General features: G+C 70.9%; 203 protein-coding genes, 1 tRNA gene, 1 pseudogene and 1 riboswitch (1 of these 206 cut by a window edge). Of the genes and pseudogenes, 85 read left to right on the top strand and 120 right to left on the bottom strand.

Annotated elements, in window-relative coordinates; translation table 11 throughout:
* Window positions 1-400: the 5' portion of a tetratricopeptide repeat protein gene (locus AB0B86_RS04050; RefSeq protein WP_357402812.1), read on the bottom strand. The gene continues 176 nt to the left of window position 1, outside the view; 400 of the gene's 576 nt are visible here — the first part of the coding sequence; it begins with the start codon at window positions 398-400; its stop codon lies off the left edge, out of view.
* A 264-nt stretch (window positions 401-664) separates the two neighbouring features.
* On the opposite strand from AB0B86_RS04050, the gene AB0B86_RS04045 reads away from it, so the two are divergent.
* Window positions 665-2128, top strand: a complete 1464-nt coding sequence (locus tag AB0B86_RS04045; protein WP_357415177.1) for a hypothetical protein — start codon at window positions 665-667, stop codon at window positions 2126-2128.
* 671 nt (window positions 2129-2799) lie between these two features.
* Here the strand turns inward: AB0B86_RS04045 and AB0B86_RS04040 are convergent.
* Both AB0B86_RS04040 and AB0B86_RS04035 read right to left on the bottom strand, forming a co-directional pair.
* Window positions 2800-3762 carry a zinc metalloprotease gene (locus AB0B86_RS04040; protein WP_357402816.1) on the bottom strand — a complete coding sequence of 321 codons (963 nt, stop codon included), beginning with the start codon at window positions 3760-3762 and terminating at the stop codon, window positions 2800-2802.
* A gap of 156 nt (window positions 3763-3918) precedes the next feature.
* A complete protein-coding gene (locus AB0B86_RS04035; RefSeq protein ID WP_357402818.1) occupies window positions 3919-4671 on the bottom strand; it encodes a TIGR03089 family protein in 753 nt (250 codons plus the stop codon).
* Window positions 4672-4815: 144 nt separating this feature from the next.
* Between AB0B86_RS04035 and AB0B86_RS04030 the strand changes: the two genes are divergently transcribed.
* Window positions 4816-5886, top strand: a complete 1071-nt coding sequence (locus tag AB0B86_RS04030; protein WP_357402820.1) for a hypothetical protein — start codon at window positions 4816-4818, stop codon at window positions 5884-5886.
* Window positions 5887-5940: 54 nt separating this feature from the next.
* Window positions 5941-8238 (top strand): esterase-like activity of phytase family protein, encoded by a 2298-nt coding sequence (locus tag AB0B86_RS04025; protein WP_357402822.1) that lies wholly within the window; start codon window positions 5941-5943, stop codon window positions 8236-8238.
* 401 nt (window positions 8239-8639) lie between these two features.
* Here the strand turns inward: AB0B86_RS04025 and ligD (AB0B86_RS04020) are convergent, their stop codons facing one another.
* Window positions 8640-9554: a non-homologous end-joining DNA ligase gene (ligD, locus tag AB0B86_RS04020; RefSeq protein WP_357402825.1), complete on the bottom strand. Its 915-nt coding sequence runs from the start codon at window positions 9552-9554 to the stop codon at window positions 8640-8642.
* Window positions 9544-10485: a non-homologous end-joining DNA ligase gene (gene ligD, locus AB0B86_RS04015; protein WP_357402827.1), complete on the bottom strand. Its 942-nt coding sequence runs from the start codon at window positions 10483-10485 to the stop codon at window positions 9544-9546. The genes ligD (AB0B86_RS04020) and ligD (AB0B86_RS04015) overlap by 11 nt, the downstream gene beginning before the upstream one ends.
* A gap of 85 nt (window positions 10486-10570) precedes the next feature.
* Here ligD (AB0B86_RS04015) and AB0B86_RS04010 point away from each other — a divergent pair, with 85 nt between their 5' ends.
* From AB0B86_RS04010 to AB0B86_RS03985, 6 genes are all read left to right on the top strand, one after another.
* Complete coding sequence (locus AB0B86_RS04010; RefSeq protein ID WP_357402829.1) at window positions 10571-11599, top strand: Ku protein; 1029 nt, start codon at window positions 10571-10573, stop codon at window positions 11597-11599.
* 74 nt (window positions 11600-11673) lie between these two features.
* Window positions 11674-12312: a DUF4241 domain-containing protein gene (locus AB0B86_RS04005; RefSeq protein WP_357415175.1), complete on the top strand. Its 639-nt coding sequence runs from the start codon at window positions 11674-11676 to the stop codon at window positions 12310-12312.
* A 146-nt stretch (window positions 12313-12458) separates the two neighbouring features.
* Window positions 12459-13142 (top strand): FKBP-type peptidyl-prolyl cis-trans isomerase, encoded by a 684-nt coding sequence (locus AB0B86_RS04000; protein WP_357402833.1) that lies wholly within the window; start codon window positions 12459-12461, stop codon window positions 13140-13142.
* Window positions 13143-13330: 188 nt separating this feature from the next.
* On the top strand, window positions 13331-14158 hold the full coding sequence (locus tag AB0B86_RS03995) for a hypothetical protein (RefSeq protein WP_357402860.1): 828 nt from the start codon (window positions 13331-13333) through the stop codon (window positions 14156-14158).
* On the top strand, window positions 14155-14844 hold the full coding sequence (locus tag AB0B86_RS03990; RefSeq protein WP_357402862.1) for an HAD family phosphatase: 690 nt from the start codon (window positions 14155-14157) through the stop codon (window positions 14842-14844). The genes AB0B86_RS03995 and AB0B86_RS03990 overlap by 4 nt, the downstream gene beginning before the upstream one ends.
* A gap of 48 nt (window positions 14845-14892) precedes the next feature.
* Complete coding sequence (locus AB0B86_RS03985) at window positions 14893-15903, top strand: NADPH:quinone reductase (RefSeq protein WP_357402835.1); 1011 nt, start codon at window positions 14893-14895, stop codon at window positions 15901-15903.
* A gap of 186 nt (window positions 15904-16089) precedes the next feature.
* Here the strand turns inward: AB0B86_RS03985 and AB0B86_RS03980 are convergent, their stop codons facing one another.
* Window positions 16090-17739, bottom strand: coding sequence for a fatty acid--CoA ligase (locus AB0B86_RS03980; RefSeq protein ID WP_357402837.1), 1650 nt, complete (start codon window positions 17737-17739; stop codon window positions 16090-16092).
* Window positions 17740-17795: 56 nt separating this feature from the next.
* Here AB0B86_RS03980 and AB0B86_RS03975 point away from each other — a divergent pair, with 56 nt between their 5' ends.
* Window positions 17796-18287, top strand: coding sequence for an NUDIX domain-containing protein (locus tag AB0B86_RS03975; protein ID WP_357402840.1), 492 nt, complete (start codon window positions 17796-17798; stop codon window positions 18285-18287).
* 35 nt (window positions 18288-18322) lie between these two features.
* Here the strand turns inward: AB0B86_RS03975 and AB0B86_RS03970 are convergent, their stop codons facing one another.
* Window positions 18323-19357, bottom strand: coding sequence for an aldo/keto reductase (locus AB0B86_RS03970; RefSeq protein WP_357415173.1), 1035 nt, complete (start codon window positions 19355-19357; stop codon window positions 18323-18325).
* A 125-nt stretch (window positions 19358-19482) separates the two neighbouring features.
* Here AB0B86_RS03970 and AB0B86_RS03965 point away from each other — a divergent pair, with 125 nt between their 5' ends.
* A complete protein-coding gene (locus tag AB0B86_RS03965) occupies window positions 19483-20115 on the top strand; it encodes a TetR/AcrR family transcriptional regulator (protein ID WP_357402844.1) in 633 nt (210 codons plus the stop codon).
* 124 nt (window positions 20116-20239) lie between these two features.
* Here AB0B86_RS03965 and AB0B86_RS03960 read toward each other — a convergent pair whose 3' ends face one another.
* Window positions 20240-21916 carry an MDR family MFS transporter gene (locus AB0B86_RS03960; RefSeq protein ID WP_357415171.1) on the bottom strand — a complete coding sequence of 559 codons (1677 nt, stop codon included), beginning with the start codon at window positions 21914-21916 and terminating at the stop codon, window positions 20240-20242.
* A 237-nt stretch (window positions 21917-22153) separates the two neighbouring features.
* Window positions 22154-22696: a type 1 glutamine amidotransferase domain-containing protein gene (locus AB0B86_RS03955; RefSeq protein WP_357415169.1), complete on the bottom strand. Its 543-nt coding sequence runs from the start codon at window positions 22694-22696 to the stop codon at window positions 22154-22156.
* 155 nt (window positions 22697-22851) lie between these two features.
* Between AB0B86_RS03955 and rfaE2 the strand changes: the two genes are divergently transcribed.
* Window positions 22852-24669 (top strand): D-glycero-beta-D-manno-heptose 1-phosphate adenylyltransferase, encoded by a 1818-nt coding sequence (rfaE2, locus tag AB0B86_RS03950; protein ID WP_357412885.1) that lies wholly within the window; start codon window positions 22852-22854, stop codon window positions 24667-24669.
* On the top strand, window positions 24666-25544 hold the full coding sequence (locus tag AB0B86_RS03945) for a glycosyltransferase family A protein (RefSeq protein ID WP_357412887.1): 879 nt from the start codon (window positions 24666-24668) through the stop codon (window positions 25542-25544). The genes rfaE2 and AB0B86_RS03945 overlap by 4 nt, the downstream gene beginning before the upstream one ends.
* A 6-nt stretch (window positions 25545-25550) precedes the next feature.
* Here the strand turns inward: AB0B86_RS03945 and AB0B86_RS03940 are convergent, their stop codons facing one another.
* Genes AB0B86_RS03940 through AB0B86_RS03930 form a run of 3 tightly spaced genes read right to left on the bottom strand, consistent with a single transcriptional unit; the run spans window position 25551 to window position 27717 of the window.
* The gene (locus AB0B86_RS03940; RefSeq protein ID WP_357415167.1) at window positions 25551-26654 is read right to left on the bottom strand and encodes a glycosyltransferase family 9 protein; all 1104 of its coding nucleotides are present in this window, start codon (window positions 26652-26654) and stop codon (window positions 25551-25553) included.
* Between the two features lie 8 nt (window positions 26655-26662).
* The gene (locus tag AB0B86_RS03935) at window positions 26663-27214 is read right to left on the bottom strand and encodes an Hsp20/alpha crystallin family protein (RefSeq protein ID WP_357415165.1); all 552 of its coding nucleotides are present in this window, start codon (window positions 27212-27214) and stop codon (window positions 26663-26665) included.
* Complete coding sequence (locus AB0B86_RS03930; RefSeq protein WP_357412893.1) at window positions 27214-27717, bottom strand: DUF2231 domain-containing protein; 504 nt, start codon at window positions 27715-27717, stop codon at window positions 27214-27216. The genes AB0B86_RS03935 and AB0B86_RS03930 overlap by 1 nt, the downstream gene beginning before the upstream one ends.
* Before the next feature lie 168 nt (window positions 27718-27885).
* On the opposite strand from AB0B86_RS03930, the gene AB0B86_RS03925 reads away from it, so the two are divergent.
* Complete coding sequence (locus AB0B86_RS03925; RefSeq protein WP_357412895.1) at window positions 27886-28503, top strand: pyridoxamine 5'-phosphate oxidase family protein; 618 nt, start codon at window positions 27886-27888, stop codon at window positions 28501-28503.
* 33 nt (window positions 28504-28536) lie between these two features.
* Here AB0B86_RS03925 and AB0B86_RS03920 read toward each other — a convergent pair whose 3' ends face one another.
* The 10 genes from AB0B86_RS03920 to AB0B86_RS03875 form a co-directional block, all read right to left on the bottom strand.
* The gene (locus AB0B86_RS03920; RefSeq protein ID WP_357415163.1) at window positions 28537-29862 is read right to left on the bottom strand and encodes a hypothetical protein; all 1326 of its coding nucleotides are present in this window, start codon (window positions 29860-29862) and stop codon (window positions 28537-28539) included.
* A gap of 13 nt (window positions 29863-29875) precedes the next feature.
* A complete protein-coding gene (locus tag AB0B86_RS03915) occupies window positions 29876-31111 on the bottom strand; it encodes an OmpA family protein (protein ID WP_357415161.1) in 1236 nt (411 codons plus the stop codon).
* On the bottom strand, window positions 31108-31947 hold the full coding sequence (locus AB0B86_RS03910; protein WP_357412901.1) for a hypothetical protein: 840 nt from the start codon (window positions 31945-31947) through the stop codon (window positions 31108-31110). Before AB0B86_RS03910 ends, AB0B86_RS03915 begins: the two co-directional genes overlap by 4 nt.
* 4 nt (window positions 31948-31951) lie before the next feature.
* Complete coding sequence (locus tag AB0B86_RS03905) at window positions 31952-34306, bottom strand: hypothetical protein (protein ID WP_357415159.1); 2355 nt, start codon at window positions 34304-34306, stop codon at window positions 31952-31954.
* Complete coding sequence (locus AB0B86_RS03900) at window positions 34296-35072, bottom strand: hypothetical protein (protein WP_357415157.1); 777 nt, start codon at window positions 35070-35072, stop codon at window positions 34296-34298. The genes AB0B86_RS03905 and AB0B86_RS03900 overlap by 11 nt, the downstream gene beginning before the upstream one ends.
* A gap of 60 nt (window positions 35073-35132) precedes the next feature.
* Window positions 35133-35828 (bottom strand): Crp/Fnr family transcriptional regulator, encoded by a 696-nt coding sequence (locus tag AB0B86_RS03895; protein ID WP_357412907.1) that lies wholly within the window; start codon window positions 35826-35828, stop codon window positions 35133-35135.
* 16 nt (window positions 35829-35844) lie between these two features.
* On the bottom strand, window positions 35845-36321 hold the full coding sequence (locus AB0B86_RS03890; RefSeq protein ID WP_357412909.1) for a Pycsar system effector family protein: 477 nt from the start codon (window positions 36319-36321) through the stop codon (window positions 35845-35847).
* A gap of 53 nt (window positions 36322-36374) precedes the next feature.
* Window positions 36375-37049 carry a Crp/Fnr family transcriptional regulator gene (locus AB0B86_RS03885; RefSeq protein ID WP_357412911.1) on the bottom strand — a complete coding sequence of 225 codons (675 nt, stop codon included), beginning with the start codon at window positions 37047-37049 and terminating at the stop codon, window positions 36375-36377.
* Window positions 37050-37523: 474 nt separating this feature from the next.
* On the bottom strand, window positions 37524-37847 hold the full coding sequence (locus AB0B86_RS03880) for a hypothetical protein (protein ID WP_357412913.1): 324 nt from the start codon (window positions 37845-37847) through the stop codon (window positions 37524-37526).
* A 661-nt stretch (window positions 37848-38508) separates the two neighbouring features.
* A complete protein-coding gene (locus tag AB0B86_RS03875; protein ID WP_357412915.1) occupies window positions 38509-39357 on the bottom strand; it encodes an SGNH/GDSL hydrolase family protein in 849 nt (282 codons plus the stop codon).
* Between the two features lie 289 nt (window positions 39358-39646).
* Here AB0B86_RS03875 and AB0B86_RS03870 point away from each other — a divergent pair, with 289 nt between their 5' ends.
* Both AB0B86_RS03870 and AB0B86_RS03865 read left to right on the top strand, forming a co-directional pair.
* Window positions 39647-40042 carry a helix-turn-helix transcriptional regulator gene (locus tag AB0B86_RS03870; protein WP_357412917.1) on the top strand — a complete coding sequence of 132 codons (396 nt, stop codon included), beginning with the start codon at window positions 39647-39649 and terminating at the stop codon, window positions 40040-40042.
* 86 nt (window positions 40043-40128) lie between these two features.
* Window positions 40129-41016 carry an aminopeptidase gene (locus AB0B86_RS03865; protein WP_357412919.1) on the top strand — a complete coding sequence of 296 codons (888 nt, stop codon included), beginning with the start codon at window positions 40129-40131 and terminating at the stop codon, window positions 41014-41016.
* A gap of 211 nt (window positions 41017-41227) precedes the next feature.
* Here the strand turns inward: AB0B86_RS03865 and AB0B86_RS03860 are convergent, their stop codons facing one another.
* The gene (locus tag AB0B86_RS03860; protein WP_357412921.1) at window positions 41228-42160 is read right to left on the bottom strand and encodes an EamA family transporter; all 933 of its coding nucleotides are present in this window, start codon (window positions 42158-42160) and stop codon (window positions 41228-41230) included.
* Window positions 42161-42285: 125 nt separating this feature from the next.
* Between AB0B86_RS03860 and AB0B86_RS03855 the strand changes: the two genes are divergently transcribed.
* Window positions 42286-43206 carry a LysR family transcriptional regulator gene (locus tag AB0B86_RS03855; protein ID WP_357412923.1) on the top strand — a complete coding sequence of 307 codons (921 nt, stop codon included), beginning with the start codon at window positions 42286-42288 and terminating at the stop codon, window positions 43204-43206.
* A 198-nt stretch (window positions 43207-43404) separates the two neighbouring features.
* Here AB0B86_RS03855 and AB0B86_RS03850 read toward each other — a convergent pair whose 3' ends face one another.
* The gene (locus tag AB0B86_RS03850; protein WP_357415154.1) at window positions 43405-43980 is read right to left on the bottom strand and encodes a hypothetical protein; all 576 of its coding nucleotides are present in this window, start codon (window positions 43978-43980) and stop codon (window positions 43405-43407) included.
* 250 nt (window positions 43981-44230) lie between these two features.
* Between AB0B86_RS03850 and AB0B86_RS03845 the strand changes: the two genes are divergently transcribed.
* Window positions 44231-44536 carry a hypothetical protein gene (locus AB0B86_RS03845; protein ID WP_357412947.1) on the top strand — a complete coding sequence of 102 codons (306 nt, stop codon included), beginning with the start codon at window positions 44231-44233 and terminating at the stop codon, window positions 44534-44536.
* 302 nt (window positions 44537-44838) lie between these two features.
* Here AB0B86_RS03845 and AB0B86_RS03840 read toward each other — a convergent pair.
* Window positions 44839-44915, bottom strand: a tRNA-Thr gene (locus AB0B86_RS03840).
* Window positions 44916-45057: 142 nt separating this feature from the next.
* Here AB0B86_RS03840 and AB0B86_RS03835 point away from each other — a divergent pair.
* On the top strand, window positions 45058-46797 hold the full coding sequence (locus AB0B86_RS03835; protein ID WP_357412927.1) for a metallophosphoesterase: 1740 nt from the start codon (window positions 45058-45060) through the stop codon (window positions 46795-46797).
* A gap of 17 nt (window positions 46798-46814) precedes the next feature.
* Here AB0B86_RS03835 and ricT read toward each other — a convergent pair whose 3' ends face one another.
* The 6 genes from ricT to tmk all read right to left on the bottom strand — a co-directional run bounded on the left by ricT (window position 46815) and on the right by tmk (window position 52772).
* Window positions 46815-47654 (bottom strand): regulatory iron-sulfur-containing complex subunit RicT, encoded by an 840-nt coding sequence (gene ricT, locus AB0B86_RS03830; RefSeq protein ID WP_357415152.1) that lies wholly within the window; start codon window positions 47652-47654, stop codon window positions 46815-46817.
* A gap of 275 nt (window positions 47655-47929) precedes the next feature.
* On the bottom strand, window positions 47930-48616 hold the full coding sequence (locus tag AB0B86_RS03825; RefSeq protein ID WP_357412931.1) for a hypothetical protein: 687 nt from the start codon (window positions 48614-48616) through the stop codon (window positions 47930-47932).
* Window positions 48616-48921 (bottom strand): hypothetical protein, encoded by a 306-nt coding sequence (locus AB0B86_RS03820; protein WP_357412933.1) that lies wholly within the window; start codon window positions 48919-48921, stop codon window positions 48616-48618. Before AB0B86_RS03820 ends, AB0B86_RS03825 begins: the two co-directional genes overlap by 1 nt.
* A gap of 1 nt (window position 48922) precedes the next feature.
* Window positions 48923-49252, bottom strand: coding sequence for a YbaB/EbfC family nucleoid-associated protein (locus AB0B86_RS03815; RefSeq protein ID WP_357412935.1), 330 nt, complete (start codon window positions 49250-49252; stop codon window positions 48923-48925).
* A gap of 122 nt (window positions 49253-49374) precedes the next feature.
* The gene (locus tag AB0B86_RS03810) at window positions 49375-50673 is read right to left on the bottom strand and encodes a DNA polymerase III subunit delta' (RefSeq protein WP_357412937.1); all 1299 of its coding nucleotides are present in this window, start codon (window positions 50671-50673) and stop codon (window positions 49375-49377) included.
* Window positions 50673-52772 (bottom strand): dTMP kinase, encoded by a 2100-nt coding sequence (tmk, locus tag AB0B86_RS03805; RefSeq protein ID WP_357412949.1) that lies wholly within the window; start codon window positions 52770-52772, stop codon window positions 50673-50675. Before tmk ends, AB0B86_RS03810 begins: the two co-directional genes overlap by 1 nt.
* Window positions 52773-53080: 308 nt before the next feature.
* Between tmk and AB0B86_RS03800 the strand changes: the two genes are divergently transcribed.
* A complete protein-coding gene (locus AB0B86_RS03800; RefSeq protein ID WP_357412939.1) occupies window positions 53081-54286 on the top strand; it encodes an amino acid deaminase/aldolase in 1206 nt (401 codons plus the stop codon).
* 12 nt (window positions 54287-54298) lie between these two features.
* On the opposite strand, the gene AB0B86_RS03795 is transcribed toward AB0B86_RS03800, so the two are convergent.
* Window positions 54299-54901, bottom strand: a complete 603-nt coding sequence (locus AB0B86_RS03795) for a TetR/AcrR family transcriptional regulator (protein ID WP_357412941.1) — start codon at window positions 54899-54901, stop codon at window positions 54299-54301.
* Between the two features lie 226 nt (window positions 54902-55127).
* Between AB0B86_RS03795 and AB0B86_RS03790 the strand changes: the two genes are divergently transcribed.
* On the top strand, window positions 55128-56444 hold the full coding sequence (locus AB0B86_RS03790; RefSeq protein WP_357415150.1) for a D-arabinono-1,4-lactone oxidase: 1317 nt from the start codon (window positions 55128-55130) through the stop codon (window positions 56442-56444).
* A gap of 16 nt (window positions 56445-56460) precedes the next feature.
* Here the strand turns inward: AB0B86_RS03790 and AB0B86_RS03785 are convergent, their stop codons facing one another.
* The 8 genes from AB0B86_RS03785 to AB0B86_RS03750 all read right to left on the bottom strand — a co-directional run bounded on the left by AB0B86_RS03785 (window position 56461) and on the right by AB0B86_RS03750 (window position 66393).
* Window positions 56461-57561: a GDSL-type esterase/lipase family protein gene (locus tag AB0B86_RS03785; RefSeq protein ID WP_357415147.1), complete on the bottom strand. Its 1101-nt coding sequence runs from the start codon at window positions 57559-57561 to the stop codon at window positions 56461-56463.
* 163 nt (window positions 57562-57724) lie between these two features.
* Window positions 57725-58012 (bottom strand): antibiotic biosynthesis monooxygenase, encoded by a 288-nt coding sequence (locus AB0B86_RS03780; RefSeq protein WP_357415617.1) that lies wholly within the window; start codon window positions 58010-58012, stop codon window positions 57725-57727.
* A gap of 277 nt (window positions 58013-58289) precedes the next feature.
* A complete protein-coding gene (gene topA / locus AB0B86_RS03775) occupies window positions 58290-61139 on the bottom strand; it encodes a type I DNA topoisomerase (protein ID WP_357412945.1) in 2850 nt (949 codons plus the stop codon).
* 427 nt (window positions 61140-61566) lie between these two features.
* Window positions 61567-62292 carry a hypothetical protein gene (locus tag AB0B86_RS03770; protein WP_357415145.1) on the bottom strand — a complete coding sequence of 242 codons (726 nt, stop codon included), beginning with the start codon at window positions 62290-62292 and terminating at the stop codon, window positions 61567-61569.
* Window positions 62283-62825, bottom strand: coding sequence for a hypothetical protein (locus AB0B86_RS03765; RefSeq protein ID WP_357404546.1), 543 nt, complete (start codon window positions 62823-62825; stop codon window positions 62283-62285). The genes AB0B86_RS03770 and AB0B86_RS03765 overlap by 10 nt, the downstream gene beginning before the upstream one ends.
* 102 nt (window positions 62826-62927) lie before the next feature.
* Complete coding sequence (locus tag AB0B86_RS03760) at window positions 62928-65288, bottom strand: sodium-translocating pyrophosphatase (protein WP_357415143.1); 2361 nt, start codon at window positions 65286-65288, stop codon at window positions 62928-62930.
* A 314-nt stretch (window positions 65289-65602) separates the two neighbouring features.
* Entirely contained in the window at window positions 65603-66040 is a 438-nt protein-coding gene (locus AB0B86_RS03755) for an ATP-binding protein (RefSeq protein WP_030334228.1), read from the bottom strand.
* On the bottom strand, window positions 66037-66393 hold the full coding sequence (locus tag AB0B86_RS03750; protein WP_357404550.1) for an STAS domain-containing protein: 357 nt from the start codon (window positions 66391-66393) through the stop codon (window positions 66037-66039). Before AB0B86_RS03750 ends, AB0B86_RS03755 begins: the two co-directional genes overlap by 4 nt.
* Window positions 66394-66533: 140 nt before the next feature.
* On the opposite strand from AB0B86_RS03750, the gene AB0B86_RS03745 reads away from it, so the two are divergent.
* The 3 genes from AB0B86_RS03745 to AB0B86_RS03735 all read left to right on the top strand — a co-directional run bounded on the left by AB0B86_RS03745 (window position 66534) and on the right by AB0B86_RS03735 (window position 70022).
* Window positions 66534-69008, top strand: coding sequence for a DEAD/DEAH box helicase (locus tag AB0B86_RS03745; RefSeq protein ID WP_357415141.1), 2475 nt, complete (start codon window positions 66534-66536; stop codon window positions 69006-69008).
* 98 nt (window positions 69009-69106) lie between these two features.
* Window positions 69107-69316 carry a hypothetical protein gene (locus tag AB0B86_RS03740; protein ID WP_357404552.1) on the top strand — a complete coding sequence of 70 codons (210 nt, stop codon included), beginning with the start codon at window positions 69107-69109 and terminating at the stop codon, window positions 69314-69316.
* A gap of 127 nt (window positions 69317-69443) precedes the next feature.
* Entirely contained in the window at window positions 69444-70022 is a 579-nt protein-coding gene (locus AB0B86_RS03735; RefSeq protein ID WP_357404554.1) for a hypothetical protein, read from the top strand.
* 290 nt (window positions 70023-70312) lie between these two features.
* Here the strand turns inward: AB0B86_RS03735 and AB0B86_RS03730 are convergent, their stop codons facing one another.
* The 7 genes and pseudogenes from AB0B86_RS03730 to ssd form a co-directional block, all read right to left on the bottom strand.
* Window positions 70313-70708 (bottom strand): Rv3654c family TadE-like protein, encoded by a 396-nt coding sequence (locus AB0B86_RS03730; protein WP_357404556.1) that lies wholly within the window; start codon window positions 70706-70708, stop codon window positions 70313-70315.
* Between the two features lies 1 nt (window position 70709).
* Entirely contained in the window at window positions 70710-71024 is a 315-nt protein-coding gene (locus tag AB0B86_RS03725) for a TadE family type IV pilus minor pilin (protein WP_357404913.1), read from the bottom strand.
* Between the two features lie 122 nt (window positions 71025-71146).
* Window positions 71147-71314 (bottom strand): DUF4244 domain-containing protein, encoded by a 168-nt coding sequence (locus AB0B86_RS03720; RefSeq protein WP_081883916.1) that lies wholly within the window; start codon window positions 71312-71314, stop codon window positions 71147-71149.
* A 22-nt stretch (window positions 71315-71336) separates the two neighbouring features.
* The gene (locus AB0B86_RS03715; protein ID WP_357415139.1) at window positions 71337-71978 is read right to left on the bottom strand and encodes a type II secretion system F family protein; all 642 of its coding nucleotides are present in this window, start codon (window positions 71976-71978) and stop codon (window positions 71337-71339) included.
* Window positions 71975-72550, bottom strand: a pseudogene (locus tag AB0B86_RS03710) (hypothetical protein); the annotation flags it as partial. The pseudogene AB0B86_RS03710 and the gene AB0B86_RS03715, both read right to left, overlap by 4 nt.
* A gap of 716 nt (window positions 72551-73266) precedes the next feature.
* Window positions 73267-74478, bottom strand: coding sequence for a TadA family conjugal transfer-associated ATPase (locus AB0B86_RS03705; protein WP_357415137.1), 1212 nt, complete (start codon window positions 74476-74478; stop codon window positions 73267-73269).
* Complete coding sequence (gene ssd / locus AB0B86_RS03700; protein ID WP_357415135.1) at window positions 74475-75578, bottom strand: septum site-determining protein Ssd; 1104 nt, start codon at window positions 75576-75578, stop codon at window positions 74475-74477. The genes AB0B86_RS03705 and ssd overlap by 4 nt, the downstream gene beginning before the upstream one ends.
* A 347-nt stretch (window positions 75579-75925) precedes the next feature.
* Between ssd and AB0B86_RS03695 the strand changes: the two genes are divergently transcribed.
* From AB0B86_RS03695 to AB0B86_RS03675, 5 genes are all read left to right on the top strand, one after another.
* Window positions 75926-76357, top strand: a complete 432-nt coding sequence (locus AB0B86_RS03695; RefSeq protein WP_357415133.1) for a hypothetical protein — start codon at window positions 75926-75928, stop codon at window positions 76355-76357.
* An 868-nt stretch (window positions 76358-77225) separates the two neighbouring features.
* Entirely contained in the window at window positions 77226-78029 is an 804-nt protein-coding gene (locus AB0B86_RS03690; RefSeq protein ID WP_357404568.1) for an HAD-IB family hydrolase, read from the top strand.
* 175 nt (window positions 78030-78204) lie between these two features.
* Window positions 78205-79101, top strand: coding sequence for a hypothetical protein (locus AB0B86_RS03685; protein ID WP_357415131.1), 897 nt, complete (start codon window positions 78205-78207; stop codon window positions 79099-79101).
* A complete protein-coding gene (locus tag AB0B86_RS03680) occupies window positions 79098-80462 on the top strand; it encodes an isoprenylcysteine carboxylmethyltransferase family protein (protein ID WP_357404572.1) in 1365 nt (454 codons plus the stop codon). Before AB0B86_RS03685 ends, AB0B86_RS03680 begins: the two co-directional genes overlap by 4 nt.
* On the top strand, window positions 80357-80989 hold the full coding sequence (locus AB0B86_RS03675; protein WP_357404573.1) for a TetR/AcrR family transcriptional regulator: 633 nt from the start codon (window positions 80357-80359) through the stop codon (window positions 80987-80989). Before AB0B86_RS03680 ends, AB0B86_RS03675 begins: the two co-directional genes overlap by 106 nt.
* A 7-nt stretch (window positions 80990-80996) precedes the next feature.
* Here AB0B86_RS03675 and AB0B86_RS03670 read toward each other — a convergent pair whose 3' ends face one another.
* Window positions 80997-81743: an oxidoreductase gene (locus tag AB0B86_RS03670; RefSeq protein WP_357415129.1), complete on the bottom strand. Its 747-nt coding sequence runs from the start codon at window positions 81741-81743 to the stop codon at window positions 80997-80999.
* Window positions 81744-82020: 277 nt separating this feature from the next.
* On the opposite strand from AB0B86_RS03670, the gene acs reads away from it, so the two are divergent.
* The 4 genes from acs to AB0B86_RS03650 all read left to right on the top strand — a co-directional run bounded on the left by acs (window position 82021) and on the right by AB0B86_RS03650 (window position 90942).
* Window positions 82021-83985 (top strand): acetate--CoA ligase, encoded by a 1965-nt coding sequence (acs, locus tag AB0B86_RS03665; protein ID WP_357404577.1) that lies wholly within the window; start codon window positions 82021-82023, stop codon window positions 83983-83985.
* 266 nt (window positions 83986-84251) lie between these two features.
* Window positions 84252-87047, top strand: a complete 2796-nt coding sequence (locus AB0B86_RS03660; RefSeq protein ID WP_357404579.1) for an immune inhibitor A domain-containing protein — start codon at window positions 84252-84254, stop codon at window positions 87045-87047.
* Between the two features lie 342 nt (window positions 87048-87389).
* Complete coding sequence (locus AB0B86_RS03655) at window positions 87390-89843, top strand: immune inhibitor A domain-containing protein (protein ID WP_357404915.1); 2454 nt, start codon at window positions 87390-87392, stop codon at window positions 89841-89843.
* 166 nt (window positions 89844-90009) lie between these two features.
* On the top strand, window positions 90010-90942 hold the full coding sequence (locus AB0B86_RS03650; RefSeq protein WP_357404581.1) for an alpha/beta hydrolase: 933 nt from the start codon (window positions 90010-90012) through the stop codon (window positions 90940-90942).
* 4 nt (window positions 90943-90946) lie between these two features.
* On the opposite strand, the gene AB0B86_RS03645 is transcribed toward AB0B86_RS03650, so the two are convergent.
* Both AB0B86_RS03645 and AB0B86_RS03640 read right to left on the bottom strand, forming a co-directional pair.
* Window positions 90947-91312, bottom strand: a complete 366-nt coding sequence (locus tag AB0B86_RS03645; RefSeq protein ID WP_357404583.1) for a hypothetical protein — start codon at window positions 91310-91312, stop codon at window positions 90947-90949.
* Window positions 91309-94242: an SseB family protein gene (locus AB0B86_RS03640; RefSeq protein ID WP_357415127.1), complete on the bottom strand. Its 2934-nt coding sequence runs from the start codon at window positions 94240-94242 to the stop codon at window positions 91309-91311. Before AB0B86_RS03640 ends, AB0B86_RS03645 begins: the two co-directional genes overlap by 4 nt.
* Before the next feature lie 152 nt (window positions 94243-94394).
* On the opposite strand from AB0B86_RS03640, the gene mycP reads away from it, so the two are divergent.
* A complete protein-coding gene (gene mycP, locus AB0B86_RS03635; protein ID WP_357415125.1) occupies window positions 94395-95618 on the top strand; it encodes a type VII secretion-associated serine protease mycosin in 1224 nt (407 codons plus the stop codon).
* 115 nt (window positions 95619-95733) lie between these two features.
* On the opposite strand, the gene AB0B86_RS03630 is transcribed toward mycP, so the two are convergent.
* Both AB0B86_RS03630 and AB0B86_RS03625 read right to left on the bottom strand, forming a co-directional pair.
* A complete protein-coding gene (locus AB0B86_RS03630; RefSeq protein WP_357415123.1) occupies window positions 95734-96027 on the bottom strand; it encodes a WXG100 family type VII secretion target in 294 nt (97 codons plus the stop codon).
* 22 nt (window positions 96028-96049) lie between these two features.
* Window positions 96050-96370, bottom strand: coding sequence for a WXG100 family type VII secretion target (locus tag AB0B86_RS03625; RefSeq protein ID WP_357404591.1), 321 nt, complete (start codon window positions 96368-96370; stop codon window positions 96050-96052).
* A gap of 509 nt (window positions 96371-96879) precedes the next feature.
* Between AB0B86_RS03625 and eccE the strand changes: the two genes are divergently transcribed.
* The 4 genes from eccE to rarD all read left to right on the top strand — a co-directional run bounded on the left by eccE (window position 96880) and on the right by rarD (window position 100581).
* The gene (gene eccE, locus AB0B86_RS03620) at window positions 96880-98589 is read left to right on the top strand and encodes a type VII secretion protein EccE (protein WP_357415609.1); all 1710 of its coding nucleotides are present in this window, start codon (window positions 96880-96882) and stop codon (window positions 98587-98589) included.
* A 61-nt stretch (window positions 98590-98650) separates the two neighbouring features.
* Window positions 98651-99037 carry a phage holin family protein gene (locus tag AB0B86_RS03615; protein ID WP_355027384.1) on the top strand — a complete coding sequence of 129 codons (387 nt, stop codon included), beginning with the start codon at window positions 98651-98653 and terminating at the stop codon, window positions 99035-99037.
* Between the two features lie 115 nt (window positions 99038-99152).
* Window positions 99153-99641 carry a GNAT family N-acetyltransferase gene (locus tag AB0B86_RS03610; RefSeq protein ID WP_357415121.1) on the top strand — a complete coding sequence of 163 codons (489 nt, stop codon included), beginning with the start codon at window positions 99153-99155 and terminating at the stop codon, window positions 99639-99641.
* A 4-nt stretch (window positions 99642-99645) separates the two neighbouring features.
* The gene (rarD, locus tag AB0B86_RS03605; RefSeq protein WP_357404596.1) at window positions 99646-100581 is read left to right on the top strand and encodes an EamA family transporter RarD; all 936 of its coding nucleotides are present in this window, start codon (window positions 99646-99648) and stop codon (window positions 100579-100581) included.
* A 120-nt stretch (window positions 100582-100701) separates the two neighbouring features.
* Here the strand turns inward: rarD and AB0B86_RS03600 are convergent, their stop codons facing one another.
* Together AB0B86_RS03600 and AB0B86_RS03595 are read right to left on the bottom strand one after the other, a co-directional pair.
* Complete coding sequence (locus AB0B86_RS03600) at window positions 100702-101409, bottom strand: zf-HC2 domain-containing protein (RefSeq protein WP_357415119.1); 708 nt, start codon at window positions 101407-101409, stop codon at window positions 100702-100704.
* Complete coding sequence (locus AB0B86_RS03595) at window positions 101406-101900, bottom strand: sigma-70 family RNA polymerase sigma factor (RefSeq protein ID WP_030334158.1); 495 nt, start codon at window positions 101898-101900, stop codon at window positions 101406-101408. The genes AB0B86_RS03600 and AB0B86_RS03595 overlap by 4 nt, the downstream gene beginning before the upstream one ends.
* A 248-nt stretch (window positions 101901-102148) precedes the next feature.
* Here AB0B86_RS03595 and AB0B86_RS03590 point away from each other — a divergent pair, with 248 nt between their 5' ends.
* On the top strand, window positions 102149-104263 hold the full coding sequence (locus AB0B86_RS03590) for a PhoX family phosphatase (protein ID WP_357415117.1): 2115 nt from the start codon (window positions 102149-102151) through the stop codon (window positions 104261-104263).
* A 115-nt stretch (window positions 104264-104378) separates the two neighbouring features.
* On the opposite strand, the gene AB0B86_RS03585 is transcribed toward AB0B86_RS03590, so the two are convergent.
* Window positions 104379-105161, bottom strand: a complete 783-nt coding sequence (locus tag AB0B86_RS03585; RefSeq protein ID WP_357404602.1) for an IclR family transcriptional regulator C-terminal domain-containing protein — start codon at window positions 105159-105161, stop codon at window positions 104379-104381.
* A 154-nt stretch (window positions 105162-105315) separates the two neighbouring features.
* Here AB0B86_RS03585 and AB0B86_RS03580 point away from each other — a divergent pair, with 154 nt between their 5' ends.
* A complete protein-coding gene (locus tag AB0B86_RS03580) occupies window positions 105316-106542 on the top strand; it encodes an MFS transporter (RefSeq protein ID WP_357415115.1) in 1227 nt (408 codons plus the stop codon).
* Between the two features lie 25 nt (window positions 106543-106567).
* On the opposite strand, the gene AB0B86_RS03575 is transcribed toward AB0B86_RS03580, so the two are convergent.
* The 25 genes from AB0B86_RS03575 to paaA form a co-directional block, all read right to left on the bottom strand.
* The gene (locus tag AB0B86_RS03575; protein WP_357404606.1) at window positions 106568-107653 is read right to left on the bottom strand and encodes a polyprenyl synthetase family protein; all 1086 of its coding nucleotides are present in this window, start codon (window positions 107651-107653) and stop codon (window positions 106568-106570) included.
* Window positions 107654-107743: 90 nt separating this feature from the next.
* Window positions 107744-109297 (bottom strand): NADH-quinone oxidoreductase subunit NuoN, encoded by a 1554-nt coding sequence (gene nuoN / locus AB0B86_RS03570; RefSeq protein ID WP_357404608.1) that lies wholly within the window; start codon window positions 109295-109297, stop codon window positions 107744-107746.
* The gene (locus AB0B86_RS03565; RefSeq protein WP_357404610.1) at window positions 109294-110826 is read right to left on the bottom strand and encodes an NADH-quinone oxidoreductase subunit M; all 1533 of its coding nucleotides are present in this window, start codon (window positions 110824-110826) and stop codon (window positions 109294-109296) included. The genes nuoN and AB0B86_RS03565 overlap by 4 nt, the downstream gene beginning before the upstream one ends.
* A 64-nt stretch (window positions 110827-110890) precedes the next feature.
* Entirely contained in the window at window positions 110891-112816 is a 1926-nt protein-coding gene (gene nuoL, locus AB0B86_RS03560) for an NADH-quinone oxidoreductase subunit L (protein WP_357404612.1), read from the bottom strand.
* A 12-nt stretch (window positions 112817-112828) separates the two neighbouring features.
* Window positions 112829-113146, bottom strand: coding sequence for an NADH-quinone oxidoreductase subunit NuoK (gene nuoK, locus AB0B86_RS03555; protein ID WP_112638712.1), 318 nt, complete (start codon window positions 113144-113146; stop codon window positions 112829-112831).
* The gene (locus AB0B86_RS03550; RefSeq protein ID WP_357415113.1) at window positions 113146-113916 is read right to left on the bottom strand and encodes an NADH-quinone oxidoreductase subunit J; all 771 of its coding nucleotides are present in this window, start codon (window positions 113914-113916) and stop codon (window positions 113146-113148) included. Before AB0B86_RS03550 ends, nuoK begins: the two co-directional genes overlap by 1 nt.
* Complete coding sequence (nuoI, locus tag AB0B86_RS03545) at window positions 113913-114554, bottom strand: NADH-quinone oxidoreductase subunit NuoI (protein WP_357404617.1); 642 nt, start codon at window positions 114552-114554, stop codon at window positions 113913-113915. The genes AB0B86_RS03550 and nuoI overlap by 4 nt, the downstream gene beginning before the upstream one ends.
* Window position 114555: 1 nt before the next feature.
* Window positions 114556-115908 carry an NADH-quinone oxidoreductase subunit NuoH gene (gene nuoH, locus AB0B86_RS03540; RefSeq protein ID WP_357404619.1) on the bottom strand — a complete coding sequence of 451 codons (1353 nt, stop codon included), beginning with the start codon at window positions 115906-115908 and terminating at the stop codon, window positions 114556-114558.
* A complete protein-coding gene (locus AB0B86_RS03535) occupies window positions 115905-118412 on the bottom strand; it encodes an NADH-quinone oxidoreductase subunit G (protein WP_357415111.1) in 2508 nt (835 codons plus the stop codon). Before AB0B86_RS03535 ends, nuoH begins: the two co-directional genes overlap by 4 nt.
* Window positions 118412-119728: an NADH-quinone oxidoreductase subunit NuoF gene (nuoF, locus tag AB0B86_RS03530; protein ID WP_357404622.1), complete on the bottom strand. Its 1317-nt coding sequence runs from the start codon at window positions 119726-119728 to the stop codon at window positions 118412-118414. The genes AB0B86_RS03535 and nuoF overlap by 1 nt, the downstream gene beginning before the upstream one ends.
* Window positions 119725-120921 carry an NADH-quinone oxidoreductase subunit NuoE gene (gene nuoE, locus AB0B86_RS03525; RefSeq protein WP_357404624.1) on the bottom strand — a complete coding sequence of 399 codons (1197 nt, stop codon included), beginning with the start codon at window positions 120919-120921 and terminating at the stop codon, window positions 119725-119727. The genes nuoF and nuoE overlap by 4 nt, the downstream gene beginning before the upstream one ends.
* A complete protein-coding gene (locus tag AB0B86_RS03520) occupies window positions 120918-122243 on the bottom strand; it encodes an NADH-quinone oxidoreductase subunit D (protein WP_357404626.1) in 1326 nt (441 codons plus the stop codon). Before AB0B86_RS03520 ends, nuoE begins: the two co-directional genes overlap by 4 nt.
* Window positions 122240-122977: an NADH-quinone oxidoreductase subunit C gene (locus AB0B86_RS03515; RefSeq protein WP_357404629.1), complete on the bottom strand. Its 738-nt coding sequence runs from the start codon at window positions 122975-122977 to the stop codon at window positions 122240-122242. The genes AB0B86_RS03520 and AB0B86_RS03515 overlap by 4 nt, the downstream gene beginning before the upstream one ends.
* Window positions 122974-123651, bottom strand: coding sequence for an NADH-quinone oxidoreductase subunit B family protein (locus AB0B86_RS03510; protein ID WP_357404631.1), 678 nt, complete (start codon window positions 123649-123651; stop codon window positions 122974-122976). Before AB0B86_RS03510 ends, AB0B86_RS03515 begins: the two co-directional genes overlap by 4 nt.
* Window positions 123652-123665: 14 nt before the next feature.
* The gene (locus tag AB0B86_RS03505) at window positions 123666-124031 is read right to left on the bottom strand and encodes an NADH-quinone oxidoreductase subunit A (protein WP_121655464.1); all 366 of its coding nucleotides are present in this window, start codon (window positions 124029-124031) and stop codon (window positions 123666-123668) included.
* Window positions 124032-124165: 134 nt separating this feature from the next.
* The gene (locus AB0B86_RS03500) at window positions 124166-125443 is read right to left on the bottom strand and encodes a geranylgeranyl reductase family protein (RefSeq protein ID WP_357404633.1); all 1278 of its coding nucleotides are present in this window, start codon (window positions 125441-125443) and stop codon (window positions 124166-124168) included.
* A gap of 139 nt (window positions 125444-125582) precedes the next feature.
* The gene (locus AB0B86_RS03495) at window positions 125583-125807 is read right to left on the bottom strand and encodes a hypothetical protein (protein ID WP_357404635.1); all 225 of its coding nucleotides are present in this window, start codon (window positions 125805-125807) and stop codon (window positions 125583-125585) included.
* A gap of 79 nt (window positions 125808-125886) precedes the next feature.
* Complete coding sequence (locus tag AB0B86_RS03490; protein ID WP_357404637.1) at window positions 125887-126597, bottom strand: demethylmenaquinone methyltransferase; 711 nt, start codon at window positions 126595-126597, stop codon at window positions 125887-125889.
* A 129-nt stretch (window positions 126598-126726) separates the two neighbouring features.
* The gene (locus AB0B86_RS03485; RefSeq protein WP_357415108.1) at window positions 126727-128049 is read right to left on the bottom strand and encodes a cell wall anchor protein; all 1323 of its coding nucleotides are present in this window, start codon (window positions 128047-128049) and stop codon (window positions 126727-126729) included.
* A gap of 423 nt (window positions 128050-128472) precedes the next feature.
* Entirely contained in the window at window positions 128473-129663 is a 1191-nt protein-coding gene (mqnC, locus tag AB0B86_RS03480) for a cyclic dehypoxanthinyl futalosine synthase (protein WP_357404641.1), read from the bottom strand.
* A gap of 68 nt (window positions 129664-129731) precedes the next feature.
* Complete coding sequence (gene paaE / locus AB0B86_RS03475; protein ID WP_357415106.1) at window positions 129732-130841, bottom strand: 1,2-phenylacetyl-CoA epoxidase subunit PaaE; 1110 nt, start codon at window positions 130839-130841, stop codon at window positions 129732-129734.
* Window positions 130838-131311: a 1,2-phenylacetyl-CoA epoxidase subunit PaaD gene (gene paaD, locus AB0B86_RS03470; protein WP_357415604.1), complete on the bottom strand. Its 474-nt coding sequence runs from the start codon at window positions 131309-131311 to the stop codon at window positions 130838-130840. Before paaD ends, paaE begins: the two co-directional genes overlap by 4 nt.
* 41 nt (window positions 131312-131352) lie before the next feature.
* On the bottom strand, window positions 131353-132078 hold the full coding sequence (gene paaC / locus AB0B86_RS03465) for a 1,2-phenylacetyl-CoA epoxidase subunit PaaC (RefSeq protein ID WP_357415104.1): 726 nt from the start codon (window positions 132076-132078) through the stop codon (window positions 131353-131355).
* Between the two features lie 115 nt (window positions 132079-132193).
* Window positions 132194-132481 (bottom strand): 1,2-phenylacetyl-CoA epoxidase subunit PaaB, encoded by a 288-nt coding sequence (gene paaB, locus AB0B86_RS03460; protein WP_355027413.1) that lies wholly within the window; start codon window positions 132479-132481, stop codon window positions 132194-132196.
* Window positions 132478-133554 (bottom strand): 1,2-phenylacetyl-CoA epoxidase subunit PaaA, encoded by a 1077-nt coding sequence (gene paaA, locus AB0B86_RS03455; protein ID WP_357404647.1) that lies wholly within the window; start codon window positions 133552-133554, stop codon window positions 132478-132480. The genes paaB and paaA overlap by 4 nt, the downstream gene beginning before the upstream one ends.
* Window positions 133555-133927: 373 nt before the next feature.
* Here paaA and AB0B86_RS03450 point away from each other — a divergent pair, with 373 nt between their 5' ends.
* Window positions 133928-134917, top strand: coding sequence for a hypothetical protein (locus tag AB0B86_RS03450; protein WP_357404649.1), 990 nt, complete (start codon window positions 133928-133930; stop codon window positions 134915-134917).
* Entirely contained in the window at window positions 134917-135879 is a 963-nt protein-coding gene (locus tag AB0B86_RS03445; RefSeq protein ID WP_357415102.1) for a hypothetical protein, read from the top strand. Before AB0B86_RS03450 ends, AB0B86_RS03445 begins: the two co-directional genes overlap by 1 nt.
* Window positions 135880-135986: 107 nt before the next feature.
* Here AB0B86_RS03445 and AB0B86_RS03440 read toward each other — a convergent pair whose 3' ends face one another.
* Genes AB0B86_RS03440 through AB0B86_RS03430 form a run of 3 tightly spaced genes read right to left on the bottom strand, consistent with a single transcriptional unit; the run spans window position 135987 to window position 138807 of the window.
* Window positions 135987-136838, bottom strand: a complete 852-nt coding sequence (locus AB0B86_RS03440) for a menaquinone biosynthesis protein (RefSeq protein WP_357404653.1) — start codon at window positions 136836-136838, stop codon at window positions 135987-135989.
* Window positions 136790-138178, bottom strand: coding sequence for an MFS transporter (locus AB0B86_RS03435; RefSeq protein WP_357415100.1), 1389 nt, complete (start codon window positions 138176-138178; stop codon window positions 136790-136792). The genes AB0B86_RS03440 and AB0B86_RS03435 overlap by 49 nt, the downstream gene beginning before the upstream one ends.
* 44 nt (window positions 138179-138222) lie before the next feature.
* The gene (locus AB0B86_RS03430) at window positions 138223-138807 is read right to left on the bottom strand and encodes a helix-turn-helix domain-containing protein (protein ID WP_357404657.1); all 585 of its coding nucleotides are present in this window, start codon (window positions 138805-138807) and stop codon (window positions 138223-138225) included.
* A 240-nt stretch (window positions 138808-139047) separates the two neighbouring features.
* Here AB0B86_RS03430 and AB0B86_RS03425 point away from each other — a divergent pair, with 240 nt between their 5' ends.
* Window positions 139048-140298, top strand: coding sequence for a DUF222 domain-containing protein (locus tag AB0B86_RS03425; protein ID WP_357404659.1), 1251 nt, complete (start codon window positions 139048-139050; stop codon window positions 140296-140298).
* 753 nt (window positions 140299-141051) lie between these two features.
* Window positions 141052-143262: an AAA family ATPase gene (locus AB0B86_RS03420; RefSeq protein WP_357415098.1), complete on the top strand. Its 2211-nt coding sequence runs from the start codon at window positions 141052-141054 to the stop codon at window positions 143260-143262.
* Between the two features lie 21 nt (window positions 143263-143283).
* Here the strand turns inward: AB0B86_RS03420 and AB0B86_RS03415 are convergent, their stop codons facing one another.
* Window positions 143284-143898: a hypothetical protein gene (locus AB0B86_RS03415; protein ID WP_357404663.1), complete on the bottom strand. Its 615-nt coding sequence runs from the start codon at window positions 143896-143898 to the stop codon at window positions 143284-143286.
* Between the two features lie 275 nt (window positions 143899-144173).
* Here AB0B86_RS03415 and AB0B86_RS03410 point away from each other — a divergent pair, with 275 nt between their 5' ends.
* The 5 genes from AB0B86_RS03410 to AB0B86_RS03390 all read left to right on the top strand — a co-directional run bounded on the left by AB0B86_RS03410 (window position 144174) and on the right by AB0B86_RS03390 (window position 147667).
* Window positions 144174-144812 (top strand): transporter, encoded by a 639-nt coding sequence (locus AB0B86_RS03410; RefSeq protein WP_357404664.1) that lies wholly within the window; start codon window positions 144174-144176, stop codon window positions 144810-144812.
* Window positions 144809-145120, top strand: coding sequence for a transcriptional regulator (locus tag AB0B86_RS03405; RefSeq protein WP_357415096.1), 312 nt, complete (start codon window positions 144809-144811; stop codon window positions 145118-145120). Before AB0B86_RS03410 ends, AB0B86_RS03405 begins: the two co-directional genes overlap by 4 nt.
* Window positions 145117-146058 carry an ABC transporter ATP-binding protein gene (locus AB0B86_RS03400; protein ID WP_357404666.1) on the top strand — a complete coding sequence of 314 codons (942 nt, stop codon included), beginning with the start codon at window positions 145117-145119 and terminating at the stop codon, window positions 146056-146058. The genes AB0B86_RS03405 and AB0B86_RS03400 overlap by 4 nt, the downstream gene beginning before the upstream one ends.
* Window positions 146059-146068: 10 nt before the next feature.
* Window positions 146069-146806, top strand: a complete 738-nt coding sequence (locus AB0B86_RS03395; RefSeq protein ID WP_357404668.1) for an ABC transporter permease — start codon at window positions 146069-146071, stop codon at window positions 146804-146806.
* Between the two features lie 96 nt (window positions 146807-146902).
* Window positions 146903-147667, top strand: a complete 765-nt coding sequence (locus tag AB0B86_RS03390; RefSeq protein ID WP_357404670.1) for a VOC family protein — start codon at window positions 146903-146905, stop codon at window positions 147665-147667.
* A gap of 218 nt (window positions 147668-147885) precedes the next feature.
* On the opposite strand, the gene AB0B86_RS03385 is transcribed toward AB0B86_RS03390, so the two are convergent.
* The 4 genes from AB0B86_RS03385 to AB0B86_RS03370 all read right to left on the bottom strand — a co-directional run bounded on the left by AB0B86_RS03385 (window position 147886) and on the right by AB0B86_RS03370 (window position 153118).
* Window positions 147886-148746 carry an ABC transporter ATP-binding protein gene (locus AB0B86_RS03385; protein ID WP_357415094.1) on the bottom strand — a complete coding sequence of 287 codons (861 nt, stop codon included), beginning with the start codon at window positions 148744-148746 and terminating at the stop codon, window positions 147886-147888.
* Window positions 148743-149771 carry an iron ABC transporter permease gene (locus tag AB0B86_RS03380; protein ID WP_357404921.1) on the bottom strand — a complete coding sequence of 343 codons (1029 nt, stop codon included), beginning with the start codon at window positions 149769-149771 and terminating at the stop codon, window positions 148743-148745. The genes AB0B86_RS03385 and AB0B86_RS03380 overlap by 4 nt, the downstream gene beginning before the upstream one ends.
* A 184-nt stretch (window positions 149772-149955) precedes the next feature.
* Window positions 149956-150885, bottom strand: a complete 930-nt coding sequence (locus AB0B86_RS03375) for an ABC transporter substrate-binding protein (protein WP_357404674.1) — start codon at window positions 150883-150885, stop codon at window positions 149956-149958.
* A gap of 112 nt (window positions 150886-150997) precedes the next feature.
* Window positions 150998-151062, bottom strand: a riboswitch (cobalamin riboswitch).
* 178 nt (window positions 151063-151240) lie between these two features.
* Window positions 151241-153118 carry a M14 family metallopeptidase gene (locus AB0B86_RS03370; protein WP_357415092.1) on the bottom strand — a complete coding sequence of 626 codons (1878 nt, stop codon included), beginning with the start codon at window positions 153116-153118 and terminating at the stop codon, window positions 151241-151243.
* A 212-nt stretch (window positions 153119-153330) separates the two neighbouring features.
* Between AB0B86_RS03370 and AB0B86_RS03365 the strand changes: the two genes are divergently transcribed.
* On the top strand, window positions 153331-154668 hold the full coding sequence (locus tag AB0B86_RS03365) for a C39 family peptidase (protein WP_357415090.1): 1338 nt from the start codon (window positions 153331-153333) through the stop codon (window positions 154666-154668).
* 89 nt (window positions 154669-154757) lie between these two features.
* On the opposite strand, the gene AB0B86_RS03360 is transcribed toward AB0B86_RS03365, so the two are convergent.
* From AB0B86_RS03360 to mqnE, 3 genes are all read right to left on the bottom strand, one after another.
* A complete protein-coding gene (locus tag AB0B86_RS03360) occupies window positions 154758-155069 on the bottom strand; it encodes a DUF4229 domain-containing protein (RefSeq protein ID WP_357404680.1) in 312 nt (103 codons plus the stop codon).
* Between the two features lie 73 nt (window positions 155070-155142).
* Window positions 155143-155580, bottom strand: a complete 438-nt coding sequence (locus AB0B86_RS03355; protein WP_357404682.1) for a hypothetical protein — start codon at window positions 155578-155580, stop codon at window positions 155143-155145.
* A 23-nt stretch (window positions 155581-155603) separates the two neighbouring features.
* Window positions 155604-156773, bottom strand: coding sequence for an aminofutalosine synthase MqnE (gene mqnE, locus AB0B86_RS03350; RefSeq protein ID WP_357415088.1), 1170 nt, complete (start codon window positions 156771-156773; stop codon window positions 155604-155606).
* Between the two features lie 238 nt (window positions 156774-157011).
* On the opposite strand from mqnE, the gene AB0B86_RS03345 reads away from it, so the two are divergent.
* The 4 genes from AB0B86_RS03345 (at window position 157012) to AB0B86_RS03330 (ending at window position 163263) form a co-directional block, all read left to right on the top strand.
* A complete protein-coding gene (locus AB0B86_RS03345; protein ID WP_357415086.1) occupies window positions 157012-158589 on the top strand; it encodes a C40 family peptidase in 1578 nt (525 codons plus the stop codon).
* Window positions 158590-158703: 114 nt separating this feature from the next.
* Window positions 158704-160317: a hypothetical protein gene (locus AB0B86_RS03340; RefSeq protein WP_357415084.1), complete on the top strand. Its 1614-nt coding sequence runs from the start codon at window positions 158704-158706 to the stop codon at window positions 160315-160317.
* Between the two features lie 364 nt (window positions 160318-160681).
* Window positions 160682-162535, top strand: a complete 1854-nt coding sequence (locus AB0B86_RS03335) for a DEAD/DEAH box helicase (protein ID WP_357404923.1) — start codon at window positions 160682-160684, stop codon at window positions 162533-162535.
* A gap of 107 nt (window positions 162536-162642) precedes the next feature.
* Window positions 162643-163263: a putative glycolipid-binding domain-containing protein gene (locus AB0B86_RS03330; protein WP_357404925.1), complete on the top strand. Its 621-nt coding sequence runs from the start codon at window positions 162643-162645 to the stop codon at window positions 163261-163263.
* Window positions 163264-163278: 15 nt separating this feature from the next.
* Here the strand turns inward: AB0B86_RS03330 and AB0B86_RS03325 are convergent, their stop codons facing one another.
* From AB0B86_RS03325 to AB0B86_RS03315, 3 genes are read right to left on the bottom strand one after another with little or no spacing between them, the layout of a single operon-like run.
* Window positions 163279-164370, bottom strand: coding sequence for a PLP-dependent cysteine synthase family protein (locus tag AB0B86_RS03325; RefSeq protein ID WP_357415082.1), 1092 nt, complete (start codon window positions 164368-164370; stop codon window positions 163279-163281).
* A gap of 32 nt (window positions 164371-164402) precedes the next feature.
* The gene (locus AB0B86_RS03320) at window positions 164403-165233 is read right to left on the bottom strand and encodes an SDR family oxidoreductase (protein WP_357415080.1); all 831 of its coding nucleotides are present in this window, start codon (window positions 165231-165233) and stop codon (window positions 164403-164405) included.
* A gap of 50 nt (window positions 165234-165283) precedes the next feature.
* On the bottom strand, window positions 165284-165742 hold the full coding sequence (locus tag AB0B86_RS03315; protein WP_357404694.1) for an Lrp/AsnC family transcriptional regulator: 459 nt from the start codon (window positions 165740-165742) through the stop codon (window positions 165284-165286).
* Window positions 165743-166011: 269 nt separating this feature from the next.
* Here AB0B86_RS03315 and AB0B86_RS03310 point away from each other — a divergent pair, with 269 nt between their 5' ends.
* Window positions 166012-166278, top strand: coding sequence for a BldC family transcriptional regulator (locus tag AB0B86_RS03310; protein WP_007454516.1), 267 nt, complete (start codon window positions 166012-166014; stop codon window positions 166276-166278).
* Window positions 166279-166381: 103 nt separating this feature from the next.
* Here the strand turns inward: AB0B86_RS03310 and AB0B86_RS03305 are convergent, their stop codons facing one another.
* Window positions 166382-167011, bottom strand: coding sequence for a UbiX family flavin prenyltransferase (locus tag AB0B86_RS03305; RefSeq protein WP_357404696.1), 630 nt, complete (start codon window positions 167009-167011; stop codon window positions 166382-166384).
* Window positions 167012-167162: 151 nt separating this feature from the next.
* On the opposite strand from AB0B86_RS03305, the gene AB0B86_RS03300 reads away from it, so the two are divergent.
* Window positions 167163-168146, top strand: coding sequence for a terpene synthase family protein (locus tag AB0B86_RS03300; RefSeq protein WP_357415078.1), 984 nt, complete (start codon window positions 167163-167165; stop codon window positions 168144-168146).
* Here AB0B86_RS03300 and mqnP read toward each other — a convergent pair.
* Both mqnP and AB0B86_RS03290 read right to left on the bottom strand, forming a co-directional pair.
* Complete coding sequence (mqnP, locus tag AB0B86_RS03295; RefSeq protein ID WP_357404700.1) at window positions 168135-169046, bottom strand: menaquinone biosynthesis prenyltransferase MqnP; 912 nt, start codon at window positions 169044-169046, stop codon at window positions 168135-168137. The two genes, AB0B86_RS03300 and mqnP, sit on opposite strands and share 12 nt — an antisense overlap.
* Complete coding sequence (locus AB0B86_RS03290) at window positions 169046-170506, bottom strand: menaquinone biosynthesis decarboxylase (protein ID WP_357404702.1); 1461 nt, start codon at window positions 170504-170506, stop codon at window positions 169046-169048. Before AB0B86_RS03290 ends, mqnP begins: the two co-directional genes overlap by 1 nt.
* 304 nt (window positions 170507-170810) lie before the next feature.
* Here AB0B86_RS03290 and AB0B86_RS03285 point away from each other — a divergent pair, with 304 nt between their 5' ends.
* Both AB0B86_RS03285 and AB0B86_RS03280 read left to right on the top strand, forming a co-directional pair.
* Window positions 170811-171686 (top strand): alpha/beta hydrolase, encoded by an 876-nt coding sequence (locus AB0B86_RS03285; protein ID WP_357404704.1) that lies wholly within the window; start codon window positions 170811-170813, stop codon window positions 171684-171686.
* 157 nt (window positions 171687-171843) lie between these two features.
* Window positions 171844-172059, top strand: a complete 216-nt coding sequence (locus AB0B86_RS03280; RefSeq protein WP_357404706.1) for a hypothetical protein — start codon at window positions 171844-171846, stop codon at window positions 172057-172059.
* A 15-nt stretch (window positions 172060-172074) separates the two neighbouring features.
* Here AB0B86_RS03280 and ccsB read toward each other — a convergent pair whose 3' ends face one another.
* The 6 genes from ccsB to hemL all read right to left on the bottom strand — a co-directional run bounded on the left by ccsB (window position 172075) and on the right by hemL (window position 178120).
* Window positions 172075-173046 (bottom strand): c-type cytochrome biogenesis protein CcsB, encoded by a 972-nt coding sequence (ccsB, locus tag AB0B86_RS03275; protein ID WP_357404708.1) that lies wholly within the window; start codon window positions 173044-173046, stop codon window positions 172075-172077.
* Entirely contained in the window at window positions 173046-174683 is a 1638-nt protein-coding gene (locus tag AB0B86_RS03270; RefSeq protein ID WP_357404710.1) for a cytochrome c biogenesis protein ResB, read from the bottom strand. The genes ccsB and AB0B86_RS03270 overlap by 1 nt, the downstream gene beginning before the upstream one ends.
* Window positions 174683-175501 (bottom strand): cytochrome c biogenesis protein CcdA, encoded by an 819-nt coding sequence (locus AB0B86_RS03265; protein ID WP_357404712.1) that lies wholly within the window; start codon window positions 175499-175501, stop codon window positions 174683-174685. The genes AB0B86_RS03270 and AB0B86_RS03265 overlap by 1 nt, the downstream gene beginning before the upstream one ends.
* A complete protein-coding gene (locus tag AB0B86_RS03260) occupies window positions 175501-176067 on the bottom strand; it encodes a TlpA disulfide reductase family protein (RefSeq protein WP_357404714.1) in 567 nt (188 codons plus the stop codon). The genes AB0B86_RS03265 and AB0B86_RS03260 overlap by 1 nt, the downstream gene beginning before the upstream one ends.
* The gene (locus tag AB0B86_RS03255; RefSeq protein ID WP_357404716.1) at window positions 176067-176714 is read right to left on the bottom strand and encodes a histidine phosphatase family protein; all 648 of its coding nucleotides are present in this window, start codon (window positions 176712-176714) and stop codon (window positions 176067-176069) included. Before AB0B86_RS03255 ends, AB0B86_RS03260 begins: the two co-directional genes overlap by 1 nt.
* A gap of 68 nt (window positions 176715-176782) precedes the next feature.
* Window positions 176783-178120, bottom strand: coding sequence for a glutamate-1-semialdehyde 2,1-aminomutase (gene hemL, locus AB0B86_RS03250; RefSeq protein ID WP_357404717.1), 1338 nt, complete (start codon window positions 178118-178120; stop codon window positions 176783-176785).
* A 188-nt stretch (window positions 178121-178308) separates the two neighbouring features.
* On the opposite strand from hemL, the gene AB0B86_RS03245 reads away from it, so the two are divergent.
* Window positions 178309-178644: an STAS domain-containing protein gene (locus AB0B86_RS03245; protein ID WP_007454492.1), complete on the top strand. Its 336-nt coding sequence runs from the start codon at window positions 178309-178311 to the stop codon at window positions 178642-178644.
* Window positions 178645-178780: 136 nt separating this feature from the next.
* On the opposite strand, the gene AB0B86_RS03240 is transcribed toward AB0B86_RS03245, so the two are convergent.
* Together AB0B86_RS03240 and AB0B86_RS03235 are read right to left on the bottom strand one after the other, a co-directional pair.
* Entirely contained in the window at window positions 178781-180394 is a 1614-nt protein-coding gene (locus AB0B86_RS03240) for an ABC transporter permease (protein WP_357404719.1), read from the bottom strand.
* Entirely contained in the window at window positions 180391-181287 is an 897-nt protein-coding gene (locus AB0B86_RS03235; RefSeq protein WP_357404721.1) for an ABC transporter ATP-binding protein, read from the bottom strand. Before AB0B86_RS03235 ends, AB0B86_RS03240 begins: the two co-directional genes overlap by 4 nt.
* A 92-nt stretch (window positions 181288-181379) precedes the next feature.
* Between AB0B86_RS03235 and AB0B86_RS03230 the strand changes: the two genes are divergently transcribed.
* Window positions 181380-181877, top strand: coding sequence for a helix-turn-helix domain-containing protein (locus AB0B86_RS03230; protein ID WP_357404723.1), 498 nt, complete (start codon window positions 181380-181382; stop codon window positions 181875-181877).
* Window positions 181878-181880: 3 nt separating this feature from the next.
* On the opposite strand, the gene AB0B86_RS03225 is transcribed toward AB0B86_RS03230, so the two are convergent.
* Complete coding sequence (locus tag AB0B86_RS03225; RefSeq protein WP_357404725.1) at window positions 181881-182435, bottom strand: response regulator; 555 nt, start codon at window positions 182433-182435, stop codon at window positions 181881-181883.
* A complete protein-coding gene (locus AB0B86_RS03220) occupies window positions 182432-186799 on the bottom strand; it encodes a HAMP domain-containing protein (RefSeq protein WP_357415589.1) in 4368 nt (1455 codons plus the stop codon). The genes AB0B86_RS03225 and AB0B86_RS03220 overlap by 4 nt, the downstream gene beginning before the upstream one ends.
* A gap of 290 nt (window positions 186800-187089) precedes the next feature.
* Between AB0B86_RS03220 and AB0B86_RS03215 the strand changes: the two genes are divergently transcribed.
* Window positions 187090-189144: a SpoIIE family protein phosphatase gene (locus tag AB0B86_RS03215; protein WP_357415076.1), complete on the top strand. Its 2055-nt coding sequence runs from the start codon at window positions 187090-187092 to the stop codon at window positions 189142-189144.
* A 48-nt stretch (window positions 189145-189192) separates the two neighbouring features.
* Window positions 189193-189624 (top strand): hypothetical protein, encoded by a 432-nt coding sequence (locus AB0B86_RS03210; protein ID WP_357404729.1) that lies wholly within the window; start codon window positions 189193-189195, stop codon window positions 189622-189624.
* Window positions 189625-189849: 225 nt separating this feature from the next.
* On the opposite strand, the gene AB0B86_RS03205 is transcribed toward AB0B86_RS03210, so the two are convergent.
* The gene (locus AB0B86_RS03205; RefSeq protein WP_357404731.1) at window positions 189850-191208 is read right to left on the bottom strand and encodes an FAD-binding oxidoreductase; all 1359 of its coding nucleotides are present in this window, start codon (window positions 191206-191208) and stop codon (window positions 189850-189852) included.
* A gap of 95 nt (window positions 191209-191303) precedes the next feature.
* On the opposite strand from AB0B86_RS03205, the gene AB0B86_RS03200 reads away from it, so the two are divergent.
* Entirely contained in the window at window positions 191304-193400 is a 2097-nt protein-coding gene (locus tag AB0B86_RS03200) for a S9 family peptidase (protein ID WP_357404733.1), read from the top strand.
* Window positions 193401-193417: 17 nt separating this feature from the next.
* Entirely contained in the window at window positions 193418-193573 is a 156-nt protein-coding gene (locus AB0B86_RS03195) for a hypothetical protein (RefSeq protein ID WP_357404735.1), read from the top strand.
* 28 nt (window positions 193574-193601) lie between these two features.
* Here the strand turns inward: AB0B86_RS03195 and AB0B86_RS03190 are convergent, their stop codons facing one another.
* The 3 genes from AB0B86_RS03190 to AB0B86_RS03180 all read right to left on the bottom strand — a co-directional run bounded on the left by AB0B86_RS03190 (window position 193602) and on the right by AB0B86_RS03180 (window position 196887).
* A complete protein-coding gene (locus tag AB0B86_RS03190) occupies window positions 193602-195719 on the bottom strand; it encodes a bifunctional polysaccharide deacetylase/glycosyltransferase family 2 protein (RefSeq protein WP_357415074.1) in 2118 nt (705 codons plus the stop codon).
* Window positions 195720-195721: 2 nt separating this feature from the next.
* Window positions 195722-196153, bottom strand: coding sequence for a hypothetical protein (locus AB0B86_RS03185; RefSeq protein ID WP_357404739.1), 432 nt, complete (start codon window positions 196151-196153; stop codon window positions 195722-195724).
* A gap of 152 nt (window positions 196154-196305) precedes the next feature.
* Entirely contained in the window at window positions 196306-196887 is a 582-nt protein-coding gene (locus AB0B86_RS03180) for a TIGR03086 family metal-binding protein (protein ID WP_357404741.1), read from the bottom strand.
* A 31-nt stretch (window positions 196888-196918) separates the two neighbouring features.
* Between AB0B86_RS03180 and AB0B86_RS03175 the strand changes: the two genes are divergently transcribed.
* Window positions 196919-197716, top strand: coding sequence for a helix-turn-helix transcriptional regulator (locus AB0B86_RS03175; protein ID WP_357404743.1), 798 nt, complete (start codon window positions 196919-196921; stop codon window positions 197714-197716).
* Window positions 197717-197728: 12 nt separating this feature from the next.
* Here AB0B86_RS03175 and AB0B86_RS03170 read toward each other — a convergent pair whose 3' ends face one another.
* The 6 genes from AB0B86_RS03170 to AB0B86_RS03145 are packed head-to-tail and all read right to left on the bottom strand — an operon-like array spanning window position 197729 to window position 203326.
* Window positions 197729-199258 (bottom strand): SpoIIE family protein phosphatase, encoded by a 1530-nt coding sequence (locus AB0B86_RS03170; protein WP_357404745.1) that lies wholly within the window; start codon window positions 199256-199258, stop codon window positions 197729-197731.
* Window positions 199259-199271: 13 nt separating this feature from the next.
* Window positions 199272-200633: a sensor histidine kinase gene (locus AB0B86_RS03165; RefSeq protein WP_357404747.1), complete on the bottom strand. Its 1362-nt coding sequence runs from the start codon at window positions 200631-200633 to the stop codon at window positions 199272-199274.
* The gene (locus AB0B86_RS03160) at window positions 200630-201643 is read right to left on the bottom strand and encodes a SpoIIE family protein phosphatase (RefSeq protein ID WP_357404928.1); all 1014 of its coding nucleotides are present in this window, start codon (window positions 201641-201643) and stop codon (window positions 200630-200632) included. Before AB0B86_RS03160 ends, AB0B86_RS03165 begins: the two co-directional genes overlap by 4 nt.
* Window positions 201640-202059, bottom strand: coding sequence for an anti-sigma regulatory factor (locus AB0B86_RS03155; protein WP_357404749.1), 420 nt, complete (start codon window positions 202057-202059; stop codon window positions 201640-201642). Before AB0B86_RS03155 ends, AB0B86_RS03160 begins: the two co-directional genes overlap by 4 nt.
* Window positions 202056-202466, bottom strand: coding sequence for an STAS domain-containing protein (locus tag AB0B86_RS03150; RefSeq protein WP_357404751.1), 411 nt, complete (start codon window positions 202464-202466; stop codon window positions 202056-202058). The genes AB0B86_RS03155 and AB0B86_RS03150 overlap by 4 nt, the downstream gene beginning before the upstream one ends.
* The gene (locus tag AB0B86_RS03145) at window positions 202466-203326 is read right to left on the bottom strand and encodes an STAS domain-containing protein (protein WP_357404753.1); all 861 of its coding nucleotides are present in this window, start codon (window positions 203324-203326) and stop codon (window positions 202466-202468) included. The genes AB0B86_RS03150 and AB0B86_RS03145 overlap by 1 nt, the downstream gene beginning before the upstream one ends.
* Window positions 203327-203489: 163 nt before the next feature.
* On the opposite strand from AB0B86_RS03145, the gene AB0B86_RS03140 reads away from it, so the two are divergent.
* Entirely contained in the window at window positions 203490-203846 is a 357-nt protein-coding gene (locus AB0B86_RS03140; protein WP_088951054.1) for an STAS domain-containing protein, read from the top strand.
* Window positions 203847-203859: 13 nt separating this feature from the next.
* Here the strand turns inward: AB0B86_RS03140 and AB0B86_RS03135 are convergent, their stop codons facing one another.
* Window positions 203860-205011: an MFS transporter gene (locus AB0B86_RS03135; RefSeq protein WP_357404930.1), complete on the bottom strand. Its 1152-nt coding sequence runs from the start codon at window positions 205009-205011 to the stop codon at window positions 203860-203862.
* 179 nt (window positions 205012-205190) lie between these two features.
* Between AB0B86_RS03135 and AB0B86_RS03130 the strand changes: the two genes are divergently transcribed.
* The 5 genes from AB0B86_RS03130 to AB0B86_RS03110 all read left to right on the top strand — a co-directional run bounded on the left by AB0B86_RS03130 (window position 205191) and on the right by AB0B86_RS03110 (window position 208004).
* A complete protein-coding gene (locus AB0B86_RS03130; RefSeq protein WP_357404755.1) occupies window positions 205191-205883 on the top strand; it encodes an FCD domain-containing protein in 693 nt (230 codons plus the stop codon).
* A 39-nt stretch (window positions 205884-205922) separates the two neighbouring features.
* Entirely contained in the window at window positions 205923-206384 is a 462-nt protein-coding gene (mscL, locus tag AB0B86_RS03125; RefSeq protein ID WP_357404757.1) for a large conductance mechanosensitive channel protein MscL, read from the top strand.
* An 80-nt stretch (window positions 206385-206464) separates the two neighbouring features.
* On the top strand, window positions 206465-206716 hold the full coding sequence (locus AB0B86_RS03120; RefSeq protein ID WP_030486188.1) for a hypothetical protein: 252 nt from the start codon (window positions 206465-206467) through the stop codon (window positions 206714-206716).
* A gap of 203 nt (window positions 206717-206919) precedes the next feature.
* Complete coding sequence (locus AB0B86_RS03115) at window positions 206920-207291, top strand: hypothetical protein (RefSeq protein WP_357404759.1); 372 nt, start codon at window positions 206920-206922, stop codon at window positions 207289-207291.
* 143 nt (window positions 207292-207434) lie between these two features.
* Window positions 207435-208004 (top strand): GNAT family N-acetyltransferase, encoded by a 570-nt coding sequence (locus tag AB0B86_RS03110; RefSeq protein WP_357404761.1) that lies wholly within the window; start codon window positions 207435-207437, stop codon window positions 208002-208004.
* Here the strand turns inward: AB0B86_RS03110 and AB0B86_RS03105 are convergent.
* Window positions 207998-209230, bottom strand: coding sequence for a benzoate/H(+) symporter BenE family transporter (locus tag AB0B86_RS03105; RefSeq protein ID WP_357404763.1), 1233 nt, complete (start codon window positions 209228-209230; stop codon window positions 207998-208000). The genes AB0B86_RS03110 and AB0B86_RS03105 overlap by 7 nt on opposite strands.
* A gap of 56 nt (window positions 209231-209286) precedes the next feature.
* Between AB0B86_RS03105 and AB0B86_RS03100 the strand changes: the two genes are divergently transcribed.
* From AB0B86_RS03100 to AB0B86_RS03065, 8 genes are all read left to right on the top strand, one after another.
* Complete coding sequence (locus tag AB0B86_RS03100; RefSeq protein WP_357404765.1) at window positions 209287-209847, top strand: helix-turn-helix transcriptional regulator; 561 nt, start codon at window positions 209287-209289, stop codon at window positions 209845-209847.
* 115 nt (window positions 209848-209962) lie between these two features.
* Complete coding sequence (locus AB0B86_RS03095; RefSeq protein ID WP_357404767.1) at window positions 209963-210682, top strand: protein phosphatase 2C domain-containing protein; 720 nt, start codon at window positions 209963-209965, stop codon at window positions 210680-210682.
* Window positions 210683-210786: 104 nt separating this feature from the next.
* On the top strand, window positions 210787-211125 hold the full coding sequence (locus AB0B86_RS03090) for a PadR family transcriptional regulator (protein ID WP_357404769.1): 339 nt from the start codon (window positions 210787-210789) through the stop codon (window positions 211123-211125).
* Window positions 211122-211967 carry an ATP-binding cassette domain-containing protein gene (locus AB0B86_RS03085; protein WP_357404771.1) on the top strand — a complete coding sequence of 282 codons (846 nt, stop codon included), beginning with the start codon at window positions 211122-211124 and terminating at the stop codon, window positions 211965-211967. Before AB0B86_RS03090 ends, AB0B86_RS03085 begins: the two co-directional genes overlap by 4 nt.
* Entirely contained in the window at window positions 211964-212656 is a 693-nt protein-coding gene (locus AB0B86_RS03080; RefSeq protein WP_357404773.1) for an ABC transporter permease, read from the top strand. Before AB0B86_RS03085 ends, AB0B86_RS03080 begins: the two co-directional genes overlap by 4 nt.
* 80 nt (window positions 212657-212736) lie before the next feature.
* Entirely contained in the window at window positions 212737-213927 is a 1191-nt protein-coding gene (locus AB0B86_RS03075; RefSeq protein WP_357404775.1) for a GNAT family N-acetyltransferase, read from the top strand.
* 54 nt (window positions 213928-213981) lie between these two features.
* The gene (locus AB0B86_RS03070) at window positions 213982-214737 is read left to right on the top strand and encodes a ZIP family zinc transporter (RefSeq protein ID WP_357404777.1); all 756 of its coding nucleotides are present in this window, start codon (window positions 213982-213984) and stop codon (window positions 214735-214737) included.
* Between the two features lie 68 nt (window positions 214738-214805).
* Window positions 214806-215990, top strand: coding sequence for a hypothetical protein (locus AB0B86_RS03065; RefSeq protein ID WP_357404932.1), 1185 nt, complete (start codon window positions 214806-214808; stop codon window positions 215988-215990).
* Here AB0B86_RS03065 and AB0B86_RS03060 read toward each other — a convergent pair.
* On the bottom strand, window positions 215984-217066 hold the full coding sequence (locus AB0B86_RS03060) for an NAD-dependent epimerase/dehydratase family protein (RefSeq protein ID WP_357404779.1): 1083 nt from the start codon (window positions 217064-217066) through the stop codon (window positions 215984-215986). The two genes, AB0B86_RS03065 and AB0B86_RS03060, sit on opposite strands and share 7 nt — an antisense overlap.
* Before the next feature lie 1627 nt (window positions 217067-218693).
* On the opposite strand from AB0B86_RS03060, the gene AB0B86_RS03055 reads away from it, so the two are divergent.
* The 6 genes from AB0B86_RS03055 to dcm all read left to right on the top strand — a co-directional run bounded on the left by AB0B86_RS03055 (window position 218694) and on the right by dcm (window position 230171).
* Window positions 218694-219341: a hypothetical protein gene (locus tag AB0B86_RS03055; RefSeq protein ID WP_357415072.1), complete on the top strand. Its 648-nt coding sequence runs from the start codon at window positions 218694-218696 to the stop codon at window positions 219339-219341.
* On the top strand, window positions 219338-220867 hold the full coding sequence (locus tag AB0B86_RS03050) for a hypothetical protein (RefSeq protein WP_357415070.1): 1530 nt from the start codon (window positions 219338-219340) through the stop codon (window positions 220865-220867). The genes AB0B86_RS03055 and AB0B86_RS03050 overlap by 4 nt, the downstream gene beginning before the upstream one ends.
* The gene (locus AB0B86_RS03045) at window positions 220864-222561 is read left to right on the top strand and encodes an NERD domain-containing protein (RefSeq protein ID WP_357415068.1); all 1698 of its coding nucleotides are present in this window, start codon (window positions 220864-220866) and stop codon (window positions 222559-222561) included. Before AB0B86_RS03050 ends, AB0B86_RS03045 begins: the two co-directional genes overlap by 4 nt.
* Window positions 222558-225998, top strand: a complete 3441-nt coding sequence (locus tag AB0B86_RS03040) for a helicase-related protein (RefSeq protein ID WP_357415066.1) — start codon at window positions 222558-222560, stop codon at window positions 225996-225998. The genes AB0B86_RS03045 and AB0B86_RS03040 overlap by 4 nt, the downstream gene beginning before the upstream one ends.
* Window positions 225932-227878 carry a DUF1998 domain-containing protein gene (locus AB0B86_RS03035; protein ID WP_357415064.1) on the top strand — a complete coding sequence of 649 codons (1947 nt, stop codon included), beginning with the start codon at window positions 225932-225934 and terminating at the stop codon, window positions 227876-227878. The genes AB0B86_RS03040 and AB0B86_RS03035 overlap by 67 nt, the downstream gene beginning before the upstream one ends.
* Before the next feature lie 532 nt (window positions 227879-228410).
* Complete coding sequence (dcm, locus tag AB0B86_RS03030) at window positions 228411-230171, top strand: DNA (cytosine-5-)-methyltransferase (protein WP_357415062.1); 1761 nt, start codon at window positions 228411-228413, stop codon at window positions 230169-230171.
* Window positions 230172-230686 lie beyond the last annotated feature (515 nt).

The following is a 230686-nucleotide window of genomic DNA, read 5'->3' as shown; positions in this document are numbered from 1 at the left end:
TGCGATACAGCGCGACCGCCTCGTCCGGCTTCGCCTCCTCCAACAGCATTGCCTTGTTGTAGAGGGCGGGCCGGTAGGAGCCGTCGATTCGCAGCGCCTTGTCGTAGTCCGCCACCGCTTCGTCGGCTGCATTACGCGACTGGGCGAGGTAGCCGAGGTTGAACCAGGCGAACTTGTTGTCCCCCTGAAGCGCGACCACCTTCTCGAAGGTTGCCTTCGCCTCGTCGGACTTGCCGGCCTGACCCTGCTCGATACCCTGCTGGAGCAGGACCCCCGGGTCCCCCTGCCCGGCCCCTGGAGCGACGGTTCCGCCGGATTCCTTCGCTACGGGCGTCTTGTCGTCACTGCACGCACCCGCCCCAGCCAGCAGCACAGAGCCGCAGGCAAGTGTGCCGAACACCTGTCGCATTCTCACTGTCTTCCTCTTCCTGCCGATCAATCTGGGTGTGCTCGCCGATCACGATGTGGCGGGCGCGCAGATGGCGTAGACCTGGCCGATTTCTCCCCCCAGGATGCTGACCTGCCATCCGACCGGAGTCTCTCCTTCTAGGACCGGGCTATCCACGGTCACGCTTCCGTTGCTGGTGTAGCCGCCGCCCGACGCCACTTCGCCGGTGGGGCAACGGACGGTTATCAGGCCGGTACCCGGATCAGAAGATTCGACATGAACGCCCGTCAGGGCGCCCTGTGGGCCCTGTGGGCCCTGTGGGCCCTGGAAGCCCTGCGCGCCCTGCGCACCGACCTCACCCTGCGCACCTTGCGGACCGACGTCGCCCTGCGCACCCTGGAAACCCTGCGGGCCCTGGGGACCGGCCTCGCCCTGCGCACCCTGCGAGCCCTGCGCACCCTGCGGACCGACATCGCCCTGCGCACCCTGCGGACCAACATCGCCCTGCGCACCCTGCGGACCAACATCGCCCTGCGCACCCTGGAAACCCTGCGGACCGACCTCACCCTGCGCACCTTGCGGACCGACCTCGCCCTGCACACCCTGGAAACCCTGCGGACCCTGCGCACCGACCTCGCCCTGCGGACCGACCTCGCCCTGCGCACCCTGGAAACCCTGCGCACCTTGCGGACCGACCTCGCCCTGCGCACCCTGGAAACCCTGCGGACCCTGCGGACCGACCTCGCCCTGCGCACCCTGCGGACCAACATCGCCCTGCGCACCCTGGAGACCCTGCGGACCGGCCTCACCTTGCGGACCGGCCTCGCCCTGCGCACCCTGCGCACCTTGCGGACCGACCTCGCCCTGCACACCTTGCGGACCGACATCGCCCTGCACACCTTGCGGACCGACATCGCCCTGCGCACCCTGGAAACCCTGCGGACCCTGCGGACCCTGCGGACCGACCTCGCCCTGCACACCTTGCGGACCGACATCGCCCTGCGCACCCTGGAAACCCTGCGGACCCTGCGGACCCTGCGGACCGACCTCGCCCTGCGCACCCTGCGGACCAACATCGCCCTGCGCACCCTGGAGACCCTGCGGACCGGCCTCACCTTGCGGACCGGCCTCGCCCTGCGCACCCTGCGCACCTTGCGGACCGACCTCGCCCTGCGCACCCTGGAAACCCTGCGCACCCTGCGCACCTTGCGGACCGACCTCGCCCTGCGCACCCTGCAGACCCGGCGCACCCTGGAAACCCTGCGCGCCGGTAGCACCCTGGAAGCCACGCGGACCACGCCCCCCGCGTTCGCCCTCGGCACCCTGCGGACCCTGCGGACCCTGCGGACCCACCTTGCCGCCTTCATGGCGGCGCCGACCCGGCCCCTGGTCCTGCCACTGCCAACCCTGCGGATCGGACCATCCGTCGGGGCCGCCGTCCCGCACGAGGGTTGCGCCGGGCTGCCACGCCTGCGCCTGCCCGAACGGCCCGGGCGTGCCCTGGTAGCTGCGCTCGGCGCGGGCCTTGTGGACCACCCCGGCCGCCGCCTGAGCGGGGGTGACACCGGTGGTCAACCCGGCCACGATCAGCACGGAGCTCAAACCCGATGCGGCCTTGAAGTGCCTCGGACTCGCCAGCGGCTTACGTTCCGTATTTTCCTTCATGTCCCCTCCACCGGAACGGGCCGACACATCGCGAGCGCCCTCGCAGGACGCGCAGAAGCCACAATATCGGCGTAAATACCCAATAGAGGACGAATGTAGTTTTGAGCCCAAATACCCAGAGACCGCTCAAGGACAGGTCTCTCCGCCGGGCATCGCTTCGCACAGTGGCGTGTCAGACTCCCTGACCGACCGGTGCGCCGGTGCAGATCCACGGCATGGACCCGGACTCGTTCTCCACTGATTAGGGTGACCTGAGCGCCGCCCGCCCCTGGTCGTCGGCGCGCGGTTCCTGCTGGCAAGGCAGACGGCGGGCGCTGGCTACGGCGTGCCGACCCGGCCGGACGGGGACCCGCCTACCTGAGGTCAAGAGCCTGCGCGATCTCAGCTACGGGCTGATCGGCCTCGCCCTGATCGCCTTCAGCAGCGCCGATGCCGTGGCCTGTTCATGCTGATAGTCGCGCTCAACCCGCGGCAACACGGTTGACGTGCTGCCAACGGCGGGACGAGAGGCGTCGCATTCGGCGTCCACTTCGCCACCACCCTCGTCGTTCTCCTGGACGCCGCCCTGCTGTTCGCCAGCTGACCCGCGCACGGATCGTCGGGCCGACCCGTTCGGGTTGATCGGTCACGACGTCAGGGGTGGGCAACGTGAGGACCGGCGAAATCGTCGGGCTCCACCGGAAGGTGAGGCGAACAGGCTGGCAGGTCGCCGCAGAGCGACCCGCCGGCCCGTGACTTTCAGTGGGCTATCCGGCGCCGCCGGCGCGGAACGCCACCCAGGCGTCGCTCATCCGGTCCGCCTGCCCGGCGGTGAACATGTCCATGCAGGAGTCCTGCGTGTAGTCCATGAAGTTGTGGATCGGGTCCAGCCCCGGTGCGGTGCAGGTGTCCGCGCCGATCGGGCAGTCGAACTGCGGAGCCGCCTCGCGGGGGGTGTCCGCGACGAAGTCGCCGGACGCGGAACAGCCGTGCGCGAAGGTGTGCTCAAGCATCAGCCAGTGCCCCACCTCGTGGGTCAGCGTGTCACCGAGGGCGTACTTGCCTGCCGTGCCGCCCGGCATCGACTCGTCGAGCATCACCACACCGTCGATGTAGTCGCGGCCGTTGTTGTAGCCCTTCGGGAAGTACGCCCAGCCGAGCAGGCCGCCGCCGATGTTTGCCGCGTACACGTTCAGGGTGCGGGAGTCGCCGGTGTAGAGCGCCTTCTTCATGTCTCGCTCGTTCTTGCCCGGCTCGACCGTGTACCAGGCGCTGTTCACCGTCCACGTGGTGTCGACGAGCGAGAACCGGAACGGGGTGTCGGAGGCGTCCGCCGCCGTACGGCCCGCGTAGGAGTCGTTGAGCACCGTCATCTGCGCCGCGATCAGGGTGTTCCACCTGGCCGTCTCGGCGGCGGTCAGCGGGTGGTCGGAGACCATGTGGAAGACCGTCGGGATGGTCACGCTGCCGTTGGGCAGGCGCGGCGCGTCCTTGATGACGCCGTATGCCTTGGCCTCGTTCTTCGAGTACAGCTCCGGCTCCTGCGCGGCGGCACCCTTGGCGACCCGGGCGGCGGCGGGGGCGTCGGCCCCCGGGTCACACGCCGCGACACCCGGGGAGGCGGTCGCGGGGGCGGCCGTGGCCAGTGCCCCGGAGGCTCCGCCGGACGCCAGGAACGTGGCGGCGGTGGCGGTGAGAACCGCCAGTCGGAAGGTCAGTCTCGTGTGCATCGGTGCACCTTTCAGTGAGGGAGCGGTGCGGTGTCGATGACGTCGCTGTTCGGTATGAGAACACGCCGACGGCATCGACAAAACCCCTCTGAGCAGGGCAGATGCCGATGTAACGGAACAGGACTGGCCAGCGCTGTTAGCGCGGTCCGGCAGCGGTCAGAGGACCCGGGTCACCTGTTCGGCGGTGACGACAGCGTCCCGCCGCGTCGGGTCGAGATTGGCGCTGATCACCACTGACGCGCCAGCGGAAAGCGGCGCGAGCAACCACTTCAGCGGCTGCTCGGTCTCGGCGGCGTCGACGAGAAGCCGGTCACCGGCGCGCAGGTCGAGCATCCCGGCGACCTCCCGGGCGAGCGCACCCCACTGACCGTAGGTGGTGCCGTCCGCACCTGCCGGGTCCGACGGGCGGATGGCGGTGTGGTCAGGCGTCGTGTCGCTGTGGCGGAGCACCTCGGCGGACCAGTCCAACCAGCCCAGCGGCACGTCGACCAACCGCCCCGGCCCGGTGCCCACCAGGTAGCGGTGCGGCGCGTCCGGGACGTCCTCCAGCCAGTCGTCCTGCCGTTCGGGGGTCACGAAGACCGCGTCGAACGGCCGGTCGCCGCCGGGCTCCAGCACCGGCAGGCCCGCCGTGGCGCGCGGCCGGAACGACACCGCCAGGCCCGAGGCCCACGCGCCCAACAACACCGCGGCGGTACGCCAGTGCGGCGGCAGCAGCACCGCTACGCGGCTGCCGGGGCCGAGCCCGCAGCCGTCCCGCAGCAGGCTCGCGCTGCGCGCCGCCCAGGAACCGACCTGGTGTGCGGTGAGGTCGACCCTCTCTCCGGTCGCCTCGTCGCGGTAGCTGAGCAGGGGACTCTCGGGCTCGACGGGTCGGGCCGTCAGGTCAGCAGTGACGGTTGGCTGCATGTCGGCACGCTCCCCGGGGTGAGGTCGGTACCACACTACTCAACGACTTTGGTCGAGCCCTGCGTCGACCGACGGCCGTATCGGTCGGCCGGCTGACCCAGGCACGGTACGGGCACATCCCCGTAGCGCTGCCGAGGAGTTCTCATGCTGGCCGAGCCTGACCCCGCCGCCACCGAGCCAGCCGAACCTGCCGCCGCCAGCCGCGCCACCGCCCTCCCGCTGCGCCGCAGACTCCTGCCGGTGATCGCGTTGCTGCTGCTCGCTCCGTGGGCGGCGGAGTGCTCCTGGGGTGGCTTCGCCATCGACGACTTCCTACCCGTGCTGATCTTCCTGGGTCCGATGTACGGCGGGGCGGCGATCCTGATCCGGGAGACCGCCCGGCACCTCGGCGCGGGGTGGCCGTCGATCGTGCTGCTCGCCGCCGCGTTCGGTGTGCTCCAGGCCGGGCTTGTCGACCAGTCGCTGTTCAACCCCGGCTTTTTGAATGACACCCAGTACGCCGACACCCGTGCCGCAGCCGAGGCGACGCTGGTGCCGGGGCTCGGGTTCAGTCTCCGGCAGGCGTTCGACTACGTGGGCAACCACATCCTGCTGACCATCTGCGCGCCGATCGTGTTCGTCGAGTCCTTCCTCGGCGCGAAACGGCGGCTTCGGCCGTGGCTCGGCCGTTCCGGTCTCGCCGTGGTCGGCGTGATCTATCTGCTCGGCAGTCTGCTGATCTTCTCCGACAGCAGCGGTCGGAAGGATTTCCTAGCCGGTCCGCTTCAGTTGGCCTCCGCGACAGCGCTGGTTCTCGCACTTGTCGCAGCGGCGCTGCTGCCCCGCTGGCGCCGCCGCGAACCGCGCCGGGTCCGTCGGGTGCCGCACCCTCTCTGGGTGGGGCTGCTTGTCGTTCTCGTCCGCTTCGGCGCCGACCTGACGCCTGGCTGGCCGGGGGTGGTCATCGCGCTCTCGCTCGCCGGCGTTGTAGGAGGGCTCATCGCGTACTTGTCGTCGGGCAGCGGCTGGGGTCAGCGGCACGTGCTCACGGCCGGCACAGCGGGTCTGGTGAGCGCCGCCGCGTTCGCGTACCTGGTGCCGCCGTACTCCCCGGCCAGCCCGGTGGCGGCCCTGGCGGGCGACGTCGCGGTCACCGTCGTCACCGCGGCCCTGGTCGTCGGCGCCTGGTGGCGTCTGCGCCGCGCTTCGCCGGCTGTTCACGCAAGCGCAAGCTGATGCTCCCCAACGGGTGTCAGCCTCCGTGCGGGTACGACCTAACGGAGGAAGTCCTTGACACTCAGAAGAGCATTCACCGCGCTCACCGCAGCCGGTGTCGCCGCCGCCAGCCTGACCGGGGCCACCCCCGCTTCGGCCGGCGGACACCACCCGTCGCTCGCCTTCGACCGGGTCGCCACGTACCCGGTGTTCCAGAACCGCCCGGCCGGAGAGGACCCGGCGACCGCGACTGTCGCCGAGATCTCGGCGGTGAGCGAGGACGGCCGCACCCTCATCCACACCGACGCGCTGGCCCGGCGCATCGGCTTCCTGGACATCTCCCGTGCCGACCGGCCGCGCGGCCTCGGCACGCTCTCCCTGGCACAACTCGGCGACGCCGAGGACGAACCCACCTCGGTGGCATCGGTCGGCAGGTACGTGCTGGTGGTGGTGAATACCAGCAGCAGCTACACCGAGCCGTCCGGCCGCCTCGACGTGATCGAGTTGACCAGCCGCAAGCGGGTGGCCAGCTTCGACCTCGGTGGTCAGCCCGACTCGATCGCGATCAGCAAGGACAAGCGCTACGCCGCCATCGCGATCGAGAACGAGCGCGACGAGGAGGCCACCCCACCCGGCGGCGAGGAGGGCGACCTGCCGCAGGCGCCTGCCGGTTTCGTGCAGATCGTCGACCTGACCGGGAAGTCCCCGTCCGCGTGGCGGCTGCGCCCTGTCGCGTTGACCGGCGCCGACGGGAGCGCGCTGCCCGCCCTGGTCCAGGCCGGGCTCGCCGCGCCGACCGACCCGGAGCCCGAGTACGTCTCGATCAACAGCCGGAACCAGTTGGCCGTGACGCTCCAGGAGAACAACGGCGTCGCCCTCATCGACCTGCCTACCGGCCGGATCACCACGGTGTTCAGCGCCGGCACCGCCACGATCAGCGGGATCGACACCAAGAAGGACGGTGTCATCGACCTGACCGGCAGCAGCACCGACGTGCCGCGCGAGCCCGACGCGGTGGCCTGGGTCGACGACCGTTACCTCGCCACAGCCAACGAGGGCGACTGGCACGGGGGCACCCGAGGCTGGTCGATCTTCGACAGCCGTACCGGGCGTGTCGCCTGGGACGCCGGCAACACCTTCGAGCGGCTCGCCGTCACGTACGGGCTGCACAACGAGGATCGGGCCGGCAAGAAGGGCACCGAGCCGGAGGGTGTGGCCGTCGCCGAGTACGACGGCGTGCGGTACGCGTTCGTCGGCTCGGAGCGCAGCAACTTCGTCGCCGTCTACGACCTGGGCAACCCCACGAAGCCGGTGTTCAAGCAGGTGCTCCCGACCACCAACGGGCCGGAGGGGCTGCTGCCCATCCCGTCGCGGGGTCTGCTCGCGGTCTCCAGCGAGGAGGACGACGCCTCGGTCAACGTCCGCGCCTCGGTGTCGCTCTTCCATCTCGGCAAGGGCACCCCGGCGTTCCCGAGCATCGTCTCCGCCTCGGACAGCTCGGGTGCCCCGATCGGCTGGGGCGCGCTCGGCGCGTTGAGCGCGGTGCCGGGGAAGCGGGACCAGCTCTACAGCGTCACCGACGCCGCGTACAGCCAGACCCGGATCCTCACGATCGACGCGAAGCGCACGCCTGCGGTGATCACCGGCGCGCTGCCGGCGCGGGACGCGGCCGGCACACCTGTCGGGTACGACGCGGAGGGCATCTTCGCCCGCCCGCAGGGCGGTTTCTGGCTCGCCGTCGAGGGTGCCAAGGGCGCGGAGAACAAGCTGGTCCGGCTCGACGCGGCCGGGGTGACCCGGCAGACCGTCGCGCTGCCCGCCGAGGTCGCCGCCGGGCTCGGCAAGCAGGGTCTGGAGGGCGTCACCGCCACCACCGACCGGCAGGGTCGGGAGATCGTCTGGGTGGCCGTACAGCGGGAGCTGAGCACCGACCCGACCGGCATCGTCCGGCTGGGCCGCTACGACGTCACCGCGGGCACCTGGAGCTGGTTCGGATACCAGCTCGACGCCACCACGGTGCCGGGCGACTGGATGGGCCTCTCCGAGATCACCGTGGTCGGTGACCGGCTCGCGGTCATCGAGCGGGACAAGCTGAACGGCCCGGCCGCCACGGTCAAGCGGATCTACACGGTGCCGCTGCCGGGCGCGGCGACGACCGGCCCGCTGACCGTGCTGCCGAAGACGCTCGCCGTCGACGTGCTGCCCGCGCTGCGCGCCACAAACGGCTGGACCCAGGAGAAGCTTGAGGGCCTGACCGTGGCCGGCAACGGCGAGGTGTACGCGATCACCGACAACGACGCGGTGCAGGACGCCACCGGCGAGACGGTGTTCCTCCGGCTCGGCTCCAGCCGGAAGGTCTTCGGCCACCGCTGATCCGATTGCCGCCCGACGCCCACCTGCGCAGGGGTGGGCGTCGGGCCGGCCGCACATCTACCCCTGGCTGAGCGTCGGTCGCGAACCGTGACCACACGCCGACCCTGCCACCCCCTGCACCCATCCTTTGCTCTGCTTCAACGGACGCAACAGACACGCGCCGTGACCGCCGATCCGACCGCCCCACCCTCGGTGGACAGCAAAGCGGCAGGTAGGCCGAGTGTTTCGTCTATTGAAGCAGAGCAAAGGGGTTGAGCAGTCCTGCCGGCCGCACCGAGAGGCATCACGTTGAGTGGCCGACCTCGACCTGCCGCCCCGACACGAAGCGTCACCACGAACACGCGGACGCCGGGCGTGCGTCCGCGTGTTCGAACGGCTGACTCGGCTCCTGGACGCAGACTTCAGCGCGCGGGCAGTTCCGGGCCGCCGTCGAGCAGCGGGGCGAGCAGGTCGCCGTACTCCTCGACCCGGTCCAGGACCTCGGCGGCGGTGAACTGGCGGACGGCCGGCTTCCGGCCACGGGCGCCGGCCTCGACCTCGTCCCAGGTCAGCGGCGTCGACACCGACGGCACCGACTGTGCCCGCAACGAGTACGGCGCGACAGTGGTCTTCGCCGCGTTGTTCTGACTCCAGTCGATGAAGACCTTCCCCGGGCGCAGGTTCTTCGCCATCTTCGACACGATCAGCTTCGGGTGGGCCTGCTCCAACTCCTGGGCGATCCGCCGGGCATAGGCGGAGACGTCGTCGGAGGACTGGGTGCCGGCGATCGGGCAGCAGAGCTGCATGCCCTTCTTGCCGGAGGTCTTCGGGTACGACTCGATGCCGTCGTCGGCGAGCCGGTCGCGCATCAGCACCGCCACCGGGCAGCACTCGGCGAGCCCGGCCGGTGGCCCCGGGTCCAGGTCGACAACCATCATGTCCGGGTGCTCGCCGACCTTCCACTGCGGCGTGTGCAGCTCAAGCGCGGCCAGGTTGGCAAGCCACACCAGGGTGGGCAGGTCGTCGGCGACCACGTAGTCGATGGTCTCCCGGCCCTTCGTCGACCCGGGCGCGGGCAGGTTCTCCACCCGCACCCAGTCCGGGGTCGCGGCCGGCGTGTTCTTCTCGAAGAACGACTTGTCGTCCACCCCGTTGGGAAAGCGGATCCGGGTCACCGGCCGGTCCCGCAGGTGCGGCAGCAGCACCGGGGAGATGCGGGTGTAGTAGTCGATCACCTCACCCTTTGTGAAACCGGCCGCCGGGTAGAGCACCTTGTCCAGGTTGGAAAGCTCGAGCGGGCGACCCTCGACGTCCACCCGTAGCCGTTCAGCCGGCATCGTCGACCTCCTCCGGAGGTTTGTCCGGGCGCAACCGCAGCACCCGGGGGAAGCGCAGCCGGCCATCGGGGGTGCGCTGGCCGTACTTCACCTCCACCACCACCCGGGGTGCTACCCAGATCGCCCCCCGGGCATCCTCGCGGGGCACACCTGGTGCGAACGGTGACCCACCGGAGCGCAGCGGCTCCAACTCGGCGAGGAGCTGCCGCTCGATGGCCGCGCCGATCCCGCCGCCGACCCGCCCCCGGTAGATCAACGTGCCGTCCGGGCCGGGCACGCCGACCAGCAGCCCGCCGATCCGCCGCGCGCCCGGTCGCCAGCCGCCGATGACGAAGTCGCCGGTCACCTCCAACTTGACCTTCACCCAGTCCGGTGAGCGCACCCCCGGGCGGTAGACGGCACCGACCCGCTTGGCCATCACGCCTTCCAGACCGTGCTCGCCGGCCGCGTCGTAGGTGGCCGGGCCGTCGGCGAAGACCGGCGGCACCGCCCACCGGGGGCCGCCGAGGGCGAGCGCGTCCAGGGCCTGCCGGCGGCGCTCGTACGGCCAGCCGGTCAGGTCGTCCCCGCGCAGCCGCAGCAGGTCGAAGATCATGTACGTCACCGGCATGACCGCCGCCAACCGGGCCGCCTTGTTCCGGTCCCGCACGTGCATCCGCTCGGCCAGCGCGGTGAACGACGGCTGTCCGCTCTCGCCGAGCAGCACCACCTCGCCGTCGAGCAGCGCGTCGTCGACCTGCTCGGGCAGGGTGGCCAATTCCGGGTACGCGGCGGTGATCTCGACGCCGGATCGGGCATACAGGTGCTGACCGCCACCGGAGATGTCGGCCAGGGCGCGGACGCCGTCCCACTTGAACTCGTACGCCCAGCCGTCACCCGCCGGGAGCGGCCCGGTCATCGCGAGCATCGGCTTGAGCGGCGCGCCGGGCACGACCCGACTGTAGTAGCAGGCCGAACACCTCGCGTCCGGTTCTTTCGGATGCGAGCATTGTCGATACCGGGGAAGGGAGCGCAGGATGCGTGCCATCTGGAAGGGAGCCGTGTCGTTCGGGCTCGTCTCGATCGGGGTGAAGCTCTACTCCGCGACCGAGGAGAAGGACATCCGGTTCCACCAGGTGCACCGGGAGGACGGCGGCCGGATCCGCTACAAGCGCACCTGCTCGGTCTGCGGCGAGGAGGTCACCTACGACGACATCGCCAAGGGCTACGACATCGGCGGCGGCGAGATGGTGATCCTCACCGACGAGGACTTCGCCGACCTGCCGCTGACCAGCTCCCGTGCGATCGACGTGTTGGAGTTCGTGCCGGCCGAGCAGGTCGACCCGATCCTCTACAACAAGGCGTACTTCCTGGAGCCGGAGGGCACCGCCACCAAGCCGTACGTGCTGCTGCGCGACGCGTTGATCGACTCGGAGCGGGTGGCCATCGTCAAGGTGGCGCTGCGCCAGCGGGAGCAGCTCGCCACCCTGCGGGTGCGCGAGGGTGTGCTGCTGCTCAACACGATGCTCTGGCCGGACGAGATCCGTACGCCGGACTTCGGTTTCCTCGACGAGGACCTCAAGGTGCGCCCGCCCGAGCTGGCGATGGCCAGCTCACTTATCGACTCGATGACCGGCGAGTTCGAGCCGGACGTGTTCACCGACGACTACCGGGCCGCGTTGCAGGAGGTCATCGACGCGAAGGTGGAGGGCCGGGAGGTCGTCCAGCCGGAGGAGGTCGAGGAGGCCCCGGCCGCGGCGGTGGACCTGATGGCCGCGCTGAAGGCCTCGGTGGAGCGGGCCAAGGCGGCCCGCGGCGAGGAACCCACCCGTGGCGGTGGTGGTGGTGGTGAGCCGACACCCATCTCGTCGGCCCGGTCGGCGCAGAAGGCGGCGGAGAAGAAGGCCGCGGAGAAGAAGGCCGCCAAGGCCCCCGCGAAGAAGACGGCGGCGAAGAAGACGGCAGAGCCGGCGAAGAAGACCGCCGCCAAGAAGACCCCCGCGAAGAAGGCGGAGCCGGCGAAGAAGACGGCCGCCCGCAAGAGCGCACCCCGCAAGAGCGCCTGACCGGTACGGCAGCGACGGCGGTGTCCGGCGGGCCGGGTACGCTCCGCCGGCCGTTGGCCACCGGAGGAGCCCTCATGCCGTACACCCCTGACCTGGACCGGTTGTTGACGCCCGGCACCCGCTTCACCGACCAGCACGGCGCGTACCTGATCGAGGTCCATCCGGTGGGCGACGTCGTGCTGCCCACCGGCCAGGTGGTCGGGTGTGACCCGCTGGTGTGCCCGGAGGCCGAGCCGTTCACCGTCACAGTGGCCCCGGGGCGTTATCCGGCCCGCGCCTGGGTGGCAGTGGTGCTCCGGGAGGACGCCGAGGTGGACCGGCGCGTGGCCGCACTGGAGCTTGTCGTCACCGCCGAACCCACCGCCCGGTGGGAGCCGGCCGTCGCGGGCGACCAGGACATCGCCACGCTCGGCGCGGACGACTACTTCGGCTACGGGGTCGACTCCGGAGCCGGCACCCTCGCCGACCCGACAGCGCTCGCCGCGCTCGAAGGCTGGGACGAGGACCGGATCGAAGAGGTCTTCATCCCCGCCGAGCTGCCCGCCTCGCCGGTGCGCGGGTTGATCACCGCCGTCCTGGACGAGGCCAGCGGCGCCAACGTCGTCACAGTGGCCACCGGTTGGGGCGACGGCTGCTACGGCACCTGGATCGGGCGTACCGCCGATGGCCGGGTCACCTCGTTCGTGACCGACTTCATGGTCGTTCCGGGATAACCGCCCGGGACGGCACCGGAACTGCCGCGCTGGGCGATCCGAGGCGTCCGCGGCGGGCACGGTGGGCCGTGGTGCGGGTACCGTGTGCGTCGGCTTTCCCCCCGGCACCGGGTGCCGGCCACACTTCGCAGCAGGGAGTCGACGACGTGAGCGAGCGGACGCAGCAGAACCGGTCGGCGGACCAGGACCAGAGCCCGGCGACCAAGTCGGGGCGCCGGCTGGCCGCCCAGTTGGCGGCGAAGAAGGCCGCCGACGCGAGGCGCCGCCGGAACGCGTGGCTCAGCGGCATCGCCGCCGTCGTCGTGGCCGGGGGGTTGATCGCCGTCTTCGTGACGATCGGCGGTGGCGAGGACAAGTCCAAGAACCAGGCCGACGCGACCCCGTCGGCGTCAGTGCCGGCCCCCGACGGTCCCGACGCCGCCGCGCCCCCCGCTCCGCAGCTCCCCGAGGGCGCCGACCCGGCGCTGGGCAGCAAGCCGACGGTGCAGCCGGGCACTGGTGAGCTCACGAAGCTCGCCGTCACCCCGCTGATCAAGGGCACCGGCCCGGCCGTGAAGAAGGGCCAGAACATCACCACCAACTACGTGGGGGTGTTCTTCAAGGACGGCAAGGAGTTCGACTCCTCCTGGAAGGGCGGGCAGCCGGCCATCTTCCCGATCGGCGTGGGCCAGGTCATCCCCGGTTGGGACCAGGGCCTGGTCGGGGTGACAGTGGGCAGCCGGGTGCAGCTCGACATCCCGACGGACCTGGCGTTCGGCAAGGACGCCGCGAGCAAGGGTCAGCCGGAGGGCCCGCTGCGCTTCGTGGTGGACGTGCTCGCCGCCCAGTGACCTGTCCGGATCGCCCCGGTTGTCGCCGGGCCGCGATGGAGTTGTTCACATGGGGCTTCCGGCCCGTCACCTAGCGGCAGTAGGTTCGGCGTCACCCCGGGCGGTTCGCCGCCCGGGGTGATCATCCGTAACCGGACGCGGAGGTGCAGATGACGGCGCTGGACGAGGCTGGACGGGCGGCCCGGGTGATGTGGGCCTACTTCGAGCCGGTGCACGCGGTCACCTACCTGCACCCCCGCGCCCGCGCCGCGTACGAGGCGGTCGGTCTGCGTGGTTACTGGCGCGGTTACTTCGCCGGCCGGGCCGCGCCGCTGGGCGCGACCGAGGCGGCCCCGGTGACCGCCGCCTTCTTCAGCTTCGCGCCGCACATGGTGGCGCGCGCGCTGCCGGCGGTGTGGCGGTTGGCCACCCCGCCGGAGGCGCTGCGGGCCCGCCTGACCGGTGCCGTGCAGGGGCTCGCGGAGCTGACCTACGAGCTGCCGGAGTCGCACCTGGCCGAGGCCGCCGACCTGCTGGAGCGGGCCGCCTCGGCGGCGCAGACCGCCGGCCGGGTGCTCGGCGCGGCCAACGCGGCACTGCCGGTCGGGGAATATCCGCTGGCCCGGCTCTGGCAGGCCGCCACCACGCTGCGCGAACACCGGGGGGACGGGCACGTGGCGGCGCTGGTGGCCGCCGGCCTGGACCCGGTGGAGACGCTCACCTGGCGGGTCGCCCGGGACGGTTCACATCCGCAGTACCTGCTGGGTCGGGGTTGGTCCGAGGAGCACTGGCACGCCGCCCGCGAGCGGCTCACCCAGCGGGGTTGGCTGACCGCGGACGGCGCGACCACCGACCGTTCGGAGGCCGGGTTCCAGGCCATCGAGGACGCCACCGACCGGGCGGCTGCCCACCCGTGGCAGGCGCTCGGCGCCGACGGCACGGACCGGCTCCGGGAGCTGTTGGAGCCGATCGCCCGGTCCGGTCACACGCTGACCGCGGCCGGCGGCCCGCTCGTCCTGCCCGCGCTTCCCGGCTGACCGGGCGCCCGCCGATCGGGCAGGATGGGCTCGTGGCAGATGCGGTGGTCTTCGACCTGGACGGCGTGATCGTGGATTCCGAGCCGGTGTGGGAGGAGGTCCGCCGGGCGTACGTGGCAGCGCACGGCGGGACGTGGCAGCCCGACACGCAACGTCGGCTGATGGGGATGAGCACCGGCGAGTGGGCCCACTATCTCAGCGGCGAGCTGGGCGTTGACCGCACCGCCGAGCAGGTCGCCGTCGAGGTGGTCGAGGAGATGACCCGCCGCTACCGGGACCACGTACCCCTCATCGACGGTGCCGACCAGGTGGTGCGGCGACTGGCCGCGCGGTGGCCGCTGGGGTTGGCCAGCTCGTCGCCGACCCGGCTGATCGAGGCGGCGCTGGCCGCCACCGGCCTGACCGACGCGTTCGGCGCGACCCTCTCCACCGAGCAGACCGAGCGGGGCAAGCCGGCACCCGACGTCTACCTGAGCGTCGCCCAGCGCCTCGGCGTCGATCCGGCCCGCTGTGTGGCGGTGGAGGACTCGTCGAACGGGGTGCGTTCGGCCGCGGCGGCGGGGATGCGGGTGGTGGCGGTGCCGCACGGTTCGTACCCGCTCGATCCGGACGCCGCCGGGCTCGCCGTGGTGACAGTGGGTGCGATCGGGGAGCTGACCCCGGAGCTGGTGGAGAGCCTGGGTTGACGCCGCCCCGGCGGGGTAGAGACCACTGATGAAAGGTAGCGACCACAGATGAAAGCGATCGTGTACGAGCAGACCGGCGACCCTTCGGTCCTGAAGCTTGTCGATCGGCCGGTACCCGAGCCGGGGGCTGGCGAGGTGCTGGTCCGGATGGCGGTGTCGGGGGTCAACCCGACCGACTGGAAGTCGCGGCGCTCCTTCACGCCGAAGGGCTGGCAGATTCCCGGGCAGGACGGCGCGGGAGTGGTGGAGGCGGTCGGCGCGGGGGTCGACCCTGATCTGATCGGTGAGCGCGTCTGGATCTGGGAGGCCGCCTGGCAGCGGCCGTGGGGCACGGCAGCGGAATACACGCTGGTGCCGGTCCGGCAGGCGGTCCGCCTCGGTGACGCACCGTTCGAGCTGGGCGCCGCCCTGGGCATTCCGTTCCTCACCGCGCACCGCTGTCTGACCGCCGGCGAATTCATGCCGGACACCCTGCGCCCCGGTGCGCTCGCCGACCACACGGTGCTGGTGCAGGGCGGGGCGGGCGCGGTCGGCAACGCCGCGATCCAGCTCGCCCGCTGGGCCGACGCCACGGTGATCGCCACGGTGAGCAGTGCCGAGAAGGCGCAGCTCGCGGCGGCGGCCGGCGCTTCCTTCGTGATCAATTACCGGGAGCAGGACGTGGTCGAGGAGGTCCGCAAGATCGCTCCCGACGGGGTGCACACGATCGTGGAGGTAGCCCCGGCCCACAACGCCGCGATCGACGCGCAGGTGCTGCGGCACGGCGGCGCGGTCTGCATGTACGCCGACGACGGCGGCGACGAGGTGACCATTCCGATCCGGGCGATGATGGTGCCGAACGCCCGGTGGCAGTTCGTGCTTGTCTACACCGAGCCGAAGGCGGCCAAGGCGCAGGGCGTCAAGGACGTGGCGGCGGCGGCCAGCCAGGGCGCTCTTCGGGTCGGCGTCGACGCTGGCCTGCCGCTGCACCAGTACGCCCTGGCCGAGGCGGCAGCGGCGCACCAGGCGGTGGAGGACGCGACGGTGGGCAAGGTGCTCATCACCACAAGCGACGCCTAATCGGGTCGCTGCACACCTGATTTCCCCGTCATCAGGACAGAGGCGAACAAGTTTCGCAACAATGATTCTGCGGGTCGCCCCGCGTGGAACGGGCGGCCCCGGCGCGGTGCGAACGCCGGGGCCGCCCCCTGCGGAGGAATGTCGAGCGGCACTTCACCCCGCCCGGCGACAGTGCCGGGGAAAACGTTACGGCGCTGTCAGCTCCCGGACAGTCAGGTCACCCTCGGCGTACCGCGAACGGACGACCTTCTTGTCGAACTTGCCCACGCTCGTCTTCGGCACCGAGTCGATGAACGCCCACCGCTCCGGCAACTGCCAGCGGGCCACCGAGCCGGCCAGGAAGTCCCGCAGCTCCTCGGCGGTCACCGAGACGCCCTCCCGGAGCACCACGGTGGCCAGCGGCCGCTCGTCCCACCGCTCGTCCGGCACGCCCACCACGCACGCCTCCAGCACCGCCGGGTGCCCCATCAGCGCATTTTCCAGCTCGACCGAGGAAATCCACTCACCGCCGGACTTGATCACGTCCTTGGCGCGGTCGGTGAGCGTGATGTAGCCGTCCGGCGAGAGGGTGCCCACATCCCCGGTACGCAGCCAGCCGTCCCGGAACTTCTCCTCGTCCGGAGCGTCGTCACCGACGTACCGCGCGGTCACCCACGGACCCCTGACCTCCAGCTCGCCCACGGCCTTGCCGTCGGCGGGCAGCGGCTCGCCGGCCGGGCCGACGATCCGCGCCCGCACCCCCGCCGGCACCCGCCCCTGCGTGTAGCGGTACCGCCACGCCTGTTCGCCGGTCGCGCCGGCCGGCGGACGCGAGACCGACCCCAGCGGGGACATCTCGGTCATCCCCCAGGCGTGGATGACGTCGATCCCGTGCCGCTCGTCGAACGCGTGCATCAGCGCCGGCGGGCAGGCCGAGCCGCCGACGATCACCTCGGTGAGTGAGGACGTGTCCACGTCGTGGGTGTCCAGGTAGGCAAGCAGGTCCGTCCAGATGGTGGGGACCGCACCGGCCAGGGTGGGCCGCTCGGCGGCGACCATCTCGGCGATCGGCGCGGCCTGCAGAAACCGGTCCGGCATGATCAGCGACGCGCCGGACAGGAAGGCCGCGTACGGCAGACCCCACGACATGGCGTGGAACATCGGCACGATGGCCAACTCCCGGTCGGTCGGGGCCAGCCCGAACCCCTCCGGCATGCAGACCTGCAACGAGTGCAGGTAGATGGAGCGGTGCGAGTAGGCCACACCCTTCGGGTTGCCGGTGGTGCCGGAGGTGTAGCAGAGCGCCGCGGCGTCCCGCTCGTCCACCTCGGGCCAGTCGTACACCTCGGGCCGGTCGGCGAGCAGCGCGTCCCAGTGGTGCACGGTGATCCGGTCACCGGCCGCCGCCACCAGTGGCGACGGGTCGCCGCCACCGACCACCACCACGTGCCGCACCGTGTCCAACTCACCGATCACCCGGGCCAGCAGCGGGATGAGCGTGCTGTCGACGAGCACCACCCGGTCCTCGGCGTGGTTGGCGATGTAGACGACCTGGTCAGGGAAGAGCCGGATGTTGAGCGTGTGCAGCACCGCGCCCATGCTCGGCACCGCGAAGTAGGCGACCAGGTGCTCGTTGTTGTTCCACATGAAGGTGGCGACCCGCTCGTCGCCGGTCACCCCGCAGTCGTCGCGCAGCGCGTGTGCCAGCCGGGCGGCGGTGCGGCCCACCTCGGCGTACGTCATCCGGCGGGGCTCGGCACCGGTCCAGGTGACCACCTCGGCGGAGCCGTGCACCTGGGCGCCGTGGTCGAGGATCCGGGAGACCTGCAGCGGGGCGTCCATCATCGTGCTACGCATGGGTAACAAGCTAGTGTCGGCGGTCACACCTTGGGAACCCCCGTACATTGTCGCAGGTGAGCATTTCCTGGGCCGACTCGTACGTGGGGCAGTTGCGCGCGCTCGCCGGTGACCGGACGCTGATGTTCGTCGGCGCCCGCGCCGTGGTCAGCGACAACGCCGGGCGCATCCTGCTGATCCGACGCTCCGACAACGGCCAGTGGGCCATGCCGGCCGGGGCGATGGAGTTGGGCGAGTCGATCGCCGACTGCGCGGTACGTGAGGTCCGCGAGGAGACCGGGCTGCGGGCGCTGCGGGTGTGCGCGTTCGCCCTCTACACCGGCCCCGACCGGACCAACACCAACATGTACGGGCACACGTACCAGGTCTTCACCACGGCGTTCCGGGTGGAGGAGTGGGACGGGGAGTTGGTCCGGGTCACCGACGAGACCACCGACGCCGGCTTCTTCCCCCGCGACCGGTTCCCCACCCCGCTCTCCGCGTCGGTCACCGAGACCCTCGCCGACCTGGACGTCTTCGAGCAGACCAACCGGCTCATCCTCAAGTAGGTCGACCCCGGGGTCACCGACCCCGGGGCCGCGCCTCACTGCGGGTGGCGCATCTCCGCGAAGAACCCCTCCTGGATCCAGTTCGGGTACGCGACAGGCAGCTTGCTCACCTCGTCGAGTTCGGCGAGGTCCTGCGCGGTGAGCGTGAGGTCCGAGGCGGCGATGTTGTCCACAAGTTGCTCCTGCTTGCGGGCCCCGACGATCACGCTGGTCACGGCCGGCCGGGACAGCAGCCAGGCGACCGCCACCCGGGCCGGGCTGACCTCGTGCCGCTCGGCGACGCCCTTGAGCACGTCGACCACCCCGAAGGCGGTGTCGGGGTCGAACGGCGTGAAGCTGGAGTAGCCCGGCTGGGCGCTACGGGCGCCACCGTCGGCGACGACGCCGTCCCGGCTCACCTTGCCGGAGAGGAAACCACCGGCGAGCGGGCTCCACACGGTCAGCCCGACGTTGGCGTCGAGCGCCATCGGCACCACGTCGCGCTCGACGTCCCGGCCCAGCAGGGAGTAGTACTCCTGCACCGAGACGAACCCGGCGAGCTTCTCCCGGGCGGAGATGCCGAGCGCCTTGGCCAGCTGCCACGCCGCGAAGTTGGCGGCCCCGACGTAGCGGACCTTGCCCTGCCGGACCGCGTCGTCGAGCGCGCGAAGCATCTCCTCCATGGGAGTGACCTGGTCGAAGTTGTGGATCTGGTACAGGTCGATGTGATCGGTGCCGAGCCGGCGCAGGCTGTCCTCCAGGTTCTGCATGATGTGCAGCCGGGAGGTGCCGACGTCGTTCGGGCCGGGGCCGGTCCGCGAGTGCACCTTGGTGGCCAGCACGACGTCGCGACGCCGCTTGCCGAGCGCCTTGCCGAGCAGTTCCTCGCTCTCGCCGTCGCTGTAGCCGTCGGCGGTGTCGACGAAGTTGACCCCGGCGTCCAGCGCGGTGTCGACAAGCCGCTGCACGTCGGGCAGCGCCAGCGCGCCGAGGGTGCCCCAGAGCGGGTGCCCGCTGCCGCCGAAGGTCATCGCGCCGAGCGAGATCTCCGAGACGTACACCCCGGTGGTGCCCAGCAGTCGGTACTTCACGTGTATTGCTCCTCGTGGTGGGTCGGAGGCCGAGGGCGGGCACTCCGTGGTCACTATGTCGGACACTGTGTCCGGCAACGAGCGTACGTCGCCCACCCGACCCCCGGCCACCTAGGATTCCGGCTATGCCCTCGATCACCCGCCGCCGTCCGCACAACCCCGACGGGCGCGCGGCCGTCGAAGCGCGGGTGCTGGCGGCCACCGAGCGGCTGCTGAAGGAGGGCGTCCGCTTCACCGACCTCGGCGTACAGCGGATCGCCGCCGAGGCCGGCGTGGCCCGGTCGACCTTCTACACCCACTTCCGGGACAAGAGCGAGCTGCTCATGCGCCTCGCCGGCACCATGCGGGAGACCTCGTTCGACCGCACCGGCGAATGGGACCCGGCCGGCCCCGGCAACCCGCTCGATCGGCTGACCGAGGCCTTCGCCGACGTGATCCGGATATACCGGACGTACGCCCCGGTGCTGGCCGCGGTCAGCGAGGTCGCCGCGTACGACGAGGTGATCCGGGAGTACTGGGCCGCCGGGCTGGAACGGTTCGTGAACCGCACCGCTGACGCGCTCCGGATCGAGCAGCAGGCCGGGCGTACCCCGCCCGACCTGGACGTGACGACGGCCAGCCGGTTGATCGTGATCGGCGGCGACCGCTTCCTGGCCGACCACGTCAGCACCACCGCGGCCGACCCCGACACCGACGCGGCGGCCGCCCGGGAGTTGGCAGCGACCTGGTGGTACGGCGCCTACCGCCGCCCCGCCTGACCACCGACCGCCTTGATCGACTCCGACTCCGGGAAGTCGGGGCATCCTGTGGTCCGGACACCCCGACCTCACCGACCCCGGGTCGAGCACGCCGGCTGGCGCGTCGTTCCACCCGACGACCTGCTCAGATCATCGTCTGGGACTTGGCCTCCATGTCGGCGGCGGCCTCCTCCTTGGACTCGCGGGTGAGCGGCTTGCCACCCGGGGCCGGGGCCTCCCCGCCGAGCGGGTCGGCACCACCGGTGGCACCCTGCGGGCCGGCACCCCGAAGCTGCGTGTTGGGCAGCGTCAGGGTGACCACCACCGCCACGATCGCGATCAGGCCGGCGGTCAGGAAGACCATGTCCAGCGCGTCGACGAAGGCGCCCTGGATGGCGGCGCGCACCGGCCCCGGCAGGGCCAGGATGGTCGCCGGATCGTTGATCGAGATGTTGGTGCCGCCGCTCGCCGCCACCGCGGCCCGCTCCTGCGGCGGAAGCTGCGCGATCGCACCGGGCAGCCGGTCGCCGAGGCCGCTGGCCAGCCGGGACGAGAGCACAGTGCCGAGGATCGCCACTCCGAACGAACCACCGAGCGACCGGAAGAAGGTCGCCGAGGAGGTGCCGGCGCCCAGGTCACGGATGGAGACCGCGTTCTGCACTGCCAGGATCAGCGACTGCATACACAGACCCAGCCCGACACCGATCACCACCATGAACCCGAACGCCACCCAGAGGGAGGTGCTCACCTCCAGTCGGGTGAACAGGAACATGCCGACCAGCAGGGTCACCGAGCCGGCCACCGGGAACCACTTGTACCTGCCGATCCGGGTCATCGCGCGACCGGTCAGGATCGAGGTGATGATGATGCCGGCCATCATCGGCAGCATCAGCAGACCGCTCTGGGTCGGCGAGGCGCCCTTGACGATCTGCAGGTACAACGGGATGAAGATGATCGAACCGAACATCACCAGACCGATGATGAGCAACGCCGAGTTGGCCAGGGCGAAGGTGGCGCTGCGGAACAGCCGCAGCGGCAGGATCGGCTCGGCCACCCGGGCCTCCTGGAGGACGAAGAGCACCCCCAGCACCGCACCGACGACGAAGAGCGTGACGATCACACCCGATCCCCAGGCGTACTCGTTGCCACCCCAGCTCAGCGCGAGCAGCAACGAACTCACCCCGGCGACCAACAGCCCGGCACCGAGCCAGTCGATCGAGTGGTCCCGGCGTTCGAACGGGATCAGCCGCATCACGTGGTAACAGACCACGATGGCGAGGATCGCCAGCGGCACGTTGATGTAGAAGATCCACCGCCAGTCGGTCTCCGCGAAATATCCGCCGACAAGCGGCCCGGCCACCGACGAGATCCCGAACACCGCGCCGAAGAGTCCCTGGTAGCGCCCCCGCTCCCGGGGTGACACCACGTCCGAGATGATGGTGAACGCGAGCGTCAGCAGACCGCCGGCACCGAGGCCCTGGATGCCCCGGGTGACGATCAGCTGGGTCATGTTCTGGGACAGCCCGGCCAGCAACGAGCCGACCAGGAACGTGCCGATCGAGAAGAGGAAGACCGGGCGGCGCCCGTACAGGTCGGCCATCTTGCCGTACAGCGGCGTCGACGCCGTCGAGGCGAGCAGGTACGCGGTGACCACCCACGAGTAGTGGTTGATCCCGCCCAACTCCCCGACGATTGTCGGCAGGGCCGTACCGACGATTGTCTGGTCGAGTGCGGCCAACAGCATGCCGGTCATCAGGCCGAGCATGAGCAGCCGGATCTGCTGACGATTCAGCACCGGCGCGGCGGAGGCTTCGGTGGTCATGTGGCCTTCTATCCCGCACGCCGCAGAACATGCGCCCAACCCCCAAAAAACCCCCTCCCACCCCCACCCCCGCCCCTCCCCGCCCACTCCGGGCCCCCTCCCAACCCCTCACGCGTTGATCATGAAGTTATTGCCCCGACACGCCGAGTCAGGGGGCAATAACTTCATGATCAACGGGCGAGGGTGGGCGGGGGCCCGGAGTGGGGTGGGGTGGGGGTGGGGGTGGGGCGGGAGGGGTTAGGCGGCGGCGAAGGTTTGGGTGATTTTCTGGCAGAAGGCCGGGAGGTCGTCGGGGTTGCGGCTGCTGGTCAGGTTGCCGTCGGTGACGCACTCCTCGTCGACCCAGGTGGCACCGGCGTTCGTCAGGTCGGTACGCAGGGTGGGCCAGGACGTGATCCGTCGACCACGCACCACGTCCGCCTCGATCAGCGTCCACGGACCGTGGCAGATCACCCCGACGGGCTTGCCCGCCTCGAAGAACGCCTTGACGAACCGCACCGCGTCCGGGTCGCCACGCAGGAAGTCCGGGTTCGCGACACCTCCGGGCAGCACGAGCGCGTCGTAGCCGGCGGCGTCCGCCTTGTCCACGGTCACCTCCACGTCGTACGTCTTCGACTGGTCCAGGTGGTTGAAGGACTGGATGGACCCGGGCTTCAACGAGACCAACTCGGCCGTCGCACCGGCGTTCTCGACCGCCTCCCGCGGCTGGACGTACTCGACCTCCTCCACGCCGTCGGTGGCCAGGAAGGCGATCCGCTTGCCCTGTAGTTGCGCTGCCATCTCGGTACATCTCCTTTCCGGGGTTCTCCCCACTCCCTTCCCGGCCCCGGACGCCCGAAACGACCCAGCGGAGCAGTAACGGCACGGCGGTGACAGAGCCGCAGGTCCGGCCCGTGCCAGGTTTGGCCCGGAGGGCGCTGGGGACCCGGGGAGGCATGGCAGGAGCAGCAGCGGAACAGCGCCGGCTCGCCACCGTCGTGGAGAGCTGGCTCGAACGCCCAGTCCTGATCGTCGGTGACGCCATGTTGGACGAGTGGCGGTTCGCCGACTCCGACCGGCTCTGCCGAGAGGCGCCCGCACCGGTCCTCACCCTGCGCCGACGGATCTCCGCCGCCGGAGGGGCCGCGAACACCGCTGTCAACGTCGCCGCCCTCGGCGGCCTCGCGGTGCTTGTGGCACCGGTCGGCGCCGACGTGGCCGGCGACGAGTTGCACGACTGCCTGGACCGTGCGGGCGTCTGGGACCGCACTGTCAACCAGCCCGGACGGCCCACCCCGGTGAAGCGGCGGATGCTCGCCGGTAACCAGATCCTGCTCCGGGAGGACTCCGGCGACCCGGACGACGCGCTCGACCAGGACGGCGTGACCCGGCTGCTCACCGCCCTGAGCTGCGCCACCGAGGAGCTGCGCGCCGCAGCCGGTGGGGCGGCACCGACCCTGGTGGTCTGCGACTACGGCCTCGGGGCGCTGCCCGCGCCGGTCCGCGCGTGGCTTGTCGAACAACGCGAGCGGTACGCCACAGTCGCCCTGGACGCCCACGACCTGGCCGACTGGCGGGGCCTCGCGCCGACAGTGGTCACGCCCAGCTTCGCCGAGGCGACCCGGTTGCTGGCCCGAGCCGGCGGCCCGACCCGACCGGCCGCCGGCCCCGAACTGCACCTGGAGCACCCGCACGCTGACCCGGCCGACGGCCCGTCCGAGCTGACCGTCGGCGCGGCCCCCGGCGGGGTACGCGCCGACGACACCGCAGACCGTCCGGGCCCGGTCGGTGAGCCCACCCCGAGCGAGGGCCGGGTGGCCCTTACCGGCGACGGGCTCAGCGTCACCGGCACCGGCGTCACAGTGAACACCCAGGCCGGGGAGGGCGTGGACCGGGCCGTGCTTGCCGAGTCGCGCCTGGCGGAGCTGCGTGCGCACACCGGCGCCGACGTGGTCGCGGTGACCCTGGACACGGAGGGTGCGGTGGTGGGTGGCGCCGACGGGGAGCCGCGGCGCAGTCACAGCACGCCGGTCCCGGCCAGCCACGCCGTGGGCGCCGGCGACGCGTACCTGGCGGCGATGACTTTGGCCCTGGCCGCCGACGCGCCGCTGCCCACGGCCGCCCAGCTCGCCCAGTTGGCGGCCACCATCACCGTCTCCGACACCGGCACCTGCGTCTGCCGGCGCGAGGATCTGCTCACCGCGCTCGACCAGCCGATCGAGACGGTGGGCCATCCCGCCCTGGTCGGCAACGACGAGCTGGACGCGATCGTCGCCGAGTACCGCGAGGCGGGACGGTCGGTGGTCTTCACGAACGGCTGCTTCGACGTGCTGCACCGGGGGCACGTGCGCTATCTGGAGCAGGCCCGCGCACTTGGTGACCTGCTGATCGTGGCGGTCAACTCGGACGGCAGCGTACGCCGGCTGAAGGGCCCGGACCGCCCGGTCAACCCGGTCGAGGACCGCGGTGCCCTGCTCGCCGCACTCGCCTGTGTGGACCACGTGGTGGTCTTCGAGGAGGACTCACCCGCCGCACTCATCGAGGCGGTCCGGCCGGACGTCTACGTCAAGGGCGGGGACTACCCGCCGGAGCTGGTGCCGGAGGCGCCGCTGGTGCGCCGGCTGGGTGGCCAGGTGCACACCCTCGGGTACGTGCCGGACCGGTCCACCTCGGCGATCATCGAACGGATCCGGTCACACAGCCAGGACCCGTCGCCAGCCACGAACGAGCCGGCGCCCGACCCGTCGCTGAGCACCCGCACCCAGACGTCGTGAACCGCCCCCTGAACCTCGGCACCCCGGCGGAGTTCCGCACCGACCGGCTGGTCGACGTGTTGATTCCGACCCGGAACCGGCCCGCCGAGTTGGCGGTCACACTGGGCGGGCTCGCCGCCCAGGACGGGGTGCCCGGTTTCGGGGTGGTGGTGAGCGACCAGTCCGACGGGGATCCGGCGTACGCGCATCCCGCCGCCGCCACAATGGTCCGGGCGCTGCGACACCGGGGTCACCCGGTGCTGCTGACCCGCCGGTTGCCCCGCCGGGGGTTGGCCGAACACCGGGCGTACCTGCTCGCCGCCTCGACCGCCCGGTACGTGCTCAGCCTCGACGACGATGTCTGGCTGGAACCGGGGACACTGCACCGGCTGGTGACGGCGATCGGTGAGCTGGGCTGCGGGTTCGTCGGCAACGGCGTGCACGGGCTGTCGTACGCCGACGACAGGCGGCCGGACTCGCACGGGCACTACGAGGAGTGGGCCGGCCCGCCCACGCCGGAGCAGATCCGACCCGACACACCGCAGTGGCACCGCGCCCGGATCCACTCGGCGGCGAACCTGCTGCACATCACCGAGCAGTTGGCGCTGCCGCCGGGCGCGTGGCGGGCGTACAAGGTGTCCTGGATCGGTGGGTGCGTGCTCTACGACCGGGCCAAGCTCGTCGACGCCGGGGGCTTCGACTTCTGGCGTCGGGTGCCGGCGAAGCATCAGGGTGAGGACGTGGCCGCGCAGCTCGCGGTGCTGGCCCGGCACGGAGGCGCGGGCGTCCTACCCAGCGGCGCCTACCACCTGGAGTCCCCCACCACCGTCACGGACCGGGACGTGGAGGCGTGGGAGGTCGTCCTCGTCGACGAGGACTCTCCCCAGCCGGCCTGACGCCGGTCAGTGCGGGGTGAGCAGGTCCCGGGACGCTTCCAGCACCTCGGCAACCGGCACGTCGGCCACGAACGAATCCCGGTGTGGGCACTCCCCGTCGCCGGGCCGGTGCGGGTAGATGCCCGGTGTGCAGTCCACCCCGCACACCGGACAGTGCACCGTCCACGAGCAGATCGGCCGATGCCGACCGCGCAACGGGTTGGCCGTGTTGATCAGGTTGCCGACCCAGAAGATGCCCACCGTCGGGGCACCCACCGCGGCGGCCAGATGCAGCGGGCCGGTGTCGTTGGAGATCACCAATGCGCAGTCGTGGAAGCAGCCGGCCAGGCCGCCGAGGCTGAGCGTGCCCACCTGGGGCCGGACCGGCACCCCCGCCGCAGCGACCACCCGGTCCACCACCTCCTGCTCGGCGGGCGTACCGGTGACAAGCACCTCGTACCCGTCGCCGTGCAGCTCACGGGCCACCTCGGCGAACCCTTCGGCAGGCCAGCGGCGGCGGGTGTCGCTGGCTCCCGGATGCAGCGCCACCCGGGGCCGGTCCGCCGGGCCGAGCACCCGGGCGGCCTCGGCCCGGTCGGCGTCGGTCACCGCCAGGGTCGGCGTGATGGTGGTCGCCGCCGCTCCCACCAGGCCGACCACCTCCAGGTAGCGGATCACCTCGTGCTGGTAGTAGACGTAGCGGATCCACCGGTCCAGTGGCGGCGCGTCGTCGGCGCGCAGGCCGACGGTCACCCGGGCACCGAGGCGGCCGATCAGCGGGTTGGAGTTGGCGCCGCCGCCGTGGATCTGCACCGCGAGGTCGAAGCCGGTCGCGGCGGCCAGGAAGTCGTCAATCGACGACTCCGGTTCACCCGGGTCGGGAGCCCGGATGCCGGGCGCGGGCGGCACCACGAGCACCCGGTCCACCGGGCCGGGCCGGTCGCGCCAGAGCTTCGCGTGCCACGGCGCGCCGAGCAGCACGATCTCCGCCGCCGGGTACGCGGCACGCAACGCGTCCAACGCCGGCAGGACGAAGATGAAGTCGCCGAGGGCGTTGGCGCGCAGCACCGCGATGCGCCGCACGTCGTCGACTCGCCCGGCGCTCGGGCCGAGCAGGGACGGAGTGGTCACGCTTCCCGCTACGTCCGGTCGACCTCGCCAACGGTGTCCGGGCGGTGCAACTCCCGGTCCGCGGCGGGGTCGGCGGGCATCGGCGTACCAGTGGAGTGGTTGCCGGAGCGCGGCCCGGTGCGGCCGACGGTGATGGTGCGCGGCGCGGGTCGGGTGGCCCGGGGCAGGCGGACCCGGAGCAGACCATGATCCATGACCGCGTCGATGGCCTCCGGGTCGACCCGCGACGGCAGGTTGATCCGGTATTCGAAACCGCGGGTCTCGAAGCCGCCCGGGATGCCCTGGTCGGCGTTGACCTCCGCCTCCGAGCGGGCCCGTACGCACAGTTCGAGGTCGTCCAGCTCGACCGCCACCTCCTCCGGCGCCACCCCGGGCAGCCGGACGACGACCTCCCAGCCGTCGGCGGTCTCGGTCAGCTCGACATCGGAGCCTCCGGCCCGGCCACCGACCAGACGGCTCAGCTCGGCGCGCAGCGACTGCAGCTCCCCCATCGGGTCCCAGCCCTGCTGCCGGCCGCCGCGCCAGCCCCTACCGAATCCGCCGCTCTGCTGCTCGCTCATCACACCTCTCCGATCCGCTGGGTGGCCGTGGGCGGCCGTAGTGAGCTCGGTGCGTCCAGGCCGGCATCCCGGTCGACGCCCACCCCGAGCCGGTCGACCAGCTCGCCGCCCAACCAGGCGCTGACGCCGAGGATCGCCACCGCGACCACCTCGATGGCGACCAGGGCGCCGCCCGCGGCCCGGGAGTCGGCGTTGAGCCGGACGGCCCACACGGCGGCGAAGAGCAGGATCACCGCGACGTTCGCGGCGGCGTGCAGCAGACCCACCCGCTTGGCGCGGGTGCCGGTCGGGATGGCCAACAGGTCGAACGAGCCGGCCGCCGCCGCGAGCAGACCGCCGATCAGGCCGACGGTGATGTTCCAGTACGCGACCTCGCCGAGGAGGTCGGGGCCACCGACGGTATCGATCACGTCGAACAGCACAGCCGTGGTCAGCAGCGCTACCGGAAACATGACGAGCATCGGATGGACTGGGTGGCCCAGTACCTTGAGTCGGCTCTCCATCTCCCGGCCTCCACTGGTCGGCGTCCTGCGAAACGGTCCTCGTTGCGGCGGGCGCGTCGGGTGAGGCCGTACCCCCGACAACCGGGCACAAACCTCACGCTGGTCACGGCGGCCTAGGCTGAGACGCGGCGGTGCCCGCCAACGGGTCAACGCCTGAGGGAGGATCACGTGACGGTGGAGATCACTTCGCACGAGGAGCTTCGCGACCTGCTCGGGGTGCCGACCGCGCGGGCCGCCAACAAGGAACGCCGTCGCCTGCACGAGCGGGACCGCGAGTGGCTCGGCGCGTCGCCGTTCTGCCTGCTGGCGACCGCCGGCGCGGACGGCAGCTGCGACGTGTCACCCAAGGGCGACCCGGCCGGCTTCGCCCTGGTGCTCGACGACACCACAATCGCCGTGCCGGAGCGGCCGGGCAACCGGCGGGCCGACGGCTACCGCAACATCCTGGACAACCCGCACGTCGGGTTGCTCTTCCTGATCCCGGGCCGCACCGACACCCTGCGGATAAACGGGCGGGCCCGCCTGGTCAGCGACGCGCCCTGGTTCGACGACATGACGGTCAAGGGGCACCGGCCGGTGCTCGCGGTGGTGGTGGAGATCGAGCAGATCTTCTATCACTGCGCGAAGGCGTTCCTCCGGTCCGAGCTGTGGAAGCCGGAGACCTGGCAGCCCGAGGCGCTGCCGTCCCGCGCCCGCCTCATCAAGGAGGTCGAGGCGGTCACGGAGAGCCTCGATGACCTGGAACGGTACTACGGCCCGGAGTACGCCAAGACCATCTACACCTGATCCCGGCCGGGATCGGCGACAGTTCGCCCTCGTTCAAGCGGCCTCGATGATGGTCGGCGGTCGTCCCTCCTGCCCGGTCGCGGGGCCGGTGAGACGCAACTGCCGGTTGAGGGCGGCCAGTGCGACGAGGTAGGTGGCCCGGAGGGTCCTGGGATCGTGACGGTCGGCGATGTCGCGGGCGTTCTGCAGGATGTCGAGACGCAGGCCCGGGACCGCTTCGGGTTCGGTCGACTCCTCGCCCCTCTCGAGCCACGCCAGCGCGCTGAGCGGCAGCCGCAGCGAGCCGTCCGCCCCCCGCCTGCCACGCTCGTCGAGGATCCGGGCGCACTCGTCCTCGACGATGCGGAGCGCCCCGATCTCGGCCGACAGAATGGCCGACTGGAGCGCGCTCCACGCGCTGCTGTGCTCGACCAGCCGAGCGCTGGCGTCACTCCTGAGTCGGTTCGACCGCTTCTGCACCTCCGCCATCCCCCGGCGTGCCTCGTCGGCACTGTCGGCGTACGGATTGTGCGAGAGCACCTTCACGGCCACGGCGGAGAGGCTCAGCAGCACCAGGATCCCGACGAAGACGAATCGAAAGCTGCCCAGGCCGCTGAAACTATCTGCCTGCACGGCCCGGACATAGGCGCCGGCCGCGAGCACGCCCAGGGCCAGTCCGGCGACGGTCACCGGGCCGGCCAGGCGGTCCCACGGCAGGTCGCGGTCCTGCCGGGACTGCTCCTGGGGACGCCAGTCCCAGAACACCTTCCGCAGCAGTAGCCACGGGTTGAGACGCCCGCGCCGGGGTGCGCGGGTCGCCCGGATGCGGTACCGGAACAGGTGCTCCGCCAGGTTGTGACCGGCGGTCAGCAGGCACAGCGCCAACCCGACGCCGGGCAGGTACGCCAGCCAGTACACGATGTGGTCGGGTCCGACGGCGAAGATGCGTTGGACCACGTTCCCGACGAAGGCCACGTCGAAGATGGCGGCGAGGGTCAGCACCACCCAGATCATCCACTTCGGTAGGACCCGCCGCCGCAGATTCTCCGGGCCGTCGTCGGCGTGCAGTCGAGCGACCTCGTACTCCGCGCGGCGAGCCTCGCTGACCTGTTCCCGGGCCACGTACCGATTGACGTCGTCGATCGCGTGATGCGCCGCGTGGTACCGATCCACCACACGACTGCTGGCCGCCTCCAGGCCGGACTGTGCCGCCAGCAGGGCGGCGTTGCCGTTGCCGAGCGCGCGCAGCAGGGCCGCCGCCTCGACGTCCCGCAGGCGCGGTTCCGCCGAGGGTAGCGCCGGGTTGCCGAGCAGGACCGTGGTGGCGGGGCAGGGCACCGGAGTCTGCCACCGCTGGCCGTTGCTGACTAGATCATCCATCGTCGGTCTCTCCTCACGCTCTGGTGGCCAGGATCTCGACCCGGCGGGCGCATTCGGTCTCCTGGTCGGAGGTGGCAGTTGCGGGGACGACTCTGCCGTCGGTGCACCTGGTGGTTTCGCCCATGCCCTCGGCCTCGACGTTCGGCACGCCCTCGGTCCGGAGGAAGTCCGCGACCGCCTTGGCCCGGCCTTCGGAGAGGATCTTGTTGCTGCGGTCGTCGCCCCGCGGATCGGCGAAACCCCGAACCTTGGCAGTGACCACCGCGCCGGTTCGCAGGGTCACCGCGAGCTGGGTGAGAAGCGGTAGGGCGGCCGGCAGGAGCCGCGCCTTCCCGGTCTCGAAGAGCGCGGCTTCCGGAAGGTCGAATATGACCGTCGTCGACCCATAGCCGATCTGCGGGTCGGCGAACTCCGGCACAGGACTCGGCCCGACTCGATCGCGCGCGCTGCCGACGGACGACGTCCGCACGTCGCAGGTGCCACCCTGGAACGCGCAGAACCGCTCCCACAGCTGCTTGAGCCACTGCGTCTGCGCGGGCTTCGGCACGGCCTGGCCCGCTGCGGGATGCCCGATGCCGACGAGGGTCACCTCGATCCCGTCGAAGACGGCCGGCCGTAGCTCCTGAACGGACTCGTCGGCGCAGGCAGCGGTGATCGCCTCGATCTCCGCCCCGCCGGAGAAGTCGGACTTGACCAGGCTCGCACACCCGCTCGTGACGAGGCCGTCCGTCGCGACCACCAGATGTTTGGCGCCCTTGCCCTGCCGGAGCCAGTCGGCGGCGGAGGCCGCCGGTCGCAGCACGTCGGTCCCGACGGCCGTCGGCGACGAGGCCTGTGCCGCACCGACCGCCGCGCCGAGGCAACGCTCGGCCTCCGTCCTGCGGTCGCCTTGGTTGTCCGGATTGTCGTCGTCGTGCTTCCAGTCCGCGGACCGCACCACCGCGCTCGCGGACAGGTCCGCCGCCGACCCGCTGAACGGTGCCACGGAGACGGTGTCCCTCGCCTCGACAGCAGCGGCGATGACGTCCCGGAGCGCTTCCTGATAGTCAGGAGCGCCGCGACCAGAGCCGGCCGAACGCGTCGAGTTCGTGACGTCGACGAGGATGGCGGTACGCCCCGACGTCTCGCTCTTCTCCTCCATCCACCCGCAGGGCTGCGGGCCCACCGGCGGCGTGCACGCGGCCAGGAGCGGCACGCCCAGGAGCGCGGCGACCACCAGCGCGCCGCCCCGGCACGACGTGATCCTCATGACCCGTCTCCAACCTCGACGGCCAGGCCCTGGCTGCGACGGAAGGACTGCAGCGCGGCCTCGTACGACTCGGCGAACTCGAACAGGCCCACCCGGGTGTGGCTCTTGGCCGCGCGATCGAGCACCTCGGCCAGCTCCGCGCGAGCTCGCCGCCGGTCGGCTTCCAACCCGGTCACCGACGCCGCGAACGGCTTGTCGGTCAACTGCGCCGCGTAGGGCAGGACCAGGTCGCCGACGTCCTGGCCGACGAACCCGGACAGGACCTCGCGCCACCGCCCGGCCAACTCCTCCACCTGCTCCGCCCGCAGCAGCATGAGCACCTGCCTCGAGGTCATCTCCAGATAGCTCTGCGAGAAGGGCAGCAGATGCTCCACGACACGGGCGTCCGGCCGCACCCGCAGAGTGACCTTGCAGCGCAGAGTGCCGTCGGCGTCGGTGAAACACAGCTCGGCGGGCAACTCGGCCGACATCGCCCGCTCGGCCTCAAGCGCATCGTGCGGCGCGAATCTCCGGCCGACCTGCCAGATCTTGTCGCGTACCGCCCGTCGGACGCTCTCCGCCTGAACGTCGGTCCGCACGCGCAGCGCGTCGACATCCTTCGCGACGGCGGTCCAGGTGGCCTCCACCTGGACCTGGAAGTCGTACGCCTCGCCCAGAGCCGGGATGGCGAGCGGTTGGCCGGCGTCGCCCACCTCGGTCAACGGGAGATCCGGCTGGACCGGCGGACGCACGGGCTCCGGCAGCCTGTTGCCCGGGCCGGTCGGGCGACCGGTGATCCTTCGCCAGAGACGCCGCCAGAAACCGGACCTGTCGTTGTCGTCCGCGTGATTCGTCATGGGCTCAGCCCTCCGTCAGTCGTTGGATGAGGTCGCTCAGGAGTCGGTCGTCGGGGCGGCGGCGATGCCAGAGGCGGATGTGCCAGAGCCCGCGGCGGCGCAGCGCGGCGCCGTCGAGGGCGGCGGTGGTGAGGCGCAGGAGGGCCTTGGCCAGGTCTCCGTCGTTGGCACCGTGGCCGTAGGGCAGTTCGAGCCACTGGCGCAACAGGTCCCAGGCCGGGAAGGCGGTCGCCGACGCGGCGAGGGCGGCCGTCCACAGTCGGGCCAGCACCGGCTGTCGCTCCGGTGCGGCCTCGACGTCCAGCAGCAGCCGGGGCCACGTCGGGCGGTCGTTGTCCAGGATGCGGGCGAGGAAGAGCAGCGCCCACGTGGTGTGCGCCCTGACCTCCGGTGCGGCGTCGTCGAGCCAGGCGTCGAGATGATCCAGTACGGGCCCGGAGGGATCGGTCAGGTAGACGTTCGCGACGGCGCGGCCGACGCTACGGTAGGGCAGTTGGCGGGGATCCGTGGCAATGGTGCGCAGGTGGGTCATTGCGATAACCGGCAGCGCGGCGCCGAACGTGGTGGCGTACACCTTCGCTGCGGTGTCGTGCAGTGCCGCGTCGTTGCTCAGCACCCAGTCGCTCACCTGCCGGCGTACCCGGCCGACGAACAACTCGTTCCGGCTCACCTGTTCCAGGGCCCACGCGGCCGCCTGCCGCCGGACGCCGCTGGGATCCCTCGCCCAGGGCCGGATCAGGTCGGCCATGACCTTGTCGAAGTCGTAGAGCGCCAGCTTGCCCGCCGCCTGCGCGGCACGGAGCCGGATGGCGACGCGTCCTTCGACCACCACCCGGTCCAGCCAGTAGAGCAGGACCAGCCGGGTGGTGTCGTAGTCGTTCCAGGCCACGTCGAGAAAGGCGTCGGACAACTGCGGGCTGCGCAGCATCGCCCGGCGCGTCGGGGACGATTTGCCGTTCTCGGCGCTGTCCTCGCCGAGCATGTCCGGGAACAGGAGCTTTTCCAGGCCGTCGTCGAAGACCGGCCGAGCGGGCGACGAATCGGGCGCCTCGACGAATCGCAGCATTCCCAGCAGTTCCTCCGCGGCGGAGAAGACGTCGACCAACTCCAGACCGTCGAAGATGGCGTACGCCGTGCGTAGCGCCTGACGCCGAGGGGCACCGAACGGATCGGTGGCGGGCAGCGCGTCCTCGAACGCCCGGCGGGCCACCATGCGCCAGTCCGGTTCGAGGGATGCCACCACCGCCCCCGGGGACCTGCCTCGCGGCACGCCGTCCACCAGGGCGACCGCCAGCTTCACCACCTGACCCGGCCGGCGGTGGTTGGCGAGGTATCCGGTGACCGCCTCGTCGTCGAGGAGTTCGCGGAGCTGCGCATCGGGGAACGAGTCGGGCAGTTCCGCCAGGAGATAGCTCTCCAGCACCTCGGCGGGCCCCGGCCAGTCGTGCGGCACCTCGTACTGGTTGGTCTCCTCCTCGCCGGCCGGCGGGCCCAGCAGCACGACGTACCCCTGGGCCTTTGCCGCCATCGTGCGGTAGGCCTCGACGCGGGCTCCCATGGCCAACTCCGTGCCATCACGCAACTCCAGGACCATGCCCCAGCCGGCCGGGAACACCTCTGGCTTCTGGGTCACGTCACCCACCGACACACCGTCGGGCATCACCAGGCCACCGACCTTGGTGATGAGGCCGTCCTGCCGGAGGCTCTCCAACAGCGCGTGCCCCGCCGCGGTGCGGCCACTCCCCTCGGGGCCTCGCAGCACCAGCACACGCTGGGCCCGAAGCGTGCGCAGGGCCGGGGCGAAGCTCGGCCCTCTGAAGTACCGCCGACGCAGCTTGATCAGGAAGTCGGCGGTCAACTCGTACCGAGCGAGGGTGATCTGCTCGCCACCGGGCAGCGTGAACTGATATGCGACGGCGTTCGTGCCCATCGCCACCGGGCCGTCGATGCTGCCGATGCGAGTGGCGAACCGGTCACCGCTGAGGCGCCGCGCGATGTCCTCGTCGGCCCTGCCGAGCAGGAAGGCGTCCGACTCCGTCTCGGTGTCCTGGCGGTCTTTCCCCACCGGCGAGTTCTTGCCGAGCCGCTCGTGAACGCTGTCCTGGACGGTTTCCGGCCGCCGCTCGTTACCGGTGTCGCCGTCCCGGTCCGCCGGTCCTTCCGCAGCCGGTGGGGCGGCGGGTGGACCGGGCGCGGCGGCTGGACTCTCCGGCTCGGCCGGTGGGCCGGGATCGGCCACCACGTCGTCGTCGCGGTCCGCCTCCGGCTGCTCGGTCACCGGCGTCTCGGGCACGGAGGTCTCGGGCACCGGTGTCTCGGGCACCGGCTCGCCAGCCGGGAGACGGTCGTCAGCTGCCATCGGAGGTCCCCGCACGCGCTCCGCGCCCGAGCACGAAAGTCCCATTGATCGTGCCGACCCGGGTGTTGTACGTGTCGCCCGCCGAGCGCGCGGTGTCGCCCGCCGAGGGCTGGGCGGCGGCGTCGCGCGGCACCGACCCAGGTTCGGCAGGCACCGCTTCGCGCGGTCCGCGGTTTCCGTCGCGCGGCAGGTCGACGCCGATCAGCCGAATCCAGGCCGTTCCCTCGTACCGCTTCGAACTCGCCCTGACCTGCCGATACGCGTGCGGCATGAGCGCCGGGTCGCCATCGCGGACCGACGTACGGTAGACGGCGTCGGGCAGCACCAGACCGACGTACGCATCCGGCGCGGCGTCCATCGCCAGGCGCAGCGGGGTGATGTCACGGACCCGGGCCGCCTCGACCAGCCCGTCTCCGCCGAGCAGTTGGTCGCCGTCGACGACCACGTCGCCGTGGGCCACCGCCATCCGGATCCGCAGCTGAGCCTGCGGGGTTCGCTCCGCGTTGAACCGTCGCAACTCCCGGTCGAGCCGATGGGGGAACTCACCCAGCACCTCTCCCTTGCTGACGGCCGGCGGGACCGCGATCGTCATGCTGTCGCCGTCCCTGCGCAGCACCCACTTCTCGCCGAGTGGGCAATCGGCCACGGAGGCGTGTACCGCCTTGTGCAGCCCCACCAGCAGGCGGGTGTGTCGCAGCGAGCCGCCTTCGGACGAATTGACGATATCGATGGAAATAACGGTGTACGAGTGTGCGTGATGATGCATCTCTCGGTCTTCCTTCCCTCGCGAACGACGAATCAGCGTGAGCGCCGCGATCTCCTGCGACTACATCCGATGACGGGTTTGCGCCAGTCGATGGGCTTCGGTGACCCAGAGCTCCGGACTGGGCACGGTGAGGACGCCGTATCCCGTCGTGATCAGACCGGCCGCGACCAGGTCCCGGATCACCTTCTGGACCGACACCTCGGCCGCACCGACCAACTCCGCGATTTCCCGCTGTGTCAACCGGACGGTGACCTCCCGCCGCGCGTCGCCAGCCCTGGCGACCTGCTCCGAGAGCAGACGGATCACGCGGACCGGAACCGGGTAGGTGAAGTCCACCCGCCGCGCGTCGGCATGCCGCAGCCGGTCGACCACCGTCCGCGCCACCTCCCGTGCCGCGACCGGCTCCCGGTCCAGCAGCCGGACGAACCGCGGGCCCGGAATGACGTACCCCGAGGTAGGGCCGTCCGCGATCACCGACGCCGAGCGGGGTTTGGCGTCCAGGAGCGCCATTTCCCCCACCACATCTCCGGCACGACGGATGCCGAGCAGACACGACCTTCCGGTGGAGGTCACGGTGACCACCTTGACCTGTGCGCTGGACAGGATCACGGCGAAGTCGCCGTCGTCGTCGTGCCGGATCAGATAGTCGCCGTCGGCGTAGGTCCGCCGCTGGCCGATGGCCAGCAACTTCCGGCCCGTCTGGCGTGGGAGACGCTCGAGAAGGGTGTCCCGTCCCGCGTCGATCGATTCGTCCACGTCATGTCCCTTCCGGTCAGAGAGCCTGTGGCGCCAGGCTCACCAGTGACAGACACAGGCAGACCAGGCCCACCCGGATGAAGCGGTACTTGATGAGGACGATGCGACTGGTCCAGTGCAACTCGCTGACCACACCGTCCAGCGGCCGTGTCGCCGCACGGCGCAGCGCCTCGGCCAGTTCCCCCTGCTCCATCGCGCCCACGTGGCCGAAGTAGGCGAGCTGACCACGGGCCGGGTCCCCGGACATCCGCGGATAGATGGCGAGCAGAAGACTGACCGTCCCGAGGATCCACAGGGCCGCGCCGGCCCACCAACACCACGTCTGCACCAGTCCAAGGTTTCGTGGTGACCAGCCGCCACCGAGGACGAACCCGACGACCGCCGCCGCTGCGGTGCCGGCCACCGCGAGGGCGTGCACCGCCTTGCCATCGGCTCGGTCGATCTCTTGACGGTTGTGCATGAGAAGCTGCTCGGCGATCTGCTGTTCCTCCATATTGGTAGGCTGCACCGCTTTGCCGCGGACCTCGACGCCGCTGGACACACTCGCTATGCGTCATCCGACACAGAGTCGACCATCGTCCGGAGCACATCGGTCTCGACCAGGACGATGCGCTGCCGACTGGTCCGTACCAGGCCCCTCTCGCGCAGAATACGCAGCGTGCGGGCCACCATTTCGCGGGATGTCGCCGCCGCCTTCGCCATTTCCTGCTGGGTGAGCGGCAAATCGATGAGGACGCCCTTGCCGAACTGGACCCCATGCCGGTCGGCGAGATCGAGCAATAGTCCGACGGTCCGCGCCGAGCTCGAGGTGGAAACGTATCGCAGTCGTTCGGCGTCCGATTCTCGCAGCCGTCCGGCGACGTGTCGCAGCATGGCGAACATGACGTTCGGGTGGTCCCGGAGGTGCTGCACGATCCGTTGGGCCTGGATGACTCGTGCGCGTACCGGGACCAAGGCTGTCACCGTGGCCGACCGCGGCCGATCATCGATTGCGGACAGTTCACCGATGATGTCGCGTTCCCCGCGGATGGCCAGCAGGAGTTCGTCGCCCCGACTGGACTCGGCCGACACCTTCGCCCAACCGGAGTTCAACAGCACAACGTGCTGCGTCGGGTCGCCCTGGCGGACGAGCGTGGCACGTCTCGGAAATAGGCGCTCAGGGCCGAGAGCGAGGAGGTCCCCGATCTCGTCATCCGTCAGAAGATTCAGAAATGAGCGCACTGTTCGTCCCTCGATTCGGTTATCCGTGGCCCGTTTCGGCCCGCACAAGCATCGACTTCGAGCATTGCGAGCCGAGTATATGGACGAGGTACGCCCGACCCCATCAACCGGGGATCGTTAGTTTGTGGCCCTGACCGGGAGTCGAACTGCACACAGAGTTGCCAGCGCATGACCGGCCGGCGGAACCTCATAATCGATCGGTCACCGTCCGTCGCGAAGTCTGGTCGACGACCCTGGACGATCGAGCAATGCTTCGGCTCGGGCGACACGACGCCGAGAGGGAAAGAGGGCGGTTGAGCAGGCAGATCAAGCCCGCCGACCCGCATTTCGTCGATGGTCAGTTATTGGACACTTGCGACGCACGTCGCCGATCGTGCCGGCGATTCCTGGCAGAACCGGCCGGACGGCACCGGCCAACTCAGCCACTCCGCCCGACGCTGACAGGCGGACGGCACAAACCCGCGCTTGACGTGATCAGGAGCCGATGCTCATCAGGTCGGGGGTGTCGTCGTCGCCAGGCCGCATGTCGGTGCCACGATCCTGGTAACCACGCCAGTAGGCCTGCTGCGGTGCCCGGGCCGCCGATACGACCACGACCTTGATGCCGCCGGCCAACTGCCGGCTGTTGACGATGACGGCGGCGACCGAGACGGCGGCAGCGATGGCGCCAACGGCGAAGGCTCGGCCGGACACCGCGCCGTCCCAGTCGATCGCGGCGACCAGCACGGTGGCCAGCCAACAGAGTCCGGCGACGGCGATTACGACATTCGCGGCCTTTGACTGAGTGCGAGTATCCACGAGGGGCTCCGATCTACGCTGGGGCGGCGGTACGAGGGGATCTGGGGTCTGGTCTCCTCCAGCCGGGCGCCCACCGGGCGGCTGGCATCGGTCACGCCACCCGTCACGCGGCGGGTGAGCCACATCAGGCCGGGCGGGAGTCCAGGTCCGGTCCTGCCACCAGCGGGACATCGGAGCGGGGCAGCAGTCGATCGAGTCGCTGCGCGAGGGACGGAACGAACGCAGCGGCCAGGACGCCCGGCGGGTGGGTGGCACGGTCACCGGGCCGCCCACGCCCGACACCCGGGCATCGGCACAACGGCGTACCGCGCGGGCTGGGGTCATACCAGCCCGCTGTGGGGCTACCGCACCAGAAAGGGCGACGCCCTGTTCGAGCCACACGCAGCCTCCCCCCGGTAGGCGTCGTCCCGATCCGCGTGGGGTACCGGGCTGCCGCGCTGACCTGCCGGGATAGGGCCGGAGGAGAGATCGGCAGATTAATATGATCTCGCACCCGTCGAGCTGAAGCGAGCCCACTGCCCGGACACACGCTTTCCGCAGCGGGCTGGTTGCGCCAAGCCGCGAACGACGAAGCCGGCCCTACCCAGGATGGGCAGAGCCGGCAGAGGTTGGTCGCTGCCCGGTGGCGCGTCGGGTCACCGCGGTGACCGGACCCGCCTGATCAGTTGAGGTTCATCCTGGCGCAGGGAACCCAGTTACCGACCGGGTAGCCGGGCCGCCGGCCCACCAACCCGCACGGCAGCGGGGCCTGCGGGGTGCCCAGTCGGGGGGCGATGGTGTTGTAGGCCAGCCGACCCATCACCGTGTAACCGCCAGGCGTGGGATGCACGCCGCACTGGTCCAGATAGCCTTCCGGAATGGACTGGTAGTCGATCCAATTCGGCACCCGGTCGCCGTACTCGTCGATCACCCGGATGCTGCGGTAGATCGCGTCATTGACCTTGGCCTCGCTGGCCGGCAGCCAGGCCGGGCTCGGACCCGGTGGGTTCGTGCAGCCGTCGGTGCCGTGCCCGGAGCTGTACTGCAGCCAGGACGGGTACATGACGACGTCCGGGTCGAGATCCAGCGCCGTGTCGAAGAGCGCGCGGTAGGTGCTCTCGAAGGCGGCGATCTGCGCCGAGGTGGCGTTCGACAGGTTGTTGTTGGTCCCGCAGTTCAGCAGGATCAGGTCGGGCCGGTGGGTGGTGACCAGGCCCGCCATCCGCGACGACCAGTAGTTGCAGGTCTGCCCGCCGGCAGCCGCCACGACAAACTCATACGGTACGCAGAATTGGCCGAGCAGCCACCCCAACTCCTCGCGGTAGCCGTTGGTCGCCGATTCGGTCATCGTCGCGCCTGCGGTGATCGAATCACCGACGGTCAGGATCTTCACCGTGGGCCGCGCCGGCTCCGGGCAGGCCGAGGCGGCGGCTGCGGCCTTGGCGGCGACGGGTGTCCCCGACGGGATGGACAGGCCGATCGCCACCAGGACAAGGGCGATGGCACCCACCAGCACGGGACGTAGTTTCATCGGCTCTCCCCCACCACCGACACGGCGACTCGCTCGCCACGGACCAGGTCTGGCACTGTGATTGCCATTCATGGCACTGACGGTACCGCGCTCTCCACTCAGTGCCAAGCGTGGCAACGCGATGTACTTTCGGCTCGTGGTATCCGAGCCCAGGTGAGAGTATCGCCGCTCGTGACTACCAGTAAGGATGGGTGGTGGCCGCCGCAACGTCGGCCGGACCCGGAGCCGGATCTGGCACTACGCTCGGGTCCGGCAACAGAGTCCCACACACGGCACTTACGATTACCCTGTGTCAGCGAGTGCCAGCCAGGATCCCCGGGTCATCGCGTTCGCGCGGTTCATCAAACGCGCCCTCGACGAGGCCGTACGGGAACGCGCCATGTCCATCGAGGACGTCGAACAACGCACCGGCATCGGTCGATCGACGATCTACCGGTGGCGGCGGGCCGAGATTGCCAACCCGCAACGCACCCAGGTCCAGCAGTTCTGTGACGGCCTCGGCATCCCCCGCTCGGTGGCCTCGCAGATACTGGGCTGGGACGGCACACCGCCGTCACCCACACCCGATCCGAGCACCGACCCGGACCTGCGAGCGGTCGCGCGCATCCTGATGGACCCCACCGTCCCCGCGGAGGAGAAGACCGTCATCCGCGCGACGCTGCAACACCTCGCCCGCCGACGGTAACCAGCAGTCCGACACGGCGGTGTGGACCCGGACGGCCGCACGTTGCGGGACCACGCATCTCCCATTCACGTGCCACGATCTCGCCCATGCGTCTCACCCTGGGCCTCCTCGTCGCATCCGTCGCGGCCGGTCTGCTCGCGGCCGCGGCGGCGCTACTCGCCATGCCAGCCGCGTCGTTGCAGTTCGGCCTGGTCATGCTGCTCGCGTTGCTCGGCTACGTCCTGCCGGGTCGTGCTGCGCCCCGAGTGCGGTGGGCCGTCGCCGCCGGCATCGGGTTTTTCGCCGTCGTGGCGGCCCTGAGACTGCACTGGCATCAGGAGCAGGCCGTCGACGTGGGCTGGGCGGCATACGGGCCAGCGGCAGTGGAGACGTCCGTCCTGAGGCCATGGCAGGATTCGATCGACAGGCAACAGCTCGCCGCGCTGGGTCTGGCGCTTGGCGTCGGATGTCTCGCGGCCGGCGTGCTGGCACTACCGTCCCGTGCCAGTCGGCGGGGTACGGCGACGGCGGTCCTCGCGCTGCTGCTGCTCGTCTGGTTCGGGCTGGACGCCGCCCGGGAGTTCGTCGACTATCCGCTGCCCGACCTGCTCGGGACGGTGTGGTCGGCGCTGCTTGCCGCTCTCCTGGCCATGGGGGCACTCGCGCTGTCCGGGTGGCGGGCCGACCGGCGCCTGCTGCTCCCGGTGGGGTTGTTCCTGCTGTCACTCGGCGCGGCCGACACGTACTCGGACCTCGCCGGGATGTGGTCGGGCTGGTGGGAGATGGCCAATCCCGACCGGGACTCGTTCCTGGAAATGGGGATGGCGGTGCGGGCGTCGACCGGAGACTCCCTTGAGGTGTCGTCGGCCGTGGAGACGGCGATCGCGCTCGCCGGGCCGGGACTGACGGCCGTCGGCGCGCTGCTCAGCTCCCGCGAGGCCACCCACCGGACGAGCTTTCCGCTGCCGGGGCGACGAGGACCCGGATGCCGCTGACGGTGCCGCTTCGGGGTAACGAACCCCGACCAGCACTGTGGAACGTGACCGCACGGCAACGACATCTGGCCCTTTTCCACCATCACGTCCGGCGTGGACACACCAGACAGCCCGAAATGCTCACGCCACTACTCCCCGACGTGGAGCCGAGACGGTGGTTGTCGGTCGCAGCCCGTCGAGTCCGAGTGTCGTCGGCACGGCCTGAACGCCCCTAGGGCAGGCGACGCGTCGTGAGGGCCGGGACGGGTTCGTCCGTTCCCGCGACCGCCGGGGGGTCCCCGGCCGGGGGCCGCCGTCGGCGCACCGCACCGAGCGCGATTCCGGAGATGACCAGCACGCTGGCCAGGATCGTCACGGCGGTCAGGGGCTCACCCTGGAAGACCGCCGCGGCGCCCAGACCGAACACCGGGATCAGCAACGCGTACGGGGCCACCGGTGTGGCTCCGTGGACCCGCATGAGGTAGCCCCAGACCGCGTAACCTAGCAGCGTGGCGGCCCAGGCCACGTACACGGCGGCGACCACACCGGTCACCGACAGGGAGCGCAGCGCGGCGAGATCCTCCTCGACGCCCTCGAAGAGGGCAGACAGGATGAGCAGCGGCAGGGGAGGGACCACGCTGACCCACACCATGAACCGGAACATGTCCGGCGGGTTCGCCTTGCGGGTCGCGATGTTCGCCAGCCCCCAGCACACGGCGGCGGCCAGCACGAGCAGGAAGCCTGCGACCGGCGTCGTCCCGCCGAGACGCGTGCCGACCAGGACGATCCCGGCCATGGCGACTCCCATGCCGGCCAACTGCACCACCCGGGGCCGCTCGCGCAGCAGCAGAGTGGCGAAGACGACGGTGAAAGCCGCCTGGCTCTGCAGCACCAGGGAAGCGAGGCCCGCGGGCATCCCGACGTGCATTCCGATGAAGAGAAAGCTGAACTTCAGCACGCCCAGCACTATTCCGACGATGAGTACCCATCGCCACGCCACCCGTGGCGAGCCCACGAAGAACACAGCCGGAATTGCGGCGAGAATGAAGCGCAATGCGGAGAAGAGCAACGGCGGGAAATCTTGAAGGCCGACGTCGATGACGACGAAGTTCACGCCCCAGATGGCGGCGACGCAAATGGCCATCGCAACGTGGCTCGGCTTCATCCAGCAACTCCTCGACTGGCATCCTTCCACCCGGCACGCCTCACCGGACCCCGAAACATGATGTCGTATCCGACGACCTCGTCGAGGATCCCAAGGCTGACACTTTCTAATGGGAGCTCGTTAGCGTGGCTTCACTACACGACCTGAGCAGGCTGCGCGCCCTGCACGCCGTGGCCGCCTTCGGTTCCATCAGCGGGGCCGCGACGGCGCTGGGCTATACGCCGTCCGCCGTGTCCCAGCAGATCGCCAAGCTGGAACGAGAGGCCCAGGCCACCCTTCTCGACCGCGAGGGCCGCCGCGTCGCTCTGACGCCGGCGGGCCAGATCCTCGCCCGGACCGCGGGTGAGGTGCTGGCCGCCCTGGAGCGTGCGGAGACCCTGCTGGAACTTGAGCACGGAACGCCGAACGGCCGGCTCGTGCTCGCCGCCTTCCCGACGGCCTGCCGAGGACTCCTGCCGGACGTTCTCGTGGACCTGACCCGCCGTCATCCCGCTCTGGAGCTCCGGGTGCTCGAGGTCGACCCGTTCCGCGCTGTGGAGCTGGTGGCTGAGGGCGAGGTGGACGTCGCGGTGGTGCACGACTGGCACAACACGCCCTTGGTGCTCCCCGAAGGACTGCACTGCGCCACGCTTGGTGACGACATCGCCGATGCGGTCCTGCCCGCAGGGCACCCCCTGGCCTGCCGAGACGGCGTCACGGCCGAGGACCTGGCCGCCGAGCGGTGGATCAGTCAGCGGCCGGGGTCGATGTGCCACGCATGGCTGATGCGGACCTTCGCCGAACGGGGCCGGGAACCCAACGTCATCTGCCATGTCGACGAGTACCAGTCCCAGCTGTCGCTGGTTGCTGCCGGGCTGGGCGTGGCTCTGCTCCCCCGACTCGGCCGCGGGCGCCTGCCCGCGGAGGTCGTGGCGTTACCGCTGCGGCCGGCCAGCTCCCGCCAGATCATGGCCGCCTGGCGAGCCAGCACGGCGGAGCGGCCGGCCATCACCGCAGCACTCGCCGCGCTGCGTGACGCATGGGCCGTCACACCCGGCCGTGCTTGATTTCGGAATGTCGAGGTTCGCCGACGGGGCCGGCCACCTGGACTTCTGTACGGAGCCACCTGACGGAATCGAACCGCCGACCTACGCATAACGAGATCAAAATGCCTGCCCGCCGTGCTGGGCAGCTGACGGTCTAGCAGCGGAAACTCTTCTTGACACCGCACACCGCTCCCTGGCTGTCCGTCGACCTCTTGCGGACTAGCTGCGGACCGCTCGCCCTTCTGCCGAAGCAGGGTCGTCCGGTGCCCTGGAGCCGGGCTGGAACCGCTCGGACGGCACTCCGATCTCGGCCCACCACCGCCCACGGCGCACCTCTACACCGGGCACGTCCACCAGCACCCGGTCAGGATCGACCAAGCTGGCAACCGACTGCTCCACGTCGCTTCGCAACTCAGCGACGGCCTCTTCGAGAGTGTCCTGCTCGCTTGACCAGTCGATGTCGGCACTCCGCAGCCGCCGCTCAGCAACCTCAAACAGAGCGTCCGGGTCGTCGACGCTGATCTCAAGACGGCAGTACAGCTGCACGACGATCGGCTTCGCGTCTTCCATGCGCGAGAGCGTTCCACACGACACGTACACGTGCGCTATTTGGATCTTGGTGGTCCAGCCTCTGTAGCGGCGGATCTCCTCGTCGGGCAGTCGTGGCGATCTGGACGCGTTCGCCAACCGGCCGGATGAGGCGATGGCGGCACGGGATGCGGACTGGCACGTCTGGCGGCGCTGCCATCGACCTTGGGAAGCGGCGAAGCCCAGGCCGATGACCTGGGCGTCCATACTGGTCTGGCTGCTCGGTCAGACGCTGAAGCGGAACCTAGAGCCCTGGCGCACCTACCAGCGGCAACAGCGCCCGACGCCTGCTCCCACGGCGTCCCGGTCTGCGATGGCTGCTCGCTGGTTCGCAACGTTTCACGGTGTCTTGTGCCCCCCGTGTGCCCCGCAGGACGACCTTTCCCCGGCAGCAAAGGAGACAGCTAGGCTGCGATCAAGGTGTGTCAGAGGGCCTGGGTACGGGGGAACGACAATGATGATCGTGAAATTCGACGATGACCGAGAATGGTACATCCAGGGAGGCGTCTTCGAAGGCATTGTCGAGTCGGTGCCCGCCGGAATGCTTGAGGATGATGATCTGGTGATGCACCTGCGGCCCGCTCGAGCGATGAGTTGGCTGAACCTGCAGGGCATGGAGCCAGATCGAGCCGAGCGTATCGTCGCCGCACTCAGTGAGGGCGTGGTCGGCCGCATGCGGACGATCGACCAGAGCGATAGGAAGCTTGTCGAGTTTTACGAAGGTCTGCTGAAGATTGCTGCCCGGCGAGCTGGAAACGATTGACGGCAAAGCGGGCCGCCGCCCGGCCCGCCACATCAAGCGGACCTTGACGGCTCGTACGGCTTCCCAGTCTTCGTGCCCTGCGCAGTCTCATCGCAGACCAAGGTCGACTGCCAGGCACCTGGTGGGACGGATTCGTCAGGCACCAGGTGGGACTCGACACGCCAGTAGTCCGGCCGCAGGCCTCACTCCGGTGGTTGCGTGGCTGCATCACGCGAGTGCTCGCTTGGCTGCTCGCCCTGGCGGCGGCAAGCAAAAGGCCCAGGTCATGATCGGCGATCAAGCCGGTGACCTGGGCCTTTCCATGGAGCCGCCTGACGGAATCGAACCGTCGACCTACGCATTACGAGTGCGTCGCTCTAGCCGACTGAGCTAAGGCGGCAACGATGAGCAAGTGTACGGCACCCTGTTGCCCGACCCGAACGGGATACCCCCGAGCTACCACCGCCGTCAACCGGACAACGACTGCCAACTGACCCGTTACCGGACAGCGCCTCGCCGACTCCGGTACTACGCTGCGGCGGGTGAGCGACGAACGCGACGACCACCGGGCTCCAGCGACCGACGATCACCCCGACGGCGAGCGTGCCCGACCCCGGCCCCGCTCCACGGATCCGCTTGAGCTGGGCTTCACCCCGCGCAAGCCGGTGCCGTGGCTGGCACCGTTCCTGCTGATCAGCACCGGCATCCGGACGCTGCTGGCGATCCTGTTCGGCGCCTACCTGGACAAGCGCGAGTTGCAGAACGCCTTCGGCGACGACATCTTCCGCCAGACGGGACCGGACGGCGGGCTGTGGCTCGACTACGTGGCCGACCTCGGCGACGGCTTCAACGCCACCTACTCGGTCGCGTACCTGCTGGCGCAGCCGGAACTGACAGTGGAGGGACACCGGCTGCCCAGGGCGCAGACCCTGGTGATGGGCGGCGACCAGGTGTACCCGTCGGCGGCCTACGCGGAGTATGAGAACCGGTGCAAGGGGCCCTACCAGGCCGCCCTGCCGACGACCCCGCCCGAGCGTCCCACGCTGTTCGCGGTGCCGGGCAACCACGACTGGTACGACGGGCTCACCGCCTTTCTGCGGCTGTTCGTCCGCTCCCGGGACCGTAACTTCGCCGGCTGGCGTACCGGGCAGTCGCGGTCGTACTTCGCTGTGGAGTTGCCGGCCGGCTGGTGGCTGCTCGGCGTGGACGACCAGTCCGGCTCGTACCTGGACGACCCGCAGTTGGCCTACTTCGACGAGGTGGCCCGACGGCTCGGCCCGGAGTCGAAGGTGATCCTGGCCGCGCCGTCGCCGACCTGGGTCAAGGCCGCCGACAGCCCGACCGCGTACGACTCGATCGACTACTTCATCCGGACCATCATCGACCCGACCGGTGCCCGAGTGCGGCTGCTGCTCTCGGGCGACCTGCACCACTACGCCCGCTACGCCGGCCCGGACCGGCAGTTGATCACCTGTGGTGGCGGCGGCGCGTACCTGTACCCCACCCACAAGCTCCCGGAGCGCATCGAGGTGCCGCCGCGCGACACGCTGGCCCGCCGGGCCAGCCGCACGCAGCCGTACGACCTGGCGGCCCGCTATCCGGACGCGGCTCGCTCCCGCCGCTACGGCTGGGGCATCTTCGCCCGGCTGCCGTTCCGCAACCCCGGCTTCGCCACGCTGCTCGGCACCCTGCACACCCTGCTGATGCTGGCCATGGCGGGCGCGACGGCGAACTGGGCCGACAGCACGAACCAGCGACTGTTCAGCGTCCCGCTGGTGCTGATGGTGCTGGTGACGGTGGTGGCGGCGGTGCTGTTCGCCAAGCCGCCAAGCGCCAGCGGCAAGCGGCATGTCCGACACTGGATTCTCGGCGTCAGCCACGGGGTGGCTCAGGTGACGCTGGCCGCGGGCGGCACCTGGGTCTGGTTGGCGCTGCCGTTCTACGAATGGCCGTGGCCACTGCCCGCGGTCGCCGCGGCGGTGGTCTACGGGCCGGTGATCGGCCTGGTCGCCAGCCAGGTGGTGGCGGCGTACCTGCTGGTGGCGGGCTCGTTCGGGGTGAACGTCAACGAACTGTTCGCCGGGCAGGGCATCGAGGACTCGAAGTCGTTCCTGCGGTTGCGCATCGACCCGGACGGCACGCTGACCATCTACCCGGTCGCGGTGGACCGGGTTTCCCGCGACTGGCAGGTGAACTCCGACCAGTCGGCCCCCGCGAGCTGGCTAATCCCGAAGACTCCCCTGGCCGCGCATCTGTCCGAGGCCCCCATAGTCCTCTCCTGACCGACGTCCGACCAAGGTCAGGGGGTGTAGTGCTGGTCGTGGGCCTGGCGGGGGGCGCAGACGGACGCGCGGGAGCAGGAGCAGCGGGACCCGTCTGCGTCCAGCCGGACCGTCACCGCGTCGCGGGGGACGCTGTGGCCGACGACCCGACCGTCGCCCTCCGGCGTGGAGACCCGGCTGCCGACTGCCGGGGCGGTCTCCTGGAACCTGGCGTACAGGGGATGCTCGTATTTGAGGCAGCACATCAGCCGACCACACGCGCCGGAGATGCGCAGCGGGTTCAGTGGCAGGTCCTGGTCCTTGGCCATCCGGATGGTCACCGGCTCGAAGTCGGTGAGGAACGTCGCGCAGCACAGGTCCCGACCGCAGGAGCCGATGCCGCCCTGCACCCGCGCCGAGTCGCGTGCGGAAAGCTGGCGTAGCTCGACCCGGCAGTGCAGGGTGGCGCCCAGATCACGGACCAGGGAACGGAAGTCCACCCGGTGTGGGGCGGTGAAGTAGACGGTGCTGCGTTCGCCGCCGCCCTCGGCGGAGCCGAGCACGTGGTCGACCGCCACCACCTTCATCGGCAGGCCGTGCGAGCGGATCAGCCGTTTCGCGGCCACCTTCGCCTCGGCCTTACGACGTCGCAGCTCCTCGTCCCGGCGCAGGTCGTCATCGCCGGCGAGCCCCACCAGCCGGAGAAAGCCGTCGGTCTCCTCGGTGACCCACTGCGCGGCCCACACGCACTCCGCCACCTCTGGCCCGTCGTCGGTGGGCACCAGCACCCTGTCGCCCACCTGCGGACGTAACTCGCCGGGATCGAGGTAGTAGAGGCGCCCGTACCTGTTGAAGCTGACCGCGCAGAGCATCCCCATCCCCCCACCCTACGACGGATCAGCGCACCGGACGCACTGGCGGACAGCTCCGCTGCCATTCATGACCGTCGACTCGACCGATTGCCGGCCGGCCCGTCGTGCCGTTACGCCTCGCCCGGACGGTTGATTCCGGACCTGGACAGCAGACAAGCACGCCCCCGGCGGCGTTGAGTGAAGGCAGACCTGCGGGGGGTGCAGGGGGAAGACCACGGCGTCGCCGTGGACGCCGGCTCTGGTCCGACGCCCGCGAGCGACGCCGTGGCCTGTCCGAGCCGCTACCAGCCGACCCGGGTGGGCTGGTCGTAGTGCGGCCGGCCGTCCACCGGCGGCCGCCACGCAGTCTCGACGAGGCTCGGTGCCCACTGCCGCAGCAACGTCTCCGCACCGTCGTACGCGACGCAGAGCACCGCCAGCACCCGCGCGGCGATCTCCGCCGCGTCGGCCACACCCGGCCCGACCGGCCCTGGGCCGGTCGGCGGACCGCTGGCGGTGGCGGTGGCGGCGACCACGGCCACCGCCTCGGCTGAGCGCAGCACGTCGGCCAGCGTCCGGGCCAGCGCGAGACGGCTGCCCTCCACCCAGTCGGCGAGCGCGTCGGCGTAACCAGCTGTGGATTCGAGCCGCCCGACCAGGCTGTCCGGCCCCTCGTCGAGGTGGCGCAGCAGCGCGGTCCGCTGTTGCCCGTACGCGGTGGCGGCCGGGCCGGACCAGAGCACCGAGTCGGTGAGGGCGGCAGAGACGTCGTCGTACCCCCGGACCAGCCGGCGCACCGCGTGCCCGGCGCTGGCGAGCGGCCCGGGGTGCAGGTCGAGGAAGCCCCGGACCGCGTCGCCGGGCAGCACCTGCATCCGGCGCAACAGCGGCCAGACCCGGTGCCCCTCCGGAACGCCGGCGGCGATCAGTCGGTCTACCCGGCGCAGCAGGTCGAGGCCGGGGTCGGCGAGGCGGTCAAGCGCGTCCATCAGGGCTCTCCGGCGAGCCGGCGGCGGGCCGCCCGGTCGACCTCGGCATAGCGGTCGGCGGCCTCGCGCACCGCTGCCGCGGCGGCGGCCAGCCGACCGGCGGCGGTGCGGGCCTCCCGGGCCCGGTCGTCGGTGGCGGTGGCCCACTGCCGGTGCAGCGCGCGACCGATCTCGCCGGGGCGGCCCGGAGCGTCGGCGCCGAACGCGGCCTGGGCCGGGTCGCTGGCGGTGACAGCGTGCGCGACGGTGGTGAGTGTGGCACTCGCCTCGTCCAGTCGGGCGGAGAGCGCGCGCAGTGTGTCCATGTCAGGCTCCCGCGAGCGGTCGGTAGGCGGCGAACGTCTCGTTGTGCAGCTTTTCCCGTGCCCACTCGGCCGCGTCGGCGGCCGCGGTGACCGCGGCCTGCACCGAACCGGCGACGTCCCGTGGGTTGCGGTTGTGCAGTGGGCCGAGGAACCGGACGTGGGTGATCCGCCCGCCGGCGGTGACGACGACCTCGACCAGACCGTCCGGCGACCGGACGGTCACCTCGACGGTGGACACCGCCTGGTCGAACTCGGCCTGAAGCTGCTCGATCCGGCGGTATCGCCGCACCGCCTCCTCGATCCAGGCTTCGTCGATCTCCCCCCGTGGCATCGGCCGACTCCTCCCGGATGAGCCATCACTGAGCGTGCCGCCACCGTCACCACGGCACACCGGACCGTACCGCACCGCAATCGGACCTGTCGATGCCTGTGGACAACGCCGGAAGCTGCGGTTCAGCCCTTCCAGAGGGCGAGCATCATCGCCTCCACCGCGATCCGCGGCTTGACGTTCGCCTCGATCGCCGCCCGGCAGGCGAGTACGGCTTCCAGCCGGCGCAGTGAGCCTTCGGCGTCCCACTTCTGCGCGCCAGCGCCGGCCAGTGCGGCGGTGTCGGTGTGCACCGGGGCGACGGGCGCGCGCAACGCCATGGTGAGCGCGTCCCGGTAGAAGCCGGCCAGGTCGACAAGCGCCCGGTCCAGTGCGTCCCGCTGGGCGCGGGTGGCCCGGGACTTCTGCCGTTTCTCCAGCTCCTTGAGCTGCCCGGCCGCGCCGCGCAGCGCGCCGGCCGCACCCCGGCCGGTGCCGCCCGCACCGAGCGCGGTCTCCAGCGCGGCCCGCTCGGTCGTGTCGGCGTCGGTGACCGACGCCTCGGCTTCCGCTTCGGCCGCCTCGATCAGCGCCGACGCCGCGTCGAACGCCGCGCCGACGCCGGTCAACCGGCGCGGCACCGCGAGCACCGCCTCGCGCCGTTTGCGGGCCTCCGGGTCGCGGGCCAGCCGGCGGGCCCGACCCACGTGCCCCTGTGCGGCCGCCGCCGCCCACCGCGCCACGTCGGGCGCGATCCCGTCCCGACGGACCAGCACCTCGGCCACCGCGTCGGCCGGCGGCTGCCGCAGGGGTACGACCCGACAGCGGGACCGGATGGTCACCGAGATGTCGTCCGGGTGGGTGGACGGGGCGCAGAGCAGGAAGACAGTACGCGGCGGGGGTTCTTCGATCGCCTTGAGCAGCGCGTTGCCGGCGGCCTCGGTGAGCCGGTCGGCGTCCTCGATGACCACCACCTGCCAGCGCCCGCCGGACGGGGTGCTGGCCGCGCGGAGCACCAGTGCGCGCATCTCGCCGACACCGATGGACAGCCCTTCCGGGACCACAAGTCGGACGTCGGCGTGGGTGCCGCCCATCGTGGTGCGGCAGCCGGGACACTCGCCGCATCCGGTGCCGTGCACGCACTGCAGGGCGGCGGCGAACGCCCGCGCGGCGACCGAGCGGCCGGAGCCGGGCGGACCGGTGAAGATCCAGGCGTGCGTCATCCCGGCGGACGGGTCCACCTCGCCGGGAACGGCACCGCCGGCCGGGGCGGCAGATTCGGCACCGCCGGCCGGGCCGGGCGATTCGGCGCCGCCGGCGGTGAGCAGGGCGGGTGCCCGGTCGGCCGCACCAGCGCGCAGCACGGCAGCCGCGGCGGCGGCGGCCCGGCGCAGCTCGACGACCGCCTCGTCCTGACCGACCAGGTCGGCGAAGACGTCCGGCATCAGGTCTTGTGCTCCATCGTCACCAGCTCCGCGTCGGATAACTCGGGCTGCACCGACGTGTCCGGGCCCTGCGCCGGCCGGGGGTGCACGATGCCGCCCGGCTTGCCGAGCATCTCCTCGACCCGGCGGACCACCTGCTGGTTGATCTCCTCGACCGACCGGGACGCGTCGAGCACCAGGTAGCGCTTCGGGTCGGCGGCGGCGAGGTCCAGGAAGGCGTACCGGACCCGCTCGTGGAAGGCGACCGACTCGGCCTCCAGCCGGTCGGTGCCGGTGTTGCGGGAGGCCACCCGGGACAGGCCGGTCTTCGGCTCGACGTCGAGCAGCACCACCAGGTCGGGCTTGAGGCCGCCGGTGGCCCACGAGGAGAGCCAGGACACCTCGTCGACCGGGAGGGTCCGCCCGGCGCCCTGGTACGCCAGGGACGAGTCGACGTACCGGTCGCTGATCACCACGCCGCCCCGGACCAGCGCGGGCCGGACGACGGTGGCCACGTGGTGTGCCCGGTCGGCGGCGTAGAGCAGCGCCTCGGCGCGCGGTGACGGCGCGTCGTCGCCGGAGGTGTCGAGCACCAGCGACCGGATCCGTCGGCCGACGCCGGTGGCCCCCGGCTCGCGGGTGACCACGACCTCGCGTCCGTGGCCGCGCAGGCGCTCGGCGAGCGCGGTGAGCTGGGTGGACTTACCGGCGCCCTCGCCGCCCTCGAAGACCACGAAGAGCCCGGCGGAGACGAACGGCTCGGAGGGCATCAGCGGGCGACCCCGGATGGAGCCCCAGAGGTCCGCGAGGACGGGGACGCCCTTCTTGTCGTCCATCTGGCCGAAGGCGCTGATCCCGGCGAAGATGCCGGCGGCGCCGGCGGCGAGCAGCAGCAACCGGGTGGAGGAGATGGAGATGCCGAGGTCGGCGATCGTCAGTTTGCGGGAGCCGCCGACGCCGACAAGCACACTGCTCAGCCCGATGGCCAGGATCAGCACCAGCCGGGTGCCGATCTGCACCACCGCGAAGACCCGGCCGCGCACCTCGTCGGCCACCTCGCCGCCCAACAGTGTGGTGCCGGCCAGGAACGCCATCCCGGCACCGGCGCCCACCAGCACCGCGCCGACGATCGCCATGGACAGGTGGATGGCGAAGGCGAGGGTCATCACCGCGGCGCTGGCCAGCACGATGCTCATGCCGAACCACCGGCGCCGGGACATGTCCTTGACGATCATCGGGCCGAGACCGATGCCGAGGGCCAGACCGGCGAACATGGCGCCGAAGAGCAGGGAGAACGCGGCGTCGCCGGCACCCAGCGAGTTGGCGAAGAACTTGGCCGTGCCGACCACGATGCCGCCACCGGCGAACGCCCCGAAGATGCCCAGCACCAGGCCACGCACCAACGGGGTCTGGCCGATGTACTTCCAGCCCTCGGAGAACTGCCGGAACATGCTCTGCTCGGCACGCTCGGCCTCACCGCGCTGCGCCTCGCTGATCTCCTTGATCCCGAAGGCCACCACCAGCGCGGTGGCGAGCCGGGAGAAGGCGTTGAACCAGAGCGCGAGCTGTGCCGGCTCGGCCCAGGAGGGCAGGTCGCCGCCGACGGCACCCCGGACGCCACGGTCGAGCACGGCCAGGCCGACGGCGGCGGCGATCGGGGTGAGGCCGTACGTGGTGATCAGGGTGAGCTGGTTGGCCGCCTCCAGCCGGGCCCGCGGGATGAGGTTGGGGACCGCGGCCTCCTTGGCCGGGATCCAGAGCAGGGTGATCGACTCGATCAGGAAGGTGGCGACCAGCGCCCAGCCGACCACCAGGCCGCCCGCGGCACCGCTGAGGGCGTAGAGCGGGATGGACGCGAAGAGGACGAAGCGCAGCAGGTCACAGATGACCATCGTCCAGCGCCTGTCGAACCGGTCGGCGAAGACGCCGGCCACCGGGCCGAGCACCAGCGCGGGCAGCAGTCGGATCGCGGTGACCCCGCCGAACGCGGCGCCCTGGGCGGTGCTCCCCTGCACCTGCGAGGCGGCGAAGAGGGCGGTGGCCAGCAGGCCGAGCCAGTCGCCGAAGGAGGCGGCACCGAGCACGATCCAGAGCCGCCGGAACGGCCTGATCCGCAGCACCGAGCGGATCGCGGCGTAACCGGACGGATCGACCTGGCCGGAGCTGGACTGGTTGGCGGCGTTGCCCGACTGGTCGCCGGAGCGCGACACGCCGGGCGACTCGCCGCCGTTCTGGCTTTCGATGGCCGTACCTCCACGTGCCGGCCCATCGCTGGGCGCCTCCGGTGGAACACTCTAGACCGGGTGGGGGGCCGCCCCACCTACGACATTCTCCTGCTCGCTGAGCCTAGGCCGCCGGAGGCACCAGCCGCAGCCCGGACGTACGCGAGGGTATTTCGCATTTCTCGCCGGACAGTTAGCGTGCACACGTGGCCATCGAAAGCGACAAACTGCGCGAGCGCCTGGATCGGGCGACCGCCCACCTCGACCCGCCGTACGCCGTGGTCGACCTCACCGCCTTCGACGCCAACTCGGTCGCCCTGGCCGATCGCGCCGCCGGTAAACCGGTCCGGTTGGCGAGCAAGTCGGTGCGGGCCCGCGAGTTGATCAGTCGAGCCCTCGCCCGACCGGGCTGGCAGGGCGTGATGGCGTTCACCCTGCCCGAGGCGATCTGGCTGGTCCGGGCCGGAATGAGCGACGACGTGCTGGTCGCGTACCCGAGCGTGGACCGCGCCGCACTCGCCGAGCTGGCCGCCGATCCGGCGCTCGCCGCCGCGATCACCCTGATGATCGACGGCACCGGCCAACTCGACCTGATCGACGACGTCCGCGCCCCCGGGCAGCGCGCCGAGCTGCGGCTCTGCCTGGACCTGGACGCCTCCTGGCGACCGCTGCGCGGAGTGCACGTCGGCGTCCGCCGCTCGCCGGTGCACAGCGCCCGGGCGGCCGGCGCACTCGCCGCCACCGTCGCCGACCGGGCCGGCTTCCGGCTGGTCGGGCTCATGTCGTACGAGGCGCAGATCGCCGGCCTGGGCGACGCGCCGCCGGGGCAGACGCTGCTGGCGGGCGCGATCAGGCTGGCCCAGCGCGGGTCGTACCGCGAGTTGCTGGCCCGCCGGGGCGCGGCGGTCGCCGCGGTACGCGAGCACGCCGACCTCGAGTTCGTCAACGGCGGTGGCACCGGCAGCGTGGCCGCCACCAGCGCCGATCCCGCGGTCACCGAGGTCACCGCGGGATCGGGCCTGTACGGGCCGACGCTGTTCGACGCGTACCGCGCGTGGCGGCCCACCCCGGCGGCGTTCTTCGCCTGCGCGGTGGTCCGCCGGCCGACGCCGGAGCTGGCCACCGTGCTCGGCGGCGGCTGGATCGCCTCCGGCCCGGCGGCCGACAGCCGGTTGCCCCGGCCGTGGCTGCCGGCCGGGCTCAAGCTGGTCGGCACCGAGGGCGCCGGTGAGGTGCAGACCCCGTTGTCCGGCGCGGCGGCGGCCACCCTGCGGGTCGGCGACCGGGTGTGGTTCCGGCACGCCAAGGCCGGCGAGCTGTGTGAACGGGTGAACGAGCTGCACCTGGTCGAGGGGGAGGTGGTCGTGGCGACCATCCCCACCTACCGGGGCGAGGGGCAGGCCTTCCTCTGAGGCCGCGCCGGCTCAGGCCGGCTGGGCCGCCTCGGCCTGCCCGACGATGGCCCGGTCGCTGTCCGGGCCGTCGACCTGGCGGTGCAGGTATTCGCGGATCAGCGCCTTCGCCTCCAGCAACACCCGCTCGTCACCGTCGGACTTGCGCCGGAACGCGAGCTTGATCAACGAGTCCGCCGCCTCGACCGCGATCTCCAGGACGAACCGGAGCTTCGGCACGTCGGTGAGCCCGAACCGCTCGGTGAGCACCTGGGCCAACTGATCGGCGATCACGCCGTTGTTGTCCCGCTGCTCGTCGAGCAGGTGCAGGTCGACCACGTCGCCGAAGTGCAGCGTCCGGAAGCCGGGGACGGTGCGGTGCATGGTGATGTACTCGTCGATCCCCGCGTCGACGCCATCCCACCAGTGGGTCATCTTGTCGGAGGCGAACCGCTCGTCGAGGCGCTGGAGGTAGGACTCCATCGTCCGCAGGGTCAACGCCTGCACGATCGCCCGTTTGTCCGGGAAGAACTGGTAGACCGACCCGATCGCCACTTCGGCGCGCTCGGCGAGCAGGGTAGTGGTCAGCCCCTCATACCCCACCTCGTCGACGAGTTCGGCACAGGCATCCAACATGCGCTGTACCCGCGCGACACTTCGACCCTGCACCGGAACGCGGCGCAGCGGCCCGGTCGTGGCGGCTGGTGTGGACACTCGGCGCCACCCCCCTTCGACGGATGAACATATCTCCACGTCACGAGTCCGTGACTACCGGTACAACGAGCGGATCGCAATTGCGGTATTTACCAGGCACAACGTTCCTGATATGAAGTCAGTTCATATTCATGAATGAGGAGTGCGCATGGTCGTCACCGCACGGCTCCCCGCTGGATGGTCAAACTGGGCCGGCAACCAGCGTGGCAGCGCCACCGCGATCCTGCGCCCCGGCTCGCCGACAGATGTCGTAGCAGCCGTCCAATCGGCCGTGGCCGAGGGTGCCCGGATCCGGGTGACCGGCAGCGGCCACTCGTTCACCGCCGTCGCGCTCGCCGACGACCGCCGAATGGACCTGTCCGAGCTGGACACCCTGGTCAGCGTCGACGTCGCGCACCGACTGGTCACCGTACCGGCGGGCATGACCCTGCACGCACTCAACGGCCTGCTCGCCCGGCACGGCCTCGCGCTGCCCAACCTCGGCGACATCGACGCGCAGACGGTGGCCGGCGCGATCTCCACGGGCACCCACGGCACCGGAGCCGGCTACGGGTGCCTGTCCACCTTCGTCGAAGCGATCACCCTCGTCACGGGCACCGGCGAGGTGCTGCACTGCTCCGCCGACGAGCACCCCGACGTGCTCGCCGCCGCCCGGGTGTCACTCGGCGCGCTCGGCGTCCTGGTCGAGGTGACCCTGCGCTGCGTGGACGCCTTCGTCCTGCGCGCCCACGAACGCCCGGCCGAGCTGGCCGACGTGCTCGGCGAACTGCCCGCGCTCATCGACCGGCACGACCACGTCGAGTTCTACTGGTTCCCCTACACGTCGCGGGTCCAGGTCAAGGCCAACGATCGGGTACCGGCAAACGACCGGCCACTGCCCCGCTGGCGCGGCTGGCTCGACGACGAGTTCCTGGCCAACCGGGTCTTCGCCGGCGCCTGCCGACTCGGCCGGGTCGTGCCCGCGCTGGCTCCGGGCATCAGCGCGGTCTCCGCCCGCGCCCTCACCGAACGCCGGTACACCGGCCGTTCCGACCGGGTCTTCTGCACCCCGCGCCGGGTCCGCTTCGTGGAGATGGAGTACGGCCTGCCCCGCGCGGCGCTACCCGAGGCGCTCGCCGCGCTCCAGCGGATCGTGGACGGGCTGCCGTTCAAGGTGCTCTTCCCGGTGGAGGTGCGATTCACCGCCGCCGACGACATCTGGCTCTCGCACGGCTACGGGCGGGACAACGCCTACATCGCCGTGCACCAGTACGTCGGGATGCCGTACGAGCCGTACTTCCGGGCCTTCGAGCAGGTGGCCGCCGGGCTGGGTGGCCGCCCACACTGGGGCAAGCTGCACTACCGCGACGCCGCCTCGCTGGCCGACGCGTACCCCCGCTTCGCCGACTTCCAGGCCGTTCGCGACCGCCTGGACCCGCACCGGGTCTTCACCAGCCCGCACCTGAACCACGTCCTCGGCGCCTGACATCCGTGCTCGCCGCCTAGAGCGCGAGGTCGTCCAGGTCGACGGCACCGGCCATCGCCTCGGCGCCCCTGTCGTTCAGGTGCATGCCGTCGCCGCTGTCCAGCGCGGGGTGGATGCGGTCGAGCGAGTGTGGGTTCGCGACGACGCGCGCCACGTCGAAGACGGCGTCGAAGGTGTCCGTCGTACGGATCCAGTCGTTGACCTCGCGTCGAACGGCGAGCCTCTCCGGCGTGCCGATCTCGGGGCCGGCACCCGCGAACGGACCGATGGTCGCGGCGAGGATCCGCAGGCCCGCGCGGTGGGCACTGTCGGCCAGCGCGCGGAAACCGTCGACCAGGTCGCCGGCGGTGACCGGAGGTTCGCCGAGCATGCCGGGTAACGCCAGGTCGTTGATGCCGAAGTGGACCAGGACATGGGTCGCCGCCGGCACCGAGAGGACATCCCGGTCGAAGCGGGCCAGCCCGTGTTCGCCTACCGTGTCGCGCAGCAGCCGGTTCCCGGCGATGCCCTGGTTGACGACCCACCCGCGCCTCAGCCGCCGGTTGAGGAAGTCGACCGAGCGGTGGTTGGCCCCCGTCGTGGTGCCTACCCCCTCGAACCAGGAGTCACCGAAGGCCACGCCGACGGCGGTGCCGGGCGGGGCGAGCACGTCGACGCCGGAGAGGTAGAACCGGGCCTCGACCTGCTCCGTCCACTGCGACTGCGGAGCCGTCACCTGGTTACCGTCGGCTGTCCGGGTCAGTTCCGCCGGCTTGTGGGAGTAGGTGGCCAGGTCGGTCCGCTCCGGAAGGTAGAGGCTCACGACCAGGTCCGCGCCGGCCGCCACCGGAGTGCTGACCGGGTCCGTGACGGCCTCCTCGCCCGCCGGGATGACGCGGTGCGCGGCACCGTCGAAGGTGAGCGCTACCAACCGGTCGCCGACGACGACAGTGGCGGCACCGACTGTCAACGGGGTACGCCCGAAGCGGTTGGTCAGGCGTACCCGGAAGGCGTCCCCACCGCCGGCCAGGTGCAGCACCTGACGAACGGTCTGATCGGCGAAGTCGCGGGGTTGGCCGAACTGGAGTCGGTCGTACGGACTGATCACGGCGGTGCGGAAACCGGCTGTCCAGATCATGGTCGTTGCGTGCCCTTCAGATATCCAGGACGACCCGGCCGCCGGCCGAGGAGTGCTCGACCAACTCGTGTGCCCTCGCCCTCGCCCGGCTGCGGGTCGGGCAGCTCACCGACCTGCAGCACCTCGCGCGGCGGGCCCTGCCGGTCGTACCGCGCCGCGCGCATCAGGCCCCCGCCGCTTCGGTGGTGGTGCCCTCCTCGACGCTGAGCACCGAGTCGATCAGCGAGAAGAAGGTCTGGATGCCGGGCCGGTCCGCGCCTCGGCGCCGCGATTCGGCGAAGTCCTCCGAGGAGCGCCAGAAGACGATGTCCAACCATTCGTCGGCCGACACCCGGACCAGTCGGGCTTCGAGGAAGCCGGCGCGGCCGGCCGCGAAGTCGCGCAGCATCGCCGGCCGTGCGGCGAGCAGCGCCTCGGCGCGCTCTGTGGGTACCCGGAAACGGGTACCGATCGAACAAGTAGGTAGAGCCCCCGGCTGTGATGCGAAGCACCCTCATTGCGTTGCGATGCCCCGGTCAGGCAGCGAGCCGGCCCCTGTGGAGCCGGAGATCGACACCGGTTTCCGGTAACCGGGCTGTCGGTGGTGGTGGGATACCGCGACTTCACGAAAAACCGTGACGATCACCGGTTCGGCGCCGGCGCGGCGGCAGCGGCCGGCCTGGCGGCAGCGGCCGGTTGAAAGCGAAAGGCCCCCGGAGGGGCCTTTCACCTGATCTCGTGGCGCGGGGTCACTCGGTGCTGGTGGCCGCCTTGCGCGGGGCGGCCTTCTTCGCCGGGGCCTTCTTGGCCGCCGCCTTGGCGGTCGTCGCCTTGGCCGTGGTGGTCTTCTTCGCGGCAGTGGACTTGCTGGCGGCGGCCGTCTTCTTCGCCGCCGTGGCCTTCTTCGCCGGGGCCTTCTTCGCCGCCGCCTTCTTCTTCGGCGCCGGGCCCTTCGCTCGCTTCTCGGCGAGCATCTCGGACGCTTCCTCGATGGTCAGCGCCTCCGGCGTCTGCCCACGCCGCAGCGACGCGTTGAACTCGCCGTCGGTGACGTACGGGCCGAACCGGCCGTCCTTGATCACCATCGGCTTCTCGGTGGCCGGGTCCACGCCCAGCTCACGCAGTGGCGGCGCCGCCGCCCGCCGTCCACGGGCCTTCGGGGCGGCCAGCAGCGCCAACGCCTCGTCCAAGCCCACAGTGAACATCTGGTCTTCGGACTCCAGCGAACGGAACTCCTCGCCCCGCTTCACGTACGGGCCGTAGCGGCCGTTGTTGGCGAAGACCTCGACACCGTCCGGCGCGACACCGACAAGCCGGGGCAGGCTGAGCAGCTTGAGCGCCTCCTCCAGGCTCAACGAGTCCGGGGTCTGCGTCCGCAACAGCGACGACTTCCGCTCGCCACTGGAGACGTACGGGCCGAACCGGCCGGACTTGAGCACGATCGGCTCGCCGGTCGCCGGGTCGTCGCCGAGCTTGCGCTCGCCGCTGCCGCCGAGGAACAGCTCGTGCACCTTCTCCGGGGTCAGCTCGTCCGGGGCCACGCCCTCCGGGATCGGCGCCCGGTCACCCGGGGAGCCGCCCTCCTCGCCCTCACCCGAGGCGGCCGCCGCCTGCTGCTCGCCGCCGGGCAGCTCCCGTTGCAGGTACGGCCCGTACCGGCCGACCCGGACAACGACCTCGCGGCCCTCGTCGTCGGTGAAGAGCGGGATGGAGTTGACGCTGCGGGCGTCGATGTCGCTGAGATTTTCGGTGACCAGCTTCTTCAGCCCACCCGAGCGGGCGATGTCCTGGTCGCCGGCACCGGTGGAGCCGCCGAAGTAGAACGCGGTGAGGAAGTCGACAGCGGCGTGGTCGCCGCCGGCGATCTCGTCCAGCTCGTTTTCCATGCTGGCGGTGAAGTCGTAGTCGATCAGGCGCGGGTAGTGCCGCTCCATCAACCCGATCACCGCGAACGCCAGGAACGTGGGGATCATCGCCTGGCCGCGCTTGGTGACGTACCCCCGGTCCTGGATCGTCTGCATGATCGACGCGTAGGTCGACGGCCGGCCGATGCCCAGCTCTTCCAGGGCCTTGACCAGCGACGCCTCCGTGTAGCGCGACGGCGGCTGGGTGTGGTGGCCCTGCGCGGCCAACTGGTCGGCGGTCAGCGGCTGGTCCTTGACCAGGGTGGGCAGGCGACGCTCGGCGTCCTCGGCCTCGGCGTTCTCGTCGTCGCTGGACTCCACGTACGCCCGCAGGAAGCCCGGGTCGGTGATGGTCTTGCCGGTCGCGCCGAAGTCGGCCTCCTCCTGCGAGGTGGAGACCGCGCGGATGCGCACCGACACGCTGGAGCCGACCGCGTCGGTCATCTGCGAGGCGATGGTCCGCCGCCAGATCAGCTCGTAGAGCTTGAACTCCTCGGCGGACAGCTCCTTGGCCACCTCGCCCGGAGTGCGGAAGTTGTCCCCCGCCGGGCGGATCGCCTCGTGCGCCTCCTGCGCGTTCTTCACCTTGCCGGTGTAGCGACGCGGCTCCGGCGGAACGCTGCGCTCGCCGTACAACTCGACGATCTGCCGACGGGCCGCCGAGATGGCGGTCTCCGACAGGTTGACCGAGTCGGTACGCATATAGGTGATGTAGCCGTTCTCGTAGAGCCGCTGCGCGGTGCGCATCGTCTGCTGCGAGGACAGGCGCAGCTTGCGGGCCGCCTCCTGCTGGAGGGTCGAGGTGATGAACGGCGCGTACGGGCGGCGACGGTAGGGCTTCTCCTCGACCCGGGTGACGGTGAACGGCCGCCCGTCGAGTCGGGCCGCGAGACCCCGGGCACCACTCTCGTCGAGGTGGACGACACCGGCGCCGGCCTTCACCCGACCCGTGGTCGGCTCGAAGTCCTTACCGGTGGCGATCCGGTCGCCGTTCAGCGCGATCAGGGTGGCGTTGAAGGCCCGCGGACCCTCACCGGCGTTCGCCACGGCGAGGGTGGCCAGGATGTCCCAGTACTCGGCGGTGCGGAAGGCCATCCGCTGCCGCTCCCGCTCGACCACGATGCGGGTCGCCACCGACTGCACCCGGCCGGCCGAGAGCCGTGGCATGACCTTCTTCCACAGCACCGGGGAGACCTCGTAGCCGTAGAGCCGGTCGAGGATGCGCCGGGCCTCCTGGGCGTCGACCAGGTCCCGGTCGATCTCCCGGGGGTTGGCCACCGCCGCCTGGATCGCCGGCTTGGTGATCTCGTGGAAGACCATCCGCTTGACCGGAACCTTGGGCTTGAGCGTCTCCACCAGGTGCCAGGCGATCGCCTCGCCCTCGCGGTCCTCATCCGTGGCCAGGAAGATCTCGTCGACCTCCTTGGCCAGCTTCACCAGCTTGCTGATCTGCTGGCGGCGGTCGGCGGAGACGACGTAGAGCGCGTGGAAGCCGTTGTCCACGTCCACCCCGAGTCGGGCCCACGGCTCCTTCTTGTATTTGGCCGGCACGTCGGCGGCGTTGCGCGGCAGGTCGCGGACGTGACCGAAGCTGGCCTCCACGACGTACCCCGGGCCGAGGTAGCCCGAGATCGTCTTGGCCTTCGCCGGTGACTCGACGATGACCAGACGGGTGGTTCCAGCGTTGCTCGGCACGTCTCTCCCCGACCTCACTCCTGCTCGTGGCCTGCCAGCGCCCGGACAGCGACCGCCTTCGACCCCGCCGTCACACCGGCGGTCCGGATGTCCAACGTAACGCGCCGCCCGCGTTTCGGGTTTCGCGGGCGGCAAACCGCCACCGCGCGACGGCCAACTCCCGTCCCGCCGCGCTCGGCACTGCCAGACGGCGCCACCGTACACCGTGGGTAGGGCTCGAAGCGGGTCACTGTGACGATGGCAGGCCTACGGCGGAGCCCCAACCCGCCCGTTTCCAGCCCCGAACCCCTGTCGGCTATCCGCCACCACCCCCGCGCCCCTCCCTCTCTGACCCCGTCGATCATGGACTTGGGGTGGGCGTTATCACCCCGGGAGAGCGTTCTGTCCCCACCACGACTCCATGATCGACGCGACCGGGGGGTGGGGGTTAGGTTGGCCAGGATTGGGGTGGGGTTGCTGGTGGGGGTGCGCCGACCAGTTCGGCGAGCCGGGAGAGTCGACGGCGACCGGTGATCCGGAACGCGGGACCACCGTCGTGGGGGTCGAGCAGCGTGCCAGCGAGCCCGGCCGCGGCGAGCGCGACCCCGATCCGCTCCCAGCACTCCCGGTCGTCCGGGCCGAGGCGCAACAGGAAGCCATCGGGCGGCTCCGGCGTCCCGGCGGCGGCGAGCCACAGCCGCAGCCGCCGGCCGGTCAGGTGAAAGGTGGCGGGCGGGCGTTTCGCCGTACCGTGCAGCCAGCCGGCCGCGAGTGGCTTCAACACCCGGGTGTACGACGTCCGCACGGCGTGTCGCTCCCCCTCGGTCGGCTCCCAGCTCGCCGCCAGCCCGCGCGCCGCCAACTCGGCGACGAGCACGTGCACCCGCCACGCGGCGTCCACCTGCACCGAGAGCCGGGCGGTGCCACCCATCCGGACCACCTCGCCCGGCCCGGCTAGCAGCCCGGCCAGGTCGGCGACCGCAGGCTCGGCCGCCTCCGCCCCGAAGAAGACAAGTTGCCGACCCGCCTCGGCGGCCTGGATCGGCTCCGGCTGCGGCCGGCCGGACTGAGCTGGGACGGCGCGTCGCCGCGCCGGTGCGGGCGCGTCGGACTCCGGGGCGGGAAACAGCGCGGGTGGCTCCGCCGGAGTGTCGTCGAGCCCGCTCAGTGACACTCCGGCACCTCGTCGAAGGCTTTTTTCAGCTCCTCGGAGTTGAGCTTGCTGGTGTCCAGGGCGCTGGCGTCGTACTCCGTGTTGAGGGTCGCCACCGCGGCCCGCACGCCGTCGTAGAAGGCGGTCGGCTCGCCGGTGCCCAGCCCGTCGATGGTGTCCCGGGCGCGACCGTAGGCGTCCCGCATCTTCTCAAGTGAGCTGCGGAAGCCGGCGGAGATGGCCTCGCCGTTGTCGGTCTCCGGCACACCCGCCCGTTCCACCTTGCGGCGCGCTGCCTCACTTGCCTGCTCCGCCCCACCGAAGAGCCGCACCAGGTTCTCCTTGGCCTGCGCCGGCGTGGTCTGCGCGGTCATCTGCTCGTCCGTGCTGCTGGTCAGCTTGCTGATCTCGGAGCGCCACGGGGTGAGCGCGCCGCACACCGAAGCCGCCCAGGCCCGTGGACTGGGGCCACCGCCGCAGCCGGCGAGGACGACGACGATCGTGGCCAGGACCACCGTGAGCTTTCCGGCGGCAGACGCCCGGCACGTACGCATGCGTTGCAGCGTACGGCCTTTGGGCAGGTGTGGCACCGGGCCGGACGGCCCGGGTCCCCGGTCGACGCTGACGTCGACCGGGGACCCGGTGCCGGTGCCGGGTCAGGCGTTGACCGTCTCCGGCCGGTGGTCGGTGCTGCCCGCGCCGGTGCTGCCATCGGCGTCGGAGTCGGACATCGCGATGCCCTTACGCTTGCTGAACAACACAGACGCCACGATGATCAGCGTCGCGACCAGCGCGATGCCGACCCGCACGCCGACGTTGCGGTCATCGCCGACGCTGTACGCCACCACGGCGGGCGCGATCAGCAGCGAGACCAGGTTCATCACCTTGATCAGCGGGTTGATCGCCGGGCCGGCGGTGTCCTTGAACGGGTCACCGACGGTGTCGCCGATGACCGTCGCGGCGTGCGACTCGGAGCCCTTGCCGCCGTACGCGCCGTCCTCGACAAGCTTCTTGGCGTTGTCCCACGCGCCACCGGAGTTGGCCAGGAAGACCGCCATCAGGGTGCCCGCCCCGATCGCCCCGGCCAGGTACGCGGCGAGCGCGCCGGGCCCGAGGCCGAAGCCGACAGCGATCGGCGCCAGGATGGCCAGCAGGCCGGGGGTCATCAGCTCGCGCTGGGCGTCCCGGGTGCAGATGTCGACGACCTTGCCGTACTCCGGGCGCTGGGTGCGGTCCATGATGCCGGGCAGCTCACGGAACTGCCGGCGGACCTCCATCACGACGGCGCCGGCGGAGCGGGACACCGCGTTGATGGCCAACCCGGAGAAGAGGAAGACCACCGCCGCGCCGATGATCAGACCGACCAGGTTGCGCGGGTTCGCCACGTTGAGCGCGTTGAGGATCTCCGCCTCGACGTTGCCCACCTTCGCGTCCCCGTACGCGGCCTTCAGCGAGTCGGTGTACGAGCCGAACAGCGCGGTCGCGGCGAGCACCGCCGTGGCGATCGCGATGCCCTTGGTGATCGCCTTGGTGGTGTTGCCAACCGCGTCCAGCTCGGTGAGCGTCCGGGCGCCGTGCTCGTCGATGTCGCCGGACATCTCGGCGATGCCCTGGGCGTTGTCGGAGATCGGCCCGAACGTGTCCATCGCGACGATCACGCCGACAGTGGTGAGCAGGCCGGTGCCGGCCAGCGCCACCGCGAACAGCGACAGCGTGATGGAGCTGCCGCCGAGGAGGAACGCGCCGAAGACACCGGCGCCGATGAGCAGCGCCGAGTAGACGGCCGACTCCAGGCCGATGCTGATGCCGGCCAGGATCACGGTCGCCGCGCCGGTCTGCGAACTCTTGCCGATGTCCTGCACCGGTCGCCTGTTGGTTTCGGTGAAGTAGCCGGTAAGCGCCTGGATCGCGGCGGCCAGCACGATGCCGATCACCACCGCGCCGATGGCTACCAGTCGAGGGTTGCCGGGCGCGTCGGTGAGCCCGCCGTCGAACTCGTCGAACGTCGCCGGGAGGTAGGCGTAGGCGGCGATCGCCACCAGCACCGCGGAGAGCACCGCCGAGATGTAGAAGGCCCGGTTGATCGCGCTCAGGGCGTTACGGTCGGAGGCGCGCAACCGGGTGATGAAGACACCGACGATCGCGATCAGCACGCCGATGGTGGAGATGATCAGCGGGAAGACCAGGCCCTCCTCGCCGAACGCGGCGCGGCCGAGGATCAGCGCCGCGACAAGCGTCACCGCGTACGACTCGAACAGGTCGGCGGCCATGCCGGCGCAGTCACCGACGTTGTCGCCCACGTTGTCGGCGATGGTGGCGGCGTTGCGCGGGTCGTCCTCGGGGATGCCCTGCTCGACCTTGCCGACCAGGTCGGCGCCGACGTCGGCGGCCTTGGTGAAGATGCCGCCGCCGACCCGCATGAACATCGCGAGCAGCGCGGCGCCGAAGCCGAAGCCCTCCAGCACTGTCGGCGCGTCACCCCGGTAGACCAGGACGACGAGCGCGGCACCGAAGAGGCCGAGGCCGACGGTGAAGAAGCCGACGACGCCACCGGTCCGGAAGGCGATCTTCATGGCCGCCTCGCGGCCACCTTCCCGTTCCCTCGCGGCGGCGGCGACGCGCAGGTTGGCGCGGGTGGCCAACCACATGCCCGCTCCGCCGATGAATGCGCTGAACAGGGCGCCCACCACGAAGAAGAGGGAGCGGCCGAGCTTCACCGCTACCTCACTGCCGTCGGTGTCGTGCACCGGCAGCAGGAAGAGCAGCACCACGGCGATGACGACGAAGATCGCCAGGGTGCGGAACTGACGGAGCAGGTAGGCCGAGGCGCCCTCCTGGACCGCCCCCGAGATCTCCTGCATGTTGGTGGTGCCCTTGCCGGCGGCCAGCACCGTTTTCGTCAGGGCGGCAGCGAAACCGAGCGCCACCAGCGCGACAACCGCGGCGATGACGACGTAGGTGACATTGCTTCCGGTAAGGGAAAGCCCGCCGCCGTCGGCGGCCAAGGTCTCGGACATCTGTGTCCTCCTGTTACCGAACACTCGCGCCGGTGAGTGGAGACGCACCGACCGACGCCTGGATGCGGACTTCGCAAGCGAGCGCCAACCCCAGCGGACCAGCGATGACCACCCATACCCGCTGGCTGCGGGATGGATCACTTGCTGACAACCCGGGTACTGTAGCCCTCCACAGTGTTGGAGGTCACACGCAGGTGCCACCGTGTCGCGATGATCTTCGTCGCTGTGTTATGAATCCAAATCTGATATAGGGCACGGTCCATGAACGAAAGGGCCGCACCCCCACCGGGATGCGGCCCACGAAACGATTCGGTTCAGCGGCCGACCGGCCACACCATCCGTACCTCGGTGCCGATGCCCTCGTCGACCGGGCGCACCTGGAGGTCCTCGACGAAACCGGCGAGCAGCGCGAACCCGACGCCGGTGGTCAGCGCCTCATCGGTGAGCGACTCGTTCGCCAACTCGTCCGGGGGCAGCGCGGTCAGGCCGATGCCAGCCTCGATCGGCGCCCGGTCCACCACCCGCACCGCGTACGAACCACCGTCGGACATCTCCACGAGCACCGGGTCGGCCAGGCCGTACTGCCGGTGCAGTGCCACCGCACGGGTGCATGCCTCACCGATGGCCAGGCGTACCTCGTCCAGCAGGTCCTCCCGGACCCCGGCCCGCCGCGCGACGGCGACACCGACCAGCCGGGCGGTGCGCACGTGCACCGGAGCGGGGGAGAACGAGAGCTTGACGGTCGCCATCACGCGCCGGCGCCCGCCGGGTCGGCGCTGATCGCCGCGTCGACCGTCGGGTGCAACGGGAACACCTGGTCCAGTGCGGTGATCCGGAAGATCTTGAGCAGCGGTTCCTTGTCACAGACCAGGGCGAACGAGCCGCCGGCCGAGCGGAGCCGCTTGAGCGCGCCGACCAGCACGCCCAAACCGGTGGAGTCGAGGAAATCCACCCGGTCGAGATCGACGACCACGTGCCGGGCGCCACCGTCGATCAACTCGAGGAGTCGTTCGCGGAGCCGGGGCGCGGTGTAGACGTCCACCTCACCACCGACCTCGAGCACCGTGTGCTCACCCTCGGTGCGGGTCGCCAGCGACAGCTCCATCGGTCCTCCTCGCCAGAGCCGTAAACTCTCGTGGGCATCTAACCACTACCGCCGGTGCGGCCTGCGGACGCCAGCGGAGGCTTCCCCTTACCCCCCGGCCCGACTTTTCATCTCCGAACACCAGTGCGAGAGTGCAGGGCGTGACCTCCAACGACTTCGGCGCGGCGCACCACCCGCCGCTCCATGACCCGGAGTCGTCGCCCGCGGCCACCGTATCCGCTGCTCGCGGCCCTGGGCCAGCGCCGGCCGACCTGCTGCGCCGGCTCCGGGCCCGGGGCGTCGGCGATCCGGTCACCCACGTCGAGCGGGTGCCGGCCCGCGCCGGGGTGCCCGCCCCCTGGCCGTCGTGGGCACCGGAGGAACTGCGCGCGGCGTTCACCAGCCGCGGAGTGGCAGCACCCTGGCAGCACCAGGCCGCGGCGGCCGACCTGGCGCACGAGGGTCAACACGTGATCGTCGCCACCGGCACCGCGTCCGGCAAGTCACTGGCGTACCAGCTCCCGGCGCTTGCCACCCTGCTCGCCGACCCCCGGGCCACAGTGCTCTACCTGGCACCGACGAAGGCGCTCTCCGCCGACCAGCTGCGGGTCGTCGCCGCGCTGGAACTGCCAGGGGTACGCCCCGCCTGCTACGACGGGGACACTCCGCGCGCCGAACGGGAGTGGGTCCGCCGGCACTCCCGGTTCGTGCTGACAAACCCCGACATGCTGCACCACGGCATCCTGCCCGGCCACGCCCAGTGGTCCGGTTTCCTGCGCCGCCTCGCGTACGTGGTGATCGACGAGTGCCACACCTACCGTGGCGTGTTCGGCTCGCACGTGGCGCACGTACTGCGTCGGCTCCGCAGGCAGTGCGCCCGGTTCGGGGCCACCCCGGTCTTCGTCCTCGCCTCGGCGACCTCCGGCGACCCGGCGACCGCGGCCGGACGGCTTACCGGCCTGCCGGTGACGGCGGTCACCGAGGACGCGTCGCCGCGCGGCGGGGTGACCTTCGCGCTCTGGGAGCCGCCGCTGCTGCCACCCGAGCCGGGCTCCGCACCCCCTGCCTCCACACCTCCGGTGCCCCCACCGGCCACCGGCGACGGCACCGCGCCGCCCGCACCCCCGCAGGCCACCGGCGACCACGACGACCTTCGGCAGGTCCGCCGGTCGGCGCTGCGCGAGACCGCCGACCTGCTCGCCGACACGGTCGCCGAGGGGGTACGCACCCTCGCGTTCGTCCGCTCCCGCAAGGGCGCCGAGGTCGTGGCGGCAAACGCGCGCCGGTCGCTCGACGACGCGGTGCCGGGGCTCGGCGACCGGGTGGCCGCCTACCGGGGCGGCTACCTGCGCGAGGAGCGACGGGAGCTGGAGCGGGCGCTGCTGCACGGCGACCTGCTCGGCCTGGCCTCCACAAACGCGCTTGAGCTGGGCGTGGACCTGGTCGGGCTGGACGCGGTGCTGATCTGCGGCTACCCGGGCACCCGGGCGTCACTGTGGCAGCAGGCGGGCCGCGCCGGGCGTTCCGGACAGGAAGCCCTCGCCGTGCTGGTGGCCCGGGACGACCCACTCGACACCTACCTGGTGCACCACCCGGAGGCGATCTTCGGTGCCCCGGTGGAGGCGACGGTGCTCGACCCGGCAAACCCGTACGTGCTGGCGCCGCAGCTCGCCTGCGCCGCCGTCGAGGCGCCACTCACCCCGGCCGACCTGGTGCTCTTCGGTGACGGCGCGAAGGAGGCCGTTGACCAGCTGGTGGAGGCCGGGGCGCTGCGGCAGCGGCCCACCGGCTGGTACTGGCGGCATCGCGAGCGGCCCGAGGTGGACCTGCGCGGAGAGGGTGGCGCCCCGGTCTGCGTTGTGGAGTCGTCGACCGGCCGGCTGCTCGGCACTGTCGACGGCAGCTCCGCGCACTTCCTGCTGCACCGTGGCGCGGTCTACCTGCACCAGGGCGTCTCGTACGTGGTCGATGACCTCGACCTCGCCGACGGCTGCGCACTCGTGCACGCCGAGGAGCCGGACTGGTCCACCCACGCCCGCGACGTCACCGACCTGTCAGTGGTGTCGGTACGTTCCTACGTGGACGCCGGGCCGGTCGGCATGTTCCTCGGCGAGGTGGACGTGACCAGTCAGGTCGTGTCCTACCAGCGGCGACGGATCGCCACCGGCGAGGTGATCGACACCCGACCACTCGACCTGCCCACCCGGGAACTGCGGACGGTGGCGGTCTGGTTCACCCTGTCGCCGCAGTCGTTGGCTCTTGCCGGGGTCCAGCCCGCCGACGTGCCTGGTGCGCTGCATGCCGCCGAACACGCCGCGATCGGTCTGCTGCCGCTGATGGCCACCTGCGACAGGTGGGACATCGGTGGGCTCTCCACAGCCGTACACCCGGACACCGAGGCGCCTACCGTGTTCGTCTACGACGGGCACCCGGGTGGCGCGGGTTTCGCCGAGCGGGCGTACGGGACGGCGTCGGCGTGGTTGCGGGCCACTCGGGACGCGATCGCCGAGTGCGGTTGCGAGACCGGTTGCCCGTCCTGCGTGCAGTCGCCGAAGTGCGGCAACGGCAACAACCCCCTCTCCAAGCCGGACGCGATCCGGGTGCTCGACGTGGTGCTGGCGAACCTGCCCGAATGAGCGGTTGCATGAACCGGCCTGACACTGGGCACAATGTGTGGGAGCGCTTCCATCGATCTCTCTCTTGCTGATTGCCCCGCCGTGCCCGAGGAGAAGCCGTGGCCGACACCATCGCCGAGACCGTCGACCTGCTCTACAGCATCGACCAGGATCAACTCACCCTCGACCAGCAGATCGCGCTCGGTTCCGCGCTGGCCAACCTGGCTCAGGCCGAACGGCTGGAGCAGATCAACGAACGGCTGCGCGTCATCCACCAGGTCTTCAACACCTGGGCGCTGCGCGCCGCCACCACCACCGACGGGCGCTGATCCATCCCCCCGCTGGTCTGACACCCGCCGACGGCTACCCAGCGTCTTGCGATCGCCGATGGCAGGGGAGCACGACAGTTGTTGGGCTGTGCGAGACTCCGGCGGACCAAACCCCTGAGGAGCTCAGATGCAGTTCGACAATTTGCAGAACCAGCAGCAGTTCTATGTCCGTCAGCGACTGCGCATGATGGTCAACCAGTACGAGGTCCGGACGGTCGCCCCGGACGGCACCGAGGGTGAGCTGATCGCGTTCGCGCAGCAGAAGCGCCTCGCCTTCAAGGAACAGGTGACGATCTACACAGACGACTCGAAGCAGCAGCCCCTGCTCGGCTTCAAGGCCCGCCAGCGCATCGACCTCGGCGCCACGTACGACGTCACCGACGCGGCCGGCAACGCGATCGGTTTGTTCCGCAAGGACTTCGCCCAGTCCCTGCTCCGGTCGACGTGGCACGTCGAGCAGGCCGGCCTGCCGCAGGTCACCGGCCAGGAACGCAGCATGCCGGTGGCACTGCTACGCCGGTTTGTCGACTCGCTGTCGTGGCTGCCGTACCACTTCGACTTCACCGCCGGCGGCCAGCCGGTCTTCACCGTGGTCAAGAAGTGGGGGCTGCGGGACAAGTACATCGTCGAGGTGCAGCACCCCCAGATCGACCGTCGCCTGGTCATCGCCATGGCCGTCGCCCTCGACGCGCTCCAGGCTCGCTGACACCTTCGGCTCACCCACTGCCCGGCCGCTGACCGGGACGAGGCCTCAGCCTGGTCCCGGCCAGCAGGCTGTCGGCGGATACCGCGACGTTCGCCGGTTCGTCGAGCGGCCGGCCCCGCCGACCCGACACCTGGCGCGAGCCCTGTGTGAACGGCAGCAGCCGCCCAGCCGCGCGCCCGACCCGGCGATCTTCCGGCGTGCCCACGGAATGCTCGGCCCCGACCCGGCGATCTTCCGGCGGGTCCGCCGAATGCTTGGCATCGACCCCGAGTAGACCCTGATGATGTCGGTCAACCGCGTACCGGTCCGGCGCGGGCCGTCGATGTGGCGACCCGGGTCAGTCCGGGGAGTGGGGTGAACACCACCTCGACCGTCACCAGCACGTCCAGTCCGTCAAGGCGACAGCCGACCGTCCGGCCGGCGTTGCGGCTGGCGATGTCGGCAGCGAACGCGCAGGCCGTCGCCTCGCCGTCGAACGGGTGGGCGGCTCCCGCCAGCGCGCCAAGATCGGCTGCCACCGCCGCCCGCTGACCCGCCAACCAAGTCGCGGCGATGGCGGCGCCGAACGTGCCGACCAGCAGAAAGACCAGCCCGGTCGCCAGCACCAGGATGGTTGCCCCGCCGCGCTGCGCGTCCGGCGGGGCGTCGTCGAGCCGTTCGGAGTCCGGGCCGAGAGTCCGTCGCATCTCAACTCCGCTCAGCAACGCCAGGTTCCACCGCCGCGACCGCGGTGGCGACCACTGTGATCCGGGGAAGCCGGCCGCCAAGCGCCCGGACGGGCGCGCGTACCGTCGTCCGCACCCGGTTGCCGTCCACGGACACCGACACCTCCGCCCCCGGGGGTGCCGCGCGCTCACCTTCGGCTCCGCCGTCCGCGCCACGGGCGGTGGCCAGCGCCGCTTCCCGGGCCGCGTGCAGGCAGCCGGCCTGGGCACTCACGGCATTGACGGCGGCGAGTCCAGCCAGCAGGAGCAGGAGCAGCGCCGGCAGGCCAGCCGCCAGTTCGGCGGTGAACGACCCGCGTTCGCCGTCGGCGACCCACCCGACGGTGCGGGTTCTGCGCCCGCCGCGCGCTCGCCCGGGATCGCCGCGCCTCCGATCGGGGCCAGCCTGCCGGCGCCCGATCACTTCAGCGCCCGGTCGATGACGGCGGTCAGCGCCGACTGAACGTTGCCGGAGGTCAGCACCTTCAACAGGATCCCGGCGAAGGCAACCGCCGCGAGTGTGCCGACGGCGTACTCCGCCGTGTTCATTCCGGCGTCGCCACGCAGGCGGGCGATGAGTTTGCGCATTACTGTTTCCCTTCTCGATGGGTCAGAGCACGTCGCCGAGAACGGCGACGATCACCGGCACCAGGCCAGCGAGAATGAACGCCGGCAGGAAGCAGAGCCCCAGCGGCAGGACGATGAGCACACCCGCCCGACGGGCTGACGCCTCGGCAGCGGTCGCCCGGTCGGCACGTAGGTCGTCGGCGAGCCGGGTCAGTGCACCGGCCAGGGCTGCGCCGCTGTTCGACGAGCGCAACGCCGCAGCGGTCAACCGCTCAGCACCGGGCACCGCGTCCAGCGCGGACCACGCCTCCGCCGGACCACCGCCGAGCAGCATCGTGCGGCCGGCCCGGGCCAGCCGCACGGCGAGTGGTCCGTCCAGAGCCTCGGCGACGGCCAGCACCGAGCGATCCACCGGAGCGCCCGCCCGCATCGCGGCGGCCAGCAGGTCGACAGCGAGCGGCAGGTCGGCGGCTTCCTGAAGCCGCCGCTTGCGCACGCCCGGTGACTCGATCCGGCGCAGGAGAAAATCAAGCAGCACCGCGGTCGGGACCGCACCGAGCAGCCCCAGCCAACCCTCGGCGACCACGGCCACGGCCAGCCCGCCCAGCGCTGCGGCGAGGCGGATCGCGTCCGGCCGCCGCCCACCGGCTGGTCCGCGTGGGCTCGTTGGACTCCGCGACATCATCCGGCCCGCCCCGGCGCCGCGCCCAGCCGCTCCGTCCAGAGAAGGCCCACGACCTGCAAGGCGACCGCGACGACGGCACAGACACCGCCGACACCGCTGTGCAGCAGCACCGCCACCGGGTCGACGCCGATTCCGTACCCCAGCCCGATCCCGCCCACCGGCAACGCGGCCAACAACCAGGCCGTGGCCCGGGCGCCGGCCGCCTGGGCCGCCGCGGCGGCCAGCCCTCGGTCGGTCGCCCGCGCGTCGGCCTCGATCCGCTCGACGAGTTCCGCGAGTGGCGCGCCGGTCCGATCGGCCAGCCGCACCGCGGCCGCCGTCAGCTGACGCAGCCGGTCGGACCCGTCCCGCCCGTCGGTGGCGGCCTCGATCGCGTGCGGCACGGGCAGGCCGGCCCGGAGGTCGGCCGCAAGGCCACACAGTTGGTCCAGCCCACGTCGCCTTCGACGCTCGGCACCCCGGTTCACACGCCAGCGCACCATCGCCCGTGCGGCAAGTACGGCGTACCCGCCAGACGCGACCGCTGCGACCGGGCCGCCGAGCACCGCACCGGCACCAGCTGCCAGCATCCCCACCAGCGGCAGGACCCGCGTCGACGACAGTGGAATCCGCCGCCACGCACCCACGGTCGGGGCATCGGTCGATCCGACGAGCTGGTCGGCCCGGTGCACGACACCTGCACGGCCCTCAGCCGTGGCCGCTCCGGATCGGTCGCCCGGATCGGTTGCCAGGTCGGCACACCCGGCGGTCAGCAGCGCGTCCGAAGCGTCGTCGCGACGGTCCACCGCCTCATCGCCGCCGCAGATCGTCATCGCGGCCACGGATGTGCCACCCTGTCCAGCGACGTCCGGGACCCGGGCCTCCTGCCCGGTGCTCCCGGCCGGACGTCGGGGGTCCCGACGGGTCGGCGGGCGTGTCGGGCCTACCGGACGGGCATAACGCACCGATCCGCCCCTGGCCCCAGGCCCGCCCGCGCCGCCGGTGGCCTCCCGGCTGGGCCAGCCGAGCGCGGTCGACCTCCCAGTCCAGCCCGCCGTGGTCCGCGCCCGGCCTGAAGCAGCGACCGAGCCACCCGGCGTCGGTGAGTCACCAGGCCCGTCGACCAGCCCGTCCGGCGTACGGCCGAGTTCCCGGACCCACTCCACCAGGGCCTCGTCGGGATCCCCGACCCCGCTCCCCCGAGCCGTCGTCAACACCCGACGCCGACGGGCTCGGATGCTGCGTACGGGCCACGCCACCAGGGCCGCGGCGACCAGCAACAGTGCTGCCACCAGCATCGTGGCGCCGGTCATGCCGGACCTGCCGACCCGGGCCACGGTTCGCTGAGGATCGGCGGCACCGCCACCCCGCGCTCCCGGAGCAACGCCCCCAGCGCGCGGGCGGCCAACCCGAGACCCCCGCCGCGTACCCAGGCGGGCACCACTGTCACCAACCGTTCCGGCCCATCGGGCAGCAGCAGGCAGACCGACTCCAGGACGCGTCCCCGGTCAGAACGGCGTACCTGGAACAGCACCTGCAACGCGGCGGCCACCTGGGCGTGCAGCGCGGCGCGCGGCAGCCCACCCAGCATGCCCAGCGCCTCCAGCCGAGCCGGCACGTCGGACGGCGAGTTGGCGTGCAGGGTGCCGGCGCCCCCGTCGTGGCCGGTGTTGAGCGCCGCGAGCAGGTCGACCACCTCGCCGCCCCGGCACTCCCCCACCACCAGGCGGTCCGGGCGCATCCGCAACGCCTGCCGGACCAGGTCGCCGAGGCTGACCGCGCCCGATCCCTCCACATTCGCGGTACGCGCCTGAAGCCCGACCACGTGCGGATGCCCCGGACGCAGCTCGGCCGCGTCTTCCACAAGCACTATCCGCTCGGTGGCTGGCACCATCCCCAACAGCGTGTTGAGCAGTGTCGTCTTGCCCGACCCGGTGCCCCCGGTGACCAGGTACGCCAGGCGGGCGGCCACGACGGCGGCGAGCAGCGGTGCCACCGGTCGCGGCACGGTCCCGTGGCGGACCAGTTCGTCGAGGCTGAACGGCCGGTGTCGGAAGGTCCGCAGGGACAGGTAGGGGCCCTCGGTCGCCACCGGCGGCAGCACGGCGTGCAGTCGGGTGCCGTCGGGGAGCCGGGCGTCCGCGTACGGGGAGCCGTCGTCGAGCCGCCGGCCGGCGCTGGCGATCAGACGCTGCGCCAACCGGCGAACGTCCTCGATCGAGCCGAACGGCACCGCGACCTGTTGCAACCCCGAACCACGATCCACCCACACCCGGGTCCCGTTGACGAGGACGTCGGTGACCTCTGGGTCGGCGAGCAGTGGGGCCAACGGCCCGGCACCGACGAGATCGTCGTGCACCCGGTCGGCTATCCGCAGCACGGCGTTGTCGCCGAGCACCGCAGTGGTTGGTTCGGCCCGTACCGCGGAGACGATCGACGCCGCCGTGACCGGGGTGGTGGCCGCGGCGATCCGCTGCCGCACTCGGGCGGCGAGGGTGCCGTCCTGCGACCGGCCGGTCATGCCGCACCCGTCGCCGGGACGCCTGTCAGGTCGGCGACGATCCGCTGGCAGAGCGCGGCCAGCGGGCCTTTCCCTGCGGCGGCTGGCGCCTCGCCCCGTTCCAGCCCGCGGCACAGCCCCGGCTCGGGGCGCAACGTGCCTGCCAGCGGGAGGCCAAGAGCCCGTGCCACCTCGGTGGCACGTAGTCGTCCCGGGGCGGGCCCGCGCACCACCACCGAGAGCGCGGCGCAGTGCGGGGCGGCCGCGGCCACCACCCGAGCGGCCGCCGCTGTGGCACGCAACTCGGCGGGGACGACGACGAACGCCTGGTCCGCCGCCTGCAACGCGACAACTGCGGCGTCGTCCAACTGCCGTGGCACGTCGGCCACCACGAAGTCCCGACCCCGCCGGGCGGCGTCGACGGTCGCCGCCATCGCCGCCGCTGGCAGCGCCAACATCTCGCCGCGGTCCCAGGAGAGCACCACCAGATCCCCCCGGTTGGGCAGTGCCCGCACCAACGCCGGGGCGTCCACCCGCCCGTCGGCGCCGGTGAGCGACGGCCAGCGCAGCCCTTCCAACTGCTCCCAGCCGAGCACCAGGTCGAGGCCACCCCCGAGCGGGTCCGCGTCGACAAGCAGCGTGCGCAGCCGGGCCCGAGCGGCGGTCACGGCGAGGCCGCCGGCAAGCACGCTCGCCCCGGCACCGCCTCGGCCGCCGAGCACCGCGACGATCCGGGCGCCGACGCCGTCCGGGCGGTCCGGACCCTGCTCGGCGAACCGATCCACCAGCCACGGCTCCGCGGTGGGCAGCATGGCGACGTGCTCGGCCCCGATCAGCTCGGCGACCTGCCAGCCGGGGTCGAGCTGGCCGACGCGGCCGACCAGCACCAGCCGGGACCGCTGCGGTAACCGGGCACGCAGACACGACTGCGCCTGGTCGGCGCCGAGCAACACCAGCGGAGCGGGCTGCCAGCGGGTACGGGCGGCGGCCGGGTCGCGGGCCAGGTCCACCTCGGTCCCGCCGGCGGCGGCGAGTCGGAGCAGGTCATCGAGCAGTTCGTCGTCGCCGGTGACCACCAGCGGAAGCCGGCGGGTCGGCGGAACCGAGGTACGGGATGGCATCGCGGCCTCCAGCGATCGGGCTCTGGTATGCCGCCGACCATGCTCGGAAACCGCCCGGCAAGCTGCCCGACCGCGCCGATCTGTGGACAACCAGGCGGGCTGTGGACAACGCCCGCGGCGACAGTTGATCTGCTACGCGCTCGGCCGGTCCGCCTCGCCACGAGTTGCTCGGCAACGGGACCGCTTCTCCCGGGAGCGGTCCCACTGTCGACGGTCAGGCAAGTTGGTCGGTCGACGGCGCGGGTCACGTGCGATGTTCCAGCGGTCGCGGTCGGCCTCCTGGCGCGCGGCCTGGACGAACCCACTCCCCCACCGTGGTGGGCATCGATCGTTGTAGGATCCCCGTCGTGGGATACGCAGTAAACCCTTCAGGTCGCCTGCACCTCCCGGAGTCGGACGATGCCGCCGCGGCCGCCGCCGCCCAGGCCGCCATGGCCGAACGAGTTGGTTGGTACAACCCGGACACGGTTCCGCCGGTTGGCACGGTTACCGACCTGGCGGACGAGGCCAGCGCCTCGATCATCCGCGACGGAGACTGGCTCGAGTTCGGGTTCGACGACGCGGGCGACCCAAAATGGTCGAACCAGGCCACTGCCTTCTACGTGGCGATCGCGCCGTTCGTTCACTCGGGAACCGTCGACATCGAGGGTGAGGATGGTGCCCGTTGGTCATACACCTACGCCAACGGGCAGATCACCCAACAGGGTTGGAATGGTTGGGATGGATCGATCGAACCGTTTGGCGAGCACGTGAACCTCGATTCCCTGAACAATCCGTAGGCGCGACTTCCCGCATCGGCCGTTCGGATATCGACAGGGCTCTCCGGTGCTCCTATCGAGGGCACATCTCGCCGGCTGCCTCCGGGCGGAGTTTGGCCCCTCCGTCCCGAACGCCAGCACGGAACTGCTGCGTGTCAGCCATTGCCGTCTGGTGCCGTTGAGCAGGTGAAACATACTGGCTTATGCCGTCCGTCGTCAGCGCCTGGCGGCCGATTCGCTGCGTTCTCGCCGCTTCGGTCAGTGCCACTAAAACCCACGCCAGACATGGCGGCCAGAACGTGTGGCTTCCGTGTCCTGCTGACGGATCCACCACTCCCGGAGACCAACGGGACTAGCTAAGGCGCCCAGCCCTCTTGGTCACCTCGAACCATTCTCAGCAGAGGCGTCACTTTCTGCGCCGCAACCGCATCGTGTATTCCTTCCAGAATCCGGATGCCGTCGAGCGCATTTCCGCCGATCATCATTGCTAGCGCTTGCTTGTATTCGGCGGTGAGTATGTTGCCGCAGGCACGCCGTCACCAGTCCGGGAGCGCTCCCCGCAAAGGGACGACCCCCGTCGGGGGGAGACGGGGGTCGTCGAAGGTTCGGCTCCGGGGGGGTCGAGCCGAACCACTCAGCGGCCACGGGGGGTGCAACCGCTGAGGGTCTTGTCTATTTCGGGGATGTGAATGCTCGTCGTACCGACAAGTCTGCCTGAGCGGGCCCGTCACGTCGAGTGGTGCCGACCCCACTCACTGCGAAATTCTCCTCGCGGAGTGTGACCGTGATCACGCAGAGCGGGGATATTTGGTGCCAGCCCGCAGGTCCGAAGGGTGGCCTGACCCCGGGCACCCGCCGACGATAGACCATCCGGCTAGACTTTCGCGCCGTGGGCCGAAGTGCCGCTTTCTTCGATCTGGACAAGACCGTCATCGCCAAGTCGAGCGCCCTGGCGTTCGGTCGGCCGTTCTACCGGGACGGGCTGATCACCCGGCGTGACGTGGTCAAGTCGGCGTACGCGCAGCTGATGTTCCGGCTGGGCGGCACCGACGAGCAGACCATGGCCCGAACACGGGACTATCTGGCTGCGCTCTGCAAGGGCTGGCAGGTGGAACAGGTCCGCCAGATCGTCGCGGAAACCCTGCATGAGCTGATCAACCCCTATGTGTACGCCGAAGCAGCAGTCCTGATCGCGGAGCACCAGGCCGCTGGCCGCGATGTGGTGCTGGTGTCGGCGTCCGGCGAGGAGATGGTCCGGCCGATCGGCGAGTTGCTCGGGGTCACCGACGTGATCGCCACCCGGATGACGGTTCGGGATGGCCGGTACAGCGGCGAGGTCGAGTTCTACGCGGCCGGTCCGAGCAAGGTCGAGGCGGTCGGCGAGTTGGCCGCTGCCAGGGGTTATGACCTGGCTGACTCGTACGCCTACTCGGATTCGTACAGTGATCGACCGCTGTTGGAGTGTGTCGGTCACCCGAGTGTGGTCAACCCGGACCGGCAGTTGCGCAAGCTGGCTTCGGAGAATGCCTGGCCGGTGCTGGAGTTCCGGCACCCGATCCCGCTGGGCCGTCGGCTGCGGGAACGACCCGCCGTTCCGGTGGCCGCGGCGGCGCTCGGCGTCGGGGTGGGCGTGGCCATCGGTATCGCCTGGTATGGCCGGCATCGCCGGACCCGCGCCGCCGCCACCGCCTGACCGGTCCGGCCTGCGCGCCCCTTCCTCCCTACCCCTCGCTCCGGCAGCCCGGAGCGGCGGTGAGTGCGGCCCTCGTTCCCCTGCACCGCGCTCGGATCGCGCCGAATCACTCGTTGAGCGATTGCTCAAGTAGTCGTATGCTCCGTTTGAGCGACTGCTTAAAACGGGAGGTCATGTGACTCAAGACGAGGAACCGCCAGCAGAGCGAACGGCCGCGCACTGGATCCTGGCCGGCTTGATCACGCTTTTCGGGGTGGTCGTCTTCATCGGGGTGGTCGATCAGGGCCGGGCCGACAGCGCCGTGCTCTTCGTGGCGCTTCCGGTGCTGCTGGCCGCCGCGCTCGCCCTGACCCCGCGCCAGACGGCCCACGGCAGGGTCTTCGGGGCCGTCACGGTGGCCCTGCTGCTGGCGGCGGTGGTGCTGCACGAGGGTGCGGTCTGCGTCCTGCTGGCCGCCCCGCTGGTGTACGCGGTGGCGCACGGCACCACCGCCCTGATCCGCGCCCTGCAGAAGGCCAACCGGCCGTACGTGTTCGCGGCCGTGCCGCTGCTGCTCCTGCCCGGCCTGGAAGGCAGTGGCATCGTCGGCCGGGTCGACCCGGCGCAGACGGTCGAGGTGACAAGGGTCGTCGGGCTTCCCGTCGATCGGGTGGCCGAGCGCCTCGCCGCCGGCCCGCACCCGACCACCGTCCGTTCCGCGCCGCTGCGGCTGCTGGGCGTGCCCACACCGGGGCAGGTAAGTGGCGACGGGCTCAGCCTCGGCGATCGGTGGATGTTCGGCTACCACGGCAGCGCGCACGGCCCGGGCGGGCACCTGCTCGCCGAGGTGGACGACGTCGCACCGGGGCGGGTCGGCTTCCGCTTCGTCGAGGACAGCTCCATCACCGCGCGCTGGTTCACCTGGCGGCACGCGGAGCTGACCTGGCGGACGATCGACCCCGGGCACACCGAGGTCCGGATCCAGGTCGACTACGCCCGGGGTCTGGACCCGTCCTGGTACTTCGGGCCGGTGCAGCAGGTGCTGCTCGGTGCCGGGGTCGGGCACCTGCTCGACATGCTGGCGTTGGAGTGACCGTCGCCCGCTGGCTGAGCCTGGCGCTGCCGCTGCTCGCCGTACTCGCCGTCGGTGCCCGGGTGCGGGACCGGACCTCCCGGGCCGCGGCACTGCTGGCGTTCGTCGCGGCCGGGATCGGCATCGCCGCGCTGCACGAGGTCGCCCGCCGGACCGGCTGGTACGCGTTCACGCCGGTCGCCGGCGCCTACCGGGGGATGCCGGTGGACCTGTGGATCGGCTGGGCCGCCCTCTGGGGCGCGCTGCCGGTGCTGCTGCGCCGGGTGCTGCCGCTGCCGGTCGCGCTGGGTCTGCTGCTCTGGGTCGATGCGGTGGCGATGCCGGCGCTGCACCCGCTGGTCCGCCTCGGCCCGCACTGGCTCGTCGGGGAGGTGCTCGGGCTGCTCCTGGTGGCCCTGCCCGCCCAACTGCTCGGTCGGTTCTGCGCCGACCGCCGGCACCTGGGCGCGCGGACGCTGCTCCAGGTCGGGCTCTTCGCCGCGCTGCTGCTCTGGTTCCTGCCCACAGTGGCCTTCGAACTGGGCGACGGGACGTGGGCCGGGCTGACCGGGCTGGACCGCGGCAGGCTGCTCGTGGTGGCGCAGCTGGCCGTGCTGACGGCCACGCCGGCGCTGGCCGCCGTCGCCGAGTTCGCCGTGCGGGGCGGCGGCACGCCGTACCCGTGGGACCCGCCGCGTCGGCTGGTCACCACCGGCCCGTACGCCTACCTCGCCAACCCGATGCAGCTCACCGCGGTGGCGATGCTGCTGCTCACCGCCGGGGTCACCCGGAGCGTCACCCTGGCCCTGGCGGCGGTGTCGGCGGGAGCGTTCGGAGCGGCGGTGGCCGGGCCGCACGAGCACCACGACCTACGAGCGCGGTACGGCGACTCCTGGCGGGCGTACCGGGCTCAGGTGCGCGACTGGTGGCCTCGCTGGCGGCCCTACTCCACCGGGCCCCCGGCGGTGCTCTGGCTGGACGACGACTGCGGGCCCTGCGCGGCCACCTGGCGGATGCTGGCCCGGCGGCACCCGGCCGGGCTGCGGATCCGACCCGCCCGGGAACACGAGCGCGTGCTGTGGCGGGCGGAGTACGTGGGCGGCGACGGTCATACCGAACGGGGGGTGGCCGCCGTCGCCCGCGGACTCGAACACGTCCACCTCGGCTGGGCGTTTGTCGGCTGGACGCTGCGACTGCCCGGGGCCACCTGGCTCGCCCAACTTGTCACCGATGCGATGATCGCACCGCCGCACCCGGCCCGCCCGCGAGGAGAGCCATGTCCGACACCAAACAGCGCCTCCTCGACGGCACCATCGCCGCCATCCGGGAGCACGGCATCGCCGGCGTCTCCGCCCGTACCATCGCCGCCACCGCCGGGGTGAACCAGGCGCTCGTCTTCTACCACTTCGGCACTGTCGACGACCTGCTCGCGGCCGCCTGCCGGCACGGCACTGTCGAGCGGGTCCGGCACTGGTCGGCGCGGTTGACCTCGACCGGGTCGCTACGCGATCTGCTCGCCGTCGGGCGGGAGCTGCACGACGAGGAACGCCAGCTCGGCAACGTCAACTTCCTGGCCCAGATGCTGGCGGGGGCACAGGCGGACAAGCGGATGGCCGCACCGACGGCTGCGGCGCTCCAGCTCTGGGTGGACGAGATCGAGTCGGTCCTGCGCAGACTGCTCGCCGGCTCACCGTTCGCCGAGGTGGCCGACGTGCCGGGCCTGGCCCGCGCGGTCTCGGCCGCGTTCATCGGGCTGGAGCTCTACGAGGGGGTGGACGAGGCGGGCGCCGCCCGGGCGATGGCCGCCCTCGACCAGCTCGCGCTGCTGCTGGAGATCGTCGACGACCTCGGGCCGATCGCCCGCCGAGCGCTGCAAGCCAAGGTCAACCGCGCGGTACGGCGGGAGTGACAGCGGCTCAGCCGGCGGCGAGGATCTCGTCGCCGATGGCGGTGAGCTGGTCGGCGCCGACCTCCACCGCCGCCATGTAGTGGCGCAGCCACGAGCGCAACCCGTCCGGGGTGCCGGTGGCGAAGGCGCTGGCCGAGCCGACGTACTCGGGCTCCCGCTCGCGGTGCCCGACGTCGACGGCGAGCAGCCCCCGCGGGTCGAGACCGCTGGCGAGCAGCACCAGCCGGGCGGCACCACGGGCCACCAGGCCGGACGGTCCGGCGAACGGGCGCAGGTTCAGCAACTCACAGTGGACCACTGCGGCGAGCACAAGCGGCGAGACGGTGCTGCCGCCGGCAACCAGCCCGGCCAGCCCGTCCAGCCGGGCGGCGACCACCGGATCGGCCACCGGGCGACCCAACTCGGCCTCCGGCACCACGTCCCGGGCGGCGAGCACGTGCAGTTTCGCGAGCGCCTGCCGGGGTGCCTTCGGCCAGAGTTCGCTCAGGCCGGGCAGCGCCCCGGCGACCCGCAGCGCCCCCTGGAGCACGGGATCGGTGACAGTGCCGGCGCGGACCGCCTCGCGGTCGTGTCCGGCCCCCTCAAGGGCGGCGCTGGCCACCGCCGAGCGGAGGCTCACCTCGGCCGCTACCTGCCCGCCGTGCCGGCGCAGCGCCCGGTGCCCGAGCGCCTGGTCGAACCGCTCGCGGGCGCGCTCGACGGCGGCGGCGATGTCGGCGAGCGCGAGCAGGGGCGCGAGCGGGTCGGTGGTCACCCCGTCACGCTAGCGACCCGGCCCGACCCGGCGGGTGGCCCCCGGGCGCAACGCGACAGGGACCACCCCACCCGAGACACCCGCCGGCCCCCGACGGTGCCCCCGAGGGGCTCCGGGCGCCGGTCCTGGGCCGGTCCAGTGGGCGGCGACAGGCCGTCGGGCGCGCGGCGGGGGCCGCTCGGCGCGACCGGGGTGGGCGGCGGTCGCCGGCTTGCTGACCCGCGACTACCCTCGTGGCCAGCGAGACGCAGGTCACCCGAGGACGAGGAGTCACGGCATGAGCGAGGCATTGGCAAATCTGCTGAACGAGACGCGCCAGTTCCCCCCGCCGGCCGAACTCGCCGCGCACGCCAACGTCACAGTCGACGCGTACGCGGAGGCCGACTCCGACCGCCTCGCGTTCTGGGCGAAGCAGGCCGACCGGCTGGCCTGGTCGAAGAAGTGGGACGAGGTGCTCGACTGGTCGAACCCGCCGTTCGCGAAGTGGTTCGTCGGTGGGCAGCTCAACGTGGCGTACAACTGCCTGGACCGGCACGTCGAGGCGGGCCGGGGCGACAAGGTCGCGATCCACTGGGAGGGCGAGCCGGGCGACACCCGGACCATCACCTACGCCGACCTGCACGAGCTGACCTGTCGGGCGGCGAACGCGCTCACCGACCTGGGTGTCACGGCCGGCGACCGGGTGGCGATCTACCTGCCGATGATCCCGGAGGCGGCGGTCGCGATGCTGGCCTGCGCCCGGATCGGCGCGGCGCACAGCGTGGTCTTCGGCGGCTTCTCCGCCGACTCGCTGAGCAACCGGATCCAGGACGCCAGCGCCAAGGTGGTGATCACCGCCGACGGCGGCTACCGGCGGGGCAAGCCGTCGGCACTGAAGCCGACAGTGGACGAGGCGGTGGCGAACTGCCCGTCGGTGGAGCACGTGCTGGTGGTCCGCCGTACCGGCGAGGACGTGGCCTGGTCGGCGAAGGACCGCTGGTGGCACGAGACGGTGGAGACCGCGTCGGCCGAGCACACCGCGCAGCCGTTCGACGCCGAGCACCCGCTGTTCATCCTCTACACCAGCGGCACCACGGCCCGCCCGAAGGGCATCCTGCACACCACCGGCGGCTACCTGACCCAGGCGTCGTACACGACGCACGCGGTCTTCGACCTCAAGCCGGAGACGGACGTCTACTGGTGCACCGCCGACATCGGCTGGGTCACCGGCCACTCCTACATCGTGTACGGCCCGCTCTCCAACGGTGCCACGCAGGTGATGTACGAGGGCACCCCGGACACCCCGCACAAGGGCCGGTTCTGGGACATCGTCGAGAAGTACAAGGTCAGCATCCTCTACACCGCGCCCACGCTGATTCGCACGATGATGAAGTGGGGCGAGGACATCCCGGCCGGGCACGACCTGTCGTCGCTGCGGCTGCTCGGCAGCGTCGGCGAGCCGATCAACCCCGAGGCCTGGATGTGGTACAGGGAGTTCATCGGCGGTGGGACGCTGCCCGTCGTCGACACCTGGTGGCAGACCGAGACGGGCGCCATCATGATCTCTCCGTTGCCGGGCGTGACCGCGACCAAGCCGGGGTCGGCGATGGCCCCACTGCCGGGCATCGTGGCCGACGTGGTGGACGACCAGGGCCAGTCGGTGCCGAACGGCGGTGGCGGCTACCTGGTGCTGCGTGAGCCGTGGCCGTCGATGCTGCGCACCATCTGGGGTGACGACAACCGGTTCATCGAGACCTACTGGAGCCGGTTCGACGGCATGTACTTCGCCGGTGACGGGGCCAAGAAGGACGACGACGGGCACATCTGGCTGCTCGGCCGGGTCGACGACGTGATGCTGGTGTCCGGGCACAACATCTCGACCACCGAGGTGGAGTCGGCGCTGGTGTCGCACCCGTCGGTGGCCGAGGCGGCGGTGGTGGGCGCGACCGACCCGACCACCGGGCAGGCCATCGTCGCGTTCGCCATCCCGCGCGGCAGCGCCGACATCGCGGGTGAGGCCGGCGAGCAGTTGATCGCGGACCTGCGCAACCACGTGTCGAAGACGCTCGGGCCGATCGCCAAGCCGCGGCAGATCATGCTGGTGCCGGAGCTGCCGAAGACCCGCTCCGGCAAGATCATGCGCCGGCTGCTGCGTGATGTCGCGGAGCACCGGTCACTCGGTGACGTGACCACGTTGCAGGATTCCTCGGTGATGGAGTTGATCTCCTCGGGGATGAGCGGGGCAAAGTCCGACGAGGACTGACGGCAGGCGTACACACCGGAGGGTGGCGGTCCGTGCGGACCGCCACCCTCAGTCATTTCTTACGGGCACGGCCGACAGCGTCGCCCTGCTGTCACATCGGTCGGTCGGGGGAGCAAAAAGAAGCTGAACGGACCAAGCGGTGGGTCACCTCTGTCCTTTCGGCCGGTTGTGATTTAGGTTCACGCAGGTTGGCACAGTTCGACGGTCGTCGCATCGACGGTCGGCCGGGCCAGCGTCCTCCCCCCATGCCCGAGAAATGGAGCGGCATGAACCACAAACCGCAGTCCGGGTCGCGACGACGACTACTCGTCGCACTGCCCGCCATCGCCCTCGCGGCCACGTCACTGACCGTGACGGGCAGCGCAGCGGCCCAGTCGTCGTCCCCGACGCCCCGGGCGGTGATCGGCGCGGATGAGTACTACATCAACTACGCCGAGCCCGAGGTGCAGCCGGACACCGCCGGCCGCGAGGTCAAGGGTAAGAACGGCGTCTACACCCCCGCAGGCAACGACGCCCGCGCGTTCGACCAGAAGCACGCGCGAGGCAACCCGGTCACCGCCAAGCAGCTGGCCAAGATCGAGGCAAAGTCGATCAAGACGGGCAAGAGCCCGCGCCAGATCAAGCAGGCGCCCACCACGCAGACCGCGAAGCTGCTGACGTTGCTTGTCGAGTTCAACGACAAGGCCAACGACGACTTCACAGACGTGATGGTCCCGAAGACCGTGTTCGAGGACCGGACCTGCGTTCCCGGCACCGTGCAGAACGGGCCGAAGCACAACAAGATCCCGGACCCGTCGCGCCTCGCGCACGAGGACAACAACTCGATGTGGGTGCCGGACTTCTCGCCGTCGCACTACAACAAGATGCTGTACAGCAAGAAGGGCATCACCGAGCGGGTCCGCACGGACCTCAAGGGCCCGGACGGCAAGAAGGGCATCGACATCTCCGGTCGCACGATGCACAACATGTACCTGGAGATGTCCAAGAACGCGTACACGGTCGACGGGCAGGCCAGCCCGTGGATCAGCGTGCCGCACTCCGAGGGCTGGTACGCGGCCAACCGCTGCACCCAGGACGAGAACGGCGACTGGGTGCCCGGCCGGGAGCAGTCGATGAACGGCCACCCGGACAACCCGGCCGGCGCGGGCCGGCTGGCGACCGACGCGATCGACGCGCTCGCCGCGAAGGACCCCACCTTCCCGTGGGCCGACTACGACAAGGAAGACCAGGCCGACCGCGACGGTGACGGCAACCTCTTCGAGCCGGACGGCGTGATCGACCACCTCGTGCTGGTGCACGCCGGCAAGGGCAAGTCGAGCGGCGGCGGCGACCAGGGCGTGTACGCCGTCTGGGCGCACTCCTCCTCGGTTCCGGGTGGCTACACCATCCCGGGCACCAGCCTGAAGGTGTCGAACTACATCGTGCAGCCGGAGGACGCCGGGGTCGGCGTCTTCGCCCACGAGTTCGGTCACGACCTCGGCCTGCCGGACCTCTACGACACCTCCGGCAACGCCGACTCCGACGTGGACTTCTGGGACCTGATGGCCTCCGGTTCGCACTCGGGTGAGATCTTCCAGGCGCTGCCCACGCACATGGGCATCTGGGACAAGTGGGTGCTCGGCTGGGCCGACCCGCTGACCATCCGCCCCGGCTCAAACCCGCGCGAGGTGAAGCTCGGGCAGACCTCCCGCACCCCGATCGACGCCGAGGACGGCATCAAGGTCGACCTGCCGGACAAGGTCACCACGTTCGCCATCCCGCACAGCGGCACCAAGATGTGGCACAGCAACAACGACCAGAGCTGGGCCGATGTCAAGCTGAGCCGCTCGGTCGACGTGCCCAACGCCGCGGACGCCAAGTTCTGGATGTGGAACAACTACATCATCGAGGAAGACTGGGACTTCGGCTTCGTCGAGCTCTCGACCGACGGCGGCACGACCTGGTCCGAGCAGAAGGTGTACGCCGAGGGCGGCACTGTCGTCACGACGCCGGACAACTACGGTGACCCGAACGGCCGGATGAACGACTTCGGTGGCAAGAAGTACGGCCTGACCGGCAGCACCGACGGCTGGCGCCACGACTACGTCGACCTGTCGGCGTACGCGGGCACCACCGTCCAGGTGCGACTGCGGCTCGCCACCGACGAGGCGTTCGAGGAGCGCAACTGGTTCGTCGACGACTTCTCGGTCACCGGCGGCGGCGCCACCACCTGGAGTGACGACGTCGAGGGCGGCGCCAACGGCTGGGAGACCAGCGGCGGCACCTTCGTCGACACCACCGGCGCGGGCTGGAAGGTCTCCGGCGGCACCGAGACGCACGCGCAGTACTACCTGGCCGAGTGGCGCAACTTCGACGGCTTCGACAACGGCCTGAAGTACGCCTACGACACCATCTACTCGCGTGAGGCGTGGAAGGTCGACCGGATCTCCTACAACGCCCCGGGCATGCTCGTGTGGTACCGGGACAGCGCGCTCGGCGACGTCAACCACGTCACCGGGCAGATGACCGCCCTGCCGAGCTACGGCGCCAAGGGCGGGCTGCTGATCGTGGACTCGCACTTCGACCCGTACCGTCGCACGGGCGAGGCGGCCGCGCTGGACCCGTCGGTGACGGACAACCTGCCCAGCCGTCCGCAGTCGGCGAACGCGGCCTTCACGCTCCAGAAGACGTACCCCTTCACGGAGTGCCTGGAAGCGCCGGACGAGCCGTACAGCGCGTACTGCACCAAGTTCAAGGCGCAGGCGCCGGTGAAGGCCTTCACCGATGCCAAGACGTGGTACCCGGGCATCGAGATGCGCGACGGGGCCGCGTACGCCCGGGACAACGACGCGTCGGTGGTCGTTCCGTCGCGCAACAACGCGCCGTACACCACCCGGGTCACCCACCCGGACGGCAGCCCGGCGCCGGAGTTCTACGGCACCACCCTGGGCGGCGGCGCGATCGTGCTGGGCACCGGCAACCCCGGTGACGCAGGCGTGAACTACGGCGTGTCGCTCACCGTCAAGAAGGCCGCGAAGGACAACACCTCCGCGACGATCTTCGTCACCCCGGCGACGAAGTGACGCTCTGCTGAGCGGTAACCGATAACAGTGGTTGGTGGGGCCGGTGGCGGAGACGCCGCCGGCCCCACTGTCGTACATCGATCGGGTCTATCGAAATACGTCGTTGCGGACCGGGGGTGGCCGGCCCGCCGCAGGCCAATGTGGCTGATGAAGCGCCGGGGTGTGACGGTGAAAAGCATTCTCAACAAAATCTTGCAACAAATCGACGCGTTCGTCTTCCCACCCGTCCCAGCAGTAACTATGTTCACCCTTGGTCCCACTCGTGGGATCGATCTCCCACCGGCCCGTACCCCCGTGGGGCCGGTTCCCTCACACCGGAGGTACCACGTGCGCAAAGTCGCAGTGGGTCTGCTCGGGCTCTCACTGACGGCGACGGGCCTGTTCTACGGTCCGTCCGCCTCGGCGGCGCCGCAGCCCAAACTGCCGGCGGCACCGGCCGCCGCAGAGCCGCAGGCGCTGCAGGACGAACTCCCCGACAAGCTCGAGGACAAGCGCCGCGAGCTGCGTGAGCAGGGCCTCGCCGACGTGCTGAGTGGGCGCAGCAAGCCCATCGAGCGCAACGGCAGCAAGGTCGTCAAGGTCGGCCAGGTGGGCAAGGCGAGCACGGCCAAGGCCAACGCCCGCACGGCCGGCACCGACCCGGAGCCCCGGGACCAGTACGTCGAGCTTGAGCGTGAGCGGACCGACAAGATCTTCGTGATCCTTGCCGAGTTCGGCGACGAGCGGCACCCGTCCTACCCGGACAAGGACATGAACCCGGACATCGCCGGGCCGACGACCTTCCAGGGGCCGCTGCACAACAAGATCCCCGAGCCCAACCGGGCCGTGGACAACTCCACCATCTGGCAGCCGGACTTCAGCCCGGAGCACTTCCGCCAGGTCTACTTCGGCACCAACCCGGGCGACGAGTCGCTCAAGCAGTACTACGAGGCGCAGTCCTCGGGTCGCTACACCGTCGACGGTGAGGTGACCGACTGGGTCAAGGTCCGGTACAACGAGGCCCGCTACGGTCGCTCCGACGACCCGATCCCGGACCCGGAGCCCGGCGAGGAGCCGAACCCCGGGGACGACCCGGCCGTCTGCGCGGACAACGTCTGCTCGAACACCTGGGCGCTGGTTCGCGACGCCGCCAACCAGTGGGTCGCCGACCAGAAGGCCAAGGGCCGGACCGACGAGCAGATCGCCACCGAGATGAAGTCCTTCGACCAGTGGGACCGATTCGACTACGACGGTGACGGCGACTTCAACGAGTCGGACGGTTACATCGACCACTTCCAGATCGTCCACTCCGGTGGCGACCAGGCCGACGGTGACCCGCAGCAGGGTGAGGACGCGATCTGGAGCCACCGTTGGTCGGCGTACAACAGCTCGCCGGTCGGCCCGCCGAACCTTCCGATCGGCGGCACCGAGATCGGCAACACCGGCGTCTGGATCCGCGACTACACGATCCAGCCGGAAAACGGCGGCCGCAGCGTCTTCTACCACGAGTACGGCCACGACCTGGGCCTGCCGGACGACTACGGCCCCGCGGACAACAACAACGAGCACTGGACCCTGATGGCCCAGAGCCGGCTCGGCGCCAAGAACGACGTCGGCATCGGCGACCGGGGCGGCGACCTCGGCGCGTGGAACAAGCTCCAGCTCGGCTGGCTCGACTACAAGGTGTTCGTCGCGGGCCAGGACAAGAAGCTGGATCTCGGGCCACAGGAGTACAACTCCGAGAAGGCACAGGCCGCCGTGGTGGTGCTGCCCCAACGGGAGTACACCTTCAACTACGGCGCACCGATCGAAGGCGCCAAACAGTACTTCTCCGGTAACGACGACAACCTCGACAGCAAGATGACGAGGACGTTCGACCTCACCGGGAAGTCCACCGCGGCGCTGTCGCTCAAGGGCAAGTACAGCATCGAAGCCAACTACGACTACCTCTACTTCGAGGCGTCGACCGACGGCGGTCAGTCCTGGATCGACCTGAACGGCACCGTCAACGGCCAGCCGATCGGCGTCGACGGCAACGGCCGCCCGGCCCTCTCCGGCAGCAGCAAGGGCGCCTGGACCGACATCAACATCCCGCTGACCGCTGTCGCCGGCAAGTCGGCGCAGGTTCGCCTGCACTACGTCACCGACGGTGGTGTCTCCGAGGGCGGCTTCTTCGGTGACGCGATCACCGTGACCGCCGACGGTCAGACCGTGTTCAGCGACGGCGCCGAGACCGACGCCGGCTGGACGCTCGACGAGTTCGAGGTGGTCGGGGCGACTTACACCCGGCTGTTCGACAACTTCTACATCGCCGGCAACCGGTCGTACGTCTCGTACGACAAGTACCTGAAGACCGGCCCGTACTTCTTCGGCTACGCGAACACCCGCCCGGACTGGGTGGACCACTACGCGTACCAGGAGGGCCTGCTCATCTCGTACTGGAACACCCGGTTCTCCGACAACAACACCGCGCCATACGACCCGGAGACGAACCCGGGTGGCCACCCCGGTGAGGGTCGCAACCTGTACATCGACGCGCACCCGGAGCCGATCTACAACCTGACCGGTGCTCCGTGGCGGGCCCGGATCCAGGTCTACGACGCGCCGTTCAGCCTCAAGAAGGCCGACTCGTTCACCCTGCGTCTCAACAGCCAGCCGCAGTACATCCGCGGTGAGGCCGCGCAGCCCCTGTTCGACGACACCAAGAAGTACTTCTACGAGGAGCTGCCGAACCACGGCGTCAAGCTCCCCGCGACCGGTGTCAAGATCAAGGTTCTGGAGCAGGACGGCACCTCGATGAAGATCCGGATCTTCTGACCGACGATCCCGCACCACCCAGCGGCGCCCGGGCAGGTTCTCTGCCCGGGCGCCGCCCTTTGTCCGGCCGAGGCCCTGGCACCACTACGGGTCAGACCCGGGGCTTTCCCCTGTTCAACGCGACCGCCAAGACCGCCCGCGGTATCCGGGTCCTAGGCTGTCTGCCATGACCGACCAGCGCGGCGGAGTCGTCGACGAGTCCTGTGTCCTCACCGAGGGGCCGTGGACGCACCGTTTCGTCGGCGCCAACGGCACCCGGTTCCATGTGGTCGAAGCCGGCACCGGGCCGATGGTGCTCTTCCTGCACGGTTTCCCGGAGCACTGGTGGGCGTGGCACCAGATGCTGCCGGCGGTCGCCGACGCCGGCTTCCGGGCGGTCGCCGTCGACCTGCGCGGCTACGGCGCCAGCGACAAGCCACCCCGGGGGTACGACGGCTACACCCTCGCGGCCGACATCGCCGGGCTGATCCGGGCGCTCGGTGAGCGGTCGGCGACCATCGTCGGCAGCGGCGTCGGCGGCATGGTGGGCTGGACGGTGGCCTCCTTCCATCCGGCCCTGGTCCGGCGACTCGTGGTGTTGGGGGCACCACACCCACTGCGACTGCGCGCCGGCATCTTCGCCGACCCACGTGGGCAGTTCGCCGCCTCCACCCCGGCGCTGAAGTTCCAGCTACCCCGCTACGAGCACGTACTGACCCGGGACGGCGCGGCGGCCGTCGCGGAGATCCTGCGCCGCTGGGGCGGGCCACGCTGGGTCGCCGGGCCGGACTTCGAGGCGTACGCCGAGCGGTGCCGGGAGGCGATGTGCATCCCCCAGGCCGCGTTCTGCGCACTTGAGGGTTACCGCTGGGCGTTCCGCTCGCTGCTGCGGCTGCACGGCTACCGGTTCGTCCGGCTCATGCAGAAGCCGCTGGCCACCCCGACCCTGCAGCTGCACGGCGCACTGGACGCCGCCTCCCTGCCGCGTACCGCCCTGGGCTCCGGCCGCTACGTCGTCGCCCCCTACGAGTGGCGGCTGCTCGACGGGGTGGGGCACTTTCCGCACCTGGAGGCGCCCGAGTTGGTGCTCGGCGAGATCCTGCGCTGGGCCAAGAGCTGACCGGTCAGACCCGCTGCTCCCGCAGGTTGGTGACCTCGGCGGCGGGCGCCCACCCCTGGTAGACGCCGAAGTCGAAGACCTCCAACCGCATCGCCTCGGCCACCGGCCAACGACCGCCTGTGTATTCCACCCGCAACCAGGCATCGTGCTCGCCGAGCACGATGAACGGCTGCCCCTGCCAGGTGCAGGTGGTCCGCACGTACGCGAGGTCCTCGATCTCGCTCGTCGGCAGCACCCGGACGTACCGGCCGGCCCGGACCTCCTCGAAGCCCTCCCCCGGTTCGCGTTGGTAGAGGCGGATGTTGTCGCCATCCGGGCTGGCCTGGTATTCCCGACCCTGCCACCGGGCCACGTAACCGTCGCGCATCACGCCTCACCGACCCGTCGCCAGACCACCGTGTCGGTGTCCAGTTCGGCGATCACCCGCTCGGTGCCGTCCGCGCCGATCCGCCAGAGCTGCGCACCGTGCGGAAGTCGCGCGCTGTCCACCTTGAACTCCGCGACCACGTCGCTGCTCTCGCCCGGGGCGAAGCCGTTGCCCCGGAACGGGGGCCGCTCGATGACCCAACCCTCCATGGCCCGCATCGCCGGTTCGTTCTGACCGCCGTAGGGGATCCGGTAGAGGCTCGGCCGGTGCGCCGGCCAACGCAGCACGTAGATCTCGTCGGCGTCTCTGGCGAACGGCGAACCCGGGTAGCTGAGGCCGAGAGCGTCGTACACCTGCGCGGGCGTGGTCAGGTGGGCCAGCTCACCGGCCCGGTGCACGAACCCGGACACCCGGTCGTACCCGCGATCCAGGTAGTAGGCGAGTTGGCTGGGTGCGACAGCCTTCTGCATGACCGTCGGTCGGGTCGGGTCGACCGCCGCTGGGGCGTACCGCGGGCGGGCGGTGGGCTCCGCCACGGCCGGCGCTTCCTCCGGGTCCACCTCCAGGTCGTCACCGAGCCCCACCTCGGCGGCCCAGTTGGCCAAGGCGACGATCTGCTCACCGGGCAGCTTGGCACCGACCGGGGTGCCCGGGTTGACGGCGAACGACCAGTCCTCGTCCGGCCACCGCCGGATCAGTTGGGCGAACTTCACCCGGACGGTGGCCACGTCGTCCTCGACGTGGTCGGCGAGGCGTTCCGGTGACGTGTAGACCACCACGTACGTCTCGCCGTCGAGCTGCGCCGTCCGCCAGACGAAGCCCGCATCACCGGGGCGGCTGCCCGGCAGAGAATCCGGGGCCGCCGGTAGCAGCACCCGGGCCAGCAGCAGGGTGGACAGGAAGGTGTCGGTGCTGCCGGCGCCGGCGGCACCGAGGAGGTCTTCTTCGACGGTGTTGGCCGGCTCGAACTCGACAGGGGCCGGCTCGTCGACAGGTGGCGGCTGCCCGCCGCCGTCCGCTGTCGCGCTCCCGCCGCTGCCGACCCGATCCGCACCAGCCGACGAGCCGTCGACGTCGGTGTGATCGGCACTGGCCGGGACGCCATCGTGGACATCGGTGTGCCCACCGCCCGTGCCGGCAGCACTCCGGACGTCCGCAGCGGGGCCTCCGGCCATCGGCCCGCCGACGGGCGGCCCCGAAGGGCTCGGACCGGGGTTGGCCGACGCGGGACCGGACGGGGTGGGGCTGGGGGACGACGGGGTGAACAGGTCCGGGCCGGAGGGCGCCGAGTCGAACGGTCGCGGGGCGGCCTCGGCGGGGCGGAGCGGCCGGGCCGCGTCGAACAGGCCGTTGGTCTCCACCGGGTCGGGGAGGTCCCGGGACTCGATGACGGTGCCCTCGATGACGATGGGCGTGAAGCCGCGCCGCGGCGCGGGCGGGCCGGAGACCGGTTCGGCCACGGACGCCGGCAACTCCTCCACCGGCCCGAATCGGCTCGGCCGGTCCCGGGGGATCGCCTGGGTCTGGTCGGCCGGTGCGCTGGGCCGCTCCGACGCCCGGGGCGGCGGTGGCTCACCCGTCATCCGAAAGGCGCGGGTCGGCTCCTCGGCCAGCGGGGTGGGCCGGCGCGGCGGCAAGGGCTGAGTGATCTCCTCGCCGGTTGCCGGTGCGCGTAGTCCGCGAGACGCACCGAGGTCGCCGCCCGGCGGACGCAGCGGCCGGGTGGCGTCCGGATCCGTCATCGGAAAGGCCCGGGTCGCGTCCCCCTCGGCCGGCGCGTCGGCCGGACGTCGGCGGGGGAAGGGCTGGCTACCTCGCCCGAATCGGGTCGGTGGGGCCGCCCGGTCGCCGGAGCGCCCGACGCCGGGCGTCGGGTCGGACGCCCGTTCCCGGGCGGTGCTCGGCTCGAAGAAGGAACGACGTCCGTCCTGCGGACCGCCGTTGCCGTTGCCCACGGTCAGGCTGTCGGCGTCGCCCGGCCGATTCGCTGCCGGCCAGCCCACACCCGGCCCGGCGGCATCGGCCGGGCCGACACCGGGACGGTCGACGGGGGCCAACGGGCTGAACCGGGACGGCCGGCCGGTGCGGGGCAGCGCGCCGGTGCCCGACGCGCCCGGTCGGGGCGGGTCGCTCGGGTATCGCTGACCGGCGGCGGGCAGGTCCTCCTCGTGCGGCCGGTGCGACGGTTCGACGAGGCCGGGCGTCCGCGACGCGGGGCCGGGCGCCGGCGGGGCACCGGCCGCCCGACCCGCCGGACCCCACGCGGCCCGGCGGGGCGGGACGTGGGCCGGCGGGATCGAGGCAGGCGGGATCGGGGCAGGCGGGACATGGGCCGGCGGAACCAGCGGAGGCGGAACCGGGGCAGGTGCAACCGGGGCAGGCGGAACGTGGGCCGGCGGGACCGGGGTGGGGCCAGCAAACGTCGCACCCGTGGTGGGAGGCGATCCGGCAGCCGGCGCGGCGTCCCGACCGGGCGTGCCGGTGCGGGTGCGGGCCAAGGTCTCCGCCCGCTCCAACCGGGCGCGGGCGCCCCTGGCACGGCCGGGCAGGCGTACGTCGCCCCGGGAGAGCTGGGACACGAACCAGGCCGGCAGGTAGCCCTCGACCGGCAGGCCCGGGTTGACCGCGAGCCACCACTCCTGGTTGGGCCAGCCGAGCGCGAGGTCCGCGAAGGAGACCCGTCGACTGGTGCCAGAGTGCTCACCGAGGCAGACCCGCAGGGCGGTGGCGGAGGTGAAGGCGAGCACGTGCGTCCGACCACCTGTGGTCCAGGTGCCCCACCCGGGGGGTGCCTGACCGGGCTGCGCCGGCGCGGAGACCGGCAGCAACAGATCGGTCCGGGACAGAAGTCGGAAGTAGAGCTCCTGGTCGTTGGCGCGCAGCGCGTCGTGCATCGCCACCTCGGCCTCCGTGGCCGGCTCCCATGCGGTCACGGCCACCTCCCCTTCCGAGAACAGGCCACAGGTATCGCGTACAACCTACAAGGTGGTATCAAGATCACAATGGCTGACCGTCGGCGGCCGACCGGGGCGCGGGTGAGGCGATAACATCCCGTCCCGGAGCCGACACGATACGGAGGCTGTCGATGTCTCGATCGATCACGCGCCCGGTCCTCGCAGGTCTGGCCGCGGGCCTGCTGACCGTACCGGCTCTCCCGAGCGCGACCGTCACCGCCGGGCTCCGAACGGCGCCGGTGTGCGCGACCCCACTCGCCCCGGTCCGGCCGGTCACTGCCACACCGTGGCCTCAGCAACGGTACGACCCGACCCGTCTCGCGCCGCTGGCCACCGGCGCCGGGGTGACCGTCGCCGTGGTCGACTCCGGGGTGGACCGGGCGCATCCCCAACTGGCCGGCCGTGTGCTGGCCGGCACCGATCTGCTCGACCCCGGCGGCGACGGCAGTCGGGACTGCGCCGGGCACGGCACCGGTGTGGCGAGCATCATCGCGGCGGCACCTCAGCCCGGGATCGCCTTCCGGGGCGTGGCGCCCGGCGCCCGGATCATGCCGGTGCGGGTGAGCGAACAGCAGGTGGTGCAGGGGCGCGAGTCCGGGCGCACGGTCAGCGCCGACGAGTTCGCCCAGGCCATCCGCTGGGCCGTCGACCACGACGCCGACGTGGTGAACCTGTCGGTCGTGTTGTACGCGGACGACCCGGAAGTCCGTTCGGCAGTGCGGTACGCGGTCGACCGGGACGTGGTGCTGGTGGCCGCTGCCGGCAACCTGCACGACGGCGGGGATCCCCGACCGTTCCCCGCCGCCTACGACGGGGTGCTCGGCGTGGGGGCGATCGGCGCGGACGGTGCACGGGCGTCCTTCTCGCAGACCGGTTCGTACGTCGACCTGGTCGCACCGGGCAGTGAGGTGCTGACCGCCGCCCCCGGGTCGGGCCATCATCAGGTCGAGGGCACCAGCTACGCCGCGCCGTTCGTGGCCGCCACCGCCGCACTGCTGCGCGAGTATCGACCCGAGTTGACCGCCGCCCAGGTCGCGGAACGGATCATCGCCACCGCCGATCCGGCTCCCGGCGCGGGCCACGGCGGCGAATACGGTGCCGGTGTGTTGAACCCGTACCGGGCGGTCACCGAGACCAGCGGCAGCCGCGCGGCCGATCCACGACCGGTCGCCGTGCTCGCCGACGACCGGACCGACCCGGCGCTGCTGGCCCGCCAGGCCCGCCGGGCCACCGCGCAGCGACGTGCTCTGCTGGTCGGCGCGGCGGTCGGCACGGTGACGGCCGTCGTGGCGCTGTTCGCCCTGGTGGTGCCCCGCGGGGCCCGGCGACGCTGGCGCCCGGCCGACCCGGCCTGACCTCGACGGCTGACCGCCCGGACCGTCGGCCCTCGACGTCTGGCCGCCCGGACCGTCGACCCGCGGCGGCCGGGCGGCTGACCGGGACATGGTCAGGGCTCCCGACCCACCCCGTTCACTGGAACAGCCCGGTGTTCTTCTTTTCGGTGTCCAGGTAGTCGGTGGTCGAGTCCTGCACCGCCACCCTGATGTCGCGCAGCATCGCCTGGAGGTCCTGCGAGGCGGACCGCCACCGCGCCTGCCGCTGCTCGTAGGCCTGACGGGCCTCACCCGTCCAGCTCGCCACCAGCGGGGCGGCGTCCCGTTCGAGTTGACCGAGCTGCGAGTCGAGCGTGTTCAGCGCCTTCTGGATGTCCGCGCCGGCCTGCTGGAGCGCGGCGAAGTTGACAACCAGCACACCTTGGTCCATCGGATTTCCCTCCCGAACGGGATCAGAGCGGAAGCTGGATGCCGCCGCGATTGGTGCCGGCAACCCGGCTGGCCGCCTCGTCGTCGGAGACGTCGTACTGCCGGCCGGCGGTGCGGATCGCCCCGGCGGTCTCCCGCAGCGCCCGGTGCAGCGCCGCCTGGTCCTGTGACCACTGCTGCTTGACCTGCTCGAACGACCTGCCACCCGCGCCGCGCCAGGCCTGCTGCAACACCTGCAGCTCGGCCAGCAGGCCGGTGAGCATGGCCTGCAACGACTGGTCCACCTGCTCGAACTTCGCGGCGGTCTGCTGCATCACCGCGGCTTCTGCCTGGGTCTGGGACACCCGGACGTCACCTCGTCTCCCTGATCGCACCGTGGCCGTCTCGACGCGCCCGTCCTGGGAACGCGTCGCTCGCTTGGCCCGGTCGTCGAGCACTGAGACGCGGGTCAGCGATGACTTCGTGGCTGACGGTAGCGGCCTCGTTGCGGTTCTGCTACCCCTGCCGTCTCCCCTGTGGACAACCGCTTGAGCCATCGGTCACTTACGATGTGCTGCAGCCGCGTCGCGGCGTGTGACGGGCCGCCGGCGGGCCGGCCGCCCGACAGGTCCCCACTGGTCGAGGAGGCACGGTGCCGGCGATCACCACCGGAGGGCCGCACCCGGCGACCCCGGTCGGGTCCGGGCCGGACACCATCCGGCGAGCGGCCGGGGCGGGTGAGGCGGCCGGATCGACACGACCCACCGAGGTCAGCCTGGACCCGACCGGCCCGCGCGCACCCCGTCGCCGGTCGGCATCGGACCGCTGGGTTCGGTCCGATCGAAGGGCCGTCGCCGGGGTACGGGCCGGTCAACTGGTCGCCGCGCAGGTCGCGGCGGCGCTCGTGCTCACCACCGTCGGCCGACCGGCACCGCTGATCGTCGTGGCCGCACCGGTAGCCGTGCTGCTGCTGGCGGTCGCCGGGGTCCGGTTCCGGGGCCGCTGGCTCTTCGAGTGGCTGGGCACCGCGGTCGGGCACCTGACCCGCCGTCGGGCGCTCGCCGGCCCGGCCGGAGCTGCCGAGCTGCTCGACCTTGTCGCTCCCGGCACCGTCGTCCGCCCGACGGAGCTGACCGGCGGCCCGGCCGCCGTTCTTGAGGACACCGACGGCATGGTGGCGCTACTGGAGCTCGGCGACCCCGGTGACCTGCTCGGTGACGTGTCCCGGGCGATCCCCGCGCCAACCGCGTTGCTGCCCCCGGCCGGCCCGGACGTGCCCCCGCTGCGGATCCAACTGCTGCTCGCCGGGGCACCGGCGCCGGTGCCGGCAGCGGGCGGCACGGCCGGCACGTCGTACCGGCAGCTCACCGATGGGCGGCTCGCCGGCCGGGAGCGGGCGGTGGTGGCGATCCGGGTGCTACGGGTGGACGGCTGGTCCGAGGAGGACCTGCGCCGGGTGCTCGCCGGCACGGTACGTCGCGTCGTCCGCCGGTTCGGATCGCTTAACGCGCGGCCCCTCGGCGTACCCGCGGCCCTGCGTGTCCTGGCCGAGCTGGCCCACCACGAAGGCCAGCCGGTCCGCGAGTCCTGGCTGGCGCTGCGGTCGGGCACCCTGGTGCAGGCCACCTTCCGGCTGGTCCACTGGCCGGCGGCGGGCGGTGCGGGTGGTCCGCGGCTGGTGCACCGGATGCTCGCCCTGCCGGCGACCGCGACGACTGTGTCGATCACCGCGGGTCCCTCGCCGAGCACCGGTTCCGGCCCGGCGCCGACCGAGCTGACCGTGCGGCTGGCCGCCACGACACCCAGCGAGTTGACCGCCGCCACCGAGGCGCTGCACCGTCTGGTGACCGATCTGGGCGGGGAGTTGCGACGCCTCGACGGCGCACACCTGCCCGGACTGGCCGCGACGCTGCCGCTGGCGCTTGCCGCACCCGGGACGCGGACCCGCATCGCGATGGACGACTGGGAGCTGACCCTCGGCGACGCGGGAATGATGGTCGGCACGAACCGGCACGGCAGGGCCGTCACCGTACGACTCTTCCGGCCGGAGAGCACCTGGGTGCTGCTGGTCGGCGGGGTGCGCGCGGCCCAGTTGGTGACCCTGCGCGCGCTGGCGCTCGGCGCTCTGGTGGTGGTGCAGACCGCACGGCCGCGTGCCTGGGAGCCGTTCGTCCGGGGGGTGGGCGCTCCGGGCGGAACGATTCCGCTGCTCCCGCCCGGTCGACCGGTCGCCGCCGGCGTGGGCACGGCCCTGCGTCCGTTGCTGCTTGTCGTCGACGCCGGGCCGGTGTCGGCCGAGGCCGAGCCGGGTCCGCCGTGGCGGGCCACGCTTGTCGTACGGGACGAGTTGACCCCGGCCGACGTCGACGCGTTGAGTCGGGCCGACCTCGCGTTGCTGCAACCGCTCGACGACACCGAGGCCGCGCTGGCCGGCGCCGCCCTCGGGCTGGGTGGCTCGGCCGAGTGGCTGACCCGGATCCGGGACGACATGGTCGCCGTGGTCAACCGGCGGGCGCTGCGCTGGGCGCTGCTCTCCCCCACGCCGATCGAGTCGCAACTGATCGGTCGGCCCGGCCGCAGCTGATCGGCCCGCATGGTCAACTGGCGGGTTACGTCGGTGCGGGGTCCGTGGCACGATCCCCGCCATGGGTTTTCTGAAAGGTCTGCTGATTCGGCTGGCCAGCACAGCGCTGGCGTTCTGGCTGGCCACACTCCTCATTCCGGGCATCTCGCTGGAGTCTGACTCCGCCGTCGAGACGGTCACCACGCTGCTGCTGGTGGCGGTGATCTTCGGCGTGGTCAACGCGGTCCTCCAACCGGTCATCAAGACCGTCGGCTGTGGCTTCTACCTGTTGACCCTGGGTCTCATCGCGCTCGTGGTGAACGGGCTGCTGTTCCTGCTCACCAGTTGGATCGCCGACCAGGCCGGGCTGCCGTTCACCGTGGACGGGTTCTGGCCGGCCGCAGTGCTCGGTGCCCTGTTCGTGAGCATCGTGACCTGGATCCTCGGCGCCGTCCTCGACCGGGACTGACCGCCCACGGGCCGGCACCGGGCCGGCCCGCCGGGGCTGCCACGACGGCCGGCCAATGACCAGGATCTGGGAATTGGCCGGTCTGGCCGCCCACCTCGGCGGTTAGCGTCGCAGCGTGTTCTCGCTTACCCGCACCGATGGTCATCTGCTCAGCACCGACCCCGCCCGACTCGATCTGGCCCTGGTGCACCTCTGGTTGTCCACCGACGCGTACTGGGCGCTCGGTCGGGATCGGGAGACCACGGCACGGGCGTTCGCCGGCTCGCTGCCGTTCGGCGTCTACCGGCCGGAGGACGACCGGCAGGTGGCGGTGGCCCGGGTGGTCACCGATGGTGCCACCTTCGCGTGGCTCTCCGACGTGTACGTCGACCGTGCCGCCCGGGGCCGCGGGTTGGGCGGCTGGTTGGTCAGCTCGATCCGCGACCACCTCGACGACCTCGGCGTACGCCGGATCCTGCTGACCACACACGACGCGCACGAGGTGTACGCCCGGGTGGGCTTCGCCCCGTTGGACGAGCCGCGGCGGTGGATGCAACTCGACCGGCGCACCCCGGTGACCCCGGTCACCGGAAAGGAGCAACACCGCAGCACGCCCTTACGGTAGCGAGATGACGCCACTTCGCCTGGGATACCTCTACGGCTTCGGCGCGTACCTGCTCTGGGGCTTCTTTCCGCTCTATCTCAGGCTGCTGCGGCCGGCCGGGCCGCTTGAGGTCCTGGCCCACCGGGTCGTCTGGTCGGTGGTCTTCGTGGCCCTGCTGCTCGCGGCGCTGCGCAACGTCGGCTTCCTGCGGGCGCTGGCACGCCGCCCCTGGGCGGTGGCCGGGATCGTCGCCGCCGCCGTGCTGATCGCCGTCAACTGGGGCACCTACATCTACGGGGTCAACTCCGGCCGGGTGGTGGAGACCGCGCTCGGCTACTTCATCAACCCGCTGGTCGTGGTGCTGCTCGGGGTGACGGTGCTGCGGGAGCGGCTCCGCCCGGCGCAGTGGCTGGCGCTGGGCATCGGCGCGTCGGCGGTCGTGGTGCTCACCGTGGACTACGGCCGGCTGCCCTGGCTGGCGTTGACGCTGGCGTTCAGTTTCGCCGGCTACGGCCTGGTCAAGAAGAGGCTCGGACTGCCGGCGGCGGAGGGACTCTTCGTCGAGTCGGCGGTGCTGGCCCTGCCGGCGCTGGGCTACCTGGCCTGGCTCACCAGCCGCGGCCAGTCCACCTTCGGCCACGTCTCGGCCGGGCACACCGCGCTGCTGGTGCTTGCCGGCGCGGCCACCGCGGTCCCCCTGCTGTTGTTCGCCGGGGCGACCAACCGGCTCCCCCTGAGCGGTCTCGGCATGATCCAGTATCTGGCGCCGATCCTTCAGCTCGGCTGCGGCGTGCTGATCTTCCACGAGCCGATGCCGCCGGCCCGCCTCGCCGGTTTCGCGCTGGTCTGGCTCGCCCTCATCGTCTTCACCGCAGATGCCGTCCGCAGCTCCCGCCGAACCCGGTCCCGCCGCCCCGACCCTGCGGCCGATCATGGTGTTGTGGTGCCCGCCCAGCCCTAGTTTCGGGCGGTTTGTCACCCACCACAACTCCATGATCGACGCGGCCCGAGGGTGGGGCCCGGGGGTGGGGCCCGGGGGTGGGGGTGGGGGTGGGGGTGGGGGTGGGGGTGGGGGTGGGGGTTATGGGACGGCGTAGGTGAGGATGGGTGTGCCGTCGGCCCGTTGGAGTTCCACGCTCACCAGCTCGGCATCGGTGAACCTGGTGGCACCGCTGACCTGGAGGGCGTCGCCCGGCGCGGCCAGCCAGGAGCCGATCTGTTCGCTGGCGCCACTCGGGCCGTGGGCCACCAGCCGGAACGGGTACGCCTTGCCGTAGCTGGCCCGGGCGTCGTACCCGCAGCGCATGGTCACCTGGGTGCCCCACTTGGTGCCGACGAGCCCGATGTCGGCGTGCACCGGCCCGGTGCTGGCCACCGGACGCATGGCGACCATCGACACCTGCGGCGTCGGCGTGCCCTGGGCGACGGGCGGCCCAACGGGCCGGGGCAGCACCATCGCGGTGCCCACACCGACAAGCACGGCCAGCCCGGCGGCGGCAAGCGTGGTCAGCGCGTACCGTCGCCGGTCCGTGGCGCGATCCCGACGCCGGCGACGCCGGGCCTCGTCGAGCAGGGTGGGCACCCGGGGCGGGGCCGGTGGCGGCAGGATCTGCTCCAACCCCACCGGGTCGAGCCGGCCGAGCAACCCGGGCAGGACGGCGATCTCGGCGACCGCCTCCCGGCAGGACGCGCAGCCGCCAAGGTGCCGTTCGTAGGCCGCCCGCTCCGCGGGGGCCAGGGCACCCAGCACGTACGCGCCGTCGTCGTGCGCGAACTCGCACCGGGTCATCCCGTCACTCCCATCTCAGCCAGGACCAACCGTAGGGACCGCAGCGCGTAGTGGGTGCGGGACTTCACGGTCCCCGGTGGCACGCCCAGGCGGGAGGCCGCCTCGGCCACCGACCGTCCCTGGTAGAAACACTCGACGAGCACTTCCCGGTGGGTCGGGCTGAGCCGGTTGAGCGCCTCGGCGACGGTCCACGCCTCCACCGCCCGCTCGGCCTCGTCGATAACCTCGGGCGGCTCGGGCAGGTCGTCGGTGAAGACCTCGCCGACCCGGGTGGACCGCCGCCGCCAGGCGTCGATCGCCAGGTTGCGGGCGGTGGTGAAGAGCCAGGACCGCACCGATCCGCGCCGGGGGTCGAGTGACTCCGGATGTCGCCAGGCCCGCAACAGCGTCTCCTGCACCAGGTCCTCGGCTCGCTGCCGATCGCCGTTGACCAGCCGCAGGGCATGCGCGTACAGCGCCTCCGCGTGCTCGTCGTGCAGCGCGCGCAGCAGTTGGGCGTCGTGGTCGCTGATGGCGGTCTCCCTCGCTTCCGGCGCGCGTCCGGCGGTGCGTCCGCTCGGGAATACGTGCGGTCACGCCGATCGGTTCAGCCCGAGGTCAGACCGGTTACCCGCGGTAGCCGCCCGGGGAGGTGTTCACTGCCGGTTCACATCGTGGCCGACGCGCGCTCACCACGTCCTCCTACCGTCCGCCTGGTACGCCGCCTGCCGCGCCACCGACTCCTCTGGAGGCTTCCCCCATGAGCGACCGTCCCCGGCTGCTGCCGCTGCTGACCGGCAGCCGCCACGGCACCCGTGACGCCATGACCTGCCTGTACCGCTGCGGAAACGCCTGCGACCACCCGGTCCCGAACACCTCCGACAACGCGTACTTCGGCGACGTGGTGAGCGCGGAGGTCTCGCGGCGCGGAGTGGTCCGGGCCGGCGCGGTCGGCGCGCTGGTCCTCGGCTTCGGCGGCGCCGTTGCCGGGGCGGCCCCGGCCCTGGCGGCCCCCGCCACCCCGGACGTCCCGGAGGCATTCGGATTCGGCCGGGCCGGCACCGGAGTGGGCAACGGCGCGCTGACCTTCAAGCCGATCCCACCGAACAAGCTGGACACCCTTGTCGTGCCGAACGGCTACGACCATGCCGTGGTGATCAAGTGGGGGGACCCGGTGCTGCCGGGTGCGCCGACGTTCGACCTGCACCACCAGAGCGCCGCGGCGCAGTCCAAGCAGTTCGGCTACAACAACGACTTCGTGGGCGTGCTGCCGCTTGACAAGCAGGGCCGGCGCGCACTGCTCGTGGTCAACCACGAGTACACGAACGAGGACCTGATGTTCCCCGGATTCCCCGGCCTGGACGGGCTCTCCGTCGAGCAACTTCGCACCACGATGGCCGCGCACGGCATGTCGGTGGTGGAGCTGGAGCGGGTCGCGGGCACCGGGCAGTGGCAGCCGGTCGACGCGGGCCGCCGGCCGTACAACCGCCGGATCACCGCGCTGAGCACCAAGTTCGACCTGACCGGCCCGGCCGCCGGTTCGGCGTGGCTGAAGACCGCCGCCGACCCCAAGGGTCGTACTGTCGTCGGCACGCTCAACAACTGCGCCGGTGGCGTGACCCCGTGGGGCACTGTGCTGTCCGGCGAGGAGAACTTCAACCAGTACTTCGTGGGCGCCGACGCCGCCCCGGCCGAGCTGAAGCCGAAGCTGGACCGCTACGGCATCGGCACCGCGAGCCGTTACCCCAGCGGCAGCCGCAGGTGGGAGCGCGCCGACGAACGCTTCGACCTGGCCAGGCACCCCAACGAGGCGCACCGGTTCGGCTGGATCGTCGAGATCGACCCGTTCGACCCGGAGAGCCGCCCACGCAAGCACACCGCGATGGGCCGGTTCAAGCACGAGGGCGCGAACGTCATCGTCGCCAGGGACGGCCACGTGGTCGCGTACATGGGCGACGACGAGCGGTTCGACTACCTGTACAAGTTCGTCTCGGATCAGAAGTTCCTCAAGGGCAACTCCTGGGCGGCCCGCAAGCACAACCTGACCCTGCTGGAATCCGGCACGCTCTACGTGGCCAAGCTCGACCAGACGAGCGCCGCCGAGATCGACGGCTCGGGCCAGCTTCCCACCGACGGCGCGTTCAACGGCCGGGGTCGCTGGATCAAGCTGGTCAGCGGCAACCGGTCGTTCGTCGACGGGATGACCGCCGCGGACGTGCTCACCTTCACCCGGCTCGCCGGTGACAAGGTCGGCGCGACCAAGATGGACCGCCCCGAGGACGTGGAGCCGAGCCAGCTCACCGGCAAGGTGTACGTGGCGCTCACCAACAACACCGACCGCGGTAAGGCCGGCAAGGCCGCCGCGGACGAGGCCAACCCGCGCAACGCCAACAAGCACGGGCAGATCCTGGAGCTGGTCGAGGACCGCAACGACAACACCGCCGAGACCTTCGCCTGGTCGCTGCCGATCGTCTGCGGTGACCCGACCGACCCGTCGACCTTCTTCGCCGGGTACGACAAGACCAGCGTCTCGCCGATCTCCTGCCCGGACAACGTCGCCTTCGACGCCACCGGCAACCTGTGGATCTCCACAGACGGCAACGCGCTGGGCAGCAACGACGGCCTGTTCGCCACCGCCGTCGAGGGTCCGGAGCGGGGTCACCTCAAGCAGTTCCTGACCGTACCGGTCGGCGCGGAGACCTGTGGGCCGTTCATCACCGGCGACAACCGCTCGGTCTTCGTCGCCGTGCAGCACCCGGGTGAGATCACCGGCGCCTCGGTGGAGAACCCGGCCTCGAACTGGCCCGACGGTGACTACGCCAAGCCGGGTGTGGTGGTCACCTGGCGTCTCGACGGTGGCCCGGTGGGCAGCTGACGGTGCCGCCGCGGGCGGTGGACCGCTGAACGTCACTCACGGCGGGTCCGGCGCTGGACCGCCACGAGAGGCCCTCTCCCAGCCCGGGAGAGGGCCTCTCGCCGTCGGTGCGGGGTCAGGTGTCGGCGGCGATGCCGTCGGCGACGCTCCGGGCGACGGTGAGCAGTTTGGCGCGGACCACCCGGGCGGAGGTCATCATCTCGCTGGCCGGCAACGCGCAGGCCAGCACGACGCGGCGCTCCATGTCCTTGTCCGGCGCGACGAGCACCGCCGCGCACGCCACCCCCTGCCGGAACTGACCCAGCTCCAACTGCATGCCGCGCCGGTCACCGGCGGCCAGATCGGCCTCGAACGCCTCGGTCGTGGTGAGCGTGGCGTTGGTGAACTGACGCATGCCGTACTCCCGCAGGTAGCGGTAGCGCTGATCGGCGGTCAGGGTGGCGAGCAGCGACTTGCCGAGAGCCGTCGCGTGCGCCCCCTCGTCGAAGCCGGGGACCAGGTCCTCCAGGTAGGGCGAGCGGTGGCCCTCGGCGACTGCCGTGAGCGCCACCTGCCCACCGACGAAGCGACCCAGGAAGTGGCTGTAGCCGGTGTCCAGAGCGGCCCGCCGGAGCGTCTCACCGACCACTGGCGGGCCGCGGAACGCGGTGACCAGCTCCCGGTAGCGGTCGGCCACCTCCAACCCCACGATGTACGTGCCGTCCTCGCGACGGATCACGTAGCCCTCGTAGGCGAGCGTGCGGACCAGGTGGTAGGTGGTGGCCACGGTCAGCTCGCACCGTCGGGCGATCTGCTTGACCGTCAGGCCTTTCGGGGCACGACCGACCGACTCCAGCACCCGCAGCGCTCGGGACACGCTGCGAATCAGGTCCGAAGGTTCTGCCAAGGGGTCGCGCACAACCACCTCCGCCGCCGGGGACTTACACCATATGAAATACAGGCCCACTGCGAAATGCCTGTTCGGGTGGAGGATGCCAGATCATCACCCACAGCGTGTACCCCGGTAGTCACCAAGCGTTGCCCGAGCAGGGTTCACGTAGCTTTGCCGGACGATGACAAACACCGTCTCCACCTCCGACCTGACAGTCGTCCGCCCCCACCCGGTACGGGCCAGCGCCGGCGCGGTCGCCACCACAGTGGCCTGCGTGCTGCCCGTCTTCCTGCTCGGCGGTCTCGCCGTGCAGATGGGCGCGGACCTCGGTTTCTCCCCGGCCGGTCTCGGCCTGGCCGTGGCCGTCTACTTCGGGGTCAGCGCGCTGGCCTCGGTACCCTCCGGCCGGCTCGTCGAGCGGTACGGGCCGGCCCTGGTGGCCCGCTGCGGCATCGTGCTGGCCGCCGGGTCGATGCTGGCGGTGGCCGCTCTCGCCCGGTCGTATCCGGCGCTTGTCGGCCTGCTGGCGGTAAGCGCCGCCGCGAACGCGCTCGGCCAGTTGGCGAGCAACACGGCGCTGGCCCAGCACGTACCGGCCCGACGGCAGGGGTTGTCGTTCGGCGTGAAACAGGCCGCCATCCCCGCCTCCACCCTGCTGGCCGGGGCGGCGGTGCCCGTCTTCGCGCTCACCGTCGGCTGGCGCTGGGCGTTCGTGGCTGCCGCCGGGGCCGCGCTGACGACGCTGCCCGCCGTACCCCGGCAGTTGCCCGGCCCGGCGCGGCGGACCGGAGCGGCGCGTGCGGGCCGGGCGACGATGGCGCTCGTGGTGCTCGGCGCGGCGGCGACGTTCGCCGCTGCCGCCGCCAACGCGCTCGGCACCTTCCTTGTCGACTCCGCCGCGGCTCGGGGTCTCCCGCCCGGCCTGGCCGGTCTCACCCTGACCATGGGCGGCGCGGTGTGCCTGGCGGCCCGGGTGGGCGCCGGCTGGTCTGCCGACCGGCGCGACACCGGTCACGTCGCCGTCATCGCCGCGATGCTTGTCGTCGGCGCGGCCGGGCTGGCCCTGCTCGCGTGGGCCGGCCCGGTGCCGCTGGTGGCCGGCGTGCTGCTCGGGTTCGGCCTGGGGTGGGCCTGGCCCGGCCTGATGACCTTCGCGGTGGTCCGGCTCCACCCGCAGTCACCGGCCACCGCCACCTCGATCACCCAGACCGGGGTGTACGCGGGCGGCTGCCTCGGCCCGCTGAGCCTGGGCCCACTCGCCGCCCACCTCGGCTACCCCGCCATGTGGACCACGGCGGCGGTGGCGATGCTGCTCGCCGCCGCCCTCATGCTCGCCGGCAGTCGGCTGTTGACCGCCGACGGTGGTCAGGGTGGGGTGACCCGGTCAGACGGCGTGGTGCCCCGGTAGCGGCCCGAGCGGACGGGGTGCGCCCTCAGCTGGTGCGGTCGGCGATGTAGTCGCAGAGCGACTCGAGCGCCTGTCGGGACGGGCCCTGCGGGAGTGGGGCCAGTCGCGCCCGGGCGTCCTCGGCGTAACTGCGCACTGTCTCCCGGGCGCGCTTGAGGGCCGGGCTCTCCCGCAGCAGCCCCAACGCCTCGGCGTGCAGCGCGTCGTCGGTGAGCGGGCCGGTCGCGAGGATCTCCCGCAGCCGCATCGAGGACGCGTCGGCGTCGTCCGCCGCGCGGGCGTAGAGCACCGGCAACGTCGGGACACCCTCGCGCAGGTCCGTGCCGGGCGTCTTGCCCGACTGACCCGACTCGGAGGCGATGTCGAGCAGGTCATCGGTGAGCTGGAAGGCGACGCCGATCGTCTCGCCGTACCCGGCGAGGGCCTCCACGTGCTCCGGAGCGGCGCCACCGAACATGCCGCCAAACCGGATCGACGTGGCGATCAGCGAGCCGGTCTTGTCGGAGATCACGTTCAGGTAGTGGGTCACCGGGTCGTCCTCGGCGCGCGGCCCCACGGTCTCCGCGATCTGGCCGTGCACCAGCCGGGCGAAGGTGCGCGCCTGCAACCGGACCGCCTCCGGGCCCAGATCGGCGGCGATGTCCGCCGCGCGGGCGAAGAGGTAGTCACCGACCAGGATGGCGAGCGAGTTGGTCCAGCGGGAGTTCGCACTCGGCGCACCCCGACGGACGACTGCCTCGTCCATCACGTCGTCGTGGTAGAGGGTGGCGAGGTGCGTGAGCTCCATCACCACAGCGGCCGGGACCACCTGCGCGCTGCCGGGGTCACCGAACTGGGCACCGAGCGCCACCAGCAGCGGCCGGAAGCGCTTCCCGCCGGCTTCCAGCAGATGCCGGGCAGCCTCGGTGACGAACGGGTCGGCGCTTGCCACACTGGCTCGCAACTCGACCTCGACCGTGTCCAGCACACCCAGCACGGACGCCTCGACGCGGGGATCGGCGAGGTGGAGCCCGAGCGCGCCGAACTGACTCGTGCTCGCCCGACCCCGCCGACCGCCGGAGCCGGAGGAAACTGAACGCTCGCCCGCCGGATTCACCACGCTATCAACCATGCCACACCCGTTCTACCTGCTCCGGGTCGGGGATACGCACCGGGGGTCGGCACGTGGACACGCGCCGACCCCCGGTGATCGATCCCTCGGTCATCTAACGAATTCGGCGGCTCCGGTGGCCAGATCGAGCAACGGCGCCGGGGCGACGCCCAGCACCAGGGTCGCCAGCACACCGATCATCAACGCGGCAGCGGTGAGCCCACCGGGCACCATGACGGTCGGGGTGGACTCGCCCGGCTCGGACAGCCACATCATCACCACGACCCGCAGGTACGGGAACGCGAGCACCATGCTGGTCAGCACACCGGCGATCACCAGCCAGGTCTGCCCACCCTCCAGCGCCGGCCCGAAGACCGCGAACTTGCTCATGAAGCCGCTTGTCAACGGGATACCGGCGAAGGCCAGCAGGATGAAGGTGAACAGGCCGGCGAAGAACGGCGAGCGGCGGCCCAGCCCGGCCCACCGGGACAGGTGGGTGGCCTCCCCGTCGGAGTCGCGCACCAGGGTCACCACCGCGAACGCGGCAAGCACCGAGAAGCCGTACGCGACCAGGTAGAACATCGTGCCGGCCAGCCCGTCGCGGCTCGGCGCCAACACCCCGACCAGCAGGTAGCCGGCGTTGGCGATCGAGGAGTACGCGAGCAGCCGCTTGATGTCGGTCTGGGTGACCGCGAGCACCGCGCCGAGCAGCATGGTCAGCACCGCCACCACCCCGAGGACCGGGGTGAAGTCCCAGTTGGCGTCGGCGAACGCGACGTGGAAGACGCGCAGCAGGGCACCGAACGCGGCGACCTTGGTGCAGGCCGCCATGAAACCGGTGACCGGGGTCGGCGCACCCTGGTACACGTCCGGGGTCCAGACGTGGAACGGTGCCGCCGCGGCCTTGAAGAGCAGGCCGATGGCGAGCAGCGCCATACCGGCGAAGAGCAGCACCCGGCTGGCCGGCGACTCGCTCACCGCCGCGTTGATGGTGGCGAAGTCGACGCCGGCCACCCGGCCCGGGATACCGGCGGTGAAGCCGTAGATCAGGGCCACGCCGAACAGGAAGAAGGCGGAGGCGTACGCGCCGAGCAGGAAGTACTTCATCGCGGCCTCCTGACTCAGCAGGCGGCGGCGACGGGCCAGCGCGCAGAGCAGGTAGAGCGGCAGGGAGAAGACTTCAAGCGCGATGAACATGGTCAGCAGGTCGTTCGCCGCCACGAAGATCAGCATGCCGCCGATCGCGAACGTGGTGAGCGGGTAGACCTCGGTGAGGCCGTTGCGGCCCTCGGCCTGCCGCCGGTCGTCGGCCGACTCGGCGGTCACCGCCGCCTGGGCGACGAACGCCCCACCCAGCTCGACCGAGCGGTCACCGATCAGCAGCAGCGCCATCGCGGCCAGCACCAGGATCGCGCCCTGGAGGAACAGCGTCGGGCCGTCGATCGCGAGGGCCTGGCCGGCGGTGATCATCCGCTCGTCCGCGTTGAGCACCACCATGGTCAACGCCGCGAGCACCGCGAGCAGCGCCAGCGTCAACTGCACGACGTGCCGCCAGCGCCGGGGCACGAGGGCCTCGACCAGCACGCCGAGCAGGGCGGTGCCCAACATGATCAGGATCGGGGAGAGCGCCGCGTAGTCGATCGACGGCAGTTTGAAATCGGTCACTTTGCCGCCTCCTGGACGGTGCCGACCGACGGGGCCGGGTCGGTTCTGCCGATGTCGTCCATTGTCGCCTGGACGGCCGGGTTGATCACATCAGTGACCGGCTTGGGGAAGAAGCCGAGCAGCACGATCAGTGCGATAAGTGGCGCGACCACTACCTTCTCGCGCAGGTTGAGGTCCCGCCGCATGCCGTCGACCTCGGTGAGTGTCGGGTTGAGCGTGCCCTGGGTGGTGCGCTGCACCATCCACAGCACGTACGCGGCGGCCAGGATGATGCCGAGCGTGGCGATGATCGCGACCGGCTTGTTCACAGTGAAGGTGCCGATCAGCACCAGGAACTCGGAGATGAACGGCGCCGTACCGGGCAGCGCGAGCGAGGCGAGACCGGCGAAGAAGAGCACCCCGGCGAGCACCGGGACCAGCTTGCCCGCCCCACCGAAGTCGCTGATCAGGGCCGACCCACGCCGGGAGATCAACATACCCACCACCAGGAACAGCAGGCCGGTGGCCAGCCCGTGGTTGAGCATGTAGAGCACCGCGCCGGTGCCGGCCTGGGTGGTGAAGGCGAAGATACCCACCCCGATGAAACCGAAGTGCGCGATCGAGGTGTACGACACCAGCCGCTTGAGGTCGTTCTGACCGACCGCCAGCAGCGCCGCGTAGACGATGCCGATCACGCCCAACGCCAGCGCCCACGGCGCGAACCACTTCGACGCCTCCGGGAACAGCGGCAGGCAGTAGCGCAGGATGCCGAACGTGCCGACCTTGTCCAGCACCCCGACGAGCAGGGCCGCGGCACCCGCCGGGGCCGCGCCACCAGCGTCCGGCAACCAGGTGTGGAACGGGAAGAACGGCGCCTTGATGGCGAACGCGAGGAAGAAGCCGAGGAACAGCCACCGCCCGGTGCCGGTGCTGATGTCGACCTCCGACAGCGCCTGCCAGTCGAAGGTCTTGCCACCGACCACCCACAACCCGATCACGGCGGCCAGCATGAACAGACCACCGACGAGCGAGTAGAGGAAGAACTTCACCGCCGCGTACTGCCGCTGGTGGCCGCCGTAGCTGCCGATCAGGAAGTACATCGGGACCAGCATGACCTCGAAGAACACGTAGAACAGGAAGACGTCGGCGGCCGCGAAGACACCGATCATCGTGCATTCGAGGACCAGCAGCAGTGCGAAGTAGACAGGCACCGACCGCTTCGACGACTCCGCGTCATGCCAGGAGGCCAGGATCACCAGCGGCACCAGCACCGCGATCAGCATCAGCATCACCAACGCGATGCCGTCGGCGGCGAAGGTGAAGCTGACGCCCCAGTCCGGGATCCACGAGTACGACTCGCGGAACTGGAACCGGTCACCGCCGGCCTTGAAGCTGACCCACATCACCACCGAGAGCACCAGCACCAGCAGTGACCAGACGAACGCCACCTGCTTGGCCAGCTCCGGCCGATGGCGCGGCAGGAAGGCCACCACCAGGGCGCCCACCAGTGGCGCCACGGTGAGCACCGAGAGGAACGGGAAGTTGGACATTATGCGGCCTTACCTCCGTCGTCACTGCGTGGTCCGCCGGCGGGGGCGGCCGGGAACAGGTCGATCACGCCAACCACCCCGCCTGCACCGCCAGGAACGCCGCCATCACCAGCAGCGCACCGGCCAGGATCGAGGTGGCGTACGAGCGGACGAAACCGGTCTGCATCCGCCGGAGCCGACCCGAGCCACCGCCGACCGCGGCGGCGAGCCCGTTGACCAGCCCGTCGACACCCCGGTTGTCGAGGTAGACGAGCGCCCGGGTGAGGAAGATGCCCGGCTTCTCGAAGACCGCCTCGTTCACCGCGTCCGCGTACAGGTTGCGCCGGGCGGCGGTGACGAGCACCCCGGCCGGCTGCGGTGCGGTGGCCGTGCCGGCCCGGAACAAGAACCAGGCCAGCCCTGCGCCGAGCACCGTCACCAGCAGCGACAGCGTGGTGATCACAGCGTGCGAGAGGACCGGCCCGTGTTCCGCGTGCTCGTCGCCCAGGCCGGCGGTCGCCGTCAGCCAGTCGGGCACCGACGTGGAGAGCAGGAAACCGGCACCGACCGATCCGGCGGCCAGCAGGATCAGCGGGACGGTCATCAGCTTCGGCGACTCGTGCGGGTGCTCGATGTCGTCGGTCCAGCGCTTCGGGCCGTGGAAGGTGAGCACGAACAGTCGGGTCATGTAGAACGCGGTGAGCCCCGCACCGAGCAGCGCCGCCCCGCCGAAGAGCCAGGCGGTCCAGTCGTCCCGCTCGAAGGCGGCCACGATGATCGGCTCCTTGGAGAAGAAGCCGGAGAACGGGAACATGCCGATGATGGCCAGCCAGCCCATCATGAAGGTCAGCCAGGTGACCTTCATGTACGTCGACAGCCCACCGAAGCGGCGGATGTCGACCTGGTCCTTCATCCCGTGCATCACCGAACCGGCGCCCAGGAACATGTTGGCCTTGAAGAAGCCGTGCGCCAGCAGGTGCACGATGGCCAGCGCGTACGCACCGCCACCCAGGCCGACCCCGAGGAACATGTAGCCGATCTGACTCACCGTCGACCAGGCGAGCACCCGCTTGATGTCGTCCTTGGCCGCGCCGATGATGCAGCCCATCAGCAGCGTCAGCGCGCCGACACTCACCACCACGAGCTGGAGCGTCGAGTTGGCGGAGAAGATCGGGTTGGACCGGGCGATCAGGTAGACGCCCGCGGTGACCATGGTGGCGGCGTGGATGAGCGCCGACACCGGGGTGGGGCCCTCCATCGCGTCCGGCAGCCATGCCTGGAGCGGGAACTGGCCGGACTTGCCGGCCGCACCGAGCAGCAGCAACAGGCCGAGGACCAGCACGGTGGCGCCGGTGAGCGAGCCGACCCCGTTGAACACCTCGTCGTACTGGGTGGTGCCCAGGGTGGCGAACATGATGAAGATCGCGATGGCCAGGCCGGCGTCGCCGACCCGGTTCATCAGGAACGCCTTCTTGCCGGCGGTGGCCGCGCTCGGCCGCTCGTACCAGAAGGAGATCAGCAGGTACGACGCCAGACCGACGCCCTCCCAGCCGACGTAGAGCATCACGTAGTTGTTGCCGAGCACCAGCAGCAGCATCGCCGCGACGAACAGGTTGAAGTACGCGAAGAACCGGCGACGGCCGGCGTCGTGCGCCATGTACTCCACCGCGTACAGGTGGATCAGGAAGCCCACCCCGGTGATCAGCAGCACGAAGACCGCGGCCAGCGGGTCGAACAGCAGGCCGAAGTCGACCCGCAACTCACCGACCGCGATGAAGTCCCAGAGGCTCAGCTCGACCGACTTGTTTTCCAGGCCGCGAAGCTGGAGGAAGGACGTCAGGCCGAGCACGAACGCGGCACCGATGGCGGTGACGCCCAACCAGTGCCCCCAGCGGTCGGCCCGGCGGCCGAGCAGCAGCAGGATGGCCGCGCTGAGCAGCGGGATCGCCACCAGCAGCCAGACGCCCCCGAGCAGCCCCGTGGCCTGGGCGTATTCCACAGTCTCTTCCACCGGTGGACCCCTCTAGTACTTGAGCAGGTTGGCGTCGTCGACACTCGCCGAGCGTCGCGTCCGGAAGATGGACATGATGATCGCGAGCCCGACCACGACCTCGGCCGCCGCCACCACCATCACGAAGAACGCCATGATCTGACCGTTGAGATCACCGTTGATCCGGCTGAAGGTGACCAGCGTCAGGTTGGCCGCGTTGAGCATCAGCTCCACGCACATGAACAGCACGAGCGCGTTGCGTCGGACCAGCACCCCGGCGGCGCCGATGGTGAACAGCACCGCGGCGAGAACGAGGTAGTAGGTCGGCTCGACCGAGAAGAACGATTCCATTACTTGTCCGTCCCCTTCAGCGAGGTCTCTTCGGCGGTCAGCTCACGCTGCGGAAGGATCGCCGGGGTGCTGCGGTCGGTGAGCCGGCCGTCGGGCAGCCGGGCGGGGGTGGCCACCGAAGAGGAGGTCGCGAAGACGCCGGGGCCCGGCTTCGGACCGGGGTAGTTGCCCGGGGCGAAGCGCGCCCGCATCGTCGACACCTGGTCGACCTTGTCCTGCTTACGCCGCTCGACGTGGGCCAGCACCATGGCACCGACCGCCGCCGTGATCAGCAGTGCCGAGGTCAACTCGAACGCGAAGACGTACTTGGTGAACAGCAGCCGGGCGATGCCCTGCACGTTCCCCTCCGCGTTGGCCTGCTCCAGCCCGACCGCGGGGGTGCCGTCAAGCGCCTGGTAGAGGCCGGTGGCGACCAGGCCGGCGAAGCCCAGGCCGAGCACGATCGCGGCGACCCGCTGGCCGCGCAGCGTCTCGATCAGCGAGTCGGTGGAGTCCCGACCGACGAGCATCAGCACGAAGAGGAACAGCATCATGATCGCGCCGGTGTAGACGATGATCTGCACCATGCCGATGAACGGACCGGCCTGGAGCACGTAGAACACGCCCAGACAGAGCATGGTCAGCACCAGCCACAGCGCCGAGTGCACGGCGTTGCGCGCGGCCACCATCCCGATCCCGCCGATGAGCGCGAGCGGGGCGAGGATCCAGAAGGTGACCGCCTCGCCGCCGGACACCGAGCCGGCGGCGGCGAGCACCGTAGACGTGGTCATGCTTGCTCTCCCTTGCCGGCCGCCGCGCGCTGGGCGGCCTGCTCGGCGCCCGGGAACGTCACGCCGGGGTGCTCCTCGACCTGGTAGCGGCCGGGACCCATCGGGGACGTCTCCGCACCGGCGGAGGTGCCCGGGTTGTCGAGCGCGCCGACGTAGTAGTCCTTCTCGCTGTCCCCGAGCCGCATCGGGTGCGGCGGCTGCTCCATGCCCTCGAGCAGCGGCGCGAGCAACTGCTCCTTGGTGAAGATCAGGTCCTGCCGGTTGTCCCGGGCCAGCTCGTACTCGTTGCTCATGGTGAGCGACCGGGTCGGGCAGGCCTCGATGCACAGTCCGCAGAAGATGCACCGGGCGTAGTTGATCTGGTAGATGCTGGCGTACCGCTCACCCGGCGAGAAGCGCTGCTCGTCGGTGTTGTCGCCACCCTCGACGTAGATCGCGTCCGCCGGGCAGGCCCAGGCGCACAGCTCGCAGCCGATGCACTTCTCCAGGCCGTCCGGGTGCCGGTTGAGGATGTGCCGCCCGTGGTAGCGCGGCGCCGACACCGGCGGCTTGAACGGGTAGTCGGTCGTGACGACCTTCCTGAACATGTGCGAGAAGGTGACACCGAATCCCTTGAACGTTCCGGTGATCGCGCCCACGTCACACCTCCCTGGAGTCCGAGCCGGCAACGATGTTTGCCGGCTCCCGCTCGGCGACCACGCGCGTGATGCGCGGGCTCGGTGGTACCTGAAGATCCATCGGCGGCAGCGGGAAGCTCCCGTACGGCCGGTTGTCGACCTGCTCCTGCGTCGTCGGCTTCGGCTGCGGCTTCCGGCTGGGCCAGAAGATCGTGGCGATCAGCAGGATGCCGGCCGGAACGCCGACGGCGATCATCTTGCTGCGCGAGTCCCAGTCCTCGATGGAACGCAGGCCCGACAGGACCAGGATCCAGACCAGGTTGATCGGCAGCAGCACCTTCCAGCCGAGGCGCATGAACTGGTCGTAGCGCAGCCGGGGCAGCGTGCCGCGCAGCCACACGAAGACGAAGACCAGCGTGATCACCTTGCCGAAGAACCAGAGCATCGGCCACCAACCGGAGTTGGCGCCCTCCCAGATGGTGATCGGCCAGGGTGCCCGCCAGCCGCCGAGGAACAGCGTGGTGGTGACCGCGGACATGGTCACCATCGCGACGTACTCGCTGAGCATGAAGAGCGCGAACTTCAGCGAGCTGTATTCGGTCATGAAGCCGGCGACCAGTTCGGACTCGGCCTCGGGCAGGTCGAACGGCGCCCGGTTGGTCTCACCCACTGTGGCGATGAAGAAGATGACGAAGCTGGGCAGCAGCAGGATCGCGTACCAGCCGGGGGCCGGCAGGTCGAAGCCACCGATGCTGAGCTGCGTCCCGTGGGCCTGCTTGGCGACGATCCCGCTGGTGCTCATGGTGCCGGCGGTCATGAAGACCGCCACGATGCTCAGGCCCATGGCGACCTCGTAGGAGATCATCTGGGCGCTCGACCGCAGACCACCGAGGAGCGGGTACGTCGAACCGGAGGCCCAGCCGCCCAGCACGACGCCGTAGACGCCCATCGACGAGCAGGCCAACAGCAGCAGCACCGCCACCGGCACGTCGGTGACCTGCAACGGCGTGTGGTGGCCGAAGATGCTCACCATCGGACCGAACGGCACCACCGACAGGGCGGTGACCGCGCAGATCACCGAGATGGTCGGGGCGAAGAAGTAGACGACCTTGTCGGCCGCCTTCGGCAGGATGTCCTCCTTGAAGGCCATCTTCAGGCCGTCGGCGAGGGTCTGCAGCAGACCGAACGGGCCGACCTGGTTGGGGCCGGGCCGCACCTGCATGTAGCCGACCACGCGCCGTTCGAACCAGACACCGAGCAGGGTGGCCAGCAGACCGAAGGCGAACGCGAAGACGATCTTGCCGAGAACCAGCCACCACGGATCCCGGCCGAAATCGGCAAGCGTCGGGTCCTGAGCCAGGACGATCGGACTCACTGGTTACCCCCGGAGTTGAGGAGCGGACCCGGGAGACCGGTCTCGTCCGCCGCGACCCGCCCGGCCGGAACGACCGCGCTCGGTGCGGGGACGGAGATCCGGACAACCGCGCCGGACGTCGCCCCGAGGCTGCGTCGCACGGTCGAGCCGGGTGAATTGGTCGGCAGCCAGACAACGCCGTCCGGCATCTCGGTGAGCTCGGCCGGCAGGGTGAGTGCCCCCCGCTCGGTGCCCACGGTGACCGCGTCGCCGTCGGCGACACCGAGCGCGTCGGCGGTGCCCTTGCCCAGCCGGACCACCGGCGGACGAGCGGTGCCGGCGAGGTTCTCGTCACCCTCGGTCAGACTGCCGAGGTCGACCAGTTGGTGCCAGGTGGCCAGCACGGCCTCCCCGGCGCCCGGGTGCGGCACCCGGCCCGGTGCCACCGACGGCGCGGACGGTCGCGACGTACGCGTCGCCGGCAGCGCGCCCAGCTCACGACGCACGCTCGGCACGTCCGCGGTCCCGAGCCGCACGTCGAGCAGCGCGGCCAGCGCGTCGAGCACCCGACCGTCGGTCATCGCGGCGGTGTTCAGCACCGCCTCGAACGGGCGCAGCCGGCCCTCCCAGTCCAGGAAGCTGCCGGCCTTCTCGGCCACCGGTGCGATCGGCAGCACCACGTTCGCCCGCCGGGTCACCGCGGTGGGCCGCAGCTCCAGGCTGACCAGGAACGGCACCGCGTCCAGGGCGGCCTCGGCCAGTCGCGGATCGGCCAGGTCGTTCGGGTCGACCCCGCCGACGACGAGCGCACCGAGCTGCCCGTTGGCGGCGGCGTTGAGGATGCCGTCGGTGTCCCGACCGGCCTGGCTCGGGATCACCCCGGCCGGGATGTCCCACGCCTCACCCAGCTCGGCGCGGGCGGCCGGCTCGTTTACCAGACGTCCACCCGGGAGCAGGTTGGGCAGGCAGCCCGCGTCGACAGCGCCGCGGTCACCCGCGCGCCGCGGCACCCAGGCCAACTTCGCGCCGGTACGCCGGGCCACGTCCGCCGCGGCGGAGAGCCCGCCCGGCACCCCGGCCAGCCGCTCGCCGACGATCAGGATCGCGCCCGGCGCGCTCAGCGCCTCGGTGACCGTGGCGTGTTCGGCGAGCACGCTGGCCTCCTCGCCCGGCACGACCCGGGCCAGCTTGGCGCCGAGCTTCTCCAGGCCGCGGGTGGCGAACGGCGCCAGCGCGTACACCGTCAGGGTCTTCTTCAGGTACGCCTTGCGCAGCCGCAGGAAGAGGATCGGGCACTCCTCCTCCGGCTCCAGGCCGACGAGCACCACCGCCGGCGCGTTCTCCACGTCGGTGTAGGTGACGTCGGTGACCCCGGCGACCGAGCTGGCCAGGAAGTCGGCCTCCTCGCGGGAGACCGGCCGGGCCCGGAAGTCGATGTCGTTCGTGTTGAGCGCGACGCGGGCGAACTTCGCGTACGCGTACGCGTCCTCGACGGTCAGCCGGCCGCCGGTGAGCACCGCCGTGCCCTGCCCGCCCTCCCGGGCGGTGTGCAGGCCTTCGGCGGCCACGGTGAGTGCCTCACTCCAGGAAGCCTCGCGCAGCTCACCGGTGCGCTCGTCGCGGACCAGCGGGGTGGTCAGCCGGTCGGTGGCCCGGGTGTACTGGAAGCCCCACCGGCCCTTGTCGCAGTTCCACTCCTCGTTCACCGCCGGCTCGTCGCCGGCCAACCGGCGCAGCACCTTGCCGCGCCGCCAGTCGGTGCGCTGCCCGCAGCCGGCCGAGCAGTGCTCGCACACGCTCGGGCTGGACACCAGGTCGAACGGGCGGGCCCGGAAGCGGTACTGGGCACCGGTAAGCGCCCCCACCGGGCAGATCTGCACGGTGTTGCCGGAGAAGTAGGAGTTGAACGGCACGTCGCCGGCGTCGCCCTCTTCGCCGTACGCGTCGTCCCGATAGATGTTGATCTCTTCGGCGGACGACCGGCCCATCAGGTCGATGAACTTGTCGCCGGCGATCTCCTCGGAGAACCGGGTGCACCGTTGGCAGAGGACACAGCGTTCACGGTCCAGCAGCACCTGGCTGCTGATCGCCATCGGCTTCTCGTACTCCCGCTTGTGCTCGTGGAAGCGCGAGTCGGTGCGGCCGGTGGACATCGCCTGGTTCTGCAGCGGGCACTCACCACCCTTGTCACACATCGGGCAGTCCAGCGGGTGGTTGAGCAGGAGCAGCTCCATCACCCCCTCCTGCGCCTTCTTGGCGACCGGCGAGGTGAGCTGGGTCCGGACCACCATGCCGTCGGCGACGGTCTGGGTGCAGGAGGCGACCGGCTTGCGCTGACCCTCCACCTCGACCAGGCACTGCCGGCACGCGCCGGCCGGGGCCAGCAGCGGGTGGTCGCAGAACCGGGGGATCTCGGTACCCATCTGCTCGGCGGCCCGGATCAGCAGCGTCCCCTTGGGGGCGGTGACCTCGACTCCGTCGATGGTGAGGGTTACCGTGTCGGTCTGCTTGGCTACGTCCGTCATCAGTGAGCTCCAACCAGCTGCTTGTCGGAGAGCTTCGGCGCGGTCCGTCCCTCGATGTAGTCGAGGTAGTCCTGCTTGAAGTACTTGAGCGACGAGGTCACCGGGCTGGTCGCGCCGTCACCGAGGCCGCAGAACGAGCGGCCCAGGATGTTGTCGCAGGTGTCCAGCAGGGTTTCCAGGTCCTCGTGGGTGCCCTGACCGGCGAGGATCCGCCGGTAGACCCGGACCATCCAGTAGTTGCCCTCCCGACACGGGGTGCACTTGCCGCACGACTCGTGGTGGTAGAACTCCAGCCACCGGTACGTCGCGTAGACCGGGCAGTCCTGGTCGGAGAAGATCTGGGTGGCGGTGGTGCCGAGGATCGAGCCGGCCGCCGCCACGCCCTCGAAGTCGAGTGGCACGTCCAGGTGCTCGGCCGCGAGCAGCGGGGTCGACGACCCGCCCGGGGTCCAGAACCGCAGGTTGTGACCGGGCTGCATCCCGCCGGCCAGCTCCAGCAGCTCGCGCAGCGTGATGCCCATCGAGCACTCGTACTGGCCCGGGTTGACGATCCGGCCGGACAGGGAGTAGATCATCGGCCCGGAGGACTTCTCGGTGCCCATGGACTTCCACCAGTCGGCCCCACCGAGCACGATCGGCGGCACACTGGCGATGGTGCCGACGTTGTTGACCACCGTGGGGCTGGCGTACAGGCCGTGGGTGGCCGGGAACGGCGGGCGCAGCCGCGGCTGGCCCCGGAATCCCTCAAGCGAGTCCAGCAGCGCCGTCTCCTCGCCGCAGATGTACGCCCCGGCGCCGGAGTGCACCACCAGCTCCAGGTCGTAACCGCTGCGCAGGATGTTCCGGCCGAGGTAGCCCTTGTCGTACGCCTCCTGGACCGCGTTGCGCAGCCGACGCGCGGCGTGCACCGCCTCGCCCCGGATGTAGATGTAGGCGCGGCTGGCCCGGATCGCGTACGACGCGATGATCACGCCCTCGACCAGCGCGTGCGGGTCGTGGGTCATCAGCGGCAGGTCCTTGCAGGTGCCCGGCTCGCCCTCGTCGGCGTTGACCACCAGGTAGTGCGGCTTCCCGTCGCCCTGGGGGATGAAGCCCCACTTGAGACCGGTCGGGAAGCCCGCGCCACCCCGGCCCCGCAACCCCGAGTCCTTGATCAGCTGGATCAGGTCGTCCGGGTGGGCCTTGAGCGCCTTACGCAGGGCGGCGTAGCCGTCGAGCTGCTCGTACGTGCCGATGCGCCAGGCGTCCGGCGACAGCCAGCGCTTGGTGAGCACCGGCGTCAGCTTGGCCACGGTCTCCGGGCGGGGAGTGGTCACTTCTGGGCCCCCGTTTCGTTCGCGGCGGCGGAGTCCGCGCCACTGGCGCTCGCCGACGCTTCGTTGAGGTTGCGCTCCTGCGCGCCGGTGGAGTCACCAGCGGGTTTGCCGTCGCCGGCCGGGGCGTTGTCCGCCACGCCGGCGGCCTCCGCCTCCTGCGCGTCGCGCCCGGAGGGCCGCGGCGCGTCCGTCGGGACCTTGGTGCCGGGCGCGTCCGGCACCGCGGTGCCCGCGTCCGGTTGCCGGGTCTCGGCGGTACGCACCTGCGGCGACTTGGCGTCCGGCGCCTGCACGTCCCGGGTGGTGCTGCCGGTGGCGTCCGCCGGCTCGGCGGTCCGAGTGGCGTCCGCCGGCCCGGTGGCGTCCGCCGGTTCGGCGGCGGCTGTCGTGCCCGTCGGGGCGGATGCCCCGTCGCCGCCCTTGACCGGGGCGGCGGTGGCCTCGACGGGCGCCGGCTTCGCGGCCTCGGCCTTCGCCTTCGCCTCGGCGGCGGCCCGGTCCGCCTCCGCCTTGCTCCGGATCGGGGTGTTCGGGTCGAAGCCCGGCACCGAGACGCCGTGCTGCTGTGCCAGCCGCAGACCGCGCAGGGTGGGCTCGCCCGGCCCGCCGTCGGCGACCGCGCCGTCGCGCTCGTCGGCGAAGCCGGCGAGCTGCACCGCCATCTCCTTGAGCGTGCAGAGCCGGGCGCCTCGGGTCGGCATCGGCCGCCCGCCCGCCCGCAGCTCGTCGACGACACCGACAGCGGTGGCGGAGTCCACACCGTCGAAGAAGTCGTAGTTGACGGTCATCACCGGGCCGTAGTCGCACGCCGCCAGGCACTCGGCGTGCTCAAGCGTGATCGTGCCGTCGGCGGTGGTCTCGTCGTGCCCCACGCCCAGGTGCTCGGACAGGGTGTCGTAGACCTCCTGGCCACCGAGCACGTTGCACATGGTGTTGGTGCAGACGCTCACCAGGAAGTCACCGGTCGGCTTGCGCTTGTACATCGTGTAGAAGGTGGCCACCGCACCGACCTGGGCCTTGTTCAGCCCCAGCACCTCGGCGCAGAAGGCGACCCCGGCCGGGGAGACGTACCCCTCTTCGGCCTGCACCAGGTGCAGCAGCGGCAGCAACGCCGAGCGGGACCGGTCCGTCGGGTAGCGGGCGATGATCTCGCGCGCCCGCTCCCGGGTCTCGTCAGTGAAAACAACACTCATCGGTCACAACCACCCATCACCGGGTCCAACGAGGCACCGCCGGCGATCACGTCGGCGATCAGACCGCCCTCGGCCATCGCCGGGAGGGCCTGGAGGTTGACGAAGCTGGGCTCCCGGTAGTGCACCCGGTACGGCCGGGTGCCACCGTCGGACACCGCGTGCACACCCAGCTCGCCGCGGGGCGCCTCGATGGCGACGTACACCTGACCGGGCGGAACCCGGAAACCCTCGGTCACCAGCTTGAAGTGGTGGATCAGCGACTCCATCGACTGACCCATGATCTTCGCGACGTGCTCCAGCGAGTTGCCCATGCCGTCGACGCCGATGGCGAGCTGCGCCGGCCAGGCGATCTTGCGGTCGGCGACCATCACCGGGCCCGGACGAAGCCGGTCCAGGGCCTGCTCGACAAGCTTCATCGACTCCCGGATCTCGGCCAGCCGGACCTGGTAGCGGCCCCACACGTCGCCGTCGGGGTGGGTCGGCACGTCGAACTCGTACGTCTCGTAACCGCAGTACGGCATGGTCTTGCGCAGGTCCCAGGCGAGACCGGCGGAGCGCAGCACCGGACCGGTGATGCCGAGCGCCACGCAACCGGTCACGTCCAGCACCGCTACGTTCTTCGTCCGCTCGGTCCAGATCGGCTGGCCGGAGAGCAGGTCCTCGTACTCCTTGAGCTTCTTCGGCATCATCTTGAGGAACTCGCGGATCTTGACGATCGCCGCGTCCGGCACGTCCTGCGCCACCCCGCCCGGCCGGACGTACGCGTGGTTCATCCGCAGGCCGGTGATGGTCTCGAAGATGTCGAGGATGTATTCCCGCTCGCGGAAGCCGTACAGCATGATCGAGATCGCGCCCAGCTCCATGCCGGTGGTGGCCAGCCAGACCAGGTGCGACGAGATCCGGTTGAGCTCCATCATCAGCACGCGGATGGTGGTGGCCCGCTCGGTGATGTCGTCGGTGATGCCGAGCAGCTTCTCGACCGCGAGGGCGTACGCCGTCTCGTTGAAGATCGGGGCGAGGTAGTCCATCCGGGTCACGAAGGTCGAGCCCTGCACCCAGTTGCGGTATTCGAGGTTCTTCTCGATGCCGGTGTGCAGGTAGCCGACGACCGAGCGGGCCTCGCGGACCGTCTCGCCCTCCAGCTCCAGGATCAGCCGCAGCACCCCGTGCGTGGACGGGTGCTGCGGACCCATGTTGACGACGATCCGCTCATCGTTGATCGGGTCGGTGCCCGAGACGATGGTGTCCCAGTCTCCACCGGTGACGGTGAAGACCCGACCCTCGTCGGTCTCGCGCTCGCTCGCGTAGTTCGACGTCGTCACTGGTACGACCTCCGCTCGTTCGGCGGTTGGATCTCCGCGCCCTTGTACTCGACGGGCACGCCGCCGAGCGGGTAGTCCTTGCGCTGCGGGTGGCCCTCCCAGTCGTCCGGCATCAGGATCCGGGTCAGGTTGGGGTGGCCGTCGAAGACGATGCCGAACATGTCGTACGCCTCCCGCTCCTGCCAGTCCGCCGTCGGGTAGATGGCGGTCACGCTGGGCAGGTGCGGCGCCTCGACGGAGACCGCGGCCTCCAGCCGGACCCTCCGCCGGTAGGTCATCGAGGTGAGCAGGTAGACCACGTGCAGCCGGCGCTCGTCGGCGCCGAGGTAGTCCACGCCGGACACCGACGAGCACAGCTCGAACCGCAGCGCCAGGTCGTCCCGCAGCACCTGGCAGACCTCGGCGATCCGCTCCGGCCGGACGTGCAGGGTCAGCTCGCCCCGGTCGACGACGACCTTCTCGATCGCGTCACCGAAGGCCGGGTACGCCTCCTCCAACGCGTCGCGGACCTCGTCGAAGTAGCCACCGTACGGCCGGGACGCCTCCTCGACGGGCTGGCGCTGGCGCACCAGGCCGCCGTAGCCGGACACGTCGCCGGTGCCCTGGTTGCCGAACATGCCGCGCCCCGCCGGGCTGGCCGGCGGGTACTCGGCCGGGGCGGTGCTGCTGGCGCCGGCCGGCGTGACCGGCACCGGCACCCCGCCGTCGTTGGGCTTGTCCGTGGGAGACGTCATTTGGGACCTGCCTGCGGGTGGAGGTGGTTCTGAGCGTTCATCCAGTTCTCGATCCGCAACTGCTCCTCGCGGCCCTCGCGGACCGCCTTGGTCCACTCGGCCCGGCGGGCCTTGTCGCTGCGGTACGAGGAGGGCATGGAGCCGTAGGGCACCACCGGGACGTCGCCGCGCTCCTGGCGGGCGGCAAGCATCTTGCGGCCGTTCGGTCCGAGCGGCTCATACATGATCTTCTCGCGGAGCTTGAGGATCGCGTCGATGAGCATCTCCGGCCGGGGCGGGCAGCCGGGCAGGTACATGTCGACCGGCACGACGTGGTCGACGCCCTGCACGATCGCGTAGTTGTTGAACATGCCGCCGCTGCTGGCGCAGACGCCCATGGAGAGCACCCAGCGGGGCTCGGCCATCTGGTCGTAGATCTGGCGCAGCACCGGAGCCATCTTCTGACTCACCCGGCCGGCCACGATCATCAGGTCGGCCTGCCGGGGGGACGCCCGGAAGACCTCCATGCCCCAGCGACCCATGTCGTAGTGCGGACCACCGGCGGCCATCATCTCGATGGCGCAGCAGGCCAGGCCGAAGGTGGCGCCCCACACGGACGACTTCCGGGACCAGTTGACCAGCTTCTCCACCGAGGTGAGCAGGACGCCGGCGGGAAGCTTCTCCTCGATGCCCATCTGACGTTCCTTCCTCAGTCCCAGTCCAGGCCGCCGCGCCGCCACACGTAGGCGTACGCAACGAAGACCGCGACGATGAACAGGACCATCTCCACGAAGCCGAAGATCGGCAGGGCGTCGAACGAGACCGCCCAGGGGTAGAGGAAGATGATCTCGATGTCGAAGACGATGAAGAGCATCGCCGTCAGGTAGAACTTGATCGGGAACCGGCCGCCGCCGACCGGCTGCGGGCTGGGCTCGATGCCGCACTCGTAAGCCTCGAGTTTGGCCTTGTTGTAGCGATGGGGACCGGCAAAGCGGGCGGCGCCAACGGAAAATAGCGAGAACGCCGCGGCGAGGGCGAACAGCCCGATGATCGGTGCGTAAGGCGAGAGCGACATCGTTTTCTCCTGCTCGTCCTTCCCTGCCTCGGTGCTTGACGAAAATCACACTATTCACGTCCCTCGCCGTGGCAGTCGGCGGGGGTCGATCTTTGGCAGCGTCGGGGCCGTGACCAGCACCGATGCCGTCCTACTCAGACAGCTGGGGCGACCTTCGTCATCGCGTTGATGACCCGGTCCATCGCGTCCCCGCCACGCGGGTCGGTCAGGTTGGCCAACAGCTTGAGCACGAAACGCATAAGTGTCGGGTGCGGCATGCCGTGTTTGGTGGCGATCCGCATGATCTCCGGACGGCCGATCAGCTTCACGAAGATGCCGCCCAGCCGGTAGTAACCGCCGAGGCGGGCCTTCAGCTCGTTCGGGTACGCCAGCAGCGCCCGCTCCCGCTCCGGCCCCGCCGGTCGGGCCAGGGCCTGCACCACTACCTCCGCGGCCAGTTCGCCGGACTCCATCGCGTACGCGATGCCCTCCCCGTTGAACGGGTTGACCATGCCGCCCGAGTCGCCGACCAGCAGCACGCCGCGCGTGTAGTGCGGCACCCGGTTGAAGCCCATCGGCAGCGCGGCACCGAGGATCGGGCCGTCGGCGTTTGTCTCGTCGGTCATCCCCCAGTCTTCCGGGGTGTTGGCGAGCCAGTCGGTGAGCAGCCGGCGGTAGTTGGTCTTGCCGAACGCCGAGGACGAGTTGAGCACGCCGAGCCCGACGTTGACCCGCCCGTCACCGAGGCCGAAGATCCAGCCGTACCCGGGCAGCAGGTTGTCGCCGCTGTCCTTGCTGCGCAACTCCAGCCAGGACTCCAGGTAGTTGTCCTCGTGCTTGGCCGGCGAGCGGTAGTAGCGGCGGACGGCCACACCGATCGGCCGGTCCTCCCGCTTGGCCAGCCCGAGCGCGAGCGGGAACCGGCCGGAGACGCCGTCCGCCGCGACCACAAGCGGGGCGTGGAAGGTGGTCGGCTCCTTGCCCGGCCCGACCTCCGCCTCGACGCCGGCGACCCGGCCGTCGCCGTCGAGCACCGGGCCCAGCACGTTGACGCTGGTCCGCAGCTTGGCGCCGGCGGCCACAGCGCGCTGGGCGAGCAGGTCGTCGAAGTCCAGCCGGGTGCGCACCAGGCCGTAGTTGGGGAAGCTGGCCAGCTCCGGCCAGTCCAGTTCGAGGCGCACCCCGCCGCCGATCACCCGCAGGCCACGGTTGTGCAGCCAGCCGGCCTCGGGGGTGGTGTCCACCCCCATCCGGATGAGCTGGCGCACCGCGCGCGGGGTCAACCCGTCGCCGCAGACCTTCTCCCGGGGGAACTCGGTCTTCTCCAACAACAGCACCCGTACGCCGTGCCGGGCCAGGTGGTACGCAGTAGCTGATCCACCGGGACCGGCGCCCACGACAATGACGTCGGCGTCGTGTTCCACCGGGGTCATTCGCGCCTCCTCCCGCACGCTCGTGAAATGCTTCACAAGCCAGACGGGACGAGTGTATGACCGGCGTCATACCAGCGCAGGATCAGGGGTACCTAACTCGCCGATGTGACAGCTCTCGACCGTCCACAGCGGTCGAGTGTCAGGCCGGACTGGAGGCGTCCAGCCCCGCATCGACCCGGATGGCCTCCGGCAGGTGCTCCCGGAGCGCGCCGCCGGCGGCCCGGTCGAGCGCCGCGAGGACCTCGGCCACCACCTGCCGGACCTCCACCGGATCGGCGCCGGCCAACGCGCGCAGTTGCGCGACGAGTTCGGCCGCGTCGTCGTCGGTGGCGGCCACCGCGTCCGCCGGGTCTGCTCCGGTCATGCGGACGAGCGTACGGCGCAAAGTGGACTAAAGACCGATATTCGCGAAACCTGAAAGATGTCCGTGTCGGTCGCGCCGACTACTCGCGGATCCCCCGGTGCAACGCCACCACACCACCGGTCAGATTGCGCCACGCCACCCGGCCCCACCCGGCGGCGGCGACCCGGCCGGCCAACGCGGCCTGCGCCGGCCAGGCCCGGACCGACTCGGCGAGGTAGACGTACGCGTCGGGGTTGCTCGACACCGTTCGGGCGACCACCGGCAGCGACCGCATCAGGTACGACAGGTAGACCGTCCGGAAGACCGGGTTGACCGGGGTGCTGAACTCGCAGACCACCAACCGCCCACCCGGGCGGGTGACCCGGGCCAACTCCCGCAGGGCGGCATCGGTGTCGCTGACGTTGCGCAGCGCGAAGGAGATGGTCACCGCGTCGAAGCTGCCGTCGGCGAACGGCAGCCGGAGCGCGTCACCGGCCAGCAGCGGCACCTCGGACCGGACCCGCTTGCCGGCGTACAGCATGCCCAACGACAGGTCGAGCCCCACCGCGTACGCCCCGGACTGCGCCAACTCCCGGGTCGAGACGCCGGTGCCCGCGCCCACGTCCAACACCCGCTCGCCCGGCCGCAGCCCGAGCGCCGCCCGGGTGGCCCGCCGCCAGGATCGGTCCTGGCCGAAGGAGATGACCGTGTTGGTCAGGTCGTAGCGCTCCGCCACGCCGTCGAACATCGCGGCGACCTCGTGCGGCTGCTTGTCCAGACTGGCGCGCTGGCCCTGCGGGAAACGGCTCACCCCTTCACTCTGCCAGCCGCCCGCCAACCAACACCCGTGGGGTGGCGTGGCGACCGGCCCGGTACGCGAAGGGGCGGGGTGGTCGCCCACCCCGCCCTCGCGTTCCGACGCCGACTGCCGGCGCCACTGTCAGTCGTTCGGCGTCTCGTCGCTCGGGGCGACCACGACGACCTTGCGCCGGCGGGAGAGCACCAGCAGCGCACCGCCGGCCAGCAGGATGATGGCGCCGATGCCGCCGATCAGGCCGACCTGCACACCCGTCACCGGCAGGCCGCCACCACCGGAGCCGCCACCACCGGCAGCCGGCGAGGTGCTCGCGCCCGGCGTCGGCGTGCCACCCGGAGTGGGCGTACCGCCCGGCGTCGGGGTGGCCGTCCCGCCCGGGGTCGGCGTGGCGGTGGGCGTCGGGATCGCCGTCGGGGTGGCGGTCAGGGTCGGGGTGGCGGTCGGGGTCGGGGTCGGCTGCGCGGTCAGGTCGACGAACACGTCGAAGACCGCCTGGTTGTCGACCTCGTCGACCTCGGTGAAGGCCTTCCGCTGGGCGCTCGTCGCCGGTTCGGGCTGCTCCTCGGCCTGACCCGACGCACCGTCGAGACCCTGCGCGACAAGCTCACCGACCCGCAGCACCGGCTGGGTGACGTTCGCGCCGACCGTCACCTGGACGTCCGCCGTGTAGTACTCGCCGGGCTTGATCACCGCGCCGTCGTCCTGGCAGAGCGCCTGGGCGACCCCGCCGAAGGTCTGCGCCGTGCAGGCGTCCGGCAGCGTGGCGAAGGTGACGCCGGCCGGGAGCGTGAGCACGTAGGACAGGCCGGTGGCCTGGCGGCTGCCGTGGTTGTAGACCGCCCAGTCCAGCGGCACCGTCTCGCCGCGCTTGACCGGCCGGAGGTCGGGGTCATCGTCCTTGACGCCGTTCACCACGACGTTCGCGTAGACGTCCTGCACCCAGCTGGTCAGGTCGTAGCCCGGCTTGCCGACGGTGATGTCGTGCTCGACCTTGTTGTCCTTGCGGTTGGGATCGGCGGTGGCCGACTTGATGGTGACCACCAGGGTGCCGGCCTCGCCGCGCGCACCGGTGGAGAAGAGCGGAATGCCGAAGTCCTCGCTGGTGCCGGCCGGCACGTCGGCGAGCGGGCAGGTGAACGTCTTGCCCTTGACCTGGCAGCCGTCGGGCACGACGACCCCGATCACGCTGTTCAACAGGTTGCTGGTGTCCACGGTGTAGCTGACGCCCTGGGCGGCGACAGTGCTCCGGGTGTTGTCGACAAGGAACTTGAACGGCTTGGCCTTGGCCGCCTTGACGCCCTTGGCCAGCTCGGAGCTGAGCGGCACCAGTGCCAGGTCGGCCTGGTCGGCGGCCTGCGCCGGGGCGGCCACGGTGGCCAGGCCACCGGCCGCGAGCACTGCCACAACGCCGGCGCGGGCCAGGGCCGAGCGGTGGAACGCTGTCATCGGTCCCCCGGGGGTAGGGAAAGAAAGATTGGTCGCGGAACGAGCGGACGCTATCGGAGCTCGATCACACACGCCAGCGTGCGCGGTCCTTTTCAACCGTCCGGCCCGGGGTCCGCAGACGGTACGGGCGGGATGGTCACCCATCCCGCCCGTACCGCCGTGCGTTATATGAACGACCCGCAACGGGCCGATGGAGGACAGCCCACGAACGACCATCAGACCACCCGCCACCAGCACGATCGTGGTGGTTCCCCGATCGGCGGTGGTGACGGATACGAGCCGGGACGCTAGCCGCCGACGTCCACCTTCACCACCCCGCAGCGGACAGCCTGACGCTGCGGTGGCCGGGACCACCCGTACCGCCGGGGTGGGCCGGCGGGAGCATGAGCCTCGATCAGCCGAACGGCCGGGTGTCGAAGCGGGTCAGTTGGCGTCGACGAGTGGCAGGGATCGGCCCGCGCCACCGCCGGGGAGCGCGATCGAGGAGAAGTGCGAGACGACCCGCTCGTCGGTCGGGTCGTCGGCCGGGGTGTGGTGCACGGCGAGCCGGTGGTAGAGGGTGTCGCGCTGCGCGGGGATCCGGTCCGCGGAACGGATCATGCCGATCAGCTCGTGCAGGTTGGAGCGGTGCCGCGCACCGGCGGAGGAGATGACGTTCTCCTCCAGCATGATCGAGCCGAGGTCGTCCACGCCCATGTGCAGCGCGAGCTGCCCGACGTCCTTGCCGGTGGTCAGCCAGGACGCCTGCAGGTGCGGCACGGTCTCGAAGAAGAGCCGGGCCACCGCGACGAGGCGCAGGTATTCCAGCGTGGTCGCCTGGGTGCGGCCCTTGAGGTGGTTGTTCTCCGGCTGGTACGTCCACGGGATGAAGGACCGGAAACCGCGGGTGCGGTCCTGCACGTCCCGGATCATCCGCAGGTGCTCGATCCGCTCGGCGTGCGTCTCGCCGGTGCCCATCATCATGGTGGCGGTCGACTCGATGCCCTGCCGGTGCGCCAGCTCCATGACCTCCAACCAGCGCTCGCCCGACTCCTTCAGCGGCGCGATGGCCTTGCGGGGCCGCTCGGGCAGCATCTCCGCGCCGGCGCCGGCGATCGAGTCCAGACCGGCGGTCTTGATCCGGGCGATGGCCTCGTCCAGGCTCACCCCGGAGACCTTCGCCATGTGCAGGATCTCGCTCGGGCCGATCGAGTGGATGACCAGTTGCGGGTACGCCTGCTTGACCGAGGAGAACAGCTCCTCGTAGTACTCCACGCCGTAGTCCGGATGGTGCCCGCCCTGGAGCATCACCTGGGTGGCGCCCAGCTCGACCGCCTCGCCACAGCGGCGCAGGATCTCCTCGGTCGGGTGGGTCCACCCTTCCGAGTGCTTGGGGGCGCGGTAGAACGCGCAGAACTTGCACGCCGTCACGCAGACGTTCGTGTAGTTGATATTGCGATCGATCAGGTACGTGACGACGTTGTCCGGGTAGCGCCGCCGACGCACCGCGTCCGCCGCCTCGCCCAACGCGTGGAAGGGCGCCTCGGTGTAGAGCAGCAGGGCCTCCTCGGGCGTGATCCGCCCGCCGTCCGCGCCACGCTGCAGGATGTCATCGATCTCCCGGCTCACCGTCACACCCCGAGCCTACGCCGGCCGGACGCCTGTGCCCTGAGGGGTGCTCAGGGCTGTGATCCGGCACCGGTTCAGGCGTCGTAGTCGACAGTGAGCTTGTCGGTGGTCGGGCTGGACTGACAGGTGAGCACGTAACCGGCGGCCAACTCGTCCGGCTCCAGGGCGTAGTTGCGGGCCATTGTCACCGACCCGTCGACGACCTTCGCCTTGCAGGTCGAGCAGACCCCGCCCTTGCAGGCGTACGGCAACTCGCCGCGCACCTTCAGCGCGGCGTCCAGCACCCGCTCCTCGCGGCCCATCGTGAAGCTCGACGACCGACCGTCGAGCACGATGGTGACCTCCGCCCCGGCGCCCGCCTGGTCCACCGGACGGCGCACCGGCTCCGGCGGGGCGTCGACGTGGAACAGCTCGGTGTGCACCGCCGACTCGGGCAGGCCGCGTGCGGTCAACACGTCCCGGACGTCGAGCACCATGGCGTACGGGCCGCAGAGGAACCACTCCTCGATCACGTCCCCCGGCACGATGGTGCCCAACAACCGGCCCAGCCGCTCGGCGTCGATCCGCCCGGAGAGCAGCGCCGACTCGCCCTGCTCCCGGGAGAGCACGTGCACCAGGTGCAGCCGGGTGGGATAGCGGTCCTTCAGATCGGCGAGCTCCTCGGCGAACATCACGCTGTTCGCCGTGCGGTTGCCGTACACCAGGGTGAAGGTGCTGGCCGGCTCGACGGCTAGCGCGGTCGCGACAAGCGCGAGCACCGGGGTGATCCCGGAGCCGGCGACGACAGCGCCGTAGTGCCGCACCCGGTCCGGCGTGAACGCCGTGGTGAAGGTGCCCAACGGCGGCAGCACCTCGACCGTGTCGCCACCACGCAACGCCCCGCACGCGAACGCCGAGAATGCCCCGCCAGGGATCTCCCGCACCCCGATCCGCAACCGGCCGTGCCGGGCCAGGTCGTCGGGGGTCGAGCAGATCGAGTACGACCGGCGCACGTCGGCGCCGTCCTCGGCCACCCGCCGCACGGTGAGGTGCTGGCCCGCGCGGAACGCGAAGATCTCCCGCAACTCCTCGGGTACGGCGAAGGTCACCGCGACAGCGTCGTCGGTGAGCCGGTCGACGGCGGCGACCGGCAGCGGATGGAAGACCGGCCGGCGGCGGACCGGGCGGGTGATGGTGACAGTCACAGCGCCTTCAGGTGGTCGAAGGGTTCGGAGCAGGAACGGCACCGCCACAGCGCCTTGCAGGCGGTGGAGCCGAACCGGCTGACCTGCTCGGTCTCCGGTGAGCCGCACTGCGGGCAACGGACCGCGAGGGTCAACGGGACGACGCCGGCGGCGGGCACCGGGGCCGGCGGGGCGATCCCGGCCGCGGCGAGCTTGGCCCGCCCACCGGCGGAGATCCAGTCGGTGCTCCACGGTGGGCTGTAGACGGTGCGGACCTCAGCGTCGGGGTGGCCGGCGGTCGCCAGCGCACGGCGGATGTCGGTGCGGATCACGTCCATCGCCGGGCAACCGGTGTAGGTGGGGGTGATGGTGACGGTGACCCGACCGCTCGTCGGGTCCTCCTCGACCGCCCGCAGGATGCCCAGCTCGTCGATGGTGACGACGCGGATCTCCGGGTCCACGACGCTGGCGGCGGCGTCCCACGCGCTCACCGGGCCGCCGTCGGCGAGCACCGGGCTCGCGGTCCGCGCGCTCACCAGGTCGCTCCGGGGTGGGCGCGGTGCAGCACCTGCATCTCGGCCAGCAGGTAGGCCAGGTGCTCGGTGTGCACACCGTCCCGGCCACCGGCCGGTGCCCAGCCGCCCTCCGGTCGGGTGAGCATCGCCTCGGCCAGCACCGCGCCGACGGTCTCGTCGAACGCCGACCGCAGGGTGGCCGGGTCGACCGGCGCCGCCGGGTTCGCGGCGAACAGTTCGTGGGTGTACGGCCACACCTGGTCGACGGCCGCCTGCATGCGACGGTGCGACTCGTCGGTGCCGTCGCCGAGCCGCTTCACCCACAGCGCGCCATGGTCCAGGTGGTACGCCGACTCCTTGCGCGCCTTCGCACCGATCGCGGCCAGCCGCTGGTCGGCGCAGTCGGCCAGCGCCGTGTACAACGGCAGCTGGTAGGCCGCCAGGAGGAACAGCTTCGCCATGGTCACCGCGAAGTCGCCGTTCGGCAGCTCGACCAGGAGCGCGTTGCGGAACTCGCGGTCGTCGCGCAGGAACGCCAACGCGTCCTCGTCCCGGCCGGCGCCCTCCAGCTCACCCGCGTAGGACAGCAGCAGCCGGGCCGCGCCGAGCTGGTCGAGGGCGATGTTGGCAAGCGCGATGTCCTCTTCCATCTCCGGCGCGCGGGTCGTCCACTCGGCCAGTCGTTGCGCAGCGATCAGCGCGTCATCGGCGAGGGCGAGGGTGAAGTCGTACGGCCCGTTCACGCTGCCACCTCGCTGTGCCGGCTGGTTCGCTCGCTCCGCTCGCTTCCCGCAACCACCTCGCTGCGCTCGGCGGCCGCGCGAAGCGCCCCGCTGCTGAGCCGGCTGGTTCGCTCGCTCACAGGTGGGCCACCCCGTCCGGCACTTCGTAGAAGGTGGGGTGGCGGTAGACCTTGTCGGCGGCCGGGTCGAAGAAGGCGTCCTTCTCGTCGGGGCTGGACGCGGTGATCGCGCCGGCCGGCACCACCCAGATCGACACGCCCTCCTGGCGGCGGGTATACAGGTCCCGGGCGTTGCGCAGGGCCAGCTCCGCGTCGGGGGCGTGCAGGCTGCCGACGTGGGTGTGCGACAGCCCGCGACGGGCCCGCACGAAGACCTCCCAGAGCGGCGAGTGTTCGGTAGTCACGCGGCCACCTTCTCCTTCTGTTGCGCCCGCTTCGCGGCGTACGCCGCGGCGGCCTCGCGGACCCAGGCGCCCTCGGCGTGCGCCGCCCGGCGGTGGGCCATCCGCTCCCGGTTGCACGGCCCGTCGCCGGAGATCACCCGCAGCAGCTCGTCGTAGTCCGGCTGGGTGTAGTCGTACGCCTGCCGCTCCTCGTTCCAGCGCAGGTCCGGATCGGGGATGCGCACGCCGAGGATCTCGGCCTGCTGGACGCACATGTCGACGAAGCGTTGCCGCAGGTCGTCGTTCGAGAAACGCTTGATCTTCCAGGACATCGACTGGGCGGAGTGCGTGGAGTCGCCGTCCGGCGGGCCGAACATGGCAAGCGACGGGTACCACCAGCGGTCCACCGCGTCCTGGGCCATCGCCTGCTGCGCCGGGGTGCCGTGCGCGAGGGTGTGCAGGATCTCGTAGCCCTGCCGCTGGTGGAACGACTCCTCCTTGCAGACCCGGATCATCGCGCGGGCGTACGGGCCGTACGAGCAGCGGCACAGCGGCACCTGGTTGACGATCGCCGCGCCATCCACCAGCCAGCCGATCGCGCCCACGTCAGCCCAGCTAAGGGTGGGGTAGTTGAAGATCGAGCTGTACTTCTGGCGGCCGTCGAGCAGCAGCTGGACCAGCTCGTCACGGCTGATGCCGAGGGTCTCGGCGGCGGCGTAGAGGTAGAGGCCGTGACCCGCCTCGTCCTGCACCTTGGCCAGCAGGATCGCCTTGCGCTTCAGCGACGGCGCCCGACTGATCCAGTTGCCCTCCGGCTGCATGCCGATGATCTCCGAGTGGGCGTGCTGGGCGATCTGCCGGATCAGCGTCCGGCGGTAGGCGTCGGGCATCCAGTCGCGTGGCTCGATCTTCTGCTCGGCGTCGACCACCTCGGCGAAGTACGCCGCGAGGTCCTCGTCGGGCGCGGGTCCGCCACGCCGGCCGCGCGCCGCCGCCGCGCGTAGCTCCGCCTCGGCGGCCTCGACCTCACCCAGCAGACCGCCGGGCGCCTCGTCCGGGGCGCTGTTCGGGGCGGAGAAGTCGTTGCCATACATGAGGCTAAGTGTTACAGCTTGCGCCTCGTTGCACCAGGGCTGTGTAACAGGAATCCGCGCATCCCTTCCGTAGTCGTATGACTGCTTTGTGCTGCCTGGGCGTCGTCGGAACGCCGTGACTTGGGCCACGAAACAAAGGTGAAGCCCCGCAAAAACCTCATACCGGCCCCATATCCCGCCTTTATCGCAGGTTGCCTAGTGTCGAAGCCTGGCGTCCGGACGGTCCGGACGTAGACTTCTGCCGGACAACCGATCGGCTGCCGAACATCGACATCTCTACTGAGGCCATCTCCCCCGGCCTTGGCGATCGCACCCGATTCGTCCCGACGACAAGCCGGTCCCCCCGGCCCTGACACCTGGAGTTCACCCACTCATGCGATCTCGCGTGACCCTGGTGCTCGCCATCACGGCAGTCGTGCTCGGCGGCGTCCTGCTGGTCCCCACCGCGTACGCCCGACTCGCCAGCGACGACAGCGGCGGAGGTGGCGGTGGTGGCACGTCAAACGTCGCCGCGCCCGCACCCACGCCACCGCCGCCGCCCACCCTGGCGGCCGGTCCGGTGTCGGTGAACTTCCAGGGCGACTTCTTCTCGTGGGCACTGCTGGATCGGCAGACCGGCAAGATCTCCGGGTCACCGAACATGACGGCGACCAGCTCCACCGAGTCGATGATCAAGGCGTGGATCGTGTCGGACTATCTGCGCCAGCTCGGCGACCGGGAGCCGCCCCCGCCGTTGAAGAAGGCCGCCAGCCTCGCCATCCGGGAAAGCAACGACACGGCGGCCAACCAGGTCTACGCCGCCGCGGGTGGCTCGTACCGGGTGCCGCCGAACGGGCAGCCGGGTCCGGTCATCCAGCGGGCGATCAAGATCTGCGGGTTGACCGACACCAAGCGTGGCAACGTGCCGAAGTACGAGGGCTGGTGGAGCTACACCCGGATGTCCCCCCGCGACGCGGTCCGAGTCGGTGACTGCATCGCCGACGGCAAGGCCGCCGGCCCGAAGTGGACCAAGTGGGTGCTCAGTGAGATGAGCAAGGTCACGGGCAGCACCGCAGCCAAGGACCAGAAGTCCGATTCCGGTGGCGGCCGCTGGGGGATCATCGACGGTCTCCCCACGTCGATCACCTCGCAGGGGCCGGTCAGCATCAAGAACGGCTGGACCCCGATCTATGACGAAGGCAACTGGCACGTCAACTGCCTCGCCGTCACCAGCAGGTGGAGCCTCGCGGTGATGCTGCGCTACCCGATCCGGGCCGGCCTGGACTACGGTGCGAAGGTCTGCGCCAGCGTGGCCACCCAACTGGTCACCCCGCAGCCCGGTGCCGCGCTCAAGGTGCCGCAGCAGCCGGTCGGGAAGCTCTGATGGCCGGCACCCGTCGGGGAAACCGCCGCGGCGACGGCGATGCCTCCCCGATGCGGCTGATCGCCATCGCGGTCATCCTCATCGGCCTGGTGCTGGTGTCGCTGCGACTGTTGCCCGGGTCGCCGTTCGAGTCGGCAGCCGTCGCCAAGTGGGGCGACGCCGGCTCCAGCACGAGCGACCGCCCCACCGGCGCAGGCGCCAACCGAAGCGCCCGCCAGCCGTCCTCGCCGGCACCGAGCCCCAGCCCGGAGCTGGAGCCGCTGCCGTTCGTCGCCAAGGACCTCAAGCTCGACATCGAGGGCTGGTACGCCTGGAGCGTGCTGGACCGTCGAACCGGAAAGATCATCGGTTCGAAGAACATGGACGAGACCAGCACGACCGCCTCGATGATCAAGGCGTGGATCGTCGCGGACTACCTGCGTCGCGCGGCCGACGCCGGCCAGACCCCGAGCGACGCGAAGCTCGCCGACGCGACCCGGATCATCCGGGACAGTGACAACACCCGGGCCGAGCAGTTCTACAACCTGGTCGGCCGGGACGCCTCGATCAAGCGTCTGATCTCCATGTGCGAGCTGACCGACAGCAGCGTCGCCCCCGACAAGGGCTGGAGCCGGACGGCGCTCTCACCCCGGGACACCGCCCGGCTGGGCAACTGCATCGCCACCGGCACCGCCGCCGGGCCGAAGTGGACCAAGTGGCTGCTCAACGAGATGAAGCTGGTCCGCGGCGCCGGTGACTTCGGCATCCGCAAGGCCTTCCCGGCCGCCGAGCAGAAGCAGATCGCCATCAAGAACGGGTGGATCGACCGGACCCAGGAGCAGGAGATGCACATCAACTGCCTGGCCATCGGCGACACCTGGACGATGGGCGTGATGGTCAAGTACCCGATCAACATGGGCTACGACTACGGCATGAAGAACTGCGAAAAGATCACCGAGGCGCTGCTGCGCCCCGGCACCTGAGCCGTACGCCTTCCCGTCGACCCGCCCGACCAGGCTGCTGGTCGGGCGGTTCGCGCCGGCCGTACCCCGGAAAGCGCCGATCGCTCAGCGCGCCGCCGCCCCGGCGCTCAGCCGGCGAAGAACTCGGGGCCGCCGTCCGGCAGTGCCGGGGCCTCGCCGATCGCGGTGGCCCGCCGGGCCCACTCGCGCAGCCCGGCGACCTGCCGGTCACCAAGGGAGAAGTCCAGGGTCCGGAAGTACGTGGCGAGCGTCGCCGCGTCGAACGTCTCCCAGCGGGCCGCGGCCTCGGCGACCTGGTCCAGCTCGGCCAGGCAGAGGTCCCGCGAGCGCAGGAACGCCTCGTGTACCTCCTTGACCAGACCCGGGTGGGCGGCGGCAAAATCGCGACGGACCGCCCAGACGGCGAAGACCATCGGCAGACCGGTCCACTCCCGCCACGCCTGCCCGAGATCGGTGACGATGAGGCCGCGCTGCGGCGCCTCGTAGTACGCCCGCAGCGCCACGTCCCCGATCAGCACCGCGGCGTCGGCCTCCAGCAGCATCTGCGTCAGGTCCGGTGGGCAACGGAAGTATTCGGGCCGCACGTCGTACCGCTCGGCGAGCAGCAACTGCGCCGTCATCACGCCGGTCCGCGAGGTCGAGCCGAGCGCCACCCGGGCGCCGTCCAGCTCGGCGAGAGGCCGGGTGGAGACCATGTTGACCGAGAGCACCGGCCCGTCACTGCCCACCGCCAGGTCCGGCAGCAGGAGCAGCTCGTCGGCGTGCTTCAGGTATTCCAGCAGGGTGATCGGGCCGATGTCGAGGTCACCGGCGACCAGCGCCGCGCTCAGCAGGTCCGGCGAATCTTTCTGCAGGTCGACGTCGAGCAGGGCCCCGGAGCGCATCAGACCCCAGTAGATCGGCAGGCAGTTCAGGAATTGGATGTGCCCGACCCGCGGGCGTGCGATGCGCTCAGCCATGACCCGACCGTATCCCCGGCCTCCGGATCCGGCTCGGCGGGTCGCCCCGGAGTGGCAAAGCCCCCATCGGGCCTGGTCGTCGGCGGCTGTCCCCGGTCCGGCGCTACCGGCCGCCGGCGTCGCACCGCCACGGCCGCGACCGGCACGAACAGCAGCACCACAAGCAGCCCTAACACTCCGGCACCGGCGATCAGTGGGCGCGGCGCGACGGCAGTGAGCAACGCCCCGCCGCCGAGAAACCCGACAATCGAACCACCCTGGACCGCCGCGCCGTAGCTGGCGTACGCCCGGGCGCGCACCGCCTCCGGGACCCGCCGAGTGGTGAGCAGGTTGGCGAAGACGTTGTCGCCACCGTTGGCCGCGCCGCCCACCAGCCAGAGCGGCACCAGAAGGAACGCCCCCGGCACCGTCGAGGCGAGCAGCACCATCAGGCTGCACACGCCGAGGGTGGCCAGCACCCCGCGTACCAACGCGCCGTCGTCGTCGAGCCGGTTGGCGACCCGCGCGGCGAGCCAGGCGCCGGGCAGCATGCCGGCCATCCACGCGGCGGTGACCAGACCGTACGTGGTGGCTGATCCGCCCAGCGTCTCCCGGATGAAGAAGACCTCGACCACGTTGATGCAGCCGATCGCCGCGATCACCACGGCGGTGCTAACCACCATGAGGAGCATCAGCGGGTCCTGGCGCAGCCGCCAGACGACAGCCGTGCCCACCGGGTCTGCCGTGCCGCCGGGGACGGTCCGGCCCGGCACGGCGACGGGCCCGCGACCTCCGCGCCGAGTCCGCAGCCGCAGGCCCGCGACCACGAGCGCCAGGTAGGTAGCGGCATCGAGAAGCAGGGGTACGCGGGTGCCGAACTGCCCGACCAGCAGCCCGGCCAGCACCGGGCCGCCGAGCGCGCCGAGCGAGAGCGCGGTCTGGCTGATCGCGCTCGCGCGTGGCAGGTCGGCCGGACGGACCATCGCCGGCAGGAGCGCTGCCAGGCAGGGTTGGGTCACCGCGAGCCCGCAGGCCAGGAGGGCGACGAGCCCCACCACGAGGACCGGGCGCTCGACGACGGCGAGGAGCGCGCAGACCGCGGCCTGGAGCAGGCCGATGGTCACCAGCAGGGTACGACTGTCCACCCGGTCGGCGACCCGGCCAGCAAGCGGGGCGAGCACCACCAGGGGCAGGGTGGCCGCCAGAAGCAGCCCCGACACGGCGAGCCCGCCGGCTCCGGCGCCCTGCAGGGCAAGCGCCAACGCCGTGGCGGCGAGGAAGTCGCCGCAGATCGTGGTGCCCCGAGCGGTGGCGGCAAGCCAGACGTCGGACCAGCGCGACTCCTCAGATGCGAAGGACATACTTCGAAAATAATCCTTCACAACTGCCCAGCGCAATCCCCCGGCTACGCCAGCGGCACCGTCCGGTATTGCACAGCGACAGTGCGCGCGCCCTGCGGCGGATCGGCCTCGCGTCGTCGCGCCTGGTAGGGCCGCAGCAACGCCAGGACCGCCTCGTTCAGCCCCGCCAACTCTTCGGCCGTCAGCAGCAGCAGCGTGTCGTTGAACAGCGCGTTGTCGTACCACTCGGCGGGCTCGTCCCCAGCGCGCCGCGACCAGTCCCGAACCCGCTCCATGGCACGAGCCGCGTACGCCTCCACCACCGCCTGCTCGGCCGCACGCGCCGCAGGCCCGGCGTCGCGTCCCGCGTCGACGCGCAAACCGGCACTCCGCACGCGCCACACCCGCTCGCGCGCGTCCCCCCGGCTCGGCGCCTGCTCGACCAGGCCGAACTTCGCCAACTCCCGCAGGTGGTAACTGGTCGCGCTCGGCGACAGCCCGACCACCTCCGCGCACTCGGTGGCAGTGCCGCCACCATCGCGGGCAGCCAGGTATTCCATGAGGGCTATCCGGGCCGGATGGGCCAGCGCCCGCATCACCTGCGGATCACTGATCGCCGTCCGGCGCGAATCGGGCCGAGCCTCGGTCATGAACCCATGATCCCGGCAGGCTCCCCAACCTGCCATCACCCCCATGTTCGACCCGTTCCACCCGGCGTCGCCACCCGGGCTGGTGGGCTGCTCAGCGCGGCGCTGGCCGGCGCAGTGCTGGCCCGGCGCGGCGCTGACCCGGCGCGACGTGATCTGTGCGCTCAAAGATCGACGAATCCGGTTCCATTCCGTGCTGGCCGGCCCCCCGAAAGTGTCGTACACCAGTTCTATTGTGGTGTCATGTTGAGGGCGTTGGCGCAGCTCGGCGGTGCGGTGGACGACTGCGCCGAGACTGCTCTCTGGGGGCTCTCCGACGCCGAGCTGCTCGCCGCACTCGATGCGACCCAGGTGTTGGCGCAGCGGTTGGCCACCATTCAGCTCGGGCTGATCCGCGAGGTGGACGGCCGTGGCCTGGCGGTCACCCAGGGCGCTTCGTCCACCGCCGTCTGGCTGCGGGAGCGGCTCCGACTCTCCGGTCGTTCCGCGCGCCAACTGGTCCAGCTCGCCACCACCGTCGATGCCGCGCCAGCAGCGGTGCGCGACGCGCTGCTCAGCGGCGCCATCACCGTCGAGCAGGGTCGAGTGGTGGCCGAGACGATTGCCGCCCTCCCGGTGGAGGCCGGCCCGGAGGTGGCGGACAAGGCCACCCAACTCCTGGTCGCTTGGGCCGACCGGTTCGACCCGACCATCCTGAGCCGGCTCGGCGAGCGCGTCCTCACGCACGTCGCACCGGATCTCGCCGACCAGGCTGAGCTGAAGGCTCTCCAACGGGCCACCGAGCGGGCCGAGGCCCGCCGGCACGTCACGCTCTCCGAGCAACAAAACGGTCAGGTACGCCTCAGCGGCAACCTCGACACCGAAACCGCAAGCCTGCTACGTGAGGCGATCGACCCGCTCTGCGCCCCGGCCGGTGAGCACGATGACCGCAGTCCAGGTCAGCGCCGCGCCGACGCGCTGGGCGAGATCTGTCGGTTGGCGCTGCGCACGGGTCAGCTGCCCGACAGCGGCGGAGACCGGCCGCAACTCGTGGTGACCGTGTCGCTCGACGATCTGGTCAACGGCGTACGCGCCGGCACATTGGAGACCGGAGCCCGCCTCACGCCGGGTGCGGTCCGTCGCCTCGCCTGCGACGCCAACCTGTTGCCGGCTGTGCTGGGCGGCAACAGTCAGGTCCTGGACGTCGGTCGCCAACGCCGGCTCTTCACCGGCCCGCTGAGGCGTGCGCTCGTGCTACGCGACGGCGGTTGCGCCTTCCCTGGCTGTGATCGGCCGCCGCGATGGTGCGACGGTCACCATGTCCGGCACTGGGCCGACGGTGGGACGACAGCGCTGGGCAATGCCGTGCTGCTCTGCGGCTACCACCACCGGTTCGTCCATCGTGGCGACTGGACCGTCCGCATCGGGCCCGATGGCGGGCCGGAATTTCTCCCGCCCAGCTGGCTCGACCCCCTGCGCACACCACGCCGCAACCTCTATCACCGGCGCTGCTGATACCCGGCGCACACATGCCGCCGCCAGCCGAGAGCGAGATCAACCACACGGGCCCGACCGATGACGTCCGGGCAGGGATGGCCGGCGTACTCGTATGGAGGTGCTTCCACGGCCAGCAGCCTGCCTGTCCGGGCGTGCCAACCGCCTGGTATCGCGCACTGCGCCGCGCCACACCACGGACCGCACGCCCCACGCACCGCACCGCACCGCACCGCACCGCACCGCACCGGGCACCGCACCGCACCGCACAACACCGCGCACCGCACCGCACAACACCGCGCACCGCACCACGCCAAGCCAGCGCGCCACGCACGCAGGGCACGCAGCGCACGCAGCGCACGCAGGGCACGCAGCGCACGCAGCGCACGCAGGGCACGCAGCGCACGCAGGGCACGCAGGGCACGCAGGGCACGCAGGGCACGCAGCGCACGCAGGGCACGCAGCGCGCAACGCACGCAGCGCGCAACCACCGCACCGGGCAGCCACTGCGCCGCACCGCCGTACCCGGTGAGACGCCCACCGCGTTACTGCCCGACGACACGCCCACTTTCGTGCGCCGCGCCCGGCCACGCCCTCTCCTACGGATGGTTGCGTGGGTAATTCGGTGGATCAGACGGGCTTGAGAGCGTAGGGTTGCAGCCCGCTTGACGGCCGAGGTGAGCTGCACCGGAACGGACGTCATCGCGCCGGGCGGGCGGCCATCCGCCCCCGGACACGCGAGCGCGCAGCAGATGTGAACGATAGGACGTCAGCATGCCCGCACTTGACCTCGACACCGATCTGTCCGCCGAACGCGCACACCTGGCAGCATCGCGAGCCGCGCTGCGGCGAATGCGGGACCGGGCCGAAGCCCTCTTCGCCACCGGTGACCAGGTGGCCGGCGATGCGTACGCGGCGGAGACCCTCGGCCGCACCCTGGCCCGCCGCGTAGCCGAGCTGGCCGACGACCCGACGACGCCCCTGTTCTTCGGCCGTCTCGACTTCGCCGAGTCCACAGACCCCGACGGCACGAGCACCGACACCAGCAGCGGGAGCACCGGTGGCAGCCGCACCACGCACGGCAGCACCACCCATGGCAGCACCGCCACCGGCAGCACCGGGAGCAGGGCCGGCGACGGGGATCCCGACGCGGGTGTGCGCAGTTCGGATCATGACGGTCGGCGGTACCACGTGGGGAGGCGGCATGTCGCCGACGACCGTGGCGAGCCGTTGGTGTTGGACTGGCGAGCCCCGGTCTCGCGGTCGTTCTACCAGGCCAGCGCTCGGGACCCGCAGGGAGTGGCGGTCCGGCGACGGTTCGGGTTCAGCAACGGGGTGTTGACCAGTTTCGAGGATGAGCGGCTCGATCGGGGCGAAGAGCTCGGTACGACAAGTCGGATCCTCACCGCCGAGATCGAGCGACCGCGCGTCGGGCCGATGCGGGACATCGTGGCCACGATTCAGCCGGAGCAGGACGAGTTGGTCCGGGCCGACCTCGCCGACTCGATCTGCGTGCAGGGCGCGCCGGGCACCGGGAAGACGGCTGTCGGCCTGCACCGGGCCGCGTACCTGCTCTACCTGCACCGGGAGCGGTTGCGTCGGGCGGGTGTGTTGATCGTCGGGCCGAACCGGGCGTTCCTGTCGTACATCGCGGCGGTGCTGCCGGCGCTCGGTGAGGTGGAGGTCGAGCAGGCCACCGTCGAGGATTTGATCTCGCGGGTGCCGGTCCGGGCGGTCGAGGCGCCGGCGGTCGCCGCGCTCAAGCATGACGTGCGGATGGCCGAGGTGTTGCGGCGCGCGGTACAGGCGCAGATCGCCACACCGACCGAGTCGATCACCGTGTCCGACGGCTCTTTCCGGTGGCGGATCGGGCTGGAGCCGCTGCACCGGATCATCGAGGAGACCCGCCGGGAAGGGCTGCCGTACGGCACCGGTCGGGAGCGGGTCCGCGCCAGAGTGGTGAGCCTGCTGCAACGACAGGCCGAGGCACGGCGGGCGGAGTCGCCGAGCGATGCCTGGTTGCGTCGGATGGGCCGCTGCCGACCGGTGGTCGACCTCCTGGACGCGGTCTGGCCGGTACTCACCCCGGAAGGGCTGGTGCACGGTCTGCTCGCCGACCCGGCCCGGCTCGCCGCGGCGGCGGACGGGCTGCTCAGTGAGGACGAGCAGGCGCTGCTGAGCTGGGCGAAGCCGGCCCGCACCGCGAAGGCGACCCGGTGGACCGCCGCCGACGCCGTGTTGATCGACGAGGCGGCCGGGCTGTTGGAACGGCCCTCCGGCTTCGGGCATGTGGTGGTGGACGAGGCGCAGGACCTCTCCCCGATGCAGTGTCGGGCCATCGCCCGGCGCAGCGAGCACGGCTCGGTCACCCTCCTCGGCGACCTCGCCCAGGGCACCGCGCCGTGGGCCGCGACGGACTGGCGGGAATCCCTCGTCCACCTGGGCAAACCGGACGCCGTGGTGGTCCCGTTGACTGTCGGGTTCCGGGTGCCCGCAGCTGTGGTCGCGTTCGCGAACCTGCTGCTGCCGGCGCTCGCGGTGGACGTACCGCTGGCCGAGTCGCTGCGCCACGACGGCGGGCTGGACGTGCGTACCGTGACCGACCTGGTCGCGGAGACGGTGGCGGAGGTGCGGGCGGCGCTCGCCCACGACGGCTCGGTCGGGGTGATCGCCGCGGACGACGCTGTCGACGGGCTGCGCGCGGCGCTTGCCGACGCCGGTGTCGCGACCGCGACCGCCGACGACGTGGCGACCGCGGAGCGGGTCACCGTGGTGCCCGCGACGCTCGTCAAGGGCCTGGAGTACGACCACGTGGTGGTGGTCGAGCCGGCCGCGATCGTCGCGGCCGAGCCGCGCGGGCTGCACCGGTTGTACGTGGTACTCACCCGGGCGGTGTCCCGATTGGCGGTGCTGCACCACGAGCCGCTTCCGGCCCCGCTGCTGACCACACACGTGGTGACCAGCCCAGCGACCGCCAACGGCTGACCGGCCCGTGCGGGGTCTGGGCTAGCGGGTCGTCAGGGCCGAGGCGATCCCGCGTAGCGGCTTGCCCGGCTCGGCGATCGGCACGACGAACGCCAACCAGGAGCCGTCGGTGAACTCGATTCGGAGTCGCTTCGGGTTGAGCCGGTGCCAGCCCACCCGCGCGTCCGCCACCGCGGACCGGGGCGCTGACCAGACCACCTGGGTCTCGGCTGCCGCCCGATCGTCGTCGGCCTGGCTCGACCAGAGCTTCAGCGGACCGGACGCGCACACGAGCAACCGCCGGTCGGTGACGGCGAGGATGGTGTCGTCGATTGTGGTCACCGGTGGCACTGGACGCCGGGAGTATCGCAGGGTGGACGCGGCCGAGCCCGGTGCACCTCGCCCGGCGACCCCGTAGGCGACGCGGTCGACGATCCGGTCCCCGGCCGAGAAGGAGATCAGCGGCGAGACCAGGTTGAGCAGTGCCCCGAGGGCGACGCCGCGCCGACTGATCTTTGACGACGACTCCGGGCTCACCTCGACCGGAGGATCCGCCGGCAGGACACCCTGCGCGATCGACGTCTTCGCGATGGCGAGGACTCGTTCGCCCGGCTCGACGAGTTGGTTGAGTCGTTCCTGGTAGATCACCTCGGACATCGGCTCAGCACCAGCCCGGGCGATCGTCGGCCGGGCGACTGCCGTCGGGTGCGTCGGCGGTCACCACGCCCACCAGTTCGCGTCCCCGGGTGGCGCGGTCAGCGCCTCCGGCTGGGACCGAGAGCTCCCTCGGGCTCGACACGGATCCTCCCCTGTGGCCTGTGCGACGGATCAGTCGCTACGACTCACCACCATAGGCACTGACCGCCGCGACCGGGGACCCGCCCGCGAGTACGGGGCAACCCGTCTCGACTTTGTCCCGTAAAGTAGTTTGCGTGAACCCAGACGACGATCTGCCGCCGACCGACGCCGCGGCGGCGCTCCGACTGATCGAAGACCAGCGGTCGGCGACGGTACGCCGGCTCGACCCCGACGCCCGCATGCTCTACTGGCCGTGGGGAATCGCCTGGCTCGTCGGTTTCGGGCTGTTCTTCCTGCGGTTCCCACCCGGCGACCGGGAACTGCTCGCCCTGCCCACCTGGCTGCCGCTGACGGTTCTCTTCACGCTGCTCGTGGTCGCCGGCGCGATCCAGGCGGTGGTCAGCACCCGCGCCTACGGTCAGGTGATCGGTGACTCCGCCCGGCGTGGCCGCTGGTACGGGTGCGCCTGGGGTCTGGGTTCGGTAAGCATCTACGCCGGGCTCGGCCAGATCTCCGAGCACCTGCCACACGACCTGGCGGCACTACTCTGGTCGGCCACCGCCGTCGGACTGACCGGCGCGCTGCACATGGCCGGCGGGGCGGTCTGGTTGGACCGGGACCTGTTCCGGCTGGGCGTCTGGATCAGCGTGATCAACCTGGTCGGCGCACTGGCCGGTCCGGGCTGGCACGCACTTGTCGTCGCGGTGGCCGGCGGCGGGGGGATCCTGGTCGCCGGCGCACTCGCCCGACGGCGACAGCGTACGCGCCCGTGACCGAACTGGATCCGGTCATCCACGCGCAGGCCCGACTGCGGGTGGTCGCCAGCCTCTCCGCCCTCGGCGACGGCGATCGGATCGCGTTCCCGCGCTTGCAGGAACTGCTGGAGATGACCGCCGGCAACCTCTCCGTGCACCTGCGCAAGCTCGAGGAGGCCGGCTACGTGGAGATCAGCAAGACCCACCGTGGGCGTACACCGGCGACCCTGGTCCAGCTCAGCCGGCGCGGCCGGTTGGCGTTCGAGGAGTACACCGAAGCGATCCGCGCCCTGCTCGACCCCACCCCGTCAAAGGAGCAGTCATGACCCTCCTCCGCGCCGACCAGGCCAGCCGCCGGTACGGCGACGTCCTCGCCCTCGACCGCGTCGACCTGGAAGTCCGGGCCGGTGAGCTGGTCGGCCTGCTCGGGCCCAACGGTGCCGGCAAGAGCACCCTGATGAACCTGCTCGTCGGCCTGCGCCGTCCCACCTCGGGGCGGGTCGAACTGTTCGGCCAGGACCCCCGCGACCCGGCGAGCCGCCGGCAGATCGGGGTCACTCCACAGGAGACCGGCCTGCCGGGCACGCTGCGCGTCGGTGAGGTCGTGGACTTCGTCTCCGCGCACTACCCGGACCCGGTCCCCCGCGCGGAGTTGCTCGACCGCTTCGGTCTGGGCGAGCTGGCCCGACGGCAGACCGGTGGGCTCTCCGGTGGGCAGCGCCGTCGGCTGGCGGTGGCGCTGGCGTTCGTCGGCCGGCCCCGCCTGGTGCTGCTCGACGAACCGACCACCGGACTGGACGTGGCCGCCCGGCACACCCTGTGGGAGGCGATCCGCGCGTTCCACGCCGACGGCGGCACAGTGCTGCTGAGCAGCCACTACCTGGAGGAGGTGGAGGCGCTGGCCCACCGGGTGGTCGTCATCGGGCAGGGCCGGGTGCTCGCCGACGACACTGTGGACGCGGTACGCGGCATCGTCGGCGTACGCCGGGTCAGCCTCGTCACCGACGACCTCCCCGACCTGCCCGGGGTCGTTCGTAGTGAACGCGTCGACGGGCGGCTGCACCTGCTCACCACCGACGCCGACGAGCTGGTCCGCGCGCTGGTCACGGCCGGGACCAGGTTCACCGACCTGGAGGTACGGCCGACCTCGCTCGAGGAGGCGTTCCTCGCCATCACCAGCGGGGACACGCCCGGCGGAGAGCAACCGACAAACCAGGGCCAGCCCGCCACCGCCGCTGCCGGCGGCCTATCCACCACCCTCTGAGGAGGCCACCGTGCAGCTCGCCCTGGTCCACGCCCGCTACCAACTCCTGGAGATCATCCGGATCCCGGTGGCCGTTGTCGGCAGCGCCTTCTTCCCGGCCGCCGCCATGATCTTCTTCGTGGTGCCGTTCGCCGGCGACGACTCGGCCGGTGCCACCTTCGCCACCGCGTCGATGGTCACCTTCTCGGTGATGAGCGCCAACATCTTCCAGTACGGGGTCGGCGTCGCCGAGGACCGCGACCAGCCGTGGAACCCGTACACCCGGACCCTGCCGGCCGGGTCGGCGCCCCGCTTCGCCGGCCGGGTGCTTGCCGGTCTGGCACTCACGTACCTCTCACTGATTCCGGTGGTGGTCATCGGCGCGACGCTCACCGCGGCCCGGATCACCCCGGCGGCGTTCCTGCTGACCGCCGTCACGGTGGCCGTCATCTCGGTGCCGTTCACGCTGATGGGCCTGGCCATCGGCTACTCGCTGCCGAGCAAGGCCGCGATCGTGGTGGCCCAGGTGGTCTTCCTGCCGCTCGCGTTCGGCGGCGGGCTGCTCTCCGCGCCGGGAGAGGCGCCCGGGTTCATCGAGACGATCGCACCGTTCCTGCCCACCCGGGGGGCGGCCGAACTGATGTGGTCGGCGGTCGGTGACTACCCCGTCGAGCCACTGGCAATGATCATGCTCGGTGTCTGGGTGGTGCTGCTCGCCGCGCTCGCCGCCTGGGCGTACCGACGGGACGAGGGTCGCCGGTTCAGCTGACGATTCGTCCATTTCCGCCCCGCGCCGCAGCGGGACGGTGCCAGGATTCCGGCAGGGGGTCGCCGTGGCCGCCCGGGCCGAGAGGGGTCTTTGACCGTGAGCACCGTCCCGCCGGGTACGCCCTGCTGGGCCGACCTGGCCACCCCCGACCTGACCGACGCGCGGCGCTTCTACCCGGAGCTGTTCGGTTGGACCGGCCGGGTCACCCCGGAGCCCGAGGCGGGCGGCTACACGGTCTTCCTGCTCGACGGCAAGGCGGTCGCCGGGGCCGGACCGCCGGCGATCCCGGACCAGGTGCCCATCTGGTCGACGTACCTCGCCACCGACGACGCCGAACTGGTCGCCGGCCGTGTCGAACGGGCCGGCGGGCAGGTGGTGGTGCCGCCGTTCGAGGTCTTCGACCGAGGCTGGATGGCGGTCTTCGCCGACCCGGCGGGCGCCACGTTCAGCGTCTGGCAGCCACTGACGATGCCCGGCGCCGAGGTGTTCAACGTGCCGGGCGCGATGAGCTGGAACGAGTTGGTCACCCCCGACCCCGAGGGCGCGAAGGTCTTCTACGAGCTGGTGTTCGGCTGGCAGCCCGACGACCAGGCGGTGGGCGGGATGACGTACACCGGGTGGCGGCTCGGGACGCAGATCGTCGCCGGGATGATGCCGCCGTTGGCCGACGACTTTCCGGCTGACCTACCCGCCTACTGGACCGTGTACTTCGCGGTGACCGACGCGGACGCCGCCGCGGCCCGCGCCGCCGAGCTGGGCGGGACGATCCTCGTGCCACCCCGGAACGTCCCGGCCGGCCGGTTCGCGGCACTGCGCGACCCGCAGGGCGCCCTCTTCTCCGTCATCGACCTGGGCAGCTGACCGGCCCAAACCTGCGCACACCTGGAGACGCCGGGGCAAGATCGTGCTCGATGCCGGATGTAGTGGTCAGCGCGCGCCAGGGATCGCGCTCGATCCAGGATGCAGTGGTCTCCGCCGGGCAAGATCGCGCTCGATCCACGATGCAGTGGTCTCCGTGCGCTGGTAGGCCACTCGTTCCTGCATCGAGGGCGATCTTGCGTGGCCCCCGCCCTATTCGCTCACCCCCGGGCAGCAGGGCGAGCGGGGCGGACGGGGACCACAAGCGGACCGTGGGTGCCGGGGACGACCCGCACGCTGGCCCGGTAGTGGGTGGCGAGCAGGTGCTCGGTGAGCACCTCGGCCGGGGTTCCGGCGGCCACCACCTTGCCGTCGGCGAGCATGACCATCCGGTCGGCGTACTCGCCGGCCAGGGAGAGGTCGTGCATCGTGGCGAGGACGGTCAGGCAGTGCTCGCGGCGCAACTGGTCGATCAGCTCCAGCACCTCCTGCTGGTGACCGATGTCGAGCGCGCTTGTCGGCTCGTCGAGCAGCAGCAGCGTCGCGCCCTGGGCGAGCGCCCGGGCGAGGAACACCCGCTGCCGTTCGCCCCCGGAGAGGGTGGCCAGTTCGCGGTGCTGGAAGCCGGTCAGGTCCAACCGCGTCAGTACGTCGTACGCGGCGTCGACGTCGGCCGTCGACTCCCGGCCCAGCGCCGGGATGTACGGGGTGCGCCCGAGCAGCACGTAATCAAGCACCGACATGCCGGGCGGCACCACCGGGGACTGCGCCACAGTGGCCACCACCCGGGCGCGGTCCCGGCGGCGCAGGGCGGCGCTCGCCGTACCGAACAGGGTGATCGCCCCTGGCGCGGGCAGCAGGCCGCCGACGGCGCGCAGCAGTGTCGACTTGCCGGCGCCGTTCGGGCCGATCACGGTGACCCATTCGCCGACGGCGACGGTCAGGTCGACGCCGGTAAGGATCGGCGTGCCGGCCAGGCTGACGTGCAGCCCGCGTACCTCGACGGCCGGCAGGTCGCGGTCGGCCGGCCGGGCGCCGGCGGACGGGCCGGCGGACGGGCCGGCGGTGGGTTCGGCGCTCATGTGAGCACCCGGCGGGCGGTTCGCAGCACGAGCACGAAGAACGGGCCGCCAAGTAGTGCGGTCACCACTCCGATCGGCACCTCGGAGGGGGCGGCGGCGGTGCGGGCCACCACGTCGGTAAGCGCCAGGAACGCTCCGCCGAACAGCAGCGACATCGGCAGGATCACCCGGTAGCTCGATCCGGCGAGCAGCCGGACGGTGTGCGGCACGATGATGCCGACGAAGCCGATCAGCCCGGTCGCGGAGACCGCCGCCGCGGTGCCCAGGGAGGCGGCGGCGATCAGCAGGTACCGGGTGCGCTGCGGATGCAGCCCCAGACTCCTCGCCTCGTCGTCACCGACCGCGAGGACGTCCAGCTCCCGCCGGTGCAGCAGCACCACCACTGTGGTCAGCGCGGCGTACGGCAGCACCAGCAGCACGTCGTGCCAACCGGCGGTGGCCAGCCGACCGAGCAGCCAGGAGTAGACCGGCTGGATGGTGTCGGCGTGTCGTTGCAGCAGGTACGTCTGCCCGGCGGAGAGGAACGCGGAGACCGCCACCCCGGCCAGGATCAGCATCGCGGGTGACCCGCGTCGCCCGCCGGCCGCGCCGAGCACGTAGGTCATCGTGACGGCAAGCAGCGATCCGGCGAACGCGGCAAGCGGGATCGTCATCGGCAACCCGGAGAGCGTGCCATCCCGACCGGCGCCGCCGAGGGCGATCGCCGCGGTGACCGCGAGGCCGGCGCCCGCGGCCACCCCGAGCAGGTACGGGTCGGCGAGCGGGTTGCGGAACACACCCTGGTAGCACCCACCGGCCATGGCGAGCAGGCCGCCGACGACCAGGCCCAGCACCACCCGGGGCAGCCGCAGCTCGGTGACGATCGCGATCTCCCGCTCGGTCAGCCCACTGTCCAGGTGCACCCCGGGGATCAGGTTGAGCAGCTCGGCGGCGACGCTGCCCGGGGGCAGGCTCACCGGGCCGAGCGACACCCCGACGACGAGCGCGACGAGCACCGCGAACACCCCGGCGACCAGCCAGCGCATCCGCAGCCCGGCCGGTCGGGCCACCGACGGCAGCCCGGTCGGCCGGGCCACGGAAGACGGCGCTCGACCGGGCACCCCAACCGTCGGCGTTGCAGTGGGCGTGCCCGCCGGTGGGGTCCCGGCCGGCCGAGCGGTTGGTACCGGTTCGGACACCTGTCGTGATCCGCTCACTTGGCCGCGACGCTCACGCGGGCACCTTGGCGACCGCGTCGATGATCACCCGGAGCAGGTCCACGACGCGCGGACCCCACCGGGAGGCGATGTCGTCGTCAAGCGCGACCACCTGGTTGTTCTTGACGGCGGTGAGGCCGGCCCAGCCGCTGCGGGCCTTGACCGTGTCGGCGTTCTGCTGGCAGCACCTGGCGTCGGCCAGGAAGACGAAGTCCGGGTCGGCCTTGACGATGAACTCCTGGGACAACTGCGGGTAGCCGGCGCTCTTGCCGTCCGCGTCGGCCGGGTCGGCGATGTTCGTCAGGCCGGCCTGGCTGTAGAGCGAGCCGATGAAGGTCTTGCTTGTCGCGCTGTACAGCTCGGGACCCAGCTCGTGGAAGTAGGTGAGCTTCTCGGCGCGCTGTGGCAGGTCCTTGACCAGCTTGGCGATGTCGTCCTTCATCCGGGTCACCACGTCGGTGGCCTGGTCGGCGTGCCCGGTAAGCGTGCCCAGCTCGGCGATCTGTTGGTACGAGTCGTCGAGGGTGGTCGCCGCCGGGGTGCGGTAGACCGGGATCTTCAGCGTGGTGAGCTGGTCGACGATCTTGTTGCGGTCGTCGGAGAGCACCACGAGGTCCGGGTTCTTACCGGCGATCGCCTCGGCGTTCGGCTGGAAGGCGGAGAGGTCGGTCTTCGGCGCGTCGGCCGGATAGGTCGACTGGTCGTCGACGGCGGTCACCTGCGGGCCGGCACCGATCGCGAAGAGCATCTCGGTGGCGCTCGGCGACAGCACGACGATCTTCTCGGGGCGCTTGTCGAGAGTGAGCGCGCCGACCGTCACCGGGTACGCGGCCGCCGCGGTGCCGGCACTGGGCTTGTCGTCGGCCTTCTCGGCGCAGGCGCCGAGGCCGAGCGCGGCGACCGCGAGGGTCGCGGCGAGGAGCCGAGGGGTACGTCTGAACATGGGGGCCTCCTGTCGGTCGAGGAGTGTGGTGCTTCGCCGACAGGGACTTTCGTACGCCCGCCCACGAGGCGCCCTTCCTCGAGAGCGCGTTTCGCGACCGGTCCGCAGGCGACCTGGCTCGTCCCCACCGACGGTGGGGCATCACAGTTGCGGGACAGCGCCGGATTTCGCACCGGCTTCGCTGCGGACTGGTCGCTAAGACGGTAGCGCACCGCGAGGACGTGCCGGATCGATCAAGCTCTGATCGCCGCTTGTCGATCGGCCCGGGCAGCCACCGGGCGGCATATGTCCCGGATCTGCGGGCTCGGGAGGGGGTGGTGGGGCCCCGTCGGGGGCGGAACGGGGCCCCACCCGATCAGGAGGACGTGATGGTGACGTTGTCCACAGCGGCCTCCACGAGACTGGCTCCGGAGGCGTCCGCCGCCTCAACGAGGATGCGGACCGACTGGCCGGCGTACGGGCTGAGGTTGAGGTTGGCCACCGCCCAACTGCCGTTGCGGTTGGTCGCCGCGCCGGCCTGGGTGAGCAGCGCTGTGGTGCCGCCGTTGTGCACCACGCTCACCCGCAGGTAGTCCGCCGACGAGGCGTTCGACCCGTGTGCCAGGTACCAGGCCAGGGAGAGGGTGAGCGTCCCGGACGAGGGCAGGGTCACCGCCGGGGACCGGGCGCTCGTCACGCCGCCGTCGAGGTCGTAGTCACCGGCTGCCGAGCCGGCGAGCCGGCCGGTGACCAGGTCGTTGGACCCGGCGTACGGGGTGAGCTGCTTGGCACCGGAGGACGTGGTCGCCTGGGCGGCACCCCTCTCGAACGCGCCGAGGGTGGCGGTGTCGGTGCCGGACGGGTTGATGGTCCAACCGGTGGCGGTCTCGAAGGTGTCCGACCAGACAGTGGTGCCGCCACCACCGCCGCAGTACTGCGCCTGCTTGCCGATCGCCCGGTACGGGCAGTCGGCGTACTCACTGAGCAGCAGCACGGCCTCGCGGTTACGGGTGGTCTGCGCAGTGATCACCTCGTCCGGCGGGTAGAAGCCGCCGCCACCGGACGAGCCGGGGTACATCTCGAAGGTGTACGCCCAGATGTTGTGGGTGGCCCACATCCAGTCGAGGCTGTCCCCGTCGGTGATGTAGAGGTCGCTCGACTGCTCCGGGGTGTAGCTGTTGGTGGCTGCCATCTGCTGACCGATGGTGGCGAAGGTGTTGTACTGGTCGGCGCTCATCCCGGTCGCGGTGTTCGCCGTGGTGTAGCCGTACGGCCAGAGCACCAACTGCGAGTACGTGTGGAAGTCGATGTTCGCCTTGATCTGCTGCACACCGCCGACCACCCGGCCGTTGACGAAGTTGCGCAGTGCCTGCGTCTCGGGGGCGGAGAACGCCGACGGGCCGCGGTAGGTCTCCGACGAGGTGCTGCCGGACGAGCCGCCGCAGCAGCCCCAGTTGTAGCCCCAGTTGCGGTTCAGGTCGGTGCCGACGTTCGACGAACCGCTGTTGGGCTGCCGGTTCTTGCGCCAGGACCGGTACGAGCCGGTGGCGATGTCGTATTCGCTGCCGTCCGGGTTGACCGTCGGCACGATCCAGATCTCCCGGCTGTTGACGATGCCTGTGATCCGGGAGTCGTTGCCGTAGCTGTCGGTGAAGAGGTTGAGCAGGTAGATCGCCATCTCGACGGTCAGGTGCTCGCGGGCGTGCTGCTGGGAGTTGAACAGGATCTCCGGTTCGCTCTCGTCGGTGCCGACGTTGTCGGAGATCTTCACCGCCATCAGGTCGCGGCCCTCGTACGACGAACCGATGCTGATCTTGCGGGCGATCGCCGGATGGTCGGCGACCACCTGGTTCACGACGGCCGTCAGTTCGGCGTAGTCGTGGTAGTTGGAGTCGGCGGGCGGGAAGGCCGTGGTGCCGATCTCGCCGGCGCCGCGCTCGGCGTTGGGCGGTGGCGCCAGGGGTTCGAGCCGAAAGCCGAGCTTGCTGATCGCGGCGGCCTCACCGGCGGTGGCCGAGATGTGCAGGACGCCGTGTTCGGAGTAGTCGATGGCGGCGCCGGTGCGGGCCACCGCGTTGCGGTCGGCGAGGGTGCGGGGCCCGAGCACCCGGTAGGCGGCGGCGACCGGCTCGGTGCTGCGGTCGGGTGCCGGTCGGGCGGCGACCGGCCCGGCGGCGACGGTGACGAGTCCCAGCCCGGTGACGACGGCGAGTACCAGGACGCGGCGGAGGGGGATGGGCGTGCGGAGGGCCATGGACTACCTCCTCGATGGGCGGGAGATCCCGCTCGGTGAAGAACACTTCACCATCCGTCACATGGTCATATCAACATTGATCGTTGCTTGGTCCATCCCAGGCGGATCATCGTGGCGGCAATGATTTTCCATGCGTCAACGTCTGGCGAAACTTCCTTCCGAACGGAAAGCTGACAGGCGACGATGCCCCTCTCGACCCCCGCGGAGCACTCATGGCCAGATCCCGCTTGCGCGCGGGCGCCCTCGCCGGCGTCACCGCGCTCACCCTGCTCGCCACCACCGCGCCCGCGATGGCCGGCCGCCCACCCACCGCCGACCACGACGAGCAGATCACCTTCCAGGACTGGTCCGGGCCCGCCGACTGGCACCGGGGCAGCCGGGCCGGCACCCGCGTGCTGCCCGGCGCCCGGGCGGGACTCACCCTGGACCGCCCGGCCGGCACCACCGAATACACCGACCCCCACACCGGCAGCACCCGCACCTGGGAGTACGGCACCTGGACCTCACCGGAGACCCGGATCGGCTTCGACGCCACCGAACTGATCGCGTCATGGAACGCGGAGACCCCCGCCGGCACCTGGATCCAGGTGGAGATGCAGGGCGGCTACACGAGCGGTGACCGCACCCCGTGGTACGTCATGGGTCGCTGGGCGTCCGGCGACACCGACATCAAGCGGACCAGCGTCGAACCGCAGGGCGACCCCTGGTCGACGATCTGGACCGACACCTTCAGCATCGACGACGCCGACGCCGGGGTGCTGCTGCGGTCGTACCAGCTGCGGCTGACCCTCTACCGGGCACCCGGGCAGACCGCCGCACCGGTGGTCCGGATGGTCGGCGCGATGAGTTCGACGGTGCCGGATCGCTTCACCGTGCCGCCCAGCGCCGGGCACATCGCCTGGGGCGTCGAGTTGCCGGTGCCGCGTTACTCGCAGAACGTGCACGCCGGGCACTACCCCGAGTACGACGGCGGCGGCGAGGCGTGGTGCTCGCCCACCTCCACCGAGATGGTGGTCGAGTACTGGGGTCGCAAACCGTCGGCGGCCGACACCTCCTGGGTGGACCCGACCTACCCCGACCCGACGGTGAACCACGCCGCCCGGATGACGTTCGACTACGCGTACGACGGGGCCGGCAACTGGCCGTTCAACACCGCGTACGCGGCGAGCTTCCCCGGACTGGAGGGTCGGGTGACCCGACTGCACTCACTCGACGATCTGGAGCGTTTCATCGCCGCCGGCATTCCCGTCGTGACCAGCCAGTCCTTCCTCGCCAGCGAGCTGGACGGGGCGAACTACGGCACCTCCGGGCACCTCTTCGTGGTGGTCGGCTTCACCGCCGACGGCGACGTGATCGTCAACGACCCCGCCTCGTCGAGCAACGAGGTGGTGCGCAACGTCTACAAGCGCACGCAGTTCGAGCAGATCTGGCTGCGGACCAAGCGCACGAACGCCAGCGGATGCACCTCCGGCGGCTCCGGCGGCATCGCCTACCTGATCAAGCCCACCTCGAAGCCCTGGCCCAAGACCCCCACCTCCACCACCTGGTAACCCACACCCCCACCCCACCCCCACCCCCAGCTGCGTCGATCATGAATTATTGCCCGTTCACTCGGCGTGTCGTGGCAATAACTTCATGATCAACGCGGGGAGTCGGGGTTTTGGGGGTTGGGGGGCGGGGTGGGGGCGCTGGGCGGGGTGGAGGGCTGGTCTTCGCCGGCTAGGGCGGAGCGGAGGCGTTCCTTTTCGGCCCGGCGGCGCTCGGTGGCGTCGGCCATCTCTCCAGCCATCTCGTCGCGCCAGCCGCGCAGCAGGAAGAAGGAGAGCGCGGCGGAGAAGACCAACGCCAACATCAGCTTCAGGAACACGTTCATGTCGATCAGCCAGAGACCGGCCAGCACGGCGACGAACAGCCCGATCCGGCCCAGCGTGTACTTGAGCGCGGCGCTCACCTGCACCACTCCGTTCTCTCCGTCGCCCACCGGTGCCGGCGGGACAGTCGATCCGCCCGACGGGCGGCCCCGGTCAGCCGGTCCGGCGGGTAAGCCAGCGGACACCCGGGAACCAGATCATCGCGTACGCCACGGTGAACGCCCCCGCCGCCAACGTCCCGGAGAGCAGCGTCGGCAGGCCTGCGGCCAGACCGGCGATCAGCAGCCCGACGAACACCCCGACGGCGGCGGCGACCACCGCCGCCACCACCCGGGCCGCGCCGAACGACCAGGCCCGAAAATCGTCCCAGAACAGCCAGGCCGGCAGGATCACTGCCAACCAGCCGTTGGTGTGCCCGAAATCGCCGGCGCCGATCGAGGCGAACGCCCAGTCGAACAGCACCAACGCCAGCGCACCGATCACCAGACCGGCCAGGCAGACCCCGAGCAGATCACCAAGGGTACGAACGCGCCCCTCGGCGTCCCGGCGGGGAAACCCGCCCTGCTGCTCGGAACCACTCTGCTCGGTCATCGACTGCGAGGGTACGTGGTGGCTCAGGCCCAGACCTGCTGCGGCTGGGCGCGACGCTCAGCCAGCGACGGGGCCTTGTCGTACTCGCGTACCACGTTGTAGCGGGTGTCCCGCTCGACCGGCCGGAAACCAGCGTCCCAGATCAGGTGCAGCAGGTCCTCGCGGTGCATGGTGTTCGGGGTGCCGTACGAGTCGGCGTCGTGCGTGATCTTGTATTCGACGACCGAGCCGTCCAGGTCGTCCACACCGAAGTTCAGCGAGAGCTGGGCCACCGACAGCCCGTGCATCACCCAGAAGTTCTTGACGTGCGGCACGTTGTCGAAGAGCAGCCGGGAGACGGCGAACGTCTTCAGCGACTCGGCCGGCGAGGCCATCGTGGTGCGCGCCTGGATCCGGTTACGGATCTTGCCGTCCGCCGAGTCCACGAAGTCGTGCTGGTAACGCAGCGGGATGAAGACCGCGAAGCCACCCGTCTCGTCCTGCAACTCCCGCAGCCGCAGCACGTGGTCGACCCGGTGCCGGGGCTCCTCGATGTGGCCGTACAGCATGGTTGCCGGGGTCTTCATGCCCTTGCGGTGCGCCAGGGCGTGGATGCGCGACCAGTCCTCCCAGTGGCAGGCGTGGTCGACGATGTGCTGCCGGACCTCCCAGTCGAAGATCTCCGCGCCCCCGCCGGTCAGCGACTCCAGGCCGGCGTCCATCAGCTCGTCGAGGATCTCGTCGGCGCTCAGACCGCTGATCTTCTCGAACCACTGCACCTCGGTCGCCGTGAAGCACTTGAGCTTGACGTTCGGCAGTGCCGCCTTCAGCTCACGCAACACCTTGGGGTAGTACCGCCAGGGCAGCGTCGGGTGCAGGCCGTTGACGATGTGCAGCTCGGTGAGCTGCTCGTCCTCCATCTCCTTGGCCTTGCGGACCGCCTCGTCGATGCGCATCGTGTACGCGTCCTTCTCGCCCGGCTTGCGCTGGAACGAGCAGTACGCACAGGACGCCGAGCAGACGTTTGTCAGGTTGAGGTGCCGGTTGACGTTGAACATCACCCGCTCACCGTTCAGCTCGGTCCGCTTGTGGTGCGCCAGCCGCCCCAACCAGGTCAGGTCGTCGCTCTCGTAGAGGGCGACACCGTCCTCCCGGGTCAGCCGCTCACCTGCGTACACCTTCGCTTCGAGCTCACGCTTGAGTCCGGCGTCCATGGCACGTCCCTTCCACCTGCGGTCCGATCGAGCGTACGTCGAGGGGTCGAGTAGGCCGGCGGCACGGTCGGCGACAGCGACCCACTTCACCAGACTCTCAGCCTCCCGTAACCCGACAACGCATCGACATGAGTGGCGAGGTGCGGTAGTAACAAGGTGGGGCGGAACACACACACTGGTACCGTCCCGGCGGTCGCGCCCACCGAGCGCGGCGACGAGCGGTTGAACGGGGAGCGGAATGGTCTACAGCGGGCGCGGGCGACGGCAGCGACGACGGAGCCCGGTGATCTCGCCGGTCCTGCGTCCGAAGCTCTGGGCCGCCCTGCTCGGCGCGATCGCCGCCGCCGTGCTGGCCACCCCCGCGTACGCCGACCCGGCAGTGCCCACGACGGTGCCGGACATCGGCGCCCGCCCGCCGGCGATCGGCACGCCCCAACTGCCCGGCGCCCCGCCCTTCGGCGGCGTCCCGTCGGCGCCACCGGTGGGCAGTATCGGCACCGGCCCGCTCGCCGCGCAGATCTACGCCGCCGAAACCCAGGTCGGCACGCTCGGTGAGGCGCTGCTGAGGAGTCGGCAGAAACGCGCGGACGCCCAGGCCCAGCTCGACGCCGCCAGCAAGGTGCTGGCGACCACGCAGGACGCCCTGCTCCGGGCCCAGCAGGACGCCGACGCGGCCGCCGCGGACGCCGTCAAGGCAGACGCCGCGCTGCCGCCCGGCGAGTTCGCCCAGGACCTGCGTGGGCTGAGCCGCCTGCAACAGATCACCCGCGGCGAGAAGGTCGACGGCGGCACCACCGGGGTGACCGGGGCGTTGGCCCGCGCCCACGCCGATGAACAGGCCGCCTACCAGAAGCACACCGAAGCCAAGACCCTGCTCAGCACCGCCCAGACGGAGTTCACCACGGGCGAGACGGCACTCCGCGCGGCCGAGGCGAGCCTGCTCACCCTGCGCCGCAACAACGCCGCCCAGCTGATCGAGATCGAGCGCCAGCAGGAGGCCGCCGAGCAGCAGTACGGCGCCGGCTACGTCACCAACCAGAACATCAGCGGGATGGCCGCCCACCCCCGGGCCATGGCGGCGGTCCGGTACGCGCTGGCGCAGCTCGGCGACCCGTACAAGTGGTCCGAGGAGGGGCCGGACCGGTTCGACTGCTCCGGTCTGATGTGGGCGGCGTACCGGTCCCGGGGTGCCGACTACTTCGACCTGCCACGGGTGTCCCGCGACCAGTACGCCGCCACCCGGAGCCGGACCGTGCCGCAGAGCGCGCTACTCCCCGGCGACCTGCTCTTCTTCGCCTCCGGCAGCAGTTGGACGACGATCCACCACGTCGCCATGTACATCGGCAACGGCAAGATGGTGCAGGCGCCCACCACCGGCGACGTCGTCAAGATCTCGGTCGTCAGCTGGTCCCGGTTGTACGCAGCGACCCGGGTGATCGGCGCGGTGCCAGCACCGGTCGTGACCGTGCCGACGACCCCGCCGGTCACGCCGCCCACCGTCAAGCCCACCCCGAAGCCGACGCCGACGCCCAAGCCGACGCAGACCACGAAGCCGACGCCCTCGACGACGCCGACCGGGCCGGCCACCCCGACGCCCACCGGCGGCACGACGCCGACGCCCACCGGCGGTGCGACGCCGACGCCGACCGAGAGCGACTCGCCGACCCCGACAGCCACCCCGGACAACACGCCGTCGACGCCGCCCCCGCCTCCCACCAGCGCGCCGGGCAGCACGACGCCGACGAGCACACCGGAGGCCGGCACGAGCGTCACGGGCAGTCGCAGCTCGGCGGGCAGTCCCAGCGCCACTGGCTGATCCGCCACGACCGGCTCCGGCTGTCCGCTCGGGAAGATCTGTGGCACCGTGACAACCAGGCACATCCGACTCGACGTCTCGGGTCCGGGTGCGAGCATGGCGCGGAGGGCGGAGATGGCCGAGCAGAGTGATCCGGCGGAGACTGTCGACCCCGTGGTCGTCCAAGCCGACCCGTCCGGGCCGGGCACTGTCGACCCGGCGTCCACGAAAGCAGCGGCCTCGGACGCCGCGGCCTCGGATGCGGACCCGGCCTCGGCCGCCGGCCCGGATTCCGACGGCGCCGCCAGCGGTGACGACGCCTCCGTGGACGCCGATCCCACTCCGGACAGCAGCAGTGTCGGCGCTGACGTGCCCGGCCCGGACGCCGGCCAGCCGCTTGTCAACCGCCCCGACGCCAGCCAGCCGGCGCCCACCCGCGATCACCCCGGCCCGGCCGCCGCCCCGGTACGGGCCCGCGCCAGCGTCGCGACCGCCGGAGCGCTGCGCAGTGACCTGCCGGCCAGCACCCCGGTGAGCGCAACCACCTACCGCGCTACCGGTTCCGCCGACTCCGCCGGCTCGCCCGGCTCCGTGGATGTCTCGTTGCCGGCGCAGCGGAAAGACTCGACCGCGCCGGCCCGGGCCAGCGCCACGGTTCCCGGCAGCAGTCGGGCCACACCCGGCGCCCTGGGCACTCCGGACACGCGGGGCAGCACGCCCGCCGTATACCGGGGCGGGCCGGCGCGTCCCGAGCCAGCCGACCCGGAACAGGCACCCGAGCCCGCCCGGCCGCCGGCGGCCCCGAAGCCGGAGCCGACACCCACGCCACCCGGCCCTGGGCCGACCCAGCCGGCGCCAGCCGAGCCGGAGCCCGCGCCAACCCCGGGGCCGTACCCGCCCGGCCCGATGCCGACGCCCGGGCCCCGCCCGACGCCGCCACCCGGTCCGGTTCCGCCCGTCCCGGGTCCTCCCATCCCGCCGCCCTCGCCGATGCCGCCCATCCCGGGCCCGCCGGCACCGCCCATCCCGAGCCCGCCCGTGCCGCCACCCGGCCCGCCGGTGCCCGCGCCACCCGGCCCGCCCGGTCCGATGCCGGCACCGCCGTTCCCGCCGCCACCGGCGATGATCGACACGCCCGGGGTACGGGCCAGCGCTGCGGCTTCGGCACCGCCGTCCGGCTGGTCGTCCACCGCCGGGACGGCAAGAACGGCAGCCGACGACGGGTGGGCCGGGGCGCCCGTCTCCGCGCCGCCGGTGATCCCCGCGCCCGCCCTGCCGACGTGGCCACCGTCCACCACCGGCACCTCCCGATCGGCCGGGAATGACAGTGGCGATCCAACCCGAGCCGCTGGCGCCGCGCGGACGCCCGGGAATGTCAGCGGGAGCCCGCGCGGGACCACGTCGACGGGCAGGCCTTCGGGTGGTTCTGCCACTCCGGGCGTTACCGGTGCCGGCGGAGGTCGGCACGACGGCGGCTCCGACCTGGCCGGCACCGTCTATGGCAGCGGCGATGGGCCGGGCTTCACCACCATCGCGATACCTGCCAACGCGGTGGAGAATTCCGGGTCGCTGACCGGGCACATCCTGGCCCAGGGCTGGTCGGACACGTCGGCCGAACGATCCCGGAACACCCGGGTGATGATCGTTCTGGCGGCGTCGCTGGGGCTGCTGGTGGCGATCAGCATCATGGTCGTGCTCCTCGCCGGTGACGCGCTCGACGGTCTGGTGGGCAGCGTCCTCAACGGGTGAACACCTGAGGGTGACGATGGTGAGTCCGCCCACTACCGTCCGGCAACCGGCTGGCGGCTTCGCCAGATCGCCGTACACTGGCTGAGATCACTGACCCGGCGCGCGTGGTGTGCGCCCCTGGGCGATCTTGCGGGCGATCCGGCGGCACAGCCGCGGCAGGCCATCGCGAAGATGCGCCCCGCTCGAAAGGCTTTTGTTGACCACCTCTGCTGACCCCAGCACTGTTACGTCCGTTTCCACCTCAGCTGCGACGACCGACACCGGCCGGGAGCAGCCCGTCGCCGCCCCCGGCGAGGCCGGCACCGCCCCTGCCCGGAGCGTCGCCCAGGCGGCCGAGCCCGCGCCGACGGCGACCGTCGATCCGATCAGCTTCGCCGCCCTGGGCTTGCCCGATCAACTGGTCCGCGCCCTGGCCCAGCAGGGCATCACCAGCCCGTTCGAGATCCAGCGGGCCACCGTTCCGGACGCGCTGGCCGGCCGTGACGTGCTGGGCCGCGGGCAGACCGGCTCGGGCAAGACGCTGGCCTTCGGTCTGCCGATGATCGCCCGGCTGGCCAACCGCAACCGGGCCCGGCCGATGCGTCCACGCGCCCTGGTCCTGGTCCCCACCCGCGAGCTGGCCATGCAGGTCAACGACGCGCTGGTGCCACTCGGCAAGTCCGTGGGCATCTTCCTCAAGACCGCCGTCGGCGGCGTCCCGTACGACCGCCAGATCGACGCGCTGCGCCGCGGCGTGGAGATCATCGTGGCCACCCCCGGCCGGCTCGGCGACCTGATCGAGCGGGGCATCTGCCAGCTCGACGACGTCGAGGTCACGGTGCTCGACGAGGCCGACCAGATGGCGGACATGGGATTCCTGCCCGAGGTGACCGACCTGCTGTCGAAGACCCCGGCGAACGGTCAGCGGCTGCTCTTCTCGGCCACTCTCGACGGTGACGTCGACGCGCTCGTCAAGCGCTTCATGACCGATCCGGTGACCCACTCCACGGCACCGTCGACCGCGTCGGTGTCCACCATGGATCACCACATGCTGTTGATTCCGCCGCACGAGAAGTTCCCGGTGGCGGCTTCGATCGCCGCCCGCGACGGCCGGACGATGGTCTTCGCCCGCACCCAGCTCGGGGTGGACCGACTGGTCGAGCAGCTGGCGGCGGTCGGCGTGCGCGCCGGCGGACTGCACGGCGGCAAGACCCAGCGGATGCGCACCAAGACGCTTGCCGAGTTCCGTGAGGGCCGGATGAACGTGCTTGTCGCCACGGATGTGGCGGCCCGGGGCATCCACGTCGACGGCGTCACCCTGGTGCTGCACGTCGACCCGCCGAAGGACCCCAAGGACTACCTGCACCGCGCGGGGCGCACCGCCCGGGCGGGCGAGTCCGGCGCGGTCGCCACCCTGGTGCTGCCCAAGCAGCGCCGCACCACCCTGGCGATGATGGAGAAGGCCGGCGTCGCGCCGGCCGAGACCCGGGTGCGGGTCGGCGACCAGGCCCTGGCCGAGCTGGTCGGCGCCCGCGAGCCCAGCGGCGTCCCGGTTCGCGTCGAGGCGGAGCCCCGGGGCTTCGGGGACCGCTCCGGCGGCCCCCGTCGCTTCGACGACCGGGACCGGGGCCCGCGCCGGTTCGGCGACCGCACGGGCGGCGAGCGCCGCTACGGCGACCGGCCCACCGGTGAGCGGCGCTTCGGCGACCGTCCACAGGGCGACCGCCAGTACGGCGACCGGCCGACCGGCGAGCGACGTTACGGGGACCGACCGCAGGGCGACCGCCAGTACGGCGACCGCCCGCAGGGCGAGCGACGGTACGGCGACCGGCAGCACAGCGACCGCCCTTCCGGCGAGCGGCGGTACGGCGACCGCCCGGCCGGTGAGCGAGGCTTCGGCGACCGCCCGCAGGGTGAGCGCCGGTACGCCGATCGGGACACCCGGGGTTACGGTGACCGCCCGCAGGGTGAGCGCCGGTTCGGTGACCGGCCGCAGTTCGGCGACCGGGACGGTCGGCCGAGCGGCGAGCGGCGTTTCGGCGACCGTCCGCAGGGCGACCGCCAGTACGGTGACCGGCCGACCGGCGAGCGGCGCTTCGGTGACCGCGACACTCGGGGTGGCTTCCGCCCGGACAGCCGGGTTCGCGACGATCGTCCCCGTGACGACCGGCCCCGCGACGATCGCCCGCGCGACGACCGGCGTGGTTTCGGCGGGCGACCGCCGGCGCGTACCCACTGATCTGACTGTTCCACCGGACGCCGTCGCGGAGTTCCTTCTCCGCGGCGGCGTTCGCGCATGCCCTGCCGAGTTCGGCGCTGTCGCGTAACGTCCGGCTCATGCCGACCATGCCGAAGTCGATCTTCTGGTCCCGCACGGACACCGCCGGCAGCGAGCAGGTGCTGCTCGACGACGGCCGCGGGTTGGCGGCCCGCGGCACCATGCTCGCCGTGGACCCGATCCCCTGGACCGCCCGTTACCAGCTGACCACCGCGCCGGACTGGACCACCACCCGGGTCGAGGTCGAGGCCGAAGGGTTGGGCTGGCTGCGCCGGGTGACGCTGGAGCGGACCACGGACCGGTGGCGGGTGACCACCGCCGAGCAGGGCGACCTGGACGCGGCGCTTGTCGCCGCCGGGCACCCTCGGGCCGGCCTGCCGGGCACGGATGATCCGGACCGGCTTGCCGACGCGTTCGACGTCGACCTGAGCGGCTCGCCGCTGTTCAACACTTTGCCGGTCCACCGGCTGGGGTTGGCCGCCGAGCCGGCCGACCTGGCCCACCGGATCACCGTGGCGTGGGTGCTGCTGCCCGGCCTGGAGGTGGTGTCGGCCGAGCAGATCTACACCGGGCTCGGGCCGGGTCGGGTGCGTTTCGCCAGCGGCACCTTCACCGCCGAGATCGACCTGGACGACAGCGGTTACGTGGTGCGCTACCCCGGGCTGGCCGAGCGGATCGACCCGCGCTGAACGGTGCCGACCGGCTCAGCCGGGCCAGGTGCCGCTGGTCAGGAACCTGTCGAGCGTGGCCAGGTGCGGGGTCAGGTCGAGGCCCTGCGCGGCGACCCACTCGTCGGAGTAGTAGGTGTCGGCGTACCGGTCACCCGGGTCGCAAATCAGGGTGACCACCGAGCCGGTCCGGCCCTCGGCGAGCATCGTGGCGATCAGGCCGAAGGCACCCCACAGGTTGGTGCCGGTGGAGCCGCCCACGCGGCGCCCGAGCAGCGCCGATCCGGTGCGCATCGCGGCAAGCGACGCCGCGTCCGGCACCTGGACCATCCGGTCCACCACCGAGGGCAGGAAGGACGCCTCCACGGTGGGGCGGCCGATCCCCTCGATCCGGGAACCCTTCCCGGTCCGGACCGACCAGTCGGCGGCCAACCAGGCCGGGTAGAACGCCGAGTTCTCCGGGTCGACCACGCAGAGTTTGGTGGCGAGCCGGCGGTACCGAGCGTACCGGCCGATTGTCGCGCTGGTGCCTCCGGTGCCGGCACCCACCACCACCCAGGCGGGGATCGGGTGCCGCTCCAACTCCAACTGCGCGTAGATCGACTCGGCGATGTTGTTGTTGCCCCGCCAGTCGGTCGCCCGCTCGGCGTAGGTGAACTGGTCCATGAAGTGCCCGCCGGAGTCCTCGGCGAGCCAACGCGCCTCGACCACCACTGTCGCCGGGTCGTCCACCAGGTGACACCTGCCGCCCTGGAACTCGATCTGCGCGATCTTCTCGGGCGAGGTGGAGGCGGGCATCACCGCGATGAACGGCAGCCCGAGCATCCTGGCGAAGTACGCCTCGGACACCGCCGTGGAGCCCGACGACGCTTCGACGACTGTGGTGCTCGGCCCGATCCAGCCGTTGCACAGCCCGTAGAGGAACAGCGAGCGGGCCAGTCGGTGCTTCAGTGACCCGGTGGGGTGCGACGACTCGTCCTTGAGGTAGAGGTCGATCCCCCAGGACCGGGGCAGGGGGAACGGCAGCAGGTGGGTGTCGGCCGAGCGGTTCGCGTCCGCCTCGACGGCGGCGATCGCCTCCGTCACCCAGGTCCGGCTGCCCTCGTCACACCGGTCGAGATGAGTCACGCTCGGAAACGTAGCAAGCAGGCCAGGCGAGGTCAGCGGCGGTCCGGCGACGCGGTCCGGCGACGTTGCCGGCGTTGGCCGGCCCGACCGGCGGCCCGGATCAGCGGGGTGAGTGCGACGGCCAGTCGGGGCATTGCGTCCAGCAGGCGCACCTGCGCTCCCCGCCAGCGGGGCAGGCTGACCACCGGGCGGGGTCGGCGGGCCAACCGGACCGCGCGGGCGGCCACCCGTTGCGCGGTGAGCACCGACCCGGTGAACGAGGCCACCGCTCCGGGGTCGTCCAGCCGGTCGTGCAGCATCGGGGTCCAGATGCCGTCCGGGCAGAGGCAGGAGACGTGTACCCGCCGGTACCCGGCCATCCGCAGGTCGGCCAGGGTGCCGAGGCTGAACGCCAGCAGGGCGTGCTTGCTCGCCGCGTACACCGTCTCGCCGGGCGCGGCGACCAGCCCGGCCAGCGAGACGACGTTGAGCACGTGGCCGTGGCCCTGCCCGCGCATGATCGCCAGCGCGGCGAGCGTGCCGTTCATGGCGCCGTGGGCGTTGACGTCGAGCATCCGGCGGCGGGTCGCGCCGTCGTGCTCCCAGGACGGGCCGGTGCTCAGGATGCCGGCGTTGTTGACCCAGAGGGCGAGGTCACCCCGGCCGGCCGCGGTCGCGGCGATGTCGGCGCAGGCGGCCTCGTCCCGGACGTCCAGGACGGCCGACCACCCGCCGAGCGGTGCCGCGGCCGCGCCCACCGCCCGGGCGTCAAGGTCGGTGAGCAGCACCGACCAGCCGTCGTCGTGCAGCGCGGCGGCGATGGCGCGGCCCAGGCCGCCGGCCGCGCCGGTCACCACGGCCACTCGGCGTCCCTGCGGGGTCATCGGCGCACGCTACCGCCGGCCGATCCGGTGACACCAGGGGTACGCGGCGGTCAGGCCGGGTTCGGCCCGACCCGCTGGGGGCGGTTCTCCCATTTGGTGGAGAGTGCGATGGCGGTGCGGGTGGAGGCGACCCCGGGGGTCCGGTTCAACCGCACGATCAACTGCTCCAACTCGGCGATCGTGCCGACCCGCGCCTTCAGCAGGAACGACTCCACCCCGGCCATGAAGTAGCAGGACTCGATCTCGGGCAGTACGCGCAGCGACTCGAGCATGTCGTCGCTGTCGGCGCCGGAGTCCTCGACGATGCCGATCAGCGCGGTGACGCCCAGCCCGATCGCCTCCGGCTCCACGTCGGCGCGGTAGCCGCGGACCACACCGCTGTTCTCCAGCTTGCCGACCCGCTCGTGCACGGCCGGGGCGGAGAGGCCCACCTGCCGGGCCAACTCGGCGTACGACAGGCGGGCGTTGCCGCGCAGCAGGTCGACGAGGCTCAGGTCGATGGCGTCCACGGAGAGTGACCTTAGCCGGTTACGCGTAACGCGACGCCTTCAGCATCCGTTGGACCAAACAGTGAGTAACTGTTAACGAACCGACAGTCAAGGCAGGGGTTGCACCAGTACCATTTACTAACTTCCCACTCAGTGCATTTTTCGCGTTTGGCGGACACGCCAGGTCCCTGGTGCTGTAATTGCCATACGTCCCTCATGACGGCTCTGGGCTCGCACCAGCCGGGGGCAGTGTGTTCAGCCAGGGGCTTCGTCGACGCGAGGAGGGGGCTGTGGACACTGGAGATCGCCTGCTGACACCGGGTGAGGTCGCCGCGCTGTTTCGGGTGGACCCGAAGACTGTGACGAGATGGGCGGCGGCCGGCCGGATAGGAAGCATCCGGACTCCAGGCGGGCATCGCCGGTTTCGGGAATCCGAGGTGCGAGCCCTGCTTGAGGGGGAGGGCATGCTGGACGAAGTGGACGAGGTCGGTAAGCCACGCAACGTGGGGCCGGCCGCATCCACCGGGCCGGGTCCGGCCAACGCCGGCATGTACTGAACTGGTGCGGACTACGCCACGCGGACCGGACGCCAGTCCGGTCCGCGTCCCGCTTCGACCGGATCGGGTCGGGCAGCACGAACACGTGCGCTGAGCCGACAGCTCAGCCCCGGGCCACGCCGAGCTGGCCGGACCACCGCCGGAACAGGCTGTGCGGGACGCCGAGCGCGTCAAGCACCTTGCCGGCCACGAAGTCGACCAACTGCTGCGCGCTGGCCGCCGCACCCGCGCCGTAGAAGCCGGGGCTGGCCGGCAACACCACCGCTCCGGCGTCGTGCAGCGCGATCAGGTGCTCCAGGTGACTGCGGGTCACCGGCGTCTCCCGGGGGACCACCACCACCGGCCGCCGTTCCTTGAGGTTGACCTCGGCGGCGCGCTGCAACAGATCCTTGGACAGCCCGATCGCGATGCCCGCGCAGGCCGCAGTGCTGGCCGGGACCACTGCCATGCCGCGTACCCGGTAGGAGCCGCTGCTGGGCCCGGCGGCCAGGTCGCCGGCCGGCCAGTACCGCACGTCCGCTCCGGTCAGGTCCCGGTCGAGCCAGCCGGCGAGGTCCTCGGCCCAGTGCCCGTCGCGGAACGGTCTTCCGGTCTCGTCGAGCACTGTGAGTCGGGCCGCCCGGGACACGATCAGGTCCACCGACTCGCCCGCGTCGAGCAGCCCGCCGATGACGGCCGCCGCGTACGGCGTGCCGGAGGCCCCCGAGACCCCGACCACCCATGGTTCCCGCATGCCCCCAGCCTGCCCGGTCCAGCCGACCCGCCGGTACGCACCCCCCGAGATTGCCTGTCCGACATGTCCGATGGGTGCATGGGCGTCCCGCCAACCTGACATGCTGCCGCTGGCGATTCGGACCGGACCCATCTCGCACAGGAGGCATCGGGTGACAACCGGCGAGATCCTCTGGGCGCTACGAGCCGACTGCCCGATCCCATCACGGCTCGCACCGCACACCGACCAGGTGCAGGAGTGGCTGCTCGACCTGCTGCCCACGCTCGACCTCCCGCTTGACGACACCGCGCTGCACCGGCTGTCCCGGGGAGCCTTCGCCAGGTACGCCGGGCGGCTCTACCCGGCGGCGACCGAAGCCGACCTGCGGGTGCTGACCGCCCTGTTCACCTGGTTCTTCCTCGTCGACGACGCCTGCGACGGACCGGACCGACTCACCTCGGAGCAGATCCGGGCACTGCGCGACGGCACGCTGGCGGTGCTGCACGACGGGCCGCGATCACCGCACCCCGGGCTGACCGGTCCGCTGCGGCAACTGCTGGTGCTGGCCTGGCGGGAGCCGCACCAGCGGATGCCGGCGCGGTGGCGGCTGCGCTTCGCCAACGCGGTGGCCCGGCACCTCGACGGCACCTGGCAGGAGGCGGTCAACAAGGAGACCGGCCACCGACCCGGCGTCAGCGAGTACGTCGAACTGCGGCGGTCGACGTCGGCGGCGGAGGCGTCGTACCCGCTTGTGGAGTTCGCTTGCGGTCGACAGGTGCCCGACCCGGTCTACCATCACCCGCTGCTGCGCGAGATCGCCCACGTCGGCAACGACCTGCTCTCCTGGTACAACGACCTGGCCTCGCTGGATCGGGACCGGGCCACCGCGGGCGGGCACAACCTGGTCCTGGCCATCGAGGGCGAGCTCGGCGTGTCGTCGGCGGAGGCGGTCGAGTTGGCCGCTGGGCGCTGGCGGGAGTCGATGCGGCGCTTCGTCGCGCTGCGGGCCGCGGTGCCGTCGTTCGGCCCGGCGCTCGACGAGGCGGTGAGTGACCATCTCGACGGGGTCGGGTACGCGGTCCGCGGCACCATCGACTGGACCGTGGAGAGCGCCCGTTATCCGGCCGCCACCGTCCAGCCGACCTCAGGGGCGTAGGTCGAGCCGGATCACCAGGTCGAGCAGGGCGAAGACGAACAGCGCGATGCCGACGAAGCCGTTGGCCGTGAAGAACGCGCGGTTGACCTTGCTGAGGTCGGTCGGGGTCACCACCAGGTGCTGGTAGCCGAACGCCACGGCGGTGAGGGCGAGCCCGATCCACCAGAGCCAGCCCAGGCCGATCAGCGCACCGAACCAGATGAACAGCGCGAAGGTCACCACGTGCGCTGCGGTGGAGGCGTGCAGCGCGAAGCGCCGGCCGTAGCGCGCGGGCACGCTGTGCACGCCGATCTCCTTGTCGATCTCGGAGTCCTGGCAGGCGTAGATCAGGTCGAAGCCGCCGATCCACAACCCGACGGCCGCACCGAGCAGCCAGGCCGGCCCGGAGCCGTCCAGGGTGCCGGTGACCGCCAGCCACGCGCCGACCGGGCCGACCGCCTGGGCGATCCCGAGAATGGCGTGCGGCCAGTTGGTGAACCGCTTGGCGTAGGGGTAGACGACGAGCGGCACCACGGCGAGCGGCGCGAGCACCAGGCAGAGCGGGTTGAGCAGGGCTGCCGTGGCGAGGAAGACCACGAGCGCGACGGCCGCGCCGGTCCAGGCCGTCCGCACGCTCACCGCCCCGGTCACCAGTTCCCGGCCGGCGGTACGCGGGTTCCGCGCGTCGATCCGCCGATCGAGGATCCGGTTGGCGGCCATCGCGAACGTCCGCGCGCCGACCATCGCCACGGTGATCAGCAGCAGGTCGAGCCACCGCACGTGCCCGCCGTTGACCTGCATGGCGGTCAGCGCCGACAGGTACGCGAACGGCAGCGCGAACACCGAGTGTTCGATGGCGACGAGCTTGAGGAAGGACTTGACCCGGCCCGGCTTCTCCACCGGTGCGTCGAGGACGGCCATCAGATCCCGTACTCCTTCCAGCGCTTGTCGACAAGGGCCGCGACCTCCGGGGCCATGGTCATCTCCTCCGGCCAGCCGCGGGTGTAGCCCTCGGTGGGCAGCTTGCGGGTCGCGTCGACGCCCGCCTTACCGCCCCAGAACTGCTGGTACGAGGAGTGGTCGAGGTGGTCCACCGGCCCCTCGGTGAGCAGCAGGTCGCGGGCGTAGTCGACGTTGCCGAAGGCCCGGAAGGCGACCTCGTTGTAGTCGTGCACGTCGCAGTCCTCGTCGACGATCACGATCAGCTTGGTCAGCGACATCAGGTGGGCACCCCAGATCGCGTTCATCACCTTCTGCGCGTGCTTCGGGTAGCGCTTGCGGATCGAGACGATCGCGCAGTTGTGGAAGACACCGGCGGCCGGCAGGTCGTAGTCGACGATGTCCGGGATCATGAGCTTGAGCAGCGGCTGGAAGATCCGCTCGGTGGCCTTGCCGAGACCGTGGTCCTCCTGCGGCGGCTTCGAGGTGACGATCGAGTGGTAGACCGGCTTGCGCTGCATGGTCATCGCCTCGATGTGCAGCACCGGGAACGGCTCGACCGGGGTGTAGTAGCCGGTGTGGTCGCCAAACGGACCCTCGGGCAGCCGCTCACCGGGCTCCAGGTAGCCCTCAAGCACGATCTGCGCGTGCGCCGGCACCTGCAACGGCACGGTGAGGCAGTCGACCATCTCCACCCGTTCGCCGCGCAGGAAACCGGCGAACAGGTACTCGTCGATGTCACCGGGCAGCGGGGCGCTTGCCGCGTACGACACGACCGGGTCGCAGCCGATCGCCACCGCGACCGGCAGGCGCTGCCCGAGTCGCTCGGCGACCGCGTGGTGGGCTGTCGAGTCCTTGTGGATCTGCCAGTGCATGCCCAGGGTGTTGCGGCCGTGCTGTTGGAGTCGGTACAGGCCCAGGTTGCGTTTGCCGGTCTCCGGGTGCTTGGTGTGGGTCAGCCCGTAGTTGTGGAAGATCCCGCCGTCGCCGGGCCAGACCTGGAGCCCCGGCAGCCGGTTCAGGTCGACGTCCTCACCCCGGTAGACGACCTCCTGGCAGGGCGCGGTCTTCACCTTGCGCGGCGGCACCGACTTGAGCTGCATGACCTTGCCAAGGCCCTCCCGGATGCCGGACCAGCCGACCGGCAACTCCGGCTTGACGAGCGCGCCGATCCGGGCGCCGATCTCGTCGAGCGACTCGACGCCGAGCGCCATCGCCATCCGCTTCTCGGTGCCGAACAGGTTGATCGCCAACGGCATCTCGCCCCGGGTCGGGCGCTCGAAGAGCAGCGCCGGGCCGCCGGCCCGCACCGTGCGGGTGACCACCTCGCTGATCTCCAGGGTGGGATCGACCGGGACGTCGACCCGGCGCAACTCCCCCGCGCGCTCGAGCGCCGCGAGGAAGTCCTTGAGATCGGTGTACGGGAAGCCACGAGCCGCCATGCCGCCCAGTCTCCCGTACCGACTCCCGCACCACCCACGCCGGGTGCTGTGACACCCGCGACGGCCCGGGTCGGAGCTGCTCCCGGCTCAGCGTCGCCGGGTAACGCGAGCGGCAACCCTGCCGCACCGCCAGCTTCGGCCGGACGGTGCCAAGGTCGACTCGGATCCCATGAAATCGCGCTGTCCCGCGGCCTGGATGCCCCGACTTCACGGAAGTCGGGTGGATCAACGATGACGGCCGCGCCCCGCGAGCATGGCGGGCGGTTGAGCGGGTAGCCGGGCAACCGGCGGATGGGGGGGTGCGATGGGTGCGGAGCGAGTGCCGGCGGGGTTCACCGAGCAGCGGGCGCGGGTCGGTGAGATCACCCTGAACTACGTCCGGGGCGGCAACGGCCCGCCACTGGTGCTGCTGCACGGGTACCCGCAGTGCTGGCACATGTGGCGGCACCTGCTGCCGGAGCTGGGGCGCTCCTTCGACGTGGTCGCACCCGACCTGCGCGGCTTCGGGGGCAGCGACGCCCCGGCCGATGGGTACGACAAGAAGACCGTCGCCGCCGACCTGCACGGCCTGCTCGACCAACTCGGCCTGACCAGCGACCTCCGGCTGGTCGGGCACGACCTGGGCACCATGGTGGCGTACGCGTACGCCGCCGCCCACCCACAGCGGGTGAGTCGGCTGGTGCTCAGCGAGGCGCCGATCCCCGACGAGAGCATCTACACGTTTCCCGCGCTCACCTCGGCCGGGCCGGGGGTGTGGAACTTCGGCTTCTTCACCCTCGGCAACGGGCTTCCGGAGGCGTTGGTGAGCGGGCGGGAGTCACTCTGGGTCGACCTGTTCACCGACGCACTGATGGTGCGCAAGGGCAGCATCGCCGCGCCCGACATCGAGGAGTTCGCCGGTCACCTGCGCGACCCGGCGCACCTGCCGGCCAGCTTCGCCTACTTCCGGGCGTTCGAGCAGGACATCGCGGACAACGCGTCGTACCGGACCACGAAGCTGACCATGCCGGTGCTTGCCGTCGGCGCGGCGGCCAGCCTCGGTGGGCAGGTCGCCGAGCAGGTTCGCCGGTACGCCGACACGGTCCGTGGCGAGGTGATCGAGGACTGCGGGCACTGGCTGTACGAGGAGCACCCGGACAAGATGCTCGCCCTGCTGCGTGACTTCCTCGGAGCGTCCTGAGCGGCGACCCGCCGCCAGTGCCGCTTCGGACTGCGGGTCGCCGCACTCCCAGGACCACGGTGCCGCCAACGGAGGGTGCGTCCGGGTCGGGTCAAGTCTGGCGGGGACATCTCACCGTTCCTGGCGGATCGGCGGTAGGCGCGGCAGGGTGGAGGCCATGTCGGACGCCTTCGTCGTCGGCGACCCGGACGGGTTGTCTCCCCTGCTCGTGACGATTCGCGACGCCATCGCCCGGGAGCTGCACGCCCAACTGGCGCTGCGTGGCGAACGGATCGAGCTGGCCGACCTGCCGGAGGTGTCCTACCAGGTCACGCTGCGCGTGGACGAAACCCTGCGCGGCCGGGCCGGGCTGTCACATCGCCACCGGAGGTAGGACACGCCCTGTGGTTCAGTCCAGCCCGCCGTACGAGTGCAGGCCGGTGAAGAAGATGTTCACGCCGAACAGGTTCATCAGCATGGTGAGGAAGCCGAGCACCGCCAGCCAGGTGGCCACGTTGCGCTTGACGCTCGGCGTGGCCCGGGCGTGCAGGTAACCGGCGTACACGACCCAGGAGATGAAGGCCCAGGTCTCCTTCGGGTCCCAACCCCACGGCCGACCCCACGCCGCCTCGGCCCAGATCGCCCCGGCGATCACCGCGAAGGTGAAGATCGGGAACGCGAAGGCGTGCAGCGCGAAGGTCAACCGCTCCAGACCGACCGCACCGGGCAGGCGCTTGGCCAGGGTGTACGGGAAGCTCCGCTTGCCCTGCTCGTACCCGTTGCGCATCAGGAAGCCGACCGCCGGCACCACACCGAGTAGGAAGATGCCGGACGCGAAGACGATCGTCGAGACGTGGATGACGAACCAGTACGAGTTCAGGGCCGGCACCAGCGGCACGATCGGGACGTACAGCACCAGCTCGGCGGTGGCGACAAGCAGCACCATCACCAGGGTCAGGAACAGCCCGAGCTTGCGCAGCGACGGCCGCTTCCAGAGCACCACCAGCCAGGCGGCGACACCGATGAACGTCACGGTGAGCACGAACTCGTACATGTTGCCCCACGGCATCCGGTCCGCCGCGAGGCCCCGCGTGACAAGCGCCGCCAGGTGCAGCACGGCGGCGACAGCGGTGGCGCCCACCGCGATCAGACCGGCGAGGCGGGCACGTCGCGTCGACCGGTCGCTCCCGGCCGACGGCGCGACGGGCGCGGGCGGCGGTGGCAGGGCGCCGCCGCCGGCCCCCACCAGCTCACGGACCGGAGCCGCCGGGGCGACTCGGGTACGCGCGTTGCCAAGCGCGTACTCCACGGCGTGGCCGATCATCGCGACCAGGTACGCGAGGATCGCGAAGGTCACCAGATTGTCGGAGAGTGCGGACATCACTCGGCTCCTTCTCGCGCGCCGGCCCGTTCAGTGGCGTCTGCCTCGGGCCGGTCGGCACCGTTGACCGCGGCGACGAGCTGGGTGAACTCGTCGGCGAACCCTGGGTAGTCGGTACGCGGCAACCCACCGACCTCCATCAAGCTACTACCGCTCGTCGGAGATCCTTCCCCGGGGTCGGCCGGCACCACCCGGAAGAACACCCGTCGACGCCGCCCGAACAGCGAGCCCATCAACCCGACAAGCAGCACCCCGCAGCTGATCAGCAGCGGGGTCGCGCCGGGATCGTGCCGGACGGAGAGGGTGACGTACCGCTCGGTGTCCACGAACTCGACAGTGGAACCGTCGTCCAACGTCCAGGTCTCGCCCTTGCGGAGCAGTTTGGTGCCGACCTCCTTGACCTTGCCGGTCCGCACCTGCCGCTGGTCCAGTTGGTAGATCGAGCCGGGGATGCCGGCGTCCTGGCCGAGGTTGCCCCGGTAGGCGACCAGGTTGAGCGCCGGGTTGCGCTCGGTCGGGTACTGCGAACGCACGAACGGCCCCTGTTCGGGCGCTGTGGGCAGGTAGATGCCGGTGAACGCCATCTGCTGGTCCGGTGCGCGCTGCCCGGTGGCCGGGTCGACGTTCGCGTCCGGGAACGCCGCCAGCCCTTCGCTGGTCAGGCCCATGTCGCCGGTGGTGAGGAACGGGTCGTCACTGAGCTGGCTGTTGCCGAACCGGTCGGTGTAGCGGATCACCGGGGCGTACCCGTGGCCGAGCAGGTAGACGCTGGCGTCCTTCAGGCGCAGCGGCGAGTTCACCGAGAAGTCCGCGCTGCGGGTGGGCTCGTCCGGGCCGTCGACGGTGACCGTGGCGTTGAAGAACTCCGGCTGGCCGGACGGCAGGAACCGGGCCTGGAAGTCGTCCAGCCGCAGGCAGAAGCGGGGCAGGTCGGCGCTGTCCACCCGGGGGCCGAGCTTGGCCTCGGCGAACTGCTGGCGGGTGTTGCAGAACTCGTTTTCCGCGCCGGCCACCAGCAGTCGGTTGCCGCTCCAGCCGTACCACGAGCCGAGCCCGACGCCGATCAACACCGCGATCAGCGACAGGTGGAACAGCAGGTTGCCGGTCTCCTTGAGGTAGCCCTTCTCGGCGGAGACCTCGTTGCCGCGCACCTGCACCCGCCAGCGGCGCTTGCGCAGCACCTCGGCGATCGCCGCGGTGCCACCTTCCGGCGCGGGCAGCACCGTGTGCTGCGGCAGCCGGGCCATCCGCTTCGGCGCGGCCGGTGGCCGGGCCCGCAACGCCCGGACGTGGTCCCGCAACCGGGGCGTGATGCAACCGATCAGGGAGGTGAACAGCAGCAGGTAGATCGCGGAGAACCAGACCGAGCCGAAGACCTCGAACGCGCCGATCCGGTCCAGTCGGGGGGCCCAGTCCGGGTGGTCGACGAAGTACTGGTTGACCTTCTCCGGGCTGATCCCGCGCTGCGGCAGCACCGAGCCGGGGATGGCGGCGACAGCGAGCAGGAAGAGCAGGATCAGCGCCGTACGCATGCTGGTGAGCTGCCGCCACGAGTTGCGCAGCAGCGCCAGCAGCCGGTTGGGCCGACGCCGGGGCGCCGGGGCCACGGTCTCCGGTCGGTCGTCGACGACAGTCATCAGATACTCACCTCGCCCACCCCGACGGTGGTCTGCAGCCAGATCACGAAGCTCTGCCACCCGCCTGTGACAAGCGCCAGGCCGATCAGGATGAGCAGCGCGCCGCCGACCCTGGTGACCCAGCGGCTGTTGCGCCGGACGGCGCGGAAGACCCCGAGCAGGCGTTCGAAGCCCAGCCCGAAGACGACGAACGGTATCCCCAACCCGAGGCAGTACGCCACGGCGAGCACCACAGCGCGGTCGCTCTGGCCGCTCGTGGCCGCCATGCCCATCACCGCACCGAGCGTCGGGCCGGTGCAGGGCACCCAGCTGAGTGCGAAGACCGCCCCGAAGACCGGTGCGCCGAGCAGCCCGGCCGACGGCAGCCGGGAGATCCGGAACTCTCGTTGCAGGGCGGGGATCATCCCGAGGTAGCTCAGCCCGAGCACGATGATCAGCACGCCGACGCCGATCTGCAACTCGCGCTTGTAGTCGAAGAACACCCGGCCGATGCTGGCGAAGAGGATCGCGCTGGCGACGAAGACGACGGTGAAGCCGCCGATGAAGAGCAGCGTCCCGGCGAGCACCCGACCCTTGACCGCGCCGATCCGCGCGACCCGCTCCTTGACCGCGACACCCCCGCCGGCCGGCGTGGGATCGGCCTCCGGCCGCCGGCCCTCCAGGTCGGCACCGGCCAGACCTGTCACGTACGACAGGTAACCGGGGACGAGTGGAAGCACGCACGGGGATAGGAAGCTGACCAGGCCGGCGAGCGCCGCCGCGCCGATGGCGAGCAGCAGCGGCCCACTGAGGGCCAGTTGCCGGAAGGTTTCACCCATCAGTTCGACGCCGGCTTCTCGGCCGCGACCCGTTCCACGATCGGCCGTAGCTCGTCCTGGGTCACGGCGCGACGGATCACCACGGCGATCCGGCCGTCGCGGTCGAGGAGCACTGTCGCCGGTGTCGTGTTGGGCGGGATGTCGAAGTTCAGCGCCTGGCGGCTGGACGGGTCGAAGATGCTCGGGTAGGTGACCCGCCCCTTTTCGAAAGCGAGCGCCTTGTCCTTGCTGTCCTGCACGTTGACGCCCAGGAAGGTCACCCCGGACGCCTTGGTGGCCTGGTAGGTGGCCTCCAGGTCGTCGGCCTCGGCACGGCAGGGCGCGCACCAGGAACCCCAGAAGTTGACGACCACGACCTGGCCGCGTGCCTGGGAGACGTCGTACTGGCCGCCGGTGAGCAGGTCGCCGACCACCTTCGGGGTCTTCGACCGCTGGTCCTGCGCACAGGTGATGGTGAGGCCGTCACTTGTGCAGCTCTTCTCCCCGCCGCCCCCGGAGGAGCAGCCCGCAAGCGTCACCGCGGCGACGGCGGCGAGCAGGCCGGCGGTCCACCTCCGGGCGTTCATCAGGCCCCCTTGGCCGTCCGGGCGGTCGCGGAGAGAGCGATCAGGTGCGCGGCCGGCTCGCTGTAGCCGATGCCCACCACCTTCGCCCCGTCGAAGTGGAACGTGGTCAGGCTCGCCAGCCCGCACTGCCGCTTGCGCGGGTCGTGCCAGAGCCGCTTGCGCTCGACATAGCGGCGCAGGGTCCAGATCGGGAGCTGGTGTGACACGAGCACCGCCTCACGTCCCTCGGCGGCGATCCGGGCGGCGTGCACGGCGGCGAACATCCGCTCGGCGATCACCCGGTACGCCTCACCCCAGGACGGGGTCACCGGGTCGCGCAGCACCCACCAGTTACGCGGGTCGCGGAACGAACCGTCACCCGGGGACACCTTCTTGCCCTCGAACCAGTTGGCGCTCTCGATCAGCCGCTCGTCCACTCCGACCGGCAGCCCGAACTGGGCGGCGATCGGCTCGGCGGTCTGCTGGGCGCGTTCCAGCGGGCTGGCCACCACGTGCACGATCTCCCGCTCGGCCAGGCCCTGCGCGGCGGCCTTGGCCATCTGCACACCCAGCTCGGAGAGGCGGAAGCCGGGCAGTCGACCGTAGAGGATCTGGTCGGGGTTGTGCACCTCGCCGTGCCGGAGCACATGGACCACCGTCTTGCTCACTGCTGCGCTCCCTCTGTTCGCGACTGCGGGGCTCCCAGAGCCGGCTCACTCCTCGCGCTCACCGTTTGCTACCCCCCGCTACCAGCCGCTGCCGCCGCGTTCGCCGCCGTCGGCAGCGCTGCGGCGATGTGCTCCAGAGCGGCGTCGTCGATCGCCGCCGACACGAACCACGACTCGAACGCGCTCGGCGGCAGGTAGACGCCGGCGGCGAGCATCGCGTGGAAGAACGCCTTGAACGCGGGCACCTGCTGGGTGCGGGCGCTGTCGTAGTCGACCACGTCGGCGTCGGTGAAGAAGATCGAGAACATGCTGCCCGCGTACGACAGTCGGTGCGGGACCCCGGCGGCGGCCAGCGCGTCGGACGCCAGCTTGCCCACGACGGCGGCCGTGTCGTCGAGCTTGCGGTAGAGCGCGTCGTCGGCGAGTCGCAGCGTGGCCAGGCCAGCGGCGCAGGCCAGCGGGTTACCGGAGAGCGTGCCGGCCTGGTAGACCGGGCCGGCCGGCGCGAGCCGCGCCATGATCTCCGCCCGCCCGCCGAACGCCGCGGCGGGCAGGCCACCGCCCATGACCTTGCCGTACGTCCACAGGTCGGCGTCGGAGGCGTCGAGGCCGTGCCAGCCGGCGCGGGAGACCCGGAACCCGGTCATCACCTCGTCCACCACCAGCAGGGCGCCGTGCGCGTGCGCGATCCGGGCGAGTTGCTGGTTGAAGCCGTCCCGGGGGGCGACCACGCCCATGTTGCCGGCGGCGGCCTCGGTGATCACCGCCGCGATGTGCGGGCCCTCGGCGGCGAAGGCTTCCTCGACGGCCCGGATGTCGTTGTAGGGCAGCACTATCGTCTCGCTGGCCGCCGCGCCGGTCACGCCTGGCGAGTCGGGCAGGCCCAGGGTGGCCACGCCGGACCCGGCGGCGGCGAGCAGCGCGTCCACGTGCCCGTGGTAGCAGCCGGCGAACTTAATGATCTTGGATCGGCCGGTGAAGCCGCGGGCCAGCCGGATCGCCGACATGGTCGCCTCGGTGCCCGAGTTGACCAGACGGACCTGCTCCATCGGGGTCCGGTCGACAAGCTCGGCGGCCAACTCCACCTCACCCGGGGTGGGGGTGCCGAAGCTGGTGCCCCGGGCGGCGGCGGCCTGCACGGCGGCCACCACTTCCGGGTGGGCGTGCCCGAGGATCAGCGGACCCCACGAGCAGACCAGGTCGACGTAGCGGCGGTCGTCGGCGTCGTACAGCCACGGACCCTCACCACGGACCATGAAGCGCGGGGTGCCGCCGACCGCCTGGAAGGCGCGCACGGGGGAGTTCACCCCGCCCGGCACGATGGCGCGGGCGCGGTCGAACAGGGCCTCGGAGGCCGGCGCGACGGCTGGGTAGCGGCCGGATCCGGCGGAGAAGATGTCGGTCACGATGCCGCCATTGTGTCAGCGCCGCAGGGTCAACCAGCAGCCACCCCGCGCCGGGGTTACCGGGCTCACCCTGGCCGGTGGTGGTCGGCGGCGGCAGCGCGGGACCGAGGCGACTGCTCGATGACCTCGGCCGGGGTGGCTCTCGGCCTCAACAGGCCGGGCCGGACGGATCGCGCTAGGCTGACCGGGTGGATCGTGCCGAACTGTCCATCACGCTACACCGGACGGGCGACGAAGCAGTGCTGCGCCTGGCCGGTGAGATCGACATGCTCACGGCCGCCCAGCTCTCCACGGTGGTGAACGAGGTGCTGGCGGACCCACCCCCGCGGATCGTGCTCGATCTGGGTGGTGTCACCTTCTGCGACTCGCAGGGCCTGGGCACCCTCGTGGTGCTCAGCCGCAAGGCAAGCCACGCGCAGAGCCTGCTGATGCTCACCCACGTGGGCGATTTCCTGATCCGCGTGCTGGACATCACCGGCCTGCGCAGCGCCCTGATGATCCGCAACGACCAACCCACCGGCTAACCCCCCACCCCACCCACCCACCCCACCCCGGCCGGGCTCCCGCCCTCCGGGGGGTTGATCATGAAGTTATTGCCAAATTCTGTCCCATTTGTCGGCAATAACTTCATGATCAACGCGGCTCGGGGGCGGGCGCCCGTTACTGGGTGGGGATGTCTCGGGTTTGGAAGGTTCTCAGGGCCAAGGTCAGGAGGGCTGCGGTGATCGCCGTGAGGGCGGCCAGGGGGGTGGCCGTCCAGTTGTCGCCCAGGACCTGGGGGGTGTGGGTGAACGGGGAGACATCCAGGGCCCACTGGCTGAGCTTCAGCACCGCGCCGAGCTGACCGAGCAGCAGGCAGCCGGCGAGGATCCCCCAGGCGGCAAACGAGAACCGGGGCAGCCAGCCCACCAACAGCGCCGCCAGCCCGGCGAGCACCCACGCCGCCGGCACCTGGGCCAACCCCACGCCGAGCAGCCGGGGCACCTCGCCGCCGACATCGCCCACGCTGAGGCCGTACGACAGCCCCGTCGCGACTCCCGTCACGGCCAGCACCACCACCGGGCCGAGCAGCGCGAACAGCAGATGCGCCGCCAGCCAGCGGGACCTGCTCACCGGGGTGGCGAGCAGCGGTTCGGCCCGCCCGGCGGTCTCCTCGGCGCGAGCCCGCAGCGCGGCCTGGATGCCGTACCCGGCGGCGGCGAGCGCGGTCAGGCTCAACGTGCTGCCCAGGTACGCCTCGGCCAACGTCGTCGTGCCACCCAGCCGGGCCAGGATCTCGGCGACCTGCTGGTTGCCCTGCACCGCGTCGCCGGCCGCGTCCGCCGCGCCCCCGAGCACCAGACCGAGCAGCCCGAAGCCGACGGTCCAGCCGAACAACTGGCCGCGATGCAGCCGCCAGGCCAGGCCTAACGGGCCGGCCAGCGCGCCACCGGCGGTGGCCGGGCCGAGCCGGGGCGGCAGCACCCCGGCGCCCAGGTCCCGGCGCACCGAGACGGGGTACGCGACAAGCGCCACCACCGCGCTGAACAGGATCGGCAGCAGCAGCACCCACCAGCGCTCGGCGGCGAAGGCCCGCCCCCGGGGCGCCCAGCCCAGCGGCGAGAGCCAGCTCAACCACTCGGCCCTGCCGCCGGCGCCACCGGAGCCGCCGGCGTCGCCGCCGAGCCGCAACGCGAACGCCAGCCCCAGCACACCGAGGCCGATGCCGCGCGCCCCGCCGGCGCTCTCGGTGAGCTGCGCGGCCAGGCCGCCGACAGTGGCGAACGTGATGCCGGTCAGGGCCACGCCGGCACCGAAGAGCAGCGAACCCGCGCCGGGCAGACCCGCGGCGACCAGGCCGCCCGCGGTCAGCAGGCCGAGCAGCACATTCGCGGCGTACGTGACGAGCAGCGCCGCGGTCAGCCCGGCGTACCGGCCGAGGACCGTCGCGCCGAGCAACTCCCGCCGGCCGGCCTCCTCCTCGGTACGGGTGTGCCGTACCACAGTCAGCACGCTGGCCAGGGCGGCGATCACCGCGAGCAGGCCGGCCCGCTGGACGGTGAGCGCGCCGATGCTGTCGCCGTACACCGGGCCGAGCAGCGCGACGATCGACGGGTTGCTCGCCGTGCCGGCCAGGTAGGCGGCCCGCTCGGCGGCCGTCGGGTACAGGCCGGCGTACGCGCTGGCGTAGCTGGCCGGCAGTACGGCCAGCAGGAGAACCCAGATCGGCAGCACGACCCGGTCCCGCCGCAGGATCAGCCGCACCAGGTGCCGGGTGCCGGTGAACGCGCTCACGACAGCACCTGCTCGTGCTGGTAGTGCCGCAAAAACAGCGCCTCGAGCGTCGGCGGCTGGCTGATCAGACTCCGTACGCCGATCTCGGTGAGTCGACGCAGGGCCGCGTCCAACGCGCTGTCCTCCACGTCGAAGCGCACGCGCTGGCCGTCCACCCGCAGGTCGTGCACGCCGGTGAGCTGGCCCAGCCGGTCCGCCGGGCCGGTCAGTTCGGCCTCGATCGAGGTGCGTCGCAGGTGTCGCAGCTCGGTAAGGGTGCCGGTCTCCACGTCCCGCCCGTTGCGGATGATCGTCACCCGGTCGCAGAGCGCCTCCACCTCGGCCAGGATGTGGCTGGAGAGCAGCACGGTGCGACCGTCCGTCTTGGCCCGGCGGACCCAGTGTTGGAACACCTCTTCCATGAGCGGATCCAGCCCGGAGGTCGGCTCGTCCAGGATGAGCAGTTCGGCGTCCGAGGCGAGGGCCGCCACCAGGCCGACCTTCTGCCGGTTGCCCTTGGAGTAGGCCCGTCCCTTCTTGCGCGGGTCCAGTTCGAAGGAGTCGAGCAGTTCGGCCCGGCGGGCCGGGTCCAGCCCGCCGCGCATCCGGCCGAGCAGGTCGATGACCTCGCCGCCGGAGAGGTTGGGCCAGAGCGTCACGTCGCCCGGCACGTACGCCAGCCGCCGGTGCAGGGCCACCGCGTCCCGCCACGGGTCGCCACCGAGCAGGCGGACGGCCCCCGCGTCCGTCCGCAGCAGGCCCAGCAGGGCCCGGATGGCGGTCGACTTGCCGGCGCCGTTGGGGCCGAGGAAGCCGTGCACCTCGCCGGCGCGGACGGTCAGGTCCAGACCGTCGAGTGCCCGGGTCCGGCCGAAGGTCTTGACCAGGCCGGATACCTCAATGGGAGTTTCCATATATCGGAAGCTACACTCGTTTCACAAAGTTGTGAAGACTGTGCGATCTGGGCAGCATCGAGGGCCACACCAGCACGCGGGAGGGGACCACCATGGCAACCGGCGACAGCCACGACCCGGTGCACCTCTTCGTCGAGCGGATGGCCCTGACCTTCGCCGAGGTGGGTTTCCCGCGGATGGCCGCCCGGGTGTTGTTCACAGTGATGAGCGCCGACGATCCCCTCACCGCCGCCGAGATCGGCGATCGGCTCGGAGTGAGCGCGGCGGCGGTCAGCGGCGCGGTCCGCTACCTCACCCAGTTCGGCATCCTGATCCGCGAGCCGGTCCCCCGGTCCCGCCGGGATCGCTACCGGATGCCGGACAACCCCTGGTACGAGGCGACCATCACCAAGACCGGGATCTACAAGACGTTCATCGACGCGTCCGAGGGCGGTGTGATCGCCCTCGGCGGTCCGGAGACGCCGGCCGGCGAGCGGGTGGCCGAGATGCGCGACTTCTTCATCTTCGTCCAGGAAGAGATCGACTCGCTGGGCGAGCGGTGGCGGACCCGCCGGGCCGCCACCGGCCACACCCGACCCGGCGAGGCCTGAACGTCAGGCCGTGTTGCCCCAGCGGGCCTGCTCGAGCATGCGTACCGCCCGGTCGTGGGCCTCCGCGTCGTCGGAGCGCAGCAGGGTCGTCGCCTCGTCGACCGCGTCGGTGAGCCGCCGCCACTGCGTGTCGCGCTCCCGGACCAGATCCGACTGGGTGGCCAACTGCCGGGTCTTCACCCACAGCTCGACGAAGACCGATACCTTGGCCCGCAGCACCCACGGGTCGAACGGCTTGGTCAGGTAGTCCACCGCGCCCACCTGGTAGCCCCGGAGCGCGAGCTGGGCGTCCCGGTCGGCGGCGGTGAGAAAGATGATCGGCACGTGCCGGGTCCGCTCCCGCCGCTTGATGTGGCTCGCCGTCTCGAACCCGTCCATGTCCGGCATCTGCGCGTCGAGCAGGATCACCGCGAAGTCGTCCACGAGGAGCTGCTTGAGCGCCGCCTCACCGCTCTCCACCGCCACGGACTGGACCGGCAGGCCCTGGAGGATCGCCTCCAGGGCCGTCAGATTCTGCCGCCGGTCGTCCACGAGCAGCGCCTTGGCGATCTGGGTCACGAAGTCTCCTCGGTCCGGCTGCCGTTGATCCAGGACGACATCAACTCGATCAGGTCATCCAGGTCGACCGGCTTGGTGATGTAGTCGCTGCCGCCGGCCGCGAGCGCCGACTCCCGGTCACCCGGCATGGCCTTGGCGGTCAGGAAGACCACCGGCAGGTCAGCGAACCGGTGGTTGCGGCGAATCTGGCGGGTGGTCTCGTAGCCGTCCTGGTCCGGCATCATGGCGTCCATCAGCACGATGTCCACCTCCGGATGCTCGGCCAACAGGCGGACGCCGTCCGCCCCGTTGTCCGAGTACAGCACGGTCATCCCGTGCAGCTCCAACGCGCTGGTCAAGGCGAAGACGTTGCGGACGTCGTCATCCACGATCAGCACCGTGGCGCCGTCAAGCTGACGGGTGGCCGGCGCCTCCGGCCGCTCCGGCAGCAGTTCCAGCGGCGGCATCAGCAGCGACGACGGCAGGCCGGCGCGCTGCGGAGACGGGAGCTGAGGCGCGACCACGGCATCCGGGGCCAGCACCTGCGGCACGAACAGGGTGAATGTCGAACCCTGCCCGGGAGCGGACGACACGGTGATCGTGCCGCCGATCAGCCGGGCCAGATCGCGACTGATCGACAGGCCCAGCCCGGTGCCGCCGTAGCGGCGGCTGGTAGTGCCGTCGGCCTGCTGGAACGCCTCGAAGATGATCGACAACTTGTCGTCGGAGATGCCGATCCCAGTGTCGATCACGGTGAACGCGATCACCTGCTGCGCGTTCGTCAACGCCGGCACGTCGAAGACCGCGTTCTCCGCGGCCGGAGCGATCCGCAACGTCACAGCGCCGTTGTCGGTGAACTTCACCGCGTTGGAGAGCAGGTTGCGCAGGATCTGCTGCAACCGCTGCGCGTCGGTCACCAACGCCGGCGGCAGGTCCTTGCTCACCCGCACCTGGAAGTCCAGGTTCTTCTCCTCGGCCTGCGGCGCGAACGCCTGCTCGACGTAGCCGCGCAGCTCGGCGAAGCGGATCTCGGTCGGCTCGACGTCCATCCGACCCGCCTCGATCTTGGACAGGTCGAGGATGTCGTCGATCAGGCGCAGCAGGTCGGAGCCCGACCCGTGGATGGTCTTGGCGAACTCGATCTGCTTCGGGCTGAGGTTCTGCTCCGAGTTCTCCGCCAGCAGGCGGGCCAACAGCAGCAACGAGTTGAGCGGGGTACGCAGCTCGTGGCTCATGTTGGCCAGGAACTCCGACTTGTACGCCGACGCCCTGGTCAGCTGCTGCGCCTTCTCCTCCAGGCCCAGCCGAGCCAGCTCGATCTCCCGGTTCTTCGTCTCGATGTTGCCCTTCTGCTCGGAGAGCAGAGTTGCCTTCTCCTCCAACTCGGCGTTGGTGCGCTGCAACTCCGCCGACTGCTCCTGCATCTCGTGTGCCAGCCGCTGCGACTGGGCCAGCAGCTCCTCCGTACGCCGGTTGGCCTGAATGGTGTTGACAGCGATGCCGATGGTGAGCACCAGCCGCTCCAGGAACGCGAGGTGCAGATCGGAGAAGGCCGAGACGCTTGCGAACTCGATCACGCCGAGCAGCTCACCCTCGAACAGCACCGGGAGCACCACCAGGTCGGACGGGGGTGTCTCGGCCAGCCCGGACCGCAGGGTGAGTCGGCTGTTCGGCGCGGCACTGACCCGGATCGTGCGGCGGGACAGCGCGGTCTGCCCGACCAACCCCTCACCCGGCCCGAAGGTGACGTCGTTGCCCCGCGCCACGTACCCGTACGACGAGGTCAACCGCAGCCGCATGCTGCCGTCGGTGTCGTCGGCCAGGAAGAAGGCGCCGAGCTGGGCGTCGACGAGCGGGGTCACCTCCATCATGATCATGCGGCAGACCTCGCCGAGATCGCGCTGGCCCTGCAACAGGCCACCGATCCGGGCCAGGTTGGAGTCCAACCAGCCCTGCTCGGCGTTCTTCTTGGTCGTCTCCCGGAGGGTGACGATCATCTGGTTGATGTTGTCCTTCAGCTCGGCGACCTCGCCCTGCGCCTTGACGGCGATCCGCTGGGTCAGGTCGCCCCGGGTCACCGAGGTGGACACCTGGGCGATGGCCCGCAACTGCGTGGTGAGCGTCGAGGCGAGCTGGTTGACGTTCTCGGTCAGGTCGCGCCAGGTGCCGGACACGCCCTTCACCTGCGCCTGACCGCCCAGCTTGCCCTCGATGCCGACCTCGCGGGCCACCCGGGTCACCTCGTCGGCGAACGACGAGAGCTGGTCGACCATGGTGTTGACTGTCGACTTCAGCTCCAGGATCTCGCCCTGGGCGTCCACAGTGATCTTCTGGCTCAGGTCACCCTTCGCCACCGCAGTGGTCACCGAGGCGATGTTGCGGACCTGGCTGGTCAGGTTCGACGCCATCGAGTTCACGTTGTCGGTCAGGTCCCGCCACGTACCGCTGACGCCCTTGACCTGGGCCTGACCACCGAGCTTGCCCTCGGTGCCCACCTCGCGGGCCACCCGGGTCACCTCGTCGGCGAACGACGACAACTGGTCCACCATCGTGTTGACAGTCGACTTCAGCTCCAGAATCTCGCCCCGCGCGTCCACAGTGATCTTCTGCGACAGGTCACCCTTCGCCACGGCGGTGGAGACCTGGGCGATGTTGCGGACCTGGGCGGTCAGGTTCGACGCCATCGAGTTCACGTTGTCGGTCAGGTCCCGCCAGGTGCCGGCGACGCCGCGCACCTGGGCCTGACCGCCGAGCTTGCCCTCGGTGCCCACCTCGCGGGCCACCCGGGTCACCTCGTCGGCGAACGACGACAACTGGTCCACCATCGTGTTGACAGTCGACTTCAACTCCAGAATCTCGCCCCGCGCGTCCACAGTGATCTTCTGCGACAGGTCACCCTTCGCCACCGCAGTGGTCACCGACGCGATGTTGCGGACCTGGCTGGTCAGGTTCGACGCCATCGAGTTCACGTTGTCGGTCAGGTCCCGCCAGGTGCCGGAAACACCCTTCACCTGGGCCTGACCGCCCAGGTTGCCCTCGGTGCCCACCTCACGGGCCACCCGGGTCACCTCGTCGGCGAACGACGAGAGCTGGTCCACCATCGTGTTGACGGTGTTCTTCAGCTCCAGGATCTCGCCCTGGGCGTCCACGGTGATCTTCTGGCTCAGGTCGCCCTTGGCCACCGCCGTCGAAACCTGCGAGATGTTGCGGACCTGGCTGGTCAGGTTGCCGGCCAACTGGTTGACGTTCTCGGTGAGGTCCCGCCAGGTGCCGGAGACCCCGCGCACCTGCGCCTGACCGCCCAGTTTGCCCTCGATGCCCACCTCACGGGCCACCCGGGTCACCTCGTCGGCGAACGACGACAACTGGTCCACCATCGTGTTGACGGTGTCCTTCAGCTCCAGGATCTCGCCCTGCGCCGCGACCGTGATCTTCTGCGACAGGTCACCGCGCGCCACCGCCGTCGAGACCTGCGCGATGTTACGGACCTGGGCGGTCAGGTTCGACGCCATCGAGTTGACGCTGTCGGTCAGGTCCTTCCAGGTGCCGGCCACGTTCGGCACCTCGGCCTGGCCACCCAGCTTGCCCTCGGTGCCCACCTCGCGGGCCACCCGGGTCACCTGCTCGGCGAAGAGCCGCAGCGTGTCGGTGAGGTAGTTCATCGTGGCGGCCAACTCGGCCACCTCACCGCGTGCGCCAACAGTGATCTTCTGCGACAGGTCGCCCTTGGCCACCGCCGTCGCCACCTGCGAGATCGACCGCACCTGGCCGGTCAGGTTCGACGCCATGGTGTTCACCGAGTCGGTGAGGTCCTTCCAGGTGCCGGCAACGCCCCGAACGTCGGCCTGGCCACCCAGCTTGCCCTCGGTGCCCACCTCACGGGCCACCCGGGTCACCTCGTTCGAGAACGAGGACAACTGGTCGACCATGGTGTTCACGGTGCGCCCGATGCGCAGGTACTCACCGCGCAGCGGCCGGCCGTCGATCTCCAGCGCCATGTGCTGGGACAGGTCGCCGTCCGCGACCGCCACGATGACCCGGGCGATCTCGGTGGTCGGGCGGCCCAGGTCGTCGATCAGCGAGTTGATCGCCCGCTGCCCCTCCGCCCAGGAGCCGTCCAACCCCTCGTCGTCGAGCCGCTCGGTGAGCCGGCCGTCGCGCCCGACGATGCGGCTGATCCGCCGCAGGTCCAGGTACTGCCGCTCCTGGAGCGAGACCACCTCGTTGAAGGCGTCCGCCACCTCACCTGCCGCGCCAGCGCGGCGGGGAAGCCGGACCTTCAGGTCGCCGCGACCGATCCGTCGCAGTGCCTCGGTCAACTCACCGAGGAGCGCCTCGTGGTCGGGCGCGGACGGATCCGCCACCGACTGCTTCGCCGTGGTCATCATTCCTCGCTCCACTCGGGGGCTGCCGGTCCGTACTGACACACCGGCACCCCATATTGTGCCCGCGCGAGCCGTAGTGCCAGGGTGCGCGACCCGCCAGCCGACCCGGACCACCGCCCGATCCGCCCGATCCGGCCGAGGCCGGTCCGCAACTCCGCAGACCTCGCAGCACGGCCCAACCGGCGACCCCACACGCGCCGTGGGCGATTGGTCTCCGGCGGTGGCGGAAAGCGGAGGCGTTACTGATGATCGGCTTGGCACCTGATGGGGGGACGGTGGAGGATACGAGGGTGTCAGCCGAGGCGGGGCCCGCGACGGCCGGGGCCCGGGACGGGGCGACCCGGCGCGTCCGGCTACCCGCCGACCGTCGTACACCGGCCGCCGCCCGCGCCGTGGTCCGCTCGGTGTTGACCGAGTCACACCTGGACGAACTGGCCAACGAGGCCCTGCTGCTCACCACCGAGCTGACCACAAACGCCGTCGAACACGCCCGCACCGAGTTGGACATCGAGGTCGTGGCCGACCAGATCGGGCTGACCGTCACCGTCTCCGACTTCGCCCCCGGCTCCGGCAACGAACTGACCATCGGCGCCCGCAACGACTCCGCCGAGATCGACGAGGTCTCCGAACGGGGCCGAGGTCTGCTGCTTGTCGACCACTTCGCCAGCCGCTGGGGCACCACGTACCTGCCGACCGGCAAGGGTGTCTGGTTCCGGCTGGACCGCCCCGGCGCCAACCCGCGGACCGAGGACGCCGCCGGTGCCGACCCCCGGGTGGGCGCCGACAAGTCCGCGCCGAGCGCCAGCGCGATGAGCGAACTCATGCAAACCGCCCCCGAACTGTACGCGGACGATCCGCTTCCCGACTTCGCCACCAACCTGCTCAGTCGGGTCGCCGAGATGGTGGGAGCGGCCGGCGGCACGATCCGCCTGGACCGGGGCGACGGACAGGGGCGCCAGGTGTTGGCCCGCTTCGGTCGACCACCCCGCCCCGGCAGCGAGCTGCTCCGGGTGCCGCTGACGGTGCACCGCCCGTACGCCGGGGAGTTGGAGTTGGACGCCGCGCCGTCGGCGTACGCCCGGCCGTTGGCGGTGCTCACCGCCGAGCGGCTGTCGCTGCACCTGGAGAACGACCGGCTGCGCCGGGCCGACGTCCGCCGGCAGGTGTGGCTGACGTTCCTGGCCGAGGCGAGCGAACTGCTCGCCCAGTCGTTGGACGTCGACCTGACGATGGCCCTGGTCCCGCAGCTGGTGGTGCCCCGGCTCGGCCAGTGGTGCGCGGTTCACACCGCAGACGAGTGGGGCCGGCTGCGGCTGGCGGCGGCCAGCCACGCCGACGAGTCGATGCTGCCGCAGCTGCACAAGGTGCTTGCCGAGACCGGGCCGGATTCCATTCAGGCTCGCCTGCGCGAGGCGTCCCGCAGCGCGGCGCAGATCCCGCTGGGCGGGCCGATGGAGGGTTTCGCGGTCCCGCTCATCGCGCGGGGGCAGCGACTCGGGACCCTGGCGGTGGGCCGACACCAGCGGCACCGGCACGACCCGGACGAGGTGGCAGTACTTGAGGACGTGGCCCGGCGGGCCGCGCTTGCCATCGAGAACGCCCGGATCCACGCCGAGCGGCGGCGGGTGGCGCAGACGCTCCAGCAGTCCCTGCTGCCGCCGGTGCTACCGGTGGTGGACGGGATCGGCTTCGCCGCCGAGTACGTCCCGACCGGCGACGACGCCGAGGTGGGCGGCGACTTCTACGACGTGGTGCCGTTGCCCGACGGACGGTGGCTCGTCGTCATCGGTGACGTCTCGGGCAAGGGCGTCGAGGCCGCCGCGGTGACCGGGCTGGTGCGGGACGTGATCCGGGTGCTCGTCGGCGACGGCAAACCGTTACCGGAGGCGTTGGCGCGGCTCAACGAGACGCTTGTCGAGCGGGGCAGCGGACGTTACTGCACGTTGGCGCTGGCTGCGGTCGGGCCCGGCCAGGGCAACCAGTTGGACGTGTCGCTGCACCTGGCCGGGCATGACCAGCCGGTGCTGCTTGCCGCTGGCGGTGGCGCGGGGTTCGTCGGCGCCAGCGGCACCGCGCTCGGCCTGCTCGACGCGATCACCTCGCCAACGGCGACGATCACGCTCGCGCCGGGTGACTCGCTGATCTTCTACACCGACGGCGTCACCGAACGACGGCACGGCCGGGAGCTGTTCGGCACCGACCGACTGCGGGACGCTGCCGCGCCGCTGGCCGGCTATTCGGCCGACGTGGTGGCCGCCAGACTGCGCTCCGCCGCGATCAACTTCTCGGTGGAACCACCCCGGGACGACATCGCCATCCTGGTGCTCCGCAACGACGCGACCTGACCGTCGCCCGGCACCCGCGACCGGGGGCCGGGCACTAGATTGACGGGCATGTCGAGTGTCGCGCACGCCGCCCCGCACTCCCGGCCGTTGATCCGTGCCCTGATCGTCGCGCAACTGGCGGCCATCGGCGCGTTCCTCGCCGTGCTGCTGCTCTATCTGGGCCGCATGGCGACCGCCGGCGTCGGCCCGACGGACATGCTGACCGGCGCGTACGACCCGAAGGACCTGGTCCCGTTCGGGATGCACGGGGCGAACCCGTTCTACTGGCTCTACGCGGCGACGTCGGTGCTCTACCTGGTGGGAGCCGTGCTCGGGCCGCCGCTGGCGCTCGTCGCGGTGGCGCTTGCCGCCCGGGACCGCGAAGACCTTCCCCGGGCCACCCGCGTGCTGCTGCTCGTCGGTGCGGTGGGCACCCTGCTGATGGTGCTGGTCCGCTTCACCCCGCCGCTGCTCGACATGCACAGCTGGTGGATGGACTGACCGACCTGGGACCACGGCCCGGCACGCACCCTGACCCAATGATCGTGCTCGATCCCGGATGCAGTGGCCTCGTCGGCTTTCGACACCCCTCGTTCCAGGATCGAGCACGATCATGGGGGTGGCAGGTCGCGCGGTGGCAACGGCGCGGCTCACGACACCCCTCGTTCCAGGATCGAGCACGGTCATGGGGGTAGCACGTCGCGCAGGGGCAGCTGCGCGGTGGTCTCAGAGGCCGCCGGGGAGGCGCCCGGGGGCGAGCCGGTGGTCCGGATCGAGGTGCTCCTTGGCCGCCCGCAGCTGGGCCAGGCCGGCCAACTCGCCCCAGAGGTCGACCGCCTGGCGGACCGCCGCCGGAGCGGAGACCACCACACAGCGGCCCTGCCGGGCCAGTAGCACCCCCCGGACGGCGGCCAGGATGGACGCCACCCGATCGGGCGCCAACGCTCCGGGCAGTGCCGCGTGCACCACACCCAGCCCGGCGGACCCGCGCACCGGCACCGGCCCGCCGGCCGCGTCGCGGAGCGCGTAGACGGCGGCGTGCAGATCGCCGATCGGCACCTCCAGGCGCAGTGCCGTGTCGCCAGGCGCGAACGGATAACGACGCCACCACGTCGGCGCGGAGTGGGCGATTGTCGCCTCCCCGTGCAGCAGCCCGACCAGGTGCTCGGCGCGCTCGGTGACGTCGGCCGGGCCACCCTCCAGCAGCACCACCAGGCTGCCCGCCCGGGACGGGGCCCCGGGCCGCCCGGACATCGACGGGTGGCGCTCCCGGGCCGTCGCGGACGGGTGGCCGGGCGGGTACGGCGTGCGTGGTCGGGGGGTGCCACCGGGCAGGTCCAGCTCGACGGCCGCCGGTTGCAGTCGGGCGGCGAGGATCGTCCGGATCAGGTCGTGCACCTCCAGCGGCGTCCACACCGGGCGGGACACCCAGAGCCGGCTCGCCGGCATCGGCTGCACCCGCAGACTCGCCGAGACCAGCACCCCGAGCGCGCCCTGGGAGCCGCAGAGCAGCCGGGCCAGGTCGAGGCCCGGCGCACCACCCCCGGCGCTCACCAACTCGCCGTCGGCGGCGAGGTAACGGAGACCGAGCAGTTGGTCGCAGGGACTGCCGTGGCGGTGACGCAGCGGGCCGGCCTCACCGGCGGCCAGCACCCCGCCGAGGGTCGCTCCGGGTGACGGGGCGTCCATCGCCAGCCGCTGCCCGGTGCGCTCAAGCGTGGTCTGCACCGCTCGCAGCGGGGTGCCGGCGCCCACCTCGGCCACCGGTGCGCCAACCGGTTCGTGACCGATGCCGGCCAGCCGGCCGGTGTCGAGCATGATGTCGACCTGCACGGGGGTGGCACCCCAGTCGATCTTCGTGCCGGCCCCCCGGGGGACCACCGCCAGGTCGTGCGCGGCGGCCAGCCGCAACACCTCGGCAGCGGCGTGCGGACCGCCCGGCACCGCCACCCAGCGCGCCCGCCGCCCGGCCACCTCGTCGGCCGCACCACCGAGCCGGGAGAACGGCGGACCGCAGATCGCCGCCAGTCGTCGGGTGATCTCGAGAGCGCCGGACCGGCCGAGGGAACTCGCTGCTGCCGCCATGCCGGCTATCGTACATGTGTTCGAATGCCGAGGTGCTGTCGATCGGGATGCCGCGGGTACGGCTCACCGCAGGCCCCGACCGGTAACGTGGCGCCGTGACCACCGAGACTGCCCCGCCCGCGGCGAAGCGGGTGCCCAGCGAGCGCAGGCACCATGGCGACACCGTCATCGACGAGTACGCCTGGCTCGCCGCCAAGGACGACCCGGAGACGATCGCCTACCTGACCGCCGAGAACGAGTACACCGACGCTCGTACGGCGCACCTGGCCACGCTCCGCGAGGAGCTGTTCGAGGAGACCCGCCGCCGCACCCGGGAGACCGATCTGTCCGTGCCGACCCGCAAGGGCGGGCACTGGTACTACACCCGGACGGTCGAGGGACAGCAGTACGGGGTGCAGTGCCGGCGCGCGGTACGCGACGGCGAGACCGAACCGCCGGTCAGCGCGGACGGCGCCCCGCTCGACGGTGAGGAGGTGCTCCTCGACGGCAACCTGCTCGCCGAGGGGCACGACTTCTTCTCGCTCGGCGCGTTCGACGTCAGCCCGGACGGTCGCTGGTTGGCCTACTCCACCGACTTCTCCGGCGACGAGCGGTTCACCCTGCGTGTGAAGGACCTGACCACCGGCGAGTTGCTGCCCGACGAGGTGCCCGACACCTTCTACGGCACCGCCTGGTCGGCCGACGCCTCGGTGCTGTTCTACGTGACTGTGGACGACGCCTGGCGGCCCAACCGGGTCTGGCGGCACACCGTCGGCTCGGCCGCCGCCGACGACGTGGTGGTCCACCAGGAGGACGACGAGCGGTTCTGGGTCGGTGTGGAGCTGACCCGCTCGGAGAAGTTCATCCTGATCGACATCCACAGCAAGGTGACAAGCGAGGTGCTGGTGATCCCCGCCGGCAACCCGACCGGCGTGCCGGCCGTCATCGCACCCCGACGCCAGGGCGTCGAATACGCGGTGGAACACCACGGCCACCGTTTCCTGATCCTGCACAACGACGGCGCTGAGGACTTCGCGCTGGCGTTCACCTCGGCGGACGCGCCCGGCGACTGGGTGCCGGTCATCGAGCACACCCCCGGCACCCGGCTGGAGGCAGTGGACGCCTTCGCGAACCATTTGGTGGTGTCACTGCGCACCGACGGGCTCACCGGCCTGCGGGTGTTACCGGTGGGCAGCGACGACTCGTACGACATCGACTTCCCCGAGCCGCTGTACAGCGTCGGTCTGGACGCCAACCCGGAGTACCGCACCGGGCAGGTCCGGCTGCGCTACTCCTCACTCGTCACACCGGACTCGGTGTACGACTACGACCTGGTCACCCGGCAGATGGTGCTGCGCAAGCAGAAGCCGGTGCTGCCCGGCCCGGACGGACGGCCGTACGACCCGGCCGAGTACGAGCAGCACCGGGACTGGGCGCTCGCCGACGACGGCACCCGCGTGCCGATCTCGCTGGTCTGCCGGGTCGGCACCCCCCGGGACGGCTCGGCGCCCTGTGAGCTGTACGGGTACGGCTCGTACGAGGCCAGCATGGACCCGTGGTTCTCGGTGGCCCGACTGTCCCTGCTGGACCGGGGCGTGGTCTTCGCGGTGGCGCACACCAGGGGCGGCGGCGAACTGGGCCGACGCTGGTACGACCAGGGCAAGCTGCTGGCCAAGAAGAACACCTTCACCGACTTCGTCGCCTGCGCCCGGCACCTGGTCAAGGCCGGCTGGACGGGCAGCGACCGACTGGTCGCCCGGGGCGCGTCGGCCGGCGGCCTGTTGATGGGCGCGGTCGCCAACCTGGCTCCGGACGCGTTCGCCGGCATCGTGGCGCAGGTGCCGTTCGTTGACGCGCTCACGTCGATCCTCGACCCGTCGTTGCCGCTCACCGTCACCGAGTGGGAGGAGTGGGGCAACCCACTTGAGGACCCCGAGGTGTACGCGTACATGAAGTCCTACACGCCCTACGAGAACGTGGCAGCTGTGGACTACCCGGCGATCCTCGCTGTGACAAGCCTCAACGACACCCGGGTGCTCTACTCGGAGCCGGCGAAGTGGATCGCCCGGCTGCGGGCGGTCGCCCCGGGCGGCGACTACCTGCTCAAGACCGAGATGGGCGCCGGGCACGGTGGCCCGAGCGGTCGCTACGACTCGTGGCGCGAGGAGGCGTTCATCAACGCCTGGATCCTGGACCGCATCGGCCGCGCCTGACGATGAGGGCGGCGGCGATGACCGACGAGGACGAGCCGGGGTCGGCGCCCCGGCGCGCGTCCGCGTGGATGATCCTCGCCGTGGTCGCCGCCGCCCTGCTCGTCTGCTGCTGCTCGGCCGCCGTGGGCCTGCTGATCTCCTGGTCGGCCGGGCTCTTCCACAGCCCGACCTGACCGGCCGGCGGCTGACGTCGACGATGCGTCAGCCGCGGCCGGCGCCGATCAGCGCCGCCGCCTCGCCGGTGCGCACCATCCGCTGCCAGCGCAGCCGGTTGCCGATCAGCGCGGTGACCACCGACTGCACCACCACCAGGTACATCAGCTGCCGGTAGACCAGTTGCTGGAACGGCAGCGCCCACAGTGGTCCGTACCGCTCCCGGTCCAGTCGCAGCGCGTACCCGGCGGTGGCCGCCTGGAGCAGCAGCAGCCCCACCCAGGCCAGGGCGAGGGTCGACCAGGGCAGGAAGAGCAGGCCGTACACGGCGAACACGTCGACCGCCGGCGCGGTGAGCGGCAACACGATCTGGAACACCGTGAGGTACGGCGGGCCGCGCCGCCCCAACTTTCCGCCGGCACCCGACTCGCGCAGCGCGTGCCGGTGCTTCCACATCGCCTGCATGGTGCCGTAGCACCAGCGGTAGCGCTGTCGCCAGAGCTGGCGCAACGACGACGGGGCTTCGGTCCAGGCGATGGCCGACTCCTCGTAGACGACCCGCCAGCCGGCCCGGAGCACCTTCATGGTCAGGTCGGTGTCCTCGGCCAGCGTGTCCGACGGCACCCCGCCCACCCGCAGCAGCACCTCGCGGCGGAACGCGCCGATCGCGCCGGGGATGGTCGGCATGCACTCAAGCACGTCGTACATCCGTCGGTCGAGGTTGAAGCCGATCACGTACTCCAGGTGCTGCCACCGGCCGAGCAGCCGACGTCGGTTGGCGACCTTGGTGTTGCCGCTGATCGCGCCCACCGACGGGTCGGCGAAACCCTGCACCAGCCGGCGCACGGTGTCCGGCTGGAATACGGTGTCCCCGTCCACAAGCACCAGCAGGTTCGCCCGGGCGGCCCGGATGCCCGTGTTCAGCGCCGCCGGCTTGCCGGCGTTGGCCTGCCGGATCACACGTACCCCGCGCAGTCGCATCCGCTCGACGATGTCGGCGGTGCCGTCGTCCGACCCGTCGTCGACCACGATCACCTCCAGCGCCGGGTACGCGCTGGCCAGCAGCGACCGGACCGTGGCGGCGATGTTCGCCGCCTCGTTGTACGCGGGCACGATCACCGAGACGGGTTCCCGCACCTCCGGCTGATACCGGCGGGGACGGCGGACCCGGCGCACGTGCCGCTGGGCGCAGCACACCTGCACCGCGAGACGGGCCACGCCGAGCATCAGCGCGGTGGCGAGCAGCACGTTCATCACGTCGGCCGACCAGCGGGCAGCGGTCTGGGTCCAGCGCAGCGCGGTGCCGCTCAGCCGAGCGCCGACGCCCGCCGGGACCATGGACGGCGGGGCGTCGATGCCGGCGGAAACTGTGGTGAACCGGTAGCCCTGATCGCCCAGCGCGGGCAGCAGCCGGTCCAGCGCGGCGAGGGTCTGCGCCCGGTCACCGCCGCCGTCGTGCATCAGCACCACCGCTCCCCGACCCCGCTTCGGGGTGGCTGCCCGCACGATCTGGTCGGCTCCGGGGCGCTGCCAGTCCCTGGTGTCCAGGTCGGTGAGCACCGCGACGTGCCCGGCACCGGCGGCGGCGCGCAACGCGGCGTACTCGGGCCCGGTAAGCGCCGCCGGCACCGAGGAGAACGGCGGCCGGAACAGGGTGACCTCCCGGCCGGTGGCCGACGCGACCGCCTTGCGGGTCAGCGACAGTTCGAGGTCACGACGCCACGGCGACACGTCGGCGAGGTTGGCGTGGGTGAACGTGTGCGACCCGATCTCGTGCCCCTCGGCGAGGATTCGCCGGACCAGTTCGGGATGCTCGTTGACCCGGGCGCCCACCACGAAGAAGGTGGCGTGCGCGCCGTGTCGGCGCAGCACGTCGAGGACCTGCGGCGTCCAGCTCGGGTCCGGTCCGTCGTCGAAGGTCAGCGCGATGGTGCGGTCCGGCAGCGCCCGGCTGGCCGGTTCGGCGCGGTCCAGCCGCAACACCGGGCCACCCGAGCCGACTGCGGCCGGGACGTCCGGCGCGGGCCGGGCGGTGGCGTTCCCCGAACCACCGGCGAGGCCACTCACCACGCCGTTGACGGTGAGCGCCGCGAGCAGCAGGAGCAGCCCGAGCAGGAGCAGCAGCCAGTGGGCCCGAGGGTCACGACGGGCAACGTGTCTCGCCATCGTCACTGCGGCTTACCGGGCGCCCTGCTCGGCTTGGCGGTGTTGCGGTGCTCGTCGCCGCGACCCGGTCGGTCGGTGGCGGACGGCGCCCCGGTGGTCGTGGCGGTCGTACCGGCCGTGGTGGGGGTCCGGTCGCCTACGGTCGGGGTGGCGCGCGGCAGCGGCGCCGTCGTGCGGGTCACCGGCGACGGCGACCTGGCCTCCCGGGGCTGTTTGACCCCGTCCACGCCGGCCTCCACCGGGCGCGTCCCCCGGGAGTCGTCCGACCAGCCGGGCAGCGGCACCGAGGTGTCCAGAAAGAGGCCCGCGGCGATCAGGGCGAGGCTGGTGAGCAGGCCAAAGCCCATCACGGTGCCCGCGATGACGGTCAGCCGACGACGACGCCCGCTGCCGTCGACGAACACCGGCGGGGCGGAGCCCGGTTGGTTGTGCATCTGGCCAACTCCCACGGTTACCGTGCCGGGACCGTCAGGTCCGACACCGGAGACCCGACCGTCCGGGCCTCTGGTGCACACAGCGGCACCGCCACCAGCGGTGTTACATCGACTCAGGCCGGGCGCGGCCCGTCCACCGCGGTGGGGTGGGGTTACCGGGTGGCGGGCCAGGTGGGGGTGCGCCCGGTCTGGGTCAGCAGGCGGGCCAGGTCCGGAGTCGGGGTCGGGGTTGTGGGGCTCGGCACCGGCTCGGCGAAGACGCCCATCTTGCGGGCGGTGGGGCCCAACTGCTCGACCAGCCCGTGCAGCTCGGCCACCGCCTCCGGGGCCGGCTGGTACGCCTGGCCGGTGGCGACGGCGAGGTCCCAGCCGTGCACTGTCAGGTCCAGCAGGGCCATCCCGCCGACGACGGTCTGCGGCAGGCCCATGCCCGGCGACAAACCCTCCAGTGTGGACGGGTCCGACCACGCCGCGACGAGCCGGCCGGTCTCCACCTCGAACCGGTCCTGCCAACCGTCGCCGAGGTGGTCGGGCTTCTCGGCCCACTCCACCTTCCGCTTGTCGGCCAGGTCCTGGAAGTTGACCACCACCTCGAACAGGTGGTTGAGCAGGTCACGGACCAGGTAGTCACGGCATGGGGTGGGCAGTTCGAGCTGGTCGTCGGCGATGCCGCGCACCACGTCGACGGTTCGCGGCGCGGCAGCCGCCAGCAGGTCGCTAGTCTGAGTGGTCATAGGGCCAGCGTATGAGGGTGGTCTTGAACGAATGCGACAGCGACCGCGTGCCGACAGCCGGGGCATCCTCGACCCCGCGCGGATGCTGCGCGAGGTGCGCTTCCGACGGCACCTGCCGGCGGAGCCGCTACGCCGCTGGGTCGAGCACTACTGGTTGATCGACTGGGCGTTGAGCGCACCGTTCGAGCAGCGGGTCGTGCCGCACCCGACGGTGAACGTGGTGTTCCAACGTGACGGGGACGGCCCCGAGTTCGGCGAGGTGGCCGGGGTGGGCCGCGACCTGTTCCGGATCACGCTCACCGGCACCGGTCGGGTGTCCGGGGTGCAGTTCCGTCCGGGCGGCTTCCACCCGTTCTGGCGGCGGCCGGTCAGTGAGCTGACGGGGCGTCGGGTGCCGCTGCCCGCCGGCCGACTGGCGGCACCGGACGAGGTGGTGTGCGCGGGCGACGACGATGAGCGCTGCCGGGCACTGGACACCCTCCTCACCGGCTGGCAGCCCGAGCCGGACCCGATGGCCGAGGAGGCCGTCCGGCTGGCCGAGGCGATCCGCACCGACCGGATGGTGCTGCGGGTGAACGACTTCGCCGCGCGGCACGACGTTCCGCTCCGCCGGTTGCAGCGGCTCTTCCTGGAGTACGTGGGGGTCGGGCCCAAGTGGGTGATCCGCCGCTACCGGCTCCTGGAGGCCGCCGAACAGGCGTCCAACGGCCCTCTGAACTGGGCGGACCTCGCCGCCGACCTGGGCTACAGCGACCAGGCCCACCTGGTGCGCGACTTCACCACTGTGACCGGGGTGTCACCCGCCGCGTACGCCCGCTCGGTGCACTGAGGCCGCGTCGGCTCAGTGCCGGCGCAGGACGACCACTGCGACGTCGTCCTGGATCTCCGGTGGGGCCAGTTCCGCGAGCAACCGGGCGCAGAAGCGGTCCAGGTCACCGTCGACGGTCGCGGCGCTCGCGGCCAACGCGACAAGCCCTTCGTCGATGGTGGAGTCCCGCCGCTCGATCAGCCCGTCGGTGTAGAACACCAGCGTGGCACCGGCCGGCAGCACGAACTCCAGGTCGGCCGGGCGCGGCGCGCGGACGCCGAGCAGCGGCGCGGAGTGCTGCACGAACTCGACCTTGCCAGCCAGGTTGAGCAGCGGTGGTAGGTGCCCGGCACTGGCCAGCCGGACCCGCCCGGTCGGCGGGTGCAGCAGCAGCACGCAGAGCGTCGCCACCTCGTTCGGCAGCAGCGTGCGCATCAGCTCGTTGACCCGGTGCAGGATCTCGCCGGGCTGGTGGCCCTCGACCGCGTACGCCCGCACCGCGTGTCGCAGCTCGGCCATCACTGTCGCCGCGTGCAGCGAGTGGCCGGCGACGTCCCCGATCGCCAGCAGCAGGTGCCCGTCGAGCATCACCAGCTCGTAGAAGTCGCCGCCCACCTCGGTCTCCGCGCTGGCCGGCTCGTAGCGCACCGCCAGATCCAGGCCGGCGACAGTGGGCAGCCCACGCGGGAGCAGACTGCGCTGGAGGGTGACCGCGATCCGGTGCTCCTCGTCGAACGAGCGCTGCGCCTCCACCGCCGCCGCTACCGCCTGGGCGAGCTGCTTGAGCACCGGGGTTCGCGCGGTCTGGGTGGCGGTCGGGACCACCACGTACAGCGGGGCGCGGTCCTCGCGCAGCTTCGCGGCGGCGACCGTCACCGTGTCGTTCGCCGGCCAGTCGACAAGTGCCCAGTCCGCCGGGGCCTCCACCCGGACGGTGGCGCCGGTCGGCACTCCGGTGTCGTCGACCACCCACGGCACCACTGTGGCCACCGCGCCGGGGCCGGCGCAGATCCCCGCGATGCAGTCACCCTCGAAGGTCTCGGCGACCACCGCCGCCGGGCTCTTGAAGATCTCTGCGGCGCCCTCGGCGGCAGCCTCCAGCAGGCGCACGAAGGTCGGTGCGGCGTGCACCGCCACTGTCGTGTCGGCCAGCCCGAGCAGCCGCTCGGCGAGCAGTTCGGCGCGCTGCCGGGCCTGGTAGTAGCGCAGCACCGCCCGGACTGTGGCGACCAGCTCCTCCGGCTCGATGGGCTCGGTCAGGTACGCGTCCGCGCCCCGGGTCAGCCCCTGGGCACGATCGGAGACGTCCACGGCGTGCGCCGACACGTGGATCACCGGCAGCACCGCATGCCGCGCCTTGATCTGTTCGCAGACCTCGTAGCCGCTCAGGTCGGGCAGTCGGACGTCGAGGACCACCAGGTCGATCCGGTCCACCTCGACCCGGGCCAACGCGTCGGCGCCGTTCTCGGCCTCGAGCACCGTGAACCCGGCCCGGGTCAGCCAGCTGACCAGCAGGTAACGCTTGGTACGACTGTCATCGACCACCAGGACGGTCGCCGGCATGCCGTCCACGCCGTCACGCCTCGTCTGCGGGTAGGGAGACGGTGAAGGTGCTGCCCTGCCCCGGTGCGCTGGTCAGCTCCAGCGCCCCACCGAGCAGCGTCACCAACCGCCGGGCGTACGGCAGGCCGAGGCCGGTGCCGCCGACCCGGGTTGCGCCGGGCACCTGGTAGAACTCCTCGAAGATCCGGTCGTGCAGCTCGGGAGCGATGCCGTTGCCGGTGTCACTCACCTCGAATTTCCACAGGTCGTCGTGCCGGTGGGCGCGCAGTCGCACCTCGCCGCGCTCGGTGAACTTCAACCCGTTGTGCAGCAGGTTGCGCAGCACCTGGCCGAGCAGCACCTCGTCGGTGCGCAACGTGGCCGGCGCGGTCGGCTCCTCCACCACCAGCTCCACCTGCGGGCGGGTTGCCAGGGCGCGCAGTGTGCCGCGTAGCTGCCCGAAGACCAGACGCAGATCGACGTCGGCCCAGTCCGGTTCGATCCGACCGGACTCCGCCTTGGCGAGATCCAGCAGCTCGTTCACCAGGTTGAGCAGGTCCGCCGCCGACGAGCGGATCAGGTCGATCTGGCGTCCCTGCTCGTCGGTGAGCGGGTCGGAGGCGGAGTCGGTGAGCAGTCGCCCCAACCCGATGATCGCGGTGACCGGGGCGCGCAGCTCGTGGCTGACGTTGGCCAGGAACCGGCTCTTCGACTCACTCGCCGCACGGAGCTGGGCCGACTTCTCGTCCAGCTCGGCGTAGAGGGCCACGACGCCCCGGTTGGTCTCCTCCAGCTCCTCGGTGAGCTGGTTGTAGAGCGCCAGCACCCCCCGGTTGGTCTCGGCCAGCTCCTCGTTCAGCACGGCCAGCTCGTCGCGCTGACTGCGCACCTCGTCGAGCGCGGCGATGAGCTGCCCGTTCTGCACGGTCAGCTCGTCAAGCGCGCTGGACGGCGCGGTCCGGCCGAGTTCGGTACGGAACTCGGCGAGCCGCTCCGGGGTCGGCGTCGGCGCGCTGGCCGGAAGTCGTCGGGACATCCTTACGACCGTAACCCCGTCGACGGTCGACACGCTCAGTGTGTCGACCAGTCGGGACACCGCGCCGGACTGCGGCTGGTAGCCGGCGCCGGGGAGCGCGGTCACCGGGGCCAGGTCAGCGCGCAAATGGTTCCGGCCGTCGCCGCCCGGGTCGACGTGGAAGGAGACGTCCGCACCGCCGGTCGTGCGCAGCAGGTCCCGGGCGACCTCGCTGAGCGCCGTGGCGATCCGTACCTGGTCCTGGCGTTCGAGACCGACCACCGCGGCCACCTCGCGGCCCCGTTGACGGATCACGAAGATGTCCTGCTCGACCCGCAGCGCCATCTGCAGCAACGGCAGGGCGGCCGGCTCGCCGGTCATGCCCAGGACCTCGCCACCAGTACACAGGCGTCATCACGTCGCACACCAGCATCGCGCAGCAGGGTCGCCGCCATCACCAGCGGGGACCGCTCGGCCAGGCCCGGGTAGTCGGTCAACCGCCAGCGGTCGACCACACCGTCGCTGTGCATCACCAGTCGGGCCCCCGGAGCGAGCGGGTAGTCGTACTCCCGGATCGTCGGCCGTTGGTGCCCGGCGATGCCGGGCAGTGACACCAGCCCGCGGCGCCGACCGTCGCCCTCGACGACCACACCGGCGATGTTACCCAGGCCGGCGTAGCGCAGCACACCGGCGGCCGGTGCCAGTTCGGCGACGGCGAGTGCGGCACCGCGGGTGTGCGACATGCTCCGGTGCAGGTGACCGACGACCACCGCCGGTGATCCGGCGGGAGCGTCCCGGAACGCGGCGAGCGCCGCGTCGGTGGCGGCGGCGGCCAGCGGGCCGTGCCCCAACCCGTCGCTCACCAGCACCTGGTGCCGCCCGTCGGCGATCCGGACGGCGTACCCGTCGCCGCTCACCGTTTCGCCGGTCAGCGGTCGGGTGAGGGCAGCTGCCCAGGACGGCTCTGCCGGCTCCCTCGGCCAGACCTGTACGGCGAGCACGGTGCCCCGGCCGGTGAGCGAGTATCCGTCGAACCAGCTGGCCTGCCGCACGATGGCGCCCAGCCCGATGCCGAGCGTGCCGGTGGTGGAGTGCCCGTCCCGGGACGAGACGGTCAGGTCGGCCATGCCAGGTCCGGAGTCGATGGCGATCAACTCCACGCCCGCCTCCCCGGCTCGGCGTACCGGCCGGAGCAGCAGGACGCCCTCGTCGGCGTGCTTGACCAGGTTGCTGGTCAGCTCGGCGGCAACGATGGCCAGGTCGGCGATGCGCGCCTCGCCCATCTCCACCTGCGCGCCGAGGCGTTCCGCGGCACGCCGGACGGCGCTCGCCGCGCTGCTGGCCTCCACCCGGAACCAGATGCCACTGTCGGTGACCGCGTCGGCGTTCACCGGGACCACTTGGTGACCGTTATCCGTGTGCCGGCCTGCGGGGATGTCTCGATCTCGAATTCGTCGACCAGTCGGCGGGACCCGCTGAGCCCGAGGCCGAGCCCGCCACCGCTGGTGTAGCCATCGGTCATCGCCAGGTCGAGGTCCGCGATGCCCGGTCCGGAGTCGGCGAACACGATCTGCACGCCCTTGCGTCGACCGTTGTCCACGATCGTCACCTCGACCGCCCCTCCACCGCCGTAGACCAGGGTGTTGCGGGCCAACTCGCTCGCCGCGGTGACCACCTTGGTCTGGTCGACGAGGGACAGCTTGACGGCCACCGCCACGGCGCGGACCAGTTGCCGGACCCGTACCACATCCTCGTCGCTGCGAACCGACTGCGCCTGTGGCTGGCCCAGGTCGATGCCCGCGGTCACAGCGTGGCCGTCTCGGCGTCCGGATCGTCGTCGAGCTGGGAGTCGAGCTCGTCGGCGTGGGCCCCCGCGATCAATTCCATGCCGCGCTCGACGTTCAGGGCGGTACGGATGCCGTTCAGCGACAGCCCCAGCTCGACGAGGGTGATGGCGACGGCGGGGCGCATCCCGACCACCACCGTCTCGGCGTCGAGCACCTTGGAGATCGACGCGATGGTGGAGAGCATCCGCCCGACGAAGGAGTCGACTATGTCAAGCGCGGTGATGTCGATGATGACGCCGTGGCAGCCGGTGTCGACGATCCGCTCGGCGAGGTCCTCCTGGAGCGCGACAGCCGTCTGGTCGGACATGTCCACCTGGATGGACACGAGCAGAATGTCCCCGATCTTGAGGATCGGCACCCGTTCCATCAGGCGTCCCGCCGCGGCCGACGGCGGGCGGTCTCCACGCCGGTGAGGCGCAGCACGTGGCGCAGCGCGTCGGCGAGGCTCGCCTTGGTGGCGATGTCGCCGAACTCGATGCCGAGCGCCACGATGGTCTGCGCGATCTGCGGGCGGATGCCGGAGATGATGCAGTCGGCGCCCATCAGCCGGGCGGCCACCACGGTCTTCAGGATGTGCTGGGCGACCTGGGTGTCCACCGCCGGGACGCCGGTGATGTCGATGATGGCGTACGGGGAGCCGGTGTCGACGAGCGTCTGCAGCAGCCGCTCCATCACCACCTGGGCCCGAGCCGAGTCCAGCGTGCCGACGAGCGGGACGGCGACGACGCCCTCCCAGAGTTTGACCACCGGCGTGGAGAGTTCGAGCAACTGCTCGGCCTGATCGGCGATCAGGCTCTCCCGGGTGCGGACGAAGCTCTCGAAGGTGAACAGGCCCATCTCGTCGACAAGCCTGGCGAAGGCGACGTAGTCGGGCAGCGCGTTCGGGCCGCCGGTCTCCTGCACCAGCTCGGCCAGCACGTCCTTGAGCGCGAAGATGCTTACCGTGGTCTCGGTGGCCGAGAAGCCCTGCCGGGCCCGGCCGCGGGACAGCTCGGAGAGCGCGGCGCGCAGTTCGGCGGCGGTGTCGGCGGACAGGTTGATGTCACCGTGCTCGCTCGTGGTGACGATCGCGCGGTGCAGGTCCTGGACCTGTCGGCGCAGCTCGGCCTGGCTCAGCCGGCCCCGCAACGAACTGGTGACGATCTCGGTCCACCGAGTCGTGACCCGGTCGGCCTGCCCGCTGAGCAGCGCGGCGAGCCGACTACTTTCTTCGGTGCTCAACGCCATTTCGAACCCCCTTGACCTGGACCGGGCGGACTCTATCACCGGGGCCTGATCAACTACTTGCCCCGTAGCAACGGAATGACGATGCCCACCGGATGCTGGCTCCCGTTCTGCGTACGAGCCCTGTCGTGGGATACCGTTCCTCCGATAACAGGAGGTCTGGCGAATGTCGTTGACGGTGCACACGGAACAACGCGGCGACGTGGTCGTCGTGTCGGTCGCGGGCGAGCTGGATATGGCCACCGCACCGCAGCTCCAAGACCAGATCACCGACCTGCTCGACAAGGGCCGCAGCCGGCTGGTGTTCGACCTGGCCGACGTCTCGTTCTGCGACTCGACAGGTCTGTCGGTCTTCGTCCGCGCCAAGAACAGCTGCGACGAGGCGGGCGGCGTGGTGCGCCTGGCCGCCCCGCAGCGGGGTGTGCTGCGCATCCTCGAGGTGAGCGGGCTGGTCGAGGTGCTGCACACCTATCCGACGGTGGACGAGGCGGTTGCCGGCGAGCCGACGCCAGCCTCCTCCTGACCGCAGTCGCTTGTCACTCGTCCTCGACGTAGCGGGGACGAGCGATAGCCAGGCCCGCCGTCGTCTGCACGGCCAGCGCGCCGAGCAGGAACCCGATCGGCGCGGTCCAGCCGCCGGTGACCTCGTAGAGGATGCCGACAAGCAGGGGCCCGAGGGCGGCGATCACGTAGCCGGTGCTCTGCGCGAACGCGGAGAGCGCGACGGTCCCCTCGGCGGTGCGGGCGCGCAGGCCGATGGCGGTCAGGATCATCGGGAACGCGCCCTGACCGATCGCCAGTAGCGCGACCCAGAGCAGTGCGGCACCGCGTGGGGCGAGCGCCAGCCCCAGGTAGGCGAGCGTCGACGCGGTGGTCAGCCCGAGCACCAGCGGACGCAGGCTGCTCAGTCGACCCGCCACGGTGGGCATCAGCAGTGCGATAGGCACGCCGAGCGCCGTCACCCCGGCGAGCAGCAGTCCGGCCGACTCCGGCTGGTAGCCGGCGTCCCGGAACAACTGGGCCAGCCAGCCCATGATCGCGTACCCGCTCAGCGACTGCGCCCCGAAGTAGATGGCCATCGCCCAACCGAGCCGGGTCCGCGCCGGCCGGACGCGCACCGGCGCGGCGGCGGCCGCCGTCGGCGTCGAGCGCCGCGCGCCCGCCCGGGTCCGCAGCGCGAGTGGCACCCACGGGAGTACGGCCAGCGCGGCCATCGCCGCCCAGACGCCCAGCCCGGCCCGCCACGAGCCGAAGGCGTGCGCGATCGGCACCGCGGCAGCCGCGGCCACCGTCGTGCCGAGGGTCAACGCCATCGTGTACGCCCCGGTGACCAGCCCGGTGCGGTGCGGGAAGTGTTGCTTGACGAGCATCGGCAGCAGGATGTTGGCGACCGCGATGCCGGCCAGCGCCAGCGCGCTGGTGAGCACGAAGATCCAGGCCGAGTCGGTGGCGACCCGGAGCACCTGGCCGACGGTGAGGGCGAGCATGGCGACCACCAGCAGCCGGGCCGGTGCCACCCGGCGGACCAGCCACGGGGTGAGCGCGCCGAGGCCGGCGAACGCGATGGTCGGCAGGGTGGTGACCAGACCGGCCATGGTGCCGGAGAGCCCCAGCCCGTCACGGACCTCGTCGAGCAGGGCGCCGAGGCTGGTCACCACGGCGCGCAGGTTGAGCGCGACAAGCAGCATCCCGGCCAGCACGAGTGCGCCCCCGGTCGCCGGGTGCGTCCGCCTGCCGGCACCGGGGTCACGCGTCGAGGGTGGGTCGACGCGGACGGGAGCGGGCGGCGCCGGAGCAGCGGTGGGTGGCGGGGTCATGGCCGCTAACCTACAATCATGGGATGAATTCTGGCCCGGTGATGTAACAAGTGCCACCGTCTGTGGATTCCCCCTCCGCGCCGCTGGTGCCGCCCCGCGGCCACCGGGTCCGGCAGACCATCGAGCAGCTCCGCGCCCGGATCCTCGGCGGCGAGTGGCCGGTCGGCGGGCGCATCCCCACCGAGCCACAGCTCGTCGCCGCGCTCGGCGTGGGGCGCAACACCGTCCGGGAGGCCGTCCGCGCCCTGGTGCACGCCGGGGTGCTCGAGTGCCGGCAGGGCTCCGGCACGTACGTGGTGTCCACCGACGAGCTGGCACCGGTGGTCGCCCGTCGACTCAGCGACGACCGGATGACCGAGGTCATCGAGGTTCGGCGGGCGTTCGAGGTGGAGGCCGCCCGGCTCGCCGCGCTGCGGCGTACCCCGGCGGACCTGGCGGCGCTCGACGCCGTGCTCGCCGAACGTGAGGCGGCGTGGCGCGGCGGCCGGGTCGACGCGTTCGTCGAGGCCGACGCGGCCCTGCACGTCGCGGTGGTCGCCGCCGCGCACAACGCCATGCTCGCCGAGCTGTACGCCTCGGTCGGCACCGCCCTGCGCAGCACCGTCGCCCAGGCCATGGGTGGGGAGCTCACGCCCGAGCGCTACGTCGACCACACCCGGCTGATCGAGGCGATCCGGGCCGGCGATCCCGGCCGGGCGGCGCTCGAAGCCGGCGCTTTTCTGGAACCCGCCGTACGGGCATAGGTTGTGCCCGACAGAAAAGCGGACACCTCGGGAGTACGAATGCTCAAGGGCTTCAAAGACTTCATCATGCGCGGCAACGTCGTCGACCTGGCGGTCGGTGTCGTCATCGGCGCCGCGTTCACGGGCGTGGTCACCGCCCTCACCACCTCGTTCCTCAAGCCGATCATCAAGCTGGTCGGTGGCGGGGATGACAAGTTCGCTGGCCAGTGGAAGATCAGCGAGGACAACTACATGGACTGGGCGGGGTTCGTCAACGCCCTGATCACGTTCCTGCTCACCGCGGCGGTGCTCTACTTCTTCGTGGTGTTCCCGATGAACAAGCTGGCCGAGCGGCGGCAGCGGGGCGAGGAGCCGCCGCCGGCGGCGCCGAGCGAGGAGGTCAAGCTGCTCACCGAGATCCGGGACGCGTTGGTCTCCGCCGGTCACACCACCCCCGGCCAGCAGCGCGGGGCGCTCGACGACGTGCTGGGCCGGCGCACCGAACCCCCGACGCAGCGCTGACCGAACGGATGCACATCGGCCCCTGCGGGATTCCCGCAGGGGCCGCACCTTCTCGTACGTGTGTTCGATAGAGTCCCGCCATGGAGCAGCGAAAGCACTGGTGGAACGGGAAATGGGGGCGGCTGGCCCGGCGGGACGTCTTCCTCCGGGTGGACGCCGACCGGTGGCACGTCGAGCAGCGGGCCGGCGGGGCCGAGGGCATCTCCCGGTTCTACGAGTACGGCAGCGCGGACGAGGCCGAGGACACCGTCCGGGCACTTCTGGACGGCCCGGACACCTGGCGCGAGCTGTCTCCCCGCCCGCCGGGCGGTTGGACCCTCCCAAACAGTTGAGCGGCGGCGCGCTGCGGCCCGCCCCGCCGGCGGTATGACTCTTGCGGCATGTTCCTGACCGAGAGTCGTACCGCGCTGCGGACAGTCGACCGGGCCTGGACGGCGTCATCGTCGGGCGGCCGGGCCGCTGCCGCGTTCGCCGAGCGCCGAGCGCCGAGGGTGCGACGCGTTTAGCGTCGCACCGCCCCGGGAACCGCGGGGGGATGGATCAGCAGGACGAACAGCAGGCGATCATCTCGCGGATCACCACCGGGATGCCGGTGGTCGACTCAGCCGGCACCGAGGTCGGGACCGTGGACCTGGTCCAGCGGGGTGACCCGAACGCGGTGACCGTCCAGACGCCGACCGCCGACCCGGGCAGCAGCCTGGACGAATTGATCGAGGCGACCGCGGTCGGGGAGCCGGTCGTCCCCGCCGATCTGGCGGCGCGACTGATGCACAGCGGCTACCTGAAGGTCTCGACCGGCCTGGCCAACACCGGCGCGGTCTACGTCCCGGCCGACCGGATCGGGTCGGTGACCGACGGCCGGGTCCTCCTCGCCGTCGGTGTGGCCGACCTGCCGCCCGAGGAGTAACCCCGCCACCCTGATCGACTCGCGCTCACGGAAATCGGGGCATCCAGAGCACCGCGACAGCCCGACTTCATTGAACCCGAGTCGATCAACGCCGTGCGGGCGCAAGGCCCTGGGCACGCCGGCCGAGGGCGTACCGTCGCGGGATGTCGCTGGCACCACCGGAGCCGGAACTGACCGACTGCCGCGTCCGGCTCCGAGAGTGGACGATGGGTGACCTCGACTGCGTCCGGCAGGCCGCTGCGGATCGGCGGATCACCGAGGCCACCACCGTCCCGGTCCGGTTCACCGAGGAGGCGGGGCGTGCCTTCGTACGTCGACAGTGGCGTCGGACCATCGACGGCGCTGGCCTCTCGCTGGCGGTCGCCGAAGCGGACACCGATGTCGCTGTCGGTTCGGTCACCTTGCTGCTGCGGCCTCAGCCGGGCGTGGCCGGTCTTGGCTACTGGCTGGTCCCGGCCGGACGGGGACGGGGCTTGGCCAGCCGGGCGGCGCGGCTGCTCACCGAGTGGGCGCTGGAGACCGGTGGCCTGGCCCGGGTGGAGGCGTGGGTCGAGACGGACAACGTGGCGTCCCGGCGGGTGCTCGCGGCGGCCGGCTTCGTCGAGGAGGGTGTGTTGCGGAGTTTCCTGGCCTTCCCGGATCGTCGGGCGGACGCCGTGGTCCTGTCCCAGGTTGCCGGGGGCAGCCAGCGGAGATCAACTCGAGTTCAGTGATGTTGGGGTGTCCGGTCGGCCTGGACACCCTGGTTTTCTTGAACTGGTGTGGACCTTGCCGGCCCGTCGGCGGGTGGGCGGTGGTGGAAGAGCAGCAGCATCAGGCAACCGGCGACCAGACCCCAGAACGCGCCGCCCACGCCGATCAGCGTCACCCCGGAGGCGGTCACCACGAAGGTGACCACCGCAGCCTCCCGGGTCACCGGGTCGGCCACCGCCGAGGCGAGCGCTGTCGCGAGGGCGCCCAGCAGGGCCAGCCCGGCGACCGCCTCGATGAGGATCGGTGGGGCGACCGCGACCAGCGCCGTGGCCGCTCCGGCGCCCAACCCGAGCAGAGCCAGCCCGAGGCCGGCGGTGATCGAGGCGACCCACCGGCGTTCCGGGTCCGGGTGGGCGTCGGGGCTGGCGGCGAGCGCGGCGGTGATCGCCGCGAGGTTCACCGCGTGCCCGCCGGCCGGGGCGGCGAGCAGGCTGGCCAGGCCGGTGGCCCGCAGGGCGGCGCCGAACGGCGGCCGGTAGCCGTAGCCGACCAGCACGGCCATCCCGGGTACGTTCTGCGCGGCCATGGTGACCAGGAACAGCGGGAGGGCCAGCCCGACCAACGCGGACGCGTTAAACGCGGGCGTGGTGAGCGTGACCGCCGGGACCAGCTCGGCGCCGCTCAGGCCGGCCGGCGGGGCGGTCAGCGCGATCGCCGCCACCGCGGCCACCAGCGCGCCGGGCACCGCCCAGCGGCGGGCGAACCGGTGCAGCAGCAGCCAGGCCACCACCACCGGGCCGGCCACCAGCGGCAGCTCGACAAGTGCGCGGACCGGGGCGGTGCACAGCGGCAGCAGCACCCCGGCGAGCATCGCGCCGGCCACCGGCTTGGGGATGGCGGCCACCGCGCGGCCGAGTGGCGGGAACAGCCCGGCCGCGACGATGAGCGCCCCGGAGACGAGGAAGGCGCCCACCGCGACGGGCCATCCGCCCGGTGGCGGCCCGGTCGCGACAAGCAGCGCCGCACCCGGTGTGGACCAGGCCACGCTCATCGGGATCCGGTGTCGCCAGCCCAGCCACGCGGCGGCGAGCCCGCACGCCACGCAGAGAGCGAGCAGCCCGGAGGCGGCCTGCGCGTCCGACGCGCCGGCCGCGCGGAGCCCGGCCAGCACCACGGTGAAGGAGCTGGCGAAGCCGACAAGCGCGGTGACCACACCGGCCAGCACCGGTTGGACGCGTCCGGCCATGCGATCCTCCCGGGGTGTTCCGTTTACGGAACGACAGTGTGTAGCACGATAGCCGGGTGCCGCACCCGCCACCAGCCCGCCGCCCGGGCCTCGACGTGGACCCCGCCGTCGTCGGCCGCCGAGTCCGCGCCCTGCGCGAGGAGCGCGGAATCTCACTGTCCACCCTGGCCCGGCTCGCCGGCGTCGGGAAGGCCACCCTCTCCGGCCTGGAGCACGGCACCCGCAACCCGACCCTGGAGACGCTCTGGGCGGTCACCGCTCGACTCGGCGTACCGCTCACCGCCCTGCTGGCCGAGCCCACCGCCGGGCCCACCGCGCACGGCACCGCGGTCACCGCGACCCTGCTGGAGGTGTTCACCGACACCGATGCGACCTACGAGCTGTACCGGATGCGGGTCGCGCCCGGCCCGGTGCAACTCTCGCCCGCCCACCAGCCGGGGGTCACCGAGCATGTCACCGTCTTCGCCGGGGTGCTACGCGCCGGCCCGGCGGACGCACCGCTTACCGCGCCGGCCGGTGGCCACCTCCGCTGGGTGTCCGACGTGCCGCACAGCTACGCGGCGGTGGGTGCCGAGGAGGTCGCCGCCAGCCTCCTGCTGCGCTACCCACGCCGCTGAGACCCCGCCGATCGGTCACGCACCGTCGGGTCCGTCGACGAAAATCGCAATCATTTCTCGACGCACGCAGGAGGCGTAGAGACGAAGGCGGGGTGTTCTTGGCAAGCTTGACCCCATGACGCTGATCCTCCGCTCGGCCATCCTCAACGACATCGGCCTGGTCCGCACCAACAACGAGGACTCCGCCCTCGCCGGTGACCGCCTGATCGCCGTCGCCGACGGCATGGGCGGGCTGCCCGCGGGCGAGGTGGCGAGCGAGATCGTGATCCGGATCCTGGACGAACTGGCCCCACCCACCGATCCCGACGGTGCCGCCGACGCCCTGCGCGCCGTGGTCAGCACCGCCAACCAGCGCATCCACGCCGCCATCACGGTCGACCCGAGCCGCGACGGGATGGGCACCACGCTGACCGCGGCGCTGCTGGCCGGCGAGACGCTGGTCCTGGCCCAGGTCGGCGACTCCCGCTGTTATCTGCTGCGTGACGGGGAGCTGACCCAGCTCACCCGGGACGACACGTTCGTCCAGGCCCTTGTCGACCAGGGCACCCTCGCCCCGGAGCAGGCCCGCCACCACCCGCAACGGTCCCTGGTGACCCGGGCCGTGCAGGGCGCCGACACCCCACCGGCGATCGGTGTGCTCACCGTGGTCCCCGGCGACCGACTGCTGCTGTGCAGCGACGGGCTCTCCGACTACGTCGAGGACGACGCCATCGCGGCGGCGCTGGGCATGTACGCCGATCGCCAGCAGTGTGGCGAGCAGTTGGTGAAGCTGGCCCACCACGCCGGCGCACCGGACAACGTGACAGTCGTGGTCTCCGACGTCGTCGCTCGCTGAGCTCAGCCGACCCCGCTCGACGGTCCGTGGCGGCGGCCGTGGCGGGGTCCGGCCGTCCTGCTAGGTAGTTGCGCCATCTAGCTGGCGCCGCTACTGTCCGGCCTGTGGATTCCGACCGGCGCGGGCAGTGGCTGCGGGGAGTGCTCGACATCTGCGTGCTGGCCCTGCTTGCCGACCGCGAGTCCTACGGCTACCAGCTCGCCCAGGCGCTCGACGCCGCGGGCGTCGGTCCCATCCAGGGCGGCACGCTCTATCCGGTGCTGCTGCGTCTACAGAAGACCGGCCTGGTGTGCGCGCAGTGGCGGGAGGGCAACGCCGGGCCGGCCCGCAAGTACTACCGGCTCACCGACGACGGGTACGCGGCTCTCCGTACGGGCGGCAACGCCTGGCTCACCTTCGTCCAGCCGGTGAACGACATCGTCACGAAGGGGGTCACCCGGTGAACGCCGACGATTGGCTGCGCACGCTCACTGTCGAGCTGCACCACCGCCGGGTCGCGGCGGACGCCGCCCGGCACGTGGTCGCCGAAGCGGCCACGCACCTGCGCGAGGGGGGCGGCGACCCGTGGGTCGTCTTCGGTCCACCCCAGCAGTACGCGGGCGCGGTGGTGGAGAGCATCGGCACCGCACCCGGACCGCGTCCCGGGCCGGTCCGGCTGCACGCGGAGGGCATCACCAAGCGCTACGGGCGGCGAACCGTGCTGCGCGACGCCACGCTTACCGTCCGGGCCGGACAGATCGCCGCCGTCGTCGGCGCCAACGGCTGCGGCAAGAGCACCTTCCTGCGGATCTGCGCCGGGCTGATGTCCCCCGACGCCGGTTCGGTGACCGTCTCCGGGCGACTCGGCTATTGCCCACAGGCCGGCGGCACCGCCGACTTCCTGTTCGCCGACGAGCACTTCGTCCTCATCGGTGCCGGCCAGGGCGTGACCCGGGGGGCAGCGCGCCGGGCCGGTCGGGGTGCGGCTCGCCAACTCGGTTGGGAGGCGGGCGGGGAGGTGCAGGCCCGCCACCTGTCCGGTGGCACCCGGCAGAAGCTCAACCTGACCATGTCCACCCTCAACACCCCGGACGTGCTGCTGCTCGACGAGCCGTACCAGGGCTTCGACCAGGGCACCTACGTCAACTTCTGGGATCAGCTCAGCCGGTTGCGGGACACCGGCACGGCGATCGTGGTGGTGACCCATCTGCTCAACCAACTCGACCGGGTGGACCTCGTGCTCGACCTGACGCCGGCGCAGGTGGCCCGGGGGCACGCGCCCGTACCGCAGGGAGGCCACCGGTGAACCGGCTCATCACCGTCGCCGAGATGACAGTGCGGGAGTTGCTGCGGCGTCGGGGCGTACTCCTGCTGTTGTTGTTGATGCCGTTGACCTTCTACCTGATCCGGCGGGACGCCTACCTCGGGCAGTCGGTCCGCTCGCTGCTGCTCGGGGTGGGCTGGGCGGTGAGCACCGCCGCGCTCTTCGCCACCACCGGGGCCCGTGAGTTGGAGCCGAGACTGCGGTTGGCCGGCTACCGGCCCCACCACCTCTACCTCGGCCGGATGCTGGGCCTGTGGGTGGTTGGGCTGATCATCGCCGTGCCGTTCTTCGCGCTCCCCATGATCGACGGTGCGGACCTGCGTTACGGCGGACTGGCCGCGGCGCTGCTCTGCTCGGTAGGGGTGGCGGCGCCGTTCGGGATGCTGATCGGCGCGCTGCTGCCCCGCGAGATGGAGGGGACGCTGCTGCTGCTCACCGTCATCACGGTGCAGATGCTCATCGACCCGGCCGGGTCGGGGGCGAAGTTGACGCCGTTCTGGTCGACCCGGGAGATCGCCACCTGGGCGGTCGACCACACCGACCAGGGCTACCTCTCCCGTGGCGTGCTGCACGGGCTCGTCGTCACCGCCCTGCTCGCCGGCTGCGTGGCCGCTGTGGCAAGCGTCCGGATGCGCCGCCGTCGGCACCTGCGACACCTGCCGGTGGGCTGACCGGCCCGCCGGTCCGTGCCGACGTCGCGGATACCGTCAATTCGGTGGTGCAAGCCGGCACGGCAGGTTGAGATGAGCGGATGACCATCCGCCGGGTGACCGCCGACGAACGTCTCACCACCAGCTTCCCGCTGGCCGCGTACGCCTTCGAGTCGTCGCCGCTCGGTGCTGCCCGGACCGAGGAGTTCCGCGACTACCTGCCCTACAACGAGGGCAACCGGACGCTTGTCGCCGAGGAGGACGGTGTCACGCTGGCCGCCGTCTCGGCCATCCCGATGCGGCAGAACCTGCGCGGGGCGGTGCTGCCGATGGCAGGTGTCGCCGGGGTCGCCACCCACCCGCTGGCCCGCCGGCAGGGGCACGTCCGGGCGCTGCTGCACCAACTCCTCGACGAGGTACGCGACGAGGGGCACCCGGTCAGCGCGCTCTACCCGTTCCGGCCCAGCTTCTACGCCCGGTTCGGCTACGCGGGGTTACCCAAACCGCGCCGGGTCACCTTCTCCCCCGCCCACCTGGGCTCACTGCTGCGCGTGAACCTGCCCGGCGAGGTGGGCTGGGAGCGCATCGCCGCCGGCTATCCGGTGTGGCGGGCGTTCACCGAGCGCTGCCTGACGGAGCGGCACGGTTTCGCGCTCTTCCCGGACTACCGATCGAACGGGATGCGCGACCGGGACGAGTACTGGCTGCTCACCGCCCGCGTCGACGGCGAGGTCACCGGTGCTGTGACGTACCGGATCGACGGGCACGGCGGCACACTACACGGCAACGAGTTGCTGGTCACTGATCCGCTCGCCCGGGCGTTGCTGTTGCAGTTCTTCGCCCGGCACGTCGACCAGATCGAGCGGGTCACCGTCCAGGTTCCGCCGGACGAGTTGCCGGAGCTGTGGTTGACCGACCTGGACGTGCACGTCGAGGCGCGGACGGCCATTCCGGGTTCGTCGGCCCCGATGGCCCGGCTGTTGTCGCTCGACGCGTTGCGCGGGCTGCCGTCCGGCCCGGGTCGGGTGCGGGTCGAGCTGACCGGGGACCGCTGGCTGGCCGGCACCCACCTGCTGGACGGCACGACCGGCGCGCTCGAGGTGGTCGCCGACACCACCGGCCACGTGCCGACCGCGACCCTCACGGCGGCCGGGCTCTCCGCCCTGGCGTACGGGGTGCTGGATCCGGCCGAGCTGCCGTTGCGGGATCTGGGCGTGGTGCCGGTGGACGCCGCCGCCGAGTTGCGCAACATATTCCCCCGCCGGGTGCCGTACCTCTTCGCCGACTTCTGAGCCGCCCTCACTACCGGGTTTGACGCCCCGGCGAGCGTGGGTAGGGTCCCGCGAATGCCGGAGTGGTTGCAGGCGGGTGGGTGGGGGCTACTAGCCGGTTCGGCCCTGCTGGTCGGGGCGGCCGTCGGTTGGTTCACCCGGGTGCCGCGGCGCGTCATCGCGTCCATCATGGCGTTCGGGGCGGGGGTGTTGCTCTCCGCCGTGTCGTTCGAGCTGATCGCCGAGGCGCACGAGCAGGGCGGGCTGCTGCCCACCGCACTCGGCGCGGCCGGTGGCGCGGTGATCTACACGCTTGCCAACCTGGCTCTCGCCCGGCACGGCGCGCGGCACCGGAAGCGCTCCGGCGACCAGCAGCCCTCCGAGGGTGAGCAGCCCGGCTCGGGGTCGGCGATCGCGGTGGGTGCGCTGCTGGACGGCGTACCGGAATCGGTGGTGATCGGCGCGAGCCTGCTCAGCGGCGGCACGGTCAGCCTGGTCACGGTGGCGGCGGTCTTTCTCAGCAACGTTCCGGAGGGGTTGTCCAGCGCGGCAGGCATGCGCCAGGCCGGCCGGTCCCGGCGGTACGTCTTCCTGCTCTGGACCGGGATCGCGCTGATCAGCGGGGTGGCCGCGTTGCTCGGCAACACGGTGCTGGGCGGTGCGCCGCCGGAGGTGCTGGCCGGCATCACCGCGCTCGCCGCCGGGGCGATCCTCGCGATGATCACCGACACCATGGTCCCGGAGGCGTTCGAGGACGCCCACCTGCTCGTCGGCCTGATCACGGTCGCCGGTTTCCTTACCGCGTTCGCCCTGTCCCACGCCCCGCATTAACCGGGGATTAATCCCGCCCGGAGGATTGGTCGCGACGCCGGTGCGACTCCTAGCATCACGGGGTGCGCATGACGTCGCTTGCCGCCCTGCTCGTCCTCGCTGTCGCCACGGCGACGCTGCCCGCCTGCGCGGCCAACGAGCCGGCCCCCGCCTCCCAGCCCGGTCCGTCCGCCGCTCCGGTGGTCCCGCCGACGGAGGCCCAGACCGCTGCGCCGCAGACCCGCGACGGCCTCGGTGGGCCGGGGCCCAGCGCGAGCCCGAAGCCCGCCGCGAAGGTGCTCGCGGCCGGCAACCCGAACGGCCACGCCACAGTCCCGGCCGAGGCCCGCGCGGTGGACACCTCGAAGCCGACCCGGACCATCGGCACCGGCACCCCGGCGAGCTGCACCTCCGCGGCGGTCGTGAAGGCCGTCGCGGCCGGCGGTGTCATCACGTTCAACTGTGGACCGGCCCCGGTGACGATCAAGATGACCGCCACCGCGAAGGTCCGCAACGCCAACGGGCCGAAGATCGTGCTGGACGGCGGCGGCACTGTCACCCTGAGCGGCCAGGGGCAGCGCCGCATCCTCTACCTGAACACCTGCGACGAGGCCCAGGGCTTCACCACCTCGCACTGCCAGAACCAGGACCACCCGCAGCTCACCGTGCAGAACCTCACCTTCGCCGACGGCAACTCCACCGGCGAGAAGGCCGAGGGTGGCGGCGGCGGGGCGATCTTCGTCCGCGGCGGGCGGTTCAAGGTGGTCAACTCGCGCTTCGTCCGCAACCGGTGCGACCGCACCGGCCCGGACCTGGGCGGCGCCGCCGTCCGGGTGCTGAGCCAGTTCGAGAACAAGCCGGTGTACGTGGTGAGCAGCACCTTCGACGGCGGTTCCTGCTCCAACGGAGGTGCGTTGAGCAGCATCGGTGTCTCCTGGGTGGTGCTCAACAGCGTGCTCAGCCACAACGAGGCGATCGGCAGCGGCGCCAACCCGGCCAAGTCCGGCACGCCCGGCGGCGGCAGCGGCGGCGCGATCTACTGCGACGGCAACGAGTTCACCGTACGGATCGCCGGGACGATCATCGAGAACAACAAGGCCAACGAGGGCGGCGGCGCGGTCTTCTTCGTCAGCAACAACCGCACCGGCACGATGACTATCGAAAACTCGACCCTGCGCCGCAACCCCAGCGGCAAGTTCGAGACCCGGGGCTTCCGCGGCATCTTCTTCCTGGGCGCCCGGAACCCCACTGTGACAGGTTCCAAGCTTCAGTAGGGGTTTCCCTGGCCCGGCGGGCGAGCCTGGAGCAGGGCGGCGGGGCGGCCGGGCAGGTCCCGTGCGCCGGACATCGGTGGGCTCGTCGTGTGGTCGCCGTCGGCCATCCCGGCGAAGAGTTCCTTGAGCGCCGTCAGCGCACTGATCTTGGGATGCCACCCCAGCTCGGTCTCCGCCCGCTCACTCGACATCAGCGGGGCGTTCAGGCCCAGCTCCACCCAGCCCGCGTCGACCGGCTGCAACCGCGCCCGCCAGGTCAGCGCCGCCGCCGCCCGCAGCACCGGCGCGGCGACCGGCACCGTCCAACCGTGGAAGTGCTGGGCCACCAACTCCGGGGTGAGCACCGGGTCCGCGGCGACGTTGAAAGCGCCGCGCACCTCACCCAGAACCGCCCGGGTGTACGCATCGGCCACGTCATCGGCGTGCACCGCCTGCATCCGCAACCGGCGGTTCGTCGGCACGAGCGGGATGCGGCCGAAGCGCAGCAGTCGCACCGGCGCCAGCGGGCCGAGAAAATACCGGGTGATCTCCGCACCGGCGGCCCGTTGGAAGATCAGCCCGGGTCGGATCCGCACCACCCGCAGCGTCGGGTGATCACGCTCGATCCCGTCCAGCAGCGCCTCCACCTCGGCCTTGTGCTCGCTGTACGACGAGCCGGGCACCCCCGTGGCCGGCCACCGCTCACTGATCGGGTGGTCCTTCGGGCCGGGTGCGTAGGTGCCGACCGACGAGGCGTACACCAACGCCGGCACACCAGCCCGGACCACCGCCTCGAACACCGCCCGACTGCCCTCGACGTTTGTGCGGCGCAGCACCCGCTGGTCGTGGCTGGGCTGGATCTGCCAGGCCAGGTGCACCACCGCGTCCGCACCCGCGAACACCTCGACGAGCTGGCCCGCCGCGCCGGGGGCGCCAATGTCGCAGGAGTGCCACCGCACCTGGTCGTACGGCTCACCGGCATCCGGGCCGGGCAACCGCCGGACCACCCCGGCCAACTCCACGTCCCGCTCCTGGCGCAGCCGCCGCAGCACCGCCGTACCGACATTGCCGCTGGCCCCCACCACCACGATCCGCATGCCCGACCCCGTACCCGCCCAGCAGCAGCTCAACCACCCACCCCGCAGGGTCCGCGGGCCCGGCGCGCGGCGCGGCTTGATCCACTCGGCCTCCTGAAAGTCGCGGTATCCCGGCGGGCTCGACACCCCGACTTCCGGAAACCCGAGTCGATCAAGGGCGAGGAGAGTCCCGGACCCAGCCGTGCTTCTCCGTCCCCCGCCGGCCAGTGGTAGCGGCCAGGCAACGCGGGCAGATCCAGCCCACCGCGTCAGCCTCCGTGAGCACATCGGTACCCGAATAATCGAAGCGCACATGCGGGAAACGACGCAGCCGGGTCCGGCTGAGAGCCAGGCCGCACACGGTCTGGTTCTGACCGGGCCGCCAGGCGTGCACCTCGCCCCCCGGCTGGCGTACACCGTCCGGCCCGACCTCCTCACCCGACGCCGCCACAGCCGGGATGCTGCTCGCCCTCATGCCCATCCCGGTTCCCCACCCACCCACACCCATGCGTCGCCTGATCGATTTCACCACCCCGGGCTCGGCGGTGACCCGCGATGGTCAGGCACGGCGAGCGCCCGCTGACGGCAGGCGTCGACGGCCGGCCGGAAGCCGAGAGTCGCCAGCGCTCACCGTCGGGTAACCTGAGCGCGCGGGCCGCTAGCTCAATGGCAGAGCTGTGGACTTTTAATCCACAGGGATTCCCGCATTGCATCGATATCTTTCGGGATTATTAGCGAGCTTACCTGCGGCGTTTCACCCCTTGCTTGATGAAGGGATGTCCTACGTAGACCCAGGCGCCTCGTGGGGTGCTCGTCCGTCAGGGGATGCGGTCGGTGGCAGTCTGTTGAAGTAGGCCGAGCAGACGCCTTTACGTACATGTCGAGTACGAGCCGGACTGAGACTCCCGGAATTTAGCGGCGAGCATGCGTTGACTGGCAGCCGAGGCGCTTGCCGGTCCCTTAAAAGCGAGACGACAGTCGGTTCTGGTGATCCAGGCCTTCCCGCTACAGGATGCTGTGCTGGGATGCCGAAGGCGTGATTCGGGTCTACCGGCGGGACGACACGGTCGGCGCGGTGACAAAGGACGACGCCGTCCGGCGCGCAGCGTGTACCCGAGGTCGCTGGTCGGGGCGCCGCTGTTCGGGTCACGCGGTTGCCTGACCTCGGGCGGGTGGTGGCACGTCTACGCCTTGACCAACGACACTCCGCATGCTCTCGACACCCTGGCCAACCGGTCGCGCCAACAACTCGCCGAGAACACCGACCCGCCCCTCGCGGCCAAGCTGACCGCGCCACGCCTTGCGTCTTTCTTGAAAATGCTCCTTGACGAGTGCCGCCGGAGCGTCTTAGGTAGCGGGAGGGTGAAAAGTGGCTAGTGTCACCGAACAGGGTGGGCTGGTCCTGCTTGACGGCAGGGCTGGTGGTGCGACGCCCGCGACATGGGCGGGGCAGCTTCTCGGTCTGGGAGCGCGGCTCGCCCGTCAACGGCGGCGTGATGGATGGCAACTAGTGGTGGCTGTGTCCGTGCCCACTCGTGACTACGCAGCGCTACTGATCAGCGCGGGCTGGGTCCTTGCGCAGCCTCCTGCACCCAAAGTTGACGTGCTAGCGACGGCAGGAGCGATCCCGCCGGGTACGCCGGCCCGGATGGCCACGTCCCAGCAGCTCGTAGCTGACCAGTTCTTCCGTATCGATCGAAGCCACGGGGAGCCCCGGATACATCTCGGCGGGACGTTCTGGAAGGTCGGGGCAGTGCATCACCTCGCCGCGGACCGGACGTTGTCCGCGGACCGCTTTGGCAGGCGTAGCGTTACCCCTCCCGGAAGCTTGATCAGGAGGACTGGCCACGGCGACAGCTGGCCCGGCGATCTCTGCGCGTCCAAGCCAACGGTATCTGTCGTAGGGATTCAATCACGACTGACGCCCGAGCTCGATATGCAGGCCGGCTGGGCCGGCTGCGAAGGCGGCTACGACCGGCTCCGCGACGTCCTGCGTCCCGATGACGGCACATCGCCGTTCTCGGCAAGCGCCATCGTTTCTGGCGGTAGAGACCGGTTCCCCGCGATGCCGGCAGACACACTGTTTGCCGTGCTGGATGGCGCAACCGCGATCCGCTGGCTGCCCGAGGTCAGGATACCCGTCGTGGTCGCGCTAATCGACCGCAGTTCAGCGGACGAGTCCGCAGCCATGACAGTGCTGCAGCGCCGTTCGATCGGCGAGCCTGTGGCCGTTGCCGGTCTGGGTTGGAGAGCCATCGCAGGCATAGAGGCACTGGCGTTCGAGGCGAGAATATGACAGCCCTCGGCTCCCTCGCAGACCTTTACACCGCTGCAGGCTCGATGGTGGATGACGACGGTGCTGTAGAGCTCGTAACGATCGCGGATGAGCAAGGTGCGGCACTCGATCGAGCGACCCGCCAGCTGGCTCTTGAGGTTGAAGGAGGCGAGTTCGAGCGCCTGCGTGACCTACTGGCGAGCGCCCGGCGGCTGCGGTGGCGGGTATCAGCCGCGCCGTTCCCCCCGGAATATGAGCCCGGCACCAACGACCTGGTCGCGGGGATACTGGACTTAGCAGAACAGTGCAAGCTGATGGCGGGCGGTGAGACGCGCCGGGTACTCGATGATCTCGCCCGCAGCGCGACCGCGCTGAACACGGCGAAGACATGTCCACTTGGCGATTTCCTTCTCGAGTCGCTGCGCGACGTGGACTGTGCTGGGTGCCTGGTCGTCGTGTCCGGCGCTCGAGCTGCGACCGCAACCCGATCCTGGTTCGACGTACTGGGTATACCGGTGCCGGTCATGAGCGACCGAGACAAGACAAGGTTGGAAGTCTTCCAGACGGCCTTCCTGATCGGCTCACCGCCGCTGTTCGGGCCGGCTGCCTTCGGCGCTCCGAGCGCTCGCAAGCTGGTGTACCTCTTCCCGTCATGGATTGCCGATCGAGGCCTTCCGATATCGCCCTTCTCTCAGTACGCGGAAGGCGGCATCAGGCCTCAAGCACGGCTCCGGAGGATCGGCTCGGAGCCGCTCATACCGCAACGGTTGAGGGATACGGAGGGCCAACTCGCTCCCGATCCCATCTGGAAGCAGGCCAAGGCAAGGCTGCCATATGGAGCAGACGAGGCACAGGCCCGGAAGATCCTTCTGTGCGGCGGGTTATCGATGATGCTCGACCTCGACGAGGGCGAATCCATCCGTGTGCTCGACCCTAGTCGCCCGGCTGGCTCCAGAGTCCAGATGCAGCAGGTCGATGCCGTGGGGCCGGGTTCGTACCTGGTTCTCAGGGAGGGCCACACTGACTCTGGGACGCTGTACGAGCGTGCCTTGACTCGGCTCAAGGACCAGGCGCCGCGCGTGGAGCAGTCGCAGGCGACGTGGAAGACAGCCCTGCACGACCGGCTCCAGGCGCTGGGACCAGGTGAAGTGGTCCGGCGGCTGCGGACCCAGGGTGTGCAGGCTGCGGCACAAGCGCCGGCATGGACAGCTCACACGCTGGCGCGACCGCAGGGTAGCGATGATTTCACGATCCTTCTGCGCTGGCTCGGGCTGCCAGCCGAGCCGCACCGCCGCCACGCCGACATGCTGAGGCGAGCCCGGTACCAGGCCATGAGTGACATCCGGGAGGCGCTCGAAGCGGCTCTGGGAGATGCGGACATGAACGAGCTCCAGCGGACAGGTATCCTCAGGTTGGATCTAGACATCGAGGGTTTTGCAGGTATCGTCGCCACTCGCGTCCTCGCTCTCTCGCCGTACCTTGACGTGGTTCCCAGGTCGGAGCTGCGGATCCCGAAGGGGGATGAGAGCGCCCGATGGCTCGAATGATCCCTCCCCTCATCCGCGAGGACTCAGCACCGGGCGAGAGGTTGGTTTTCCAGCGGTTGGCGAGTGACCCGGTCACGGAGAACTGGGTGGTGTTGCACTCCCAGGATCTCGCCGAGCACGTCCGCCAGGTGCAGGGAGAAGCGGACTTTGTCGTAATCGTGCCAGGACGTGGGGTCGCGGTCATAGAGGTGAAGTCGCACAGGCGTGTGGCGCGACGCAGCGATGGCCAGTGGCTCCTTGGCAGCATGCCCCCCACCACTCGGGGTCCGTTCCAGCAGGCAGATGAGGCGAAGCACAGCATCAAGGCATACCTGCGGCGCAAGGGGGTTGATCTCCGGAGCACGCCACTTGTCTCCGGCGTGTGGTTTACGCACACTAGGGCACGAGCCGAGTTGCCGTCCGCCATCGAATGGCACACATGGCAAGTCCTCGACCGCGACGACCTCCAGGCAGGAGCGGGACAGGCCGTCCTGCAGCTGCTGGAAGGCGGGCGCCAGCACCTGTTCGACCGCGTCCCGGCTATGGCCGCCGCAGCAAGCGGGCCGAGCGGGGACGTCGTTGAATCACTTGTCGCTGCGCTCCGGCCGCGGTTTGAGCTCGGCGCCGGCTCGGCCGATCTGCGGCGCGAGCGGGATGCCCAGCTGTCCGCATTCCTAGAGGAGCAGTACCAAGCCCTCGACGCGATGGAGGACAACCCTCGCGTGCTCTTTACCGGTCCGGCCGGGTCCGGAAAGACCTTCCTGGCTCTCGAGGCCGCACGGCGGGAGGCCGCTTCCGGAGCGGCAGGGTGGTTGTTGTGCTTCAACAGGACCTTGGGCACGTACCTCAGTCAGCGCAGCTCAGCCGCTCCCAGGCTCGATACCGGGGCCTTCCACGCGGCGCTGCTCCGCCTCACCGGTCAGCAGCCGCCGACCGACGCAGGCGCCGATTTCTGGCAGGTACAGCTCGTTGACGCCGCCATCGAAAGGCTCCTCGATGGAGACCTTACGCGCGACTATCTCGTTGTCGACGAGGCTCAAGATTTGTGCACGCCCGCGTACCTTGATGTCCTCGACCTCATGGTTGAGGGTGGTCTCGCCGGCGGGCGCTGCCTGATGTTCGGGGACTTCGAGCGCCAGTCTCTTTACGGGTTGCTTGACGGGCGCCAGGAGCTGGGGACGAGGATCCCGGGTCTACCAACGTTCACCCTCACGGCGAACTGCCGCAATCTCCCACGCATCGGCTCGGCTGTGGAGGTCCTCACCGGCATGGAGCCGGGTTACAAGCGGTTCCGCCGCCCGGACGATGGGATGCAACCCAGGTACTACTGGTACTCCGACCCGCAGGAGCAGCGACATCTGCTTGTTCAGGCGGTCCGCGAGTTGCGCGACGAAGGTTTTCGGCTCGATGAGATCGCAATCCTCAGTACGCGAAGGGTCCGGTCCGCAGCAGCCCAATGCCAAGATCCATGGCTGCGTCCGCTACTAACCCAGACGGAAGCCACGATGCCCGGGAGGGTGCGCTACAGCACCGTGCACGCCTTCAAGGGGCTGGAAGCTCCGGCCGTTATCGTCACCGACCTCGACCGACCCGCCACGCCGGCCTTTGAGGCTCTGCTGTACGTGGGTCTTACCCGCCCGACGGACCGCCTGTCAGTGCTCGCCACTAGAGAGGCTCTAGCTGGGAAGATACTGGGCGAAAGTAGGCAATCATGACCCCGCGTGACGTCATGGACGCGGCTGTCCGCCGCGAACTATTCGGACCAGCCGACGGCGAAACCCCTCGAGGTAAGCCCCTGGATATCTCATCCGGCGTGGTGTCCTTCGAGTCCTGGAACGAGACACGCGGGCCATGGCACGACGCCGCCACCCGCCAGGAGATCCTCAGCGAGATCGAGCCGCTGCGCCGCTACGGCGTGGGGGTGCTTCATCCCAAAGGAACGGCAGCTGAAGGCAACCTCGCAGGGATCACCGGCCTACCCGCGGACGAAGACGTCGAGGATGCCGTCGACGTCCCGCAGTTCCAGCTGCGGACTGCTCCTGAGGCAGACAGCGACGACTTCGACCTCAGCGATGCCAACTCCTTCCAGCCCAGCGCCATTGCGATTTCCTTCAAGGTGCGCCTGCCACCGGGCAGCTTCCTGGGCATCGATGCCAGCGCGGCCTCATACGACGGCATCACCGTGCGGGTAAAAGGAGCCAAGCGGGAGCCGCGGTGGTGGGTGCGGCGCCCCTTCACGCTTCAGGCGCGAGCCGACGGGGGGGAACTGCTCCAGCGGACCGAGCGGCTACTCGGCCTAGCGACCGAGCGCACGGGCCAGACGCTGACCACACCCCAGTTGCAGGCGTACAGCCGTCCGGTGCCTGGAGACCCTGATCCCGCTTGCCGCCTCGTGACGATCGCGCTCGTCAATACCAGCCAGGCAGCCGGCTCAGGCGGAGCTATCTTCCAAGCCACCTTCGCCATCCGGCCCCAGGGCGGCGCCCGGGTGGAGCCCTACCCCGAACCGCCGATGCCCGGTGGTGCAGGTGAGGAGGAGAAGTCCATCGCCCTGCTCTACCGGAAGAAGCTCACATTCGCGGTCGGTCACGGCTGCGCAGCAGGATGGGACGAGCCCACCAAAGGCGCCACGCCAGCGGTACGCGCGGAAGCTCTTCCGGCCTATGAAGTTCCCAGCCTCACGCCCGACATCGTTGGGCAGGACAGCTCGGGACAGCGAGTCGAACTGCGCGCCAGCATGGCGGCGCTGGCTGCCGAGGACCACACTGAGGCACGCGCGCAGATCGGGCTGATCCTCGACGGCTATGAACTGTGGATCGAGCACCGGGAACGGGAAGCCGCTGCACTTGAGGACCGCTTTCAGGAAGCCGCCCGGCGGCACATTAGCCTGTGCCGGCAGGCTCTAGGGCGCATGCGGCGAGGTTGGGAGCTGGCAACGACAGACCCCCTCGCGTCCCGCGCGTTCCGGCTCGCCAATCGCGCCATGCTGTTCCAGCAGATCAGGTCGCGCTTGAAGGTCAGGGACATCACGGTCAGCAAGGACGGCCTTCTCGAGATCGACGGTGATCAGCCCGAGCCCGTCGCGCCCCAAGGTACCGGTCTTTGGCGGCCCTTCCAGATCGCCTTCGTCCTCGCGAGCCTGCCCGAGATCGTGTACCCCGAACGAGAAGAACGCGACATCGTTGACCTGATCTTCTTCCCGACCGGTGGCGGTAAGACCGAGGCGTACCTCGGCGCCGCTGCGCTCAGCATGATCGCCCGCCGGCTACGCAACCCCGATGATGCCGGCACCGAGGTGTTGATGCGCTACACGCTGCGCCTGCTCACCGCGCAGCAATTCCTGCGCGCGGCTGCCTTGTCGTGCGTACTGGAGGACATTCGCACCACTGAGGGCGACCTAGGGAAGGAGCCTTTCTCGATCGGAATCTGGCTTGGCTCATCGACGACACCCAATACATGGCGGCAGGCCAAGGCCCAACTGCGGGCGCTGCAACGCAGCCCGCGCGAGGAGAATCCGTTCCTGCTCCTCAGATGCCCTTGGTGCGGAGTCAGGATGGGGCCCGTCGGCGCGGTTGGCAGGCACAACAAGCACCAGGTTGCGGGTTATGTGGCAGTGGGCAACACGGTGCGGTTTCACTGCCCTGATAGGGAGTGCCGCTTTTCTGGCCATCGCGGAGGCCTGCCAGTAGCCGTTGTCGACCAGGACATCTACGAGCGCCAGCCAACGCTGGTCATCGGCACCGTGGACAAGTTCGCGATGCTGGCCTGGCGACCCGAGGCGAGAACCCTTTTCGGGATCGACCCCGACGGGCACCGCCGCTGCTCCCCGCCAGGGTTGATCATTCAGGATGAGCTTCACCTGATCTCCGGGCCGCTCGGCTCCATGGTCGGTCTGTATGAGCCGGTCATTGAAAACCTCTGTACCGACCAGCGGCTCGACACCCCGGTGAAGCCGAAGATCGTAGCCTCGACCGCCACTATCCGCCGGTACGAGAAGCAGATTCGCGATCTGTACGGCCGTGATCGGGTCGCGCTGTTCCCCCCGCAAGGGCTGGAGGAGGGAAAGTCGTTCTTCGCGGAGCCGGCACAACTCGCGGACGGGTCACCGGCACCCGGACGGCGCTACATTGGTGTGCTCAGCCCATCGCTGGGCTCGATCCAGACGGTGCAGGTGCGCGTAGCCGCCGCCACGCTCCAGGGCGCCCGAGAGATCCCCGAGGCGAGTCGCGACGGATACTGGACGAACCTCAACTTCCTGAACAGCCTGCGCGAACTCGGCAACACCGTCTCGTTGCTGCAGTCGGATATCCCTGACTACCTGACTGGGCTGCGGAAGCGTGAGGGCATCGACCCCGGGGACGTCCGATGGCCTCGGAACGTCATCGAGCTCACGAGCCGGCGCCGCAACGATGAGATCCCTAGGGCGATCGAGGAACTCCAGCTCGAGCACGGCAGCGACGGCTGCATTGATGTATGCCTTGCCTCCAACATCATCGAAGTGGGCGTTGACATCGACCGGCTCGCACTCATGACTATCATCGGCCAGCCGAAGACGACCGCCCAGTACATCCAGGTCAGCGGCCGTGTTGGGCGCAAATGGGAGCAGCAGCCCGGCTTGGTGATCACAATTTACGGCGCGGCCAAGCCGCGTGACCGCAGCCACTACGAGCGCTTCCGCACCTACCACCAGCGCCTGTATGCGCAGGTCGAGCCGACCAGCCTTACACCGTTCGCCCTGCCCGTGGTGCACCGGGGCCTGCATGGCGCGATCGTCTCGCACGTCCGGCAGTCAGCGCCGGAAGGACTGCCGGTTCACCCGTTCCCGAGGGAGCGCTTCGATGCCGCAGTCGAGATCCTCCAGGCCAGAGCCAGCGTCGCCGACATAGCCGACATAGGGCCGCTGCGGGACGTGGCAGCTCGCCGGAACCGGGAGTGGTCCCAATGGGAGAGAACGGACTGGGACGCCAATGCGATCGGAGGTAATCCTCAGCAGGGCCTGATGAGGTATGCAGGCTCCTCGGCAGAATCCGGTGCCAGGGTACCGGTGTGGGACGTCCCGACAAGTATGCGCAGTGTCGATGCTGAGTGCGAGCTGCGCATCAGCGCGCTGTACGCGATGGAGGCCGCAGCCGAGCAGGAGGAAGCGCCTTGAGCAGCGGTCGCATTCGCAGGGCGCAGCTCGTCGCACCTTTCGGCGTCGGGGCTATGAGCATCCTGGTGAACGGAACTTCCGTGATTACTGGAGGCCTTGATCACTGGTACCACACCGATGACCAAGCCAACCTCTACCCCGACGAGTTCGTCGTCGACGAGTGGCGCCTGCAGGAACGGCTGCGAGTACGGCAGCTGCGCCTGCCCCCGGCCCGTCGTACACCGCAGCGCGGCGGAGGTCAGCAGCACAACGTCAACCTGTCTGTTCCCGCGCTTCGGTTCCCGTGCTGGTCGTTCTGCATCTACTGCAAGCGTCTCGACGAGAGCCCGCTCAGCATGGCCCAACCGGTTCGCTGTCCCGACCAGAAACACGAGGGAAAGCGGTTTGGGCCCGTCATGTCACAAGTGCCCATCGTGGTTATCTGTGAGCGAGGCCATCTCGATGACTTCCCCTGGCGCGAGTGGGTCCACAAATCAGTGCAGCCACAGTGCCGTGGTGTGCTCCGCCTCCTCTCCCGCGGCGGAGGCACTCTCGGCGGCCAGGTCATCAAGTGTGACGGCTGCGAGGACGAGCGCACGCTCGAAGGCGTGACCACCGCTCAGCCCAATCGCGGAGGCCCCGAGGAAACCACGCTTTCCAAGCGTCTCTCAAGCGAGGGAGAGTACCTATGCCGGGGAAGTAGGCCATGGGCCGCCGACGCCGGCTCGGGCTGCGGCTGGCCTCTGCGCGCGGCGCTCCGGGGTGCCGGAAACGTGTACTTCCCCAAGGTCGAGTCGTCAATCTTCCTGCCACGTGTCAAGGGAGGCGCCAGCGCAGAGGTACTCGATGTCTTGCGCCGGCCCGACGTCCAGACCCGCATCCAGCTACTTCACGAGGTTCTCGGCTCCGTACCCCTCACCAAGCTCAGGGAGTCCACGCCGTTAGAGCTTCTCCAGCCATTCTCCGACGAAGAACTCCAGGCGGGTTTGCAGGACCTGCTCGGCGAACCCAGCCACGACGGCGAACCCGCCGATGACGGCGAGGACCTGACGCCCGCCGTCGCTTGGCGCCGGCCCGAGTACGAGCTGCTGCGAGAGACGCCAAAACATGCTGATCTCACCGTGACCAATCCCGGCGTCCCAGTATCACAAGTAGGCCGCATTGGTCGCGTGAGGCGGGTGGAGGTGCTGCGAGAGACCCGTGCTCTGCGGGGATTCACCCGCGTTCGCGACGGCAACCTGCGGCTCAGCGAGGGTAAAGCACTTCTGCGCAGGCGGAGGCTTCCCCCAGCACACGACTGGCTACCCGCCTACGTGGTACGAGGTGAAGGAATATACGTCGAGTTAGACCCCTCAGCGCTCGTAGAGTGGGAGTCACGCGAAGACATCCGTTCCCGTGCCCAGGGCATTGCCGTCAACTTCCAGACGGTGCAGCAGAGCCGCGGGCTGCAGCCACGCGAAGTCGCGCCGCGCTTCCTGCTCATCCACACTCTCGCGCACCTGCTGATCAACGAACTCATCTACACCTGCGGCTACAGCTCCGCGTCCCTGCGTGAGCGCCTTTACGTCACGGCGGAGCCTGGGCGGCAGATGGCGGGCGTCCTCATCTACACCGCCGCCGGCGACTCGGAAGGCACCATGGGCGGCCTGGTGCGCATGGCGAACCCCGACAATTTGGAGGCCGTCCTCGCAACGGCGATCGGCAAAGCACGCTGGTGCTCCACCGACCCGGTCTGCATGGAACTCGGCGAGGCCGGCCAGGGGCCCGACTCCTGCAACATGGCCGCCTGCCACGGATGCGCCCTACTACCAGAAACTAGCTGCGAGGAACACAACCGGTTCCTCGATAGAGGGCTCGTCATCGGTACCTTTAACCAACCTGACCTTGGGTTCTTCTCGTAGTCCGCTACCTCTCCGGGATGCTCGTTCCTGCGACAGCCATCCTGGAAGGAGCCGCGCGTCAGGCCGCGCCAGCCGCGATCAACTTCTCGCGTCGCTCGCTTCCTGCCGCCCAAGGTCTCAGTCCCATGCAACTCAGACCGCAGCCGCAATGGCCATCGCCCCCTCCTGCAGCACAGCACGGGCGACCCTGAAACGCATGCCACCACTGACCAGAGGTGAGAGAAGCCGTTGTCCCGACTGTGCGAACACTGGCATGTCGGACTAATCGGACACGCCCTCCGCGTGAAGTTATTGACCTTGCGCCCGTCGCACGGCAGGATCACAGACAGCTGTGGCCGGGTCAGCGCCGCAGCCATTTTCATGCCAGAGGCCCCTGGCCGCTCAGGGGACGCATGGACAGCCAAAGTAAATTACCGTGACGTAAGCGGCTGAGGGTGAGGACCGGGTGCCAACGAGACGTAGCGGTACGGTCGCCGATGAGGGCGGCCTCAGCGTCTTCCCAGAGCAAGCTCCCCAGGGAACGATCCTGCGGATGGCCGAGCTGCTGGAGGTCACCTACCGCTCCGCCGACCTAGGCAACATCGCCGACGACGTCCTCAGTGAAACCCTCTACATCCTTCTCAGCCTGCAGACGCAGGAGCCGGTGTACCAACGCATGTGGGGCGCGTTGCGAGAGCGGTTTCCTGCGTGGATCGAAGCTATGAAGGCGCCGCGTGAGGACTTGGAGGGCGTGCTGCGGATAGGCGGCCTGCAGCACCAGCGTGCGGTTAAACTGCAAAGCATACTCCGGGCAGTCCATGACGACAACCTCAGCCGGGGCGTAGGACCTGCCGCAGGAGAAGACCTGACGTTGGAATATCTGCGCAAACTAAACGCAGAGGACGCCGAACGCTTTTTGCTCAGCCTGCCCGGCGTCGGGATTAAATCGGCCCGCTGCGTCGAATCGTACGCGCTCGGCCTTGACCGTTTCGCAGTCGACACCCATATCCAGCGGATATTCAATCGGCTAGGGATTGTTAAAGACGCGCGGGCAAAGTTCGATCACGATGCCTTTGAAGAGGTAGTCCCAGCCCGACTACGTCGTCAGCTGCACATCAACATGATCCACCACGGGCGAACTGTATGCAGTAGCAAGCCGCAGTGTGGCAGCTGCGTCCTCGTCTCGTTCTGCCCCCCAGCATCCCGCCCAAACAGCCCTGCTTCACGGCGACTGGCGGCAGCGCCGAGGAAGCGACAGCCAGTCGCGATCGATTTGTTTGGCGGTGCCGGAGGGCTGGGGCACGGCTTCACGAAGGCCGGTTACAGAATCGCACTTGCCGTGGAACGCGACCGTCATGCCGCTCAGACATACCGCGCCAACAACCCCGGAGTCCCAGTAATCGAGGCCGATGTCGCGACTCTTAGGGCAGGCGATATCCAGCAAATCTGCCCCGACCTCGGAGAGCCGGACGTAATCTTAGCTGGCCCACCATGTCAGGGTTACTCACACGCGGGTTTGCGACAGCCTGAGGACGCAAAGAATGAACTATTCGAGCACGTGGTGCGTCTTGCCGAGGAGCTTGACGTCCGCTACATCGTGCTAGAGAACGTCCCCGGATTGCGGCGGGTCAACGGTGTCGAATTCGAGGACCGCATCCTCCGCCGCTTACGAAGAAATTACAACGCCGAAGTGTATGAGCTGCTCGCGGCGCACTTCGGAGTACCACAGAACCGGCGTAGGCTCTTCTTCCTAGCGCGGCGCAAGGATCTCGGTGCGGCCCCATCCGCGCCGGCACCGACCCATCGCGTGCCAGGAGCGGCAGCCGACGCCAACGGCCAGGCACTGCTAGACACTCCCCGTCTTGAAGACGTGCTACGCGGCCCGCTGGAGCTTCCCGCTGCGACCGACGCTGAGTACAAAGTCCTGCCCGATGGAAGCGTCCTTCGGAATGCCTCCACGATGAAGCACTCCGACAAGGTGATCGAAAAAATCGAGAAGATCGAGCGAGGGCAAGGGCCTATCTCCTACCGTCGGCTGGAACTTGACCTTGCACGCACTCTCGTTGCTGGCCATCGTGCTCTTCCGGTGCATCCGTGGCTACACCGCGCGATATCAGTGCGCGAGGCCGCACGCATCCAGGGTTTTGAGGACGACTACTTCTTCTGCGGTCCGCGATGGGAACAGCCGCTGCAGGTGGCGAACGCCGTACCCCCACCCGTTGGCCATGCCGTAGCGAACCACCTGAACGGGTACATGGATGTAGACGACCAGAAGACCCACGGGCAGGGGCACAAGACACCAACCCTCTCCTAGGGTTTGACTTCCGCCCAAGTGTGCCGGCCTATCCCTCTCGCTGCGGCTAACAACAGGATAGGGAGCGGAAGCGGTAGAGCCCAGCCAACAGCGCTTACTGATCCCCCAAAGGCTAACCCACCTCCCAGCGCAGATCGGATGCCTGCGTCCCGGTATCTGCCGGCCCTGCACCCACTCCCCCGAACCGCGAGGCAGCGGCCGGGGGTCCGACAACCACGGCAGAGCGCATGCACGGGCGTGTGCATCTAACGGCACCTCTCGGCTGTCAATGCCTTGACACAGAGAAATGCCGTTGGCGAAAACGGCCCGCATGCACAGGCACGGGAGGATCGCGAGCGCGACCCTATGAGCTGGCTCGGCGTCCCGCCGGTTTCCACTTGCCAACACGGAGGGCGGTCCATGGTGTCGATCGCTCTTGGCGGGGCTGTCTCGCTAACGGTGTTTCCGGCGATCTTGGTTAGTAGGTTTCAGCGGCTGGGAAGCGGTCGCTGAAGGTGATGGCGAAGGCGTTCAGG

Origin of the sequence: Micromonospora sp. NPDC049047 (assembly GCF_040649135.1) — a bacterium.
GTDB lineage: Bacteria > Actinomycetota > Actinomycetes > Mycobacteriales > Micromonosporaceae > Micromonospora.
The sequence above is the reverse complement of the archived record's forward strand: the minus strand, read 5'-3'. Positions and strand labels throughout refer to the sequence as shown.

Excerpts from the sequence above, each read along its gene's own strand:
- AB0B86_RS04045 (WP_357415177.1), top strand. The coding sequence starts at position 665 with ATGAACGCCCGTCAGGGCGCCCTGTGGGCCCTGTGGGCCCTGTGGGCC.
- AB0B86_RS04040 (WP_357402816.1), bottom strand. The coding sequence starts at position 3,762 with ATGCACACGAGACTGACCTTCCGACTGGCGGTTCTCACCGCCACCGCC.
- AB0B86_RS04035 (WP_357402818.1), bottom strand. The coding sequence starts at position 4,671 with ATGCAGCCAACCGTCACTGCTGACCTGACGGCCCGACCCGTCGAGCCC.
- AB0B86_RS04030 (WP_357402820.1), top strand. The coding sequence starts at position 4,816 with ATGCTGGCCGAGCCTGACCCCGCCGCCACCGAGCCAGCCGAACCTGCC.
- ligD (WP_357402825.1), bottom strand. The coding sequence starts at position 9,554 with ATGCCGGCTGAACGGCTACGGGTGGACGTCGAGGGTCGCCCGCTCGAG.
- AB0B86_RS04010 (WP_357402829.1), top strand. The coding sequence starts at position 10,571 with ATGCGTGCCATCTGGAAGGGAGCCGTGTCGTTCGGGCTCGTCTCGATC.
- AB0B86_RS04005 (WP_357415175.1), top strand. The coding sequence starts at position 11,674 with ATGCCGTACACCCCTGACCTGGACCGGTTGTTGACGCCCGGCACCCGC.
- AB0B86_RS03995 (WP_357402860.1), top strand. The coding sequence starts at position 13,331 with ATGTGGGCCTACTTCGAGCCGGTGCACGCGGTCACCTACCTGCACCCC.
- AB0B86_RS03985 (WP_357402835.1), top strand. The coding sequence starts at position 14,893 with ATGAAAGCGATCGTGTACGAGCAGACCGGCGACCCTTCGGTCCTGAAG.
- AB0B86_RS03980 (WP_357402837.1), bottom strand. The coding sequence starts at position 17,739 with ATGCGTAGCACGATGATGGACGCCCCGCTGCAGGTCTCCCGGATCCTC.
- AB0B86_RS03965 (WP_357402844.1), top strand. The coding sequence starts at position 19,483 with ATGCCCTCGATCACCCGCCGCCGTCCGCACAACCCCGACGGGCGCGCG.
- AB0B86_RS03960 (WP_357415171.1), bottom strand. The coding sequence starts at position 21,916 with ATGACCACCGAAGCCTCCGCCGCGCCGGTGCTGAATCGTCAGCAGATC.
- AB0B86_RS03955 (WP_357415169.1), bottom strand. The coding sequence starts at position 22,696 with ATGGCAGCGCAACTACAGGGCAAGCGGATCGCCTTCCTGGCCACCGAC.
- rfaE2 (WP_357412885.1), top strand. The coding sequence starts at position 22,852 with ATGGCAGGAGCAGCAGCGGAACAGCGCCGGCTCGCCACCGTCGTGGAG.
- AB0B86_RS03935 (WP_357415165.1), bottom strand. The coding sequence starts at position 27,214 with ATGAGCGAGCAGCAGAGCGGCGGATTCGGTAGGGGCTGGCGCGGCGGC.
- AB0B86_RS03930 (WP_357412893.1), bottom strand. The coding sequence starts at position 27,717 with ATGGAGAGCCGACTCAAGGTACTGGGCCACCCAGTCCATCCGATGCTC.
- AB0B86_RS03920 (WP_357415163.1), bottom strand. The coding sequence starts at position 29,862 with ATGGATGATCTAGTCAGCAACGGCCAGCGGTGGCAGACTCCGGTGCCC.
- AB0B86_RS03915 (WP_357415161.1), bottom strand. The coding sequence starts at position 31,111 with ATGAGGATCACGTCGTGCCGGGGCGGCGCGCTGGTGGTCGCCGCGCTC.
- AB0B86_RS03910 (WP_357412901.1), bottom strand. The coding sequence starts at position 31,947 with ATGACGAATCACGCGGACGACAACGACAGGTCCGGTTTCTGGCGGCGT.
- AB0B86_RS03905 (WP_357415159.1), bottom strand. The coding sequence starts at position 34,306 with ATGGCAGCTGACGACCGTCTCCCGGCTGGCGAGCCGGTGCCCGAGACA.
- AB0B86_RS03900 (WP_357415157.1), bottom strand. The coding sequence starts at position 35,072 with ATGCATCATCACGCACACTCGTACACCGTTATTTCCATCGATATCGTC.
- AB0B86_RS03890 (WP_357412909.1), bottom strand. The coding sequence starts at position 36,321 with ATGGAGGAACAGCAGATCGCCGAGCAGCTTCTCATGCACAACCGTCAA.
- AB0B86_RS03875 (WP_357412915.1), bottom strand. The coding sequence starts at position 39,357 with ATGAAACTACGTCCCGTGCTGGTGGGTGCCATCGCCCTTGTCCTGGTG.
- AB0B86_RS03865 (WP_357412919.1), top strand. The coding sequence starts at position 40,129 with ATGCGTCTCACCCTGGGCCTCCTCGTCGCATCCGTCGCGGCCGGTCTG.
- AB0B86_RS03860 (WP_357412921.1), bottom strand. The coding sequence starts at position 42,160 with ATGAAGCCGAGCCACGTTGCGATGGCCATTTGCGTCGCCGCCATCTGG.
- AB0B86_RS03850 (WP_357415154.1), bottom strand. The coding sequence starts at position 43,980 with ATGGACGCCCAGGTCATCGGCCTGGGCTTCGCCGCTTCCCAAGGTCGA.
- AB0B86_RS03845 (WP_357412947.1), top strand. The coding sequence starts at position 44,231 with ATGATCGTGAAATTCGACGATGACCGAGAATGGTACATCCAGGGAGGC.
- ricT (WP_357415152.1), bottom strand. The coding sequence starts at position 47,654 with ATGGGGATGCTCTGCGCGGTCAGCTTCAACAGGTACGGGCGCCTCTAC.
- AB0B86_RS03825 (WP_357412931.1), bottom strand. The coding sequence starts at position 48,616 with ATGGACGCGCTTGACCGCCTCGCCGACCCCGGCCTCGACCTGCTGCGC.
- AB0B86_RS03820 (WP_357412933.1), bottom strand. The coding sequence starts at position 48,921 with ATGGACACACTGCGCGCGCTCTCCGCCCGACTGGACGAGGCGAGTGCC.
- AB0B86_RS03815 (WP_357412935.1), bottom strand. The coding sequence starts at position 49,252 with ATGCCACGGGGGGAGATCGACGAAGCCTGGATCGAGGAGGCGGTGCGG.
- AB0B86_RS03810 (WP_357412937.1), bottom strand. The coding sequence starts at position 50,673 with ATGCCGGACGTCTTCGCCGACCTGGTCGGTCAGGACGAGGCGGTCGTC.
- AB0B86_RS03795 (WP_357412941.1), bottom strand. The coding sequence starts at position 54,901 with ATGTTGGATGCCTGTGCCGAACTCGTCGACGAGGTGGGGTATGAGGGG.
- AB0B86_RS03790 (WP_357415150.1), top strand. The coding sequence starts at position 55,128 with ATGGTCGTCACCGCACGGCTCCCCGCTGGATGGTCAAACTGGGCCGGC.
- AB0B86_RS03785 (WP_357415147.1), bottom strand. The coding sequence starts at position 57,561 with ATGATCTGGACAGCCGGTTTCCGCACCGCCGTGATCAGTCCGTACGAC.
- AB0B86_RS03765 (WP_357404546.1), bottom strand. The coding sequence starts at position 62,825 with ATGCGTACGTGCCGGGCGTCTGCCGCCGGAAAGCTCACGGTGGTCCTG.
- AB0B86_RS03760 (WP_357415143.1), bottom strand. The coding sequence starts at position 65,288 with ATGTCCGAGACCTTGGCCGCCGACGGCGGCGGGCTTTCCCTTACCGGA.
- AB0B86_RS03750 (WP_357404550.1), bottom strand. The coding sequence starts at position 66,393 with ATGGAGCTGTCGCTGGCGACCCGCACCGAGGGTGAGCACACGGTGCTC.
- AB0B86_RS03735 (WP_357404554.1), top strand. The coding sequence starts at position 69,444 with ATGCAGTTCGACAATTTGCAGAACCAGCAGCAGTTCTATGTCCGTCAG.
- AB0B86_RS03730 (WP_357404556.1), bottom strand. The coding sequence starts at position 70,708 with ATGCGACGGACTCTCGGCCCGGACTCCGAACGGCTCGACGACGCCCCG.
- AB0B86_RS03720 (WP_081883916.1), bottom strand. The coding sequence starts at position 71,314 with ATGCGCAAACTCATCGCCCGCCTGCGTGGCGACGCCGGAATGAACACG.
- AB0B86_RS03715 (WP_357415139.1), bottom strand. The coding sequence starts at position 71,978 with ATGATGTCGCGGAGTCCAACGAGCCCACGCGGACCAGCCGGTGGGCGG.
- AB0B86_RS03705 (WP_357415137.1), bottom strand. The coding sequence starts at position 74,478 with ATGACCGGCCGGTCGCAGGACGGCACCCTCGCCGCCCGAGTGCGGCAG.
- ssd (WP_357415135.1), bottom strand. The coding sequence starts at position 75,578 with ATGCCATCCCGTACCTCGGTTCCGCCGACCCGCCGGCTTCCGCTGGTG.
- AB0B86_RS03675 (WP_357404573.1), top strand. The coding sequence starts at position 80,357 with ATGTCCGACACCAAACAGCGCCTCCTCGACGGCACCATCGCCGCCATC.
- acs (WP_357404577.1), top strand. The coding sequence starts at position 82,021 with ATGAGCGAGGCATTGGCAAATCTGCTGAACGAGACGCGCCAGTTCCCC.
- AB0B86_RS03660 (WP_357404579.1), top strand. The coding sequence starts at position 84,252 with ATGAACCACAAACCGCAGTCCGGGTCGCGACGACGACTACTCGTCGCA.
- AB0B86_RS03650 (WP_357404581.1), top strand. The coding sequence starts at position 90,010 with ATGACCGACCAGCGCGGCGGAGTCGTCGACGAGTCCTGTGTCCTCACC.
- mycP (WP_357415125.1), top strand. The coding sequence starts at position 94,395 with ATGTCTCGATCGATCACGCGCCCGGTCCTCGCAGGTCTGGCCGCGGGC.
- AB0B86_RS03630 (WP_357415123.1), bottom strand. The coding sequence starts at position 96,027 with ATGGACCAAGGTGTGCTGGTTGTCAACTTCGCCGCGCTCCAGCAGGCC.
- AB0B86_RS03615 (WP_355027384.1), top strand. The coding sequence starts at position 98,651 with ATGGGTTTTCTGAAAGGTCTGCTGATTCGGCTGGCCAGCACAGCGCTG.
- rarD (WP_357404596.1), top strand. The coding sequence starts at position 99,646 with ATGACGCCACTTCGCCTGGGATACCTCTACGGCTTCGGCGCGTACCTG.
- AB0B86_RS03600 (WP_357415119.1), bottom strand. The coding sequence starts at position 101,409 with ATGACCCGGTGCGAGTTCGCGCACGACGACGGCGCGTACGTGCTGGGT.
- AB0B86_RS03590 (WP_357415117.1), top strand. The coding sequence starts at position 102,149 with ATGAGCGACCGTCCCCGGCTGCTGCCGCTGCTGACCGGCAGCCGCCAC.
- AB0B86_RS03580 (WP_357415115.1), top strand. The coding sequence starts at position 105,316 with ATGACAAACACCGTCTCCACCTCCGACCTGACAGTCGTCCGCCCCCAC.
- AB0B86_RS03575 (WP_357404606.1), bottom strand. The coding sequence starts at position 107,653 with ATGGTTGATAGCGTGGTGAATCCGGCGGGCGAGCGTTCAGTTTCCTCC.
- AB0B86_RS03565 (WP_357404610.1), bottom strand. The coding sequence starts at position 110,826 with ATGTCCAACTTCCCGTTCCTCTCGGTGCTCACCGTGGCGCCACTGGTG.
- nuoK (WP_112638712.1), bottom strand. The coding sequence starts at position 113,146 with ATGGAATCGTTCTTCTCGGTCGAGCCGACCTACTACCTCGTTCTCGCC.
- AB0B86_RS03550 (WP_357415113.1), bottom strand. The coding sequence starts at position 113,916 with ATGACCACGTCTACGGTGCTCGCCGCCGCCGGCTCGGTGTCCGGCGGC.
- AB0B86_RS03535 (WP_357415111.1), bottom strand. The coding sequence starts at position 118,412 with ATGACGGACGTAGCCAAGCAGACCGACACGGTAACCCTCACCATCGAC.
- nuoE (WP_357404624.1), bottom strand. The coding sequence starts at position 120,921 with ATGAGTGTTGTTTTCACTGACGAGACCCGGGAGCGGGCGCGCGAGATC.
- AB0B86_RS03515 (WP_357404629.1), bottom strand. The coding sequence starts at position 122,977 with ATGACGTCTCCCACGGACAAGCCCAACGACGGCGGGGTGCCGGTGCCG.
- AB0B86_RS03510 (WP_357404631.1), bottom strand. The coding sequence starts at position 123,651 with ATGGGCATCGAGGAGAAGCTTCCCGCCGGCGTCCTGCTCACCTCGGTG.
- AB0B86_RS03505 (WP_121655464.1), bottom strand. The coding sequence starts at position 124,031 with ATGTCGCTCTCGCCTTACGCACCGATCATCGGGCTGTTCGCCCTCGCC.
- AB0B86_RS03500 (WP_357404633.1), bottom strand. The coding sequence starts at position 125,443 with ATGACCCCGGTGGAACACGACGCCGACGTCATTGTCGTGGGCGCCGGT.
- AB0B86_RS03495 (WP_357404635.1), bottom strand. The coding sequence starts at position 125,807 with ATGACCGGAGCAGACCCGGCGGACGCGGTGGCCGCCACCGACGACGAC.
- AB0B86_RS03485 (WP_357415108.1), bottom strand. The coding sequence starts at position 128,049 with ATGACAGCGTTCCACCGCTCGGCCCTGGCCCGCGCCGGCGTTGTGGCA.
- paaA (WP_357404647.1), bottom strand. The coding sequence starts at position 133,554 with ATGTATGGCAACGACTTCTCCGCCCCGAACAGCGCCCCGGACGAGGCG.
- AB0B86_RS03450 (WP_357404649.1), top strand. The coding sequence starts at position 133,928 with ATGCGATCTCGCGTGACCCTGGTGCTCGCCATCACGGCAGTCGTGCTC.
- AB0B86_RS03445 (WP_357415102.1), top strand. The coding sequence starts at position 134,917 with ATGGCCGGCACCCGTCGGGGAAACCGCCGCGGCGACGGCGATGCCTCC.
- AB0B86_RS03440 (WP_357404653.1), bottom strand. The coding sequence starts at position 136,838 with ATGGCTGAGCGCATCGCACGCCCGCGGGTCGGGCACATCCAATTCCTG.
- AB0B86_RS03435 (WP_357415100.1), bottom strand. The coding sequence starts at position 138,178 with ATGTCCTTCGCATCTGAGGAGTCGCGCTGGTCCGACGTCTGGCTTGCC.
- AB0B86_RS03430 (WP_357404657.1), bottom strand. The coding sequence starts at position 138,807 with ATGACCGAGGCTCGGCCCGATTCGCGCCGGACGGCGATCAGTGATCCG.
- AB0B86_RS03425 (WP_357404659.1), top strand. The coding sequence starts at position 139,048 with ATGTTGAGGGCGTTGGCGCAGCTCGGCGGTGCGGTGGACGACTGCGCC.
- AB0B86_RS03420 (WP_357415098.1), top strand. The coding sequence starts at position 141,052 with ATGCCCGCACTTGACCTCGACACCGATCTGTCCGCCGAACGCGCACAC.
- AB0B86_RS03415 (WP_357404663.1), bottom strand. The coding sequence starts at position 143,898 with ATGTCCGAGGTGATCTACCAGGAACGACTCAACCAACTCGTCGAGCCG.
- AB0B86_RS03400 (WP_357404666.1), top strand. The coding sequence starts at position 145,117 with ATGACCCTCCTCCGCGCCGACCAGGCCAGCCGCCGGTACGGCGACGTC.
- AB0B86_RS03385 (WP_357415094.1), bottom strand. The coding sequence starts at position 148,746 with ATGAGCGCCGAACCCACCGCCGGCCCGTCCGCCGGCCCGTCCGCCGGC.
- AB0B86_RS03380 (WP_357404921.1), bottom strand. The coding sequence starts at position 149,771 with ATGCGCTGGCTGGTCGCCGGGGTGTTCGCGGTGCTCGTCGCGCTCGTC.
- AB0B86_RS03375 (WP_357404674.1), bottom strand. The coding sequence starts at position 150,885 with ATGTTCAGACGTACCCCTCGGCTCCTCGCCGCGACCCTCGCGGTCGCC.
- AB0B86_RS03370 (WP_357415092.1), bottom strand. The coding sequence starts at position 153,118 with ATGGCCCTCCGCACGCCCATCCCCCTCCGCCGCGTCCTGGTACTCGCC.
- AB0B86_RS03365 (WP_357415090.1), top strand. The coding sequence starts at position 153,331 with ATGGCCAGATCCCGCTTGCGCGCGGGCGCCCTCGCCGGCGTCACCGCG.
- AB0B86_RS03355 (WP_357404682.1), bottom strand. The coding sequence starts at position 155,580 with ATGACCGAGCAGAGTGGTTCCGAGCAGCAGGGCGGGTTTCCCCGCCGG.
- mqnE (WP_357415088.1), bottom strand. The coding sequence starts at position 156,773 with ATGGACGCCGGACTCAAGCGTGAGCTCGAAGCGAAGGTGTACGCAGGT.
- AB0B86_RS03345 (WP_357415086.1), top strand. The coding sequence starts at position 157,012 with ATGGTCTACAGCGGGCGCGGGCGACGGCAGCGACGACGGAGCCCGGTG.
- AB0B86_RS03340 (WP_357415084.1), top strand. The coding sequence starts at position 158,704 with ATGGCCGAGCAGAGTGATCCGGCGGAGACTGTCGACCCCGTGGTCGTC.
- AB0B86_RS03330 (WP_357404925.1), top strand. The coding sequence starts at position 162,643 with ATGCCGAAGTCGATCTTCTGGTCCCGCACGGACACCGCCGGCAGCGAG.
- AB0B86_RS03320 (WP_357415080.1), bottom strand. The coding sequence starts at position 165,233 with ATGACCCCGCAGGGACGCCGAGTGGCCGTGGTGACCGGCGCGGCCGGC.
- AB0B86_RS03305 (WP_357404696.1), bottom strand. The coding sequence starts at position 167,011 with ATGCGGGAACCATGGGTGGTCGGGGTCTCGGGGGCCTCCGGCACGCCG.
- mqnP (WP_357404700.1), bottom strand. The coding sequence starts at position 169,046 with ATGGCCGTCCTCGACGCACCGGTGGAGAAGCCGGGCCGGGTCAAGTCC.
- AB0B86_RS03290 (WP_357404702.1), bottom strand. The coding sequence starts at position 170,506 with ATGGCGGCTCGTGGCTTCCCGTACACCGATCTCAAGGACTTCCTCGCG.
- AB0B86_RS03285 (WP_357404704.1), top strand. The coding sequence starts at position 170,811 with ATGGGTGCGGAGCGAGTGCCGGCGGGGTTCACCGAGCAGCGGGCGCGG.
- AB0B86_RS03280 (WP_357404706.1), top strand. The coding sequence starts at position 171,844 with ATGTCGGACGCCTTCGTCGTCGGCGACCCGGACGGGTTGTCTCCCCTG.
- ccsB (WP_357404708.1), bottom strand. The coding sequence starts at position 173,046 with ATGTCCGCACTCTCCGACAATCTGGTGACCTTCGCGATCCTCGCGTAC.
- AB0B86_RS03270 (WP_357404710.1), bottom strand. The coding sequence starts at position 174,683 with ATGACTGTCGTCGACGACCGACCGGAGACCGTGGCCCCGGCGCCCCGG.
- AB0B86_RS03265 (WP_357404712.1), bottom strand. The coding sequence starts at position 175,501 with ATGGGTGAAACCTTCCGGCAACTGGCCCTCAGTGGGCCGCTGCTGCTC.
- AB0B86_RS03260 (WP_357404714.1), bottom strand. The coding sequence starts at position 176,067 with ATGAACGCCCGGAGGTGGACCGCCGGCCTGCTCGCCGCCGTCGCCGCG.
- AB0B86_RS03235 (WP_357404721.1), bottom strand. The coding sequence starts at position 181,287 with ATGGAAACTCCCATTGAGGTATCCGGCCTGGTCAAGACCTTCGGCCGG.
- AB0B86_RS03230 (WP_357404723.1), top strand. The coding sequence starts at position 181,380 with ATGGCAACCGGCGACAGCCACGACCCGGTGCACCTCTTCGTCGAGCGG.
- AB0B86_RS03220 (WP_357415589.1), bottom strand. The coding sequence starts at position 186,799 with ATGACCACGGCGAAGCAGTCGGTGGCGGATCCGTCCGCGCCCGACCAC.
- AB0B86_RS03210 (WP_357404729.1), top strand. The coding sequence starts at position 189,193 with ATGTCGAGTGTCGCGCACGCCGCCCCGCACTCCCGGCCGTTGATCCGT.
- AB0B86_RS03205 (WP_357404731.1), bottom strand. The coding sequence starts at position 191,208 with ATGGCGGCAGCAGCGAGTTCCCTCGGCCGGTCCGGCGCTCTCGAGATC.
- AB0B86_RS03195 (WP_357404735.1), top strand. The coding sequence starts at position 193,418 with ATGACCGACGAGGACGAGCCGGGGTCGGCGCCCCGGCGCGCGTCCGCG.
- AB0B86_RS03190 (WP_357415074.1), bottom strand. The coding sequence starts at position 195,719 with ATGGCGAGACACGTTGCCCGTCGTGACCCTCGGGCCCACTGGCTGCTG.
- AB0B86_RS03185 (WP_357404739.1), bottom strand. The coding sequence starts at position 196,153 with ATGCACAACCAACCGGGCTCCGCCCCGCCGGTGTTCGTCGACGGCAGC.
- AB0B86_RS03180 (WP_357404741.1), bottom strand. The coding sequence starts at position 196,887 with ATGACCACTCAGACTAGCGACCTGCTGGCGGCTGCCGCGCCGCGAACC.
- AB0B86_RS03175 (WP_357404743.1), top strand. The coding sequence starts at position 196,919 with ATGCGACAGCGACCGCGTGCCGACAGCCGGGGCATCCTCGACCCCGCG.
- AB0B86_RS03170 (WP_357404745.1), bottom strand. The coding sequence starts at position 199,258 with ATGCCGGCGACCGTCCTGGTGGTCGATGACAGTCGTACCAAGCGTTAC.
- AB0B86_RS03165 (WP_357404747.1), bottom strand. The coding sequence starts at position 200,633 with ATGACCGGCGAGCCGGCCGCCCTGCCGTTGCTGCAGATGGCGCTGCGG.
- AB0B86_RS03150 (WP_357404751.1), bottom strand. The coding sequence starts at position 202,466 with ATGGAACGGGTGCCGATCCTCAAGATCGGGGACATTCTGCTCGTGTCC.
- AB0B86_RS03145 (WP_357404753.1), bottom strand. The coding sequence starts at position 203,326 with ATGGCGTTGAGCACCGAAGAAAGTAGTCGGCTCGCCGCGCTGCTCAGC.
- AB0B86_RS03140 (WP_088951054.1), top strand. The coding sequence starts at position 203,490 with ATGTCGTTGACGGTGCACACGGAACAACGCGGCGACGTGGTCGTCGTG.
- AB0B86_RS03135 (WP_357404930.1), bottom strand. The coding sequence starts at position 205,011 with ATGCTGCTTGTCGCGCTCAACCTGCGCGCCGTGGTGACCAGCCTCGGC.
- mscL (WP_357404757.1), top strand. The coding sequence starts at position 205,923 with ATGCTCAAGGGCTTCAAAGACTTCATCATGCGCGGCAACGTCGTCGAC.
- AB0B86_RS03120 (WP_030486188.1), top strand. The coding sequence starts at position 206,465 with ATGGAGCAGCGAAAGCACTGGTGGAACGGGAAATGGGGGCGGCTGGCC.
- AB0B86_RS03115 (WP_357404759.1), top strand. The coding sequence starts at position 206,920 with ATGGATCAGCAGGACGAACAGCAGGCGATCATCTCGCGGATCACCACC.
- AB0B86_RS03110 (WP_357404761.1), top strand. The coding sequence starts at position 207,435 with ATGTCGCTGGCACCACCGGAGCCGGAACTGACCGACTGCCGCGTCCGG.
- AB0B86_RS03105 (WP_357404763.1), bottom strand. The coding sequence starts at position 209,230 with ATGGCCGGACGCGTCCAACCGGTGCTGGCCGGTGTGGTCACCGCGCTT.
- AB0B86_RS03095 (WP_357404767.1), top strand. The coding sequence starts at position 209,963 with ATGACGCTGATCCTCCGCTCGGCCATCCTCAACGACATCGGCCTGGTC.
- AB0B86_RS03075 (WP_357404775.1), top strand. The coding sequence starts at position 212,737 with ATGACCATCCGCCGGGTGACCGCCGACGAACGTCTCACCACCAGCTTC.
- AB0B86_RS03070 (WP_357404777.1), top strand. The coding sequence starts at position 213,982 with ATGCCGGAGTGGTTGCAGGCGGGTGGGTGGGGGCTACTAGCCGGTTCG.
- AB0B86_RS03065 (WP_357404932.1), top strand. The coding sequence starts at position 214,806 with ATGACGTCGCTTGCCGCCCTGCTCGTCCTCGCTGTCGCCACGGCGACG.
- AB0B86_RS03060 (WP_357404779.1), bottom strand. The coding sequence starts at position 217,066 with ATGCGGATCGTGGTGGTGGGGGCCAGCGGCAATGTCGGTACGGCGGTG.
- AB0B86_RS03055 (WP_357415072.1), top strand. The coding sequence starts at position 218,694 with ATGGCCACGTCCCAGCAGCTCGTAGCTGACCAGTTCTTCCGTATCGAT.
- AB0B86_RS03050 (WP_357415070.1), top strand. The coding sequence starts at position 219,338 with ATGACAGCCCTCGGCTCCCTCGCAGACCTTTACACCGCTGCAGGCTCG.
- AB0B86_RS03045 (WP_357415068.1), top strand. The coding sequence starts at position 220,864 with ATGATCCCTCCCCTCATCCGCGAGGACTCAGCACCGGGCGAGAGGTTG.
- AB0B86_RS03040 (WP_357415066.1), top strand. The coding sequence starts at position 222,558 with ATGACCCCGCGTGACGTCATGGACGCGGCTGTCCGCCGCGAACTATTC.
- dcm (WP_357415062.1), top strand. The coding sequence starts at position 228,411 with ATGGCCGAGCTGCTGGAGGTCACCTACCGCTCCGCCGACCTAGGCAAC.